Source organism: Thalassobaculum salexigens DSM 19539, from assembly GCF_000423805.1.
Taxonomy (GTDB): Bacteria; Pseudomonadota; Alphaproteobacteria; order Thalassobaculales; family Thalassobaculaceae; genus Thalassobaculum; species Thalassobaculum litoreum.
This window is the reverse complement of sequence record NZ_KE384093.1, coordinates 182227-407052: the sequence shown is the minus strand read 5'-3', so window position 1 is coordinate 407052 and position 224826 is coordinate 182227. Positions and strand designations below refer to the sequence as shown.

General features: G+C 67.2%; 220 protein-coding genes, 1 tRNA gene and 1 riboswitch (2 of these 222 cut by a window edge). Of the genes, 92 read left to right on the top strand and 129 right to left on the bottom strand.

The genetic code is table 11. The features are described from left to right. Positions 1-358, bottom strand: the 5' portion of a protein-coding gene (locus G578_RS0106225; protein WP_028793497.1) for a response regulator transcription factor. The gene continues 338 nt to the left of window position 1, outside the view; 358 of the gene's 696 nt are visible here — the first part of the coding sequence; its start codon is at positions 356-358; its stop codon lies beyond the left edge, outside the window. A 152-nt stretch (positions 359-510) separates the two neighbouring features. On the opposite strand from G578_RS0106225, the gene G578_RS0106220 reads away from it, so the two are divergent. From G578_RS0106220 to G578_RS0106210, 3 genes are all read left to right on the top strand, one after another. Continuing rightward, entirely contained in the window at positions 511-1272 is a 762-nt protein-coding gene (locus tag G578_RS0106220; protein WP_038013729.1) for a HugZ family pyridoxamine 5'-phosphate oxidase, read from the top strand. A gap of 70 nt (positions 1273-1342) precedes the next feature. Further along, a complete protein-coding gene (locus G578_RS0106215) occupies positions 1343-1603 on the top strand; it encodes a hypothetical protein (protein WP_028793495.1) in 261 nt (86 codons plus the stop codon). A gap of 116 nt (positions 1604-1719) precedes the next feature. After that, complete coding sequence (locus G578_RS0106210) at positions 1720-2265, top strand: NUDIX hydrolase (protein ID WP_028793494.1); 546 nt, start codon at positions 1720-1722, stop codon at positions 2263-2265. A gap of 196 nt (positions 2266-2461) precedes the next feature. Here G578_RS0106210 and G578_RS25045 read toward each other — a convergent pair whose 3' ends face one another. Continuing rightward, the gene (locus G578_RS25045) at positions 2462-3214 is read right to left on the bottom strand and encodes a HesA/MoeB/ThiF family protein (RefSeq protein WP_038013727.1); all 753 of its coding nucleotides are present in this window, start codon (positions 3212-3214) and stop codon (positions 2462-2464) included. Between the two features lie 197 nt (positions 3215-3411). Here G578_RS25045 and G578_RS0106200 point away from each other — a divergent pair, with 197 nt between their 5' ends. The 14 genes from G578_RS0106200 (at position 3412) to G578_RS0106135 (ending at position 17870) form a co-directional block, all read left to right on the top strand. Next, positions 3412-5046 (top strand): acyl-CoA synthetase, encoded by a 1635-nt coding sequence (locus G578_RS0106200; protein WP_028793493.1) that lies wholly within the window; start codon positions 3412-3414, stop codon positions 5044-5046. Continuing rightward, complete coding sequence (locus tag G578_RS0106195) at positions 5043-5636, top strand: 2-hydroxychromene-2-carboxylate isomerase (RefSeq protein ID WP_028793492.1); 594 nt, start codon at positions 5043-5045, stop codon at positions 5634-5636. Before G578_RS0106200 ends, G578_RS0106195 begins: the two co-directional genes overlap by 4 nt. A 5-nt stretch (positions 5637-5641) precedes the next feature. Then, the gene (locus G578_RS0106190; RefSeq protein WP_028793491.1) at positions 5642-6490 is read left to right on the top strand and encodes a sugar phosphate isomerase/epimerase family protein; all 849 of its coding nucleotides are present in this window, start codon (positions 5642-5644) and stop codon (positions 6488-6490) included. A 93-nt stretch (positions 6491-6583) separates the two neighbouring features. Then, positions 6584-6994 carry a hypothetical protein gene (locus tag G578_RS0106185; protein WP_028793490.1) on the top strand — a complete coding sequence of 137 codons (411 nt, stop codon included), beginning with the start codon at positions 6584-6586 and terminating at the stop codon, positions 6992-6994. Between the two features lie 245 nt (positions 6995-7239). Next, on the top strand, positions 7240-7809 hold the full coding sequence (locus tag G578_RS0106180; RefSeq protein WP_028793489.1) for a queuosine precursor transporter: 570 nt from the start codon (positions 7240-7242) through the stop codon (positions 7807-7809). Between the two features lie 13 nt (positions 7810-7822). Continuing rightward, on the top strand, positions 7823-8860 hold the full coding sequence (queA, locus tag G578_RS0106175; protein ID WP_028793488.1) for a tRNA preQ1(34) S-adenosylmethionine ribosyltransferase-isomerase QueA: 1038 nt from the start codon (positions 7823-7825) through the stop codon (positions 8858-8860). After that, positions 8857-9981 carry a tRNA guanosine(34) transglycosylase Tgt gene (gene tgt / locus G578_RS0106170; RefSeq protein WP_028793487.1) on the top strand — a complete coding sequence of 375 codons (1125 nt, stop codon included), beginning with the start codon at positions 8857-8859 and terminating at the stop codon, positions 9979-9981. Before queA ends, tgt begins: the two co-directional genes overlap by 4 nt. A 152-nt stretch (positions 9982-10133) precedes the next feature. Continuing rightward, a complete protein-coding gene (gene queG, locus G578_RS0106165) occupies positions 10134-11261 on the top strand; it encodes a tRNA epoxyqueuosine(34) reductase QueG (RefSeq protein WP_028793486.1) in 1128 nt (375 codons plus the stop codon). Then, the gene (gene queF, locus G578_RS0106160; protein ID WP_028793485.1) at positions 11258-11725 is read left to right on the top strand and encodes a preQ(1) synthase; all 468 of its coding nucleotides are present in this window, start codon (positions 11258-11260) and stop codon (positions 11723-11725) included. The genes queG and queF overlap by 4 nt, the downstream gene beginning before the upstream one ends. An 85-nt stretch (positions 11726-11810) precedes the next feature. Then, positions 11811-12362 (top strand): PAS domain-containing protein, encoded by a 552-nt coding sequence (locus tag G578_RS0106155; protein ID WP_169400828.1) that lies wholly within the window; start codon positions 11811-11813, stop codon positions 12360-12362. A 76-nt stretch (positions 12363-12438) separates the two neighbouring features. Further along, the gene (locus tag G578_RS0106150) at positions 12439-13248 is read left to right on the top strand and encodes a hypothetical protein (RefSeq protein WP_028793483.1); all 810 of its coding nucleotides are present in this window, start codon (positions 12439-12441) and stop codon (positions 13246-13248) included. 170 nt (positions 13249-13418) lie between these two features. Further along, positions 13419-14105 (top strand): DUF4286 family protein, encoded by a 687-nt coding sequence (locus G578_RS0106145; RefSeq protein ID WP_028793482.1) that lies wholly within the window; start codon positions 13419-13421, stop codon positions 14103-14105. A 10-nt stretch (positions 14106-14115) separates the two neighbouring features. Next, the gene (locus G578_RS0106140) at positions 14116-16167 is read left to right on the top strand and encodes a hydantoinase/oxoprolinase family protein (protein WP_028793481.1); all 2052 of its coding nucleotides are present in this window, start codon (positions 14116-14118) and stop codon (positions 16165-16167) included. Next, positions 16164-17870 carry a hydantoinase B/oxoprolinase family protein gene (locus tag G578_RS0106135; RefSeq protein WP_028793480.1) on the top strand — a complete coding sequence of 569 codons (1707 nt, stop codon included), beginning with the start codon at positions 16164-16166 and terminating at the stop codon, positions 17868-17870. Before G578_RS0106140 ends, G578_RS0106135 begins: the two co-directional genes overlap by 4 nt. On the opposite strand, the gene G578_RS0106130 is transcribed toward G578_RS0106135, so the two are convergent. From G578_RS0106130 to G578_RS28220, 20 genes are all read right to left on the bottom strand, one after another. Continuing rightward, a complete protein-coding gene (locus G578_RS0106130; RefSeq protein ID WP_028793479.1) occupies positions 17840-18049 on the bottom strand; it encodes a hypothetical protein in 210 nt (69 codons plus the stop codon). The two genes, G578_RS0106135 and G578_RS0106130, sit on opposite strands and share 31 nt — an antisense overlap. A gap of 129 nt (positions 18050-18178) precedes the next feature. Next, complete coding sequence (locus G578_RS0106120; RefSeq protein WP_028793478.1) at positions 18179-18379, bottom strand: hypothetical protein; 201 nt, start codon at positions 18377-18379, stop codon at positions 18179-18181. A gap of 107 nt (positions 18380-18486) precedes the next feature. After that, positions 18487-18912: a hypothetical protein gene (locus G578_RS0106115; RefSeq protein WP_028793477.1), complete on the bottom strand. Its 426-nt coding sequence runs from the start codon at positions 18910-18912 to the stop codon at positions 18487-18489. 52 nt (positions 18913-18964) lie between these two features. After that, positions 18965-19483 (bottom strand): hypothetical protein, encoded by a 519-nt coding sequence (locus G578_RS0106110; protein WP_028793476.1) that lies wholly within the window; start codon positions 19481-19483, stop codon positions 18965-18967. Between the two features lie 39 nt (positions 19484-19522). After that, entirely contained in the window at positions 19523-20377 is an 855-nt protein-coding gene (locus G578_RS0106105) for a hypothetical protein (protein ID WP_028793475.1), read from the bottom strand. Between the two features lie 7 nt (positions 20378-20384). Further along, positions 20385-21902 carry a hypothetical protein gene (locus tag G578_RS0106100; protein WP_028793474.1) on the bottom strand — a complete coding sequence of 506 codons (1518 nt, stop codon included), beginning with the start codon at positions 21900-21902 and terminating at the stop codon, positions 20385-20387. Beyond that, complete coding sequence (locus tag G578_RS0106095) at positions 21899-25402, bottom strand: coiled-coil domain-containing protein (protein WP_028793473.1); 3504 nt, start codon at positions 25400-25402, stop codon at positions 21899-21901. Before G578_RS0106095 ends, G578_RS0106100 begins: the two co-directional genes overlap by 4 nt. Before the next feature lie 30 nt (positions 25403-25432). Then, entirely contained in the window at positions 25433-25795 is a 363-nt protein-coding gene (locus G578_RS0106090) for a phage tail assembly chaperone (protein WP_028793472.1), read from the bottom strand. Beyond that, complete coding sequence (locus G578_RS25040) at positions 25753-26208, bottom strand: hypothetical protein (RefSeq protein WP_038013718.1); 456 nt, start codon at positions 26206-26208, stop codon at positions 25753-25755. Before G578_RS25040 ends, G578_RS0106090 begins: the two co-directional genes overlap by 43 nt. A 26-nt stretch (positions 26209-26234) precedes the next feature. Continuing rightward, positions 26235-27404: a phage tail tube protein gene (locus G578_RS0106080; RefSeq protein ID WP_028793471.1), complete on the bottom strand. Its 1170-nt coding sequence runs from the start codon at positions 27402-27404 to the stop codon at positions 26235-26237. 42 nt (positions 27405-27446) lie between these two features. Beyond that, the gene (locus G578_RS0106075) at positions 27447-27821 is read right to left on the bottom strand and encodes a hypothetical protein (protein WP_028793470.1); all 375 of its coding nucleotides are present in this window, start codon (positions 27819-27821) and stop codon (positions 27447-27449) included. Then, on the bottom strand, positions 27818-28288 hold the full coding sequence (locus G578_RS25035; protein WP_051244132.1) for a DnaT-like ssDNA-binding protein: 471 nt from the start codon (positions 28286-28288) through the stop codon (positions 27818-27820). The genes G578_RS0106075 and G578_RS25035 overlap by 4 nt, the downstream gene beginning before the upstream one ends. Before the next feature lie 13 nt (positions 28289-28301). Then, entirely contained in the window at positions 28302-28556 is a 255-nt protein-coding gene (locus G578_RS0106065) for a hypothetical protein (RefSeq protein WP_028793469.1), read from the bottom strand. A gap of 120 nt (positions 28557-28676) precedes the next feature. Further along, positions 28677-29831 carry a major capsid protein gene (locus tag G578_RS0106060; protein ID WP_028793468.1) on the bottom strand — a complete coding sequence of 385 codons (1155 nt, stop codon included), beginning with the start codon at positions 29829-29831 and terminating at the stop codon, positions 28677-28679. 115 nt (positions 29832-29946) lie between these two features. Then, positions 29947-30579 (bottom strand): hypothetical protein, encoded by a 633-nt coding sequence (locus G578_RS0106055; RefSeq protein ID WP_028793467.1) that lies wholly within the window; start codon positions 30577-30579, stop codon positions 29947-29949. 25 nt (positions 30580-30604) lie between these two features. Continuing rightward, on the bottom strand, positions 30605-31957 hold the full coding sequence (locus G578_RS25030) for a DUF4055 domain-containing protein (RefSeq protein WP_084618718.1): 1353 nt from the start codon (positions 31955-31957) through the stop codon (positions 30605-30607). Between the two features lie 16 nt (positions 31958-31973). After that, complete coding sequence (locus G578_RS0106045; RefSeq protein ID WP_028793466.1) at positions 31974-32378, bottom strand: phage tail terminator-like protein; 405 nt, start codon at positions 32376-32378, stop codon at positions 31974-31976. Between the two features lie 175 nt (positions 32379-32553). Next, positions 32554-33828: a DNA-packaging protein gene (locus G578_RS0106040; protein WP_051244131.1), complete on the bottom strand. Its 1275-nt coding sequence runs from the start codon at positions 33826-33828 to the stop codon at positions 32554-32556. Continuing rightward, positions 33776-34264 carry a hypothetical protein gene (locus G578_RS25025; protein WP_051244128.1) on the bottom strand — a complete coding sequence of 163 codons (489 nt, stop codon included), beginning with the start codon at positions 34262-34264 and terminating at the stop codon, positions 33776-33778. Before G578_RS25025 ends, G578_RS0106040 begins: the two co-directional genes overlap by 53 nt. A gap of 145 nt (positions 34265-34409) precedes the next feature. Further along, a complete protein-coding gene (locus tag G578_RS28220; RefSeq protein WP_051244124.1) occupies positions 34410-34871 on the bottom strand; it encodes a DUF6362 family protein in 462 nt (153 codons plus the stop codon). Positions 34872-34998: 127 nt separating this feature from the next. On the opposite strand from G578_RS28220, the gene G578_RS0106025 reads away from it, so the two are divergent. The 4 genes from G578_RS0106025 (at position 34999) to G578_RS25015 (ending at position 40029) form a co-directional block, all read left to right on the top strand. Beyond that, complete coding sequence (locus tag G578_RS0106025) at positions 34999-35730, top strand: S24 family peptidase (protein WP_028793464.1); 732 nt, start codon at positions 34999-35001, stop codon at positions 35728-35730. 89 nt (positions 35731-35819) lie between these two features. Next, on the top strand, positions 35820-37895 hold the full coding sequence (locus G578_RS0106020; RefSeq protein WP_245565566.1) for a hydantoinase/oxoprolinase family protein: 2076 nt from the start codon (positions 35820-35822) through the stop codon (positions 37893-37895). Positions 37896-37922: 27 nt separating this feature from the next. Continuing rightward, positions 37923-38342, top strand: a complete 420-nt coding sequence (locus G578_RS0106015; protein ID WP_028793462.1) for a hypothetical protein — start codon at positions 37923-37925, stop codon at positions 38340-38342. Positions 38343-38358: 16 nt separating this feature from the next. Further along, positions 38359-40029, top strand: a complete 1671-nt coding sequence (locus G578_RS25015) for a hydantoinase B/oxoprolinase family protein (protein WP_051244122.1) — start codon at positions 38359-38361, stop codon at positions 40027-40029. 14 nt (positions 40030-40043) lie between these two features. On the opposite strand, the gene G578_RS0106005 is transcribed toward G578_RS25015, so the two are convergent. Further along, positions 40044-40367, bottom strand: coding sequence for a hypothetical protein (locus tag G578_RS0106005; protein ID WP_038014425.1), 324 nt, complete (start codon positions 40365-40367; stop codon positions 40044-40046). A 188-nt stretch (positions 40368-40555) separates the two neighbouring features. Here G578_RS0106005 and G578_RS0106000 point away from each other — a divergent pair, with 188 nt between their 5' ends. Then, the gene (locus tag G578_RS0106000) at positions 40556-41794 is read left to right on the top strand and encodes a TIGR04372 family glycosyltransferase (RefSeq protein WP_028793460.1); all 1239 of its coding nucleotides are present in this window, start codon (positions 40556-40558) and stop codon (positions 41792-41794) included. A 28-nt stretch (positions 41795-41822) separates the two neighbouring features. Here the strand turns inward: G578_RS0106000 and G578_RS25010 are convergent, their stop codons facing one another. Genes G578_RS25010 through G578_RS0105985 form a run of 4 tightly spaced genes read right to left on the bottom strand, consistent with a single transcriptional unit; the run spans position 41823 to position 44585 of the window. Beyond that, a complete protein-coding gene (locus G578_RS25010) occupies positions 41823-42020 on the bottom strand; it encodes a type II toxin-antitoxin system HicB family antitoxin (RefSeq protein ID WP_281169176.1) in 198 nt (65 codons plus the stop codon). 30 nt (positions 42021-42050) lie between these two features. Beyond that, on the bottom strand, positions 42051-42236 hold the full coding sequence (locus G578_RS28995) for a type II toxin-antitoxin system HicA family toxin (protein WP_084618717.1): 186 nt from the start codon (positions 42234-42236) through the stop codon (positions 42051-42053). Between the two features lie 7 nt (positions 42237-42243). Continuing rightward, entirely contained in the window at positions 42244-43410 is a 1167-nt protein-coding gene (locus tag G578_RS0105990) for a M20 aminoacylase family protein (RefSeq protein ID WP_028793459.1), read from the bottom strand. Between the two features lie 14 nt (positions 43411-43424). Then, complete coding sequence (locus tag G578_RS0105985) at positions 43425-44585, bottom strand: M20 aminoacylase family protein (RefSeq protein ID WP_028793458.1); 1161 nt, start codon at positions 44583-44585, stop codon at positions 43425-43427. Positions 44586-44667: 82 nt separating this feature from the next. Between G578_RS0105985 and G578_RS25005 the strand changes: the two genes are divergently transcribed. Next, positions 44668-45228, top strand: a complete 561-nt coding sequence (locus tag G578_RS25005) for a GNAT family N-acetyltransferase (RefSeq protein ID WP_051244119.1) — start codon at positions 44668-44670, stop codon at positions 45226-45228. A gap of 54 nt (positions 45229-45282) precedes the next feature. Here G578_RS25005 and G578_RS0105975 read toward each other — a convergent pair whose 3' ends face one another. The 5 genes from G578_RS0105975 to G578_RS0105955 are packed head-to-tail and all read right to left on the bottom strand — an operon-like array spanning position 45283 to position 49175. After that, entirely contained in the window at positions 45283-45927 is a 645-nt protein-coding gene (locus G578_RS0105975) for a MarC family protein (RefSeq protein ID WP_084618716.1), read from the bottom strand. A 17-nt stretch (positions 45928-45944) separates the two neighbouring features. Continuing rightward, a complete protein-coding gene (locus G578_RS0105970) occupies positions 45945-46580 on the bottom strand; it encodes a 2-dehydro-3-deoxy-6-phosphogalactonate aldolase (protein WP_028793455.1) in 636 nt (211 codons plus the stop codon). Then, positions 46577-47488 carry a 2-dehydro-3-deoxygalactonokinase gene (locus G578_RS0105965; RefSeq protein ID WP_038014421.1) on the bottom strand — a complete coding sequence of 304 codons (912 nt, stop codon included), beginning with the start codon at positions 47486-47488 and terminating at the stop codon, positions 46577-46579. Before G578_RS0105965 ends, G578_RS0105970 begins: the two co-directional genes overlap by 4 nt. Next, the gene (locus G578_RS25000) at positions 47488-48162 is read right to left on the bottom strand and encodes a glutathione S-transferase family protein (RefSeq protein ID WP_038013710.1); all 675 of its coding nucleotides are present in this window, start codon (positions 48160-48162) and stop codon (positions 47488-47490) included. The genes G578_RS0105965 and G578_RS25000 overlap by 1 nt, the downstream gene beginning before the upstream one ends. Continuing rightward, positions 48159-49175, bottom strand: coding sequence for an NADP-dependent oxidoreductase (locus G578_RS0105955; protein ID WP_028793453.1), 1017 nt, complete (start codon positions 49173-49175; stop codon positions 48159-48161). Before G578_RS0105955 ends, G578_RS25000 begins: the two co-directional genes overlap by 4 nt. Before the next feature lie 139 nt (positions 49176-49314). Between G578_RS0105955 and G578_RS0105950 the strand changes: the two genes are divergently transcribed. The 4 genes from G578_RS0105950 to G578_RS0105935 are packed head-to-tail and all read left to right on the top strand — an operon-like array spanning position 49315 to position 52891. Beyond that, positions 49315-50160, top strand: a complete 846-nt coding sequence (locus G578_RS0105950) for a fumarylacetoacetate hydrolase family protein (protein WP_028793452.1) — start codon at positions 49315-49317, stop codon at positions 50158-50160. Positions 50161-50162: 2 nt separating this feature from the next. Further along, complete coding sequence (locus tag G578_RS0105945) at positions 50163-51353, top strand: fumarylacetoacetate hydrolase family protein (protein WP_028793451.1); 1191 nt, start codon at positions 50163-50165, stop codon at positions 51351-51353. Positions 51354-51364: 11 nt separating this feature from the next. Then, on the top strand, positions 51365-52114 hold the full coding sequence (locus G578_RS0105940; RefSeq protein WP_028793450.1) for an SDR family NAD(P)-dependent oxidoreductase: 750 nt from the start codon (positions 51365-51367) through the stop codon (positions 52112-52114). 15 nt (positions 52115-52129) lie between these two features. Continuing rightward, positions 52130-52891 carry an SDR family NAD(P)-dependent oxidoreductase gene (locus G578_RS0105935; RefSeq protein WP_028793449.1) on the top strand — a complete coding sequence of 254 codons (762 nt, stop codon included), beginning with the start codon at positions 52130-52132 and terminating at the stop codon, positions 52889-52891. 319 nt (positions 52892-53210) lie between these two features. Here G578_RS0105935 and G578_RS0105930 read toward each other — a convergent pair whose 3' ends face one another. Beyond that, complete coding sequence (locus G578_RS0105930) at positions 53211-54449, bottom strand: MFS transporter (RefSeq protein ID WP_028793448.1); 1239 nt, start codon at positions 54447-54449, stop codon at positions 53211-53213. Between the two features lie 104 nt (positions 54450-54553). Here G578_RS0105930 and G578_RS24995 point away from each other — a divergent pair, with 104 nt between their 5' ends. Next, a complete protein-coding gene (locus G578_RS24995; protein WP_038013707.1) occupies positions 54554-55342 on the top strand; it encodes an AraC family transcriptional regulator in 789 nt (262 codons plus the stop codon). Between the two features lie 100 nt (positions 55343-55442). Continuing rightward, entirely contained in the window at positions 55443-55850 is a 408-nt protein-coding gene (locus G578_RS0105920; protein WP_028793447.1) for a nuclear transport factor 2 family protein, read from the top strand. A 98-nt stretch (positions 55851-55948) separates the two neighbouring features. Here the strand turns inward: G578_RS0105920 and G578_RS0105915 are convergent, their stop codons facing one another. The 5 genes from G578_RS0105915 to G578_RS0105890 form a co-directional block, all read right to left on the bottom strand. After that, positions 55949-56812 carry an OmpA family protein gene (locus G578_RS0105915; protein WP_169400827.1) on the bottom strand — a complete coding sequence of 288 codons (864 nt, stop codon included), beginning with the start codon at positions 56810-56812 and terminating at the stop codon, positions 55949-55951. 419 nt (positions 56813-57231) lie between these two features. Further along, positions 57232-59217 carry a TRAP transporter large permease subunit gene (locus tag G578_RS0105905; protein ID WP_084618715.1) on the bottom strand — a complete coding sequence of 662 codons (1986 nt, stop codon included), beginning with the start codon at positions 59215-59217 and terminating at the stop codon, positions 57232-57234. A gap of 121 nt (positions 59218-59338) precedes the next feature. Next, positions 59339-60367, bottom strand: coding sequence for a TRAP transporter substrate-binding protein (locus G578_RS0105900; protein WP_028793444.1), 1029 nt, complete (start codon positions 60365-60367; stop codon positions 59339-59341). 132 nt (positions 60368-60499) lie between these two features. Continuing rightward, entirely contained in the window at positions 60500-61039 is a 540-nt protein-coding gene (locus G578_RS24990) for a toxin-activating lysine-acyltransferase (RefSeq protein ID WP_028793443.1), read from the bottom strand. A gap of 59 nt (positions 61040-61098) precedes the next feature. Continuing rightward, positions 61099-61908, bottom strand: a complete 810-nt coding sequence (locus G578_RS0105890) for a universal stress protein (RefSeq protein ID WP_028793442.1) — start codon at positions 61906-61908, stop codon at positions 61099-61101. 92 nt (positions 61909-62000) lie between these two features. Between G578_RS0105890 and G578_RS0105885 the strand changes: the two genes are divergently transcribed. Together G578_RS0105885 and G578_RS0105880 are read left to right on the top strand one after the other, a co-directional pair. Further along, positions 62001-63431 (top strand): amidohydrolase family protein, encoded by a 1431-nt coding sequence (locus tag G578_RS0105885; protein ID WP_038013702.1) that lies wholly within the window; start codon positions 62001-62003, stop codon positions 63429-63431. A 234-nt stretch (positions 63432-63665) separates the two neighbouring features. Continuing rightward, positions 63666-63959 (top strand): hypothetical protein, encoded by a 294-nt coding sequence (locus G578_RS0105880; RefSeq protein ID WP_139189173.1) that lies wholly within the window; start codon positions 63666-63668, stop codon positions 63957-63959. A gap of 10 nt (positions 63960-63969) precedes the next feature. On the opposite strand, the gene G578_RS0105875 is transcribed toward G578_RS0105880, so the two are convergent. After that, positions 63970-65541, bottom strand: coding sequence for a trimethylamine methyltransferase family protein (locus G578_RS0105875; RefSeq protein ID WP_028793439.1), 1572 nt, complete (start codon positions 65539-65541; stop codon positions 63970-63972). Between the two features lie 134 nt (positions 65542-65675). Here G578_RS0105875 and G578_RS0105870 point away from each other — a divergent pair, with 134 nt between their 5' ends. After that, positions 65676-67688, top strand: coding sequence for an aminopeptidase P family protein (locus tag G578_RS0105870; protein WP_028793438.1), 2013 nt, complete (start codon positions 65676-65678; stop codon positions 67686-67688). A gap of 202 nt (positions 67689-67890) precedes the next feature. Here G578_RS0105870 and G578_RS0105865 read toward each other — a convergent pair whose 3' ends face one another. The 11 genes from G578_RS0105865 to G578_RS0105815 all read right to left on the bottom strand — a co-directional run bounded on the left by G578_RS0105865 (position 67891) and on the right by G578_RS0105815 (position 80054). Then, positions 67891-68382, bottom strand: coding sequence for a response regulator (locus G578_RS0105865; RefSeq protein ID WP_038014416.1), 492 nt, complete (start codon positions 68380-68382; stop codon positions 67891-67893). A 14-nt stretch (positions 68383-68396) separates the two neighbouring features. Beyond that, entirely contained in the window at positions 68397-71357 is a 2961-nt protein-coding gene (locus G578_RS28215) for a PAS-domain containing protein (protein ID WP_051244114.1), read from the bottom strand. 325 nt (positions 71358-71682) lie between these two features. Beyond that, complete coding sequence (locus G578_RS0105855) at positions 71683-72969, bottom strand: nucleotide sugar dehydrogenase (protein WP_028793436.1); 1287 nt, start codon at positions 72967-72969, stop codon at positions 71683-71685. Next, a complete protein-coding gene (locus G578_RS0105850) occupies positions 72966-73820 on the bottom strand; it encodes an NAD-dependent epimerase/dehydratase family protein (protein WP_028793435.1) in 855 nt (284 codons plus the stop codon). Before G578_RS0105850 ends, G578_RS0105855 begins: the two co-directional genes overlap by 4 nt. 4 nt (positions 73821-73824) lie before the next feature. Beyond that, positions 73825-74745 (bottom strand): transketolase family protein, encoded by a 921-nt coding sequence (locus tag G578_RS0105845; RefSeq protein ID WP_028793434.1) that lies wholly within the window; start codon positions 74743-74745, stop codon positions 73825-73827. Next, positions 74742-75575, bottom strand: a complete 834-nt coding sequence (locus G578_RS0105840; protein WP_028793433.1) for a transketolase — start codon at positions 75573-75575, stop codon at positions 74742-74744. The genes G578_RS0105845 and G578_RS0105840 overlap by 4 nt, the downstream gene beginning before the upstream one ends. A 56-nt stretch (positions 75576-75631) precedes the next feature. After that, on the bottom strand, positions 75632-76513 hold the full coding sequence (locus G578_RS0105835) for an NAD-dependent epimerase/dehydratase family protein (protein ID WP_028793432.1): 882 nt from the start codon (positions 76511-76513) through the stop codon (positions 75632-75634). A 10-nt stretch (positions 76514-76523) separates the two neighbouring features. Next, positions 76524-77552 carry an NAD-dependent epimerase/dehydratase family protein gene (locus G578_RS0105830; protein ID WP_245565564.1) on the bottom strand — a complete coding sequence of 343 codons (1029 nt, stop codon included), beginning with the start codon at positions 77550-77552 and terminating at the stop codon, positions 76524-76526. 45 nt (positions 77553-77597) lie between these two features. Continuing rightward, positions 77598-78617, bottom strand: a complete 1020-nt coding sequence (locus G578_RS0105825) for an NAD-dependent epimerase/dehydratase family protein (RefSeq protein ID WP_028793430.1) — start codon at positions 78615-78617, stop codon at positions 77598-77600. A 149-nt stretch (positions 78618-78766) separates the two neighbouring features. Beyond that, the gene (locus G578_RS24980; RefSeq protein ID WP_051244112.1) at positions 78767-79222 is read right to left on the bottom strand and encodes an LIC12192 family sporadic carbohydrate cluster protein; all 456 of its coding nucleotides are present in this window, start codon (positions 79220-79222) and stop codon (positions 78767-78769) included. Positions 79223-79229: 7 nt separating this feature from the next. After that, positions 79230-80054 (bottom strand): sporadic carbohydrate cluster 2OG-Fe(II) oxygenase, encoded by an 825-nt coding sequence (locus tag G578_RS0105815; protein ID WP_051244109.1) that lies wholly within the window; start codon positions 80052-80054, stop codon positions 79230-79232. 338 nt (positions 80055-80392) lie between these two features. On the opposite strand from G578_RS0105815, the gene G578_RS0105810 reads away from it, so the two are divergent. The 5 genes from G578_RS0105810 (at position 80393) to G578_RS24970 (ending at position 86903) form a co-directional block, all read left to right on the top strand. Further along, positions 80393-82039: a tetratricopeptide repeat protein gene (locus G578_RS0105810; RefSeq protein WP_156907219.1), complete on the top strand. Its 1647-nt coding sequence runs from the start codon at positions 80393-80395 to the stop codon at positions 82037-82039. Further along, entirely contained in the window at positions 82039-83268 is a 1230-nt protein-coding gene (locus tag G578_RS24975) for a glycosyltransferase (protein ID WP_051244106.1), read from the top strand. Before G578_RS0105810 ends, G578_RS24975 begins: the two co-directional genes overlap by 1 nt. A 122-nt stretch (positions 83269-83390) precedes the next feature. Continuing rightward, a complete protein-coding gene (locus G578_RS0105800) occupies positions 83391-84071 on the top strand; it encodes a glycosyltransferase family protein (RefSeq protein ID WP_028793427.1) in 681 nt (226 codons plus the stop codon). A gap of 70 nt (positions 84072-84141) precedes the next feature. Beyond that, entirely contained in the window at positions 84142-85884 is a 1743-nt protein-coding gene (locus G578_RS0105795; protein ID WP_028793426.1) for a methyltransferase domain-containing protein, read from the top strand. Positions 85885-85943: 59 nt separating this feature from the next. Continuing rightward, positions 85944-86903: a KpsF/GutQ family sugar-phosphate isomerase gene (locus G578_RS24970; RefSeq protein WP_038014406.1), complete on the top strand. Its 960-nt coding sequence runs from the start codon at positions 85944-85946 to the stop codon at positions 86901-86903. Positions 86904-86917: 14 nt separating this feature from the next. Here G578_RS24970 and G578_RS0105785 read toward each other — a convergent pair whose 3' ends face one another. The 15 genes from G578_RS0105785 to G578_RS0105715 all read right to left on the bottom strand — a co-directional run bounded on the left by G578_RS0105785 (position 86918) and on the right by G578_RS0105715 (position 106290). Continuing rightward, a complete protein-coding gene (locus tag G578_RS0105785; protein WP_051244100.1) occupies positions 86918-87661 on the bottom strand; it encodes a class I SAM-dependent methyltransferase in 744 nt (247 codons plus the stop codon). Between the two features lie 120 nt (positions 87662-87781). Beyond that, a complete protein-coding gene (locus G578_RS0105780; protein WP_028793424.1) occupies positions 87782-89101 on the bottom strand; it encodes a putative sugar O-methyltransferase in 1320 nt (439 codons plus the stop codon). 281 nt (positions 89102-89382) lie between these two features. After that, positions 89383-90726, bottom strand: a complete 1344-nt coding sequence (locus G578_RS0105775; protein WP_028793423.1) for an HlyD family type I secretion periplasmic adaptor subunit — start codon at positions 90724-90726, stop codon at positions 89383-89385. After that, a complete protein-coding gene (locus tag G578_RS0105770) occupies positions 90723-92408 on the bottom strand; it encodes a type I secretion system permease/ATPase (protein WP_028793422.1) in 1686 nt (561 codons plus the stop codon). Before G578_RS0105770 ends, G578_RS0105775 begins: the two co-directional genes overlap by 4 nt. Positions 92409-92645: 237 nt before the next feature. Beyond that, entirely contained in the window at positions 92646-93431 is a 786-nt protein-coding gene (locus G578_RS0105765; RefSeq protein ID WP_028793421.1) for a cephalosporin hydroxylase family protein, read from the bottom strand. Then, a complete protein-coding gene (locus G578_RS0105760; RefSeq protein ID WP_028793420.1) occupies positions 93424-94263 on the bottom strand; it encodes an NAD-dependent epimerase/dehydratase family protein in 840 nt (279 codons plus the stop codon). The genes G578_RS0105765 and G578_RS0105760 overlap by 8 nt, the downstream gene beginning before the upstream one ends. Positions 94264-94315: 52 nt before the next feature. Continuing rightward, positions 94316-95536, bottom strand: coding sequence for a class I SAM-dependent methyltransferase (locus G578_RS0105755; protein WP_028793419.1), 1221 nt, complete (start codon positions 95534-95536; stop codon positions 94316-94318). 17 nt (positions 95537-95553) lie between these two features. After that, positions 95554-96069 (bottom strand): dTDP-4-dehydrorhamnose 3,5-epimerase family protein, encoded by a 516-nt coding sequence (locus G578_RS0105750; protein WP_028793418.1) that lies wholly within the window; start codon positions 96067-96069, stop codon positions 95554-95556. A 6-nt stretch (positions 96070-96075) separates the two neighbouring features. Continuing rightward, on the bottom strand, positions 96076-97140 hold the full coding sequence (gene rfbG, locus G578_RS0105745; RefSeq protein ID WP_028793417.1) for a CDP-glucose 4,6-dehydratase: 1065 nt from the start codon (positions 97138-97140) through the stop codon (positions 96076-96078). Positions 97141-97176: 36 nt separating this feature from the next. Beyond that, the gene (locus G578_RS0105740) at positions 97177-98049 is read right to left on the bottom strand and encodes a hypothetical protein (protein ID WP_028793416.1); all 873 of its coding nucleotides are present in this window, start codon (positions 98047-98049) and stop codon (positions 97177-97179) included. A 12-nt stretch (positions 98050-98061) separates the two neighbouring features. After that, the gene (rfbF, locus tag G578_RS24965; protein WP_051244097.1) at positions 98062-98901 is read right to left on the bottom strand and encodes a glucose-1-phosphate cytidylyltransferase; all 840 of its coding nucleotides are present in this window, start codon (positions 98899-98901) and stop codon (positions 98062-98064) included. A 97-nt stretch (positions 98902-98998) separates the two neighbouring features. Further along, the gene (locus tag G578_RS0105730; RefSeq protein WP_156907218.1) at positions 98999-100681 is read right to left on the bottom strand and encodes a tetratricopeptide repeat protein; all 1683 of its coding nucleotides are present in this window, start codon (positions 100679-100681) and stop codon (positions 98999-99001) included. Between the two features lie 5 nt (positions 100682-100686). Further along, positions 100687-101214 (bottom strand): hypothetical protein, encoded by a 528-nt coding sequence (locus tag G578_RS0105725; RefSeq protein WP_028793414.1) that lies wholly within the window; start codon positions 101212-101214, stop codon positions 100687-100689. Beyond that, the gene (locus tag G578_RS0105720; protein WP_084618710.1) at positions 101214-103988 is read right to left on the bottom strand and encodes a tetratricopeptide repeat protein; all 2775 of its coding nucleotides are present in this window, start codon (positions 103986-103988) and stop codon (positions 101214-101216) included. The genes G578_RS0105725 and G578_RS0105720 overlap by 1 nt, the downstream gene beginning before the upstream one ends. A gap of 103 nt (positions 103989-104091) precedes the next feature. Further along, positions 104092-106290, bottom strand: coding sequence for a beta strand repeat-containing protein (locus G578_RS0105715; protein WP_156907217.1), 2199 nt, complete (start codon positions 106288-106290; stop codon positions 104092-104094). Between the two features lie 659 nt (positions 106291-106949). On the opposite strand from G578_RS0105715, the gene G578_RS0105710 reads away from it, so the two are divergent. After that, positions 106950-108173: a UDP-galactopyranose mutase gene (locus tag G578_RS0105710; RefSeq protein ID WP_028793411.1), complete on the top strand. Its 1224-nt coding sequence runs from the start codon at positions 106950-106952 to the stop codon at positions 108171-108173. 28 nt (positions 108174-108201) lie between these two features. Here G578_RS0105710 and G578_RS0105705 read toward each other — a convergent pair whose 3' ends face one another. From G578_RS0105705 to G578_RS0105685, 5 genes are all read right to left on the bottom strand, one after another. Then, complete coding sequence (locus G578_RS0105705) at positions 108202-109266, bottom strand: Gfo/Idh/MocA family protein (protein WP_028793410.1); 1065 nt, start codon at positions 109264-109266, stop codon at positions 108202-108204. An 81-nt stretch (positions 109267-109347) separates the two neighbouring features. Then, a complete protein-coding gene (locus G578_RS24960) occupies positions 109348-111030 on the bottom strand; it encodes a glycosyltransferase family 4 protein (RefSeq protein WP_051244095.1) in 1683 nt (560 codons plus the stop codon). Between the two features lie 10 nt (positions 111031-111040). After that, complete coding sequence (locus G578_RS0105695) at positions 111041-112090, bottom strand: hypothetical protein (RefSeq protein WP_028793409.1); 1050 nt, start codon at positions 112088-112090, stop codon at positions 111041-111043. Next, positions 112087-113088, bottom strand: coding sequence for an FkbM family methyltransferase (locus G578_RS29855; RefSeq protein WP_028793408.1), 1002 nt, complete (start codon positions 113086-113088; stop codon positions 112087-112089). Before G578_RS29855 ends, G578_RS0105695 begins: the two co-directional genes overlap by 4 nt. Further along, entirely contained in the window at positions 113085-114260 is a 1176-nt protein-coding gene (locus tag G578_RS0105685; RefSeq protein WP_028793407.1) for a class I SAM-dependent methyltransferase, read from the bottom strand. Before G578_RS0105685 ends, G578_RS29855 begins: the two co-directional genes overlap by 4 nt. A gap of 70 nt (positions 114261-114330) precedes the next feature. Between G578_RS0105685 and G578_RS28210 the strand changes: the two genes are divergently transcribed. The 7 genes from G578_RS28210 to G578_RS0105655 are packed head-to-tail and all read left to right on the top strand — an operon-like array spanning position 114331 to position 119800. After that, positions 114331-115296: an NAD-dependent epimerase/dehydratase family protein gene (locus G578_RS28210; RefSeq protein WP_051244093.1), complete on the top strand. Its 966-nt coding sequence runs from the start codon at positions 114331-114333 to the stop codon at positions 115294-115296. A gap of 23 nt (positions 115297-115319) precedes the next feature. Further along, a complete protein-coding gene (locus tag G578_RS0105675; RefSeq protein ID WP_028793406.1) occupies positions 115320-116243 on the top strand; it encodes a 3-deoxy-7-phosphoheptulonate synthase in 924 nt (307 codons plus the stop codon). Positions 116244-116252: 9 nt separating this feature from the next. Beyond that, positions 116253-117125, top strand: coding sequence for a shikimate dehydrogenase family protein (locus G578_RS24950; protein WP_051244091.1), 873 nt, complete (start codon positions 116253-116255; stop codon positions 117123-117125). A gap of 14 nt (positions 117126-117139) precedes the next feature. Next, positions 117140-117634 (top strand): SAF domain-containing protein, encoded by a 495-nt coding sequence (locus tag G578_RS0105665; protein WP_028793405.1) that lies wholly within the window; start codon positions 117140-117142, stop codon positions 117632-117634. Then, positions 117631-118317, top strand: a complete 687-nt coding sequence (locus G578_RS24945) for a glycosyltransferase family 2 protein (RefSeq protein ID WP_051244088.1) — start codon at positions 117631-117633, stop codon at positions 118315-118317. Before G578_RS0105665 ends, G578_RS24945 begins: the two co-directional genes overlap by 4 nt. Next, positions 118314-119021: an NTP transferase domain-containing protein gene (locus tag G578_RS24940; protein WP_169400826.1), complete on the top strand. Its 708-nt coding sequence runs from the start codon at positions 118314-118316 to the stop codon at positions 119019-119021. The genes G578_RS24945 and G578_RS24940 overlap by 4 nt, the downstream gene beginning before the upstream one ends. After that, positions 119018-119800: an acylneuraminate cytidylyltransferase family protein gene (locus tag G578_RS0105655; RefSeq protein ID WP_051244085.1), complete on the top strand. Its 783-nt coding sequence runs from the start codon at positions 119018-119020 to the stop codon at positions 119798-119800. The genes G578_RS24940 and G578_RS0105655 overlap by 4 nt, the downstream gene beginning before the upstream one ends. Before the next feature lie 18 nt (positions 119801-119818). Here the strand turns inward: G578_RS0105655 and G578_RS0105650 are convergent, their stop codons facing one another. Next, on the bottom strand, positions 119819-120709 hold the full coding sequence (locus tag G578_RS0105650) for a sulfotransferase family protein (protein WP_028793403.1): 891 nt from the start codon (positions 120707-120709) through the stop codon (positions 119819-119821). 145 nt (positions 120710-120854) lie between these two features. Between G578_RS0105650 and G578_RS24935 the strand changes: the two genes are divergently transcribed. The 3 genes from G578_RS24935 to G578_RS0105635 all read left to right on the top strand — a co-directional run bounded on the left by G578_RS24935 (position 120855) and on the right by G578_RS0105635 (position 122408). Beyond that, the gene (locus G578_RS24935) at positions 120855-121526 is read left to right on the top strand and encodes a trypsin-like serine peptidase (RefSeq protein ID WP_051244082.1); all 672 of its coding nucleotides are present in this window, start codon (positions 120855-120857) and stop codon (positions 121524-121526) included. 181 nt (positions 121527-121707) lie between these two features. Next, positions 121708-122172, top strand: coding sequence for an Hsp20 family protein (locus G578_RS0105640; protein ID WP_038013691.1), 465 nt, complete (start codon positions 121708-121710; stop codon positions 122170-122172). Positions 122173-122174: 2 nt separating this feature from the next. Continuing rightward, positions 122175-122408: a DUF1150 family protein gene (locus G578_RS0105635; RefSeq protein WP_028793401.1), complete on the top strand. Its 234-nt coding sequence runs from the start codon at positions 122175-122177 to the stop codon at positions 122406-122408. A 73-nt stretch (positions 122409-122481) separates the two neighbouring features. On the opposite strand, the gene ptsN is transcribed toward G578_RS0105635, so the two are convergent. The 8 genes from ptsN to G578_RS0105595 form a co-directional block, all read right to left on the bottom strand. Next, positions 122482-122946 carry a PTS IIA-like nitrogen regulatory protein PtsN gene (gene ptsN / locus G578_RS0105630; RefSeq protein WP_028793400.1) on the bottom strand — a complete coding sequence of 155 codons (465 nt, stop codon included), beginning with the start codon at positions 122944-122946 and terminating at the stop codon, positions 122482-122484. Positions 122947-123047: 101 nt separating this feature from the next. Next, the gene (hpf, locus tag G578_RS0105625; RefSeq protein WP_028793399.1) at positions 123048-123635 is read right to left on the bottom strand and encodes a ribosome hibernation-promoting factor, HPF/YfiA family; all 588 of its coding nucleotides are present in this window, start codon (positions 123633-123635) and stop codon (positions 123048-123050) included. 198 nt (positions 123636-123833) lie between these two features. Further along, positions 123834-125444: an RNA polymerase factor sigma-54 gene (gene rpoN / locus G578_RS0105620; RefSeq protein ID WP_028793398.1), complete on the bottom strand. Its 1611-nt coding sequence runs from the start codon at positions 125442-125444 to the stop codon at positions 123834-123836. A gap of 12 nt (positions 125445-125456) precedes the next feature. Then, the gene (gene lptB / locus G578_RS0105615) at positions 125457-126254 is read right to left on the bottom strand and encodes an LPS export ABC transporter ATP-binding protein (RefSeq protein ID WP_051244079.1); all 798 of its coding nucleotides are present in this window, start codon (positions 126252-126254) and stop codon (positions 125457-125459) included. 103 nt (positions 126255-126357) lie between these two features. Continuing rightward, on the bottom strand, positions 126358-127167 hold the full coding sequence (locus tag G578_RS0105610; RefSeq protein ID WP_028793396.1) for an LptA/OstA family protein: 810 nt from the start codon (positions 127165-127167) through the stop codon (positions 126358-126360). Between the two features lie 24 nt (positions 127168-127191). Continuing rightward, positions 127192-127785 (bottom strand): LPS export ABC transporter periplasmic protein LptC, encoded by a 594-nt coding sequence (lptC, locus tag G578_RS0105605; protein WP_028793395.1) that lies wholly within the window; start codon positions 127783-127785, stop codon positions 127192-127194. 218 nt (positions 127786-128003) lie between these two features. After that, on the bottom strand, positions 128004-128615 hold the full coding sequence (locus G578_RS0105600; protein WP_028793394.1) for a ribonuclease D: 612 nt from the start codon (positions 128613-128615) through the stop codon (positions 128004-128006). Between the two features lie 38 nt (positions 128616-128653). Further along, positions 128654-128740 (bottom strand) — tRNA-Leu (locus G578_RS0105595). Positions 128741-128945: 205 nt separating this feature from the next. Between G578_RS0105595 and G578_RS0105590 the strand changes: the two genes are divergently transcribed. After that, positions 128946-129899, top strand: coding sequence for a complex I NDUFA9 subunit family protein (locus tag G578_RS0105590; protein ID WP_028793393.1), 954 nt, complete (start codon positions 128946-128948; stop codon positions 129897-129899). A 74-nt stretch (positions 129900-129973) separates the two neighbouring features. On the opposite strand, the gene G578_RS0105585 is transcribed toward G578_RS0105590, so the two are convergent. The 4 genes from G578_RS0105585 to G578_RS0105570 form a co-directional block, all read right to left on the bottom strand. Then, on the bottom strand, positions 129974-130690 hold the full coding sequence (locus G578_RS0105585) for a 3-oxoacid CoA-transferase subunit B (protein WP_028793392.1): 717 nt from the start codon (positions 130688-130690) through the stop codon (positions 129974-129976). Next, a complete protein-coding gene (locus tag G578_RS0105580; RefSeq protein ID WP_028793391.1) occupies positions 130687-131373 on the bottom strand; it encodes a 3-oxoacid CoA-transferase subunit A in 687 nt (228 codons plus the stop codon). The genes G578_RS0105585 and G578_RS0105580 overlap by 4 nt, the downstream gene beginning before the upstream one ends. A 103-nt stretch (positions 131374-131476) precedes the next feature. After that, positions 131477-132952: an NAD(P)-binding domain-containing protein gene (locus G578_RS24930; RefSeq protein WP_038013687.1), complete on the bottom strand. Its 1476-nt coding sequence runs from the start codon at positions 132950-132952 to the stop codon at positions 131477-131479. Positions 132953-132983: 31 nt separating this feature from the next. Continuing rightward, positions 132984-134228: an MFS transporter gene (locus tag G578_RS0105570; protein WP_028793390.1), complete on the bottom strand. Its 1245-nt coding sequence runs from the start codon at positions 134226-134228 to the stop codon at positions 132984-132986. A 259-nt stretch (positions 134229-134487) separates the two neighbouring features. Here G578_RS0105570 and G578_RS0105565 point away from each other — a divergent pair, with 259 nt between their 5' ends. Beyond that, positions 134488-135198: a hypothetical protein gene (locus tag G578_RS0105565; protein WP_139189166.1), complete on the top strand. Its 711-nt coding sequence runs from the start codon at positions 134488-134490 to the stop codon at positions 135196-135198. A gap of 50 nt (positions 135199-135248) precedes the next feature. On the opposite strand, the gene G578_RS0105560 is transcribed toward G578_RS0105565, so the two are convergent. The 3 genes from G578_RS0105560 to G578_RS24920 form a co-directional block, all read right to left on the bottom strand. After that, positions 135249-136397 (bottom strand): aminotransferase class V-fold PLP-dependent enzyme, encoded by a 1149-nt coding sequence (locus G578_RS0105560; protein WP_028793388.1) that lies wholly within the window; start codon positions 136395-136397, stop codon positions 135249-135251. Positions 136398-136506: 109 nt separating this feature from the next. Next, entirely contained in the window at positions 136507-137721 is a 1215-nt protein-coding gene (locus tag G578_RS24925) for a pentapeptide repeat-containing protein (RefSeq protein WP_084618708.1), read from the bottom strand. Positions 137722-137756: 35 nt separating this feature from the next. Continuing rightward, a complete protein-coding gene (locus tag G578_RS24920; protein WP_051244837.1) occupies positions 137757-139172 on the bottom strand; it encodes an aminotransferase family protein in 1416 nt (471 codons plus the stop codon). A gap of 665 nt (positions 139173-139837) precedes the next feature. Here G578_RS24920 and G578_RS0105540 point away from each other — a divergent pair. The 6 genes from G578_RS0105540 to ligA all read left to right on the top strand — a co-directional run bounded on the left by G578_RS0105540 (position 139838) and on the right by ligA (position 146787). After that, on the top strand, positions 139838-140305 hold the full coding sequence (locus G578_RS0105540; protein WP_028793387.1) for a RidA family protein: 468 nt from the start codon (positions 139838-139840) through the stop codon (positions 140303-140305). A gap of 104 nt (positions 140306-140409) precedes the next feature. Then, the gene (locus tag G578_RS0105535; RefSeq protein WP_028793386.1) at positions 140410-141585 is read left to right on the top strand and encodes a GNAT family N-acetyltransferase; all 1176 of its coding nucleotides are present in this window, start codon (positions 140410-140412) and stop codon (positions 141583-141585) included. Positions 141586-141789: 204 nt separating this feature from the next. Further along, entirely contained in the window at positions 141790-141969 is a 180-nt protein-coding gene (locus tag G578_RS0105530; protein WP_028793385.1) for a hypothetical protein, read from the top strand. A 214-nt stretch (positions 141970-142183) separates the two neighbouring features. Next, positions 142184-143008, top strand: a complete 825-nt coding sequence (locus G578_RS0105525) for an outer membrane protein assembly factor BamD (protein WP_051244069.1) — start codon at positions 142184-142186, stop codon at positions 143006-143008. A 4-nt stretch (positions 143009-143012) separates the two neighbouring features. Continuing rightward, entirely contained in the window at positions 143013-144686 is a 1674-nt protein-coding gene (gene recN / locus G578_RS0105520; protein WP_028793383.1) for a DNA repair protein RecN, read from the top strand. A gap of 19 nt (positions 144687-144705) precedes the next feature. Further along, positions 144706-146787, top strand: a complete 2082-nt coding sequence (gene ligA, locus G578_RS0105515; RefSeq protein WP_028793382.1) for an NAD-dependent DNA ligase LigA — start codon at positions 144706-144708, stop codon at positions 146785-146787. 10 nt (positions 146788-146797) lie between these two features. Here the strand turns inward: ligA and G578_RS0105510 are convergent, their stop codons facing one another. Further along, positions 146798-147199 (bottom strand): polyketide cyclase, encoded by a 402-nt coding sequence (locus G578_RS0105510; protein ID WP_028793381.1) that lies wholly within the window; start codon positions 147197-147199, stop codon positions 146798-146800. Positions 147200-147430: 231 nt separating this feature from the next. Between G578_RS0105510 and G578_RS0105505 the strand changes: the two genes are divergently transcribed. After that, positions 147431-147817 carry a YjiS-like domain-containing protein gene (locus G578_RS0105505; RefSeq protein WP_028793380.1) on the top strand — a complete coding sequence of 129 codons (387 nt, stop codon included), beginning with the start codon at positions 147431-147433 and terminating at the stop codon, positions 147815-147817. Between the two features lie 88 nt (positions 147818-147905). Here the strand turns inward: G578_RS0105505 and G578_RS0105500 are convergent, their stop codons facing one another. The 3 genes from G578_RS0105500 to G578_RS0105490 all read right to left on the bottom strand — a co-directional run bounded on the left by G578_RS0105500 (position 147906) and on the right by G578_RS0105490 (position 153341). Next, positions 147906-148781 (bottom strand): 50S ribosomal protein L11 methyltransferase, encoded by an 876-nt coding sequence (locus G578_RS0105500; protein WP_028793379.1) that lies wholly within the window; start codon positions 148779-148781, stop codon positions 147906-147908. 11 nt (positions 148782-148792) lie between these two features. Continuing rightward, entirely contained in the window at positions 148793-151225 is a 2433-nt protein-coding gene (locus G578_RS24910) for an ATP-dependent helicase (protein WP_084618707.1), read from the bottom strand. Positions 151226-151571: 346 nt separating this feature from the next. Beyond that, positions 151572-153341 (bottom strand): chloride channel protein, encoded by a 1770-nt coding sequence (locus G578_RS0105490; protein ID WP_028793378.1) that lies wholly within the window; start codon positions 153339-153341, stop codon positions 151572-151574. A 131-nt stretch (positions 153342-153472) separates the two neighbouring features. Here G578_RS0105490 and G578_RS0105485 point away from each other — a divergent pair, with 131 nt between their 5' ends. From G578_RS0105485 to cysS, 4 genes are all read left to right on the top strand, one after another. Continuing rightward, positions 153473-153979: a GNAT family N-acetyltransferase gene (locus tag G578_RS0105485; protein ID WP_028793377.1), complete on the top strand. Its 507-nt coding sequence runs from the start codon at positions 153473-153475 to the stop codon at positions 153977-153979. 74 nt (positions 153980-154053) lie between these two features. Continuing rightward, the gene (locus tag G578_RS0105480; protein WP_028793376.1) at positions 154054-155745 is read left to right on the top strand and encodes an NAD+ synthase; all 1692 of its coding nucleotides are present in this window, start codon (positions 154054-154056) and stop codon (positions 155743-155745) included. Between the two features lie 28 nt (positions 155746-155773). Further along, positions 155774-157117: a glutamate--tRNA ligase gene (gltX, locus tag G578_RS0105475; protein ID WP_028793375.1), complete on the top strand. Its 1344-nt coding sequence runs from the start codon at positions 155774-155776 to the stop codon at positions 157115-157117. Between the two features lie 141 nt (positions 157118-157258). Next, positions 157259-158656: a cysteine--tRNA ligase gene (gene cysS / locus G578_RS0105470; RefSeq protein WP_028793374.1), complete on the top strand. Its 1398-nt coding sequence runs from the start codon at positions 157259-157261 to the stop codon at positions 158654-158656. 402 nt (positions 158657-159058) lie between these two features. Here cysS and G578_RS0105465 read toward each other — a convergent pair whose 3' ends face one another. Continuing rightward, positions 159059-160660, bottom strand: coding sequence for an adenylate/guanylate cyclase domain-containing protein (locus G578_RS0105465; RefSeq protein ID WP_169400825.1), 1602 nt, complete (start codon positions 160658-160660; stop codon positions 159059-159061). A 236-nt stretch (positions 160661-160896) separates the two neighbouring features. Between G578_RS0105465 and G578_RS0105460 the strand changes: the two genes are divergently transcribed. The 6 genes from G578_RS0105460 (at position 160897) to G578_RS0105435 (ending at position 166385) form a co-directional block, all read left to right on the top strand. Continuing rightward, positions 160897-161634: an ABC transporter ATP-binding protein gene (locus G578_RS0105460; protein WP_028793372.1), complete on the top strand. Its 738-nt coding sequence runs from the start codon at positions 160897-160899 to the stop codon at positions 161632-161634. Continuing rightward, complete coding sequence (locus G578_RS0105455) at positions 161627-162373, top strand: ABC transporter permease subunit (RefSeq protein ID WP_038013678.1); 747 nt, start codon at positions 161627-161629, stop codon at positions 162371-162373. The genes G578_RS0105460 and G578_RS0105455 overlap by 8 nt, the downstream gene beginning before the upstream one ends. After that, positions 162370-164346, top strand: coding sequence for a GldG family protein (locus tag G578_RS0105450; RefSeq protein WP_051244065.1), 1977 nt, complete (start codon positions 162370-162372; stop codon positions 164344-164346). Before G578_RS0105455 ends, G578_RS0105450 begins: the two co-directional genes overlap by 4 nt. 10 nt (positions 164347-164356) lie before the next feature. Continuing rightward, positions 164357-165430 (top strand): DUF4340 domain-containing protein, encoded by a 1074-nt coding sequence (locus G578_RS0105445; protein ID WP_028793369.1) that lies wholly within the window; start codon positions 164357-164359, stop codon positions 165428-165430. 75 nt (positions 165431-165505) lie between these two features. After that, on the top strand, positions 165506-165865 hold the full coding sequence (locus G578_RS0105440) for a hypothetical protein (protein ID WP_028793368.1): 360 nt from the start codon (positions 165506-165508) through the stop codon (positions 165863-165865). Between the two features lie 22 nt (positions 165866-165887). After that, the gene (locus G578_RS0105435) at positions 165888-166385 is read left to right on the top strand and encodes a hypothetical protein (protein ID WP_028793367.1); all 498 of its coding nucleotides are present in this window, start codon (positions 165888-165890) and stop codon (positions 166383-166385) included. A 12-nt stretch (positions 166386-166397) separates the two neighbouring features. On the opposite strand, the gene G578_RS0105430 is transcribed toward G578_RS0105435, so the two are convergent. Both G578_RS0105430 and G578_RS0105425 read right to left on the bottom strand, forming a co-directional pair. Next, positions 166398-166829, bottom strand: coding sequence for a hypothetical protein (locus G578_RS0105430; RefSeq protein ID WP_028793366.1), 432 nt, complete (start codon positions 166827-166829; stop codon positions 166398-166400). 202 nt (positions 166830-167031) lie between these two features. Then, the gene (locus G578_RS0105425; RefSeq protein WP_038013670.1) at positions 167032-167763 is read right to left on the bottom strand and encodes a Bax inhibitor-1/YccA family protein; all 732 of its coding nucleotides are present in this window, start codon (positions 167761-167763) and stop codon (positions 167032-167034) included. 212 nt (positions 167764-167975) lie between these two features. On the opposite strand from G578_RS0105425, the gene G578_RS0105420 reads away from it, so the two are divergent. Beyond that, positions 167976-168317 carry a hypothetical protein gene (locus G578_RS0105420; protein WP_051244062.1) on the top strand — a complete coding sequence of 114 codons (342 nt, stop codon included), beginning with the start codon at positions 167976-167978 and terminating at the stop codon, positions 168315-168317. A 1-nt stretch (position 168318) separates the two neighbouring features. Here G578_RS0105420 and rlmN read toward each other — a convergent pair whose 3' ends face one another. Both rlmN and G578_RS0105410 read right to left on the bottom strand, forming a co-directional pair. After that, positions 168319-169494, bottom strand: coding sequence for a dual-specificity RNA methyltransferase RlmN (gene rlmN, locus G578_RS0105415; RefSeq protein ID WP_028793363.1), 1176 nt, complete (start codon positions 169492-169494; stop codon positions 168319-168321). 67 nt (positions 169495-169561) lie between these two features. After that, positions 169562-170089 (bottom strand): invasion associated locus B family protein, encoded by a 528-nt coding sequence (locus G578_RS0105410; RefSeq protein ID WP_028793362.1) that lies wholly within the window; start codon positions 170087-170089, stop codon positions 169562-169564. Positions 170090-170411: 322 nt separating this feature from the next. Between G578_RS0105410 and G578_RS0105405 the strand changes: the two genes are divergently transcribed. Next, entirely contained in the window at positions 170412-170984 is a 573-nt protein-coding gene (locus G578_RS0105405; protein WP_028793361.1) for a sigma-70 family RNA polymerase sigma factor, read from the top strand. After that, a complete protein-coding gene (locus tag G578_RS0105400) occupies positions 170977-171645 on the top strand; it encodes a ChrR family anti-sigma-E factor (protein ID WP_169400824.1) in 669 nt (222 codons plus the stop codon). The genes G578_RS0105405 and G578_RS0105400 overlap by 8 nt, the downstream gene beginning before the upstream one ends. An 8-nt stretch (positions 171646-171653) precedes the next feature. Here G578_RS0105400 and G578_RS0105395 read toward each other — a convergent pair whose 3' ends face one another. Continuing rightward, entirely contained in the window at positions 171654-172250 is a 597-nt protein-coding gene (locus tag G578_RS0105395) for an RNA methyltransferase (RefSeq protein ID WP_028793359.1), read from the bottom strand. 109 nt (positions 172251-172359) lie between these two features. Here G578_RS0105395 and G578_RS0105390 point away from each other — a divergent pair, with 109 nt between their 5' ends. Together G578_RS0105390 and G578_RS0105385 are read left to right on the top strand one after the other, a co-directional pair. Further along, complete coding sequence (locus G578_RS0105390) at positions 172360-173430, top strand: asparaginase (RefSeq protein WP_028793358.1); 1071 nt, start codon at positions 172360-172362, stop codon at positions 173428-173430. A 7-nt stretch (positions 173431-173437) separates the two neighbouring features. Beyond that, the gene (locus G578_RS0105385; RefSeq protein WP_028793357.1) at positions 173438-174673 is read left to right on the top strand and encodes a class I SAM-dependent methyltransferase; all 1236 of its coding nucleotides are present in this window, start codon (positions 173438-173440) and stop codon (positions 174671-174673) included. A 106-nt stretch (positions 174674-174779) separates the two neighbouring features. Here the strand turns inward: G578_RS0105385 and G578_RS0105380 are convergent, their stop codons facing one another. The 4 genes from G578_RS0105380 to gcvA form a co-directional block, all read right to left on the bottom strand. Continuing rightward, positions 174780-175403: a DJ-1/PfpI family protein gene (locus tag G578_RS0105380; protein WP_084618705.1), complete on the bottom strand. Its 624-nt coding sequence runs from the start codon at positions 175401-175403 to the stop codon at positions 174780-174782. A gap of 2 nt (positions 175404-175405) precedes the next feature. Continuing rightward, complete coding sequence (locus G578_RS24905; protein WP_051244052.1) at positions 175406-176029, bottom strand: MSMEG_1061 family FMN-dependent PPOX-type flavoprotein; 624 nt, start codon at positions 176027-176029, stop codon at positions 175406-175408. Positions 176030-176063: 34 nt separating this feature from the next. Next, positions 176064-177677, bottom strand: coding sequence for a GMC family oxidoreductase (locus tag G578_RS0105370; protein WP_028793355.1), 1614 nt, complete (start codon positions 177675-177677; stop codon positions 176064-176066). A gap of 232 nt (positions 177678-177909) precedes the next feature. After that, positions 177910-178773: a transcriptional regulator GcvA gene (gcvA, locus tag G578_RS24900; RefSeq protein WP_245565619.1), complete on the bottom strand. Its 864-nt coding sequence runs from the start codon at positions 178771-178773 to the stop codon at positions 177910-177912. A 106-nt stretch (positions 178774-178879) separates the two neighbouring features. Here gcvA and G578_RS0105360 point away from each other — a divergent pair, with 106 nt between their 5' ends. After that, on the top strand, positions 178880-179641 hold the full coding sequence (locus G578_RS0105360; protein ID WP_028793354.1) for a sulfite exporter TauE/SafE family protein: 762 nt from the start codon (positions 178880-178882) through the stop codon (positions 179639-179641). A 14-nt stretch (positions 179642-179655) separates the two neighbouring features. Continuing rightward, positions 179656-179934, top strand: a complete 279-nt coding sequence (locus tag G578_RS0105355) for a hypothetical protein (protein ID WP_051244046.1) — start codon at positions 179656-179658, stop codon at positions 179932-179934. Between the two features lie 151 nt (positions 179935-180085). Here G578_RS0105355 and G578_RS0105350 read toward each other — a convergent pair whose 3' ends face one another. Continuing rightward, the gene (locus G578_RS0105350; RefSeq protein WP_051244043.1) at positions 180086-180325 is read right to left on the bottom strand and encodes a DUF1127 domain-containing protein; all 240 of its coding nucleotides are present in this window, start codon (positions 180323-180325) and stop codon (positions 180086-180088) included. A 163-nt stretch (positions 180326-180488) separates the two neighbouring features. On the opposite strand from G578_RS0105350, the gene G578_RS0105345 reads away from it, so the two are divergent. After that, positions 180489-181418 (top strand): transcriptional regulator GcvA, encoded by a 930-nt coding sequence (locus G578_RS0105345; protein WP_028793351.1) that lies wholly within the window; start codon positions 180489-180491, stop codon positions 181416-181418. Between the two features lie 12 nt (positions 181419-181430). Here G578_RS0105345 and G578_RS0105340 read toward each other — a convergent pair whose 3' ends face one another. The 3 genes from G578_RS0105340 to G578_RS0105330 form a co-directional block, all read right to left on the bottom strand. Beyond that, complete coding sequence (locus G578_RS0105340; RefSeq protein WP_028793350.1) at positions 181431-181715, bottom strand: hypothetical protein; 285 nt, start codon at positions 181713-181715, stop codon at positions 181431-181433. A gap of 101 nt (positions 181716-181816) precedes the next feature. Further along, on the bottom strand, positions 181817-182743 hold the full coding sequence (locus tag G578_RS24895; RefSeq protein WP_051244042.1) for a diguanylate cyclase: 927 nt from the start codon (positions 182741-182743) through the stop codon (positions 181817-181819). A gap of 15 nt (positions 182744-182758) precedes the next feature. Beyond that, positions 182759-184717 (bottom strand): acetoacetate--CoA ligase, encoded by a 1959-nt coding sequence (locus G578_RS0105330; protein ID WP_028793349.1) that lies wholly within the window; start codon positions 184715-184717, stop codon positions 182759-182761. Between the two features lie 154 nt (positions 184718-184871). Here G578_RS0105330 and G578_RS29405 point away from each other — a divergent pair, with 154 nt between their 5' ends. Next, the gene (locus G578_RS29405) at positions 184872-185906 is read left to right on the top strand and encodes a DMT family transporter (protein WP_051244039.1); all 1035 of its coding nucleotides are present in this window, start codon (positions 184872-184874) and stop codon (positions 185904-185906) included. 123 nt (positions 185907-186029) lie between these two features. Here the strand turns inward: G578_RS29405 and G578_RS0105320 are convergent, their stop codons facing one another. Both G578_RS0105320 and G578_RS29400 read right to left on the bottom strand, forming a co-directional pair. After that, complete coding sequence (locus G578_RS0105320) at positions 186030-187349, bottom strand: O-acetylhomoserine aminocarboxypropyltransferase/cysteine synthase family protein (RefSeq protein WP_028793348.1); 1320 nt, start codon at positions 187347-187349, stop codon at positions 186030-186032. A gap of 132 nt (positions 187350-187481) precedes the next feature. Further along, a riboswitch (SAM riboswitch) is annotated at positions 187482-187560 on the bottom strand. Positions 187561-187612: 52 nt separating this feature from the next. Beyond that, the gene (locus G578_RS29400; protein ID WP_156907211.1) at positions 187613-188014 is read right to left on the bottom strand and encodes a hypothetical protein; all 402 of its coding nucleotides are present in this window, start codon (positions 188012-188014) and stop codon (positions 187613-187615) included. A 72-nt stretch (positions 188015-188086) separates the two neighbouring features. Here G578_RS29400 and G578_RS0105315 point away from each other — a divergent pair, with 72 nt between their 5' ends. Further along, complete coding sequence (locus G578_RS0105315) at positions 188087-188686, top strand: uracil-DNA glycosylase family protein (RefSeq protein WP_028793347.1); 600 nt, start codon at positions 188087-188089, stop codon at positions 188684-188686. A gap of 3 nt (positions 188687-188689) precedes the next feature. Here the strand turns inward: G578_RS0105315 and clpS are convergent, their stop codons facing one another. Further along, complete coding sequence (gene clpS, locus G578_RS0105310) at positions 188690-188995, bottom strand: ATP-dependent Clp protease adapter ClpS (protein WP_028793346.1); 306 nt, start codon at positions 188993-188995, stop codon at positions 188690-188692. A 197-nt stretch (positions 188996-189192) separates the two neighbouring features. Between clpS and G578_RS0105305 the strand changes: the two genes are divergently transcribed. The 3 genes from G578_RS0105305 to G578_RS28205 all read left to right on the top strand — a co-directional run bounded on the left by G578_RS0105305 (position 189193) and on the right by G578_RS28205 (position 192031). Next, entirely contained in the window at positions 189193-190125 is a 933-nt protein-coding gene (locus G578_RS0105305) for a 2-hydroxyacid dehydrogenase (protein WP_028793345.1), read from the top strand. After that, positions 190125-191078: a 2-hydroxyacid dehydrogenase gene (locus G578_RS0105300; protein WP_051244037.1), complete on the top strand. Its 954-nt coding sequence runs from the start codon at positions 190125-190127 to the stop codon at positions 191076-191078. Before G578_RS0105305 ends, G578_RS0105300 begins: the two co-directional genes overlap by 1 nt. A gap of 80 nt (positions 191079-191158) precedes the next feature. Beyond that, positions 191159-192031 (top strand): transglutaminase domain-containing protein, encoded by an 873-nt coding sequence (locus G578_RS28205; RefSeq protein ID WP_051244034.1) that lies wholly within the window; start codon positions 191159-191161, stop codon positions 192029-192031. Here the strand turns inward: G578_RS28205 and G578_RS0105285 are convergent. The 6 genes from G578_RS0105285 to G578_RS0105260 all read right to left on the bottom strand — a co-directional run bounded on the left by G578_RS0105285 (position 192028) and on the right by G578_RS0105260 (position 197686). Next, positions 192028-193521 (bottom strand): tripartite tricarboxylate transporter permease, encoded by a 1494-nt coding sequence (locus tag G578_RS0105285; RefSeq protein ID WP_028793343.1) that lies wholly within the window; start codon positions 193519-193521, stop codon positions 192028-192030. The two genes, G578_RS28205 and G578_RS0105285, sit on opposite strands and share 4 nt — an antisense overlap. A gap of 7 nt (positions 193522-193528) precedes the next feature. Continuing rightward, positions 193529-194002, bottom strand: a complete 474-nt coding sequence (locus G578_RS0105280) for a tripartite tricarboxylate transporter TctB family protein (protein WP_028793342.1) — start codon at positions 194000-194002, stop codon at positions 193529-193531. A 42-nt stretch (positions 194003-194044) separates the two neighbouring features. Further along, positions 194045-195019, bottom strand: coding sequence for a tripartite tricarboxylate transporter substrate binding protein (locus G578_RS0105275; RefSeq protein ID WP_028793341.1), 975 nt, complete (start codon positions 195017-195019; stop codon positions 194045-194047). A gap of 266 nt (positions 195020-195285) precedes the next feature. Continuing rightward, positions 195286-196644, bottom strand: coding sequence for an ABC1 kinase family protein (locus G578_RS0105270; protein ID WP_028793340.1), 1359 nt, complete (start codon positions 196642-196644; stop codon positions 195286-195288). Positions 196645-196901: 257 nt separating this feature from the next. Beyond that, positions 196902-197222 carry an antibiotic biosynthesis monooxygenase family protein gene (locus tag G578_RS0105265; RefSeq protein WP_028793339.1) on the bottom strand — a complete coding sequence of 107 codons (321 nt, stop codon included), beginning with the start codon at positions 197220-197222 and terminating at the stop codon, positions 196902-196904. 14 nt (positions 197223-197236) lie between these two features. Beyond that, positions 197237-197686 (bottom strand): DUF1178 family protein, encoded by a 450-nt coding sequence (locus G578_RS0105260; RefSeq protein ID WP_028793338.1) that lies wholly within the window; start codon positions 197684-197686, stop codon positions 197237-197239. A gap of 94 nt (positions 197687-197780) precedes the next feature. Between G578_RS0105260 and G578_RS29990 the strand changes: the two genes are divergently transcribed. Next, a complete protein-coding gene (locus G578_RS29990; RefSeq protein WP_245565563.1) occupies positions 197781-199895 on the top strand; it encodes an aminotransferase in 2115 nt (704 codons plus the stop codon). Positions 199896-199897: 2 nt separating this feature from the next. Further along, on the top strand, positions 199898-200488 hold the full coding sequence (locus tag G578_RS24870) for a class I SAM-dependent methyltransferase (protein ID WP_051244032.1): 591 nt from the start codon (positions 199898-199900) through the stop codon (positions 200486-200488). Here G578_RS24870 and G578_RS0105245 read toward each other — a convergent pair. From G578_RS0105245 to G578_RS0105235, 3 genes are all read right to left on the bottom strand, one after another. Then, positions 200455-201312: a carbon-nitrogen hydrolase family protein gene (locus G578_RS0105245; protein WP_028793337.1), complete on the bottom strand. Its 858-nt coding sequence runs from the start codon at positions 201310-201312 to the stop codon at positions 200455-200457. The genes G578_RS24870 and G578_RS0105245 overlap by 34 nt on opposite strands. Positions 201313-201364: 52 nt before the next feature. Continuing rightward, positions 201365-201640, bottom strand: coding sequence for a glutaredoxin 3 (gene grxC / locus G578_RS0105240; RefSeq protein ID WP_028793336.1), 276 nt, complete (start codon positions 201638-201640; stop codon positions 201365-201367). Between the two features lie 86 nt (positions 201641-201726). Beyond that, on the bottom strand, positions 201727-202470 hold the full coding sequence (locus G578_RS0105235) for a ComFC family protein (RefSeq protein WP_028793335.1): 744 nt from the start codon (positions 202468-202470) through the stop codon (positions 201727-201729). An 83-nt stretch (positions 202471-202553) separates the two neighbouring features. On the opposite strand from G578_RS0105235, the gene G578_RS0105230 reads away from it, so the two are divergent. Further along, the gene (locus G578_RS0105230; RefSeq protein WP_028793334.1) at positions 202554-203462 is read left to right on the top strand and encodes a methyltransferase domain-containing protein; all 909 of its coding nucleotides are present in this window, start codon (positions 202554-202556) and stop codon (positions 203460-203462) included. Between the two features lie 2 nt (positions 203463-203464). On the opposite strand, the gene G578_RS24865 is transcribed toward G578_RS0105230, so the two are convergent. After that, entirely contained in the window at positions 203465-204412 is a 948-nt protein-coding gene (locus G578_RS24865; RefSeq protein ID WP_038013660.1) for a LysR substrate-binding domain-containing protein, read from the bottom strand. Positions 204413-204531: 119 nt separating this feature from the next. Between G578_RS24865 and G578_RS29395 the strand changes: the two genes are divergently transcribed. Further along, a complete protein-coding gene (locus G578_RS29395; RefSeq protein WP_156907210.1) occupies positions 204532-204705 on the top strand; it encodes a hypothetical protein in 174 nt (57 codons plus the stop codon). A 27-nt stretch (positions 204706-204732) separates the two neighbouring features. Here G578_RS29395 and G578_RS0105215 read toward each other — a convergent pair whose 3' ends face one another. The 4 genes from G578_RS0105215 to G578_RS0105200 all read right to left on the bottom strand — a co-directional run bounded on the left by G578_RS0105215 (position 204733) and on the right by G578_RS0105200 (position 208332). Beyond that, complete coding sequence (locus G578_RS0105215; RefSeq protein WP_028793333.1) at positions 204733-205149, bottom strand: (deoxy)nucleoside triphosphate pyrophosphohydrolase; 417 nt, start codon at positions 205147-205149, stop codon at positions 204733-204735. 8 nt (positions 205150-205157) lie between these two features. Beyond that, complete coding sequence (gene argJ / locus G578_RS0105210) at positions 205158-206396, bottom strand: bifunctional glutamate N-acetyltransferase/amino-acid acetyltransferase ArgJ (RefSeq protein WP_038013658.1); 1239 nt, start codon at positions 206394-206396, stop codon at positions 205158-205160. A 49-nt stretch (positions 206397-206445) separates the two neighbouring features. Beyond that, positions 206446-207318 carry a peptidylprolyl isomerase gene (locus tag G578_RS24860; protein WP_051244029.1) on the bottom strand — a complete coding sequence of 291 codons (873 nt, stop codon included), beginning with the start codon at positions 207316-207318 and terminating at the stop codon, positions 206446-206448. A gap of 204 nt (positions 207319-207522) precedes the next feature. After that, on the bottom strand, positions 207523-208332 hold the full coding sequence (locus G578_RS0105200) for a hypothetical protein (protein WP_028793331.1): 810 nt from the start codon (positions 208330-208332) through the stop codon (positions 207523-207525). A gap of 242 nt (positions 208333-208574) precedes the next feature. On the opposite strand from G578_RS0105200, the gene secA reads away from it, so the two are divergent. Further along, positions 208575-211340, top strand: coding sequence for a preprotein translocase subunit SecA (gene secA / locus G578_RS0105195; RefSeq protein WP_028793330.1), 2766 nt, complete (start codon positions 208575-208577; stop codon positions 211338-211340). Between the two features lie 173 nt (positions 211341-211513). Continuing rightward, positions 211514-212959 carry an FAD-binding oxidoreductase gene (locus tag G578_RS0105190; RefSeq protein ID WP_051244024.1) on the top strand — a complete coding sequence of 482 codons (1446 nt, stop codon included), beginning with the start codon at positions 211514-211516 and terminating at the stop codon, positions 212957-212959. 157 nt (positions 212960-213116) lie between these two features. Here G578_RS0105190 and G578_RS0105185 read toward each other — a convergent pair whose 3' ends face one another. After that, on the bottom strand, positions 213117-214325 hold the full coding sequence (locus G578_RS0105185) for an MFS transporter (protein ID WP_028793328.1): 1209 nt from the start codon (positions 214323-214325) through the stop codon (positions 213117-213119). Positions 214326-214400: 75 nt separating this feature from the next. Between G578_RS0105185 and G578_RS24855 the strand changes: the two genes are divergently transcribed. Together G578_RS24855 and G578_RS0105175 are read left to right on the top strand one after the other, a co-directional pair. Beyond that, positions 214401-215240 (top strand): AraC family transcriptional regulator, encoded by an 840-nt coding sequence (locus G578_RS24855; RefSeq protein WP_051244022.1) that lies wholly within the window; start codon positions 214401-214403, stop codon positions 215238-215240. Then, positions 215237-216409, top strand: coding sequence for an amidohydrolase family protein (locus G578_RS0105175; protein WP_028793327.1), 1173 nt, complete (start codon positions 215237-215239; stop codon positions 216407-216409). The genes G578_RS24855 and G578_RS0105175 overlap by 4 nt, the downstream gene beginning before the upstream one ends. A gap of 143 nt (positions 216410-216552) precedes the next feature. Here G578_RS0105175 and G578_RS0105170 read toward each other — a convergent pair whose 3' ends face one another. Then, a complete protein-coding gene (locus G578_RS0105170) occupies positions 216553-216876 on the bottom strand; it encodes an NIPSNAP family protein (protein WP_028793326.1) in 324 nt (107 codons plus the stop codon). A gap of 222 nt (positions 216877-217098) precedes the next feature. On the opposite strand from G578_RS0105170, the gene G578_RS0105165 reads away from it, so the two are divergent. Next, positions 217099-218013: a 2-dehydropantoate 2-reductase gene (locus tag G578_RS0105165; RefSeq protein ID WP_028793325.1), complete on the top strand. Its 915-nt coding sequence runs from the start codon at positions 217099-217101 to the stop codon at positions 218011-218013. Positions 218014-218262: 249 nt separating this feature from the next. Here the strand turns inward: G578_RS0105165 and G578_RS0105160 are convergent, their stop codons facing one another. Both G578_RS0105160 and fabI read right to left on the bottom strand, forming a co-directional pair. Continuing rightward, a complete protein-coding gene (locus G578_RS0105160) occupies positions 218263-219585 on the bottom strand; it encodes an acetyl-CoA hydrolase/transferase family protein (protein ID WP_028793324.1) in 1323 nt (440 codons plus the stop codon). A gap of 31 nt (positions 219586-219616) precedes the next feature. Then, positions 219617-220384 carry an enoyl-ACP reductase FabI gene (fabI, locus tag G578_RS0105155; RefSeq protein ID WP_028793323.1) on the bottom strand — a complete coding sequence of 256 codons (768 nt, stop codon included), beginning with the start codon at positions 220382-220384 and terminating at the stop codon, positions 219617-219619. A 167-nt stretch (positions 220385-220551) separates the two neighbouring features. Here fabI and G578_RS28200 point away from each other — a divergent pair, with 167 nt between their 5' ends. Further along, a complete protein-coding gene (locus tag G578_RS28200; RefSeq protein WP_169400823.1) occupies positions 220552-221334 on the top strand; it encodes a metallophosphoesterase in 783 nt (260 codons plus the stop codon). Between the two features lie 79 nt (positions 221335-221413). Here G578_RS28200 and G578_RS24845 read toward each other — a convergent pair whose 3' ends face one another. From G578_RS24845 to G578_RS0105135, 3 genes are read right to left on the bottom strand one after another with little or no spacing between them, the layout of a single operon-like run. Then, on the bottom strand, positions 221414-222124 hold the full coding sequence (locus tag G578_RS24845; protein WP_038013654.1) for a TIGR00266 family protein: 711 nt from the start codon (positions 222122-222124) through the stop codon (positions 221414-221416). A gap of 40 nt (positions 222125-222164) precedes the next feature. Then, positions 222165-222467: an AzlD family protein gene (locus G578_RS24840; RefSeq protein WP_038013651.1), complete on the bottom strand. Its 303-nt coding sequence runs from the start codon at positions 222465-222467 to the stop codon at positions 222165-222167. Continuing rightward, positions 222460-223161, bottom strand: a complete 702-nt coding sequence (locus tag G578_RS0105135; RefSeq protein ID WP_038013649.1) for an AzlC family ABC transporter permease — start codon at positions 223159-223161, stop codon at positions 222460-222462. Before G578_RS0105135 ends, G578_RS24840 begins: the two co-directional genes overlap by 8 nt. Positions 223162-223198: 37 nt before the next feature. Here G578_RS0105135 and G578_RS0105130 point away from each other — a divergent pair, with 37 nt between their 5' ends. Further along, a complete protein-coding gene (locus G578_RS0105130) occupies positions 223199-223789 on the top strand; it encodes a CGNR zinc finger domain-containing protein (protein ID WP_051244017.1) in 591 nt (196 codons plus the stop codon). A 61-nt stretch (positions 223790-223850) separates the two neighbouring features. Next, a complete protein-coding gene (locus tag G578_RS0105125; RefSeq protein ID WP_028793320.1) occupies positions 223851-224303 on the top strand; it encodes a VOC family protein in 453 nt (150 codons plus the stop codon). Between the two features lie 6 nt (positions 224304-224309). On the opposite strand, the gene denD is transcribed toward G578_RS0105125, so the two are convergent. After that, positions 224310-224826, bottom strand: the 3' portion of a protein-coding gene (gene denD / locus G578_RS0105120; RefSeq protein WP_028793319.1) for a D-erythronate dehydrogenase. The gene runs 449 nt beyond the window's last position; the window shows 517 of its 966 coding nt (coding positions 450-966); its start codon lies off the right edge, out of view; it ends in the stop codon at positions 224310-224312.

Here is a 224826-nt window from a genome sequence, read left to right as displayed (position 1 = left end):
GGCGCCGCAGCAGCGCGCGGATGCGCTCGATCAGCAGGCGCTGGGAGAACGGCTTGCGGATGTAGTCGTCGGCGCCCATGCGCAGGCCGAGCACCTCGTCCACCTCGTCGTCCTTGGAGGTCAGGAAGATCACCGGCAGGGTGGAGGTCTTGCGCAGGCGCTGCAGCAGCTCCATCCCGTCCAGGCGCGGCATCTTGATGTCGAGCACCGCCAGATCGACCGGCCGCTGGTTCAGGCCGCGCAGGGCCTCCTCGCCGTCCTTGTAGGTGCGCACCTGGAAGCCTTCCGACTCCAGCGCCATGGAAACCGATGTCAGGATGTTCTGGTCGTCGTCGACCAGCGCGATGGTGTTCGTCATGATCCGCCCCTTTCCCGCAACACGTCGTCGCCAGAGTTCGGGTTTGCCCCCCCATTCCGGCAAGGGCTTGGCCGCAATGGGGCGAAGAATGCAGGCGGCGCCCCGAATGCGCCGCATTTCGATCGCCGCCCGTCCCGGTGTATAGCATGGGTATGACCGATCCAGACGCCAAGTCTTCCACATCCTCTCCCGCCCGGTCGGTGCGCGATCTGCTGCGCTCCTGCGACCGGGCGGTGCTGGCCACGGTACAGCGCGCCGAGTCCGAAGCGCCGACCGGCTGGCCCTATGCCTCGCTGGTGATGATGGCGGTCGACCAGGACGCATCGCCTCTCCTGCTGATCTCCACCCTGGCGGATCACACCCGGAATCTCCTGGCCGATCCCCGCGCCAGCCTGCTGGTCGACGGCACCGCCGGGCTCGACGAGCCGCTGACCGGCGCCCGGGCGACGGTGATGGGCCGCCTGGAGAAGACCGACGACCCGCGGCACCGCGCCCGCTACCTGGCCCGCCACCCCTCCGCCGACATGTATGCCGGGTTCGGCGATTTCGCGGTTTGGCGGATGTCGGTGGAGCGCGCCCATATCGTCGCCGGCTTCGGCCGGATCCACTGGGTCGACGGCGGCGAGGTCCTCGGCGAGGTCCACCCCACCCTGGCCGAGCGGGAAGCCGATGTGGTCGGCCACATGAACGACGACCATGCCGATGCCGTCGCCCTCTACGCCAAGGTGCTGCTCGGCCTGGAGGGCGAGGGCTGGGCGATGACCGGCGTGGATGCCGAGGGCGCCGACCTGCGGCGCGCCGGCAGGGTCGCCCGCCTGCCCTTCGACACGCCGGTGGCCGATGCCGACGGCGCCCGGGTGGAGTTGGTCAGACTGGCTAAGAGAGCAAGGGCCGCCGCCGCGCCGGAGTCCTGATAATCGCGGAAATCCGCGGTTCCTTGAATCCCGATGCGTTAAGGTCTATATTCACGGGTGGAGACAGACAATGCTTCAACCCGTTCTGACATCGACGCCGACCAACGCGCTGCCCAATGCCGGGCTGGTGGTGCCGCGTCCCGTGCAGCAGGAGCAGTCCTCCAGTTCCACCCGCAACCTGACCTCCAACCCGGTTCGCCAGAACTCCGAGGCCGACGACGTCGGGCCCGACAGCGAGCAGGATCGCGAGCAGCGGGTGGACGGCAGCCGGGCCGCCTTCGCGTTCAGCCGGGGCAGCGGCCGCGGGGAAAATCTCGACATCTTCGTCTGACCGGGTCCGGTTGCGGGACATGACGGCGGCTTTGAGCCGCTTTTTTTGTGCCCGGCATCCCGCCAAATCGCCGCGTCCCGGTTGCGGGCGGCGCGCGGCGCCGCCACACTCCCCTCATGTCCGACGCCACCCCTCCCCGTTCCGGCCCGCAGGGTCCCGTCGTCCGCCGCGTGCCGCACGGCGACAACCGCGAGCGGCTGGTCTGCGACGATTGCGGCTTCATCAACTACATCAACCCCAAGATCGTCGTCGGTTCGGTGGTCACCCTGGGCGACAAGTTCCTGCTGTGCCGCCGGGCGATCGATCCGCGCGACGGCTACTGGACGATCCCGGCCGGCTATATGGAGGAGCGGGAGACCACGGTGGAAGGGGCGATGCGCGAGGCCTGGGAAGAGGCCTATGCCAAGATCGAGATCGACGCCCTGCTCGGCATCTACAACATCCCGCGGATCAGTCAGGTACAGATGATCTACCGCGCCCGCCTGCTCGACCCGGATGTGAAGGCCGGCGACGAGACGCGGGAGGTCGGCCTGTTCACCTGGGACGAGATCCCCTGGGACGACCTGGCCTTCCCCAGCGTGCACTGGGCGCTGGACCACTGGCGCCGCACCCAGGGCCAGAGCGATTTCCCGGCGTTCCCGGAACCGGTGCAGGGGTTGTAGCCCCTTCCACGCCCTCTCTGCCGCCCCCCACTCCCTCCCCCGTCATCCTGATGCAAATCAGGATCCTGCCACCTGCCCTTCCGAGCCGCCGGCCCTTCCGCAGCGCCGGTGCTTGGTCCTGACTTTCGTCAGGACGACGGAGAGGGGCTGGAATTGGGGACGGAGGTAGGTTGGATTGGAGCGGGAAACGAACCGCTCAACCGCAGGCCGGACACCCCGGACGCTTCTTGTACCGGATCTCCTGCACCGACATGTCGAGCGCGTCCCACAGCATCAGCCGGCCCTTCATGGGCTCGCCCAGGCCGAGGATCAGCTTCAGGGTCTCTGTCGCCTGCAGCGTGCCGATCACCCCGGCGACGGCGCCGAGAATCCCGGCCTCCTCACAGCGCGGGGTGAGCTCCGGATCCGGCGTCTCGGGGAACAGGCAGCGGTAGCAGGGCGCGTCGGCGTCCGGCATCACCGTGGTGAGCTGGCCCTCGAAGCGCGACAGGGCGCCGGCGACCAGCGGCACGCCCGCCGCCCGGCAGGCGTCGTTCAGGGCATAGCGCGTGGCGAAATTGTCCGAGCCGTCGACCACCACATCGGCGCCGGCGACGATCCGCCCGGCGTTGTCCGGCGTCAGCCGCTCGGCCACCCGCTCGACCGCGATGCCGGGATTGATCCTGGCCAGGGTCTCAGCGGCGGAGTCGACCTTGGGCCGGCCGACCGCGTCGGTCATGTGGACGACCTGGCGCTGCAGGTTGGTCAGGTCGACCGCGTCGTCGTCCACCAGCACCAGGGTGCCAACCCCGGCCGCCGCCAGATACAGCGACACCGGCGCGCCGAGCCCCCCGGCGCCGATCACCACGACCCGGGCGTCCAGCAGCCGCGCCTGCCCCTCCTCGCCGACCTCGTCGAGGATCAGGTGGCGGGCGTAACGGTGGAATTCGGCTTCGCTCAACTCTCGCATGGGAAAAATGTAGCCCAACCGCCCCGCCCCGCGCCACACTCACCGCCAGCTTCCGGCGTGGAGCGGAATAAGCTCTCATTTGTTCCGGTCTTCAGATCGCCGTCCCACCCGTCCCGCGTCCGTCCACGATCAACCCTGGACACCAGCGCCCTTGCCCACAACCTGTCGGCGCGCTTTGATCTCCGAAGGGAGGATGCATGCTCGAGCCCGCCGCCAGCTATGAGGAGGCGCGTGCCCGCTTTCGATGGCGGGTACCGGAGCGCTACAACATCGGTGTGGACATCTGCGACCGCCATGCGGAGGCGGGTGCCGGAACGGCGCTGATCTACGTGCAGGGCGACGGCCAGGTCCGCGAGGTCTCCTTCACCGAGCTGAAACGGGCGTCGAACCGGTTGGCCAATGTGCTGGCGGGTGCGCGGCTGGTCCGCGGCGACCGGGTGGCGATCCTGCTGCCACAGCGCCCGGAGACCGCCATCGCCCACATCGCCGCCCACAAGGCCGGCATGGTCTCGGTGCCGCTGTTCACCCTGTTCGGCGAGGATGCGCTGCAGTACCGGCTGTCGGACAGCCGGGCCGCCGCCCTGGTCACCGACCGTGACAGCCTGCCGAAGATCATGACGATCCGCGACCGGCTGCCGGACCTGAAGCTGGTGCTGGTGGCCGACGAGAGCCGCGACGGACCGGACTGGGAGGCCTTCGCCCCGGCGCTCGCCGCCGCGTCGGACCGCTTCACGCCGGTCGATACACTGGCCGACGATCCGGCGATCATCATCTACACTTCGGGCACCACCGGCCCGCCCAAGGGCGCGCTGCATGCTCATCGGGTGCTGCTCGGCCACCTGCCGGGGGTGGAGTTTCCCCAGGAGTTCTTCCCCAAGCCGGGCGACCGGTTCTGGACGCCGGCCGACTGGGCCTGGATCGGCGGGCTGATCGACGTGCTGCTACCGTCCCTGCACCACGGCGTGCCGGTCGTCGCCCACCGCTTCGCCAAGTTCGAGCCGGAGGCCGCCTTCGACTTCATCGCCCGACACGGGGTGCGCAACGCCTTCCTGCCGCCGACCGCGCTGAAGATGATGCGACAGGTGCCCGACGCGCGCTGTCCGACCATGCGCTCCATCGGTTCCGGCGGCGAAAGCCTCGGCGCGGAACTGCTGGATTGGGGCCGGCGCACCTTCGGCTTCACCATCAACGAGTTCTACGGCCAGACCGAGTGCAACCTGGTGGTCGGCAACTGCGCGTCCATCATGGAGGTCCGCCCGGGCTCCATGGGCAAGCCGATACCCGGCCACGAGGTCGCCATCGTCGACGGCGACGGCAATTTCATGCCCCCCGGCGAGCCCGGCGCCATCGCCGTGCGGCACGGCGACCCCGTGATGTTCCTGAAATACTGGAACAAGCCGGAGGCGACGGAAGAGAAATACGTGGGCGACTGGATGCTGACCGGCGATCTCGGCCGCGTCGACGAGGACGGTTACCTGCACTACGTGGGCCGCGACGACGACGTCATAACCTCGGCCGGCTACCGCATCGGCCCGGGCGAGATCGAGGACTGCCTGATGACCCATCCGGCGGTGGCCCTGGCGGCGGCGATCGGCGTGCCGGACCCGCTGCGCACCCAGGCGGTGAAGGCCTGCATCGTCCTGGCCGAGGGCCACGCACCGAGCGACGAGCTGAAGCGGGCGATCCAGAGCCACGTGAAGACCCGGCTCGCCGCCCATGAATATCCCCGGATCGTCGAGTTCGTCGACGCCCTGCCCATGACAACAACCGGCAAGATCATGCGTCGCGTGCTGCGCGAGCGCCATGCCGAACCCGAGGGAGACCACCCGTGAGCCTGCACATCGATTACTACATCTCGACCTCCAGCCCGTGGAGCTATCTCGGATCCGGCCGGTTCATGGAGATCGTCAAGCAGACCGGCGCGACGGTCGGCGTGCACGCGGTCGATTTCGGCGCGGTCTTCGCCGTCTCCGGTGGCCTGCCGCTGCCCAAGCGCGCGCCGCAGCGCCAAGCCTACCGCATGATGGAGATGAAGCGCTGGCGCGATAATCTCGGCATCCCCCTGGTGCTGGAGCCCAAGGCCTTCCCGATCACCACGCCGATCTCCTCGCTGGCCATCATCGCCGCGCGGGAGAGCGGAGCCGACGCCCTGGCGCTGAGCGACGCGCTGCTGACCGCCCTGTGGCGCGACAACCGCGACACCGGCGACACCGAAGTGGTGAAGACGATCGCCGACGAGACCGGACTGGACGGGGCGGCGATCATCGAGGCGGCGCCGACCTACAACGACCAGCTCACCGCCGACACCCAGAAGGCGATCAATTCGGGGGTGTTCGGCGCGCCCAGCTATGTCCTGCCGGACGGCGAGATCTTCTGGGGCCAGGACCGCATCGACCTGCTCCGCTGGCGACTCGGACTCTGACGCCCATGCCCGCCATCCCCACCGTCGCCCTGATCACCGACGAGGTGAGCCAGGACCTGGACGAGGTCCTGGCCTTCACGGCCGAGCACGATGTCACCCAGGTCGATATCCGCGCCGTCGACAAACGCAACGTCATCCTGTTCGACAATGACGAGCTGGGGGCGCTGGCCGCACGGCTGGCCGACGCGGGGCTGACGGTGGGCTGCTACTGCTCGCCCCTGCTGAAATGGACCAGACCGGGCATGCCGGTGCCCGAGGGGACCAACTTCCACGGCTTCGACCCGGACGCCATGAGCCACGAGACTGCCATGGTGCACGCCTTCGAGGTCGCGAACGTGCTCGGTGCCCGGCAGATCCGGGTCTTCTCCTACCTCGCCTATCCCGGCTTCACCCCGGCGGATCTGGACGACGACCTGGGGCTCCTGCTCGACCTGGCGGAGGCCCACGGGGTGGATCTGGTGCTGGAGAACGAGCATGTCTGCAACGTGGCCACGCTGGCCGGCATCATCGCCGTCGCCGACCACCATCCGCACCCACGCCTGAAGGCGGCGATCGACCTCGCCAACCAGATGTCCGCCGGTCATCCGCCGCCGAGCGAGGACGAACTCGTCCACGCCGCCCGGCTGGGCGGCACCGTGCATGTGAAGGATCTCGCCCCGGACAAGACCTATGTGCCGGTCGGCCAGGGCGTGATCGACCACGCGGGCAGCCTCGCCACGATCCTGAACGCGGCCCCGGGCGGCGCGTTGCCGATCGTCATCGAGACCCACATGCCGCATGACGGCGCGGCGGCGACCGCCGCCTCGCTGAAGGCGGTGCGGGCTATGCTCGCGAAGATCTGCGAGGACGCCTGACGCGCCGGACGGAGGCGCCAGGAGACTTGATCGGGAAACCGGGACGGGGTTGAGTCGTCATCGGTAGGGGCCCGCCACGTTCGGAGAACGATCATGACGACGACCGCACTTTCCCTCACCCGCTCCGCCGCCCTGCTGTTGCTCTGCGGCGGATTGCTGGCGGGCTGCGGGTCCGACCGCGAGGAGTTGGCCAAGCTCGCCCCCTATGGCGCCGAGCCGCGGGAAAGCTGCGGCGAGACCTCGCGCGGCGTGTCGCTTGAGGATCTGGACGGCGACGTGGAGGATTGGAGCATCGACGAGGCCCGAGAGGAGCTCGGCCCGCCGCAGCTTCTCACCACCGACGGCGCCATCCGCCGGGCCGGCTGGTACGACGTGGTGCTGGGCCAGCAGACCTGCGGCACGCTGCTGGAGATCCTGGAACGCGGCGACCAGCGCATCGTCACCGTGCGCGACCTGAAATCCCACGAGATCTGGGGCGTGCTGGACGGCAAGTTCCCGGAATAGGGTGTGGCCGCTATTTCCCATGCTCCGCCATCCCGGCGAGCCCCGGGCTTGAACCGGGGGTCGGCCGGGACCCGGAACCGACGTTGGGGACACGGTCCCGGCCGCCCTCCGGATCGGGTCCGGAGGTCGCCGGGATGACGGATGAAGGTTGATGGCTTGCAACGGACGGCACACACCCTCGACATTCCCCCGCTTCGGCGTTAGAACCCCGCGCTTTCCGCGCTCTTGCCGTTGAGGTGCCGCCCATGCGCACGCACGCCGCCGAACGTTCGGCCCTGGTCGCCGCCATGGTGGCCATCGGCCTCGTCGTCCTGGTCTCCAACATCGCCGTCCAGTATCCGATCGGCGACTGGCTCACCTGGGGCGCGTTCACCTATCCGCTCGCCTTCCTGGTCACCGACCTGTCGAACCGGATCCTCGGCGCCGCCTCGGCGCGTCGCGTGGTCTATGCCGGTTTCGCGGTCGGCGTGGTGCTGTCCTTCATGGCCGCCACCGACGCCTTCGGTCAGCGCATCGCCGTGGCCAGCGGCGCCGCCTTCCTGACCGCCCAGCTCCTCGACGTGTGGATCTTCAACAGGCTGCGCCAGGGCACCTGGTGGCGCGCGCCGCTGGTCTCCTCGCTTTTCGCCTCGGCCCTGGACACCGCGATCTTCTTCGCCGGCGCCTTCGCCATGACCCAGGTGCCGTGGGTGCAGCTCGCGCTAGGCGACTATGCCGCCAAGCTGGCCATGGCGGCGCTGCTGCTGGTGCCGTTCCGCGCGCTGATCCGCCTGCTGCCGGCGGAGTGGCAGGAGGCCCCGGTCCGGCCGATCTGAGGACGGGCGCCGGATGCGCGTCGATCTGTTCGACTACACCCTGCCGGAGGAGCGGATCGCCCGCTTCCCGGCCCGCCCGCGGGAATCCGCCCGGCTGCTGGACCTGACCGGCGACGGAATGGCGGACCGGGTGGTGCGCGACCTGCCCGACCTGCTGCGGCCGGGCGACCTGCTGCTCTCCAACGACACCCGCGTCATTCCCGCCCGCCTGAAGGGCAGGCGCGGCGAGGCCGGGGTGGAGGTCACCCTGCACAAGCGCGACGGCGATGCCGTGTGGCGCGCCTTCGCCCGGCCGGCCAAGAAACTGCGCCCCGGCGACCGGATCGTCTTCGCGGAAGACCTTGCCGCCGGCGTCACCGACAAGGGCGAGGCCGGCGAGGTCACCCTCACTTTCTCCTGCGGCGGGCCGGCGCTGATGGCCGCGCTGGAAGCCCACGGTTCCATGCCCCTGCCGCCCTATATCAAGCGCGCCGCCGGCGAGGGTGCGGAAGATTCCCAGGACTATCAGACGGTTTTCGCTGCCCGCGACGGCGCCGTCGCGGCGCCGACCGCCGGGCTCCACTTCACCCCGGCACTGCTGCAGGCGGTGGAAGCGAAGGGCGTGAAGCGGGCGCTGGTCACCCTGCATGTGGGGGCCGGCACCTTCCTGCCGGTGAAGGCGGACGACACCGACGACCACGTGATGCACACCGAATGGGGTGAGGTCTCCGCCGAGACGGCACGGGCCATCGCCGAGACCCGCGCCACCGGCGGGCGGATCGTCGCCACCGGCACCACGACCCTGCGGGTACTGGAGGCGGCGGCCCAGGACGACGGCACCGTTCCGGCCTGGTCCGGCGACACCGACCTGTTCATCACCCCCGGCTACCGGTTCAGGGCGGTGGACATGCTGCTGACCAATTTCCACCTGCCGAAATCGACCCTGCTGATGCTGGTCAGCGCCTTCGCCGGGCGGGAGCGGATCCTGGCGGCCTACGATCACGCGATCGCGCAAGGCTACCGCTTCTTCTCGTACGGGGATGCCTGTCTGCTGGAGAGGACCACGCCATGACCATCGGCTTCGAGACCTGGGCCAAGGACGGCGCCGCCCGGCGCGGCCGCCTCACGCTGGCTCACGGCACCATAGAGACCCCCGCCTTCATGCCCGTGGGCACGGCGGCGACGGTGAAAGCGATGCGGCCCGAGTCCGTAGCCGAAACGGGTGCCGAGATCCTGCTCGGCAACACCTATCACCTGATGCTGCGTCCCACCGCCGAGCGCATTGCCGAGCTGGGCGGGCTGCACCGGTTCATGAACTGGAACAAGCCGATCCTGACCGACAGCGGCGGCTTCCAGGTCATGTCGCTGGCCGGCCGGCGCAAGCTCGACAAGGACGGGGTGACCTTCCAGAGCCATATCGACGGCAGCAAACACCGGCTGACCCCGGAGCGCTCCATCGAGATCCAGCACCTGCTGGGCTCCGACATCACCATGGCCTTCGACGAATGCACCCCGCATCCTGCGACCCACGAACAGGCGGCGGACTCCATGCGCCTGAGCATGAAATGGGCGGCACGGTCGAAGGAGGCGTTCACCGACCGGCCGGGGCATACGCTCTTCGGGATCGTGCAGGGCAGCGTCTATGACGACCTGCGGCGGGAATCCGTGGAGGCTCTGACCGGAATCGGCTTCGAGGGCTATGCCGTCGGCGGGCTGGCGGTCGGCGAGGGACAGGAGGAGATGTTCCGGGTTCTGGAGGCGACCACTCCGCACCTGCCCGACGACGCACCGCGCTATCTGATGGGGGTGGGCAAGCCGGGGGATCTGGTGGGAGCGGTCACGCGCGGGATCGACATGTTCGACTGCGTGCTGCCGAGCCGCTCGGGCCGCACCGGCCAGGCGCAGACCCGGCGCGGACCGGTGAACCTGCGCAACGCCCGGCACGCCGCCGATCCGCGGCCGCTCGACGCCGACTGCGCCTGCCCGGCCTGCACCGGCTACAGCCGAGCCTATCTGCACCATCTGCAGAAGGCCGACGAAATCCTCGGCCCGATGCTGCTGACCTGGCACAACCTGCATTACTATCAGGAGCTGATGGCCGGTCTGCGCGGCGCCGTGGAGGCGGGCACGCTGGCGGATTTCGCCGCCGCCTTCGCCGAGCAGCAGGCGGCGGGGGACATCCCGGCGCTTTGACGCGGCCTTTTTCTTCCGACACCGTCATCCCGGTTCGTCCCCGGGCCCGACCCGGGGCGAGACCGGGACCCTGGCGGCATCGCTGGGTCCCGGCCCGGCCCCGGATCAAGTCCGGGCCCGTCCGGGATGACGAGGTAAGATAAGATTTGAACATGACGGACGCCCCCACCCTCAACGAGCGCATCGAGGCCGAAGCCCGGGCCGCCGGGTTCGACGCGGTCGGCATCACCCGCGCCGATGTGGGCGCGCGGGAGCAGGCGCGGCTGGATGCCTTCCTCGCCGCAGGGCAGCACGGCGAAATGGCCTGGATGGCCGATACCCACGACCGCCGACGCGATCCGAAGACGCTCTGGCCGGAGGCGCGCAGCGTGGTCGTCTGCGCCATGAACTACGGCCCGGAGCACGACCCGCTGGACGACCTGCGGCGCACCGATCGGGGCGTGATCGCCGCCTATGCCCGAAACCGGGACTACCACGACCTGGTGAAGATGCGGCTGAAGCGGGTGGCCCGCTGGATGCATGCGGAACTGGACTGCGAGGTGAAGGTCTTCGTCGACACCGCCCCGGTGCTGGAGAAGCCGCTCGCCGCCAGCGCCGGGGTGGGCTGGCAGGGCAAGCACTCCAACCTGGTCAGTCGCGAGCACGGGTCCTGGCTGTTCCTGGGTGAGATCTTCACCACCCTGGACCTGACCCCGGACGCGGCGGAGACCGACCATTGCGGCTCCTGCCGACGCTGCCTGGACATCTGCCCGACCGACGCCTTCCCAGCCCCCTACACGCTCGATGCGCGTCGGTGCATCAGCTACCTGACCATCGAGCACAAGGGGCCGGTCCCGCGGGAATTCCGCGCCGCCATGGGCAACCGGATCTACGGCTGCGACGACTGCCTCGCCGTGTGCCCCTGGAACAAGTTCGCCGAGACCGCCCGCGAGGCCGCCTTCGTCGCCCGCGAGGACCTCACCCTGCCGCTGCTGAGCGAGCTGGCGGGTCTGGACGACGCGGCGTTCCGGGCCCGGTTCTCCGGCTCGCCGATCAAGCGGACCGGCCGCGACCGCTTCGTGCGCAACGTCCTGATCGCGCTCGGGAACTCCGGCACGGCCGATGCCCTGCCCAGTGTGACATCGCTGCTCGAGGACGACAGTGCGCTGGTGCGCGGCGCCGCCGTCTGGGCATATCTGCGGCTGGGGGGTGCGCCCGGCGACCGGCCGGCGCGGGAGAACGACCGGGAGGTCCTGGCGGAATGGGCGGCCGGACCGGATGAACGAGGATTGAGACGATGAGCGACCAGACGATCTACGGCGGCCTGAACCTGCTCGGCGGTGCCACCGCCCTGCCCGCCTCGCCCGAGGAGGCGGTGCTGGAAAAGGTGGAGAACCCACATCGCGGCACCGACTACGTGGTGCGGTTCACCCAGCCGGAGTTCACCTCGCTCTGCCCGGTGACCGGCCAGCCGGATTTCGCCTTCCTGATCATCGACTACGTGCCGACCGACTGGCTGGTGGAGAGCAAGTCGTTGAAGCTCTATCTGGGATCGTTCCGCAACCACGGCGCCTTCCACGAGGGCTGCACCATCGACATCGCCAAGCGCGTGACGGACCTGCTGGCCCCCAAATGGCTGCGCATCGGCGGCTACTGGTACCCGCGCGGCGGCATGCCGATCGACGTGTTCTACCAGACCGGCGAGCCGCCCAAGGGGCTGTGGATCCCGAGCCAGGACGTGCCGGTCTATCGCGGTCGCCCGTGAGACCCGCAGACGCGGACCATACAACCGTATTCCCGAACCCAATGCATGAAGACAAGTATAGGTATGTTTGGAATATTTCACTGGCATGGACCTCGCCATTAGCCAAGTATCTGGTATCGCCGTGAATTCAGGTGGGGGCCTGGTGAGCGAAAATCGGTCCGAATTTAATTCAATGTCTGATGACTGGGTTCGACCATTCCATGATATCGACGCGTTGACTGATCAAAATCAGAGGATGCTCTTCAGATACTGGCAGGACTCGCACTTGGGTGGCGACCTGCCGAGTCCGGACTGCATCGATCCTCTGGCGTTTCCGACGGCGGCCCTGCCGTTTCTCGTGCTCGAGGAATACGAGCGGGACACCAGGCGGTTCCGGACCCGTCTGACCGGTACCGCCTATCGCGACGCGGTCGGATACGAGGGCACAAACCGGCGCACCGACGAAACGCCGGGCGGGCACGCCGCGGCCGAGCGGCTGCACTGGATCGTCGAGGCCAGCCAACCCTACTGGTACCAGGGGCCGTTCAGCTTTTCCGCCAGGCCCTGGACGGCGTTCAGCGTTCTCAGCCTGCCCTTTGGCCGCGTCGACGAGCCGGTGAGCCGCGTGCTCTGCGTCTTCGATTTCCAGCCGGGCTGACGGGCGGATGACGGAGCCTGGACCCTGGGCGGGACTGCGGCCACCATGGCCGGATCGAACCGCAGGATATCCGACCATGTCCGAACCGCCCGCCGCCATCATGCTCGCCGACAGCGTCACCAAGCCGACCGGGGCCTGGATCGGCGCGGTGCTGGTCTCGGCGTCCCATGGCGGAGTCTATGCCGCCTATTGCGCCGCCAAGGCCGGGGTGCGGGCGATGATCCTGAACGACGCGGGGCGGGGGAAGGACGATGCCGGCGTCGGGGGCGCTGCCTGGTGCGACGCGCTGGGGCTGGCCTATGCGGCGATCGACACCATGTCGGCTCGGATCGGCAACGCCGAGGACATGGCGGCGCGGGGCGCGATCTCCACCGTCAACGAGGTGGCGCGGACCGTCGGCGTGGCCGTCGGGCAGCCGGTCATGGAGGCGGCCCAGCTGTTGACCCTCGCGCCGACGGTCACGGCCGAGATCCCGGTCTATGAGGAGGCCCGCACGGAGCTGCCGCCGGGGCCGAGCGGCCGGCACGTCGTCCTGGCGGATTCCGCGTCGCTGATCGGACCGCAGGATGTCGGCCAGGTCATCGTCTGCGGCAGCCATGGCGGCATGCTTGGCACCGACCCGATGACGGCGCTGAAGGTCGACGGCTATGCCGCCTTCTACAACGATGCCGGCGGCGGGGCGGACGGCGCCGGCTTCTCCCGCCTGCCCGCCCTGGACGACCGGGGCATCGCCGCCGGCACGGTCGCGGCGATGAGTGCCCGCATCGGCGACGGACGCTCGACCTACGAGGACGGCGTGCTGAGTCGGGTGAACGCGACGGCGAAACGGCTGGGCGGTGCGGAAGGCATGGCGCTGAAGGACTTCGCCCAGCGGCTGATCGCCTGAGTACCGGCGCCGCCGTCATAAGCGGATATGGCGCGGCCATGGAAATATGTGTCGGCGGGATCTAAGAAACACCCTTGGCAGCACCCCATCATACGCGGTGAGATCTGCGCCCGCGCGACAGCGGTCCGTGGGATCACCCGCCGCGACACAGACCACCGACGGAGAGAACGATGCCGCTATATGGCAAGGGCATGCTGGTCACCTTTACCGAGGTCGCCGGCAAGCACGAGGAAGAGTTCAACGAGTGGTACAACCGCGAGCATGTGGACGAGCGGGTGTTCATGCCCGGCTTCAAACGGGCGCGCCGCTATCTGGCGGCCGACGACCGCGCGAAGGTGAAGTATTTCGCCACCTATGAGACCGACACCGTCCGCGACCTCTGCGCGCCGGAATACATGAAGCTGCTGGGCGACCAGTCGCCCTGGTCGAAGAAGGTGATGGCGCTGTTCACCCATTTCGACCGGCTCACCGTGGAATGCACGGTCGACCTGACACACGGCTTCACCGGTGCCGCCGGCCTCGCCCGCTTTTTCCCGGCCGAGGCTCAGAAGGCCGATCTCCGCAAGGCCCTGGCCGAGCAGATCCTGCCGGAAGTGATCAAGCGCCCGGGCGTGCTCGGCGCCTGCGTGCTGGAGAACGACCTGGACGTGGTCGCCGAAGGCATCAAGGCCCAGGGCAAGCCGGTGCCGACCGACATGAAGCAGGAATGGCTGGTGATCCTCGACACCGATACTCCGGCGACGGCCACCCTGGCCCTGGAGGCGGCGTTCGGCAACGACGTGCTGCAGCCCTACGACCTACCGACCTCGGCGGTGGAAGCCTCGTCCTACTACATGACTTTCGGCAATCAGCGCTGACGGAGTTCGCATGTCCTGGTTTATCGGTGTCGACGTTGGCGGCACCTTCACTGACTTCTATGCGGTCGACCGCGACAGCGCCCAGGTCGTCGTGCACAAGACCCCGTCCACGCCGCACAACCCGGCGGAAGCGATCCTGGAGGGGCTCGACGCCCTGTCGGAGGCCAACGGCATCCCGGCCGACTCGATCACCCGCCTCGCTCACGGCACGACCGTCGCGACCAACGCGCTGATCCAGCGTAAGGGTGCGGCGCTGGCGCTGATCACCACGGAAGGCTTCCGCGACTTGCTGGAGATCGGCCGGCAGATCCGCCCGAAGATGTACGACCTGAAGGCCGACGCGCCGCCGCCGCTGATCCCGCGCAAACACCGCTTCGAGGTGCGCGAACGGATGATGGCCGACGGTACGCCGCGCATCGCCCTGGAGGACGCAGCCATCGACGCGGCAATCGATCAGGTGGAGGCCTCCGGCGCGGAAGCGGTCGCGGTCTGCCTGCTGTTCGCCTTCCTGAACCCGAAACATGAACAGAAGATCGGCAAGCGACTGGCGGAACGGCTGCCGAACGTGGCGGTGTCGCTGTCGAGCGCGGTGCAGCCCGAATTCCGGGAGTACGAACGGTTCTCCACTGCGGCGCTGAACGCCTATCTGCAGCCGCTGATCGGCCGCTATATGCGGCATCTGGGGAAGGAGCTCGAGGAGAGGGCGCCGAAGGCGCGTCTCGGCATCAACCAGTCGAGCGGCGGGCTGATGTCGGTGGAGCGGGCCGCGGACTTCCCGGTCCGCACCGCCCTGTCGGGTCCCGCGGCCGGTGCCGTTGGCGCCGCCCATGTGGCGCGGCTGGCCGGCAAGCCGAACGTCATCACCCTGGACATGGGCGGCACCAGCGCCGACGTGGCGCTGATCCGCGACTTCGAGGCGGAGATCGGCTTCGGCCGCGAGGTTGCGGGCTTCCCGGTCCGCCTGCCGATCGTCGATGTGGATACGGTGGGTGCCGGCGGCGGCTCCATCGCCTGGTTCGATCGCGACGGGCTGCTGAAGGTGGGTCCGGCCTCGGCCGGTGCGGTACCGGGTCCGGCCTGCTACCGCCGCGGCGGCACCGAGGCCACCGTCTCCGACGCCAATCTGGTGCTCGGCCGGCTGTCCGGCAGCCTGATCGGCGGGGCGATGACCCTGGATCTCGATCTGGCGAAGCAGGCGATCCAACCGATCGCCGACAGGCTCGGCTTCTCCATCGAGAAGACGGCCGAAGGCATTCTCGGGATCGTCACCGCCAACATGGTCCGCGCCATCCGCACGGTCTCGGTGGAGCGCGGTCACGACCCGCGCCACTTCGTGCTGATGCCGTTCGGCGGCGCCGGCGCCCTGCATGCCGGCGAGGTGGCCCGGGCCCTGGACATGGCAGAGATCGTGGTGCCACCCGCGCCGGGCATTCTCTGCGCTCAGGGCCTGGTCGTCTCCGATCTGAAGGAAGATTTCGTCGCCACCGCCCGACTGCCCCTGGCGGAGACGAGCCGCGCCGATATCGACGCGGCCATCGCGCCCATGGCGGAAGCCGCGCGGGCCTGGTTCGAGACCGAGGAAATCGCGCCGGCCCGTCGCCGCCTGCGGCTGGCCATCGACCTGCGCTATGTCGGGCAGAACTTCGAGCTGCTGGTCGCGACGGACGAGACCGACGGCTCGGTGCCGTCGCTGCCGGATATCGCGGAGATGAAGCGCCGGTTCTTCGCCGCGCACGAGAAGACCTACGGCCACTATACGGCCGACGATCCGATCGAGACGGTGAACCTGCGCCTGACCGCCATCGGCGAGGCGGAACGCATTCCCCCGCCGATGGTCGCGGGCGATGCCGGCAAGCACCCCGCGCCGACCGCACACCGGCCGGTCTGGTTCGACGGCAAGGAGCACGACACCCCGGTCTACGACCGCGCCAGGCTGGCCCCGGCGCAGTCCTTCAAGGGGCCCGCCATCGTCGACCAGCTCGACGCCACCACCGTGGTCCATCCCGGCGACACCGTGACGGTGGACGCCGCCCTCAACCTGATCATCGAGGTGTCGCGATGAGCGCCGAGACCAAGACAACCGGGCCCGATCCGATCACCACCGAGATCGTCTTCAACGCGCTGCAGTCCGTGGCCGACGAGAGTTTCGTCGCCCTGATGAAGAGCGCCTATTCCACCAACATCAAGGAGCGCCACGACCACTCCACCGCGATCGTCGACCGCAACGGCCGACTGGTGGTGCAGGCGTCGGGATCGATCCCGATCCATCTCGCCTCGATGCTGGGGCTGATGCAGAAACTGCTGGAGAAGTATCCGGTCTCGGAGATCCACGAAGGCGACGTGTTCTGCGCCAACGACCCGCATGTCGGCGGGGGCACGCACCTGCCGGACGTGAACCTGGCCATGCCGGTGTTCTCGGACGGGGAGTTGGTCGGCTTCGTGTGCAACATCGCGCACCATGCCGATGTCGGCGGGATGTCGCCCGGCTCCATGGCCGGCGGCATGACCTCGATCTATCAGGAGGGATTGCGCATTCCCCTCATCAAGCTGTTCCGCCGGGGGGTGCTGGACCAGGACCTGTTCGACCTGATCCTGCTGAACGTGCGCGTCGTGGAGGAGCGGCGGGGCGACTACAACGCCCAGTTCGCGGCCCTGCGCCTGGCGCATCGGCGGCTGCTGGAAATCGTCGGGCGCAACGGGCGCGAGACGGTCGAAGCGGTGTTCGACGGCATCATCAGCCGGACCCACGCCCGCATGAAGGAGAGCATCGCCGCCATCCCGGACGGCATCTACAGTTTTGAAGACTTCATGGACAATGACGGGGCGGGCCTCGACGACATCAAGATCGCCGTGACCATCACCATCGACGGCGACAGCGCGGTCTTCGACTTCACCGGCACGCAAGAACAGGTGCCTGGCAACGTGAACATCCCGTTGAATGGGACGATCGCGGCGGTGTGCTACGTGCTCAAGGCGATGCTGGATCCGGAGATCCCGAACAACCACGGGGTCATCGATGCGGTCACCGTGACCGCGCCGTCTGGCACGGTGGTCAGCTGCGTGGAGCCCGCATCGGTCGCGTCGCGGGCGCATACCTCGCAACGCATCGTCGACGTGGTGATCGGTGCGTTGGCCGACGCGCTGCCGGACAAGGCGGTGGGGGCGGCCAACGGCGCCAACTCGATGGCGATCTTCGCCGGGACCGATCCGCGCTCTGGCCGGCCCTATGTCTATCTGGAGACACTCGGGGGAGGGTTCGGCGGCCGGAACGACCGCGACGGGAAGGATGGGGTGCAGGTCCACATCACCAACACCTCCAACCTGCCGGTGGAAGCGATCGAGATGGAGTATCCGCTGCTGGTGGAGGCCTATGGCCTGATCGAGGATTCCGGTGGGGCCGGTACCTGGCGCGGCGGGGCCGGCCTGCGCCGGGTCGTGACGCCGGTGGGACACGACTGCGTTTTCACAGGCATCGGCGAGCGCTTCCGCCACCAGCCCTGGGGCGTGTTCGGCGGCAAGCCCGGACGCTCGGGCCATTTCTCGGTTCGCACCATGGAAGGCGAAACCAAGGACATGCCGACCAAGTTCGGCGACGCGCCGCTGCGCCAGGGCGACAGCGCCATCGTAGAGACGCCAGGCTCCGGCGGTTACGGCCCGCCGGAGCAACGGCCGGCCGAAACCCTGGCGGAGGACTGGAATTCCGGCAAGTTCTCAGCCGGATTCATGCGCGAGCATTATGGTTGGGAAGCGCCGCCGAGCGACTGAGAGATCCGGCCGACGACTGCATCGCGGACCGCGACGACAATGTCGAAGACCGGCGAGATAACGGCCCCGACCACGGCCGCCACCTCCGCCGGCATCGGCGTTTCCGGATAGGCGGCGTTCCAGGTCCACGCGACCAGAACGCCCGAGCCGACGGCGGCACCGGTAACCGTGCCCTTCATCGCCACACCTCCATCGACCGGCAGCCGGGGTTCGTCGGCTCCGACGGCCCCTCAACCAAAGCGGCGAAAACACCGATGCTCGCCTCGAACCTGTTCATGGCGGATCTCCTCTGACGCTGGCGGGCATTGTCACGGGCTCGGCAGATTGAGCAGGGCCGCCAGCCCGCCGAGAACGGAGAGGGCGATGGTGCACAGCACGCCCAGCAGAAACGCTTCGATCCGGCCAACGCGCCGCTCAAGGTCGCGCAAGCGGTAGTGCAGCAGCGCCCCTTCCGGCCCGCGGGACCCCGCCGGGGAAGGCGTCGGATCGACGAGGTGAAAGTCCGGCATCGGGAAAAAGCCTCAGGGGCGTCCGACAGGGCGTGGCGGCTTGCCACCAAGCGGAGCGAGGCAATCACCGGCCGGCCCCGCCACGGGACGGGAAGACGGGGATGTCATCAATAGTCCGCTCCCATAGCGACCGCGATCACCTGTCCGCCGACGATACTCACCGCGATGGCGAACCCCAGCACCGCATCGGGTGGCAGGTCGAACAGATCCACCGGATCGTTCTGATCGATCACGGTGACCCGCCCGCCATTGACGGTGGTCGCGGTCAGTGTATGCGCCGGAATCAGGGCCTCAAGGTGCGGCAGATAGGTCCAGTTCGATCCGGCGTTATGGGAGACGAAGAAGCGGACGGTGGTCGTCGTGACCGTAGCCGATGCCCCGGCATACAGGCCGGTGATGCGCGTTCCGTTGACGCCGGCGGCGAGCAGGGCGGTGATGGTGCCGGAACCGTCCGTCGCGGAATTCGCCGTCGCCACTCCGGCCGTCTGATATCGCGGCATCTGTGGCCAGGCAGGCGTGTTGGTCAGGGCCATCGCTGGGTCCTCCGGATGAATTGAGGAAGGGGATGAACGGCGTCGATGACGCCTACTGACTGAGCGCGTACGCCGACCCGAGTGTCACGGCATAGCTCTCCAGATTTGAGGCGTTTAGGATGGCGAAATTGCGTGCGTCCAAGTCCGCGTTCAGGCTTGGTGCAGGGTCTAACAGCAGGCTGCGCACTACCGTAGATGGATGGCCCACGACCCAGTCATTCGCATACCCACCCTGAGACGCAATCGTTACGTCTAACTGTAAGCTGTGTCCTACGAATGAGGTGACGACACCAATAAGATAGACAGTAAGGTCGCTTGCACTCGCCACCCGAACCATCGTCCCGACCGGCAGGAAGATGGACGAGGCGTCCTGGTGCGTCGTCAGCGTCGTGTTGCCGGTCTCCACGAAATGTCCGGTGGAGGACGTCGCGTAGATGCCGGAGATCAACGCCGACGATTCCGCCATCGACCGGAGAATCGCGGGCAGGCCGTTATCCTCGTCGGCATAGGCGTTGCCCTCCACATTTTCCTGGGTATAGGTCCGTCCGGCGATGGTCACGCTCCAGGCCATGAACTGCTCCTCTATTCGCGGTATCGGGTGGCACGACGGTCAGAGAAGTTCCTCGACGACGAAGCGCCGGGAGTAACGGCCGGGCTGGCCGTTGATGATCGGAGCCGACTCTGCCAGCGCGCCGTAGAGCGTGTGCCGATGGGCGTGGGTCCGGTCCTCGGGGTCGGCGATGACCATGATGTCGCCGCCCTTTCCCTTGAGCCGCTCCAACTCGTAGGCGTGACCGAACATCTCGTCCTTCTCCAGATGGTCGATGACGAACCGAAGGCGCCGGAACCGGGGCCGGGCGTTCACGAATACCTGGCCGCCCCGGGAGCGCTTTATCTCGCTTTCGTCGACCTGCTCGATCGACCAGCCGTACTGGAAATTCACCGAGGGTTGCCAGGCCGGCCCGGCCACCAACCGGCCGGCCTGTAGAAACCCCGCCGGGTTCACCGGGTCGGCCAGGTCAAGGCGCAGGTAGCGCGCCCGGACCGGCTGGTCGATGGCATGGATCGCCTGGGCGCCGTAGGTCTCCACCTCGTCGGGGTCGAACCGGCCACCCCAGTTGAATTCGCCCCATGCGCCTACGCCGAACGGGAAGGCGGCGGGCCAGATGTCGAAATTGCCGGTGTCATGCAGCGGCGCGGAGAGGTCCGGCGCATTGCCGAGTCGGATCCGCCAGCGGCCCGATTGGGTGAGGTTGTGGTGGATCAGGGCGACGAAGCGCACCAGTTGGCGCGCTCCGAAATCGACCGTCACCACGGTTCCCGCCGGATCGGTTCCGGAGGTGCGGGCAATCCGGGAAGGCTGCCGGTCCGCCAGGTTGGACACCGGCAGCGTCCCGCTCCACGACCCACCGGACAGGGTCGCCGCGTCCACATGATTTCGATACGAGATCAGGATGCTGGCCATCGTGTTCCTAGCCCCAAAGGTCGAGGGTGATCTCGTTCACAGCCGAATCCTCGACCATGCCGACAACCACCAGATTGCGCCCCTCCGCCAGCCCATGGCGGGGATAGGTCAGCCGCACGGTCTGCCCGAGTTCCAGCGCGAAAGGCTGGGTCTTGAGCAGCACCCGGAACGCCACCCGCCCGGCTCCGAAGATCGACAGCAGCCGGGCCGCTTCGTCCTCGGCGGACGCCGCCTCGGTTAGCAGAGTGGCTACCACCGCCTCCTCTGACAGCGGGTGGCGGATGCGCAGGGCGGGATCGGCGGCGGCCTCGACGCGCACCGGTTCGGCCAGATCCGCCCTTGCCTCCTCACCCACCGCACCGGCGACGAAGGCCGCGTCCAACGGTTGCCAATAGCGCCGATACTCGACGCTCTGGCGCCACACAGGGCGGGCGACGGCGAGCCGTTCGAGGTCCAGCACATGGAAGTCGTAATAGGCCGCCACCGGCGTTTCGCCAGGCGCCTCCACCCGGCCGATGGTCATGCGCCCGGCGCGGTTGAAGCCATAATGGGCGCCGACGCTATCGGCCAGGGCGTCCAGGATCTCACCCATGGTGCTGCCCTCGCGAACCCACACGCCCACGCGGTCGTCATGGGCGGCGGCGAAGGCCGCGAAGCCGGCGGCATCGATCGGTATCGGGTCCTCGGTCAGGGTCCGGGTTGTGACAAGACGTGCGATCAGGCCGGCCACCGTTTCCACGTAGACTCCGCCGGCCTTGTCGCCGCGCACATCCGCTGTGACGGTCCCGGCTGCCGACGCCCCCAGCCGGAAGGTGCCGGCGGCGGTATCGACGCTGAACTGCCCTGCCGACGGAGCGCCGCCCACCCGGGTCAGGGCCAGGCCGGCATCATAGACCGCGTCCACGTCCTCGATGGCGCCGTCATGGACCTGATAGGTCAGGGTCGCCGGATCCACGAGCACGGCCGGGACGTGATAGACACGCCCGAAGGCGAGCGGCTTCTCGCGATCCTTCAGGCCGATCCGGCCGTCGAGCCCGCCGGTGCCGCCATAGGTGCCGCGCTCGATCCCGGCCTCGAAGCGGGACTGCAGGTCGCGCAGCCGCACCGTCACACTGATATCGTCGAACTCGGCCCCGTCTGCCGTACCGTCGAAGATCGTCTCGAACTCGGAATAGACGAAGTCCTCGCCCCCCAGCAGCACCCGAACCCGCCGCCCGTCGAAGGCCAGGGCGGTCATCGGGTCCAGCAGGCCGTCGGCGTTGTTGAGCAACAGGGTCCCGGCCCCCGGCACCGAGCGGCCGGAAAGCTGGCCGCCGGCGAAGAGCTGGCGCTCGAAGTTCAGGGCCGCCAGCAGCCGCGGGGCGAAATAGGTGTCGGCCGGCGTGTCGGTCCGGCCGGTGACGAAGCCGTCATCGCTGAAGTAATGCGGCGCCGTGGTCTCCAGCGCCGGGTCGTAGGGTTCCAGGATCACCAGGTAGCGCCGCCGGGCCAGCGGGTCGGCGATCAGGTCGTCGAAGGCGCTCATGCCGCCCTGCCCGGGCCGCGGGATGCCGCGACCACCCGCTCCAGACCTCGGCGCAATGCGGCGTTGTCGGCCCGCATCGCCGTCACCGCCGCGGTCATGCGGCGCGTCTCGCTGATCAGATCGGCGATGCCGTCTTCACCGCCGGCGACCGCCGGTCGATCGTTCGCCGGTGCCGCGATGGTGACCGGAATGGATCGGCCGTCCGGCAGCGGCACGAAGGCCTCGGGCAGCCGGCCCTCGCCGAACAGGGCGAGCTGTGGACTGTCCGCCACACCGCCGACGGCATAGCGGGTCAGGGGAAGCGAGCCGCGCGCCGTCATGATGCCGCCTGCCGCGAAGGGAATGGTCTGGTCCAGCAGATCGACGATCCGGTTGATCTCGTCGGAGAGCCCGGCTCGAAAGGCGCCGAACTGTCCGGACCCGAAATCCCCGGCATAGCCGGTGAGTTGGGCAATGATCCGGTTGCGGGTCGGTGCCTGACCAAAATTCGCGTTCGGATTGGGTAGGCCGCCCAGATCGCCGGAGAAGCCGCGGGCGATGGTCCGCAACTCCTCGAGCTGCGCCTGGGCGACATCGAGCTGTCGCTCCGCCACGTTCCGGGTTTCCCCCAGGGCGCCATCCACCGTGGCGAAGATCCGGGCGTAGTCCTCGTTGCTGGCATAGAAATCGCGCGCCAGCCGCAGATAGTCCTCGGCCGCCCCGCCCAGGTCGAACTGGGCCTCCTGGTCGCCCTCCGCCGCCCTTGCGGCGAGGGTCTCGAAGAAGCTGCGCGCCTCGTCGAGCTGCTGCTGGGGCGACAGTGTCGACAGGTTCGGGTCGAGGGTGATGCGGCGCCGCGTGTCGGCGATGCTGTCGATGACCCGCTCGGCGGTGAGGGCGAGCCGCTCCTGTTCGTCGATCTGAGCGGCGAGTTCCCGGTTGGCCAGCCGCGTGGCGTCGGCCACCGAGAACTGCGTCGTCACGTTGTCGTTGGCGGCCTCGCGGCTCTGCTCCAGGGCGTCGGTCAGGACCTCCATGACCAGCGTATTGTCGGCGAAGGCCGTCCGCACCGCCTCGATGGCATCCAGATCGAGGACGTCGGGGCTGAACAGATCGGAGAGCTGATCGCGCAGGACGGCGTCGAGATCCGATAGGTCGGTCAGTCCCATCGCCTCGCCGACCGATCGCCGGTCGTCATACTCGGTGAGCCGGTCGGCGACGCCGTCGACGATACCCAGCCCGGCGGCGGACCGCGCGTCTCGCTCCAACTCTTCGGTGAAGGAGTCGCTCAGCTCGGCGAGCACCTCCGGCAGCAGCGAACCGGATGCCTGCAGATCGGAGAACGAGGCGCCGAGCTGATCCAGGACCCCGGCCAGGTCGTCGCTGCCGTCCAGCAGGGCGAGCAGCCGCTCCCGGTACAGCGCTTCCAGTTCCGAGAAATCTGTGATGCCGATCGCCTCTCCGTCGGCACGGCGATCCTGATACTCCCGGCTCAGCACCGCCACGCCGTCGACCGCCCCAAGCCCGCGCGCCTCGCGCAGTTCGCGGGCCACCTGATCCGTGTAGTCGGAGCGAAGCTGCGCCGTCAGCAGAGCGGTGGCCTCGGCCACCTTTTCGGCCACGTCGATGGCGGCGACACCCAGATCCGGAAATACCCGTGTGGCCTCGGCGATGTCCTCGTTTATCCGTTCCAGCTCGCCCTGCAACTGGCCGATGGCCGCCGTGCCGGCGATCAGGCGCTCCTCGAACGGCCCGATCGTCTCCAGCTCGAAACCGCCGGCAATCGTCTCGATCAGGCCATCCACATCCGCCGCGGCGATGGCGAAAGCGTCGCGCACCCGCTGCTGGTTGTCGAGATACGCCTGGGACCGCTCGGTGGTCCGCTCCACCGCCTGACCGAGGTCGGAGGCGGTGGCCACCAGATCCCGCAGGGCCTCGTCGGCAATCGAGACCGCGCCCCCGACGACCTCGATCATGCCGTCGGACAGTGTCTGATCGCCATACGGCCGCCCCTCGTCGGTACGCTCCCCACCGGCGAAGGTCAGGGTCCGGCCGGCGACGCCGAGGCCGACAAGCGTGTTCTCCGTCTCGTCGTAGACACCGGTGACGCCCGGCTGGAACCGAGGTGACCCCTCGTCCTGCTCATACAGAAGGGTCGTGCCGGCATCGGGAACCGGGGCGCCGATTCCGACCCCATCGTCCCCGGCCGAGCCATCTTGCGAAGACAGAGCTTCCTCGCCCGGAAACAGACTCATCGCCCGGTCCAGGAACGTGCGGATCGCCTCCACTCCGTCGGTGGCCAGGGTGCGTCCGGTCTCCTGGATCCCGAGCCGCTGGCGCTGCAGCGCGACCGTATAGGCATCGACCCCGTCGCCGGCCTCGGAGAGTGCGTCGCGCAGGGCGCCGAAGCGTTCGGCGAAGATCAGGTCGTCGAACAGCGCTTCCAGGCTGTCGGCCACGGAGTGCTTCGCCGCTTCGGCGACGTCGGGCGCGTCGATACCCTCCAGCCCCTCGCGGACGATGAACTTCACCGCCTCGGCGACCAGCTCGGCCTCGGTGAGGCCGCGGAACCGGTCCGCGTCCTCCGCCTGGGCGCCGATGATGGCCTTGAAGTTGTAGCCGCCGGTCTGGCCCGATCCGTCCTCGGGGTTGGGGAAATAGCCGATATCGAAGCCGTTGCCGTTGAGCACGCCGCCGAAGCGGGACTGCACGCGCTCGATCCCGGCGAAGATGGCATCGACGGTGTCGACCAGGGCCGAAGGATCGCCTCCGTTGTCGGCGGAATAGACCGCCTCGCCGGTATCGGGCGAGACCCGGGCGACGGTGGTCGGACCGACCGAGGGAGACGGGGCGAAGAGCGCCGGCCCCAGAACCTGCGCCAGAGTCAGCGCCCCGGCGATATAGGGGCTCGCGGCCCCCAGGACGCCAAGGCTACCGCCGAAAGTGCCGCCGAAGATCCCGCCGAACGGTCCGCCGCCGGTCGCCAGGCCGATCAGCGAGGAGCCGGCGCCAAGCAGCGAGCCGAGGCTCGGACCGCCGCCGCTTCCGCCCAGCAGGCCCGACAGATCGAACCCGAGCCCGCCACCCCCACCAAGCACGCCGAGCTGACGGAACACGGCCGTGGCGATGGGAACGATGGAGCGGAACAGGGAGGAAAAGCTGATCTCGCCGTCCCGGGCGACCTGCTCGAACAGATTGCCGAACATCCGGATCATGCGGTCGCCGAAGCGATCCCACACCGCCACGGAGCGGTCGGCGGCCCGCTCGTTGCCCCGCAGGATGCCCTCGCTCAGGCGGTCGCCCGCGAAGCCGATCCCGCGCACCACGTCGTCCACCAGCCCCTGGAGAGCGCATCCGGTTTCCGGCAGGGCCGCCGGCGTCGCGACCTGCGCCACCAGCCGGGCGAAGGCGCCTTCCGCCCGCACCGCCGCCTCGGCGAGCGCGCGCAGGGAGGCGTTCACCTGGTCCAGGTGCTCGCCACGCACCCAGGCACCCGATCTGTTCGCGGCATCCAGCAGCATCGCCGGCTCCAAGGTCAGTTGATTGCGGGATCAGGAAGACGTCGAATCATGAGGACGCGGGGCCGCGGCTCCATCGGCCCGCCGGGCCCGGACGCGTTCCAGATAGGCGCCGTCCATCGCCCGGATCAGCCGGTAGAACTCGGCCGTATCCGTGATCCCGGCGAGCCGGCAATAGGCGTCGATTTCGGCCAGGGCGATGGGATTTGCGACCGCCCCGCCGAGCCCCATGGACAGGCTCCGGCTGGCCGATAGGGTGGCGAAGGCTTCCGCCACCTCGTACAGGTCCTCGTAGAGTTCCGGCCGGTCGGCCAGCGCCGCCGGCTCCCGGCCGGACTGGGCCGCCAGCGTCTTCAGGAAGTCGACCCGGTCGCCCCAGTCGAACTGCCACCGCACGACGTCGCGGAGTTTTTTTCCGCATCCTCCAGGTCGCGCTCCCGGTACAGGTCCAGTTCGCCCGCCAGTTCCACGACCAGATCGCGGAAGTCGCGATAGGCCGGGTTCAGCAGCAGATCGCAGGCCGTCTCGCGGCTGTAGGGCAGCGGCGCGTCGCCGGCGGTCAGCCCGCGCCAGTCGAGCAGCACGGTCTCGGCCAGCACCTCGGCGGTGATCCGCTCGGTCACGGACTCGTCCAGCGAGCCCGCCCGCAGCGCCCGCCGATAGGGCTTCAGGCGCCGGGCCATGGCCTCGCGATAGCGGCGGTTGCCGATCCGTGCCAGACGGATCTGGGCATCGGAGGAGGCGTCGATGGTGGTCCACACGCCCTCGTCCTCACGCGCGGTGTCGGTCTTGAAACGGCTCAGGTCCATGGGTCGTCTCCTTGGGGTCTCTGGTGTCAGGCGGCGAACCGGTCGATCTGGATGCTGCAGTCGGTGTCGGGATCGCGCAGGGCCTGGAAGTCGAAATCGGCCATCACGTCGCGGTCGTTGCCGCCGGCCTGGACCCGCCCGCCGGTCAGCTTCACCTTGGGAAGGCTGACCACATAGGCGTTGCCGTCGCCGTCCTGGACGCGGAAGGACAGGGAGGTTTCGGTCCCGGCCAGGTACTTCTGGTACCAGGCACCGTCGGAGAAATAGATCGACACGCTGCCGGTCACGGTGCAGCGGCCGGCGCCGATATCGACGTTGCCGAGCGCGCCCACCGCCTGGATGCCGCGCAGCCCGTTGGCGACCCGCACCGAGAGCGCGCGCAGGACCGTACCCGCCAGCACCACCCCCGCCTCGCGCACCTCGCCGATATTGGAGACCGCGTTCATCACGTCGTTGACCGGCGCGGCCTGGGCGGCACCGGTGCCGACGGTAGCGTCGGCGATGGTCGCCGCCTTGCCCATGAAGGTGGCCGATCCGCGCAGCACCTGGCCGGTCTGGATGTCGAGGCTCAGGGTGTTGGCGACCATGCCGGTGAAGGCGATGAACTTGCCCACATCGGTGAAGGCCTTCTCCAGGGTGAAGGAGCTTTCCGTCACCCCGTTGCGCAGGACCGAGCCGATCATGTCGACGGTCAGTCCGGCCGCCGCCTCGTCCGCCACGGGCGCCGGCGAGACGCCGAGGCTGTTCGCCGCCACGCTGGTGACCTGGTAGTAACCGTTATTGGCGCCCGACGACGCGGCGAAGCCGGTCACCCGCAGCCACTGCCCGACGACGATCCCGGCCCCGGTGAAATCCGTGACCGTGCCGGTGAAGGCGCTGCCGGCATTGGAGGCGGCGATGTCGTCGGCGACCGAGACCGCCACCGGGGTGCCCCAGTCCGAGAACAGCGCCCCCGCCAGGAAGGCGTCATGAGCGCCGTAGCTCAGCTCGAAATCCACGTTGCCCGAGGCCTCGGCCCCGACCTGGATCAGGTCGACGATCTGACGGTCGGAGCGGACCTCGTTACTGGTCACGTTGCTGATGTTGTAGCCGAGGCTCTCGGACGTATAGCGAAGCTGCGTCATCGCCGAGGCCGGGGTGGTGCCCCAGACCGACTCCTTCAGGCTGTAGAGCTGTGCGCGACTGGTGTCGGCCATGGTGCCGTCTCCTTCGACATGGGATTAGACAGGGGGGATGGATCAGCGGCGGACGTGCAGGCGGAACACCGCCGGCTTGGCGCCGGCATAGGTGGCGGTGACCGACACCACACGGTGCAGGTCGCCGCCGATCACCAGATCGTCGCCCGGCGCCGGGTCGATCTGCAGACCATTGGTTCTTAGGGATTCCGCGGCGACGGTGACGAGCCGGTCGCCCCGGCGCACCACGCCGTCGGCATGGCCGGTTTCCACTTCTTCCAGAACGCCGCTCAACGCCACGTCCACGGTGGATTCGGTGACAGCGCCGGCCGTCGGGTCATAGCTCGGGACACCGGCCCGGCGCAGGGTCATGGGCGCGCCGGCCCGCTCGATCAGCCCGGCCACCATCGGCCGCAGCGTGTCGCCGAGCCGGGTCATGCCCGGATCACCGCGGCGGCCGCCGCCGACCGCACGAGACCGGCCAGCAGCAGGTCGATGAAGGGATAGGCCCTGCCCACCGGCGCGGTCTCGGCATAGCTCACCTCCACCGATCCGACCCGCTCGGACAGGACCCGCCCGCCGCGCTCGACCTGGGGAGCCAGTTCGTAGGACAGGGCGATCCAGGCCAGTTCGGCGCAGGCGTGCCTTACCGCTGCGGGGATGCCCGTATGGGTGCGGCCCTCCGCGTCGGTCGCCCCCAGGCGAGGCCAGCCGAGCGGTTGTTCGCCGACGGCCCGCGTGCCGATCCAGCGATAGCGGCCGTCGAGATAGGCGGTGGCCCGCAGCAGGCCCGCCTCGCGCTCGGCCACGGTCGCGTCCGCCCAGTCGGCGACAGCGCGGGCGGCGAAATAGGCATCGGCCTCGGCGAGGCTCGTATAGACGTCGGTTCCGGCGGTGACGGTCATGGTCGGCCTCCGATCAGCTTCGCTGCCGCCGACGGCGGCGCTTGCGGGTTTTCGTGGGACAGGCGGCGGGACTCGCCGGCGGCACGGGTGCGCGCGGTTCCTCACTCGGCAGCGGTGGCGGGGCGATGAAGTCGCCCTGGCCCAGCAGCCGCCAGTCGGCGTAGCGGCCGTCCTTGCGCGCCATGTAGTCGCGGTGATCCACGACGATCGGCTGGCCGGTGCGGGCATGCTCGAGCACGACCGTCGGTAGGATCTCGACATCGGACACGGGCATCTCCTTCGGCAAAGCTCGGGCACAAAAAAGCCGGGGCCGGTCCGCGCGAACGGACCGGCCCCGGCAGGATCCCGGCCGGTGGGGAACGGCCGGGCGGGAGGGACTTCGGGAAGCTCAGCCGGCGATGCGCACGGCCAATTCCGGGCGGACCAGCTTGACGCCCCACAGGACGTCGAACTCCCAGACCGTCTGCTTGTACTGACGGCTGACCTCCAGCCGCAGGGACAGGCCGGTCTGGGCGTCGGTCATGGCCAGGATCTGATTGCCGAGCGACAAGTCGGCGAGCCCGGCCGACAGCGGCCGCATGGCCAGCGCGAAGGCGTCGCGGTGGAAGGCCAGGTTGACCACGTGGCTCTCGCGCACCGTCACCGACGCGCCGTTGGCGACCGTCGATTTCAGCGCCGGCGCGATCGCGACCACCGTGTTGCCGGTAGTCAGGCCGGTCCCCGCCGTCACCACATAGGTCTGGTCGTGGCCGGCGAAGGAGATCACGTCGCCCGTCACCAGGGTCGGCGTGCCGGTATCGGAGGTCAGCGTGACGGAAGTATCGCCCGCCGTGCCGCCGGCCCCGGTGGTGATGGTGTAGGTGCCGTCGTCCGACGCGGTGCCGGACACATGGGTCGGCACGCCGTCATCGGCGAACCAGTCGATGCCGAACTTGCGGCCGACCTCTCCGTCGATCTTCACCGAGGACGAGCCGACCTTCTCCGCGTCGGAGAACTGGGCGAGTGCGAGGGCGTTGGTCTCGGCATCGAAGTCGAGCACGCCGCGGCGGTCGCTGCGCGGGGCGAGCTGCCGGTTCAGCAGCTTGCGCGCCAGGGTCGCGTCGGTCACGTCGGATCCGAACGGCGTGACGCCGGCGGTGCCCACATAGCCGGGAATGCCGACATACTCGGCATGGACGCTGGCGTTCACCGCGTTGGCGAGCGCCCGGATCGCCTCCGACATCTGCATTGGCACGAAGCTCTCGTCGTGGTCGATCTCCATGACCTCGCGGTCGGTCATGTGGAACCCGGCGCGTTTCCAGTTGTTGAGCTGGATCTGCACCACATTGGCCGCCAGCGAGGTCGGCACCGGCGGAGTGTTCGACGGCGTGACGTCGGTCGCCGCGATGGCGCTGGGCAGCGGCACGTCGATCGTGTCGCCCTTCTTCGCCGCGTCGGAGGAATAGTCGGAATTGACCAGGCGGGGCATGACCGCCTGCTCGCGCAGGGCCATCAGACCGCGCGCCAGGATCTTCGGCATGATGTCGGAGAGGCTGTTCGCCATGACGAACTCCTTGTGAAGGGATGAGGAAAAAAGGGGGGTCGCTCCGGCATCCCGCCAAGGCGCGTAGGGTCAGGCTCCGGCCGCCCGGGCCGGTGCTTGAAGGATCGTGCCGTCGCTACGCCACCCGAACCCTTCCGGCGGCGATGTCGGCGATGTGGCGGGCGACGGCGCGGGGGTCGGAGGCGGAGACCGTCACAGGTCCGGCGTCGCCGCGACCGGCGACCGGCGCACCGCTGCCGCCCTTGCCCGAGGCGTCGAAAGCCCGGCCGTAGACCGGATCGGCGCGCAGGGCCTCCACCAGCTCGGCCACAGACAGGGTCGTGCCATCGCCCGTCATCGCGGCGATGGTCCCGTCCTCGGCCATCGAGAGGTGGGACGCCACCACCGGTAGCAGCAGTTCCGGCACCCCATGGGCGGCCTGGATGGCGGCGCGGGCCTCGGCTTCCATGAGCCGGGCTTCCAGGGCGACGGCGCGGTCCGGTTCGGGAGCCGGGGGTGCCGGTTCGGGATCGGGCTGCGGAGTGGGGTCGGGCTCGACCGGCTCTTCCTCCACACCGTCGCGGGCGGCGAGTTCGGCCTTCAGCGCCTTGCGCTCGGCCCGTTCCTTCTCCAGCGCCGATTTCAGGCCGGAGACGTCCTCCACCCCCTCGGCGTCGAGGCGCCAGCGGCCGTCCTCAGTCTCCACGTAAAAGGCCCGCACCGCCTCCGGCAGCGCGTCCAAGGTGTCCACGTAAGCGGGAAGCGGCATCGGTCGGTCTCCGTCCGGTGAAAGCTCAGGCGAGGTCGGCGAGAATGCCGCGCCGACGGATCTCGGCGAGGAAGGTCGGCCGGTCGATCTCGCCGGCGATGCGGGCGCGCAGCAGCAGGTCGACCTCCTGGGCCTCCCGGGCGTCGAGCCCCATGTCGGGATCGAGGGTGACGCGGCCGGCACTGTCCGGCGGCAAGTCCATCCACTCCGCGGCGAGGCCCAGCGCGCGGGTCAGCCCCTCCTCCACCTCGCGCACCAGACCGGCCAAAGCGCTGTCGGCGCGGGCGGCGTCGATGGCGCGTTCGGTCGCGGTCGCCCCGCCGGTGCGGCCGACCAGCAGGTCAAGGCCCATCACCGCCATGCGGTCCTCCAGGTCCACCAGGTCCTGGCGGCCGGCGGCGATGGCGGCGCCGGAATGCTCCACATAGCGCAGGTCGGCGGCGTCACCGTCGCCCAGGATCAGCCGGTTCGGGCCGATCTCGACCCCGTCCTCGCCGACCTTCAGGTTCCGGGCGAACAGGATCGGCACGCGGGCCACATGCAAGATATGCCGCTGGTCCGAGCTCGACTGCCAATGGGCGAGGTTGAGCCAGGCCAGGTCCATCAGCGGCGGCCGGGCGGTCAGGAAGCCGGTGCGGCCGGCATAGATCGAGACGAACGGGATCCGGTCCAGGCTGGTCTCCCCGCCCGCTACCTGGCGCCAGCGCGCATCCTCGGAGCTGTCGGGCTTGCGCCAGACCGTCCAGCGGCCGGGCTCCAGTACCCGGACCTGCGGCACCACCCGCTCGCCCCAGGCGCCAGCACGCTCGACCACCGTCTCGCGGATGCGCAGCCGCTCCAGCGTCCCGCCGTCGCCGGCCCGCCAACCGATCAGATCGCGGGCCGGGACGTGGACGCAGTACGGTCGCGCGCCTCGGCGGCGCTCGTCGTGCAGGGTCTCCACGCCGTCGCGCGCCTCGGGATAGTCGACCAGCAGGTGAGTCACCCCGTCGGTCAGGGCAGCGCGCAGCACGTCGCGGGCGAAGGTGGTCAGGTCGCGGCCGCCGAGATCGAGGTCGCGGCACAGGGCCCGGATGCGGGGATCGGCGCCGTCGCCGAGGCTGGCCGGTTTGGCGAAGGGCTTGCCCGACAGGGTCTGCACCGCCCGGCCGAAGCCGTTGAACAGCACCGTGCGCGACAGCCGGATGCGATAGGCCTCCAGGCTTTCCCGCGGCTCGCGCGGCAGCCAGCGTTCGCCCGCCGCCCGCATCGCCCGTGTGCCGCCCTGCAGGTCGCCGATCAGCTCCCAGTCCGGGGCCATGGCGTGCCAGGCGGAGCAGGGGGTGGCGACATCCGCCTCGCCGCTCGCCACCGCGGGGCTATTCGCGCGCTGTCTCATCTTGATCTCCGATAGGTCAGCGGAAGTCGTCGTGCCAGAACGGGACGGCGACGGTCAGGCGGAAGTAGGGGCCGTCCGCCTGGCCGGCCTCCGACGCCGGGGCCGCCGCTTCCAGGGCGAGGCCGGGGATGGCGGCCGATGCGATCAGCGCGCCGATCTGATCCGACAGGCGATAGGCTCCGGCGGTGCCGGTGCCCTTCGCCACATGGACGACCGCCTTCAGGGTCCCGGTGCTGCGGAACCGCCTGGGCGTACCGCCGAACGACGCCTGCACCGTCTCCCCGCTCTCGACCGCAAGCCGGATCCAGGGGCCCAGCCCCGCCGGCGGGGTGAAGGCGACGTTCTCGTAGGCGATCGGCGTGGCGGACCAGCCGCCGGCGAACAGGCCCTCCAGGGCGGCGCGCGCCTCGTCATAGGTCATGCGGCTCTCCTCTCCCGGTCCGGACTCTCCCCATGCGACCTCTCCTCACTCCCCGGATTTATTCCGGGGCCCACTCTTCAGAGAAAGGGACGGAGAAGGACGATCTCCGTCCTTGCCGTTCCCGGCGTGGGCCCCGGAACAAATCCGCGAAGTGGCGCAAGACACGAGTGGCACCTCAGATCAGAAACTCCCTGCTCTCCGCCGCCAGCGGGCCGGACATCAGGTCGGTCAGGGCCCAGACCAGCGCGTCCAGCCGATCCGGTGACGCCTCTCCCGATCCCCCGGTGAAGCTCGTCATCTGGTCCTCCAGCTCGGGGAAGGCACCGGCATGGCGCACCTTGCCCTGTTCGTAGAGGGCGGCGACCGGCTCGGCCCGCAGGCGCTTGCCGCGGGTGGCGCGCACCGCGCGCACCGGCAGGGCCGGGTCGACCGTGCGCAGGGTCGCCGCCACCAGGTCGCCGCCCTGATTCACCTCGCAGACCACCGCGTCGGCCCGGTGCCGGCCATAGGCCTCCACCGCCCGCCGCGCCCAGAGATCCGGGCTCAGCCGGGCGGTCAGATCCTCCAGCACCCAGAAACCGTTCGCCGCATCGCGGCCGGCGACCACGATCCCGGTCTCGTCGGACTCCGCTCCGCTGGTCACCGCCGGATCGACCGCGACCACGATCCGCGCCAGGTCCGGCACCGCTCCGTCCGCCCGGGAGGCGGCCAGCAGCCCACGGGTCCACAGCGCGCCCGGCGTGTCGACCAGATACTCGCCCTCGATCTCCTGGCGGCCCAGGCGGGTGCCGTCGTAGCGCGCCAGGATCTGATCCAGGAACGCCGGCGCCAGATTGGCCGCGTTCTCCCGCGTGCCGCCCCGGGTCACCATGGTGCGCGGATCGGCCATTAGCCGCGACAGCCAGGCCCGCGGCTTCGGCGTGGTCGTGGCCACACAGCGCGGGTCGAGCCCGAGACGCAGACCGAGCATCAAGTTGTCCCAGGCCGCCTCGTAGCGCCATTTCGCGATCTCGTCGGCCCAGGCGGCATCGAATTGCGGGCCGCGGAGCTGGTCCGGATCGTCCGCCGAGAAGCAGGTCGCCATCGCCCCGTTCGGCCAGGTCACCCGCCGCTTCGACGGCTCGTAGAGCGGCCGGGCCCAGGGCGGGCAGCAGGCCAGAAGCCCGCTCTCCCCCTCCACCATCACGTAGCGGGCGTCGCTCGCGGTCTCGCCCACCAGGGCGATGCGACCAGCGCGCTGACCCTCGGCCAGGGCGCGGACCCACTCGGCGCCGGTGCGGGTCTTGCCGAAACCACGGCCGGCCAATATGAGCCACACCCGCCAGTCGCCCGGCGGCGGAAGCTGCTTGGCCCGCGCCCAGAGCGGCCAGTCGTGCAGCAGGTGGGCGGCATCCCGATCAGTAAGCCCCTCCAGCAGGGTCCGTGCCGCCGTCGGGCCCGTCCCCCGCATCCGGATCAAGGCGCGCAAGTCGGTCGGCGAGGGCGTCGCGGGCGCCGGTATAGTCTTCGGAATCGTCATGGTCGTCCTGTCTGCTGTTGGCGGCAGCGGTACGCTCGCGATAGAGGTCGGGCCGGTGGGCCCGCAGCAGGAACATCAGCAGAGAATCGGAATACTTCTTCACCGTCCCGGCGATCTGGCCCTGGTGGAAGCGCGGCGTGTCCACCCCGTCCATGGCGCGGCGGCGCGCCTCGGCATCCAGCGCGTCGGTCGCCATCTCCAGCGCCTCGGACCACTCCTCCGCGAACCCGGCATCCTCGGTCTTGAGTTGATAGGCGCGGGAGCGCGAGGCCTTGGCGGCGCGGGCCGCCGCGGACACGTTGCCGGTTTCGGCGAGCTTCTTCAGGAACTTGGCGCGGCGGGCGGGCGTCCAAATCTGCGCGGGCATGGCGGCCTCCGGTCGCAAACGCAAACGGGCCGCCCCTGGAGGGACGGCCCGTCTGACGGATATCGTGATCTGTGGAGCGGCATCGGCGCCTTTAGGCGTTCAACGATGCAGTGCTCCAAGCGTGAGCGAAGTTTTAGCCGCCTTTCTAAACCGTGTAAAGCGGTTTTTTCATATTGATCACTTTTTTCTTATCGTCCGCAGCCAGCAAAGCCCGGATCTGGTCGTGACCGCGGGCGACGATCTTGCGCAGGGTCACATGGCTGCGGCCGTCCATGTCCTCCAGTCGGCGCCAGGAAATCCCGGTCGCCCGCGCCCAGACCAACCGGCGGGCCTCCTCGTCGCAGGACAGCAGCCAGACCAGCGTCCGGTCCATCCGGTCGATCGCCTGGGGCGAGGGCGGCGGCGGTCGCAGGCCCGCCCCGTCCGCGGCGCCGAGCAGGGAGACGCTGTCGCGGACCACCTCGGGCCAGCTCGACAGGCGCGGCTTCGCCACGCCGCGGGGCAGGCGGCGCAGGGTATCCGCCGCTTCTCTGAGCAACAGGGGCACGGGATCGGGGGTCGCCTGCGGTCGGGTCCGGGACGTCGGGAAGGACGCGGCACTGGTCATAGGGAATCGCCTCCAGTCGCTATCATTTGCATACAATAGGAACAGATCAACCTATGGCATCACATTGAGGCATACAATAGGAAAATTATTCTGTACACCTGCGTATAATCGGAATATGATCGAACTCATGAAACTCGATCCAACGCGACGCCGCGTCCTCGAGCTGATCGCGCACCGCGATCCGCCCACGGACCTGAAGAAGGCGTCGATCGCCTGTGGCAAGAACCACGCCTATCTGCACCAGTTCGTGCACCGGGGAACGCCCCGGAAGCTGCCGGAGGACGTGCGCCATCTGCTGGCAGGCCATCTCGGCGTGGACGAGAGCGAGCTGCGCGACGGCGCCCCGCCCAAGGTGGTGTCCTCCGGCGCGCGCCAGGCCACCGAGATGACCACCCGGCGGGCGGTCACCTATGCAAGGGCGCTGACGATCGACAACGATCCGGCCGTGGCCGCCGTGCCCGAGGTCCACATCATCGCCTCGGCCGGCGGCGGCTCGCTGATGGATCAGGAGCAGCGCGGCGAGAACTGGTACTTCCCGGTCTCGTGGCTGCACCACGAGCTGCATGCCGACGCCGACAACCTGCGCATCATCTCCATCGACGGCGACAGCATGGAGCCGATCCTGGAGGCGGGCGACAAGATCCTGGTCGATACCTCCCGTAAGGCCCCCTCTCCGCCCGGCATCTTCGTGCTGTTCGACGGCATGGGGCTGGTCGCCAAGCAGCTCGAGCCGGTGCCCAATACCGAGCCGGCGCGGGTGCTGATCCGCTCGGCCAATGCCCGCTATCAGGACTACGAGCGCACGGTCGACGAGGTGTCGATCATCGGCCGCGTGGTCTGGTTCGCCCGCCGGGTGTGACCGCTCTCGAAATCCTCAACTCGACCCTTCCGGCCTCCGCCACAATTCGTTAGCATACGAACAAGTTTCTCGTAGGGAGGTCGATCGCGGTGAGCGGCAACGGCACACGCCCCATGGCGCGCATCGTCGGCGTCGATGTCGGCGGGACCTTCACGGATCTCGTCTATCTGGATGCCGCCCTGCCCGGCGGGCTGGCACTGGCCAAGGTGCCCACGACCCTCGACAACCAGGCCGGCGGCGTCATGGCGGCGCTCGAAGCGGCCGGCGTCGACACCGCCACCCTCGACCAGATCGTCCACGGGACGACGACCACCACCAACGCCCTGCTAGAACGCAAGGTCGCCCGCACCGGACTGATCACCACCAAGGGCTTCCGCGACGTGCTGGAACTGGGGCGGCGCACCCGCCCGACCTCCTACGGCCTGACCGGCCATTTCGAGCCGCTGATCCCGCGCGAGCTGCGCCTGGAGGTGGCCGAGCGCATGGACGCCGACGGCGAGGTGCTGACTCCGCTGGACGAGGCCGGCGTGGCCGCCGCCGCCGACGCCCTGAAGGATGCCGGCTGCGAGGCGGTGGTGATCCACTTCCTGCACAGCTACGCCAATCCCGACCACGAGCGCCGGGCGGAGGAGATCGTGCGCGCCCGCTGGCCGCAGGCCGAGGTCACCGCCGGCTCCGCGATCCTGTCGGAGTTCCGGGAGTACGAGCGCGGCACCACCGCCGCCGTGAACGCCACGGTCCAGCCGGTCCTGCGCCGCTACCTGAAGCGCCTGACCGACCGGCTCGAGGACGGCGGCTACACCCGCACCCTGCTGGTCATGCAGGGCAATGGCGGCACCATCTCGGCCGAGCGCGCCGCCGATCAGGCGGTGAACACGGTGATGTCCGGCCCCGCCTCCGGCGTGATGGCGGCGGCCTATACCGCCCGGGCCGCCGGTTTCGCCAACCTGCTGACCTACGACATGGGCGGCACCAGCTCCGATGTCGGGCTGATCATCGACGGCATCCCCAGCATCCACAGCGAGCTCGACCTGGAATACGGCATGCCGATCCACGTCCCGATGGTCGACGTGCACACGATCGGCGCCGGCGGCGGCTCCATCGCCTCGGTGGACGCGTCGGGCCTGCTCAAGGTCGGCCCGGAGAGTGCGGGGGCCGTGCCCGGGCCGATCTGCTATGCCCGCGGCGGCACCCGCCCGACCATCACCGACGCCAATCTGGTGCTCGGCCGGCTCGACCCGGCGCGGCTGCTGTCGGTGGACAACCCGGTCTCGCTCGACGACGTCCGCGCCCGCATCGTGGAGGCCGTCGGTGCCCCGCTGGGTCTGTCGGCGGACGCGGCGGCGGCGGCGATCCTGCGGGTGGCGAACGACCGGATGGCCGGCGCGATCCGCATGGTGTCGCTGTCGAAGGGCCACGACCCGCGCGACTTCGTGCTGTTCGCCTTCGGCGGGGCCGGCCCGCTGCACGCGACGGCGCTGGCCCGCGAGCTGGCGGTACCGACCGTCGTGGTGCCCGCCCGACCGGGGATCACCAATGCCATCGGCTGCGCCGTCGCCGACCTGCGCCACGACTTCGTCAACACGTTGAACACCCCGCTGGAGGCGCTCGACATCGCCGGCGTCCACGCGCTGTTCGCCGAGCAGGAAGCGGAGGGCCGCGCCCTTCTCAACGCCGAGGGTGTGGCGCTGGCCAGCGTGGAGATCCGCCGCAGCGTCGACATGCAGTTCCTCGGGCAGTCGCACATCCTTCAGGTGCCGCTCGATACAGCCACGCCCAGCCTGGACGACCTCGCCCGGCTGTTCGCCGCCGCATATTGGGAGCGCTTCGCCGTCGATCTGCCGGAGATCCGCCCGGTGCTGGTGAACCTGCACACCGCCGTGCTCGGCCATCGCCCAGCCGTGCCGCTGGCCCAGCTCGCCGCCTCGAACGACCGCGCCGCCACGGTGGCGGATGCGCAGGAGACCACCCGCGATGTCTGGTTCGAGGACGGCGGCTGGCAGGTCACCCCGATCTACCGGCGCGAGCGCCTGCCCGAGGGTGCCGCCTTCGACGGCCCCGCCATCGTCGCCCAGTTCGACTCCACCACCGTCATCGAGCCCGGCCAGTCGGCGCGGCTCGACGATTTCGGCAACCTTCTGGTCTCCGTCGCGTTGTTGCAGTGACCATCTCCACCATGTGAGGCTGCCGTCATGACATCGCCCCTTCTCTCCCGAGCCCTATCCTCCCGTGCCCGGGATCGGGTTTCGGTCCCCGACCGCTTCCCGACCCTGCTGGTCGCCGGCCTGGTCGGCTTCGCCCTGATCTGCATGGCCCTTGGCAGCGCCGGCGCCCGCGCCGCCGCCGAGACCCCACAGGAAGAGGTCTACCTGAACTACCAGATCGGCCTGCAGGCCGTCGCCAAGTGCCGCGACGTCACACTCAGCCACGAGCAGCAGCAGCGCATCGGCGAGCGGATCGACGGGCTGACCGGCACCGCCGTCGGCGCCGGCCGCCGCCTGTTCCTCATCGAGGAAGCCAAGGAGATCATCAACGCCAAGGGCTGCGACGATCCGGTGGTGACCTCCGGCCTGGCCGCCTACGACGCCAACCTCGCGTCGGCGGCCCAGTAACGACCATGGAGTGCCGATGACCGGACCAGCCGACCTCTCCCGCGATCCGCATCCCGCGATCGACCCGATCACGCTGACGGTCATCCAGAACGGTCTCCAGCAGGTCTGCAACGAGATGGACCTGGCCTTCTCGCGCGCCGCCTTCTCGCCGGTGATCAGCGAGACCCACGACCGCTCCGACGGCATCTACCATCGCGACGACGGCGCCCTCATCGCTCAGGGAGAGGATGGTCTGCCGGTGTTCGTCGGCACCATGCAGGACTGCTGCGCCACGGTGATCGAGCGCGCCCGCAACCTGCAGCCGGGCGACGTCTACATCGTCAACGATCCGTATCTGGGCGGCACCCACCTGATGGACGTGAAGTTCGTCAAGCCGTTCTTCTATAAAGGCGAACTGTTCTGCTGGCTGGCCAATACCGGGCACTGGCCGGATACCGGCGGGGCCGTGCCCGGCGGCTTCTCCGCCAGCGCCACCGAGGTCGAGCAGGAAGGCCTGCGCCTGCCGCCGGTGAAGCTCTACAAGGCCGGCGCGATCGACGAAGAGATCCTGTCGATCATCAACTCCAACATCCGCATCGCCGACCAGCGCATCGGCGACATCAAGGCCCAGGCCGCCGCCCTGACCGTGGGCGAGCGCCGGCTGACCCTGCTGCTCGACCGCTACGGCGCCGACACTGTCGACCGGGCCGTCGCCGAGATGCGGGTCCGCGCCGCCCAGCAGATGCGCGCCAAGATCGCCGCCGTGCCCGACGGGGTCTACGAAAGCACCGCCATCGTCGACAGCGACGGGGTGGTGAACGAACCGCTGACCATCGCCCTCACCCTGACGATCAGGGGGGAGGAGGCGCATTTCGACTTCTCCCGCTCCTCCCCGCCCTGCCAGGGGCCGATGAACAGCGTGATCGCCACCACGCGGTCCTCGGTCTATCTGGCGATGAAGCACATCTATCCCGACGTCGCCATCAACGCCGGCACCTTCGAGCCGCTGCGCATCGCCGACCCGGACGGGACCTTCCTCTACGCGAAGTATCCGCGCCCGGTCTCCGGCTGTGCGGCGGAGGTGAGCCAGCGCATCGCCGAGGCGGTGTTCGCAGCCATGACCAGGGCGGTCCCCGACCACCTCTTCGCCGCCCCGGCCGGCACCAGCGGCAACTTCTCGCTCGGCGGCACCGACCCGAAGACCGGCCGCGGCTATGTCTGCTACCTGATCTCCGGCGGCGGCTATGGCGGGCACGCGGGGGGCGACGGCATCTCCAACGGCTGCTCCACCATCGGCATCTCCAAGACCACGCCGATCGAGGTGGTCGAGCAGCGCTATCCGATCCTGTACGAGGAATATGCCCTGCGCGAAGGCTCCGGCGGCGCCGGGGAGCATCGCGGCGGCTTCGGCGTGCGCTACAAGGTGCGGTTGCGCCGGGGCAACGCGCGGGCCAGCTTCGTCATGGACCACGGCCGCGTCGGCCCCCAGGGCGCGCTCGGCGGGGCCGACGGCGCGCCGAACACGGTGCTGGTGGAGCGCGGCGGCGAGAGCTACACGCCGCTGCACCTGTCGAAGGAACAGGGGATCTCCATCACCGAGGGCGACGCCATCACCGTGCAGACCCCCGGCGGCGGCGGCTACGGCGACCCGGCGAAGCGGAATCCCGCCCTGATCGAGCGGGATCGGGTACGGGAGTACTACCCCTAGCTCGGACGCACGCCTTAGTCGGTGAAGGTGTACTCGCCGAGCTCGCACAGATCGAGGGCCAGGTCCTCGACCACGTCGCCGTCCTGGAACACCCCGCGGATGTCGTAGATGCAGGTGCTCAGCCCATCGGCGATGACCACGGTGACCTCGTAGTTGCTGGCCAGGATGCTGCCCTCCAGCAGGTTCTCCTCCCAATGCTCGGAACTGGCCGCCGAGACATAGAAGCCCGTCAGGGCGCTGCTGGAATTGTTGACGAGCAGAAACTCAAGGTCTTCCGCCACCACCGGGGTGGCAAACGCACAGATCAGAACGGCCGCGACGGCCAGATACTTGCGCATGGGCATTCCCTCTGAACGACACCGCCTGATGCGGGCCTCTCCGGCGCGACGGTATGCGAAGTTCGGGCAGCGCGGTAGCGGATTTCGCAGCCCGGATCGCGCGCTTCAGGCGTGGGATCGCGATATGACAGGGTGCCTTCGAATCTGCTGTACTACGGACCTCCCAGCCTCACCGAGCGGAGCGTGTCATGCAGAAACCCAGCCCTCCGCCCGCCGGCTCTCAGCCCGAGCGCCAGGTCACCCAGGAGACGCTGAACCGGCTGCTATCGCTGGTGATCCCGCACCTGACGCCGGGCGAACCGATCCTGGTCTACGTGCTGGCCCAGTGGCGGCGGTTCGGGCATCTGGTGATCGAGCCACAGATGCTCGCCACCCTCTACGGCGACACGTACCGCCGGATCGTGATCGTCACCGGCGATCTCGACATGCCAGGCTCCAACCGGGCGCTGACCGAATGCCTGGACGACCGCTTCGTGGTGGTGGAGACCGATTTCCGCGACGTGCTGTCGCTCGGCACCACCGATGGCGGGCTGATCGACATGAAGCACCTGCATTGGCTCGCCATGTCGGCGCGTACGCTGATCGTGGAATGCTGGCGTGCCATGTCGACGGGCACCGAGCCGTTTCTCTACACCCTGCCCGACAACCTGCGGGAGCGCGGCGAGGCCCGACTGGCCGAACGCGGGATCGATCCGGCCGCCCCCCTCGCCCTGTTTCATACCCGCACCATGGCCTATCTGCCGGAGGAGGTGCATCACGGCCACCGAACCGCCGCCATCGGCAGCTATGACGGCTCGATACGCCGGATCCTCAACGCGGGCTATCAGGTCGTGCGGATCGGCGAGCCCGGGCTGGAGATCTGGGACACCGCGCCCGAGGGCTATCTGAGCCTTCCCGACGCCTTTCCGGACGAGCGCTGGATCGATCTCTATGTCTGTGCCGCCTGCCGGTTCATGACGGCGCAGAATTCCGGGCCGATCTGGGTGGCGGCGGCCTTCGGCAACACCTCGCTGCGCACCAACACGCCGTTCGAGCACCTGAACCTGCCGTACAACGAGGACCTGTCCCTGTTCAAACGCTACCGGCGGATCGGCGAGGACCGGTTCCTCACCTACCGCGAGATCCTCGATGCCCGGCTGCCCGGCACCTTCCGGGACGTGGAGTTCGAGGCGATGGGCATCGAACTGGTGGAGAACACGCCCGAGGAGATCGACGCCGCCACGGCCGAGTTTCTCGACAAGCTCAACGGCAAGTGGGCGCCGGACATGGCGAAGCACGCGCGGTTCCGCGCCCTGGGGGCGGCCTACGAGGCGGCGATCAAGCAGGAACCCCGCTTCGTCGACGAGACCCTGGATTTCTACGGCTACGGCCACCCGTTCGGCTGGGTGGCACGCGGCACGCTGGAACTGCCGGAGTTCTTGGGGTGACGGGCGAGGCTCAGCCGGCAGGGAAACGCTAAGACGACCCCGTGCCCACCTTGGCCAGGTAGGCGGAGCGGCTGAGGCGGTACATCGCCGCGTTCCGGTCGATCGACGCGAGCGCCGAGCGCCGGATCGTCAGGTTGATCCGGATCGTCTCGTCCCGGCCGTCAGGCGCGCGCACCGGAACCGGCATGCCGTCGGAGAAGTCCGGATCGGCCATGACCGTCCCGATGGATGATGCCCACGTAGTAGACCATCGTCGTCACCTCAACTTGAGGCCTGACTGCCTCTCGATACTCCGAATCGTGCCGACCGGCAGATCGCGCTTCGGATGCGGGACGGTCACAAGGCCGGGCTTCGTCGGATGTTTGCAGTGGTGACGGCTACCGCTCACGCGGACCTGCCGCCGTCCATCCGCTCCGACTGGGCCGCGCCGTGGGCGCCCCAAGCGAGGATTACGCCCGCTTCAGCCGGTCCTCGACGAGTTGCGCCCAGAAGCTCGCGCCGTGGGGCAGGGCTTCGTCGTTGAAGTCGTAATCCGGGTGGTGCACGCCGGCGGTGTCGCCGTTTCCGGCCCAGATATACGCGCCGGGCCGCTGGTTCAGCATGTAGGAGAAGTCCTCCGCCCCCATCATCGGGGTCGGCGCGCGGTCCACCCGGTCGGCCCCGGCCACCCGGTCGGCGATCCCGGCGGCGACCTCCGCCTGCTCCGGGTCGTTGATCGTCGCCGGATAGCCCCGGATATAGTTCAGCTCGGCCGTGGCGCCGAAGGTGGCGCAGACCCCGTCCATGATCTTCGTGATCCGCTCCGGCAGGCTGTTTTGGACATCGGGATCGAACACCCGGCAGGTCCCGCGCAGCACCATGTCGTCCGGCACCACGTTGAAGGCATGGCCGGCGTGGAACTGGGTCACCGACAGCACCAGCGCCTTCTGCGGGTCCAGGTTGCGTGAGGTGATCGACTGCAGCGCCATCACCATGTGGGCGCCGACCAGCACCGGGTCGACGCCGTGATGCGGCATCGCACCGTGCGAGCCACGGCCCTTGATCGTGATCTCGAAATTGTCGCGCGCCGCCATCATCGGCCCTTCGGACACGGCGAAGCTGCCGACCGGGATGCCGGGGATGTTGTGCATGCCGAACACGGTCTCGCAGGGGAAGCGGTCGAACAGGCCCTCCTGGACCATCTTGTCGCCGCCGCCCTTGCCCTCTTCGGCCGGCTGGAAGATGAAGTGGACGGTGCCGTCGAAGTTCTTCGTCTCCGCCAGATACTTCGCCGCGCCCAGCAGCATGGTGGTGTGGCCGTCATGGCCGCAGGCATGCATCACGCCGGCATTGACCGAGCGGTGCGGGCGGTCGTCCTCGCCGCGCTCCAGGATCGGCAGGGCGTCCATGTCGGCACGCAGGCCGATGGTGCGCCCGGAGCAGCCGGATTTCAGCACCCCGACCAGGCCGGTGCCGGCGATGCCACGATGCACCTCGATGCCGAAGGACTCGAGCTTGGCGGCGACCACGTCGCTGGTGCGGTGCTCCTCGAAGCCGAGTTCCGGGTGGGTGTGGAGGTCGTGCCGCCACGCGGTCATCTCGTCGTGGAATTCGGCGATGCGGTTGACGATGGGCATGGGTTTTCCTCCGCTCAGGCCTTGGCGAGCCGCTGTTCGACCAGGGTCGACCAGTAGCTGGCGCCGTGGGTGAGCGCCTCGTCGTTGAAATCGTATTCCGGATGATGGACCGAAGCGCCCGGCCCGTTGCCCATCAGGATGTAGGAGCCGGGTACCGCCACCATCATGGCGGCGAAGTCCTCCGAGCCCATCAGCGGGGTCATCTCGTCGCGGACCCGGCCGTCGCCGGCCACCGCGCGGGCGGCGCCGAGCGCGTGCTGGGTGGCGTCCTCGGCATTCACCGTCACCGGGAAGATCGCCTTGTAGTCGACCGTGGCCGACGCGCCGTGGGCGGCGCAGATGCCGTCGACCACCCGGCGGAACCGCTCCTCCAGAGTGCCGTGGATCTCCATGTTCAGGGTCCGGCAGGTGCCCCGCAGAACGACCGTGTCCGGGATCACGTTGAACGCCTCGCCGGCGTGGAACTCGGTCACCGAGACCACCAGGGCGTCCTGGGCGCTGACCGTGCGGCTGACGAGGGTCTGCAGGGCGATGATCAGGTTGGAGCCGACCACCACCGGATCGACGCCCTGTTGCGGCATCGCGGCATGGGAGCCGCGGCCCTGGATGGTGATCTCGAACGTGTCGCCGGCCGCCATGATCGGGCCGGTGCGGATCGCGAACTCGCCGATCGGGATGTTCGGCATGTTGTGCATGCCGTAGACCCGCTCGCAGGGAAACCGCTCGAACAGGCCGTCGTCGAGCATCTCGAAGGCGCCGCCGAGGCCTTCCTCGGCCGGCTGGAAGATGAAGTGCACGGTGCCGTCGAAGTTCTTCGTCTCCGCCAGATACTTCGCCGCGCCCAGCAGCATGGTGGTGTGGCCGTCATGGCCGCAGGCGTGCATCACGCCGTCGGTGCCCGACGCGTAGTCCTTGCCGGTGCGCTCGGTGATCGGCAGGGCGTCCATGTCGGCGCGCAGGCCGATGCGCCGGTCGCCGTTCCCGGCCCTGAGCACGCCCACCACGCCGGTCCTGCCGATTCCCTTGTGCACCTCGATGCCCCATTCGGCCAGCTTCGCGGCGACGATCTCGCTGGTCCTCTGTTCCTGGAAGCCGAGTTCGGGATTGGCGTGGAAGTCGCGGCGCCACTCGGTCATCTCGCCATGGAAATCCGCGATGCGGTTGATGATCGCCATTTCTGGAGGGTGCTCCGGTTGATCGGGAAAGGGTTCGCGAGTATCGAGCCCCATCCACGAGCATGCAAGAGAGGTCGCCCCGATGGCTGCCCCCCCGGATCTTACGGCCGACGTGCCGGTCATCGAGACCGAGCGTCTGCGTCTGCGCGCCTTCACCCCCGAGGACAAGCCGGCCTATGCCGCCCTGCGCGCCGACCCGGACGTGGTGCGATACCTGGTCGGCGGCGAGGCCCTGATTCCTTTCGCCGAGCAGATCGCCGAAAGCCGGATCGCCGCCTTCCGAGAGGCATGGGCCTCCGGTTTCGGAGTCTGGGCGGTGGAGGAAAGGGACAGCGGCCGCTTCCTCGGCCAGTCCGGCCTCGCCCAGCTGGACCGGTCGTCGGAGGTGGAGGTGCTCTACGCCTTCGCCCAGCACGCCTGGGGCAAGGGCTATGCCCGCGAGGCCGCCCGCGCGGCCCTGGCCTATGCCTTCGAGACCGCCGGTCTTACCCGGGTCGTGGCCTTCGTCGTGCCGCAGAACACCGCCTCCGCCCGGGTGCTGGAGGCGGTGGGCCTCACCGCCCTGGGCGAAACCACCTACAACGACTTTCCCGTGCTGGGCTACGCCATCACCGCCGAAGAATGGGCGGCGCGGCCGGGCTGAGCGTCCGCCGACGGAGTCACCCGAGCAGATGTTTCATCTGATCGCGATTTGTCTCTAGTGGGTCAGCGCGAACTTGTCGGCATGGCCGAGCACGCCGGTGACCAGGATCTCCACCCCGATGGCGATCAGGAGCAGACCGAAGAGCCGCTCGATGACCAGGATGCCGCTCTTGCCCAGGAACCGGACCAGCAATCCGGCCCCCACCAGGATCAGCCAACTCAGGCCTAGCACAATGGCCAGGATGGCAATGACGCTGATCTCGTGACTGAGATCCATGGTCTCATGGCCTTCGAGCAGCATCTTGGTGATCGCGCCGGCGCCGCCGAACATCGGAATACCCATCGGCGATATGCCGACCCGCACCGCCGAGCCGCCGGAATCCGTCTCGATGTCCTCCGTACTCGGAACGTGCTTGTCCGACATCATCGACAGGCCGGTCAGGGCGATGATCAGGCCACCGGCGATCTGAAAGGACGGCAGGGAGGTGCCCATGGTCTTCATGATCGCCTCGCCGAAGAAATACGCCAGGCTCAGCACGACAAAGGCCGTCAGACAGGCGACGGTGGCGCAGAGAACCCGGCCACGCGACGTCATGCCAGTGGTAAGCGAGATGAAGATCGGCGCACCGACAATAGGCGCGATGAGGGCAAAGAGACTTACGCCGAACTGGATGTGCGACGGCCAATCAAATGCATTCATAGGAAAACGATCCCTTTTCAGGCACTACACGAGAGTTTCATCCATACAGCCTGGAAGGCCTTCGCCTTTTCCGCAACCTCGCTGGCCGTATCGCCGGGTTTGTACAGCGCCGATCCCAGACCGAATCCGGTGGCGCCGGCCTGCAGATAGCCTTCCATCGACTCCGGCGTGATGCCACCGACCGGCAGCACGGGGACCTGCTTCGGCAGCACCGCGCGCATCGCCTTCAGCACCGGCGGCGGCGCCGCCTCGGCGGGGAACAGTTTCAGAGCATCGGCACCCGCCCGCAACATGGCGAAGGCCTCGCCCGGCGTGGCGAAACCCGGCACCGCCACCGCGCCGAGGCTCTTCGCCCGTTCGACCACGGCGGCATCGGCATGGGGCATGACGATCAGCCGGCCGCCGGCTGCGAGGACATCGTCGACGCTGTCCGGCTCGATCACGGTGCCGGCCCCCACCAGCAGCCGATCCCCGACCGCCGCGGCCAGACGGGCGATGCTGTCGAGCGGCCGCGGCGAGTTCAGCGGCACCTCGACGATAGCGAAACCCTGCTCCTCAAGCGCCAGTGCCACATCGAGCACCTCGTCGGGCGTCACACCGCGCAGGATCGCCACCAGAGGGCAGCGCGCGAGATAGGATTCGAAACCGGTCATCGGCCGGCCTCGCGGGCGAGACTGTCGGCGATCAGGAACAGCCCGCAGGCCGCGGCATGTGCCGCCACCGCCTCCCCCCGATGGCCGAGCGTCTCCAGGGCCCCGCGATACAGGCGGACCAGCTCCTCCTCGCCCACCAGATAGACGGTGCCGGTCGGTTCTGCCGCCCGGATCTCGTGGCCGATGACGAGGCCGGACAGGAAGGCGCCCGCCGCTTCCGGCGCCAGATCCCCGAACAGGCCGGCGGCGCGCACCCCGAACAGGTGATGCAGCAGCCCGCCGGCGGCTCCCGACCGGGCCACGCCCCTCCGAAACGCCGCGTCGTCCCAGGCCGCGTGCTCGATGCCACGTCCCAGAATGCTGTGCCGGCGCAGCACATCGAAGACCTCGCCGGTCATGTGGGTCGAGAACGACGTCACCCGCCGGTTCTCCACGACGGCCCATTTCGAATGGGTGCCGGGCAGGCAGACCGTGGCGGAGGTGGCGCCGAGCAGGTCGACGGCGCCGAGAATCTGTACCTCCTCGCCGCGCATCACGTCCGGGGCCCCATCCCCGGTGCGCACGGACAGACCCGGCGCCAGATGGATGACCCGGCCGCGTGCCAGGGTCAGCGGGACGAGCGCGCCGGAGATGTCGTCGACCGCCGCCGGACAGGCCAGATACGGCGTCTCCAGCCACCCCTGCCGGCTGCCGATCATCCCCGACAGCACCACCGGGACGGCCGGGACGGCGTCCAGCCAGTCGCCGATCAGTTCCTCGAACGCGTCCTCGAACTCCCCGGCATCGATCGCCAGGATTCCGGCCTGGGCCCGACGCCCTTCCAGCATCTCGCCCTCGGCACCGAAGCGGAAGGCGCGGAAGCTCGTCGTCCCCCAATCGACGCCGATGGCGACGGTTCCGGCGGTCATCATGCGTCCTTCGCGAACGGCTTCAGGCAGGCCCGGCGCCAGGCGAGATCCCGCGCCTCGTACCAGGCGGCCATGTCGGCGGGCAGTTCCGGCATCGCGCTGGGGTCGGCAAGCTCGATCCAAAGCAGGTAGCCATAGACCACCGCATCGGCAAATCCCGGCTCGCGGCCGGAGAAGAACGGCGAGCGTTCGAGCTTGGCGGCGACCCGTCCAACCGAGAAGGCCAGGTCCAGCTCCGACGCCGACCGGTGGGCCACCAACTCGGCGAAGGTCATGCCGTAACGCTCTTCCCGGCTGCGCCGATAGTAGTCCCGATCCTCCGGACACAGCCGCTCGATGAACCACGGGGCGATCACCCGCCCGGCCCGCGCGCCGAGCTCGCGCTCGATCGCCGCCAGATCGAAATACCGGTCCTCGTCGCGATAGACCGGCCGTCCGGACTGCACCGCGTCAAGATAGCGCACGATGGCCTCGGAATTCGTGAGGCGGGAGGCCCCGTCGACCATGGCGGGGCATGTCCGAGCCCCGGTCTCCACCTCCAGCCTGTCCACATCGGCGAACCGCATCGGCACCCGCGCGCAGTCCATGCCCTTGAGCGCCAGCGCGATCCGGACCCGATAGCCGATCGGACTGGGACACAGGCTGTTCGCGCCGAGGCGCTCGTACAGCTTCATGGATCGGCCCCCACCCGTACCAGCGCCTTGCCCGTGTTCTGACCGGTGAGCAGGCGGATCAACGCGTCGGCCGCGTTGTCGAGGCCGATGGTCACGTCCTCACGGTACTTGAGATGCCCGTCGCGATACCAGCCGGCGAGCCGCCCGACGATCTCGTTGAAGCGGTCGTAGTGGTCGAGGATGAGAAACCCCTCCATCCGCGCCCGCTTGACCAGCAGCTGCCGGTTCGGCCGCGGGCCCATGGGCAGGGGGAAGGAGGGCATGCCGATGGTGCCGCAGATGGCAATCCGCGCGCCGACATTGATGCGGTCCAGCACCGCGTCGAACTGATCGGCACCGACGCTGTCGAAGAAGCAGTCGATCCCGTCCGGCGCCGCCGCGTCCAGGCCGGGGCCGATATCGTCGGCCGCCTTGTAGTCGACCGCCGCATCGAAGCCGAATTCCTCCAGGCAGGCGCGGACCTTGTCGGGGCCGCCGGTGACGCCGACCGCCCGCGCGCCCATAACCTTGGCGATCTGGCCGACCACCGAGCCGACCGACCCGGCCGCCGTGGTCACCACCACCGTGTCGCCTTCCTTGACCCGGCAGACATCGACCAGCCCGACATAGGCCGTCGCCCCGTTCATGCCCAGCACGTGCAGGGCGGTGGAGATCGGCGCCAGGGACGGGTCGACCACCCGGTCGATGTCGCTGCCGTCGGACACGGCGAAGCGGCGCCAGCCCTGGCGGCCCTGCACGATGGTTCCGACCGGATAGCCCGGGTGCCGGGAGTCGACCACCTCGCCCACGGTGAAGCCGGTCATCGGCGCGCCGATCGGCACCGGTTCGCTGTAGTTCGGGGCATCGGCGATCCAGCCGCGCATGGCCGGCTCCAGCGACAGCCAGATCACCCGGATCAGCATCTGCCCATCGGCGATCCGCGGCATGTCCGTCTCGACGGGCTCGAACAGATCGGCGCGTACCGATGGGTCCGGCCGGCCGCGCAGCACCACATGCTGATTCTCGTCACTCAACGCCGTTCCCCCCAGCTTGACACTCTCCGGACCGCTTGCGACGCTCGCGCTCCACAATTCGATCGCTGCCGGCTCGCAGGCCGAAGCCCTCGATTCAACCACATCGTGAACTCACGGGAAACACCAGGGGGAAACCACCATGAAGCTGCTGCGCTACGGCCCGAGCGGCCAGGAAAAGCCGGGCGTGCTCGATGCCGCCGGCGGCATCCGCGATCTGTCCGGGATCGTTGACGATCTGTCCTCGGCCACCCTCGCGGCGGGCGCCCTCGACAAGCTCAAGGGCACCGATATCGAGAGCCTGCCGACCGTCTCCGGCAACCCGCGCATCGGCGCCTGCGTCGGCGCGCCGGGCAAGGTCGTCTGCATCGGCCTCAACTATTCCGACCATGCCGCCGAAACCGGCGCCGAACCGCCGAAGGAGCCGATCGTCTTCATGAAGGCGACCAGCGCCGTGCAGGGCCCGAACGACACGGTCCGCATGCCGCGCAACTCCAAGAAGTCCGACTGGGAAGTCGAACTCGGCGTGATCATCGGCAAGCACGCCAAGTACGTCAGCGAGGCGGATGCCCTGTCCCACGTCGCCGGCTACTGCGTCGCCAACGACGTGTCCGAGCGCGAGTTCCAGGCGGAGCGCGGCGGCCAGTGGACCAAGGGCAAGTCCTGCGACACCTTCGGCCCGATCGGCCCGTGGCTGGTCACCGCCGACGAGGTCGCCGACCCGCAGGATCTGGACATGTTCCTCGACGTGAACGGCAAGCGGTTCCAGACCGGCAACACCAAGACCATGATCTTCTCGGTGGCGCACATCATCCACTACTGCAGCCAGATGTTCTCGCTGATGCCGGGCGACGTGATCATGACCGGTACCCCGCCGGGCGTCGGCCTGGGCGTGAAGCCGAACCCGGTATTCCTGAAGGACGGCGACGAGATGTATCTGGGCATCGCCGGCCTCGGCGAGCAGCGCCAGAAAGTGGTGGCGGACTGACCATGCCGAACCTCGACCTCACGGTCGACGCCGTGCTGCCCCGGGACCGCGATGCCGCGGTCCTGGTCGGCCGCGTCTGGCGTCCCGATGTCGCCCATGGCGCGGGGGGACCGGCGCTGGTCGTCCTGCGCGGTGACAACGTCATCGACATCACCGCCACGGTTCCGACCTGCTCGGAGCTGATGAACAGTACCAACCCGCTGTCCATCGCCAAGACGACCGCCGGCGAGAAGGTCGGCACGGTCGGCGAGATCCTGGCCAACACGCCGGTCGACGGCCGCGACGCGGGCAAGCCCTGGTTCCTGAGCCCGATCGACCTGCAGGCGGTGAAGGCCTGCGGCGTCACCTTCGCCGAGAGCATGATCGAGCGGGTGATCGAGGAGAAGGCCAAGGGCGACGCCTCGGCCGCCGACACCATCCGCCAGGAGATCGCCGACAGTATCGGTAGCGATCTGTCCAAGATCACCCCGGGCTCAGACGAGGCCGAGGCGCTGAAGGCCGCGCTGATCGAGCGGGGCATGTGGTCCCAGTATCTCGAAGTCGGCATCGGCCCCTATGCCGAGGTCTTCACCAAGGCTCCGCCGATGTCCTCGGTCGGGGTCGGGGCCGATGTCGGCCTGCACCCGATCTCCACCTGGAACAACCCGGAGCCGGAGATCACCCTGGTGGTCAGCGCGGCCGGCACCATCGTCGGCGCCATGCTCGGCAACGACGTGAACCTGCGCGACGTCGAGGGCCGCAGCGCCCTGCTGCTCGGCAAGGCCAAAGACAATAACGGCTCGGCCGCGGTCGGCCCGTTCGTGCGGCTGTTCGACGATGCCTTCACCCTGGACGACGTCCGCGCCGCCGAGTTGGACCTGCGGGTCGAGGGGGAGGACCAGTTCGTCCTGAACGGCCATTCCTCCATGCGCAAGATCAGCCGCGACGTGGCCGACCTGGTGTCCCAGACCATCGGGGCGACCCACCAGTATCCCGACGGGGTGGTGCTGATGACCGGCACGCTGTTCGCCCCGACCCAGGACCGGGGCGCAAAGGGCCAGGGCTTCACCCATGCCGACGGCGACATCGTGACGATCTCCACGCCCAGGCTCGGCGCCCTGGTCAATCGCGTGGGGCGGTCGGACAAGATCGCGCCCTGGACCTTCGGGGCCGGCGCGCTGATGCGCAACCTCGCCAAGCGCGGACTGATCTGAGGAGGGCGTCCATGGTCAGCTACGACTTCACCGGCCAGAGCGCCATCGTCACCGGCGGTGCGCGGGGTATCGGCCTCGCCGTCGCCAAGCGGCTATCCGATGCCGGCGCCTCGGTCAGCCTGTGGGACGCCGACGCCGCCAAGCTGGCGGAGGTGGCCGGGTTCTTTCCCGAGGACCGGATCCACACCGCCACCATCGACGTCACCGACGATGCCGCCATCGACCGGGCGGCGGCGGAGGTCGAGCGCGAGTTCGGGCGGATCGACGTCCTGGTCGCCTCGGCCGGGATCACCGGGCCGAACACGTCCACCTGGGAGTATCCGGTCAGCGACTGGCGTCGGGTGATCGACATCAACCTGACCGGCGTCTTCCTGTGCGACCGGGCGGTAGTACCCTACATGCGGGCGAAGGACAGGGGGCGGATCATCAACATCGCCTCCATCGCCGGCAAGGAGGGCAATCCCAACGCCCCGGCCTATTCCGCGTCGAAGGCCGGCGTGATCGGCCTGACCAAGTCGCTGGGCAAGGAGCTGGCAGCCACGCCGATCACGGTGAACTGCATCACCCCGGCCGCGGTGAAGACCGACATCTTCGACCAGATGACCCCGGAATTCATCGAGTTCATGCTGTCGAAGATCCCCATGGGTCGCTTCGGTCTGGTCGAGGAGATCGCCAATCTGGTCGCCTGGCTGGCCAGCGAGGATGCGTCCTTCTCCACCGGCGCCGTGTTCGACTGCTCCGGTGGGCGCGCCACCTACTGACGACGCGGAGCGGCGATGCGCGAGACGATGTATGCCGACCTCGCCGGACGGACCGTGTTCGTCACCGGCGGGGCCTCGGGCATCGGCTCGGCCATCGTCACCCGGTTCTGCGCCCAGGGCGCCAATGTCGGCTTCATCGACATCGCCGAGCGCGAGGCCCAGGGTCTGATCGAGACGATCCGGGCCCAGGGTAACCCGCCGCCCGTCTTCGTCGAGGGCGACGTGCGCGACCTGGACGAGCTGAAGAAGGCGATCTCGCGGGTCCGCCGCAAGTTCGGGATGATCAGCGTCCTGGTCAACAACGCCGCCAAGGACGACCGCCACACCCTGGAGCACGTGACCCCGGACTACTGGGACGACCGGTTCAGCCTGCTGGTCCGGCCGATGTTCTTCGCCGCCCAGGCGGTGGCCGCCGACATGCGCTCGCGGGCCGGGGGATCGATCGTCAATCTGGGGGCGGCCGACCGGCCGCTGAACAGCAGCCGCAGCGCCTACGACGCGGCCAAGGGCGCCGTGCATGGGCTGACCAAGTCGCTCGCCCACGAGCTCGGCCGCGATGCGATCCGGGTGAACACCGTCTCGCCCGGCTGGGTGCTGACCGACCGCCAGCGCGAGCTGTGGCTGACCGAGAACGCGGCGGCGGAGCTGAAGACCCGCCAGTCGATGCGCCGGGACATCACCGCCATCGACGTCGCCAACGTGGTGGTGTTCCTCGCCTCCCTGGACGCAGAGATGATCACCGGCCAGGAGATCGTGGTCGACGGCGGGTACCGGTAGGGGACCCGCTCTTCCACTCCCCGGAATGCGGGGAAAGAGGTTCCCCCCTTCCTCCCGATCGTCCTCCCGGCCTTGCGCCGGGATCGAGCGTGGTGCTCGCTGGAGCGGTTCAGATCGATGTCCGGCGCTCCAGCAGGCCGACGGCTGGGTCCCGGCGCGAGGCCGGGAAGACGGGGGAGAGGCGGGGTGGCGCTTATCCTCACACTCCCCGGACTTGTTCCGGACAAGACTCGGGTCGCCGGACCGTCACCGGTCGGGCTCCGTCACGCGGACCCCTTGCCCCGGAACAAGTTCGGGGAGTGTGTTAACGGTGGGAGCCCTACTCCGCCGGCTGCGTGAGCGGCTTGCGGCGCCCGAAGCCCAGGGTCCAGTCGACCTCGTTGCCGATATCCGGTGCCGACGGGACCAGCCGCGCCAGGACCAGGCTCACGCCCGCCATCGCCGCCCCCACCAGGAACACCGCCGCCGGCGAGACCAGCCAGAGCAGACCGAAGGTCACCGGGATGAACACCGCGGCGATGTGGTTGATGGTGAACGACACCCCGGCGGTCGGCGCGATCTCCGCCGGATCGGCGATCTTCTGGAAATAGGTCTTCATGGCGATCGCGATGGCGAAGAACGCATGGTCGATCACGTACAGCGCCCCGGCCAGCCAGACATTGGTGACGAAGGCATAGGTCGTGAACACGCCGATCAGGCCGACATATTCGAAGGTCAGGGCGCGGCGCTCGCCGAAACGCACGATCAGCTGACCGATCTTCGGGGCGAGCGTCATGTTGATCGCACCGTTGATGAAGAACAGCGCCGCCACCTCGTGCACCTCATAGCCGAAGCGCTCGACCATCAGGAAGCCGGCGAACACCGTGAATATCTGCCGCCGCGCCCCGCCCATGAAGGTCAGCGCGTAGTACAGCCAGTAGCGCTTACGCAGGATCAGCTTCTTGTGCTGCGGCACGCCTTCGCGGAACGACGGGTAGGCGACGAACAGGAAAGCCAGAACCACCAGGGTCAGACAGCCGGCGATCAGGAACACCGTGGTGAAGGACAGGTTGAAGCTGTCCCAGCCGATAAAGATCAGCCCATAGGCCACCAGCTGGGCGAAGGCGCCGACCGCGATGATCTTGCCCATGCTGGCCGCCGCCGTCGCCTTGGGCAGCCACTGCAGCGACAGGGACTGGGCCGCGGTCTCGTAGTAGTGGAAGCCGACCGACATCACGAAGGTGGTCAGGTAGAAGCCCCAGATCGTCGGGAAATACCCGGTCGCCGCGACACCGATGCCGAGGCATAGCAGCGACAGGTAGGCCAGCGTCTGCTCGCGCATGAACAGCAGGAAATACACCGCCAGGAACGACAGGAACCCCGGGATCTCGCGGATCGACTGCTGGATGCCGATCTCCCTGCCGGTGAAGTCGAGCTCGTGGACCGCGAAGTTGTTCATCAGGTTCCACCAGGCCGCGAAGGACAGCTGCATGGCGGCGGCCATGATCATCAGCATCACGGCGGGCGAGCGCCATCCGGTGGCGGCCTTGGGGTCGGCGGTGGAGGACAGGTAAGACATCGCGGCACTCGGAACGGGTAAGGAAGGCGGTGGATTTCCTACTACTCCCGGGCGGGCCGTACGTGTTAGCGGTATATCGTCAATGAATGTGGACGACTCGCCAAATGATCCATCCCTCGGTCTATGCTTCCGCCGCCGCCCAGGACGACCACGCCGCCCCGGTCATCGCCTATGCGGCCGAAGCGGAAAAGCACACCCGGGGCGAGCCCCACAGCCACGCCCGCCACCAGCTGTTCCATCTGGTCTCCGGATCGGTGACGGTGGAGACGGCGCTGGGCAGCTTCGTGGTGCCGCCGGAGCGCGCCCTGTGGATGCCGTCGGGCATGGTCCACGCCACGACCTATCTGCAGCCCAGTTCCCTGCGCTTCCTTTACTTCCGTCCGGAGGCGGTGCGCGACGCGCCGGCCACGCCCTCGGTGATCCGCATCTCGCCGCTGCTGCGCGAGCTGATCCTGGCCTATATGGCCTTTCCGCGGGATCCGGTGGTGGCCGACGGTCCCGCCGGCCGCATCGCCGCCGTCATCATCGACCAGATCGCCACCGAGCCGGTCTCGCCGCTGCACCTGCCGATGCCCACCTCCGAGCGGCTGCGCCGGGCGGTGGCCGATCTCGCCGCCGATCCGGCCAGCGCGATCAGCCTGCAGGACGTGGCCCGGCGCGCCGCCCTCTCCCAGCGCTCCTTCGAGCGGCACTTCCGGGCGGAGACAGGGCTCAGCTACCGGGCGTGGCTGCGCCAGGCGCGGCTGATGAAGGCGGTGGAGTGGCTGTCCTTCGGCGAGGCGGTCGGCGACATCGCCCACCGGCTCGGCTACGAGGGGGCGAGCGCCTTCGTCGCCAGCTTCCGCAAGGCCTTCGGCGTGACCCCGGGCCGCTACTTCGCCGATGCCGCGTGATCACCGCGCCGGCATCTGGCATGGGCCGGCCCGCATGCTATAACCACAACCGGGAGGCGACCGGGTCCGAGCCGGTCAAAACCAGGGGACGGGAAGCGCGATGAGCCAGGAAGCCGCGGTGCTGTTCGCCAACGAGGCGTTCTATCTGGCCTTTTCCATGCGCGACCTGAAGAGCATGGAGGAGCTCTGGTCGCGCGACGCGCCGATCGCCTGCGTGCATCCCGGGTGGCGGCCGCTGATGGGCCGCGAGGAGGTGATGGAGAGCTGGGTAACGATCCTCGGCAATCCCGGTTCGCCCACCGTCGAGTTTCGCAGCGCCCGGGCCTTCCTCTACGGCGACGTCGCCTGCGTGCTCGGCTACGAGGTGCTGCAGGAGGGCGTGCTCGCCGCCACCAATACCTTCGTGAAGGAAGGTGTGGGCTGGAAGCTGGTGCATCACCATGCCTCGCCGGTCGCCGACAGCCCCGAGTTCCGCGAGACGCCGCCGTCGCGCGGCCCGCTGATGTAGCCGTCAGCTAAGGGCGGCCGCCAAAAGCAAAGAGGCGGACAGTTTCCCGTCCGCCTCCCTGATTTCACGATCGGCCGGATCGGCCGGACCGGAACCGCCTACTTGCGGATCTCGATCTTGACCCGGCGGTTCTTCGCTTCCTTCACGCCGTCCGGCGTGACGACCTTGTTGTTCTTCTCACCGAAGGCCTCGGTCATCATCGACGGGGCACCGGAACCGAGAAGGCTGCGCATCTCGTTGGCCACGGCATTCGCCCGGCGCTCCGACAGGGCCATGTTGTATTCCTCGGAACCCGAGCGGTCTGCATAGCCGGACACGGTGATCGAGGAGGCCCCCATCTCGTCGGAAGCGTCGGCGGCATCGATCAGCGTCGACAGGGTCTGCGGCGTGATCGTGCTGCTGTCGAAGTCGAAGTACACGGTGAAGTTCGCGAAGGTCACCGGCGGAGCGGCAGCGACCGGCTGCTCGCCGACGGCGGCTTCCATCGCTTCGATGGCGGCCATGAAACGGTCACGGCACCAGGCGATATCGGCCGGCTGGAAATTCTCTTCGGCTTCCTGCATCCAGCAGTCGAACATGGCCTGGCCGCGGGCCGAAGCCTCCGGCACCTTGGTGGCGGCGCCGGCGGCGAGCGCGTCGGTCAGCCGACGATGCGCCTCGGACAGCGCACCCTTGTGCTCGGCCGGGATGACCCGGGAGTCGAGCGCCTCGGGGTCCGTCGGCGTGCCGTTCGCGGCAGCGATGGCGGCGGACGCGAAAACGTCGGAGTCCTCGTAGTCGCCCTCGGCGAACTCCATCTCGGAGAGCGTGAGATACTCCTGGTACAGCGCCTTGCTGAAGGCGTCGCCAGTCGGGGTCAGGCCGCGCGCGTTGTCCAATTGGAAGCCCGCGCAGGCCGCCAGGCTCATCATCGCCGCAGCGGCGAAGAACGGCTTGGCTCCCCCCAGAATTTTATGAAGCATATCCATCTCCTTATCGTGTTCCGTCGCCTCGTCTCAAGGCACCGTCGGTAGGGACGCCCCGCCCCCGGACCGCTGTGCAGACGCGCTTGTGGAACCGAGCTTTGCGGTTCCAACTGCTGGCATTTCAACACGTTCTGAGTGGAACGCAAGGAAAACCGGGTCGCAGGCCGGGGCCCGGGCAAGAGTCACACCACTCGATCCGACAAACGCACATCAACGTCTATTGGGGTCGGCGCGCACCCTGCCCGGGTCTTATTTCGGTAACCTTCGGCGGTCAGGCGAAGCCCGTAGCCATGACGAACATGGACACGAAAATCGCCGCCGCGAAGGCAAAGCCGGCGATCGTCGGCCACAGCCCGAAGGCCTTGCTGTCGTCTTCAGTATCGGGAGCCATTTCACATTCTCCTTGTCGATGCCGCTCAGCTCAGCGCTTGCGGAAGCCATAGGGCGATCTCGGGGAACACCATCACCAGGATCAGACCGATGATCTGCAGACCGATGAACGGGATGACGGCGGCGAAGATCTCCTGAAGCTCGATATCCGGCGGGGCCACCGACTTCAGCCAGAAGCAGGCCGGTCCGAAGGGCGGCGACAGGAAGTAGATCTGCATGTTCATGACGAACAGCACACCGAACCACACCGCGGCCCATTCCGGATCGAGTCCCAGTTCCGGCGCCATGTCGACGACCACCGGGGCGAAGATCGGCACCGTGATGAACACGATCGCGATCCACTCCATGAAGGTGCCGAGCACCACCAGGATCGCCATCATCACCAGGATGATGCCGATGGCCGGCAGGTCCAGCCCGGAGAACAGGCTGCGCATGAACTCGCCGCCGCCGACCAGGTTGTAGATGCCGACGAAGCTTACCGCGCCGAGGATCAGCCAGATGATCGTGCCCACGGTGGCCATCGTCTGGGTCAGGGCCTCCTGCAGCATCGACCAGTTGAAGCGCATGCGCACCGCGGCGACCACGATCGAGCCGAACACGCCGACGCCGGCGGCCTCGGTCACGCTGGCGATGCCGCCGTAGATCGACCCCATGACGCAGGCGATGAGCAGGATACACAGGCCGACCGCGACCGAGCGGTTGGACGACAGCTTATGCTCGACGTCGTCGCGCGCCGCCACTTCGGACGCGGTCGGGGCGAGGCTCGGATTCAGATAGCAGCGGACCAGCACGAAGATGATGTAGAACGAGGCCAGCAGCAGGCCCGGCAGGGCGCCGGCCATGAACAGGTCGCCGATCGAGACCTGGGCCGACAGGCCGTAGACGATCATGATGATCGACGGCGGGATCAGCGTGGCGAGCGAGCCGCCGGCGCAGATCGTGCCGATCGACAGCTTGCGGTCGTAGCCCAGGCGCAGCATCTGCGGCAGGGCCACCAGGCCCAGCATGACGATCTCGCCGCCCATGATGCCGGACATGGCCGCCATGATGACGGCCACCACCACGGTCTGTACCGCCACGCCGCCGCGCAGGTTGCCGGCGAAGATCGACATGGCGTCGAACAGGTCCTCGGCGATGCCCGCCTTCTCCAGAATCGAGGCCATCAGCACGAACAGCGGCACCGCGATCAGCGGATAGGATTCCAGCAGACCGAAGGCGTTGGTCGAGACCAGATACAGACCCTTCGGTCCGAAGAAGAGCAACGCACAGACGATGGAGATGATCAGGGTCACCACGCCGAGCGGCATGCCGGTCATCATCAGCAGCAGCAGCGTGATGACGATGCCGATGCTGACGGTGCCGATGTCATAGGCGCGGATGTTGATGAGCTGACGCAGGTCGAGGCCCTCGGCGACCGAGGCCGCCGCGGAATCGGCCCATTCCGCCAGAATGAAGCCTTCCCAATAGTGACCGATCAGCAGAAGGACCAGCCGGCCGATCAGGATCGTGGAGACGACCACGATCGCCAGCCGCGCGGCCGGACTGCTCACATGACGGTAGAAGTTCGCCAGCAGCTGCAGCAGATAGATCGTCGCGCCGAGGAACAGCGCGGTCTTGAGCATCAGCGGCTCAGGCGAGTTGAAGGCGGTACCGGCGCGCTCGACATTGCTGATCGCATCCAGGGCGCGCCCCATCGAGTCGTTGGTCAACAGGAACAGCGCGATCACGCCGACGATCAGCGCGAACAGATCCAGCCGCCATTTCGCCCGGTCGCTGGCCATCAGATAGAAGACGGTGATGCCGATGTGCCGGTTCTTCAGCGTCACGTAGCCGGCCGAGAGCATCCAGGCGGTGGCGCAGAACACCATCACCATCTCGAACGCCCACTGGGTCGGCGCATGGAAGGCGTAGCGCGAGATCACTTCGTAGAGCGTGATCACCCCGCACAGGAAATACAGCTGCGCGACCGCAAGGCCGGTGAACTGGCTGAACTTATTGATGGCTGAATTCATCGAACCGCTTTCAGGGACACGCAGCACATGCGCATGAAAATATGCAGGCGAGCGCGCGCCGCCGCCTGAACGTGAAGCGATCCGGGAGCCGCGTGGACTCCCGGATCGTCAGCGTGTCTGATCAGTCGAGCAGACCGATCCGCTTCATGTAGGCCAGATGCGTATCCAGCGCCTCGCGGGCCAGCTCCGACTTCGCGGCCGCGTTCTCCCACGCCTCGACGGCGATCTCACGGAACTTCTGCCGGTCTTCCTTCGACCAGTCGATGATCGTGATGTCGCCCTTCGCCTTGTGCTCGGCGACCAGGTCGCGGTCCTGCAGGTCGGCCTGACGCAGCATGGTGATGTAGGCGGCGTTGTACCAGACCTCGAGGATGGTCTGCTGGGCTTCGCTCAGCCCGTCCCAGACGTCCTTGTTCACGATGAACTGCAGGACGGCCATGGAGTGGATACCCGGATAGATCGGGAACTTGGCGACCTTGTGCATACCCGAGGCTTCGTTGTTCACGAAGGCCGAGGCGTCGGCGGCGTCGACGATGCCCTTATCCAGCGAGGTGTAGACCTCGGAGAACGGGATCGACACCGGCGAGGCGCCGGCCAGGCGGAACACGTCGGCGGCCAGGCCTTCCGGCGACCGGATCTTGATGCCCTTGAGGTCCTCGACACCCTTGATCGGCACGGTCGAGACCAGTGCTTCCTTGGTGTACGGGCCGCAGCCGATCACGTGGATCGCATCCGGCCAGTGGGTGTCATAGATCTTCTGCAGCATCTCCTTGCCACCGCCCTCGTGGCAGAAGTCGCGGACCTGATGCGGCGTATCGTAGCCGGCGATCAGGTCGCCGATGATGCCGAAGGCCGGGTCGCGGCCGGCGAAGTAGGAAACGGCGTTCATGTCGCCGTCCAGGATGCCGTTGGCCACGGCGTCCACGGTCTCGCGGTGCGGCACGACGGCCTTGGTCGCCAGGACCTCGACCTCGATCTCGCCGCCGGTCATGATTCCGACCTTCTGCTGCCAGCCTTCGGTCATGAAGCGGTGCGCCCAGTCACCCGGGCTCGAACTCGCCTGGAACTTCAGGGTGCGGGCGTCGACGTCGCCTGCGGCGAACGCACTGACAGTAAGCGCCGCGAGCGCGGCGACCAGTGATTTCCGCATCGTTTCCTCCCTATGCGGTATGAGATTTCCCTGTGTTCAGGGCTTGGTAGTCTTCTGATTGAGGCGCGAGTGTCACAACCCGGCGCCCGGAATGTCAACAATGCAAGATGCAGGCATCCGCTGCACAGGCCTTTATTTTTTCTCTTGAGTGGCCGATCTCGGCTGGATCTGACGCACCGCGAATCCACCGCCCGGCGTCGGCACCAGCGCCTTGATCGCCTTGCCGCCGAAGGTCTGGTCGACCAGCTCGTTCAGCGCCGCGTCACCGCCGCCATAGGGGGCCACGAGGTCGATCAGCCAGGGGATGGATCCGCCGTCCCATTCGTTCGGGCGCAGGCGGTTCTGACCCTGCAGCAGGCGCTTCTCCACCTCTTCGGTCACCATCGCCCAGGAGGCATAGACCATCGGCGCGACGCCACGTTCGGTGCGGCGACGCCAGATCCGAACCTGCCGCTTGGTCAGCGGCGGCAGCACGAGCCATTCCAGGTCGGAGATGAAGATGTGGCGGTGCGCCGGCGACTGTCCCATCAGCGAGACGATCTGGCCGAGCAGCCGGGTCATATCGTCGCGCGGCGCGTCCGCCGCCGGCGCCGCCGCGGTCGCCGGAGCCTCACGCTCGGGCCCCGGTTCCGCGCCGGAACCGTCGGTGCCGAATACCGTTTGGTCGCTCATCGTCCCCCCTTTGAGCCTAATTGGAGCCGGGCCTCCCCGGCCCGGCCCGTTTCCCCCGGTCAGTGCGCGAAAATCACCGGCATCGTCGCGTCGGCGATGATGTCGCTGGTCGCCCCGCCGAAGATCATCTGACGCAGCCGGCTCTGGGTGTAGGCCCCCTTCACCAGAAGGTCCACGCCTTCCGCCTCGGCGACTTCGAGCACGTCCATGCCCGGGCCGCGCATCGAGCGCTTGCCGGTCGCCACCTTGGCGTCGACGCCGTGCAGCTTCAGGTAGTCGGCCAGCGCCGCCCCGTCCGGGCCGGGCACCGACCAGCCTTCGATCTCGATGACGATGGCCTTGTCCGCCGACTTGATCGCCGGCAGCGCCTGGCCGATCAGCCGCGCGGTCTCGGTGCTGCGGTTCCAGGCGATGGCGACCGTGCGGCCGCATTCGCGGGTCCAGCCGACCGGCACCAGGGTCACGGTGCGCCCGCCTTCGAACAGCGCGGTCTCGAACACCGCGCGCCAGTCGGTCTCCTCGCTCTTGCCGACGACGGTGGTGTCGAACAGCCGGGCCGCTTCGCCGATGCCGAACCGGGCCCGCAGCGGCTCATCGCTCAGGTCGACGAGAGCGCCGTCGGGACCGAGCGCGTCGATTCGCGCGCGCATCGCGGCCAGCGCCTCCTCGGCCTCGCGGGCCAGATCCGGTCCCTTGTCGGCGTAGTCGATGATGCCGACGCCCATGGGATCGACCAGCGGACTCTCGACCGGGCGCGGATAGAACGTGGCCCGCACGCGGCCGCTCGACCGCTTGGCGAACAAGACGGCGGCCTCCAGCGGGGCACGATCGACCCCGTCGCGGCCGAACGGCAGAAAAAAGGACTTCATCTGCATTCTCCCTCGGTGTGGCCGAGCTTGTCGCCGGCGGTCCCGATGTCATGATAGCCGAAACCTTCCCGTCAAGGCACCGGATTGGATCAATGGCCGATATTCGCATCGACAACGCCCTTGTCGTGACCATGGACGGCGACCGGCGCGTGTTGGAGGGTGCCAGCGTCGCAATTTCCGGCACCCGCATCGCCGCCATCGGCCCGCGCGCGGAAATCGCCCGCGACCATCCGGCAGAGACGGTGATCGACGCCAGCCGCAAGGCCTTGATGCCCGGATTCGTCGACGTGCACGCCCATGCCGGCCACGGATTGATCAAGACCCTGGGCCTCGCCGGCGACGGCGAGTGGGAACGCGCCTGCCACACCGCCTATACCGTGGCGTCCGATACCGCCTTCTGGGCCGCCGAGTCGGCGTTGTCCGCCGTGGAGCGGATCCGCTGCGGCACCACCACCGGGGTGTCCTATCTCGGCGGCGGCGACGACGTGATGCGCACCGACGAGACGATCTACGCCGACGCCCACTGCCGAGAGATCGAGCGGCTCGGCACCCGCTCGGTGGTCGCGGTCGGCATCAACCGGCCGCCCTTCCCCAAGACCTACGCCAATATCGAGGCAGGGTCGTATCGGGAGCGCGCCGTCTCCTTCGACACCCAGCTTTCGGTCTGCGAGGCGGTGGCGAAAGCCTGGGACGGGGCGGCCGGCGGGCGGGTGAAGATCGCCGTCAGCTTTCCGGTCCATCACCGCGGCTCCGAGCAGGACCCGATGCTCGACTCCGTGCGCGACCAGGCGGCCGCCACCCGCGACCTGACCCGGCGCCTGGGCCTGATCTTCACCCAGGACGGCCACCGCCAGGGCAGCATCCGCCTCGCCCACGAGGTGTTCGACCTGCTCGGTCCGGACGCGCTGATGAGCCACTCGGTCGATCTGGACGGCGAGGAGATCCGGCTGGTCGCCGAGACCGGCACGAAGATCGCCCACAACCCGTCGGCCAACCGTTCGATCACCGGCCGCTGCCCGGTGCCGGAGCTGATCGACGCCGGGGCGGTGGTCGGCCTCGGCTCCGACGGGACCGCGCCGGATCGCGGCTACGACATGTTCCGCCACATGTTCCAGGCGATGCACTACCACCGCCGCCACTTCCGCGATCCGGCCGTCCTGCCACCGGGCAAGATGCTGGAGATGGCGACCATCGACGGGGCGACGGCGCTGGGCATGCAGGATCAGATCGGCTCGGTGGAAGTGGGCAAGCAGGCGGACCTGATCCTGGTCGACCTGTTCAAGCCGCACATGGTGCCGATGACCATGCCGCTCTACCGCCTGGCGTGCTTCGCCAACGGCGCCGACGTGGACACCACCATCGTCGCCGGACGCATCCTCATGCGCGAGCGCCGGCTGGTCGGGATCGACGAGGCGGGGGTCCTGGAGGCGGCTGACCGGCAGGCGGCCCTGATGGTCGAGAGGGCCGGTCTGAAGGACCTGGAGCGACTGCCCGACCGGTTCTGGGGCGTGGCCCGGGGGTAGGCACCTCAAGAGTACTTGTGGCAAATGCCGATTCTGTTCGGGCAGCGGATAGTTAACGTTACCTTAGAACTCCGGCACTATGCTGGTTGGCGTTGCAGCATGGATTCTTCTCCCCTCGCCCAGCGAACACGCTATATGATGGCCGAGAGGGATATTCCGGAGACAATTGGGATGTTCGGGAAAGCAAAAGCGAAGCCGGGTTCAGCCGGTGGCAAGACGGCCGTCAGATCCGATGTGAAGCTCGGTTCCGCCATTTTCGGCGAGGAAGAGCTCGAGGTTCGCGAGCTGCATATCAAGGGCATCCGCATCCCGAACCCGGGCGAAGGCAACATCATCGCCGGCCAGAAGTTCCACTTCCTGCTCAAGCTGGGCGACGGTGAGTCCGCCCCGGTGATCAAGGTCGAGGCCCATGCGCTGGCGGCCTCGGACAAGGAAGTGATCGGCAAGTTCTCCGAGATGGGCGACGACGAGAAGCGGCTGATCGCCCTGCACATGAAGGCCCTGCGCCAGGCCGGCGCCATCGCCTGATTCTTCGGGCTCAGAAGTCCGTCTTCGTACCGCCTTCGGCGATCCGCCGGTCGACGAAAGCGTCCAGCGCCTCGCGGATCGCCGGGTCCATCGGCGGCTCCTCGTACTCCGCCAGCAGGCGTTTCACCAGGCCGTTGGCCCGGGTCAGGGCGTCGGGCGCCCCCGCCTCATCCCAGGTCTCGAAATTCCGCCAGTCCGACACCATCGGCGCGAAGAACGCCGTGCGGTAGCGCTCCTGGGTATGGGCGGTGCCGAAGAAATGCCCGCCCGGTCCGACCTCCCGCACCGCGTCCAGGGCCAGCGAGGCATCGTCCACCGTCAGCGGGTCGAGGAAGCCGGCGACCATGGCGATCATGTCGGCATCCATCACCATCTTCTCGAAGGAGGCGGTCAGCCCGCCCTCCATCCAGCCGCAGCCGTGCATCAGCAGGTTCACCCCGCCGGTGAAGGTGCCCCACAGCGAGAAGGCGCTCTCCCAGGCCGCCTGGGCGTCGGGCACGTTGGCCGCGTTCACGTTGGAGGACCGGTAGGGCAGGTCGTAGCGCCGGGCGAGCTGCCCGCCGGCGACCGCCGCCTGCATGTATTCAGGCGTGCCGAAGGCCGGCGCCCCAGACTTCATGTCGACATTGGAAGTGAAGCCGCCATAGACAACCGGCGCGCCCGGCCGCACGACCTGGGAGAAGGCGATCCCAGCCAGCGCCTCGGCGTTCTGCTGGGCCAGCGCCCCGGCGATCGTCACCGGCGCCATGGCTCCCGCCAGGGTGAACGGGGTGATGACGGTCACCTGCCCGGATTCCGCCAGCGCGATCACCCCTTCCAGCATCGGCGTGTCGTAGCGCAGCGGCGAACTGGCGTTGATCACCGAGAACAGGCTCGGCTCCCGCTCCAGGGTCGCCCGGTCCACCCCGCGGCTCAGCCGTACGATCTCGATCCCGTCCTCGATCCGGTCTCGGCCGAGCGAATAGGCGTGCGGGATGCGGTCGGTCAGGGTGACCATGTCCCGCAGCCCTTCCAGGTGCCGGACCGAGGCATGGATATCCACCGGCTCCACCGGATAGCCGCCCAGGGCATGCATCGCGTTGAGCGACTGCGCCAGCTTCAGGAGGTTGCGGTAGTCCTCCCGGTTGCCGACCCGGCGGCCCCCGTCGAGATCGCTGACATTCGGCGCGCTGGCGACCGAACAGATGACGATCTCGTCGCCGCCGAACCGCACCGAGCGCTCGGGCGTGCGGGAATGCACGTCGAAGGCCGACGGCGCCTTGGCCACCAGGTCCATGACCAGGGTGCGGTCGAACCGGACCCGCTCGCCCTGCACCGTCGCCCCGGCCGCCGCCAGCCGGTCGCGCGCATCCGGCAGCAGGAAATCGATCCCGATCTCCTCCAGGATCGTCAGCGAGGCCTCGTGGATCGACTCCAGCGCGTCGTCCGACAGGATCCGGGCTGGCGGTCCCCGGTGGCGGAGCCGCCGCCAGGCCGGCTGGTCCAGCTTCGCCGGGGCCGACCGTCGCCCGCCGCCGCGTCCCCTGCGCCCGCGCTCCACCTCCGGCTCCGCTGCCGCGCCTTCGCCTGTCGTCTCCGCCATGCGACCTCCACCGCCTATGGGCGAAACATTGCCCGCACCGATCGCTCCGGTCGAGGAGAAAGCGACGCGGCGATAGGCTCTTGACTTCCACCCCGGCGGACGCCCGAGTCAGGTGGCACGAACAGGAGCCTTCCATGCCGTCCAACGCCTCGAGTCCGTCCCCGGAGATCGCCACCCTCGCCGCCGACCTGCAGGCCGCCGGTGTCCAGATCGACGCGGCCGGACTGGCCGAGACCCTGGCCCGGATCGCCGCCGGTCCCCGAACCTATCCGGCGCGCGCCTGGCAGGCGCTGATCGCCGCCGACCTGCCGCCGGAACTGGCCGACCGCCTGGACGCCGCTGCGGAGGCGCTGCGGCCGGCCGAGCCGACCGCCGACCCGTCGCGTCTGGACCGGCTGCGCGAGGCCCTGGCGACGGCCGGGGTGGACGGCTTCATCCTGCCGCGCGCCGACGAGCATATGGGCGAGTACATCCCGGCCCCGGCCGAGCGGCTGTCCTGGCTGACCGGCTTCACCGGGTCCGCCGGCGTGGTCCTGGTGCTCCCCGACGTGGCGGTGATCTTCGTCGACGGCCGCTACACCCTGCAGGTGGCGCAGCAGGTCGACACCGGCCGCTGGACCGTGGAGCACGTGGTCCGCACGCCGCCGGCGGAGTATGTGCGCACGCATCTCGTCGGCCGGCGCCTGGGCTTCGATCCCAGGCTGCATTCGATCAACGCCGCCAAGCGCCTGGCCGACGCGGCGGAAGAGGCAGGCGGATCGCTGGTGGCGCTGCAGGACAACCCGATCGACGCCCTGTGGGCCGACCGGCCCGCCGCCCCTCTGGGCCCGGTGGAGGTTCTGCCGACCTCTCTGACCGGCCTGGACGCGGCCGCCAAGCGCGCGCGGATCGCCGCCGAACTGGCCACCCGCGACATCGACGCCACGGTGCTGAACCAGCCGGAATCCATCGCCTGGCTGCTGAACCTGCGCGGCGCCGACGTACCCTACACGCCCCTGCCCCTGGCCTATGCCACGGTCGACCGGACCGGGCTGGTGGAGCTGTTTCTGGACGAGGAGAAGTGCACCGCGTCCGTGCGCGCGGCCCTGGGCAACGGCGTGACCCTGCGTCCGTTCGAGGCGGTCGGCGACGCCATGGACGCGCTGGGGGCGGCGGGCAGGTCGGTCGCCATTGATCCGGATGCCGCCACCGAATGGATGCGCGGCCGGCTCGAGGCCGCCGGCGCCACGGTGACCCTTGCCGCCGATCCCTGCATTCTGCCCCGCGCCCGCAAGAACGCGGTCGAGCTGGCCGGCACCCGCGCCGCCCATACCCGCGATGCCGCCGCCGTGGCCCGCTTCCTGAAATGGATCGACGACACCGGAACGCAGACCACCGAGCTGGGCGCCAGCGATGCGCTCGAAGGCTTCCGGGGCGCGGTCGCCGACTGGCGCGGCCCCAGCTTCCCGTCGATCTCCGGCGCCGGTTCGCATGGGGCGATCGTGCATTACCGGGTCACGCCCGAGACCGACCGTCCGCTGGAGGACGGCAGCCTCTACCTGATCGACAGCGGCGCCCAGTACCTCGACGGCACCACCGACATCACCCGCACGGTCGCCATCGGCCGGCCGTCCCAGGAGATGCGCGAACGCTTCACCCTGGTGCTGAAGGGCCATATCGCCATCGCCACCGCCCGTTTCCCGACCGGCACCACCGGCGGCCAGATCGACGCCCTGGCCCGGCAGTTCCTGTGGAAGGCCGGGCTCGACTTCGACCACGGCACCGGCCACGGGGTCGGCGTCTTCCTTGGCGTGCACGAGGGGCCGCAGCGGATCTCCAGCGCCAGCCGGGTGTCGATCGAGGCGGGCATGATCCTGTCCAACGAACCCGGCTACTACAAGCCGGACGCCTACGGCATCCGGATCGAGAACCTGCTGATCGCCGTCGAGGCGCCGGCGCAGGAGGATAACGGCCGGGCGATGCTCTGCTTCGAGACCATCACCTTCGCGCCGATCGACCGGCGCCTGGTCGAACCGTCACTGATGACCGCCGAGGAGATTGCCTGGCTCGACGCCTATCACGCCGAGGTCCGCAGCCGGGTCGCGTCGGCGCTCGGAGCTGACGACCGCGCCTGGCTGGAGGCGGCGACCGCACCCCTGGCCGGCTAGAGCAGATCGTGCGGTGACGGGATCGCTCCGTGATCGCGACAACGTGCGTGAATATGCTCTATCTCATTGTTTTAGAGACAAATTCACCGACCATATTGAATCATGAAATGATTCAATATGGTCGGATTTGGCTCTGGGACAGACCGCGATCCGTTGAAGGCAAAAGACCCCGCTCGACGGCCTCCGCTCAGTCCGGCGGCGCTCAGTCCCGGCGGCGGTTGGGCCGGCGGCCGATGGGCACGTCCTGACGGCGCCGGTCCGGTCCGACATAGGTCTGGTTCAAGATGAATTCCCGGCGCTCGTTCAGCACCACCTCGATGCGACGGCGCAGGGCCTCCAGGGTGATCGGCTTGGCCATCAGCAGGTTCACGCCGGCGTCGCGGGCGGCCCGCACGGCGGCCCGGTCGGCCTGAGCCGTCACCAGGATGATCGGGACATAGGGGTTTGACGACTGGGCGTCGGTGCGCACGCGGCGCACGAAGGTCACACCGTCCATCGGCTCCATCATCATGTCGCAGATGATCACATCGGCCGGGTAGGCGCGCAGCACCCGCAGCGCCGACTCGCCGTCCGCCGCCTCCTTGATCTGCCCGATGCCGAGCTGCTCGAGAAAAGCCGCCGTGAGAATCCGGCTCGCCCGGTCGTCCTCGACGATCAGCACCCGCAGCTCGCCAAATTCCTGCGCCAGGGACATACCCGTCTCCATTCTCAGTCTTTCTCCGCCGCGTCGAACTCGGCGATGACCTCCGGCAGCTGTTCGCGGGTCGCCGACACGGCCCGGCGCAGGTCCGCCATGTTTTCGGACAGCCTGGCCATCCCCTGGTCGTCCTCCTGGATCCGGCCGGCCGCGTGTTCCATCAGAACGGCCCCGAAATTCGCCGCCAATCCCTTCATCGAGTGCGCGAGCTGCCTGATCAGGTCGGTGTCGCCGGCCTCGAACGCCTTCTCCACCAGGGCGAGCTGGCGCGTCGCCTCCTGAGGCACCAGGGCGATCATCTCCACGGCCCGCGCCGGCGGCAGCGAACCCACCGCGGCCCGTACCCGGGCCCGGTCAAACGCAGGCACTGCAAGCATCCCCTCCCCAGTCTCCATGCTGTTGTCGATCGCAACATGATCACGTCGCCGGCGCGAAGCCCAGAGGATCGTCCGGTTCAGCGCGTCCCAGTCCACAGGTTTGAGCAGGACGTCGTCCAGCCCCGCGGCGAGATAGGCGTTTCGGTGTTCCGGTATGGCGTCCGCCGTCAGGGCGACGATAGGCATGTCCGCCCGCTCGCCCCCCATGGCGCGGATCTCCATCGTCGCCTGCGGGCCGTCCATGACCGGCATCTGCATGTCCATGAGCACCAGGTCGTAAACCCGCCGGCGCACCGCCTGGACGGCCTGCGCGCCGTCTTCCGCCTCGTCGACCCGGTGGCCGGCCCTGGCGAGCATGCGCGAGACCAGCATGCGGTTCACCTCATTGTCCTCCGCCAGCAGGATCCGGATCGGGTCGGCATCCTCGGACGGCACAGTCTCTTCCTCCGCCACCTCCGGCTTTTCCGTCGGCTGCATGAGCACGCCGAACGCGAAGGTCGACCCCTCGCCCGGCGTGCTGTCGAGCGAGATCCAACCGTCCATGCCCTCGACCAGACGCCGGCAGATCGACAGGCCGAGGCCGGTGCCGCCGAACCGGCGCGAGGTGTTGGCGGCCCCCTGCTCGAAAGCGGCGAAGAGCTGGCCCTGGATCTCCGGAGGAATGCCGATTCCGGTATCGGTCACGGCGCCGAGAATCTCGACCCGCGCGCCCCGGGCCTTGCCGAGAGTCAGCGCCACCGTAACGGACCCTTCATTGGTGAACTTCAGCCCGTTGGACACCAGGTTGGAGAGGATCTGCTTCAGGCGCAGCGGATCTCCCAGCAGCCAGGGCGGGACCCGCTCGTCGATCCTGCCCTCGATCCGGATGCCCTTGGAACTCGCCGAAATCTGAAACAGGCGGACGACATCGTCGAGGATCTTGGACGGCGAGAACGGGATCTCCTCGAGCTGAACCTTGCCCGCCTCGAGCTTTGAGTAGTCGAGAATGTCGTTCAGCAGCGCCAGCAGGGTGTCGGCCGAGTTCCGCATGATGTCGATGAAGCCGGTCTGGTCGCTGTCGAGCCGGGTGCGCGACAGCAGCTCGATCATCCCCAACAGCCCGGTCATCGGCGTGCGCAGTTCGTGACTCATCATCGCCAGGAACCGGGATTTCGCCGCGTCCGCGTCCTCCGCCCGCCGCCGCGCCTCGTCGAGTTCGTTCGCCAGTTGCCGCAGCGAGCGGGTCTGCTCGGCCAGCGCGTCGCGCGCGGTGCGCAGCTCGGTCTCCGCCTCGATCCGGTCGGTGATGTCGGAGCGCATGCCGACGATCCCGCCCTCGCGGGTCTTGTTCTCGCTGACCAGGATGGTCCGACCGTCGGACAGCGGCTGCAGGAAGGTCGCCTTGGGCGGATCCAGGTGCTGGCGGAGACGTTCGGCCATCCATTCGTCCTCCCGGCCCCTGGCTTCCGGGTACTGGCCGCGGTCGAGGGTGTAGCGGACCAGCTGTTCGAAGGTCCAGGCCTCGTCGATGGCCTCCTGCGGCAGGTCGTAGAGATCCTTGTACTGCGCATTGGACAGCACCAGGCGATCGTCGCGGTCGAACAGCACGAAGCCTTCCGGCATGGTCTCGATCGCATCGAGCAGCCGCGCCTGGGTGGTGGTCGCCAGGGCCTGGGCGCGGCGTTCCAGCGTCACGTCCCGCCACATGGAGAGATAGCCGCCGTCCGGCATGGGCCGGCCGGAGACGAAATAGGTGTCGGCCCCCTCGCGCTGCCACTCGAACTCCACGGCGCTGCGCTTGCCGATCGCCCGGAACATGCGCTTGATGCCGATCTCGGTGGAGGGCAGCCGGCGGATCGCGTCCTTGGCCACGCCGACCAGGGAGCGGCCGACGGTCAGCTCCTCGCTGGAGAGATGGACCAGCAACGCGAATGCCCGGTTCCAGGCGATCAGATGGTTGTTCCGGTCGAAGGCCACCAGCGGGTTCGGCATGGTGTCGAGAATCACCTGGAGCACGGCCGAGGTCGCCGCCAGGGTCATCTCGGCCTGCTTGCGCCGCGTGATGTCCAGCCGGGTGGTGACGGTCAGGCCGTTCGGGCTGTAGTTCTCCTTGACCAGATACCAGGTCCCGTCGGGCACCTGGCGTTCCGGGATCGGCGACCGGTCACGCCGCGCGTCGAGCCGGCGCTGGACATAGGCCTCGCGCTCGGCTTCCGTCATGGAGGGATCGCGGGCCAGACTGAACCGCAGCAGGTCCTCGAAGTCGTGACCGACGATGTCGCCGCGATCCCGCAGGAACGGATACATCCCGAAGAAGCGCTCGTTGCCGAAGACGAAACGGTCGTCGCCGTCATAGATCGACAGCGCGTCGTCCATCGTGTTGAGGGCGTCGCGCATGACCTGCAGCTCTCGCCGTGTCTCCTCGGCCTCCCGTTCCGCCGGGGATGGGACGATCCAGTGGGCGCCGATCACCGTCCCCGCATCGTCGCGCGTCGGCAGGCAGTGCGCCCGCGTCCCTGAACTGTCGATGACGACCGTACCGTGCTCTCCGCGCAGGGCCGCCTCGAAGGCCGACCGGGCCGAAGCCCCGTCGGCGGCAAGACCATCGACCAGCACCGGAACGCCGCCCGGCCGAGATGCGAGCCCCTCGAACAATGTCTCGGCCGGCGGGTTCCAAGCGATCGCCGTTCCGGACCGGTCAAAAGCGACGACCGCCTGGTTCAACCCCCGGACAATGCCGGACAAATGTTCAGAAGCACCCACCATGTCTTAGCGCAAGATATCCCCTTACTTTTTGAATACGTATTGCCCCGTTCGGATAGTCTAGAGCATTTTTGATCGGCGCGGAGGCCCCAGCGCGGCATGGACCCGCAAGATCCGTCGCGTCATGCGGGGCCGGTGCTTGTGAAGCTCGGGAAACACCGCCGCGCTCCCTCGGAGACTACAGGCTCCAATAGCGCAGTCCCGGCGGCAGATCCGCCGGGATCAGCACCGATTTGATGTCGACCAGAAGCCCGCCCGGCCGCAGCCGCGCGCCGAGGCCGGACGCCCCGCCGTCCAGAAACGCCCGGTGCGGGCTGGCCAGGATCAGCACGTCGAGATCGGTCAGGATCTCGGGCGTCACCAGCTCGATCCCGAGCACCCGGCGCGCCACCGCCGGACCCACCAGGGGATCGGCGACATACACCTGGGCGCCCAGGGCCGACAGCCCGGCCACGATCGGCGGCACCTGGCTGTTGCGCGCGTCGGAGACGTTCTCCTTGAACGCCACGCCCATGACCCCGACACGGGCGCCGGCGATGGCGGTCCCGCCGGTGCCGAGCAGCATGACGGTCTTCTCAACGATCCGCTCCGACATGGTGTCGTTCAGGCGGCGGGCCGAGCGGATCAGCTCCGGGTAGTAGCCGTGCGCCTCGGCCTTGGCGATCAGGTAGTAGGGATCGACGCCGATGCAGTGGCCGCCGACCAGACCGGGCGTGTAAGGCGCGAAATTCCACTTGGTGCGGGCGGCGGCCAACACGTCCTCGGTGCGCAGGCCGAGCCGGTCGTAGACCTGGGCCAGCTCGTTCATCAGGGCGATGTTCACGTCGCGCTGAATGTTCTCGGTGATCTTCGACGCCTCTGCCACCTTGATCGACGGGGCGGCGTGCAGGCCGGCGGGCACGACGGGTTCGTACAGCGCCACCACCCGGGCCAGGGTCTCGGCATCCTGGCCGGAGACCACCTTGACCACGTTGCCGAGCCCGTGGGTGGTATCGCCCGGGTTGATGCGCTCCGGCGAGTAGCCGAGCTTGAACGCCGTCCCGGCCGCCAGGCCCGAGACCTCGGCCACGATGGGCCCGACCACTTCCTCGGTGGCGCCCGGATGAACGGTGGATTCCACGATCACCAGCCCGCCCGGCCGGATCGCGCCGCCGACCGCCCGCGCCGCCTCGGCCAGGGGTCCCAGATCCGGGCGCCGGGAGCTGTCGATCGGGGTCGGCACGGCGAGGATGAAGACCTCCGCCCCCGCCAGCTCCGCGGCCTCGGCGGTGAAGCGCAGCTCCGGCGGCACGGCGATGGCGCCGCCTTCCGGGTCGTTGCGATCGACGCCGCGGGCGAGCTCCGCCGTGCGGCCCGCATCGATGTCGTAGCCGATGACCGTGCGTCCGTTCTCGGCGAAGGCGAGCGCCAGGGGCAGGCCGACATAACCGAGGCCGAGGATGGCAACCGTCGCGTCGCCGCTCATCGGGTTTCCCCCTTGGCGAAATCCTTCAGGACTGCCGCCGTGCTGCGCGGAGCGAAGCCGAGGGCGGCGGCCGGACCGATATCGATGATGAAGGATGCTCTCGGGGCGGGCTCCTCCTCGATCGTCGCGCTCAGCCCCGCCCCGTCGGCGAGGCAGGTCACCGCCTGGCGCACGGTGACGGGATCGCGGCTGGCGATCGGCACGGCGACGAAGCGGTCCGGCGGGGCGGTCAGCGCCTGGCCGACGAGGGCCGCGACATCCTGCACCTCGACCACGTTGTTGAAGGCGGCGTCGCCGTTGAAGACGCGCACGGTCTCTCCGCGTCTCAGTCTCGCCAGCACCTGGACCGGCCAGTTCCGGGCCGCCCCCGGGCCGACCACCGCCGGCAGCCGGATCGCCAGGCCCGGTCCGGCCCGCTCGGCCAGCAATCGCTCGCCCAGCAGCTTCGACATACCATAGGCGTCGGGGTTCACCACCGCCGTGTCGGGCGTCACCACCGGATCGGCGATCGTGCCGTGCACCGACAGGCTGGAAAGGTAGACGAACACCCCAACATCCGCCGCCGCCAGCCGGGCGGTCGCCTGAGCGTTGTCGCGGATCAGCACCGACGCCGGCACCGTGCCGGCGGCGCCGGTCGAAGGCGAGCTGGCCGCGGCGTGCACGATGGCATCCAGCCGCACGGGCAGGGGCGCGTCGCCGGCCAGGTCGGCCTGCCAGGTCTCGCCCTCGATCAGGTCGTCGGGCAGCGGCGAGGTCCGCCAATGCGCGATCACCTCGTGACCCAAGGCGGCAAGCCATCTGGCGATCGCCCGGCCGGTAAAGCCGGCCGCCCCGGTGACCAGGACCCGCATCGGATCAGCCGCGCACGGTGGCGAGGATCCGCTCGACCGACAGGCCGTGGGCCGCGAGGATGTCCTCATGGCTGCCGTAGCAGTGCACGAATTCGTCTTTCAGGGTGAAGGTGTGCAGGTCGCACTCGGCCCGGACGTCCCAGGCGATCTGCTTGGTCTGCGGTGCCAGGCCGCCCTGGGGCGCGTGCTCCTCGACCACGATCACCCGCTTGTGCCGGCGCAGCAGATCGGCGATGCCGGCGATGTCCAGCGGCTTCACGGTGTGGCAGACCGCCAGCGAGACGGAGTTGCCGTCCGCGGTCAGCGCGTCGGCGACCTCGGCCGCCATCTTCGTGATGACGCCGTAGGACAGCACGGCCACGTCCTCGCCCCGGCGCAGATAGCGCAGCTTGCCGAATTCCCACGGGTCGCTGTCCGGCCCGGTGAGAGTCGGCTCGCCGGCCTTGCCGAAGCGGAAATAGACCGGTCCGCCGCCCTCGCGCGCGACCAGCCACCGGGTGGCCTCGGTCGCCTCCACCGGATCGCAGGGCGCGATGATCGACATGTTGGGAATGGCGCCGGCGACGGCGATGTCCTCCTGGGCGTAGTGGGTGCCGCCCAACGTGGAGTAGATCACCCCGCCGCCGATGCCGACCACCGTCACCGGCAGGTTCTGATAGCCGAGATCGTCGCGCACCATCTCGAACGGCCGGTACAGGGCGAACGTGGCGATGGTGTAGGCGAAGGGCCGCATCCCCTTCAGCGCCAGCCCGGCGCAGATGCCGATCATCGCCTGCTCGGCCACGCCCACATTGATGAAGCGCTCGGGGAACTCCTCGCGGAACTTGCCCATGGAGCCGGCGGGCGAGATGTCGGCGACCACGATGTGGATGCGCGGGTCGTCCTTGGCGAGCTCGTAGAGGACTTCGGCGAAGGTGTTCCTCACGACGCGATCTCCTTCAGCTCGGCCAGCGCCTGGGCATATTCCTCAGGGTTCGGGGAGCGATAATGCCAGATCGGCACGTTCTCCATGTAGGACACGCCCTTGCCCTTGGTGGTGCGGCCGATCAGACAGAACGGCTTGCCGCCCTTGCGCGCGGCGACGGCGTCGTAAACCGCCTTGGCGTCATGCCCGTTGACGATGGCGGTCTCCCAGCCGAAGGCCTCCAGCTTCTCGTCCAGCGGATAGAAGCTCGGATGGGTCTCCGAGGTGCGGCCGAGCGACTGGAAGTCGTTGTTGTCGATCAGCGCCACCAGGTTGGTCAGCCCCAGGGTGGAGGCCATCATGAAGGCCTCCCAGGTGGAGCCCTCCTGCACCTCGCCGTCGGACAGCACGCAGTAGATGGCGCCCGCGTCCGCCGACCCGCCGGCCTTGTTGCGCTCGGCGATCGCCATGCCGACCGCCATGGCCATGCCGTGGCCGAGCGAGCCGGTCGACGCCTCGATCCCCGGGTTGCCGTAATCCGGATGGGCGCCGAGGATGCCGTGGGCCGTGCAGTAATCGTCCAGGTGCTTGCGGTCGAGCACGCCCCGGTCCTCCAGGATCACGTACTGCGCCATGCATCCATGGCCCTTGGACATCAGGAAGGTGTCCTGCCCGTCCGGCCGCATCAGCCCGTGGTAGCAGGTGTCCGTCAGTTCCATGCAGGAGAAGGCGCCGGCGGCGTGCAGGGCGCTGACATGCTGGGAGATGTCGAGGATCCGCCGGCGGTACTGCATGCAGCGCTTGCGCGAGGCGGCGGGGTCGAAACTGTTGTGTCCGGGCGTGGCGGTCATGGCGCCGTGTCTCCGACTGTCAGGGCCCGGTCGAGGAAGAGCATGCGCGCCATGGGTCAGCCTCCGGTAACGTGACGGTGGACCTTGGCCAGGCCCTCGGCCAGAGGGGTATAGCGGAAATCCGGGAAGGCATAAAACGTCGCCGACGGGTTGAACGACCGGTAGCCGTTATGCGGCATGCCGCCGACCCGCTCCGTTCCCTTGATCATGATCCGCATGCGGACGCGCGCGGCGATCATCTCCGCCACCTCGCGGAAGGAATGCACCTCGCCGGTGGCGGCGTTCAGCACACCGGCCGAGCGGTGCATGACCATGCGCCGGATCAGTTCGCCCACATCCTCGACCAGGATATGATCGCGCCGTTCCTCGCCGTCGCCGACCAGGGTGATGTCCTTGCCGTCCAGCGCCAGCCGGCGGAATCGGTTCGGGCCGTAGCCGTCATGCGGGTCCTTCGCGCCGTAGACCAGGGTCGGCCGCAGGATGCCGACCGGCAGGCCGCTCTCGTCCAGCAGCATGCGCTCGCGCGCCAGATGCATGACCCCCTGCAGCGATCCGGGTTCGGCACAGTCGGTCTCGGTCAGCGGCTCGGCCTTGTCCCTGTAGACCGCGTCCGACGACACGTAGATCACATGGGCCACAGGCTGGCGCTTCAGGGCGGCGACGACGGTGTTCATCATCGCGATGTTGCGGGCCAGCATCCCGCCGTCCTTGCACGGCGCCTCGGCGGAGGCCACGACCAGCACGTCGTCGGGGCGAAGCTGCTCGGCCAGGAACTCGAAGGCGCCATCGGCCAGCAGGTCGACCTGGGCGCGGCCGATCCTCTCGACCCGGCCCCCGGCCGCCTCGATGGCGTCGGCGGCGGCGCCCCCGAGGAAACCGGCACCGAGCACGACGGTGCAGGGCGGCAGGGCAGGCTTGGCGAGACGATGGTCCAGCATGACGATCCTCCTAGCTCCTGCCCTTTTCCCGGCCGTCACCGAGATAGTCGAACCAGGTCTTGGTGGCCTGCGCGATGCTGTCGGGCGTCCACAGGGGCGCCTCGCGCCAGTAGTCGAGCTGGGCCAGCATCCGGCCGACCCCTTCCTCGAAGGAGACCTCCTGCCTCCAGCCAAGATCGCGGGTGATCTTGGCGATGTCGGCGAAGGTGCAGTCCGGCTCGCCCGGCCGCTTGGGGATGTTGACGTGCGCGCTCTCCAGCAGCTCGACCAGGCGGTTCACCGGCTGCGGATCGCCGGCGCCCAGGTTCCAGATCTCGCCCACCTTGTCGGTCTCCGCCGCCGCCAGGAAGCCGCGGGCGACATCGGTGACGAACAGGAAGTCGCGGCTCTGGGTGCCGTCGCCGACGACCGTCAGCGGCTGGCCGGCGATCTTCTGGCGCAGGAACACGCCGAACACCGCCCCGTAGGCGCCCGAGGTGCGCGACCGGGTGCCGTAGGCGTTGAAGATCCGCACCGAATTGACCGGCAGGCCGTATACCTTGTGCCAATGGAACGCCGCCTGCTCCCCCTGGTATTTCGACAGGGCATAGGGATGTTCCGGCGCGATCGGGTGGTCCTCGCTGGTCGGCACGTCGGCCAGTCCGTAACAGGAGGAGGACGCGGCGTAGACGAAGCGCTTCACCCCCGCCGTACGCGCCGCGTCAAGCACGCAGGCGGTGCCCTGGACGTTCACCGACATGTACTCCAGCGGCCGCTCGATCGACGGCACGATATCGCCGATGCCGGCGAAATGGATCACGATCGACGCCCCGGCGAAGGCCGCATCGTCCGGCTGGATCTCCCGGATATCGCGGAAGTCGCGGATCAGGTCTGGCGTCTCGCCGTGATGGGCGAGGTTGAGCGCGCGCCCGCCGGTCAGGTTGTCGATCGCCCGCACCCGGTAGCCCCGCTCGAGCAGCAGATCGACCATGTGGGAGCCGATGAAACCGGCGCCGCCGGTGACGATGGCATAGGGCTTGTCAGCCAGCGTGTCTGCCAAGGGGAACGTCCTTTCCGCGGGCGGCGAGATCGGCTCCGGCGTCGCTCAGGCGGCGGTCAGCTTCTGCATGGTCTTGACGTTGAAATACCGGTCGTCGGTCATCGAGTTCGGCAGCTTGCCGTCGCGGAACGCCTGGACCAGACCGCGCACCGCATCCTCCACCGAGAGCTGCGGCACGAAACCGAGGGCCTTGCGGATCTTGTCGGAATTGACGTGATACGAACGGATGTCGTCGGTCGGCGTGGTGACGATGTCGATCGGCGCCCGCTCCGGCATCTCCTCCTCGACCACCGTCTTCACGGCCTCGGCGATCTCCGAGATCGCCATGTTCTGGTAGCCGGCGTTGAAGGTCTCGCCGTTGATCTTGGCGGCGTCGTGGCTCAGCAGGTCCACATAGAGCCGGCACACGTCCTCGATATGGATGTTGGGGCGCAGCTGGCTGCCGCCGAACACGGTGATCTTGCCGTTGTTGACCGCGTGGTTGGTCAGGATGTTCACCGACAGGTCGAGGCGCATCCGCGGGGCGTAGCCGCAGACCGTCGCCGGGCGGATGGTGACGGCGACGAAGTCGTCGTCATTGTGCTTCCACAGCAGCGGCTCGCACATGCCCTTGAACTTGTTGTAGTCGGTCAGCGGCACCAGCGGATGATCCTCGGTGACGTCCGGCGCGTCGGACACGCCGTAGACCGAACTGGTGGACGCGTAGACGAAGCGCTTCACGCCCGCCTGCTTGGCGGCGACGACCATCGGCTCGAAACAGTCGTAGTTGATCGACTTCGACAGGGTCGGGTCGAGCACGAAGGACGGGTCGTTGGAGATACAGGCGAGGTGGATCACCGCATCGCACCCGGCCACCGCCTTGGCGAAGGCCGCCGTGTCGCGCAGATCGCCCTTGATCGATGTGAGCTTCGCGTTGGAGAGCGGCAGCCTGTCGTCGCCGAAATACTGGATGTCGAAGACGACAACCTCGTAGCCCGCGTCGAGCAGTTTGGGGGTGAGCAAAGAGCCCACATAGCCGGCGCCGCCGGTCACGAGGACGCGCTTCAGGGGGTGGTCGTTCTGCACCGTAGACCCATCCTTTTGGATAGCCGCAGCCGCCCTTCGGCTGCTGTCACCCCATTTATCGCACAACCACTTAACAAACAGGAAATCAATATTATCAAGTCACAGCGGTCGGAATCGAACCACCCCCTCGAGCGGCCGGGCAGCCCGACTCACGTAAACGTATCGATCCCGTTGAGCGGCGGAAGACTCTCCCGGTCGATCTGCTGCGGCGCCAGGTCCAGGGCGTCGTTGAGGCGGTACAGGTCCTCCAGTTCGGCGACCCCCGCCTCGTCCTCCACCACCAGGGTTTCGAACACGCAGTGCATTTCCCCACCGGCGGCGAGCAGCATGTCGAAGATCTCCCGGCGCTTCTTCGGGTTCTGCGGCAGCATGAACAGGCTGCACAGGATGATCCCGTCCATCTGGTCGAGGTCGCGCAGCATGGCGTACAGCTGCACGAAGCATCCGTCGAAGTAGTACTCGCCGCGGGACAGGCGGAACGTCTTGTCCCGGTTGCGGGCGTACTCGCGCATCACGAGGTTCTGCACGTTCGCCGGGATCCGCAGGCCCTTGAAGCTCTGATGGGTCACATAGCCCTGGAGCAGGCCGGTCTTCGCTCGGGTCATGGTCCGATCACCCGTCGAAGCCGGTGGGCGCCTTAAAATTCATGCCGATCCGGCTCATGATCCTCACCGTGGCCGGCGAGTAGAAACGGCCGAGGCACTTCTCGTCGCTGGTGTAGGGGGTGAACAGGCCGGTGAGGCGGGTGTTCAGGGACCACCGGGTCTGCGGCACCTCGTTCATCACGTTGCCATGCAGCAGCAGGGGCGAGAACACCAGGACCTGGCCGTAGGCCACCGACACCCAGCGGAACTTGTCCTCGTACATCTTGAACAGGTCGAGGGACTTGCCGCCATCGGGCAGGTCGCTCATCGCCGCGCGGACCGTGCGGTTATGCTCCGGCGGCAGGATGAACATGGCCTTGGTGTCGTAGACATCCACCAGCGGCAGCCATTCCACCACCTCGTAGGGCGTTTCGGCGGACCAGGGATCGGCATGCACGGGCAGAACCGACGTCACGTCGTTCGGCATCTGGATCGACACGTTGACCTTGTTCTGCATGGCCAGCTCGTTGCCGACGATGCGGTCCACCGCGGAACGCGCCAGGGACAGATAGCTCGGCCGCGCCCAGGCGGTCCGGTTCAGTTGCTCGAAGACGAACAGGCGCAGCGCGTTGACGTCGCCGACCGCGACGCGCTCGTGGATGCTGTCGAGGAAAGCGGTCTCGTCCGCCGGCAGGTCGCAGTCCAGGTGGCGGCAGACCAGCTTGACGATCTCGTGGCGATAGGCATCGAGGCGTGGCCGGTCGTCGACATCGATGATGACGTAGCCGTCTGCCATGAACGCCTCGGCAAGCTCGGCCTCCCGCGGGTCGTCGAAGCTCTCAATCAGGACCAAGACATTGCTCCCGTCCGCATGGGTCACGCATCAGGTGTCAGCGACTTTAGCCGGGTGAAGCACGGACCGGACAGTCGCAACGAAAGGGCACATTATTTTATCCATGTTACCAGAGACTTGGCCGGATCCAAGGCCTTTCCAGCAAAAGCGGGCCAACCTCGTACGGCAGCGGCCTCGACCATTGACGGCGAAAACGGATCGGCTATTAATTTCCGTGTTCGAAATCCACCCCTGTTTCTGCGGGAAACCTGAGCCTGTCGGCCAAATGGCCGGAATGGCCAACATATGAAGCCGCCGGTCCCTTTTTGCAGGGATAAGGCTGCAGAGCTCGGAATACAATGGATCATCCCCCACGCGACCTCCTATCGGCCATCGCGCGAGACGTTATCGCCGGATTTGATCCGAGAAAGAGCATCGCACGACACGGCTCCGAATTCCCCAACCCCTCAAGACTGCTCGAAGAGCTGCGCGCCCATGTCGAGAGGGAAGCAACGCCCGACGCTCGGCGAAAAATTGCAGAAAGCCTAGCAAAATCCTTCCCAAACACCTTTGTCGCACTCGATTTTTACTGTGAAACATTTAAACGAGAACTGAAGAAATCCAGCCTGATCCGGTTACGGAGCCGCGCTGCCAGCTTGCAGCCAAAAAGCAAGATTGCCACGGTCCGTCTGGCGGAAGCGCTGGAATCGGACGGCCAAATGCTGGCTGCACTGGAGGTGATGCGCGCCGCGATCCGCAGTGGCCTCAGCGACGAAATTTTGAGCTTCAAGGCGGGATACTACGCGAATCTGAGCGGCGATCATTCGCAGGCTCTGGAGTTCTACAAGAAGGCGTTGAAGGCAGAGGTGCACCACCGAACCCTGCTCAATATGGCATCCGCCGCCAGACATATCGGCGACTTTGAACTGAGCGAAGCGAGTTCCAAACGCGCAATCCTGCTCCGTCCTGATATCTGGGATGCCTATTACAACCTCGGCAATCTGCGTCGGGAAATCGGAAATGTGCAGGACGCGGTGCGTCAGAGCGCACGCGCGGAAAAGCTCAAACCAGAGAGCGCCAGCGTCAAGTGGAACCTCTCTCACGCCCTGATGGCCAGCGGCGATTTTGCAAAGGGCTTCAAGGTCTACAGAGACAGATGGTTCTTCGACGGATTTCCCACGCGCATTCGATATCCGGGCATCACGAATGTGGACTCCGTGAAGGGCCTGACCGGTAGCCTCTTCGTCTACTGTGAACAGGGGGTGGGGGATAACCTGCTGTTCGCCCGCTTCATCCCGAAGCTGCTCGAACAGTTGCCCGAGGGCGTCACGGCGACCTTTGAATGCTACCAGAGCGTTCTGAATCTCCTCCAGAACAGCTTCCCGCAAGCGAAAATTGTGCCTTATGACAAAACCTTACGAGAAGGGTACGACTTCTATCTGCCGTTGTTTGACGTCCCGGCCCTACTGGGAATCGCCGATGTGAGCGGAGAGGCCTTTCCGTATATCGTCCCCTCGCCACGGCCTGAACTCCCCACCATTTCCAGCAGCCGCCCAAAAGTCGGAATCGTGTGGGCCGGCAATCCGAAATTCACGCACGACCAGCAGCGCTCGGCAAAGATCGATGACATCGACGGCCTGTTCGAGGGCCTCAACGCGGATTTCTACTGCTTTCAAAAAGGCCGCGACGAGGGAGTGATTTCGGAACGCCACCCTGACGTGGTCGACTTGGCGCCGCATCTGACCGACTTCGAGGCAACTGCCGTTCTGATGCAGCAGATGGATGTCGTCGTATCCACCTGCACCTCGACGGCCAATCTCGCGGGCGCCCTCGGCAAGAAAGGCATTGTGCTTACCGGACCGGCGCGCGACTGGCGCTGGATGACGGGCCGTACCTCTGACTGGTTTCCATCACTGACAATCCTGCAGCGCTCGAGAACCCAAAGCTGGGAATCGTTCTTCGTCGACGCGCGTCATGAGCTCGCGAGAATTCTGGAGCACATCTAATGTCTTGTATTTTCTTTATTCATCAGAATATGCCAGGTCAATTTAAGAACCTGTGCCGAAGTCTAGCAAAAAATAAGGAAAACAGTATTTATTTCATCACTAAACGAGATGATGTTGGAATTGAAAATGTAAAACGAGTCAAATACAGCCTAGCTCGCGAACCAAATCGTGACGGACACCATTACATAAAATTTCTTGATGAGCAGATCCTCTATGCACAAGCCGTGGTGCGTGTCCTTTTAACCCTAAAAGAACGCGGAGTTAACCCGGACATTATATTCGCACACTCCGGCTGGGGCGAGGCGTTGTTTGTGAAAGAGGTATTCCCGAACGCAAAGATCATCATTTTTTCCGAGTATTATTATACCGCTCGGGAATCAGACACGGCGTTCATCAATAAAGGCAATGTTTCCATCGAAGAAGCGTGCAGACTTGTCAGCAAGAACCTGCACCTCACCCAATCGATGATGGGCGCAGATCTCATCATTACCCCCACCGTCTGGCAGAAATATCAGCACCCACCGATCATGTGGGACAAGATCTTCACCTATCACGAAGGCGTTTCGGTTCCCCAGATCCGAGAGGGACGCGCGTCCGAGGTCTTTCTTCCAAACGGCTGGCACCTGAAGAAGGGCGACAAGATCGTGACCTATGTGTCACGAAATCTGGAACCGTATCGTGGTTTCGATGTCCTGTTCGAGGCCATCAAGATCCTCCGGCGGCGTGCTCCCGACATCCGTTTCGTCCTCATCGGCGGCGACGACATCAGCTACGGCAAGCGCGCACCAAACGGCATGTCCTGGCGCGAGTATTTCCTGAACGAAGAACCCGAGGCCATCGAGAATGTCGCCTTTGTCGGGAAGTTGCCCTATTCGATGTTTCTGGACCTGTTCAACATCACCCAGGTTCACCTGTATCTGACCGTACCGTTCGTGTTGTCGTGGTCGATGCTGGAGGCGATGGCGCTTGAGGCCTGCGTCCTGGGATCGCGCGTGCACCCGGTCCAGGAGGTCGTTTCCGATCGGCAAAACGGACTGCTATGCGACCTGACCCCGTCCGGCGTGGCCGATGGGATCGAACGCGCCTTCAGCTTATCTCAGGCGGAGCGCGACAGGCTGGGGCTGTTTGCTCGGTTGACGGTCGAACAGAACTACGATTTCGAGACCGTATCCCTGCCGACGATCCTTGCCGAGATCCGCCAGAGATTCGGCTTAGACGTGAGCGCTTGACCGGACGCGGCCGGCCAGACTATCACCAGCGCCAAGTTGTCACGCGAACCGTCGGCTTCGCTCAGTCGGAAGCTCGGTACAGCGCGGCAGATGGCGCCTCAAACCGGCTATTGGACGACGCAATGAACAAGGTCTTTATCGGTTTTGATCCGAACGAAACGGTCGCGTTCCACGCTCTGAACCACAGCATCCAGTCCCGCGCCTCCGCGCCAGTGGCAGTCATCCCGATCATGCTGTCGCAGCTCAATGGCGTGTTCAAGCGCGAGCGCAATCAGCTGCAGTCGACCGAATTTTCCTTTTCGCGCTTCCTTGTCCCTTACTTGAGCGACTTCAAGGGTTGGAGCGCGTTCATGGATTGCGACATGCTGGTACTCGGCGATATTCACGAACTCTTCGCCCAGTGCGACGAGCGCTACGCCGTGCAATGCGTGAAGCACGACCACCGTCCGAAGGAAGAGACCAAGTTTCTCGGTGCCGCACAGACTCAGTACGCGAAAAAGAACTGGAGCAGCGTTATGATGTTCAATAACGCGCGCTGCACAGCCCTGACCCCCGATTACGTCAACACGGCCACGGGGCTGGAACTGCATCAGTTCAAATGGTTGTCGTCGGACGACGAGATCGGTGAGCTGACGCATGAGTGGAATCATCTGGTCGGCTACGATCCCAACCTTCCGGTCGAGCAGATCAAGAACCTGCACTACACCGAAGGCGGACCGTATTTCGAAGACTATGTCGACACCGACTACGCTGATGTCTGGCTCAAGGAGCGGGACGCGATGCTTTACGCGAAGCCGCGTTGACGCCCCTTCCGGTGACCACTTCGTAGATCCGGCTTCCACGGCACCGCGCGATGGCCGATAGGTTCTGTGTATGACCAACCCTGCGCCAGATCGGAACATCGACGGTCCTTCGGCAAGCTACTACGGCAACAGCAACCCTGACCTGCTGAACCTCGTCCCGGCAAACGCGACCAAGATCATCGAGTTCGGTTGCGGCGCCGGCGCCCTGTGCGCCGATTTTAAGACCCGCAACCCCTCGGTGGTGTACATCGGGGTTGAAATGCACGCGGAATCGGCGGAACGGGCGCGTACCGTTCTCGACCACGTGGTGTGCGGCAATGCCGAAGACCCGGCGATCATCGACCAGCTGCTTGCAGAGCATGGACCAGCGGACGTCCTGATCTACGGGGACACGATCGAACACTTTGTCGATCCGTGGCGAACCCTGGACTCGCATATGCGTCTATTGGGACCGCAGGGTGTGATCTGCGCCTGCATCCCGAACTCACAACATTGGTCCCTGTCGCTGCGGTTGCTCGCCGGCCACATGGAGTATTCCGACAAGGGCGGGCTGAATGATCGAACGCACCTCCATCTATTTACCGGCCTCTCGATCCGAAAATTCTTCGAGCGTCTTGGCCTAAATGTCATGAAGACCCGGCCGAGAAAGTTTGGAACTCCCCCTAAGCCCTTACAAGAGATCACCAAGGTTATCGCCGCATCGACAAAATCCGATCCAACGGAGATGTACGAAGGCCTGACGACGTTCCAGTATGTTGTTCAAGCTGCGAGACCAAAGCCGCAATACCAATGGCATATAGACTTACGTACAGTTCGGGAGATCGGCGGATTTAACTTCATCCGAGCGACGGCACCCGGGCAGTTCATGACATCGATTCCGAACGTATCGGTGACGGTTCATGAAAAGGTGGCCAGTATTCGTCACGTTCCCGGGCACGCCAACATCTTCATTTGGCAGCGTCCGATCCTTGCTCCCAAGACCGATCTCGAGAGTATCCAGAAGCTTCGAAATCGCAAGAAGCTCATCGTGACGGATTTCGACGACGATCCGGACATCTGGCCGTCCATAGCAGAACATCAGAACCTCACGTTCGTCGGCGCTCACGCGGTCCAGGTCAGCACCGAGGAAGTCCGGCAGAAGATCCTGCCACTGAACCCCAACACATTCGTCGTACCGAACCGGATCCCCGTCGTCCGCCCGTACGAGACCGTACTCGGGACCACCGTTCCGAACACCATATTCGTGGGCGGGTTCAACCGGGCGCCGGATTTTGAGCCGATCGCGGACGCGGTGAACCGCTTCATCGAAACGTCCGCGACGCCATGGCACTTCTATGTCGTGGGAGACCGTCGCCTTCTCGACATGTTGCACACAGAGCGTCGCGAGTTCTTCGAGGTCGTCCCCTACAAGCAATATCGCGAACTGCTGGAGAAAGCAGATATCGCCTTGCTGCCCCTCCGGGACACACCCTCCAACCGTTTGAAGTCGAACCTCAAATTCCTCGAGGCTGCGGCTAGCGGTGCCGTGGTATTCGCCGAGACGACGATCTACGGGCAGACGGTCGAACATGGTAGAACAGGATACCTGTTCGAGAATTCGAGCCAACTCCACGATCAACTGCAGTGTCTCGAAGATCGCGAAGGCCTCGACCGCATGCGTCGCGCTGCGCATGAGTACGTCCGGGATAGCGCCATGCTCGCCCCCAGCATTGCGGAAACGCTTGGCATCTACCGGGATCTCTATGAGCGATACGACGCTCTCGACAGGGAACTTGAAGCCCGCCTGGCAACGATACAACCGCGGCCCGAGTGACGTGCTGCAACAAAGTCCGCCCGGCTTCAGTCTTCGGGCGTGGAAGGATAGATATGGACATGAGCACCCAACCGAACATCCGTCGTTTCTTCGAAACGATCCGGCTCGAGCAGCGCGGGCTTGAGAGCATCCTCGATCTGCCGCATGACGATATCGCCAAGGCGGTGTCGCTGATCCTCTCCATCAAGGGGAAGATCGTCGTCACCGGCATGGGCAAGAGCGGCATCATCGGGCAAAAGATTGCCGCGACCTTCGCGTCGACGGGAACGCCGGCGGTGTTCGTGCACCCGTCCGAAGCGAGTCACGGCGACCTCGGAAGCATCGGCGAAGAGGACCTGCTGATCATGCTTTCCAACTCGGGCGAGACGCTCGAGTTGTTTGACGTGATGCGCTATGCCCAGATCAAATCGCTTCCGATCATCGGCCTGACCCGCCGAAAAGGTAGTGCCCTCGCGGAAAATTCCACGATCGCTCTCGTGGTCCCCCCGCTGGACGAGGCCTGTCCGCATCTGCTTGCGCCAACTACATCCACCACCCAGATGCTGGCGGTCGGAGACGCATTGGCCGTTACCGTGATGGAGATCAGAGGCTTCACACCCGACGATTTCGCGCTGTTGCATCCCGGCGGCAAGCTTGGTCGCCTGCTGTCCAAGGCGAAGGACATCATGCATACCGGCGAGGAGCTGCCACTCGTGACGCTCGACGTGAGCATCAAGGACGCGATCTCTGCCATGATGGGGCGCCGGTATGGCTGCATCGGGGTGGTCGATGGCGATCGGCACTTGGTTGGCCTAGTCTCCGATGGCGACCTGCGGCGCAATCTGAACGATGATGTTTTCGATCAAAAGATCCAGAATCTCATGAATCCGAACCCGTTCACGATCACACCAGAGAAAAATTGCCTGGAACTGATCGAAGTCATGACAAACAAGCGGATCACCGCCGTATTTGTTCTCGACGATGACGGCCGGCCCACGGGCATCATCGACATGCATGACCTTGTTAGCCTTCGTCTATGAGTCTTCGGTAACCGTCACGCCTTGGCACTGGGCCCAGGATAGCCTTTGGATTTGATCAAGAGGCCCTGACCTGTCGGCAGTTCCAGGATACGTGCGCCAAACGGCTCGAGAACGTCGTCCACGGAAGATTTCTGATCCGACAACGTCCACCAGCCATAGTCGTCGAATATCACGATCGCTCCGTCGGTGAGACGGGGATAGATCTCCCGAATGGCGCCGGCTTCCGCTTCCGCGTTGTTGAGATCGATATGTGCGAAGGCGATATCCTCGGGGAGCGATCCCTGAAAGCTGTCAGGGACCCGCCCCCGAACCAAGACAACAGAGGAATCATCCTTAAAACGCGCGCGCACCTCTTCATACAGTGTTCCGTCAATCAGTCGATCCAACCGATAATGCCTGTCGCCTTCATTCCACTCAAACAGATCAAACAGGAAATATTTCTTACCAATTCCGGTAAAATCTATCCTTTTGGTCAGAATTGAAGGCGTGTGTCCGGTGTAACAACCGACCTCAAGAAAATCACCATTAAGATGCGCGGCACGTTGCGCAAAATAGTCCAGTATATAAGATCGCCAGATCTTGCCTCGTTCGGTATCCGTTGTTTTCGAATCTTTGAGTAGATCGACGAAGAAAGGGTCACGCAAAAATCCGTAGCTTCTGTTCCAGGTCAGTAAGTTATCGGATGCAAATAGCGTCTCTCGCATTTCCGTCGGATGCAGGAGGCTTCGCATGATCAGGTCCATCCCCTGGAGGAACATGTCGCGATCCCGAACAGAGCTAACCCTACCCAAGAAAGATACGCGTTTCAGGAGTTTCTCTGTTTCAGATTTCCGCGCCATTTCCGGTTACTCAACGCTTAAATGGAGGTTCACAGAAGCCTATCGAGTTTTCCAGATTTGCACGAACAATCGATGATTTACGATATCGATAGAATCAATTGTCTTTTTCCACGACGGCCTTGTCGGATAGTCGCCGTGGCCAAAGTTGTGATCGATCTTCTTCTGTCCCCTCGCACGCCACTGCTTCATATAGAGCCAGCCCCGGCAAATCCGGTCGATCGTTCTCATATAGTGATCAACCGCCTGGTACGTCATCTCCATGAAGGAGTTGATGTTGATCGTCAAATCAACGGAGTTGTCAGGTAGTTGATCGATCTGATTGGGGCTCAGGAAAACGAACTCAGCCTCTTCATACTCTCGCCGGACGTCTTCGAAGTTCTCAAATGATCGAAAATCGAAGAACTTACCCTTCGGGAACACCGCATGAAGATAGGTCTGGGCTAGAAACAGCGCGGGCGCGATGTCGACGATAATGAACTTTGCCGCACCAAACTCATGGAAAACTTGGGCAAGGCGGCCATACCCCGAGCCAATTTCAAGGATTGTCGCATTCTCGGGCAGACTACACAGCTCCAACATTTGATTGTATTCGACTGCAGACCGCGCCAGATCCTGGGAAATCAGCCGAGCTCCCCGCCGAATTCTATAGGGATTGCCAAACAAAGGTTCGAAAATCCTAGGTATTACCTTTCTACGATCGACGAATATCGCGTAATCCCATAGTAGACTACAGAAGAAAATGTACGTGTTATAAATCTCCCGACTATCTCTCGCATCATAATCAGCTCGCAATTCTTGTATACGCGAGAAGGTCTCACGGTCGAACGGTTCATGTACATCGGTGAATACAGAGCCCGATCCATGGATATTCCAGTGTTTTACGACGTCCCAGAACGTCGATTCAGAGGGCCCATAGGTAAAGAAATTACTGAGGAAGTGATTATAGGTTCTCTTGAAATTATCGATCTCCGGGCCTTCCAGAAGGTTCGATAGTTGATCATTCTTGCCGTTCCAGAACGTTCCCGGCATGAGATCCGGGGCCTTTTGCAGTTCTCGCTGATAGGCTTCCCGGTCCAGGGGGCTGCACAGCTCTCGTCCCATCCCGAAGAGTGATGCAGTCGGCTCGCGGCCTGCGTCATAGCAATCGCCGTGATCGAAAAAGCTTGGATCAGTGCGAAGCGGCTGCTCGATAACCTCGTTCGCCTTACAGGCGGCAGCATAGAGCTGCCCTCCGACCAGAACCCGCTGTTCCGGCTCCTTTACCCCACGATTGAGCTTGCGCAGTATAGCCTCGGCGCCGACCGGGTCAGTCTCCATAAGCGAGCGCGCATGCTTAAGTGTCTTCTTGAGGTCTGTCATTTCGGCCTCTTATACGCTCGCCCGGTCCGGCCGCTGCAGCGTGCTTTCGTTCTTGGCAGTCAATTCGAACATGCATTCTTGAAAGCGCCCACAAACCTGCAAGGCACAGGATGCGTGTCCGGTTCCGGTATTGTTGTTAGAACGCCCCTGCTCCGAGCCGATCGTTCTCCGGAGGCGCCCTGCTATTGAGGCAGATCGCGGCGAATCAAACTCGGCCACTTAGTCCTCGTGGCCCTCCCCCGGGTACCAAAGAACTCCATGAGTCAAAGTTGAGATCCGTCTTACCGCGCTGTAAACCCATCCTCGAAGACGAAACTGATCGGCGAAACCAGGAAGTCGAGAACATTGCGCGTTCCCGTCCTGAACAAGACGTCCGCCCGCATACCCGGAACCGTTTCCGACGCCATCTTCTGCCACTCCTCGGCCGGAACGGTCACCTTCGCCAGGTAATACTCTACACCGGTCGCCGGGTCGATCAGGGTATCGGCGCTCAACCCCGTGACCTTGCCGTGCAGCAACGGTGCCCGGCGGGCGGCCTTCGCGCCTCCAGTCGCCATCACCCGTACCTCGGCGGGCATGCCATTTTCCAGGCCGCCGATGTCGGTGGTCGACACCTTGGCCTCGATGGTCACGTCATCGTCCTTTGGGACGATGTTCGTGATCGCCTGTCCCGGGCTGACCACGTAGCCAGGATTCTGGACCCTCAGATTGAGAACATAGCCGTCATGCGGGCTGACGATGACCCGCTGATCCATACGTTCTTCGAACGCGATCACCTGAAATCGGAGGTTGTCTTCCTCCTCCTTAAGCTTGTCGAGACGGTCGAGGGCCATGGCCCGGCGCTGGGAAACCAACTGGTCCAGGGTCTTCTCGAACTCGAGAATCTGATTGTCGCGGAGCGAGAGGTCGCCATCGATCTGACCGAGTTCGCCTTTGAGGCCTTCCGACGCGCGCTTCAAAGCCAGGAAGCGGGTCTTCGGGATATACCCCTTGCTCAGGAGTTCCTCCATTCCGTCCATCTCGTCGGCGATCAGGGCCATCTGGTTGACCACCGATTCGCGGCGCGCCTGCAGACCACCGATGATGTTCTGGATCTGGACAATCTGCGACTCGAGGATCCCCCGCTCCCGCTCATACCGGTCCAGCCCCGCCTCGAACAGCGTACGCTGCTCGTTGAAGACGTCATCGACCACTGAGGGATCCACGTCATCATGTGCGATCCCACTGAAATCGACGCTGGTAGCGAGATCATATTCCGCCTTGAACCGCTGCTGACGGGCCCGGTTGCTGAATAACTGCAGCCTTGAGAGGTTAAAGCGCTCAGTCTCCTCCTCACTTTTCAGGGTCATCAGCACTTCGCCTTTGTTAACGAAGTCGTTCTCGTCGACGAAGATCTCCTGAACGGTGCCCATGACCGGTGAGTTCACGACCTGGCGCGGGGTGGTTATCGCCAGAACCCCGCTGGCACGAACGCCGCGATCCACTTCCGAGAAATAGGCCCACAGACCCATGGATCCGAAGATGCCGAAGATAAGCGTCATCCCCAGGATCAGAGGAAACCGCCGCGGGTCGGGCCCGGCATAGTCATCCAACCGTCTGGTGGGAGAATGTGCGATGATGCTCATGACGCATTGGCTCCAGTCTGGGCGACGATGGCCTTTTGCACTGGCTTCATCAGTTCCTCTCGTCGACCATCGCGTTCGATACGCCCGCCCTTCATCGAGATGATCCGGTCCGCAAGTTTCAGCACCCGGGTGTTATGAGTGATCAGGAAGACCGTTGGCCGGTACCCCTCCGTTGCCGTCAGCGCCGTCCCCAGAGCGTCGATACCGGCCGCATCCAGGCTCGAATCCGGCTCGTCCAACACGACGATCGACGGTTGCCTGAACAGCGCCCGTGCGAGGCCGATACGCTGGCGTTGCCCGCCGGAGAGGTTTCCTCCGTAGACCCCAAGCGGCGTGTCATACCCGTCGCCAAGCTGCAGTATCATCTCGTGCGCGCCGGCCGCCTTCCCGGCGGCAATGATTTCCTCGATGGTCGCGGAGGTGTCGAACCGCGAGATGTTCTCTGCCACCGTTCCATCGAAGAGCTCGACATCCTGGGGCAGGTAGCCGACGTAGCGACCCCGCAGGTCCGACGGCCAGGAACTGATGTCGAAACGGTCATATCTGACGATCCCGCGCGTCGGCGACCATGCGCCCACTATCACCTTTGCCAGGGACGACTTGCCCGCCCCACTGGGCCCGTGGATACCGACGATCTCTCCCGGCGGGACCGAAAGCGTCACCATTTGAACCGTCATGGTGTTCGATTCCGGCGGCGAAACTGTCACTTTCTCCAGGTCGACCCGGCCTTCCGGGCGCGGATAATCGACAAGTTCGGAAGAATCGATGTCGGTCAGGAACTTATTCAGCCGCCACAGTGATTCCCGGAAGCTGATGATCGTCGACCACAGGGAGAGAAGGCCTTCGAATGGGCCGATCGACCGGATGAAAAGGATGTTCGCTGCAATCAGCATACCGGGGCTGATCTGGTCGGTAACCGCCAGGTAACCGGCCAGACCGAGGATCATGATTTGCCCGACATACCTGACGAGGTGGGTCGTCGCCTGAATGCGCGAACTTGCCGCGTTATTGGTGACCCCGAGCTGGATGGCGCCTTCGTGGCGCTTCATCCAGCGGCTCTTGAGGTTGGCCGTGATGCCCATGGACACCAGCGCGTCGAAATTCCGAACGCTGCGCTCCATCAAGATCCGAGCCTTCTTGAGTTCCTTATGCTCGCTGATCGTCGACGGTTTTGTAACGATCTCGGAATAGATGCTGAGGCAGCACATGATGAGGATCACACCAAGTGCGAAATACCCTAGCCGCTCGTCGATCAGGAACAAAATAAGCAGGAACAGAATGGACCAGGGCGCGTCGAACAATGACGGCAGCACCCGGCCGCTGAAGAAGTTGCGCACCATATCGAGGTCGGAGAACGCCTGAGTGGCGTTAGGATCCCGCTTGCGCTGGAAGTCGTGTGCGACCCCATCGAACAGCTTCGACGCGAGGATCCGGTCCGCATACAGCCCCGTCGCCATAAGATACCGGTCGCGCGCAAACTCGAGAGCCGCGTTGATCGCGACCAGGACCAGCGCAATGACCGTCACGGTCAGAAGCGTCGACGTACTCCTCGTACTGAGAACCCGGTCGAAGATCTGCAGCATGTAGATTGGCAGAACCAGGATCAGCAGGTTCGTGAAGAAGCTGAACAGCCCGACAGGGAACAGGGTCTGCAGGAAAATTGATCGGATCTTCGGATGCATTTCTTAGCTATCCAGTCTGCGAGGAACTACCCCTGCGGTACTATGCTGACGGCGCCGCTCTCGGACGCCCTGGCTGCACGATCGGTCAACTCGACAGGCAGCGGTCTCAGCCGGTCGCCTGAGTCGTCCGAATGTCAGAATCTGCTAAACATTAGCATTTCAGACCGCCCATCGTCGAGCCGACTGCTGAGGCGCGTCCCTTCGCCACAACCGTCCCTCCCGCGACTTACGTCACCGCTAGGCGACCCGCTTCAGGTAGCCCGAGGGAGCAACGGAGATAAGCAGGCGATTGTCGATGTCGAAATTGGTTTCGAACCTCATCGGCCGACCGTCGGCATCCTTGACATTCCCGGCATCCACCGCCGTCAGAAAGGCCTTCACTGCGGTATACGCGTTATCCCCGATACCCCACGGGCGGTTCGGGTACGCGTCTTCTGGCATGAACTCGATGACAGTATCAAAGACCACCAGATAGCTCCCCACATCGACCATGGGCGCATAGCGTTCGAGTTCCGCCAAGACGTGGTCATGGGTGTGATTGCTATCGAGACAGACCAAGGCCGGAGCACGGTCGCCTACAAGGCGCCGGACCTCGGCTATGGTTTCGTCGTCGACGCTACCGCCCTGCACCAGGTCGATCCTCTTCGCCAGGGGATGCGCCTCGATGCGGTCCCGATTATGCGCGCGGATGTCGATATCGATCCCCACAACGCGGGTATCCGAGGCGAGGCCCGAATCTTCAAGCATCCCCAGCAGGCTGGAGTAGAACACCAACGATCCACCGCGGGCGATGCCGGTTTCGATGATCACCTGGGGCTTGACCTCCCAGATGATCTCTTGCATCGCGACCATATCCTGGGGGTATTGAATGATGGGCAGGCCACACCAATCAAAGTGATAGCTGTACTTGTGATCGGCCGTCGCATGGATCCAGGCACGCGTCAGCTCGGCGACCTTTCCGTCCCTTGCCATCGCGGCACTGGTTGTCTGCCGCTCACGCAGAAACTCGGTATGGTCATCCATTCTGATCAATCTCCCAAGGTTGGCCCCAAAATGCGAAGGGCTCGTAGTCAGGCATCCCGTAGACGCCGTATTCAGGCTGAATGGACTTGCCCTCGCGCTGGCAAACCTCGGCCACAAATTCCCGAACACTCTGCGGGCGGCCGCTAGCGATATTGAAGCAGCCCGTCGCACCGCATTCGATGATGTCGGAACATTGTCGTGCCGCATCCTCGATGCTGATGAAGTCACGCAGTTGCCGGCCTTCGCTCATGGGAAACCTCACATCCCCCCGCTCCAGCGCGGAAATGAGCAAGGGATACAGCGAGTTCGGCTTCTGACGGCGGCCATAGATATAGAAGAACCGAAACCAGCGAAACGAAATTCCGTGTGCAGCGCAAACCGATGCAACCGTGCGCCGCAGCATGTCCTTTCCGATCGCATAAGGGGTTTGGGGATCGGTCAGACCCTTCGCCCGAAGCAGCCCTTCCTGAAGTCCGTACTCCTGGCACGTTCCCGCGATCGACAGCGCCACGGCACCGCCCGAGATCAGGCGTTTCGCCAAATGCAGGTTCGCCATGAAATGCCGCTCAAGGTGCAACGGCGACCGGAAATCGGTCAGATCGTTCCAAACCAGATGCACGACCTCATGCCCGTCGACATCCGGCAAGGCACGATCCGTATCGTACAAATCGCCAACCCAGATCGATACTCTATCCCTCCAGGGAAGCAGGTCGATCCGCGTCGGGTCCCGCGTCACCACGGTGACCGAGGCGTCGCGGCTCACGAGTTCGGCGACAAGGCTCTCGCCGACGAAACCTGTGGCCCCTGTCACGAGGATCGGCCTATCGAACACGACGCTTCTCCCTCAGTTCCGATCGCGCCTTCGGCAACCGACAATGTCCCGACTAAAAGACCTTGAGTTCGGGAATCGCGACACAGAAACGCCCGGACCAGTCACGGACGTAGTGGAGCTGAGCCACGACCTCTTCCATGAGGTTCCACGGGAATATGACGACGATGTCCGGCCTGTCGCGCGACAGCCGTTCCTCATCGACGATCGGGATCCGGCTGCCGGGAAGATACTTTCCGATCTTCGCAGGGTTCCGGTCGACCACATACTCAACGAGATCCGGTCGGATGCCGGCATAGTTCATCAGGGTGTTGGCCTTCGCCGCCGCTCCGTAGCCGACGACGCGTCGGCCCTGACGCTTCTGCTCGATCAGGAAGCTGACGAAATCGTCTTTGATCTTGTTTACCCGCTCCTGGAAATTGCCGTACGCACCGATATCGTCCAGACCTGCGGCCCGCTCGCGCGCCAAAAGGGCCCCGACCCTGTCCGATTCTGGATGGGCACCTGGCAGACAGCCGAACAGGCGAAGGCTGCCTCCATGGGTCGGCAGTTCTTCGACGTCGAACACATCCAATCCGTTGCGGCGAAAAATCGCCGAGACCGCCAGCAGGCTGAAGTAGCTGTAATGCTCGTGGTAGATCGTATCGAACTGCCGGTGGTCAATCAGGTTCAGCAAGTGCGGAAACTCGCAGGTCACGACCCCATGAGGCTTCAGCATGACTCTGAAGCCGGAGACGAAATCATTCACATCAGGGACATGGGCCAACACATTGTTGGCCGCGATCAGATCGGATGTGATCCCCTTGTCCCTGAGCCCTTGGCCGAACGATTGGCCAAAGAACTCGCCGATGATCTCGATACCTTTCTCCCTCGCCGCATCCGCGGTGCTTCGGGTCGGCTCGACCCCGAGACAGGGAATGCCCAGCGCCTTAAAATACTGGAGCAGGTATCCGTCATTCGCGGCGACTTCGAGTACGTGCGACTCTCCGGTCAAGCTGAAACGATCGACCATATAGGATGCATAGCGCTTGGCATGGTCGAGCCACATCGTCGAGAACGAACTGAAATACGCATAGTTCTCGTCAAACATGTGCTCGCTGGCGACGAAGTCCTCTGTCTGGCAAAGCCAGCACGCGTCGCACACCAAGACCCGCAGGGGATAGTATTCCTCCGGGCGCAACAGATCGCCGGCGGCCAGATACGCGTTTGACGGCGGAGCCGCCCCCAGATCGACGAATTTATGGGTTAACTTGGCGCCACAGCCACGGCAGTTCATCAAGGATCCTTCCCGGTCTATACGGCGAGCATCGGTGCCTGGGCGTCCGCCTCGGAAATCTCTGAGACCGCTAGCGGCCAGTCAATCGCCAAGACAGGGTCAAGCGGGTTAAGGCGGCCAGCAAGGTCACCGACGTAAGCATGGTCGTGGAAATACACGATCTTCACATCGTCCGTCAGGGTCTGAAATCCGTGAGCGAACCCCTCGGGGACCACCAAGGCCCTGCCGGAGTCCTCATCCAGCTCATACGCGGTCCATTTGAGGTAGGTCGGCGACGTTTCGCGAATATCCACGAGAACATCGAAGATCCGACCGCTGATACAGGAGACGATCTTGGTTTCCATTTCCGGCGGATGCTGAAAATGCATGCCCCGAACGGTACCTTTCAGGACGTTCTGAGACAGGTTCACCTGTTTGGGACCCTCTTTGAAAAACGCGCCTGGAAAATCGACGCCATAAAGGCGACGGAAATAGCCCCGATTGTCCCGATGCATCGGACCTTCGAGAAGCATAGGCTCAGTGACACGCTGCATTGTCGATCAGGCCTCCCAGTGACCGAAGGCCTCGATATCCTCCTGGCACAATGCCGCTGCCGGCTGCCCCTCGTAGAAGCGGCGGTACCAGGACATCGTCTTGGTGATGGCGACGGTCGTGGTCCACTTGGGCTCGAAGCCGACGGCGTCCCTGGCACGGGAGATATCAAGCGCAAGACGCTTCGACTCCGGCCAATGGTCGCGGGACTGCACCACCACCCCGGCGGAGGATTGAAACGCAGTTCGGGCGATCTCGAGAAACTCGTCTACCGGCAGGGCTTCGTGTGTGTTGGGGCCGAAATTCAGACAGGAATCCTCGAGCGTCCCCTCGTAGCCACGGCGAGCGACGCTGAGATAGCCGGCGAGCGGTTCGAGCACATGCTGCCAGGGCCTGGTCGCCTTCGGATTGCGGATGACGAGATCCTGGTTTCGGCTCCAGGAACGGACCGCATCCGGCACCAGACGATCGGCCGCCCAGTCGCCACCGCCGATCACATTGCCCGCGCGCACAGTGCACACGGTCACGCCCTCGCCTGCCAGGAACGACTGGGCGTAACTGTAGGTCGCCAGTTCGGCTGCCGCCTTGCTGGCGCTGTAGGGATCCTTGCCACCCAGCGCATCCGTCTCCCGGTACGGGAAGGACCATTCGTTATTGCGATAGACCTTGTCGGTCGTCGCCACGACCACCGAACGGACCGAGGGGATCGAGCGAACCGCCTCGAGAACCGAAACGGTCCCGATCACATTGGTCGAGAAACTCTCAACCGGATCGCGATACCCTTCGGACACGAGTGACCGGGCGGCCAGATGGAGGATGATCTCCGGCTCAGCCGCCTGCCCGACCGCGACCAAGCCGGCGGTGTCCCGGATATCCAGAAAATGCGAGTCGCTCACATCGGCGATCGCAGCACTCGTGAACAGGTTCTCGTCGCCCTCGGGCGCCAGGGAGACCCCTATCGGCATCGCTCCCAGATGCCTCAGAAGCAGGACAAGCCACGCGCCCTTAAAACCTGTGTGCCCCGTCACGAGGACACGCTTTCCCTGCCAAAACTTGCTCAGATCGGTCGGCATCTCATCGTGTCCTGGGGCTCGACACCGGAGCTTAAACTACGACGCTCTGGCTAGGCTGGATTCAAGAACCGCTTCCATCACATCCTTGAAATGGATTTCCCGGTAGAGCTCATAGCTCTCTTCACGGAGCTGCTTCCAGCGACCGCCACGAGCCAGCTCGATCGCGGCCTCTGCGTAGCGGCTCTTGTCCACCACTTCGGCATACTGGAGATAGTTGGTCGGATCTTCTTCCTGCTCCGACAATATGGCGGTCCGGTTGTTCGCAAGATAGCCGATCCGGAAAGCGTTCACATGCACGTACTTAACATCCTGACGGATGTTGATCTGGACCTTGGCGCGCGAAATCCGATCGTTGCGCAGGAAATAGGGGCACGAATGGTCGGCCAGCCCCTTTAACCCCTTCTGCTCCATTTGATCGATCATCCGTTTGCGGCGCTCGGTCACGAAACCGAAAAAGTAAAAATCGAGATCCGGCTCTTCCTTGACCTCTAGTTCCTCGAGTTTCTCGTGGTACGCCCAGCGTATGAGCGCCGAATCGATTCCGTATACGGATTTCAATTCAGGGATGTTCTGCGGCACGACATCCCATGAGAACTTGCCGCCCTTGATCAGCGGAATGTATGCGTTCTCAAGATCCGTCTTTTTGGGTTGGAAATTGAGCATACCGTCCTTGACGATCTCCGTATTGACGACCGCATATGGAACACCCGTCTTGCGCAGCTTGAGCATCTGCTCCGGCGAAAGGAAATACGCGCCAACCAGTAGGTTGATCGCGTTCGCTTCAAGTTGATGGCCGGCAAATACCACCTCATGGCCGTTCGACTCGAGACCATACTTCAACAGCAGAAAGAAATCTCGGCGCAGATTAAATATCCGCTCAGGGCCAAAATAGCTGATATTAAATCGCATTGATAAAGCCCTTCAGTCCTTGTGCATTTTCATGCCGTTCGTGTGTCCCATCTTCAACCAGGGTGGGATACCGTCCGCGCAGAGCTTGTTAAGGATCTGGGTCTCCCGGAACGTGTCCATGCACTGCCAGAAGCCCTTATGCTTATACACGCCAAGGTCCTTGCTTCGCGCCAGGACCGGCAGGATATCCGCTTCAAGAACGAACTGGTCGCGCGCTTCAAAGCCCGCAAAGGCCGCCTTCTCGAACACGAAGAACCCACCGTTGATCCAGCCTTCCGTGGTTTGCGGCTTTTCGGCAAATCCGGTGACAAGCCCGTCGGCTTCCTGAACCTCGCCAAAGCGCGAAGAAGGGTGAACAACCGTCAGCGTGGACTTGGCACCGGAGCTGACGTGGCTGCTGTACAACGCTCCCACATCGATATCCGCGACTCCGTCGCCGTAGGTCGCGAAGAAGTTGTCCCCTTCGATATGCTCGAGCGCGCGCAGGATGCGACCGCCCGTCATGGTTTCGGCGCCAGTCTCGACCAGTGAGACCTCCCAGTCTTCGACCGGGGTTTTCCCAAGGGCGACGATCCGATTGGACGAGAGCTCGACCTTAAAGCTGCTGTTGTTCAGGGCATAGTTTCTGAAGTATTCACGGATGACTTCGCCGCGGTACCCTAAGCAAAGCACAAACTTCCGAACGCCGAACGCAGCATATATCTTCATAATATGCCAGAGGATCGGACGGCCTCCGATTTCAACCATCGGCTTAGGCTTGAATTCTGTCTCTTCGCGTAGGCGCGTTCCCAACCCTCCGCAGAGAATCAGAGCTTCCTTGTCGCGCAGATCGGGGACGTTCTGGTCAGACACGGCACGGCTTCCCGGTTTGTGATGCGACGAAAAGCGGCGCCCTATGATCGAGCCGACGGGCCCCGAGCCGAGAGGATCCGCCTGTTATATGGAACATTCACAGGTTTCCGTTCCAGTCGAGGTCAGGCGCCAGCCTGTGTCGGCTGTGCTCCCTCCCGTCCAGGAGGCCGTCGAGACGTGAGGCGATTTCCTTCAGGGGATGGCTCCAATCGCCAACGCTACGCTGCCTGAAGCACCTCATTCCGGGGTACCAGATAACGTCCTCCCGGCCCCAAGTCCAGCGCCAATCACTGATATATGGCACCATGATCCAACAGGGAACGCCCAGCGCGCCGGCAGAGTGCACGCCCGCATTGGTCACGGAAATTACAATGTCGACAGCAGCGATCTGTGCCATCGCGACGTCCATTGACTGCAGGGGATCGACCTCGGGATCGTCGTAGATCCCCTTCGGGTGAGCGCTGTTGAAGGCGCTAACCTCTTTCTTGTGATCGCCGTATTGGATCGAAACAGCTTGAATTCGGTCGTTGGTGATGATGCCGGCCATGGCCTCGAGGGACATCGATCGGGCATCTCGGCGTACCGCGCCGGTGCCCCCCCGCCAGCTTATGCCGACAAGCAGTTTTCCCGGTGCCATTGTGGTGTACTTGTTCCGAAAATAGCGGCTCAGGTTCGGATTTGGCTCCAAGTACGGTCTTTGCCGGCCAAACGTCGCCAAGGAGCGGCGGAAGTATAGAGCCAGAGAGCCCAACGGAACGGAGTAATTGATACGCCTGTCGCTCAGATATGGCGACGGTCGCTCCGGATTATATTTGAACACGGTCACGCCCGGAAGGCTGCGCGAGACAATCGGAAAGAGTCTCGGCGTGACTTCAAGGAACACGGCCTTGGCGACCCGTTGCAGTTCCACGACCAAGGATCCGAACATGATCTCGTCACCGATCCCCTGTTCGGCCGTTACCAGAATGGTTTTCCCGTCCAGGGGCTCCCCATCCCAGCGCGGTTGGGCTACACGGCGCGCATTTCCACGCTTTGACTTGGCGGATCGGCCGCCAATACCACGTTCATAGAGCTTGAAGCCTTCGGAGAAACGACCGATCGAGAGGTAATACAGAGCAAGGTTGAACCAGGCCTCCTCGTATTCCGGGCTCTTGGCCAGAACTTCTTCCTGAAGATCGATACCTTGGGTCAGGTGGCCTTGTGCGGCCAGACAGACGCCGAAACTGCTGAGCGTGGCCGGATGATTTCGCCTGACCATAAGGGATCGGCGATAGAACTTATCGGCCTCGCGAATCCGCACGGAAGAAAACGAAGCGTTCGCGTAGTTCAGCATCGGGTCTGGGGACTGCGGCGCCACGACCATGGCCTTGCGGCACAGGTGCAGAGATCGGGCATATTCCTCTGCCTGCGTGGTGGTCAGCGCGTGGTTGTTGTAGCCGTCGGCATATAAGGGTGACAACACCGCACATCGAGTGGCGGCGGCCTTGGACGCTGCGATCGCACCCGCCTCACGATAGTGGTTGCAGAGATTGTTGTATACCGCAGGCATCCCCGGGTGGCTGATCAGCGCTTTCTTGTTGCTGACAAACGCCGACTCTCTGTCACCCATACCTTTATAAAGCACCGCGAGATTACACAGTGCGGCCGCATTCGTGGGGTCGAGTGCGACGATTACCTTATAGATGCGGCGTGGCTGATCGACCTCTCCCTGGATCTGCAGCTGAACGGCCTGGCGGCTCAATGCCGGCACGTCGTTGATTGTTACTGCGTTGTTTGCCACAGCGCTTATTCTTCTTCGTCCGCCGGAAGCCTGTCGGGGATCCAGTCTCGTGTCTCTTCGCGATACCGGATGACCAATCCGGTCTTCAGCTTCACATATCCCTTCTCGGACAACAGGGCACCGCTGTTGTCGGGCGCCTCGAGCTGGGCCCGGTCGGCAGCGGAGAGGGAGTTCAGCCTGACCAGCTTATCGAGACTCTTCTGGTCCGGCTGATTCAATCTGTCGCACAGCTCCCAGGCCTCTTCGACAGCCTCAAAACCGGTCTTGACGGTCTCAGGCACGTCTTCTTTGGGCTGGTCGTCCGGCGCCACGTCGTCTTTGCGGGCAACCGCGCTCTTCCAGGCGCTCGGATTGTAAAGCGGGACCGGTGCAAGGAGATGGATGGAGGCCTGCCGGAGATCCGAAGCGATTTCCCAGAGCTTCGACATCGGAATTCGGACGGTTAGCGACGACTCGGCATCGGTCTCAAGCTCTACCTCGGCAAAATCGCCGATCCGATCGATCTTGGTCACTCGTTCGACCGTCGTAGCCATCACTTACTCCGCATTGATGCCCAGTCCAGCGTCGGATCGGGCTGGTGCCTTGTACCCCGCAGCGCTCCGGAGTCAATGCTTGCCTCCAGATCACGTTGGATTCTCTCGATTACCTCGTGCCAGTCGTTCCAGGCCGTCTGCCGGTACAGGCGCATGCCCGGGTACCACAGCACGTCGGTGCGCCCATGCGTCCATCGCCAGTCGCTCTCGATCGGAATGATGTTCCAGCAGGGAACGCCGATCGAACCGGCCGTGTGAACGCCGGCATTGGAGGCGGAGATGATCAGATCGCATGCCGCGATCTGTGCGGCCGAAAGATCCATGTTCCGCAGGGGATCGACATCCGGGTCGTGAATGATATCGGCGCCAAACTCGCTATTCACGGCGTCGATCTCGTCCGCGACGTCGCCGTACTGGACGGAGACGAACTGGAATCGTTGATCGGCTACCAACGATCCCATTGTCCGGAGATCGAAGGATCGCCGCTGCCGACGCAAGGCCACCGAGCCGCCGCGCCATCCGATACCAATGATGGGACGGCCATTGGCGGCGGCCACATACCTGCGGCGCAGCTCCTGAGCGGCCGAAGGATCGACGTGAAGGTGCGGACGATTGCGGCCGAACATCTCCGTGGACCGACGCGCATAGCGGCCCAGGCTGCCAATTGGAACATAATAGTCGATGTCCGTTCGCTTCTCGAAATCGACCCTTTCCCGATAATCGTAGACCGTTGCCTGCGGAAATGAGCGCTGAAACAACGGAACGAGGCGCGGCGTCACTTCGATGTAGACGTGTTTGGCGAGCGCGATGATGTCATTCAGAACGGTGGCGAACATGATCTCGTCGCCAACGCCCTGTTCCGAATGGACGATGATCGTTTTTCCGGAGAGATCTTCCCCGTTCCAACGAGCCTGCTGGAACTTCCGCTGCGGACCGCGCCCGCGACGGACCTGCTCGAAGCCGAATTCGAACAGGTCGAAGCCTTCCGACCAGTTGGCGAATGACAACTCTGTCATGCCGAAGCCAGACAGAGACCCGGCACTAGGATCGCGCAACAACATCTGGCTACGCGTCAACTTCCGCCCAATTTCGGGCGTCTGTGTCAGCGCCGCGACGATGGTGTACGCTTTGACAAGGCGCGTCGATCCTGGCGTTTTCACGAGAGCATCTCGAAGAATCTCTATCGCCCGCTCGACCTCGCCCGCTCTGGCCATGGTGACCGCGTACATGCTGAGGACTTGCGGTGAATTTGGCGTGTCCAGGTAGAGTCGCTTCGCGTACTTATGCGCGTCCGTTGGATTGATATTGGCGAGGCAAGCGGCTGTTAGGGCATCGACCGCGTCGTATTTCTGAGGATCGGCCACATACGCGATCTTCGCTTTCTCGAGCGCCGCCTCCCACTGTCCAGCCTGAGTCAGCATCTTCGACGTGGCGGCGAATGTCGCCATATTCGTGTTGCCGAGCCTCAGCCCGATTTGCAGAACATCCGCAGCGCGCTGTTCTTTACCGACCTGCTCGTACAGGTTGGCAAGCCGGGCGTAGTAAACCGGATTTTGCGGGTCGTGAAAAAGGGCATGGTTGAATGCCTTGATCGCTCCCTGGTGCTTTTCCTGTCGAAGATAGAGGTCTCCGAAGAATGACCAGGCGCTCGCATCATCCTTGGTGTACTGGATGGCCTGGCGCATGATTCTGAGGGCTTTGTCTGGATCGCCTCGTTCTTCAGCAGAATAGGCCAACAGGATCCAGGCTCTCGGGTTCTTTTTTTGCGCCCGGATTAAGGCCCTTGCGGTGGTTTCTGCTCGATCAAACGCACCTTGCTTGAAAAATACTATCCCCAGATTAATTGTCGCTTCGGAAGTGGGATCTTCGTATTTTTCGATATAGGCGGTAAGGAGCTTTTCTGCGGATTCTAGTTTTCCGCTTCGGTACTGTTCCTTAGCGATGCTTAGGTAGAGTTCCTTAATCGGCAGACCGAAGGCGGCCAGCTTTTCGAGAAATTTCGGAATGTCCCCGACCAGACGTTCCCAGTTCCGATTTGATCGGATCAGATTATAGCTAAAGTAGTTTCTAGGTCGAAGTACTGTGTACTTCTTCCAGCTTGCGAGGGCGCGGTCGTCGTCCTGGGCCGCGGTATGGTAGGCGAACCATTCCGGGTATTTGGAATCCTCCAGCGGGTCCAGGACAGTGTTGCGACGAAGGTCGCGCATTGACGACGAAAAATCGCCCCGCTTCTGGGCGATGTAGTGGCGGAGGCGATAGACCGGGGGGACCGCCGGCTTGATGACCGCGGCGGCCTTTGTCAGTGCCTCGGCCTTTTCGAGATCGTTCGACTGGAAGGCTGATACTGCAGCTGAGTTATACGAGTTGGAATTCAGGGGATTGGCGATCAGGGCCCGTCGAAGGCCTTGCTCGGCGCCCAGGCCATTCCCCGTGGATCGCTTCAGCGACGCCAAAGCGGCGATAGATTCGGCGCGCGAGGGATTTAGGATCGCAGATCGGCGGAATTCGATCTCTGCCTGGTCAGCTCTGCCTTCGGAAACAAAGTACGTTCCGATGATCGCCCGACCTTCATCGTCGGCGTAGGACATCCGGTCGAGCATCCGAATGTACCGGGAGGCTCCACCAAGATTCCGCGATTGGATGAGTGCGCGGACCTTTAACTTCAGATCGTGAAGAGGATCGAAATCTGTCTTCTGCGATAGGGCTGCCAATGCGGCTTGCGGTGCGTGAATTGCAAGAAAGTCTTCGGCGGCTGAAGTGACCATGAGTTTCATGCAGATCCAAAAATCGAATTGGGGCGAAACCGCCCCAATTCATAGATCGTTTTAGGCTGAGACCGGACCCTAAACCTAGGGTCCGGTCTTTAGTTCAGGCTTATCAGCCGATCTCTTCGATCTTCAGCTGACCGACGAGGCCCGAGCCGTTCACTTCATCGACGCCGTTCAGCTGGATGGCGGCGATACCCTGGATCTGGGTACCGAACCCGACCACGAGGACATCCGTCGCCGTGTTCAGGAAGTAGACCGCCGTACCAACCGACTGAGCCGACATCTGGCTGCGGAACTGCGAGAAGTCGAACGAACCGGCCGAGATCGCGGAGGTTGCCGAGATCATCGATGCGGAGATCCCGTACGAACCGCCGGCCGCTCCCTCAACCGAGATGAAGTCGAGGATATCGCCCGAGCCGTTGCCGAAGGACATCACGTCAACCGTGCCAGCCGAGCCGCCGGTGCCAGCAGAAGCCAGCGAGGCGTCAAGATACGAGCCACGGAAGTTGTAGGTGTCCGTACCGGCACCGCCGTTGATCGTGTCGGAAGCACCGAGATCGGAGGACAGGTTGATCACATCGGCGCCGTCGCCACCGCTGATGTTGTCAGCGCCGGAGTTGGCAGTGATCGTGTCCGCACCGGCACCACCGAAGATCTGATCGGCGGTCTTGCTGCCGAAGATCAGGTCGGAGCCGCCGCCACCCGACAGGGTGTCACCAGCAGTCGAGGTCGCCGCCGTACCGGTCTGAGCCGAGATCGTGTCAGCACCGTCGCCGCCGAGGATCGCGTCGCTGCCCGAAGAACCGAAGATGTTATCGGAGGCAGACGAAGCGACCAGGGTGGTGGCGGAAACCAGACCGATTTCGGTCACGCCCGTCAGCGTGGAGGAGGCCAGCGAGACGCTGCCGCCGCCCGCGATCAGCAGACCGGCGGTCGCACCAGCGGCCAGACCGGACCCGTCGAAGGTGACGCCCGCCGCCTGCGAACCCGTGAGGGTCAGATCAGCGGAAGCGCTCCAGGAGATGGTCTCGACGCCCGACAGGGTGTCGCCGTTGCCCAGGTTCACGTCGCCGCTCGCCAGGCTCAGGGTGTCGTTGCCATCACCACCGGCGATCACGTTCGCCGAACCGGCCACGTTGCCGGTGATCACGAACAGGTCGTTACCGACGCCACCGACAAGGCTGTCGGCAGAAGTCAGCGTCGTCGTGATGGTGTCGTTACCCGCACCGCCGAAGATGCTGTCAGCCGACGGCGCCGTACCACCGTTCGCGGTGATGCTGTCGTTGCCCTGGTTACCGTAGAGGACGTTGGAACCGGTCGCGTAGGAGATGACGTCGTTGGCCGCACCACCGAAGACGGTGTCGGAGCCGGTCACCGTCCCGACGATGCTGTCAGCGTCGGCGTTACCGTAGATCAGGTCGTTACCCGACGCGCCGACGATCGTGTCGGCGCTGCCGCCGCCAAAGATCGTGTCGGCCGAGCCACCGCCGGTCAGACGGTCGTCACCAACGTTACCGAACAGGACGTTGTTGCCGGAGGTCGCCGAAATGGTGTCGGCACCCTGGCCACCGTACACGGTGTTGTCGCCCGAGAGACCGACGATCGAGTCAGCGCCCTGGTTACCGTAGATCAGGTCGTTGCCGGAGCCACCACCGTTAACGGTGTCAGCGGCCTGGCCACCGAAGATCGTGTCGGCACCATCGCCACCGAACAGCAGGTCGGCGCTGAGGTTGCCATAGAGCAGGTCGTTGCCGGCACCACCGGACAGCGTGTCGTCGCCCTGGCCGCCATACAGCTTCGAAGCGCCCGCGCCATCGGTGATGGAGTCGGCACCGAAGTTACCGTAAAGAACGGCCGCGCCCGAACCGGACGTGATCGTGTCGCCGCCCTGGCCACCGAAGACCGTGTTGGCGCCCTCACCGGCCGCCAGAGTGTCACCGTCCTGGTTACCGTAGATGAGGTCGGCAGAGGAACCGCCGGTGATGTTGTCGGCGCCGCCGAAGCCGAACACCTGGGAACCGGCAGAAGAGCCAGTGATGGTGTTGGGAAGCGGGTCGCTGATGGTGCCGTTGGTGGCATCACCAAACACCAGCGTGGAATTGTCCACGAAGCTGATCTGCGAAGAAGAAAGCGTGTTAGACGCGAAAGGCAGCGTCACCGACTTCGAGCCGATCGTCAGAGTGGTAGTGTTCGTCGCTTGACTGACAACCACGCTCGTTGCCGAACCGCTGTCAACCAGCAGGGTATCCGCTGTAGTGAGCGCCGCGGCTTGGGCGTCCGTGATCGTCGAAAAAACGAAGGTTGCCATGATCTCGTTGACTCCTACGTGTTGGTTCTAGCCTTGGCGCTAGACGGCTCCCCGCTCCCCAAGACCACGATATCTTACGCGTGCCTGATTTTAATGTCTGCACGCTCTCGTTACGCGTTTGTTCCTACCTGCCATGGAATTGATATGCAAGCGCATTGTGGTGCTCATTCGGGCGTTCATAGGTCGTTACGCCAGCACGTGTTGCGTTTTGAACACAGCCATTCCCAACAGGCTTTTTAATTGGTGCCTTAAACCCAATCGGCCGTCAACTGCCGTTGCTGAGTATGATGCTTGCGCAATGCCTCTTTTCGGAACAATCAACGTGCCGGTCGGCCCGCCGACGCCCGGGGGCCTTGTTCCGGCATCCTGAGTAAGGCCGCATGACTCACGATCCCGGCGTGGCATTTCCCCGGCCACGCGCCGCGTCCAGCCGCGCAGGGCAGCCCGAACCGGTAATGATCTTACGCCTACGGGGGCCGCGGAGACGGAATCGGACGCGTCCGCAACAGACACACCGGCACCGCGGGGCAGGCCCTTCCGGTTGCCATCCCCCGCGGTTTCGGATCATGGTGTGCGGCGAAAGCTGGGCGGCCCAAGGCGGCCGATCCTTTCCTTGGCCCCAAGAGCGGTACCCCGTCTCAGAAAGAGGTGTTCCCACGATGAAGCGCGCACTCATCATCGGTGGCGGTTTCGCCGGCTGCGCGGCAGCCCATCAGCTCTCCCTGATCGGGGGGTGGAACATCGACCTGGTGGAGCGCGCGCCGTTCCTGGGCGGCGGCGTGAAGACCCACTGGCGCGGCGGCCACCCCTTCACCTTCGGACCGCGCCATTTCCTGACGCCGTCCGACGAACTGTTCGACTACCTGAACGCCATCGTGCCGATGCGGAAGCTCGACCACGAGTTCATCACCTATGTGGAACAGGACAGGAACTATTACTCCTTCCCCATTCACGAGGACGACCTGCCGCGCATGCCGGAGCGCGACGACATCCACCGGGAGATCGCCGAGGCTCAGGAAATCCGCGGCTGGAACAACGCCAAGAATTTCGAGGAATATTGGCGCGCGTCGATCGGCGACACGCTGTACCGCAAGATGGTCGACGGCTATTCCCGCAAGATGTGGCAGGTCGACAGCAATACCGAACTCGACGATTTCGGCTGGTCGCCCAAGGGGGTGGCGATCAAGAGCGGCTCGCGGGAGGGCTGGGACACCGCGATCAGCGCCTATCCGCTGGCCGCCGACGGCTACGACCGCTACTTCCAGGTGGCGACCGCCGAGGTCAACGTGAAGACCGGCACCGAGATCGAGCGCTTCGACATCCCGAACAAGCGCGTGCAGATCGCCGGCGACTGGCACAGCTACGACCTGATCGTCAGCACCATCGCGCCGGATACGCTGATGAACAACGCGTTCGGCGAGTTGCCCTTCGTCGGCCGGGATTTCATCACCATCGTCCTGCCGGTCGAGTTCGCCTTTCCCGACAAGACCTACTTTGTCTACTACGCCGGCGCGGAGCCCTATACCCGGATCGTCGAGTACAAGAAGTTCACCCAGCACAAGGCGCCGTCCACCCTGCTGGGCATCGAGATCCCCAGCTTCTCCAACCGGCTCTATCCGCTGCCGATCAAGAAGCACATCGCCCGCGCCTACCAGTATTTCGACGCCATGCCGGAGGGCGTGGTCTCGATGGGCCGGGCCGGCAGCTACAAGTATATCGACATCGACGACCTGATCCTGCAGGCCATGACCTTCGCCAAGGAGCTCGATGCCGGCGGTCTGTCGCATCCGGTGCCCGTCTACGGCGCCGACCAGTCGGCGCCGAGCCTCCTGACCAAGACCATGGTGGACGAAGGCGTCGTGCCGGACGGCCGATCCGACTGAGGCTTACTGCAACCTTCTGCCTGTCGGCTCAGCCGGTCCGGCCGAGCCTGTCCGAGATCGGCACGCGGCGCAGATCGACCCAGCCGCCGGTTTCCATACTGGCGTACAGCGCGTGCATCAGCCGCAGGGACATCATCGCCGAGTCGACATCGACCGGCGGCGGGTCGCCCGCCTCGATCGCGTCCAGTACGTCGCGCATCAGCGGCCCGTGCCCCAGGCCGTAGCTGCTCGGCACCTCCTGGCTGTGGCGGAGCTCGACGTCGGTCTCCAGCGGGTCCTGCTCGACGCAGAACCAGTCCTCCAACCGGTTCAGGGCGGAGCCACCGACCTTGACCCGGGCCTTCTCGCCGACGAGCTGGACCGAGGCCTCGAAGTCGCGGTCGCGGGCCGCCGTCGTGGCCACAATCGTGCCGACCGCGCCGGACTCGAACTCGACCACCGCGGCGGCGGTGTCCTCGGCCTCCAGCCGGTTCACCAGGGCCTTGCCGACGGCGCAGACCCGCGCGATCGGGCCGCCCAGCCATTGCAGCGCGTCCAGGTGATGGATCGCCTGCTGGGCCAGCACCCCGCCATCCATCCGCCAGGTGCCGTGCCAGCCGTCCTCGTAATAGTCCTGATAGCGGCACCAGTGGACCCGGACCTCGGCGGCGATCAGCCGGCCGAAGCTGCCGGACTCGACCTTCTGCCGCACGAAGCGCATGGCCGGATTGTAGCGGTTCTGCTTCACCACCGCCGCCGTGAGACCGGCCGCCGTGGCGGTATCGCGAATCCTTTCGGCGTCGTCGAGCCGGAGCGCCACCGGCTTTTCGATCAGCACATGGCAGCCACGCTCCAGCAGGGCGAGCGCGTCGCGGGCGTGGTTGCCCGACTCGGTCAGGATGCAGACCAGATCGGGCCGGAGCGCGACGAGCGCCTCCAGATCGTCCACCGCCTCGCCGCCGGTGACCGCCACGAAGCCTTCGGCGCGATCGCGCAGCCGGTCGCAGGCGCCGACCACGTCGACGCGGTCGGCCAGTTCCTGCGACAGAACCTCGCGGTACCGGTTCGACACGCGGCCGCAGCCCAGCACCGCCAGCTTGAAACGCCTGCTCATGGATCTCGCCTCCCTTGCCCGTCGGTTGTCTCCCGGACCCCCGCAAGATTCGGTGATTCGGCCACGCTGTCGACGCCGCTGCTAGGGCGACAGGGACACCGCGCCGAACTTCGCCAGCCAGATCACCGTGCGCAGCAGCCGGGCGCGGTCGTTGGCCGGAACGGCCGCGGTCAGATCGGACAGCCTGGACGCCCCGGCGGCGATCCGGTCGTTCAGGGCGGCGCAGCCCTGGGCGTCCAGGACCAGGCCGGGAGTGAAATTGGTCATGCCGTTGGCCAGCAGCCGGCCGATCGCCTCGGGATCCCGGATGGCCGTCACCAGGGTGTCGCCGTCGAACCTTTGGGAGGCGAAGCCGGCGAAGACCGTCGTCGGGTCCTCCAGCACCGGGGCGGGCCCACTCGGAACCGGCGGCGCATCGCCGGCGACCGCCCGAATCTCCGCCAGCTCCGTCCACAGCTCCTGGTACCGGGGCACCACCGCCGACCAGTCATAAACCGTGTGGGCGCGCGCCCGGCCGGCCGCGCCCATCCTCCGGCGCATGTCCGGGCTGGTGGCCAGGCGCCAGATCGCCTGCGCCGCGGCATCGACATCCACCTGGGTCATCAGACAGACCGTCCCGATGAACCGGTCGTAGGTCGTCGCCCCGTCCGCATAGCTCTTCGCCAGGCCGGCGCCGAAGCCGCCGGGGATCATGCGGGTGGGGACCCGGAAGCCGACCTCCCGGTCGGGCACGGTGTCCTTGTATCCGTCCCAGTCGCTGACCACGCAGGGCAGCCCGGCGGCCATCGCCTCGATCGGCGTGATGCCGAAGCTCTCCTGGATGTTGTCGGACAGGGACAGGAAGACATCGGCCGCCGCCCAGCTCGCCCAGGATTCCGGTCCCGGGGTACCGTCGAGAAAATGCACCGGCACATCCGGGCAGGCCTCGCGTGCGGAGTCTCGGAAGGTGGGACCCACATGCTTGTTTGCGAACTGGCCGGTCATCAGGAAGTGCAGCTGGCGGCCGTCCTGCTTCAGCCGCTCCTGGGCCCGCTGCATAGCCACGTACATCGGATAGGGATGGGCCTTGGCGTGGAAAGCGAGGCGGCCGAGGAACAGGACGAGAATATCGTCCTCCGCCACTCCCAGCCTGGACCGCAGGGTCGCCCTGGCCTCTGCATCGGCGCCGTGGCGGGCGTAGAACGCCGCGTCCAGGCCCAGCGGGATCGTTTCCAGGCGGGCCTGCTGCTTGGGCCGGGCGCCCTGCACGGCCGCCAGCCGCTCGGCATAGCGCTGGTGCAGACCCTCGACCACATCGCGCACCGCGCGCGACGTGCAGATCAGCGCATCCCAGGGCTGCAGCGGCATGGTGAGGTAGGAGGCCAGCCCGGCCTGCACTTCCTTGCTGGAGATCGTATGGGTGATGCCGCACAGGGAATAGGTCCGGTGTCCGGCCTCCGCCCGCCGCCGGGCGAAGCGCTCCAGCATGGGGTCGGCGCAGAACAGGGTGCCGATCTGACCGAGACGCGCATGATCGCCGGTCGAGATCACATCGGCCCGCGGCGCCGGACCGCCGGTCCGGCCGGCGCCATACTCCGTCACGGACGCGACGAACGGCTCGCGGAACGACAGATCGGGGACCGCTCCGATAATCTCCTCGCTGCCGCCATGGCGCACGTAGCCCTCGAGGAAGCTGGCGCTGGCGACATGCCGCCCCTTCAGCTCGTTGCGCTTAATCTGAAAGGAGTCCGGATGGTACAGCAGCGCCGCGTTGGTCCTGGTCACGTCTAAGTCCTTATTGTTGTGCGGCGATATATGCGGCGGCGGCGTCGAAGGCGTCCATGATGTTGTCCAGCGTGTCGGGCTTCCAGACGAACCGGCGGGCCGGCGTGGCCCCGGGGAAACTCTCGTAGGGAGCCACGCCCAGCAGCTCCGCCATCCGGTCCAGACCGCCCCCCTGCAGGGTCACCGCCTCGGGCAGCTTCTCCACCGGCAGGAAACAGACGGCGCTGCTCGCGGCCATGAAGTAGTTGATGAAGGCCGGCCCCCCGTTATCCGCCAGATTGACCAGACAGCGGCGGTAGAGCGCGGTGCGGAGCTCCAGATCGATTGCCCCCATCGGGTAGCACGGAATGTCGCCGAAGGCGCCGATATCCAGACCCGTCGTCACCAGGTCGGTATCCGGCAGGATGATCGGGTCGAAGCCTCGATCGCGGATCCGGGCGGCGGCTTCCAGCCAGGCCGGCATGTTCGAATTGCGTTGAGGCTCGATGGTCGAGCTCCGCAGGGTCAGGGAGACCGGGCGCCCCCGCGGCGCATGCCGGTCGAGCCAGGCCTGGGTTTTGCGCAACGCGGCCGCGTCGGGTGCGAAGACATCGAGCTCCCCCGGCGTGGGGTTCTGGGCAAACAGATCCACCAGCATGAACGGGATGCGCGGGTCGCTCTGGGTATAGCCGGGGGGAAAGAGCTGGGTGGGATGGATCGCCCGCAGCATCTGCCCGAAATCCTCGCGCCGATCGTAGGTGGACACCCCGAGGCACCGTTTGGCGATATGGGCATGGGAGGCCATGATGTGGCGCAGGCGCCAGGTCTTCTCGGCCGGGTCCAGGCTCTTGTCCTTGGGCGTCAGGTCCCGGAACCGCCCGCCCGGGCCGGCAACGAAGATCACGTTGTATCCGGCCGCCCCGGCCCGCATCGACCACATGTTGGCAAAGACGAAGAAGTTCATGACGTCGAAGGTCACCGGGCTGACCGCGAGGTCGTAGATCGCGAACAGCGCCGGCGTGAAGTCGGCTGCCCCGCCCTTGCCCGGCTGGGCGGCGGTATCGGCCGGCGGTGCGCTCATCCCGGGTTCATCCAGTCGCTCTCGAACACGTCGTTGCGTTCCAGCATCGGTACGGCGAAGAAACGCAGGTAATCCGCCCGCGCCCGCTCGTACAGGTCGCCGGACACCGACCGCGCCCGCAGCGCGGACAGGGTGAACAGCTTGCGCAGGTAGCGCCGCAGCGCCGGCTCCCCGCCCGGTTCCTGCGCCGGCCAGGGACCGGCCTCGGCCAGATGCTCCAGGCAGCTCACGGCGTAGTCCGCCATCCCGTTGCGCAGGGCGAAGACGGCGAGCTTCGTCAGACCGACGACCGCCGCCTCTCCGCCCCAGGCGGCCACGGTGTCGGGCCGGCGCGCGAAGACGCCGTCGCACCCGGTCAGGATGCCGTAGCTGTCCTCGCCCACCAGATAGCTCACCGGCTGGCCGCGGCCGGCATAGTCGAACCGCATCAGCCGGAAGCGGTGACCGTCGATCAGGTGCTGCAGGATCTCCGACGCGGTCTGCCGCTCGAAGGACTCGTCGAACTGGATCTCCACGCGCAGGGCCAGCACCCGGTCCAGGGTCCGTGCCGCGCCCTGCAAGACCGCCAGCTCCGCGCCCTCGACATCCACCTTCAGGAAATCGGCCCGTCGGTCCTGATCGGCATACTCGCTGTCCAGCGTGGTGCTCGGCACCTCCACCGCGCCTTCGACCGAGCCCTCGTCGGGGCGGACCTGGCCGAACCAGACGCTGTCGGGGTTCGGCTTCTGCGCGCCGACATAGCCGCGATGGACGGTGATCCAGAGGGTCGTCGTGGTGTCGGGCACCGCCCCCAGGGCGTAGGGCCGCACCGCGATCTCGTCCCGGGCGGCGTATTTGGCGGCCAGCCGGGCGGCCTCCTCCGGCTCGGGCTCGTACAGGGTATAGGCCAGCGGCGCCTCGAACCCGCGCCAGGACGGATGGATGCCGTACCGGCCGCCGGCATCGGCGACGACGGTGGTCCAGGGGTCGGCCTGCTGCACGCCGCGCGCCGGGCTCACGACAGACGCTCGATCGTCGGGCGCCGGGGATCGACCGACCACAGCCGGCCCCGGTAGCCGTCGTCGGTCAGTTTCTCCACGATCGCGGCCTCGTGGTGGTAGGCGCCGATGAAGATGTCGTCGAGCCCCGCCAGCAGGGCCCGGCTGCGCGGCTGGATCTTGACCGGCCCGCCCCGTCCGTAGGCGTAGCGGCCGATATTGTCCGGATTGTCGTCGATGAAGGCGCGCGGGGCGCGCTCCGGCGGGAACAGGGCATAGAACGTCACCCCCTGAGAGGTCGCGGCATAGACCCCGGTGCGTTCGGGATCGAAGGGCAGCGCCTCCAGCCGGGCGCGATGGGTGTCCCGCCGCGCCGGCACCCGGTCGATGCGGGTATGGGACGCGCCGGCGCTCGGTCTCGGGCCGGCGGCGTCCGGGACGGCCAGCACACCGATATCGTGGCCGTCCATGATCCGGTGGGTGGCGACCACCGTCAGCCCGGCATCCGCCAGCAGCCGTTCCCGGGCGGCGGCATCCAGGTAGTGCAGATGCTGGACATGGATATCCATATAGGCTCCGGCCTCCGCGATGTATTCCAGGGTCGGCACTTCCACATAGACGAAGCCGCCCGGCTTCACCGCCGCACCGAGCGCGCGCACGAAGGGCCGGATATCGGCGATATGCTCGACCACCTGGCGGCAGATCACCCCGTCGAAGGTCTCGTCCAGGGTGTCCGGCCCGAAGAAGACGTTGATCAGCCGGATCTCTCCCCCGGCGTCGGTCGGGACCTCGGCCAGGAGTTCGGGCAGGGCCTCGTTCGGCTCCACCACCGTCACGTCGCTGCCGAGGCCGGCCAGCAACAGGGCCAGGGACCCGGTACCGCCGCCCACCTCGAGGATGCGCCGGCCGACCAGCCGCTCGCGGCCGAGCAGATCGACGAGCGTGTCGTAGCGCCTGGACATGGCGGCCGAAACCGGCCGGTTGGTCAGGGCCTGGCGGCGGTAGATCTCGGCGATGGTCGCCGCCGGCAGGTCGCTGTGGAACACGTGGCCGCAGTCCCGGCACTGGCGCAGGTCGATATCGGCGAACCGGTCCGCCATCGCCGGGTCGGCCACGACCCAGAACAGCTGCGCCTCGCAGGAATAGACCCGCGGCGCGCCTTCCGCCTCGCAAATCGGGCAAATATCCGCCATCCTGGCGCCTCTCCAACGGGACCCACGCGTCAATGCTGTAAGATTATCAGTGTGATCGAACAAGGACGCGATGACCAAGAAGATTGAAGCGGCACAGTTCGAAGGGGGCGTCGCCGTCACCGGCGCCGCGGGCTTTCTCGGCGGCGTGATCGTGCGTCTGCTGGCGGCCTCTGGCGTCCGCGTGCACAGCATCGCCCGCCACCCGGTTCCCGCCGCGGCCGGCGTCACCTCCCATGGCTGGGACCCCACCCGCGACACCGGCGCTCCCGTTCCGGGGCTGGAGATCGACGCGGTGATCGACTGTGCCGCCGCCCTGCCGTCGCGGGTGGCCGACCCGGTGGCTCTCAAGCAGATCAACGCCAGACTCGTCGGCGGGGCGCTCGACCTCGCCGGGCGGCGCGGCGGCCGGCTGATCTTCATGTCCTCCCAGTCGGTATACGGGCGACCGACGGGAGACCGGATCGGCACGGACACGCCGCTGGCGCCGATCATTCCCTATGGCGAGGCGAAGCGGGACGCCGAGGCGGCCGTGACCGAGGCCGTCGCCGCGGGCCGTCTTGCCGGCGCGGCCGTGCTGCGCCTGCCCGCGGTGGTCGGCCCGGGTGCCCATGACAACTTCCCCGCCGGCACCGCGGGCAAGCTGCAGCGCGGCGAGCCGGTCACCGTGTTCAATCCCGACAGCCCCTATAACGCGGTGGTCGCCGTCGAGGATCTGGCGCACTTCGCGGCGCATCTGGCCGGCACGGTGGAGGGCCTCGCCGTGGCGTCGCCGGCAAGCGATCCGCCGACCACGGTGCGCGCGGCGGTGGAGGCGATCGCCGCCGGCCTCGGCTGCGCGGCCTCCTTGAACTTCGAGGAGGCGCCCTACGGCTCCCCTCTGATCGATTCGGGTCCGGCCTTCGCCCTCGGCCTGGCCGCCCGATCGTCGGAAAGCGTGCTGTTCGGCTTCGGCCAATCCCTGTCCGATAGCCAGGCCCGCGCCAATAAGGCATGTCCCGGAGCAGGCAAAACCTCCATGCTTGCCGACAAAGAATAGCGTTAATCAGTGAGGAAGCGGCCATGACCGGCTCCAATCAGGGCGTCGACAACAAGTTCCCCGGCAAGGATCTCAGCCGGGACGACATCGAGAACAAGATCCCGCTGGTCGCCAAGAAGAGCCCGGATCACCGCACCCGGTTCACCGTCGGCGGTGTGGAGTTCGGCGGCGCGCTGGTGCCGGTGCTGGCCGGACCGAACACGGTGGAGAACGAGGAGCTGATCGTGAAGACCGCGATCGGCGTGAAGCAGGCGGGCGCACACATGCTGCGTGGCGGCGCGTTCAAGCCGCTGACCTTTCCCTACCGCTCGCCCAAATTCTTCGAGCCGCGCGAGGACGGGCTGCGCTGGCTGCAGATCGCCAAGCAGGAGACCGGCCTGCCGATCGTCACCGAGGTCATGGAGATCTCCAAGATCGAGGTGGTCGCCGCCAATTGCGACATGCTGCAGATCGGCACCCGCAACATGCAGAACTATCCGCTGCTGACCGAGGTCGGGAAGACCGGCATGCCGGTGATGCTGAAGCGCGGCTACGGTTCCAGCCTGCGCGACTGGCTGATGGCGGCGGAGTATATCGCGCTGGAGCACGACCGGCTGGGCCAGGACGCCAAGATCGTGCTGTGCGAGCGCGGCGTTGTCGCCAACCACACCCACCGGGACACCTCGCGCTTCCTGCTCGACCTTCAGGTCATTCCGGCGGCGCAGGAGGTCACCCACCTGCCGATCATGAGCGACCCGTCCCACGCCACCTTCTGGCAGCCCTGGGTGAAGTCGATGATGCTCGCCTCCATCGCCGCCGGCGCCGACGCCCTGATGCTGGAGGTCCATCCCGACCCGAAGAACGCCGCCGTCGACCCGCTGCAATGCTCCAGTCTGGAACAATTCGACGACATCATGAAGGCCTGCCGCCCGGTGGCGCAGGCCATCGGCCGCACGGTCGACGCCTAGGATCCCGCCATGCGTTTCGCCGCCCCGATCGACAACCCGATCGAGATCACCACCGCCCAGTATGCCGCGATCCTCGGCGCCACGCCGTCGAAGGGCGCGCGCTCGCCCCTGCTGTGGAACGCGGCGTTCAAGGCGGCGGGGATCGACGCGGTGATGCATCCGATGGACACCCGGCCGGAAGCGCTGGGCGCCGTCGTCGCCGCGCTGAAGGCCGACCCGCGCTATGTCGGCGGGGCCGTCGCCGTGCCGCACAAGCAGGCGGTCGGCGCCTTCCTCGACCGGCTGGAAGCCGAGGCGGCGCGGATCGGCGCGGTCAACGCGATCTACCGCGACGGCGACGCCCTGGTGGGCGCCAATACCGACGGCGCCGGCGCCCTGTCGCAGATCGAGGCCCTGGTCGGTGGCGCGGATGCGCTGAGGACCAGGCGGGCGACGCTGATCGGCCTCGGCGGGGCCGGGCTTGCGGTCGCCGCCTATCTCGCCGGACGCACCGCCTCCCTCACCCTGGCCAACCGGACCCGGGCGACCGCCGACGCGGCGTCGCAGAAACTGGGCGCCATCGCCGTCGATTATCCGCTGTCGCCGGAGGTGCTGGAGGCGACCGACCTGCTGGTCAACGCCACCACGATCGGCCATCCCGACGGACCCGAAGGCGCGCCCGTGGCGGAGAACCTGCTGTCCACCCTGCCGGAGGATGCCGCCGTCTACGACGTGATCTACCAGCCGCGCCCGACGCCGCTGCTGGCGGCGGCGCAGGCCCTGGGCCTCGCCACCCTGGACGGCCTGGGAATGAACCTCGACCAGGCGGTCATCGCCTTCGACAAGGCCGTGCCCGGGGCCCTCTCCGCCGAGCGGATCCGCGAGGCCATGCGGGCGGTGTGAGCGGAACGGCCAAGATGACGCGGATCCTTCTCAATGCCGACGCGCCGGACCTGACGCTGGAGACGGTCGACGAGATCAGCGCCGAACCGATGGAGACCGTCGCCGCCCGCTACCACGCCGTCATTCCGGCCGACCATCCGGGACCGCTGCCGGTCCTGGCCGACGGGCTGCGGGTCGCTTTCCTGACCACCGACCTCGCCGGTTTCGAGCGGCTGCGGCGCCTCGCCCTACCCGGCGACCTGCTGTTCAGGCCGTCGGCGGTGGCACGGCTGGACCTGCTGCGCGCCGGCCGCAGGACCCTGGTCACCACCCGCGCGATCAGGGCCGGCGAGCGGCTGACCACGGCCGATGTCGCCGAGACGGTGGGCGGCGACGGCGTGGGTGCGGCGATGCTCGACCAGATGATCGGCCGCACCGCCCTCTACGACATGGCCGAAGGTGCCGCGGTGGATTTCGGCCATCTGTCCGAAGATGTCGGCGGCGCCGAACGCACGGGAGAAGTGCTGTGATCAGTGTCGTGCTGCGGGCCAAGAACGAACGCCATTGGATCGGCCGCTGCCTGACCGCGCTGCGACGCCAGCGGCTGCCGGATCTCGACGTCATCCTGGTGGACAACCAGTCGACCGACGGCACGGTGGAATGCGCGGAGGCCCATGGCTGCACCCTGCGGACCATCACAAGCGAGGAATTCTCTTACGGCCGCGCGCTGAACATCGGCATTGAGGCGGCGAAACACGAAACCGTCTGTCTGCTCTCCTCCCACTGCGTGCCGGTGGACGAGCTCTGGGCCGACTACGCCTATGCCCATCTCGGACCGGAGGGGAACCCGGATACCTGCGGAATCTACGGCCGCCAGGAGCCGCTGCCCGAGACCAGCGCCATCGACCGGCGCGACCTGTGGACCACCTTCCGCGACGAGCGGGTGATCCAGCGGGTCGACTACTTCTTCCACAACGCCAACTCGGCGATCCGCCGCTCGATCTGGACCGACGAACCGTTTGACGAGAAGATCCGAGGCGTCGAGGACAGGGAATGGGGCAAGCGGATGATCGCCGCCGGCCACGACATCGTCTACGAGCCGGGCATGCGCGCCTATCACCATCACGGCATCCACCAGGGACGCGACGAGGGCCGGGCGAAGCGGGTCGCCGAGGTCATCGAGGTGATCCGCACCGGGAAGCCGTTCCCATGAGCGCTGGCCCCATGAGCACCGGCCCCATGAGCGCCGTCCCCAAAGGCGGCCCGCTGGTCGTCATCCCGGTGCTGTCGGCCGCCAAGAGCACGCCGCGCCTGCTGACGCCGATCCATGGCCGCTCCAGCCTGTGGCGCACCCTGGACAGCGCGGTGGCCGACCTGCCGGACTCCGCCATCGTGGTCACCACCGACGACGCGGCGATCCGCCGCTCGGTCGAGGCCTATGGCGCGCCGGTGACCGCCCATGTCCGGACCGTGACCGGCTATACGGCCGCGGTGGCGGATGTCGCCCAGGCCCATGGGGCGGAGATCGTCGTCATCCTGGAGCCGACCCATCCGTTCCGGCCGCGCGGCCTGATCCGGCGCACGGCCGACAACCTCGTCGCCCGCGACCACCTGGACAGCGTGGTCTGCGTGCGCCGCTTCACCGCCAACCTGTGGCGCCGCACCCCCGACGGGGAGATCCTGGCCCTGACCGACGGCCGGGACGGCCAGGACGCGGAGTATTTCCAGGAAATGGTCGGGCTGGCGTTGGCCACCCGCGCCGGGTTGATCCGTCGGGACCGGCGCCTCGGCGACGCGGTGGGCTTCGAGGTCCTGGAGCATACCTGGGCCCTGGTCGACGTGCGCGACGACGTGAGCTTCGCCGCCGCCGAGGCCCTGGCCGACACCCTGATCCGGATGGAGGAGATTTCGGAATGACCACCGCCCAGGGGACGAACCAGGGGACGAACCAGGGGGCCGGTGCGGGCACCCTGCCCGACGCGACCGGCGACAACGACCGGGTCATCGCCCTGATCCCGGCCCGCGGCGGCTCCAAGGGTCTGCCGAGCAAGAACATCAAACCGCTCGCCGGCAGGCCGCTGATCGCCCACTCGGTCCGGCATGCGATCGAGAGCGGGGCCTGCGACCGGGTCCTGGTGACCACGGACGACGATGCGATCCGGGCCGCGGCCGAAGCGGCCGGAGCCTGGACGCCGTTTCTGCGCGACCCTTCCCTGGCCGAGGACCTGACGCCGACCGAGCCTGTGCTGACCGACGCCCTGACCCGGGCCGAGGCGCTGGACGGGCCGTTCGGCATCGTGGTGTTCCTGCAGCCGACCGACATCTTCCGCGAGCCGGAATGGATCGCCCGGGCGGTGGAGACCCTTAAGCGCAACCGGGCGCTGGATTCCTGCTTCGTCGCCAACAAGACCCACAAGAACTTCTGGACCCAGTCGCCGGACGGGTCCTGGCAGCGGGTCTACGAGTGGATGGGGGTCTACGGTCCGCGCCAGACCCGCACGCCGCTGTACCGCGAGGACACCGGCCTCGCCTCGGCCCTGCGCGCGGCGCTGATCCGCGCCGGCCGGCGCACCGGCGACCACGCGGAGATCATCCCGATCGACAGCACCGCCGCCGGCATCGACATCCACGATCCGTTCGACTTCTACCTGGCGGAGAAGGCGCTGGAGTGGTTCGAGGCCCACGGGAGGGAGTGAGAGGCGCCCCCGCCGGCCTCAGGCCTCGGCCCGCGCCAGCCCCTCCTCGGAGACCGCGTAGCCCAGCGACGCCATCATCCTGCCGGCCTTCAGTTCGGCAAGATGGACCTCCTCTTCCGTCAGCTCGTCGCGCCAGCCTTCGACCTCGCCGCGGCGGTAGTGGGAGGCCGCGTCCACCTCGCCCTGGCGGCGGCCGCCGGACAGGCGCTCGAAGCTGGCGGCGTCGGTCGCCGCAGCGACATCGGCCGGCGCATCGGACACCCCGATGAAGCGGAAGAGATCCGCCGCCCGTCCCAGCGTGTCCGCGTGCAGGTCCTCGTAGCGGATCTCCCGATAGGGCCGGCCCTGCGCCACCCCACGCACCGTCTGAAGGCGCGACGCCCAGTCCTTGGCATAGGCCTCCACGTATTGCGGCCGGGTCAGATCCTCGGGCAGACGCGCGCGAAACCTGGCGAAACCTGAGACCGCGCCGTCCCGGGGATCGCGGATAATGTGGATGATCCGCGCCTCGGGGAACACCCGCCAGACCCGCTCGGCGTGATACAGGTTGTCCGGGTTCTTCTCGCCGATCGCCCGCAGCCGGCTCAGATCCGTATCGCCGAGATTGGCCGCCGCCAGGGAAGCGAACGCCATCCGCAGGACCGGCAGCATGTGCTCTGTCTGAGGCCCGACCACGCCCGGCGCCCAGGTCCGCTCGGGATTCGAGCGCGACTTGGTGAATTTCCAGAGCACGTTGTACAGGCCCGGCACCATGTCGTTCACGAAATGCGACTCACCGAGGCAGAGCAGTTCGGGATGGGCGTTCAGCATCTGCTGCAGCCAGGTCGTCCCGGAGCGCGGCAGCCCGGCCACGAAGAAGGTCGGAAGCCCGTAGAGGCGCTGAATGATTGCCTCGACCCCGTCAGCCATTCCTAAGGACCCCTGTCGCCCGAACCAGATCCTGTCCCTAGCACAGGGCCCGGAGCGCGCCTACTGCCCCGCTCCCTTGCCAGCGCCCCGGCATCGGACCACAGTCAGTATCGGGGCGGAACACTGAGCCGGATGTAGGTTGGTGATGACCGTAAGAATCCTGCTGCTGCTCGCGGCCGTACTGGCGGTCGCGCCCGCGGGACCCGGGCCGGCCATCGCCCGGGATGGGCGGGTGACGGTGGCGCCCGACGCCCATCCCTGGGCGTCGATCGGCCGGCTGAACGTGGCCGGATACCGGATCCGTCGGCACTGCACCGCCACCCTGGTCTCGCCGGATCTGGTGCTGACCGCCCATCACTGCCTGGACCCGATCGGCCAGGGCGAATGGGCCGATCCCAGCAAGGTGCATTTCCTTGCCGGTTACGCCCGCGGCGCGTTCAAGGCGCATCGCACCGCCTCGGGCTACATCCCCCTGGGCCCGGACTCGGCCCTGGTGCGGCTGTCGGCGCCGATCGACCTGCCGGCGATCCCGATCTATGACGGCCCGCTGCCGGCCTCCGGCGCCGCCCTGGCCCAGGCCGGATACAGCGGCGACCGGGGCCATGTGCTGACCGTCGATCCGGCCTGCTCCTTCCTCGGGACCCGCTCCGGCGGCCAGTGGCGGCACAACTGCGAGGCCGTATCCGGGGATTCCGGATCGCCCCTGCTGATCGACCGGCCCGAGGGACTCAGCATCGCCGCCATCCATGTCGGCCGGATCGACGGAACCGGCGACGCGGAGCCGGTCAGTGCCGCCCGGATCGCCGCCATCCGATAACCCCCGCTCGGCACGGCATCGAGAGTTTGCGCCTCTTGATATCGCAGGATCGCACGACCATCTTTATCAACAACCGATGCCGCAAGGATCGGTGCCCCTGGATCGCGCGACAGCGGGTCCAAGGGTTCCAGCCGGGCCTGTCGCCCGGACCGGATGTCTCGCTCGCTTGAGGGGATTGCCGATGGCACGCATATCCATGTTCAACTCTCCGCTCCTGCTCGGGTTCGACCATTTCGAGCGGGCGCTGGACCGGGTCCAGAAGGCCCAGTCGGACGGCTACCCACCGTACAACATCGAACAGACCTCGGAGTCCGGCCTGCGCATCACGCTCGCGGTCGCCGGGTTCACGATGGACGACCTCGAGATCCATCTGGAGAACAACCAGCTCGTCGTCCGCGGCCGTCAGGCCGAGGAGGACGGCAAGGTGTACCTGCACCGCGGCATCGCCGCCCGGCAATTCCAGCGCACCTTCGTTCTCGCCGAGGGGATCCTGGTCGACTCGGCCGAACTCGACAACGGTCTGCTGCATATCGACCTGCAGCGCCCGCTGCCCGAAACCACGGTGAAGACCATTCCGATCAAGGGAGCCCGCCGCAAAGCCGACACCATCGATGTCGAAGCGGAGCCGGCGGAGGCAGGAGAATAGGCATGTCAGACAGCAATCATCAGCCCGACCGCCAGCATCTGGCGGCGATGACGCCCCAGGCCCTGGGAGCGCTCGGCCTGAATCAGGTCGCCTTCATCAAGCCGGTGCAGGAGGAGGGTGCGGAACATTATGTGGTCCATGCCGCCGACGGCATGGCCGTGCGCCTGTTTCCGACCCGGGAGATGGCCGAGTTGGCGATCCGTCAGAGCGACCTGCAGGCGGTCAGCCTGCACTGATCCCTACCCAGTGATCCTTATCCACCGATCCCCACCGCCTGATGCCGCGTGACGGTCTCGGCCGTATCGAGCGTCAGGCGGCGTGGCTGGCGGCGGAGGCGCTGAACAGGGCGTAGATCGCGTCGGTGCTCTCGCAGCCCCGCAGCTTGGTGCACACGGTGCGGTCGCGCAGCAGGCGGGAGACGCGGGCGAGCGCCTTGAGATGGTCGGCGCCCGCCGCTTCCGGTGCCAGAAGCAGGACGACGAGATCCACCGGCTCGTCGTCGATCGAGTCGAAATCCACCGGCTTGTCGAGCCGGGCGAACACGGCATAGAGCCTGTCCAGCTTGGGCAGCTTGCCGTGGGGGATGGCGATACCGTGGCCGACCCCCGTCGTACCGAGCCGCTCGCGCTCCAACAGCACGTCGAAGATCTCCCGGGCCTCGACCCCGGTCAGCGTGGCCGCCTTGCGGGCCAGCTCCTGGAGGAGCTGTTTCTTGCTGGTGACCCGCAGGTTCGGAAGGATGCCGTCCGTCGAGATCAGGTCCGTGATATCCATGCTCGTGCTCGCTCTTTTGGCCGTCCAGCGTGTCAGGTGGACGAAGTCGGAATCGTGCTCGAATTGACCTGCTTCGGACGCGTCCGTCTGTAGGAACGCGTCTAGTCCGCGCCGGTTGCCCCGGCAGGATCCACCCACCCGACATTCCCATCGGAGCGGCGGTAGATCATGTTGATACCCCCGTGCCCGCGATTGCGGAACATGAGCGCCGGTGCCCCGGACAGATCGAGACGCATCACCGCCTCACCCACCGTCAGGGTGTCCACCGCCGTTTCCATCTCCGCCACCACGACCGGATTCCAGCCGTCAGGCTCCTGGACCTCGTCCCCCTCGGACTCGGATTCCGCCGCCAGGATATACTGTTGCGCGGAAATTGCATCCTGCGCGTGCCCACGGTGGTGGTCACGCAATCGACGCTTGTAGCGCCGCAGCCGCTTGCCCATGCGCTCTGCCGCCGCATCGAACGCCGCATGCGCGTCGGAGGCCTTGCCTTCGCTCTGGACCGTTATCCCCTTGCCCACATGGACGACGATATCGGCCACGAACTGGCTGGCCGCCTTCGTCATGGTCACCGTGGACTCGATCGGATCGGAAAAGTACTTGGTCGCGATCTCCGTGATCTCGGTCTCGATCCGCTCGCGCAGCGCGTCACCGACGTCGAGTTGCTTGCCCTGGACAGAAATCTGCATGGTCATATCCAATCTTGCGTCCGCCCTTCGCATCAGGTGGGTACGGACACTGGGTTTCGCACGAGCTAAAGCTGCTCCGCAGCGCGTTTTTCCCGCCGCGCCGGCGCCACCCAATCCGGTCCCATCTGAGCGAAGCGCCGGAACCTAAGTGTAGCGCGTTTCAAGGTCAACAATCGAGTCATGCCGCGTTTTGCCCGGCTATCTGCGGCCCGCCATGACCGCCTGTCCCGCCTTCGCCCGGCGGCGTTGCACGCTTGAAGGAATGCGCATTGCCTCCCGATACTTAGCAACCGTTCTGCGGGCGATATCCACGCCGTCTGCCCGTAAAAGTTCGACGATCCGATCGTCGGACAGGATGGCGGTGGCCGGCTCCCCGTCGATCAGACCCTTGATCCGGTGCCGTACCGCTTCGGCCGAATGGGCCTCGCCGCCGGCCGCCGAGGCGATGGATGAGGTGAAGAAATACTTCAGCTCGAAGATGCCCCGAGGCGTTGCCGCGAACTTGTTGCTGGTCACCCGGCTGACCGTGCTCTCATGCATCCCGATGGCATCGGCGATATCGCGCAGGACCAGCGGACGCAGATACTGGATGCCGTGCTCGAAGAACCCGTCCTGCTGCCGCACGATCTCGGTGGACACCTTGAGGATCGTCGTCGCCCGCTGGTGCAGCGAGCGGGTCAGCCAGTTGGCCGACTGCAGGCACTCCGACAGGTACTCCTTGGCCTTGCGATCCTTGGCCGCGACCTTGGACACCTCGGCGTAATAGGCGTTGTTCACCAGGACCCGGGGCAGGGTGTCGCTGTTCAGCTCGACCACCCATTTGCCGTCCGCCCCACGGCGGATCAGCACGTCGGGCACCACCGGCTGGTCCAGCGGCCGGTCGAACGCCTCGCCCGGCTTCGGGTTCAGCGCCCGGATCTCGCCGATCATGTCGGTGAGGTCCTCGTCGTCGACGCCGCAGACCTTCTTCAGGGCGGCGACCTCCCGGCGGGCCAGCATGTCGAGATTGTCGAGCAGCGCCTGCATGCAGGGATCGAGGCGATTCTTGTCGGCGAGCTGCAGCGCCAGGCATTCCTTCAGGTCGCGCGCCAGCACGCCGGCCGGATCGAGCCCCTGCACCCGCTTGAGTACCCGCTCCACCTCGTCCGCGTCGGTGCCGAGCTGCTGCGCCAGGGTATCGATATCGCCGGAGAGGTAGCCGGCGGCATCCACCATGTCGATCAGATGAGCGGCGATCAGCCGGTCGCGCGGCGCGTCGAACTCCATCGACATCTGGTCGAGCAGGTGGTCGCGCAGGGTCTTGGACTCCGCCACCATCTGCTCCAGGCCGAAATCGTCGTCGCCGACGATCCCGCCGCCGCCACCGCCGGCGGAACTCCAGCTCGACAGGTCGCCGGAGCCGATCGCCGCCACGCCCTCGGTCTCCTCGATCCCGGCGCTGCCCCAGTTGTTGTCGTAGTCGATGTCGTTGGGATCGTCGCCCGTGGCGGGGATGGCATCGGTGGTGGTGCGGTCGAGCGTGTCGCGGCCGCCGTCGTCGATGGCGTCGCCGAACCCGTCGCCGTCCTGCTGCGGAGCCGCCGGGGCCTCGCCGTCATGGCGCAGCAGGTTGTCGCCCGCCACCGCTTCCAGCGCGGCCGGGCCGTCGCCGTCGTCGCGGTCCAGCAGCGGGTTCTGCGCCAGCTCGCCCTCGACATATTCCGCCAATTCCATGTTGTTCAGCTGCAGCAGCTTGATCGCCTGCTGGAGCTGGGGCGTCAGGACAAGAGATTGTCCCTGGCGGAGATCAAGGCGTTGCGACAGGGCCATGGTCGGACAGCGTCAGAGACTGAAACGTTCCCCGAGGTAGAAGCGCCGGACATCGCGGTTTCCGACGATGTCGTCCGGCGATCCTTCCATCAGGACCATGCCATCATGGAGAATATAGGCGCGATCGACGATCTCCAACGTCTCGCGGACGTTGTGGTCGGTGATCAGCACGCCCAGGCCGCGATCGGTCAGATGCGAGATCAGGTCGCGGATCTCGCCGACGGCGATCGGGTCGATGCCGGCCAGCGGCTCGTCCAGCAGGATGAACTGCGGACTGGAGGCCAGCGCCCGCGCGATCTCCACCCGTCGGCGCTCGCCGCCCGACAGGGCCAGCGCCGGCGTGCGGCGCAGATGGCTGATGGAGAACTCGGCCAGCAGATCCTCCAGCATCGCCTCACGGCGGCTCGGATTGGACTCCACCACCTCGAGCACGGCGGCGATGTTCTGCTCGACGCTGAGACCGCGGAAAATGGAGGCTTCCTGCGGCAGGTAGCCGATGCCGAGGCGTGCGCGGCGGTACATCGGCAGGTCGGTGATGTCCTGGCCGTCCAGGGTCACGGTGCCGGCGTCGGTCGCGATCAGGCCGGTGATGATGTAGAAGCAGGTGGTCTTGCCGGCGCCGTTCGGACCCAACAGCCCGACCGCTTCGCCCGGCCGCACATTCACCGAGACATCCCGCAGAACCGGCCGCTTCTTGAACCGCTTGCCGACGTTGCGGGCGGCCAGCCCCCGGCGCGTGGTGTTCTCGTGCACGAGACGCGGCGAGGCCTCGTCAGTGCGTGTCGGTCGAACCCCGTCGATCGGTGCCATCCGTTCTCTCGTCCCCTGTCGGCACGGTTGGCCGACCTTCAGTTACGTCCCCACCGCGAAGTCTAGCACGGTGGCGGCACGAGCGGCGGTTTTCCGCACCGCGTCAGTTGTTCTCCCGCTCCGGCGTGAACAGGCCCTTCACCCGCCCGCCGGCTTTCGACCCGGGCAGCATACGGCTGACCCCGGTCTTCAGGTTCACGACCGCGCGTTCGCCGTTCAGCTGGTTCTCGCCGCGGGTCACCCGCACGTCGCCTTCCAGGGTGGCGACTTCGCGGAGCACATCGTAGACGCCTTCGTCGCCGTGCACGACCTCTTCGGGCGTGGTGATGACGACATTGCCCAGGGCGTCCACCTGCTCGATCCGGTTCTCGCCGTTCGGCCCCTCGCCGAAATGGGCGGTCAGGACGTCGGCGTCGATCCGCTGGCCCTCGCGCCGGGCCGTGGCGTCGCCCCGGGCCACGGCCAGTTGCCGGGTCTCCCAGTATTCCAGGCTGTCGCGGGCGGTGATGGTGTCGATGCCGCTCTTGAAGCTCAGACCCTCGCCGGTCAGGACGATGACCTGCTGGTCGATGTCGTAGACCGCACGATCGCCCACGGCCCGGTCCTCGGCGGAGACGATCACCACATTGCCCAGCGCCTCCAGCCGGTAGACCTCGCTGCCGCCGGTATCCTTCGCCCGATAGGCCGCCGTCAGGGTATCGGCGCTGACCGTCAGGGTGCCGCGCACCGCCTTGGCGTTGCCGCGCGCGATATAGAGCTTGTCGTCGCGGACCCATTCGATGCCGTCATCGGCCTCGATGGTCACCGGGTCGTCGCCCTCCTGCTGCAGAAGCTGGGCACGGGCGGGGCTCGCGCCGCCGCCGAGGCCGAGAACCAGAATCGTCACGAGTATCGCGGCCAGGCGAGCCATCATCGGGGTACCATCATTCAACTGTCGTCACTCGCTGGCGCCGGTGCTGTACAGGACCGCCCGCGCCTTACCGGTGAAGATGATTCGCGCGCCGCGGTCCAGGCTCTGCATGCCCTCGCCCCGGATCGTGCCGCCCGGGCTCTGGCCCTGTGTCGGCACCTCGCTGAACACATTGCCGGGCCCCATGTCGATCATCGCCTCCTCGGTCACGAGCTGATGGCCCGCGTCGTGGAACAGCGCGACGCCGCCGGTCAGGTTGACTACGGAAGCGTCCTTGAACCACACCCCCTCCTCGGCGTTCAGGGAGACCCAGGTGCCGTCCTTGTTCACCATATCCGCCTGGGGATGGTCGAGTTCCACCGCCTGGCCGGTATCGCCGATTTGGGTGGCGGCGCGGGCGACGATCTCGAACGGCTGGTCGTTCTCGTCCAGGCCGACGAACCGCGGATTCGCCATGCGCAGGGTATCCACGTCCTCCAGGGTCACCGGCGCCTGATCGACCGGAATGTCGGCGGTGTTGCGGCTGATTTGCGGCCAGATCAGAACCAGGGCCACCAGCGTTATGGCCAGGGCCGGCAGCAGCATCTTCATCGCCGCGACCAGGCGGCTGGCGCGGACCACCGGACGGTGGCGCCCCCTCGCCGAAGACTGCTGGGGCGGAACGTGCTGGCTCGAGTGTTGAGTGACTGCCACTACTGGTCCTGTCCCGCGACTCTTCTTCTCTCGGGTTTATACCGCGCAGACGGAACGAGGCATAGGCAAAGGCACCGAAGACGAAGGCCCCGAAGACCAGGGCTCCGGGCGGCCGCGCTCGCAAACGCGTTCGGCAACGCTGCGGATCAGTGGGCGAAGATGTCCTCGTCGCCGTACCCGATGAGGTCGAGATGGGCACGGGTGGCCAGGAAGTCAAAGGCGGCCTGCGCCATCTCCGTGCGGCCCTCGCGCGCCAGCATCGCGTCGAGCCGGTCCTTCAGCTGGTGCAGATGCAGCACGTCGGAGGCGGCATAGGCCACCTGCTCCGGCGTCAGCTCGACCGCGCCCCAGTCGGAGGACTGCTGCTGCTTGGAGACCTCCACCCCGATCAGCTCGCGGCAGAGATCCTTCAGGCCGTGCCGGTCGGTATAGGTCCGGACCAGCTTGGAGGCGATCTTGGTGCAGTAGACCGGGGTGGTCACCACGCCGAGATAGGCCTGCATCACCGCCACGTCGAACCGGGCGTAGTGGAACAGCTTGAGGACGGTGGGGTCGGTCAGCAGCCGGCACAGGTTCGGCGCGTGGTAGATGCCCTTGGCGAACTGCACCAGGTGGGCGTCGCCGTCGCCGCTGGAGAGCTGGACGACGCAGAGCCGGTCGCGCTCCGGGCGCAGGCCCATGGTCTCGCTGTCGATGGCGACGACCTTGCCGAGATCCAGTCCGTCGGGGAGATCGCCCTGGTGCACGGTCGCGGTCATGATGTTGGTCCCGGATCGGCAGCTTGGACGAGAAGAGGTGGTGCCCAGGAGAAGACTCGAACTTCCACGACCTTACGGCCACTAGCACCTGAAGCTAGCGCGTCTACCAATTCCGCCACCTGGGCAAGGTGCGGACGGTCCCTTGCAGGACCGTTCGGAGGGCCGTGTTATAAGCGCCGCGCCGACAATGTCAAACGGGTTTTCGCACCCGTTCTGCGATGGGCTGCGCGATGGGGCGGCGCGATCTGTCGCAGGGCATTCGTTCTCCCCTCCCGGAGCCTGCTGTACTATAAGAACCCGGTAATTCCCGAGTGAAGGAGTGGAACGGCCATGCAAGGCAAGCTCGTCACCGTTTTCGGCGCCTCCGGCTTCATCGGCCGCAACATCGTGCGCGAACTGGCCCAGCGCGGGGCGCGGGTCAACGCGGTCTGCCGCGATGTGGAGAAGGCGAAGTTCCTGAAGCCGATGGGCGTGGTCGGTCAGGTCACCCCGATGCGCGCGGACGTCACCGACGCCGCCGCCATCGCCCGGGCGGTCAACGGCGCCTCCATGGTCGTCAACCTGGTCGGCATTCTGCATCCGTCGGGCCGCAACACCTTCGACGCGGTCCAGGCCACGGCCCCGGGCGTGATCGCCAAGGCGGCGAAGGACGTCGGTGCGGAGGCCATGGTGCATGTCTCGGCCATCGGCGCCGATGCCGACTCCTCGTCGAAATACGCCCGCAGCAAGGCCGAGGGAGAGCAGGCCGTGCGCGCCGCCTTCCCCGAGGCGACGATCCTGCGCCCGTCGGTGGTGTTCGGCGCCAATGACAGCTTCTTCAACAAGTTCGCGTCGCTGGCGCTGCTCTCGCCGGTGCTGCCGCTGATCGGCGGCGGGACCACCAGGTTCCAGCCGGTCTATGTGGACAACGTGGCCGACGCGGTCATGGCCGCGCTGGAGACCCCGGCCGCCAAGGGGCAGACCTACGAGCTGGGCGGGCCGGAGATCTACAGCTTCCGCGAGCTGATGGAGATGGTCCTGAAGGAGACCAACCGGAAGGCCAAGCTGGTCAACCTGCCGTTCTGGGCCGCCTCGATCCAGGCGGCCTTCCTGGAGCTGCTGCCGAGCCCGATGCTGACCCGCGATCAGGTGGAGCTGCTGAAGTCGGACAACGTGGTGGCGGCGGACGCCAAGACCCTGGCCGATCTCGGCGTGAAGGCGACGCCGGTGGAAGTGATCGTGCCGACCTATCTCGACAAGTTCCGCCCCGGCGGCCGCTACAGCACGGGCCGCCAGCCGGCCTGAGGGTTTACTCCCCCTCGTCATCCCGAACACGTTTCGGGATGACGGTGAGGGGTGAGTGGTAAGCTGGCAGCCGCTTACGCGACTACCAGCTCCTTCCAGTCCTCCGCCAGGGTGAGCGGCGGCTCGGTCATCGTCTGGAGCTGCTCCAGGGTCAGGCCCGGCACCATCTCGCGCACCACAAGGCCGCCCTCGGTCACGTCGATCACCGCGATGTCGGTGAAGACCCGCTTCACCACGCCCGGCGCGGTCAGCGGCAGCGAGCAGGCGTTGACGATCTTCGGTTCGCCCTTCTTGGTGACGTGGTCGGTCAGAACCCAGATGCCCTTGGCCCCGGCGGCGAGGTCCATCGCTCCGCCCACGCCCGGCGGGAAGCGCCGGTCGCCGGTGGTCCAGTTCGCCAGGTCGCCGTTGCCCGCCACCTGGAACGCGCCGAGCAGCGCCAGGTCGAGATGGCCGCCACGGATCATGGCGAAGGCGTCGCTGTGCACGAAGAACGAGCCGCCCGGCCGCAGGGTCACGTACTCCTTGGACGCGTTGATCAGGTCGCGGTCGCGATCCGCCTCGGCCGGGCCGGGACCGACGCCGAGGATGCCGTTCTCGCTGTGGAGCACGATCTCCTTGCCCTCGGGCATGACGTTGGCCGCCAGCGTCGGAATGCCGATGCCGAGATTGACGAAACTGCCGTCGGGGATCATCTCCGCCGCGCGGCGGGCGATCTGCAGGCGGGTGAGCTTGGTGAAACCGGCGCCCGTTTCCGTGGCGGTACCGGCGCTCGAAACGGCGCTGCTCATATGTCCCACTCCCGGTCGTTGTCGATATGGACCACCCGGTCGACGAAGATGCTGGGGGTGACGATGGCCTCGGGGTCCATCTCGCCCAGCGGCACGATCTCGCGCACCTGCACCACGGTCAGGTCCGCCGCCATGGCCATGACCGGACCGAAATTCCGCGCCGCCTTGCGGTAGATCAGGTTGCCCCAGCGGTCCGCCTTGTAGGCCTGGACCAGCGCCAGATCGGCGCGCAGCGGCAGCTCCAGCACATAATCGCGGCCGTCGAAGTTGCGCACCTCCTTGCCCTCGGCGAGGTCGGTGCCGACGCCGGTCGGGGTGTAGAACCCGGCCACGCCGGCGCCGGCGGCGCGCATCCGCTCCGACAGGGTGCCCTGGGGCACCAGTTCCAGGTCGATCTCACCGGCGGCATAGCGCGCGTCGAACAGGTCGGAGCCCTTGGAGCGCGGGTAGCTGCAGATGATCCGGGTCACCCGGCCGCTGCCGATCAGCGCCGCGAGGCCTTCGGTCCCGGTGCCGGCATTGTTGGAGATGACCGTGAGGTCCTTGGCGCCGCTGTCGAGCACGCCGTGGATCAGGTCGTTCGGCACGCCGGCGAAGCCGAAGCCGGAAATCATGATGGTGTCGCCGTCCTTCACGCCGGCCACGGCCGCGGCGACGTCAGGGACGATCTTGTCTATGGGCATGGGTCTGGGCGCTCCCCGGATCGGCTGATTCTTGTTCCGCAATAGGTAAGCCGAGGAGCCGGACGGGTCCAGCCTCAACCGGGCCCAGGAACATCGCACCCATTCACCCTCGGTCGATGACCGGCACGGCGGGGGCGGCCTCGCCCTCCTCGCCGTCGAACAGGAACTCCGGCAACTGGAAACCAGTCAGGTTCTCCCAGTGATCCGCCACATCCTCGTGGAACAGGTCGCGGGCGATACCGGCGGCCATGCGCGGAACGGCGAACTTCATGGCGTTGATGGAGGCGCCCGACGGCCCGAAGCTCATGGTGGCGCCGAAGGTGAACAGGCGGATGTGCTTGAGCCAAGGCGCCGCGCCCGGCTCGCGCTCCAGCAGTTCGTAGGCCGGGCCGAGATAGGGGTAGCGGCCGAGGCGCGGATTCTCCCCGCCCGCCGGCGGGACGTAGCGGTCGGACCAGCGCGCCACGTGCTCGGCCACCCCGTCCAGCTCCGGCCGCAGGGCCATGTCCATGTCGAAGCCGGTGCCGACGATGAGGTAATCGGCCTCCAGCGCACCCGACGGCGTCGTGATCCGGACGGCATCGCCCGCCGGCTCGATCCGCTCCCAGGCCGCCCGGGTGCGCAACTGGAAGGTCCCGTGCCGGGCGACCCGTTGCCAGGTCTCGCGCGGGAACGCCTCGCGCATGGACAGCAGGTAGTTCATGAAGCGCCAGCGCCAGGCATCGTCCAGCGTGTGGAAATGTCCGAGGAAGCCCGGGAAGCTGAGCCAGCGAAACGGCTGGACGCGCTGCAGCTCCGGCCGGCGCACGCAGAGCGTCACCGACGCCGCCCCCGCCTCCAGGGCGGTCGCCGCGTTGTCGAAGGCCGAGGCGCCGGCGCCGAGCACCGCCACCCGCCGTCCGGCCAGGGCGGCGAAGTCGATCCCCTCGCAGGTATGCGCCCAGAACCGCTTGTCCACCGGCTCCATGACCGGCGGGGTCCACCAGCGTCCCGAGGACTCGATGCCGGTCGCCAGCACGATCTTGCGGGCGGTGACCCGCTCCTCCGCGCCTGTGGCGAGGTCGCGGACGGTCGCCACCAGATAGGGGTCGGCCGGCTCGATACGCTCGACCCGCTTGCCGTTCTCCACATTCAGGTCCAGCACCCGGCGCAGCCAGAGCAGGTAGGCCACCCAGTCGCCCTTGTCGATCTTGTTCAGTTCCTCCCAGGCGGCCACGCCGTGCTGGGCCTCGAACCAGGCCTGGAAGGTCAGCGACGGGATATCGAGATCCGGGCCGGTCACCGCCTTGGGCGAGCGCAGGGTCGCCATGCGGGCATAGGTGTTCCACGGCCCTTCCAGGCCCGGTTCGGACTGGTCGACAATGCGGAAATTCACGATCCGCTGACGGGTCAGGGCATGGGCGATGGCGGTGCCGCCCTGGCCGCCGCCGACGATCAGCACGTCGAGGATGCGGGTTCCATCGGCGGTGTGGTGCGGGGGGACCCAGCGGCCGGAGGGATAGGCGATCTTCGGCAGATCCTCGGCCACCCGCTGTTCCAGCGCCTGCAGCCCCATACCGGCCGTGTCGGTAACAGTCATCCGCCGCCCTCCTCCGCCTGACCGCGGAATCTCACTCCGCCCGGTCGACCGCCGACGAGATGGCACGTCGCCGCATCCAGATCACCGCGATGACGGCCAGGGCGGCCACGCAGCCGAAGATCACCGGCGGCTCCAGGCCGACCACGTCGCCCGCCGCCCCCATGGCCAGCGCGCCGATGGCGGGGCCGCCGCGGAAGATGATGCCGTGCAGGCTGAGCACCCGACCGACCTTGTCCGACGGCACCGCAAGCTGGACGATGGTCTGCGTCCCGACGCCGGCGGCCACCATGGAGGCACCGTAGACCGCGAGCGCCGGCAGGGCGATCCACAGGCTGCCCGACAGCGCCACCGCGAGAACCGACAAGGCGACGACGATGGAGGCGACCAGCACGATCGGCACCAGACCGCTCTCCTGACGCCGTCCGGCCAGCATCCAGCCGCCGATGATCGCGCCCACGCCGGTCACCGACGTCATCATGGCCAGGGTGTCGGCGCCACCGCCGAAGACATGGTCGGCGAACCCCGGCAGCAGTTCGGTCACCGCGCGCACGGAGATCGCGGTCACCAGGTGCAGCAGCAGGATCGGTCCGAGACCAGGATCGCTGGCCCCGTAGCGCATGCCCTCGGCGATGTCGCCGATCAGCCCGCGCCTTGCCCTCGGCACGCCGCCCTCCCGGCCGATGGAGGGGTTTCGGGTGCGGATCACGACCAGGGACGCCAGCAGACAGAGATAGCTCAGGGCGTTGACGATGAAGGCCCAGCCGAGATCGGCCCAGACGATCACCAGCCCCGCCACCGCCGGGCCGATGAAGCGGGCGGTGTTGAACACCATGGAATTGATCGCCACCGCCGTGGTGATCCGCTCGCGCGGCACCAGCCGGGGGACCAGGGCGAGGCGGGAGGGCTGGTTGAACCCGATGACCATGCCGTTCAGGAAGGTCATCAGCACCACCACCTCCACCGAGATGTTGCCGGACAGGGTCAGGATGCCGAGCAGCACGGCCAGGGCCATGGACAGGGACTGGCAGGCGAAGATCACCAGGGTGCGGTCGAGCCGGTCCGCCGCCACACCGCCGACCAGCCCGATCAGCACCGAGGGGAACAGGTCGGCGAAGGCCACCGCCCCGAGCCAGGTCGCCGAATGGGTCAGTTCCCAGGTCAGCCAGCCCAGCGCCACCCGCTGCACCCACATGCCGATCAGCGACACGCCGTTACCCAGCGTGTAGAGGCCGTACTCGCGATGCGCCAGGGTGCGCAGGATGGGGTGGTCGGTCATGACGAAGCCCGGTCTCGCCGCCCGAATGGGTGCGGCTTTGGCGTCGGAAGGGATGGCACGGGATCTTAGCGCAGATTGGAACCGCTCCAGCACCGGCGCGTTCGGTCGCAGGGTGTCGACCGTTATTGTGGAGTCTCACCCGCAGGTAGAGATCGCGTTTTATCTTACCGATTGAAACGTCAATCAGCATGATCTATATTATTATTGAAAGTGAAATCCGCCTTTTGATTACAGAGAAGGCAAATCGGGGATGGCCGCCGTGACGGACATGCTGATGGAAGATAAGGGACCCGCTCCGATCGTTCGCGTGCCGGCTGCCCGTAAGCCACAGCCGGTTGCGCAGCCTTCGCTCGGTCAGATCGTCGATGTTCCCTACACACTCTGGCTGGTGACCGTCGCGACCGCGCTTATGGCGGCGCTGTCGCTGATCCTGACCCTGACCATCTACATGCTGGACAACGTGCTGAGCCTGTCGGGGGGCGCGCCGATCTTCACGCCCGGCGACTACCGCAGCGTCCTCGAGCTGTCGGTGATCTTCGCCCTGCTGTCGATCGCAGCCCATTTCCTGCGCCTGCGCCTGGAGGCCTCGCGCAACGCGGCGGTCATCATTCCCCTGCCGTTCCGGATCGCCATCGAGCCGCCGATGGGCGACCTGACCTCCCGGTTCGAGGCGTCCTGCAACGTGGCGATCGCCTTCGACCGGGAAGAGCCGATCCGGGTGCTGACCAGCCAGCCGGACGTGCTGAAGCGGGCGCTGGAGAACGCCTTCATCATCGCCGTGACCGACCCGGTGATCCGCTTCTCCAAGCAGAAGATGGAGCAGACGCTGAAGATGGCGGCGGTCGGCGTGCTCGGTCAGGGCGTGGCTTTCCTCGACATGAGCGAAGTGCGCCAGCGGCGCCTGCCGCCACGCCCGCCCTCGGTCGATGCCACCGGCAAGGATACGGTGCGGCCGTCGCCGACCTGCTGATCCCCGCCTACCGAACCCCGGCCTGCTGATTTCCGGCCCGCTGATTTCCGTCAGGCGGCCGACCGGACGTGCCGGTCGAGCGCCGCGAACAGGGCGTCCACCTCCTCCAGCCGCGTGAACAGATACGGCGCCACCCGCACCCGACCGCTGCGCAGGCTCACATGGACATTCTCCGCCGCCAGGCGGTCCGCCAGGTCGGAAGCCGGCGGCTCGGGCAGGGTCAGGCCGATGAAATGCGGCGAGCGGTGAGCCTTCGGCGGCACGCCCCACCCCCGCGCGGCTGCCTGCTCGGCGATACGGTCGACCACCGGTCGGATACCGCCGGCGACAGCCTCGATGCCCCACTGCGCGATCTGCTCCATCGCCGCCACCGCCATCGGCATGTGAATCATGGAATCGGCCGCCCCCTGGTCGAACTTCCTGCCCCCGGGCTGGAAGGTCCGGCCGTAGCCGGGCGACAGGGTCATCGGCGCATCGCCGACCCGGGCGGCGTGGTTATGCTCCACCGGCTCGCCGTGCTGGCGGCGCGGCGCCACATAGAGATAGCCGCACTGGTCCGGCGACAGCAGCCACTTGTAGGCGGAGCAGGCGACGTAGTCCGGGTCGATCCGGGCGACATCCAGCGGCAGCACGCCGATGGACTGGGTCGCGTCGATGAAGATCGCCGCCCCCAGGGAATGGGCGACGTCGGCGATAGGCCCGAGATCGAGAGTGCCGCCATCCACCCAATGGACGTTCGGCAGCGCGACCAGGCCGGTCTCCGGTCCCAGACGGTCGAGCACGGCACTGGTCCAGTCGCCGTCCGACGGCCAGGGCACCACCGTCATCGTGGCGCCGCTGCGTTCGGCCAGAAGCTGCCAGGCGTAGAGGTTCGAGGGGAACTGGGACTCCAGGACGACCACGCTCTGCCCCGGCTCCAGGGTGATGGAGCGGGCGGCGACGGCGACGGCATAGCTGGTGGCGGTGCTCAGCGCGATATCCGCTCCCGAGGCACCGATGAACCCGGCGAAGAGGTCGCGGGCCCGGTCCATCTCCTGCGGCAGGGCGTTGCGCGCCGACTCCCACGGTCGGGCCTTGCGATCGACCGCAAGGCGTCCGGCCTCGGCCGCCGCCTTGGGGGCCGGGCCCTGGGCCGCACAGTTCATGTAGACGACGTCGTCGCCGAGGTCGAACAACGGGCGGATGGTCTCTGGGGTCACGGTGTCGCTCTCCTCGGGCAAGGAACAGCGACAGACTACGCCCGTCGGCACACCGCGTTAAGGGTGCACCGGCGCCAGGGCCGTCAAACGCTTCGGGATGGTGGCGCGCCTACTGGTCGGAGCGCAGTTTCTTCGGCGGCACGCCCTCTAGGCGCGCCTCGTCCAGCTTCACGCCGTCCAGCACCGCCCCGGTCAGATTGGCGCCGTTCAGGCGGGTCTCCTGCTTGCGGCCGACATTCTCGCCATGGCTCGACAGCAGCGGCGCCGCGGTCAGGATGGCGTCGGTCAGATCCGCCCGGGACAGGTTGGCGCCGGACAGAATCGCACCGGAAAGGTTGCAGCGGGCCAAAGACGCGAGCGACAGGTCGGCCCCCGACAGATCCGCCAGCACCAGCAGGGCGTCGGTCAGCAGGGCCCGGTGCATGATCACGCCGCGCAGGTCCGCGCCGGACAGGTTCAGGCCCCGCAGGTCGGCATCGGTCAGATCCACCCCGTCGAGCGAGGCGCGCGACCCGCGCTTGCCGTCGCTGCGCACCCAGCGGTCATGTTCCACCAGGGTGCGCTGGACTTCCGCCGCGACGATATCGGCCGGCGGCGCCAAGCGGGCGTTGGAGGTGTCGACCTTGCTCAGATCGACGTCGCGCAGACGGGCGCCGATCAGGTTGGCCCGGTCCATCGTCGCCCCGTCGAGCTGGGCGCCCGACAGGTCGGCACCGGTCGCCAGCGAGTCGCTGAGATCGGCGTCGCTCAGATCGGCCGAAACGAGGTTCGCGTTGCGCAGGATCACGCCGGACATGGAGGCGCGGCGCAGGTTCGCCCGTTCCAGGTTGGCGCCGGTCAGGTCGGTCTGCGCCATGCGGGCCTGATCGAGCTTGGCACCCTTGAGGTTGGCGCGGTGCATGCGCGCGCCGGCGAAGTTCACCGAGGTCCCGGCGAAGGCGGCCTGGCTGTCGTTCTTCGACGGCAGACCGCTGGCGCCGCGCAGGGAGACGCCACGCAGATCGGCGCCCTCGAACACCGTGCCGACGAGCTGGGTGCCCGTCAGATCCGCTTCCTCCAGAGTGGCGCCGCGGAACGAGGCGCCGCAGAGATCCGCCCCGGCGAAGATCGCCCGGGTCAGGTTGCAGCCGATGAAGCGCACCCCCTGCAGGTCGGCGCCGCCGAAATCGACTTCGCGCAGATCCTGGCCGGAGAAATCCGATCCGAACAGATTCGTATGGGCAAAGGACGCGGGCTGCCCTTCGGCCGCCCCCTCCAACCAAAGCCGGTGGCTCGCGAGTTTGCGCTCAACGGCGTCGTGCGCTATGTGACCCTGGATGCTCATCCGCCCACAGTCGCAGTTTCGAACTTAATTCTTGGTTAATTCCCCAGCTTCCGCAGGGAAGAAAATTCGGCTTCTGCCTGTGATAACGACTTTTCCAGCCGGTCGGTTATTTCATCGAGTTCCCGGTCGCTGGTAACCAACGGCGGAGACACCATCACCCAGTCTCCGTCCCGGCCGGCGTTCGTCCGGCGGGTGTACAGTATCAAACCGTTCTGCATTGCGATACGGGAGACCGCTGCCGGCACTGCCGCCTCTATGGGGAACGGCCGCTTGGTCGCCGGATCCGCCACGAACTCCACCGCCATCAGCAGCCCCTTGCCGCGCACGTCGCCGATGATCGGGTAGCGGTTCGCCATGTCCCACAGCCGCGTCTTCAGTTCGGCCCCGAGCACCGCGGAGCGCTCGACCAGCCCGCGCTCCAGGGTTTCCTCCAGCACCGCCAGCCCCACCGCGCAGGACAGCGGGTTGCCGAGCGCTGTGTGGCCGTGCAGGAAGCCGCCGCCGCTGGCCACCGTCTCCACCAGATCGCGCGGCGCCAGCACCAGACCGAGCGGCAGATAGCCGGCCCCGATGCCCTTGGCCATGACGATCAGGTCGGCCCGGCAGTCCGGCCAGTGATCGTGGGACAGGAAGGCGCCGGTGCGGCCGCCGCCGCTCATGACTTCGTCGTGAATCAGCAGGATGCCGTACTTGTCGCAGATCTCGCGCACCCGGGTCATGTAGGCCGCCGGGGTCACCAGCGCGCCGGTGGACACCCCGCCCACCGGCTCCTGGATGAAGGCCAGCACGCTATCCGGCCCCTCGGCGACGACCCTGTCCTCCAGATCCTGGGCGCATTTCAACGCCCAGCTCTCCTCGTCCAGGCCGTCGGGGATGCGATAGGTCACCGGCGCGGGGACCTTCGGCATCTCCTGCAGCATCGGGCCGAACATGGCATGGGCCGACGGGTCGCCGGTGATGGCGAGCGCCCCCAGCGTGCCGCCGTGATAGGAGGGCTGGCGCGAGATCACCTTCCAGCGTGAAGCCTCGCCCCGGGACAGGGCGATCTGCCGGGCCAGTTTCAGCGCCGCCTCGTTCGCCTCCGAGCCGCCCGAGACGACGAACACCCGCTCGTAGCCGGGACCGGCCGCCTCGGCCAGCCGCTCGGCGAAGTCGCGGTTCGCCTTGCTTTCGAAATGGGAGACGTTGGCGAAGGCCGCCGCCTCCGCCTGGGAGGTCAGGGCGTCGAGCACCCGGCGGTTGCCATAGCCAAGGTTGCAGGCGACCGGACCCGAGCTGGCGTCCAGATAGCGGTTGCCGGCGGTATCCCACATCTCGATGCCCATGGCGCGGGCGATCTGCGGTTTGGCGGGCGTTCCCGGCGGGGCCGCGAAGACCTGGATCGGTTCGCCCCGCGCCAGGGTTCCGAGCGGCGGCGACACGTCGAGATCGTTTCGAAGTAAGCTGGACATGGACGCCCCCAGGGAGAAAGAGGGACCCATAGTGGCCCGCCGCCACCCGCGCGCCAAGACCTCACCGACCCCGTCGACACGCGGCCCCCTCTATCTTCCCCCCCCGCGCGTTCCCGACCTCGCGCTGGGATCGCGACGTCGGCGTGTTGGAGCGTCTCGGCAAAGGCTCCATCCCGCGGCCTCGCCGCCCCCCTTGCGCAAGGCCGGGCAAACCGCAAGGGTCAAGGAGACACAATCGACCCGATCCACACGGGAAAATCGAATATATATTGTGTTCTGAATGAAAATCTGACACTATATGTATCGAATCGAGACAGGCTTGCGCTGCGATCATTTCGAAGGAGCGGATCGCCCGGCGCGCAGAGTTCCATCGCTTCCCCGGCGATGGAAGCGGGAGAGGACAGGCCTCGTTTCGCCCTCTCCCACCACCCTGTGAAGCTCCTAAGGACGGTTCTCCGTCCAGCCTAGCGGGTGCGCCCGCCTGAGACTTGGCGCACCCGGCTTTTTTCCGACCGCCCGCGCTTCCCTGTCGCGCGGCCCGGCCTGCCGCGACCCGACCGGACCGGCCATCATCCCCTGGATCGTTCTCTGGCGTGAGGCGTCATGCCCGGCTAGGCTCCGTCGGCAACCAACTCAAGAATCCCTACGTCCAAGGAGAAGCAGCCATGGCTGGCACCATTGAGGCCCGTTTGGCCGAGCTCGGCATCGAGATCCCCACCCCGGCCACGCCCGCCGCCAATTACGTGCCGTTCGTGCGCAGCGGCAACCTGCTGTTCGTGTCCGGCCAGATCCCGATGGCCGACGGCAAGATCCAGGGCATCGGCGTGGTCGGCAAGGACCTGACCACCGACGACGCCCGCAAGATCGCCGAGATCTGCGCCAAGAACCTGATCGCCCAGGCCAAGGCCGCCTGCGACGGCGACCTGGACAAGGTTGCGCGTGTGGTGAAGCTCGGCGGCTTCGTGCGCTGCACCCCCGACTTCACCGAGCAGCCCGAGGTGGTCAACGGCGCCTCCGACCTGATGGTCGCGGTGTTCGGCGACAAGGGCCGGCATTCGCGCTTCGCGGTCGGCACCAACGCCCTGCCGCGCGGCGTCGCGGTCGAGGTCGAAGCGGTGTTCGAGCTCGCCTGACGCGCCTGCCCCTCAGGGGGCCCGACAGCCGATCCGGGGCGGCCTTGCTTCGCGGCAGGACCGCCCCACCTGGATTCCGTGGACGACCACAGCGGATCCCGCCCATGCCCGACGGCACCGATATCCAGATGGAACTCGCCGAAGAAGTCTCCGTCCTGCCCGCGATCTCCGCGGTTGCGGCGCAGGAATGGGATGCCTGCGCCGGCGCGGACAACCCGTTCCTGTCGCACGACTTCCTCAACGCGCTGGAGGAGAGCGGGTCGGTGCGGGCGCAGACCGGCTGGCTACCGCGCCACCTCGCCGTCAACGACCGCGCCGGTCGGCTGGCCGCCGCCATGCCGCTCTACCTGAAGGGCCATTCCCAGGGCGAGTACATCTTCGACTGGGGCTGGGCCGACGCCTATGAGCGGGCGGGAGGGCGCTATTACCCCAAGCTGCTGTCGGCGGTTCCGTTCACCCCGGTGACCGGCCCGCGCATGCTGGTCCGCCCGGATATCGACCCGGCCCGGGCGCAGGAGATCCTGGCGGGCGGGGTCGTCGCGCTGATGAACCAGCTCAACGTCACCACCGCCCATGTGAACTTCGTGCCGAAGCCGGAATGGAACCGACTGGGCGAATTCGGATTCCTGCAGCGCATGGGCCTGCAGTACCACTGGCACAACGACGGCTATGCCAGCTTCGACGCCTTCCTCGAGGCGCTCTCCTCACGCAAGCGCAAGGCGATCCGCAAGGAGCGCCGCCAGGTCGCCGAGACCGACCTGGTGATCCGCCGACTGGTGGGCAAGGACATCGAGGAACGGCACTGGGACGCGTTCTTCGCCTTCTACATGGACACCTCGGACCGCAAATGGGGCTCGCCCTACCTGAACCGCACCTTCTTCTCGCTGCTCGGCGAGCGCATGGCGGAAAGGGTGCTGCTGGTCGTCGCCGAGCGCGACGGAGAGCCGGTCGCCGGCGCGCTGAACCTGATCGGCAGTGACACCCTGTTCGGCCGCAACTGGGGCTGCACCGAGGAATACAGATTCCTGCATTTCGAGGCCTGCTACTACCAGGCCATCGACTTCGCCATCGAGCGCGGCATGGCCAAGGTCGAGGCCGGCGCCCAGGGCCAGCACAAGATCCAGCGCGGCTACCTGCCGGTGGAGACCTACAGCAACCACCTGATCCTGGACGACGGCTTCCGCGATGCCGTGGAGGACTTCCTGGCCCGCGAGCGCCGCCAGATGGTCCATGAGAAGGAGCTGCTGCTGGAGGAATCGCCGTTCCGCAAGGACGGTTAACCTTTTCTTCGTCATTTGTTGCTGCAATGCCACAGGGAACACCATTCGCAAGATTTTCGTCACGAAACCCTTGCGGGAGGGGCAGCCCGACATAAAGTGCATATCAACACCCTGTGAGGCGCTCCTGAGACATTGTCTCGAAGCATCGTCCTCACCGCGGGCTGATAATGACCCAATGACGAATATCACCATGGAGGTCGCACGATGCGCGATACCTACGTGCTCACGCCGCTTGAGGCCGCTGAGCAGACCGGCCTGGATCTCGACAAGATCCTGAGCCTGGCCGCCACCACCGATTCGGTCGCCGAGACCGACGGCGAGACCCTGCGGATCGACCCGTGGGCCCTGGCCGCTGCCGCCGGCGAGATGAAGCTGGCCGCCTGATCCTTTCGGATCATCTCAATCTTGATCGCAGGCCCCGCTTCGGCGGGGCTTTCGATTTTCCGGCACCGGCGATATCCGGACCGCATCCTGCCCCGGAACGCACCTTGAGACGGCCGGAAAGCCGCCTTCAAACGCGGCACCCCCACTTCCCCTTCCCTCCATCCCCCCGCCGCCTTACATTGCGCTCATCCGCGCAACCGGACGTGTCCCGCTGATGTCGCCGCTCAGAACTTTCATCCCGCGCCTTGCCGCGATCGCCCTGGTCGCCGCCCTCGCTGCGTGCAGCTCCACCGACGACGATCCGGAATACGTCGAGCGTCCGGTCGAGGAGTTGTACAACGACGCCTACAACGCCGCGCTGGCCGGCGAGTTCAAGGAAGCCGCCCCGCTGTTCGACGAGGTCGAACGCCAGCATCCCTATTCGGTCTGGGCGACCCAGGCCCAGCTGATGTCGGCCTATGCACTGTACCAGTCGAACGACTACGACGACGCGGTGGCCGCGCTCGACCGGTTCATCCAGCTGAACCCGGGCAATCCGAACGTCGACTACGCCTATTATCTGAAGGGCCTGTGCTACTACGAGCGGATCGTCGATGTCGGGCGCGACCAGAAGCTGACCCGCGAGGCGCTGTCGTCCTTCGAGGAAGTGGTGCAGCGCTTCCCCAATTCGAAATACGCCCGCGACGCCCGCCTGAAGATCGACCTCGCCCGCAACCACCTCGCCGGTAAGGAGATGAGCATCGGGCGCTGGTACATGCGCCAGGGCCAGTATCTCGCCGCCATCAACCGCTTCCAGCGCGTCACCACCGAATTCGACACCACCGAACAGGTGCCCGAGGCCCTGCTGCGGATGACGGAATGCTATGTCGCCCTCGGCCTCGACGAGGAGGCGAAGCGCACCGCCTCCGTGCTCGGCTACAACTACCCGGGCACCGACTGGTACGAGGACGCCTATTCGCTGGCGACCAAGGGCCGGGCGCGGACCACGGCGGAGTCCGGCGACGACGGGTGGTTCGGCTGGGGCGTCGGTCCGTTCTAAGCCCATGCTGGCGTCGCTCTCGATCCGGGACGTGGTGCTGATCGACCGCCTGGACCTCGCCTACGAGCCGGGCCTGTCGGTCCTGACCGGCGAGACCGGTGCCGGTAAGTCGATCCTGCTGGACGCCCTGGGCCTGGCCCTGGGAGAGCGCGCCGATTCCGGACTGGTGCGCCACGGCGCCGACCAGGCCACCGTCATCGCCGCCTTCGAACTGGCCGACCCGTCGGCCGTCGACGCCGTGCTGGGCGACGCCGACCTGGCCCCGTCCGACGGCGCGCTGATCCTGCGCCGCGTCGTCACCGCCGACGGCCGCTCGCGTGCCTATGTGAACGACCAGCCCACCAGCGTCGGCCTGATGCGCCGGCTGGGCGACGTGCTGGTCGAGATCCAGGGCCAGTTCGACCAGCGCGGCCTGATGGACCCGTCCACCCACCGCGACACCCTGGACGCCTTCGCCGGCTTGGGACGGCAGGCGGAGGCCGTTGCCACGGCCTGGAGCGCCTGGCGCACCGCCCTGGTGGCGCTGGAGACCGCCCGCGCCGACCTGGAGAAGGCCCGGTCCGACGAGGACTATCTGCGCCACGCCGTCGCCGAGCTCGACCAGCTCGCGCCGGAGGTCGGCGAGGAGGCCCGGCTGGCCGAGACCCGGTCGATGCTGATGAACGCCGAGGCCGTGGTCGAGGCGCTGAACACCGCCAGTGCGGCGATCGCCGAGGATGGTGGCGCCGACAACGCCGTCGCCCGGGCCCAGCGCGCGCTGGAACGGGTCGCGGACCGGGCCGGCGGGCGCCTGGACACCGCGCTGGCCGCCCTGGACCGGGCCGCCGCCGAACTGCAGGACGCCGGCGCCGAGATCGCTGCCGCCGCCGCCGATATCGAGGCCGATGGCGGCACGCTCACCGAGATCGACGACCGGCTGCACGCCCTGCGCGACCTCGCCCGCAAGCACGGGGTCGAGGTCGACCGCCTGCCGGAGGTGCATCGCCGCTTCGCCGACCATCTGGCGGCCCTCGACGGCAAGGGTGGGGAGATCGGCGCCCTGACCGCCGCCGAGGACAAGGCGCGGCGCGCCTATGCCGAGGCCGGCGAGATCCTGTCCAAGGCCCGCGCCGCCGCCGCCGCGAAGCTGGATTCGGCAATCTCCAAGGAGCTGCCGCCGCTGAAGCTGGACAAGGCCCGGTTCGAGACCATGGTGAGCCGCCAGGACGAGGGCCGCTGGGGGCCGGCCGGGCTCGACGCCGTCGCCTTCCAGGTCGCGACCAACCCGGGCATGCCGGCGGGGCCGCTGTCGAAGATCGCGTCCGGCGGCGAGCTGTCGCGCTTCCTGCTGGCCCTCAAGGTCGTGCTGGCCGAGGCGAGCCCGGTGCCGACGCTGGTGTTCGACGAGGTGGATTCCGGCGTCGGCGGAGCCGTGGCCGCCGCGGTCGGCGACCGGCTGGCGCGGCTGGCGACCCGGCTGCAGGTGCTGGTCGTCACCCACTCGCCCCAGGTCGCCGCCCAGGGCGCCCATCACTGGCACGTGGCCAAGCGGGTGCAGAACCAGATGACCGCCACGGACGTTGTCCGCCTGAGCACCGAGCAGCGCCGCGAGGAGATCGCCCGCATGCTCTCCGGCGCCGCCGTCACCAGCGAGGCCCGCGCGGCGGCCGACAGCCTGCTGTCCCAATCCCAGCGTTAAGTCCAGAGCACCGACCCGCATGAGCGACATCGAGACCAAGGCCGTCGAAGAGCTGAGCGAGGCCGAAGCCAAGGCCGAGCTGGCCCGCCTGTCCGACGCCATCGCCGAGGCGGACCGGCTCTACCATCAGGAGGACGCGCCGGAACTCACCGACGCGGAATACGACCAGCTCCGCCGGCGCAACCAGGCGATCGAGGACCGCTTCCCCGACCTCAAGCGCGAGGACAGCCCGAGCGAGCGCGTCGCCCCCGGCCCGGCCGAGGGGTTCGCCAAGGTCCGCCACTCCCGGCCCATGCTGTCCCTGGCCAACGCCTTCGACGAGGAGGACGTGCGCGAGTTCGAGCGCCGGGTCCGCCGCTTTCTCAATCTCGGCGAGGACGAGACCGTCGCCCTGATGGCCGAGCCGAAGATCGACGGGCTGTCGGCCGCCCTGCGCTACGAGAACGGCAGGCTGGTCCAGGGGGCCACCCGCGGCGACGGCACCGAGGGCGAGAACATCACCCGCAACCTGGAAACCGTCGACGACATCCCCAAGACCCTGCCGGACGGCGTGCCCGACGTGCTGGAGGTGCGCGGCGAGGTCTACATGACCAAGGACGATTTCGTCGCCCTGAACGAGCGGCAGGCCGAGGCCGGCGCGAAGATCTTCGCCAACCCGCGCAACGCCGCCGCCGGCTCCCTGCGCCAGCTCGACCCGGAGATCACCCGGTCCCGGCCGCTGCGGTTCTTCGCCTATTCCTGGGGCGAGATCAGCGAGGACTTCGCCGACAGCCACCACGATTTCCTGGAGAAGCTGGAGGCCTGGGGTTTCACCACCAACCCGCTCTCCGAGCTGTGCGAAACCGCCGACGCGGCGCTGGCAGTCTATGCCAGAATCGGCGACGGGCGCCACGACCTGCCCTATGACATCGACGGCGTGGTCTACAAGGTCGACCGGCTGGACTGGCAGCAGCGGCTCGGCATGGTCAGCCGCTCGCCGCGCTGGGCCATCGCCCACAAGTTCAAGGCCGAACAGGCCGAAACGGTGCTGCGCGAGATCGACATCCAGGTCGGCCGTACAGGCGCGCTCACCCCCGTCGCCCGGCTGGAGCCGGTGAAGGTCGGCGGCGTCACCGTCACCAACGCGACGCTGCACAACGAGGACGAGATCCGCCGCAAGGACATCCGGGTCGGCGACACGGTCGTGATCCAGCGCGCCGGCGACGTGATCCCGCAGGTCGTCCGCGTCATCACCGAGAAACGGCCGGCGGACTCAAAGGAGTACGTCTTCCCAGACCATTGCCCGCGTTGCGATTCCGAGGCGCCGCGCCCGGAAGGCGAAGCGGTGCGCCGCTGCACCGGCGGTCTGATCTGTCCGGCTCAGGCCGTGGAGCGGCTGAAGCATTTCGTCAGCCGCGATGCCTTCGACATCGAAGGCCTCGGGGCGAAGCAGATCCAGGCCTATTACGAGGACGGGCTGATCGACAGCCCGGCCAGCATCTTCCGGCTGAAGGAGCACCGCCGCAAACTGATCGGCCGCGAGGGCACGAAGATCACCTCGACCAACAAGCTGCTGGCGGCGATCGAGGACCGGCGCACCATCGGCCTCGACCGGTTCGTCTACGCGCTCGGCATCCGCCAGGTGGGCCAGGCCACCGCCCGGCTGCTGGCGACCCATTACGGCACCCTGGACGCCCTGCGCCAGGCGATGACGGCCGCCGCCGATCCGGAGAGCGAGGCCTATGCCGACCTGATCAATATCGATCAGATCGGCAGTGCCGTGGCCAAGGATTTGATAGACTTCTTCTCCGAAGCCCATAACGGCGCGGTGTTGGACGACCTCGACGGCGAGCTGACCATCGAGGCGTTTGCCGCGCCGACCGCCGCCGACAGCCCGGTCGCCGGCAAGACGGTGGTGTTCACCGGCACCCTGCAGACCGTCGGCCGCAGCGAGGCCAAGGCCAGGGCGGAAGCTCTCGGGGCCAAGGTCGCGGGCTCGGTGTCGAAGAAGACCGACTATGTGGTCGTCGGCGCCGATGCCGGCTCCAAGGCGGCCAAGGCCGAAGCCCTGGGTGTGGCCACGCTCAGCGAAGAGGACTGGCTGAAACTGATCGGCGGGTGAACGGCGCGGCTCAGCCGCCGTGCTCGGCCAGCGATTTCAGCGTCTCCAGGTCCCGGCGCACCCAGTCCAGGTCGCGGGCGAAAATCTCGTCGCCCATGTCGGGATATTGGAACAGCGTCAGCGTGACCGTGCTGCCTGTGCCATTGGCGACGATGCGCATCGGGACATAGACCACCCGCCCATCGCCCAGATCGACCCAGTGATCCATCACACCGAAGGGATTGTGGTCGCAGAAGCGGATGGTGATCGGACCTTCCGGCCCGTCGGCCTGCCATCCGTCCTCGCCCGGTCGCAGTGCCGCCTGGCTCAGCCCCGAGGCCCAGGACGGGAACCGTTCCGGCCGCCAGAAGGCCTCGTACAGGGCGGCAGCATCCCGCTCCACCGCGACGGAGACAGTTTCTGATCGATACATGACGTCCCTGGATCCAAGTCGGCTCGCCGCAGCCGCCATCGTATCAGATTCGGTCCGATGCGCGCCGCCGCATGGCTGGCTGCCATTTCACGCATATCTGACCCCCATAGCCATGCGTGAAATGCAATGCTGCAGCGCAAAATTCCAAGTGGTGCCCGGAGCGATTCTGACCAGATTAGGGGCAGTAACAGCCGGGCAGCAGCCCGGTCTGATGTTCCAAGGAGAAACCCGATGTCCACCCAGAACGATATCCTGCGCGTGTCTTCGGCTCTGCCGGAGGACCCGTCCGCGCTGGTCGCTCGGGCACGGGCCATGCAGAGCGCCTACATTCGTGACCTGATCGGCCGTGCCTTCCGCAGCCTCAGCGCCCGCCTCGCCCATCGTCGCACGATGGCCGCGGTCGAGGACCTGAGCCCGCGCATGCTCGCCGATATCGGCCTCGACCTGTCCGCCCTGCGGGCCGGTGTCGTCCGCCGCGTCGACGTCGAAGTCGTCGGCACCCCGAGCGAGACCTACGCTTCCGCCACGGCGCCGAAGACCGCCAACCCGGTCGAGCCGCACCTGCGCGCCGCCGCCTTCGGCACCGCCGCGAACACCGACGTGCGTCACGCCGCCTGACCCCCTCCCCCTTATCGGGCGGTTTGATGCAAAACGGCCGGCACATCATGTGCCGGCCGTTGCTTTTTGTGCGGTGCGGTAAAGAGGCTCACCCCCGCGCGAAGACCAGCGCGCTCCAGCCGTCGCGCCGGTAGCGCCGGATCAGCCGCAGGCCCTGCGCCCGATGCACGGCGATCACCCAACGCTCCTGCTGGTTCAGCAGGCCCGACAGGATGGCGATGCCGCCCGGTGCCAATCCACGCTTCAGGGACGGCGCCATCTCGGCCAGCGGTCCCGCCAGAATATTCGCCACCACCAGATCGAACGGCGCCTTGGCCCGCACCACGGGCGAACGCCAGCCGTTCGAGACCTGGGTGTCGATGCGGCGGGCGACCCGGTTCGTCCGCGCGTTCTCCCGTGCCGTCGCCACCGACACCGGATCGAGATCGACCGCCAGGGTGCGCGCCGACGGCACCAGCTTGGCCAGGGCCATCGCCAGGATGCCCGAGCCGCAACCCAGGTCGAGCACGTTGCGCGGGGTACGCCGCTTCGCCAGGTCCTGGATCGCCCGCAGGCACAGGGCGGTCGTCGGATGGCTGCCGGAGCCGAAGGCGCGGGCGGCGTCGATCAGCAGTTCGATGCTGGAGGCCGGTGCCGCGTCCGCCACATGGGAGCCGCGGATCCACACCCGGCCCTCGCGGATCGGTGGGAAGGACTGCCGGTTCAAGGCGAGCCAGTCCACGTCCGGCAGCGGCTCGATCACCGTGTCCGGCGGCGGCGTGCCGACCGTGGCGGCGGCCAGCGCCAGCGCGGCGGTGATCGCCGGCCGCGCCGGTTCGTCCTCGGAAATCCCTTCGACCGTCCAGGTACCGCCGGGGGAATCCTCCAGCGCGGTCACGGCGGACACGAAGGGCGACAGGGCGTCGGCCACGACTTCTGAAGCCTTGGCCGGCACGGTAAGGGCGATGCGCCAGAGAGAGCTCATGGCCGCCGGATTTACGGCTTGGAGACGAAGGTGTCGACCACGTTCTTGTGCCCGGCGTGGTCGAACTCGACTTCCAGCTTGTCGCCGTCGACCTTGGTCACGGTGCCCATGCCGAATTTCTGGTGGAACACCCGCTCGTCCACGGCGTATTTGGCCGGCTTGGAGCGGTTGACCGTATAGCCTTCGCCGTCGATCACCGGCGCGCGGGTGCGGATGGACCCGCCGCCGCGCCGCATGTAGCCGGGGCCGCGCCCCGCGACCTTGCCGGCGGACCGTCCGGCGCTGTCCCAGGCCGGCAGCTTGGCCTCGTCGTCATCATAGCTGACGCCGTCGCGCCGGCCATAACCACCCCGGCCGCCACCATAGCCGCTACTGCCGTAGCCGCCGCTGCCCGACCCGTAGAGCCCGGCCTCGCTGATCATCTCCACATGCTCGCTCGGCAGCTCGGAGACGAAGCGCGAGGGGATCGCGCTCTGCCACAGGCCATGGACCCGGCGATTGGCGGCGAAGACGATCTCGACCTTCTTGCGCGCCCGTGTCAGGCCGACATAGGCGAGCCGCCGCTCCTCCTCCAGGCCGGCGGCACCGTTCTCGTCCAGCGCGCGCTGGTTCGGGAACATGCCCTCCTCCCAGCCCGGCAGGAAGACCACGTCGAACTCCAGGCCCTTGGCCGCGTGCAGGGTCATCAGGCTGACCTGCTCGCCGTCGGCGGCCTCGGCGTTCTCCATCACCAGGGAGATGTGCTCCAGGAACCCGCCCAGGCTCTCGAACTCCTCCAGGGCGGTGACCAGCTCCTTCAGGTTCTCCAGGCGGCCCGGCGCTTCCGGCGACTTGTCCTTCTGCAGGGCGGCGGTATAGCCGCTCTCGTCCAACACCATGCGGGCGAGGTCGGAGGGATCCTCGCTCTGCGACGCCTCGCGCCAGCGGGCGAAATCGCCCATCAGGCTGCCGACCGCCCGGCGCGCCGCCGGCTTCAGCTCGTCGCTCTGCACCAACCGCTCGGCCGCCAGGGTCAATGGCACGTTGGACGAACGGGCATGCTGAAACAGCACCTGCTCGGTCGTCTTGCCGATGCCGCGGGCCGGGGTGTTGATGATCCGCTCGAAGGCGAGGTCGTCGTCCGGCTGGGCGATCACCCGCAGATAGGCGATGGCGTCGCGGATCTCCTTGCGCTCGTAGAACCGCGCACCGCCGACCACCCGATAGGGCACTCCGAGCGTGATCAGACGTTCCTCGAACTCGCGGGTCTGGAAGCCGGCGCGGACCAGCACCGCCATCTCGCGCAGCGGCACCTTGGCGCGCTGGTGGTCCTCGATCCGGTCGCCGACGACCCGGGCCTCCTCCTCGCCGTCCCACACGCCGCGCACGGTCAGGTGGTCGCCGTCCGCACCCTCGGTCCACAGGGTCTTGCCGAGCCGCCCCTCGTTATGGGCGATCAGGTCGGAGGCGGCGGCCAGGATGCGCGAGGTGGAGCGGTAGTTCTGTTCCAGCCGCACGACCTTGGCGCCGGGGAAGTCCTTCTCGAACTTCAGGATGTTGCCGATCTCCGCGCCGCGCCAGCCGTAGATCGACTGGTCGTCGTCACCGACGCAGCAGATGTTCTTGTGGCTCTGGGCCAGCAGCCGCAGCCAGAGATACTGGGCGACATTGGTGTCCTGGTACTCGTCCACTAGGATGTAGCGGAACTGGGTCTGGTACTGCTGCAGCACCTCGGGCCGGGTCTGGAACAGGGTCAGGCAGTGCAGCAGCAGGTCGCCGAAATCGGCCGCGTTCAGGGTGGTCAGCCGGTCCTGATACTGTTTGTAGATCGCCTGCAGCTTGCCGCCGGCCATGTCGCCGGCCTCGGCCACACCGATCTTGTCGGGGGTCAGGCCCCGGTCCTTCCAGCGCTGCAGCACGCCCATGACCACCCGGGCCGGCCAGCGCTTGTCGTCCACGTTCTCGGCCTGGAGTACCTGCTTCAACAGCCGGACCTGATCGTCGGCGTCGAGAATCGTGAAGTTCGACTTGAGACCGACCAGCTCCGCATGCCGGCGCAGGATGCGGGCGCAGAGCGCGTGGAAGGTACCGAGCCAGACCTGTTCGGCGGCCGGGCCGACGATCTTGGCCACACGCTCCTTCATCTCCCGCGCGGCCTTGTTGGTGAAAGTCACCGCCAGCACGTTCCAGGGCTTGGCCTTACCCATCGCCATCAGGTGCGACAGCCGGGTGGTCAGCACCCGTGTCTTGCCGGTGCCGGCGCCGGCCAGCACCAGCACCGGGCCGTCCAACGCCTCCACCGCCGCCCGTTGGCCCTCGTTCAGGCCGTCGAGATACCCACCGCGCGCGCCGATCGCCGCCGGCGCATGTCCGGGGCCGGGATAGGCCGGTGCCGGGCCGGACGGACGCCGATACCCGGTCGGGTCGATCCCGCCCTTATCATCATTCGAGAACAGATCAGCCATGACCCGACCATATAACATCCCGCCGGAACATCGGCAGACCTAACTCGCCTGTCATGGGGGTCCGGGCCCGCCAATCCGGACATATCGATCCGCGGCCGGCTCGTGCCATTCTTCGTCGTTGAGAAATTAATAGAATTTAACGTTTTATTATAACGTTTATCTTAGAAGTCCGTTCTGAGATCCGCCTCGTAGGGAGAGGAAGCCCGGTCGGCGCCGTGCCGAAGGGCCGGACGCAAGGATCCCCCGGATCGCTCGGTGCAGTCTTGAGCCGGTCCCATGTGCCTGCGGTTCACGGGGAAACGGGGGGTGCTTCGGCACCCCCCGTACTTGCATGGCCCTCAAGCCATCAGATCGTTTCGCCGTGTTCCTCGGCCTGCTGGGTGATGAGCGCCTGGTTGTAGGCCCGCATCACGTCGCGCTCGTGCAAGCAGCCGATCAGGCGCATCCGCGCCGCCGAATCGACCACCGCCAGCAGCCCCTCCTCCGCCTCGGAGAAGCGCCGGATCGCCTTCTCCACGTCGTCGCCGAGTTCCAGGAAGGGCGGATGCTTGCGGGCCAGATCGATCGCCGTGTACTCGCGGTCGTGGGACAGGTCGAACGCCACCTCGCCCAGATCGGCCAGGGTGATGGTGCCGACCAGCTTCTCGTCCGAATCGATCACGAACAGCTCGTTCATCGGCGCCAGACGCAGCCGGTTGCGCAGGCTGTCGAGGCCGGCATCCATCTTCACGGAAACGTGATCCTGCTGCATCAGGTCGTGGACCTTCAGGTTGCGCAGGGCGGTGACGTCGTGGCCGCCATGGATATGCACCCCGCGTCGGCGGAGCTGGTCGGTGAAGAAGGACGGGCTGTGCCACACCCGGGTGATGACCGAGGCGATGACCACGGCGATCATCACGCCGACGGTCAGCTTGTAATCGCCGGTCATCTCGAAAATCATCAGGATCGTGGAGATCGGCGCCCCCAGGGTCGCCGCCGCCACCGCCCCCATGGCGATCAGCGTGTAGGCGCCGTGGCCGGAGGCCAGATCCGGGAAGGGAATGGCGGCGACGATGCCATAGGCGCCGCCGATCATCGCCCCGATGAACAGCGAGGGCGAGAACACGCCGCCGCCGAACCCGGCGCCGAGGCACAGGGCGGTCATCAGGATCTTCAGCACCGCCAGGGTGAGCATCAGCTCAAGGCCGTAGCCCTCAGCCTCGTTCAGCGCCCCGTCCATCGCCTCGTAGCCGACGCCCAGGATCTCGGGAAACTCCAGCGCCACCACGCCGACCACCAGCCCGGCCAGGGCCGGGTGCAGCCAGCGCGGCAGCGGCAGACGCTGTCCCTGCACCTCGACGAAGGCGGCGACCCGCATCAGCGCGATAGCCGCCACGGCACAGACGCCGCCGAGGATGACGAAGGCAGGGAACTCCAGGAACGAGGTGATCTGGTGACCCGGCACCTCGAAGGCGGGAAAGTCGCCGAACCAGATCCGCGACAGAATCGTCCCGAAGACCGAGGCGATGACGATCGGGGCGAAGGCCGACAGCGCGTAATGGCCGATCACCACCTCCAGGGCGAAGAACACCCCGGCGATCGGCGCGTTGAACGAGGCGGCCACCGCGCTCGCCACGCCGCAGCCGAGCAGGGTGCGGGCCTGGCTGCGGGTCAGGTTGAGCTGGCGGCCGAGGAAACTGGCGAGCGAGGCGCCGAGATGCACCGCCGGCCCCTCGCGGCCGACCGAGGCGCCGCAGCCGATCGAGGTGGCACTGATCACCGCCGCGCCGAGCCCCTGCCGCATGGACATCCGCCCGACCCGCAACGCGCTGGATTCAATGACGTTGGCGACGCCCTGGGGCCGGCCGCCGGGCATGACGTATTTGCAGAACAGCCCGACGAGCAGACCGCCGATCACCGGCGCCAGGATCAGCCGCCACCACTCCATCTCCGCCGCGAAGGTCGCCACCCGGTCGGAGCGGAAGCCCAGGAACAGCAGCTGCAGGAAGTCGATGGCCTCGCGGAACAGGATGGCGCCGCCGGCCGCGGCACCGCCGACCACCACCGCGACGGCGGCCATGACCACCTGGTCGTTGCCGACCAGCCGCTTCAAGTCCTGAATGTACCGGTTCGCCATGAATGCGGGGACCCGCCGGGAAACGTAACAGAGACGGCAGCTTAGCGACGATCGACGATCCGTCAAAGACCTGACGGCACGGAAAGGAAAGCGGTTGGCGTCCCAGGTGTTGCGGGAATAGCATCATCGCCATGGACATCACGATCAGACCCGCCCGGTTCCGGGCCCCCGAGGAGACCGGCGAGGACGACGCCGAAGCCGTCCGCCGTCTGGTGCGCGCCCTGGCCCAGGTGCAGGAGGCCGCCGACTACGTCACCGGCAGCGTCGACGACCTGCGCCGCGACGGCAGCGGCGAGCGCCCCTATTTTCGGGCGATGATCGCCGAGCGGGCCGACGGCACGGCGGTCGGCCTGGCGGTCTATTACTTCGTCTATTCGACCTGGGCCGGACGGCCGAAGCTCTATGTCGAGGACCTGTATGTCGACGGCGACCTGCGCGGCACCGGCCTCGGCCGTCGGCTGATGGCCTCGCTCGCCCGGGTCGCGATCGACCATGGCTGCGTCAAGCTCGACCTCTCGGTGAAGACCGACAACAAGGCCCGCGACTTCTATTCCCGCCTCGGCCTGACCCGCAGCGGCACCTGGCTGCCCTATACGGTGGGTGGGAGCGACCTTGAATCCCTGGCGTCCAGCGGCTGACCGCCGCAATCACAACCGCACCGACCGCCTGATCCGCATTGCCCCGGCCCGCAGGCCGCGCTAACTGTTTCGCCATGACAGACAAGCTCATCATCACCCTGGCCCAGCTCAACCCGCGCGTCGGCGATATCGAGGGGAACTTCGCCAAGCTGCGACGCGTGCGCGCCCAGGCGGCGGCCGGGGGTGCCGATGTGATCCTGACGCCGGAACTCTACGCCTGCGGCTATCCGCCGGAGGATCTGGTGCTGAAGCCGATGTTCGTGTCCGAGGTGCGCGACGCGGTGGAAGCGCTGGCAGCCGAAACCGCCGATGGCGGGCCGGCGATCCTGCTCGGCGCCCCCTGGGCCGAGGACGACAAGCTGTACAACGCCCTGGTGTTGCTCGACGGCGGCAAGGTGCAGGGCGCCCGCTACAAGGTCGACCTGCCGAATTACGGCGTGTTCGACGAGAAGCGGGTGTTCGATGTCGGCCCGATGCCGGGCCCGATGGACGTGCGCGGGGTGCGCATCGGCGTGCCGATCTGCGAGGACATCTGGACGCCGGACGTGGTCGAATGCGTGAGCGAGACCGGCGGCGAACTGCTGCTGGTTCCCAACGGCTCGCCCTTCGACAGCCAGAAGCTGGACAACCGCCTTCAGCACGCCACTTCCCGCGTGGTCGAGAGCGGACTGCCGATGGTTTATCTGAACCAGGTCGGCGGCCAGGACGAGCTGGTGTTCGACGGCGCCTCCTTCGTGCTGAACGCCGACCGCACGGTCGCCGCCCATCTGCCGGCCTGGGAGGAGGCGGTGGTCACCACCACCTGGACCCGCGGCCCGGACGGCTGGTCCTGCGCGACGACCGAGACGGTGGAGCCGAAGACCGGGCTGGAGGCGACCTACCGCGCCATGGTCGTCGGCCTGCGCGACTACGTGACCAAGAACGGCTTTCCCGGCGTCATCCTCGGCATGTCCGGCGGCATCGACAGCGCGCTGTCGGCCGCCGTGGCGGTCGACGCGCTCGGCCCGGACAAGGTGCGCTGCGTGATGATGCCGTCGCCCTATACCAGCGACCACAGCCTGGAGGATGCGGCCGCCGCCGCGAAGCTGCTGGGGGTCGACTACACCACGGTGAATATCGGCCCGGCGATGCACGCCTTCGAGACCATGCTGGCCGATCAGTTCGCCGGTACGGAGCCCGACATCACCGAGGAGAACGTCCAGGCCCGCTCGCGCGGCATCACCCTGATGGCCCTGTCCAACAAGTTCGGCCACATGGTGCTGTCGACCGGCAACAAGTCTGAGATGTCGGTCGGCTACGCCACGCTCTACGGCGACATGTGCGGCGGCTATTCGGTGCTGAAGGACGTCTACAAGACCACGGTGTTCGCGCTCTGCCACTGGCGGAACGCCACCAAACCGGCCGACTGCCTCGGCCCCGATGGGCCGGTGATGCCGGAGCGGATCATTACCAAGCCGCCCTCGGCCGAGCTGCGCCCGGATCAGAAGGACGAGGACAGCTTGCCGCCCTATCCGGTGCTGGACGGCATCCTGACCGAGCTGATCGAGAACGAGACGCCGGTGGCCGACATCGTCGCCAAGGGCTATGACAGCGAGACCGTGCTGAAGGTCTGGCGCCTGCTGGACCGGGCGGAATACAAGCGCCGCCAGGCCCCGCCGGGGGTGAAGCTGACCAGCCGCTCCTTCGGCAAGGAACGGCGTTACCCGATCACCAACGCGTTCGTCGGTGTCTATCGCCCGAAGAAGACGCAGCAGGCGGCCGAATAGCTCGGCAAACCGACCCAACGGGGACATCATGACCGTACGCGTCCGTTTCGCGCCGAGCCCGACGGGGCTTCTGCATGTGGGAAATACCCGCCAGGCGCTGATCAACTGGCTGTTCGCCCGCGCCCAGGGCGGCGAGTTCATGCTGCGCTCCGACGACACCGACACCGAGCGCAGCACCGCCGAGTTCGCCGAGAAAATCGAGCGCGACCTGAACTGGCTCGGCCTCGCCTGGGACCTGTTCGCCCGCCAGTCCGACCGGCTCGACCGCTACGCCGCCGAGGCCGAACGGCTGCGGGAGATGGGTCGGCTCTATCCCTGCTACGAGAGTGCCGAGGAGCTGGCGCTGAAACGCAAGCAGCAGCTCTCCGCTGGCAAGCCCCCCGTCTACGATCGCGCCGCCCTGTCCCTGAGCGACTCGGAGAAGGCCGCCAAGGAAGCATCCGGCATCCGGCCGCACTGGCGCTTCAAGCTCGACCATGAGGTGGTCGCCTGGGACGACCTGGTGCGCGGCGAGAGCCGGCAGGACATGGCGTCGCAGTCCGACCCGGTGCTGATCCGCGCGGACGGATCGCCGGTCTATTCGATGGCCTCGGTGGTCGACGATATCGAGTTCGGCGTCACCCACATCATCCGGGGCGAGGACCACGTCACCAACTCCGCCACCCAGATCCAACTGTTCCGCGCGCTGGGTGCGGAGCCGCCGGTGCTGGGCCACACCTCGCTGATCGTCGGCGCCGACGGCGCCGGCCTGTCCAAGCGCCTCGGCAGCCTGAGCCTGCAGGACCTGCGCGAGACCGACGGTCTGGAGGCGATGGCGATCAACTCCCTGCTCGCCGGGCTCGGCACCAACGAGGTGGTGGCCGCCACGGCGCTGGATCAGCTCGTCGACGGTTTCGACATCACCCGCTACGGCCGCGCCACCCCGCGTTTCGACCCGGCCGAGCTGGCGCAGATGAACGCCAAGATCCTGCACGAGACGGCCTATGGCGATGTCGCCAGCCGCCTCGCCGATCTCGGCGTGGAAGGTGGGGAGGCGTTCTGGACCGCGATCCGCGGCAACATCGCCAAGCTGGCCGAGGCCGGCGAGTGGTGGGTGGTCGTCGGCGCCCCGATCGTGCCGGTGATCGCCGAGGAGGATGCCGAGTTCTGCGCGACGGCCGCCGACCTGCTGCCGCAGGGCGAGCCGACCGCCGAGACCTGGGGGGCGTGGACCGGCACGCTGAAGGCGGAGACCGGCCGCAAGGGCAAGGGCCTGTTCATGCCGCTGCGCAAGGCGCTTACGGCACGAGAACGTGGACCGGAACTCGGCGATCTGTTACCTCTCATGGGCCGCGCGCGGATCGTCTCCAGGCTGCGCGGCGAAACCGCTTAACCGAGAGGAATCCATGTTCGCGCGCCGCCCGCTCACGTCGATCGGCACAGCGTTCTACACGACGGCCGAGGTCTGTCGCTGATCGCGCCTGCGCTTTCGCGCCCGCCGACAGCCTGAACCAGACCCACCGGAGTCCGAGACATGGATCTCAAGATCACCAACACGCTCCTGCGCGAGAAGCAGGTCTTCACCCCGATCGACCCGTCGAACGTGCGCGTCTATGTCTGCGGCCCGACGGTCTACGACTACGCCCATGTGGGCAACGCCCGCCCTGCCGTGGTGTTCGACGTGCTGATCCGCGTGCTGCGCCACCTCTACGGTGCCGAGCATGTGACCCACGTCGCCAACATCACCGATATCGACGACAAGATCATGACCCGTGCCAAGGAGCGCGGCGTGGCGATCGAGGCGCTGACGCACGAGACGACGGAGATCTACAACGCCGACATGGCCGCCATCGGCGTGAACAGGCCGGACATGCAACCCCGCGCCACCGGGCATGTGGGCCAGATGATCGCCCTGGCCGAGCGGCTGATCGAGCGCGGCCATGCCTACGCGGCGGACGGCCACGTGCTGTTCAACGTGCCGTCGATGACGGATTACGGTCAGCTCTCGCGCCGCGACCGGGACGAGATGATCGCCGGCGCCCGGGTCGACGTCGCCCCGTACAAGCGCGACCCGGCCGATTTCGTGCTGTGGAAGCCGAGCGCCGACGACCAGCCCGGATGGGACAGCCCCTGGGGCCGCGGCCGGCCGGGCTGGCACATCGAATGCTCGGCCATGGCGGCGGAGCATCTGGGCGAGGTGTTCGACATCCATGGCGGCGGGCTCGACCTGATCTTCCCGCACCATGAGAACGAGATCGCCCAGACCCGCTGCGCCTTCGGCCATGCGACCATGGCGAATTACTGGATGCATAACGGCTTCGTGACGGTCGAAGGCGAGAAGATGTCGAAGTCGGTGGGCAACTTCTACACCGTCCACGACATGCTCCAGGAATGGCCGGGCGAGGCGGTCCGCCTGCTGCTGCTCTCGGCCCATTACCGCCAGCCGCTGGACTTCTCCAAGGCCGGGTTGAAGGAAGCAAAGACCCAGCTCGACAAACTGTACGGCGCCCTGCACCGGGCGGCCAATGACGGGCATTATCCGGACTGGAACCTCGACCGCAACGACAACCCGGTGCTGGCCGCCCTGTGCGACGACCTGAACACGCCGCTGGCCATCGGCGCGCTGCACCAGGTGGCACGGGAGCTGAACATCGCGCTCGACCACCATCGCAGCCGGCAGATCCCGGAGCTGATGGGCAAGCTGCTGGTCTGGGGCGAGCTCCTCGGCCTGCTCCAGGGCGACACCGACGCCTGGTTCAAGGGCGAGGCCGGCGACGACGTGGAGGAGATAGAGGCCCTGATCGCCGCCCGCATCGAGGCCCGCAAGGACAAGAACTTCGCCGAGGCGGACCGCATCCGCGACGACCTGAAGGCCCGCGGCATCGAACTGGAAGACGGCGCTGGTGGAACCACGTGGAAGCGGGCCGGGTAGCAGTCGTTTGATCGGGATCTTCGGTCGCCGATCGCCGGCGCTTCGACACGTCCCCCGGACCAAAGCCCAAGGTGCTGCTCAGCGTGAGGTCTCTAGAGCAAATCACGATCAGATGGAAACATGTGCTCGTGTGAATTTGCTCTATATTTAATGGTTTATAGGGCGATTTGACTTCACCCTGAGCAGCCCGGCGATGAGCCGGGGCGTGTCGAAGGACCGGACGACACAGTCTCTTTGGACAGATCATGTCTGACCGAATCGTCTTCGCGGCCTTGCGCCGGGGTCCGGGAGCGGGGCGACTGGATCTCCCGGGAGGGTTCCGAGGCGTTCCGGCAAGCGTCACCCTCGGCCCCGGCACGAGGCCGGGGAGACGGGTTGAGTGGAGAGAAGCGGCGAGGTCCCCTACACCCCCAGCTCGGCCGCATCGGCCACCGTGTGGATCACCATCGCCTGATCCCGTCCCCGCACCTCGATCTCATGGGTCGGATAGCTGCCGAAGGCCACGCCCGACGCCCGCGCCAGCGCCGCCGACACGATGAGCTGGGCGCCGAAATCCTTGGTCAGGGCCTCCAGCCGGCTGGCCGTGTTCACCGTGTCGCCGACCGCCGTCACCCCACGCACCCGCCCGTAGCCCATCTCGCCGACAATGGCCGTGCCGAGATGCAGGCCGATGCCGATGCGCAGCGGCGTCTCCAGGTCTCCGGCCAGGGATTCGTTCAGATCGACCAGCCGCCGGGCCATGTCGCGCGCCGCCGCCACCGCCTGGCGCGCGCCCTCCTCCGGGTCGCCGTTCACCCCGAACAGCGCCATGATCCCGTCGCCGATGAACTTGTCGATCCGGCCGCCGGCGCCCTCGATCGCCGCCCCCATCTCGGCGAAGTACCGGTTCAGGATGAACACCACGTCATAGGGCAACCTCTCCTCCGACAGGGTGGTGAAACCACGGATATCGGCGAACAGCACCGCGATCTCCAGCTCTCGGCCCTGCAGGTAGCTCGGCCCGCCCCGCGTCTCCGCCAGCCCCGTATTATGCGGCGGCAGCAGCGGCGTGATCTCCAGGTCGTCGACCACCCGGGCCTGGCAGGCGAGCCGCACATTCGGCGGGGCGGAGATCCGGTGCAGCACCTTCGCTTCCGCATCGTCGGGCGCCGGCATGTTCTCCAGCCCGCGCGAGATCCGCACCCGGCAGGTCGAGCAGCGCCCGCGCCCGCCGCAGACCGACGCATGCGGGATGCCGTGCATCCGGCTGACATCGAGCAGGGTCATGCCGCGAATCGCCTGCACCGACCGGCCGGCGCCGTAACCGACCCGCACCCCCTGGCTGCGCCGGTGCAGCGCCAGGCGCACCCAACGCGCGGCGAAGGCGAACATCACCACGCTCGCATAGCCCGCCTTGATCTGATCGAACCGCAGCAGCCAGGCGGCGATGGTCGCGTTGTCCGGCAGATTGGCGGAGCCGACGGCGAGCGGCAGCCAGCCCGGGGTCTCCGCCAGATCCACCACCGTCATTCCGGCGGCGACGAATCCGGCCAGCGACAGGGCCGGCAGCAACACCGCCGCCGACAGCAGCCAGGACTTCGCCCGGTCGTACCAGGCGGCAAAGCGCAGCCAGAGATGCAGGCCGACGCAGCCATGGGCCCAGGCGACCAGCACCGCCGCCGACTGGTTTACCGCCCCCACCGGATCGAAGACCCACAGGTTCAGCAGCACCCAGGTATGGTCGTCGCTGAGGCCGTAGAGCTCGTGCATCAGCCGGTTGCTCAGGACGTGGCGCAGCACCAGCAGCGGGATGGTCAGGCCGAGGGCGAGCTGCACCACCTCCGGCACCGCCATGGCCTTCAGCGAGTCGCGGTAGTAGATCGCCCGCAGCGCGATCAGCATGTGCAGCAGGACGCTGCCATAGAGCAGGATTGAGACGGCCTGGGTGCGGACGACGGACGCGATCAGCGCGAGCCCGGCATCCAGGGCGGCGAGCGACCACAATCCCGCCACATGATTCGCCAAGTGTGCGCTCACGTATGTGAACAGTACGAGGCCCGTGTAGAGCCGGATTCGGGAGATGATGGGGGACCAGGAAATGCGCCGCTCCGGACGACCGCTCCGCCGCTGCATGTCGATTGCCGTCATCCGTCTGCTCCCGCCACCCGGCGACAATAGCCTAATGTCTTGAATTTCGCTGTAATTTCGATAAATGACGGACCCAACCATCGGTTACGTCACGCACATCAGATGAGCGTCCCATGACGACAGCGTTGTCCGTGCGCGGACTGCATAAGAGCTTCGGCCCGGCGAATGCCCGCAAGACCGCGGTCGACGGCCTCAGTTTCGAGTTGGAGCAGGGCGAGGTCCTGGGCTTTCTCGGCCCCAACGGCGCCGGCAAGTCGACCACGATGAAGATGATCTGCGGCTTCCTGGCGCCCGATGCCGGCACCGCCATCGTCTGCGGCCACAACGTGCTGAGCCATCCGATCGCCGCGAAGAGCGCCATCGGCTACCTGCCGGAAGGCGCGCCGGCCTATCCCGACATGACGGTCCTGGCCTTCCTGGACTTCATCGGCGCCATCCGCGGCTTCGACGGGGCCGAGCGGGGGGAGCGGGTGGCCGACGCCATGGCCAAGACCCAGCTCAAGGAAGTGGCGCACCAGCCGATAGAGACCCTGTCCAAGGGCTTCAAGCGCCGGGTCGGCCTGGCCCAGGCGCTGCTGCACAATCCGCCGGTGCTGATTCTGGACGAGCCGACCGACGGCCTGGATCCGAACCAGAAGTTCGAGGTCCGCAAGCTGATCAAGGAGATGGCCGCGACCAAGGCGATCGTGATCTCCACCCACATCCTGGAGGAGGTCGACGCGGTCTGCACCCGCGCGGTGATCATCGCCCGCGGCCGGATCGTCGCCGACGGCACCCCGGCCGAGCTGCGCGGCCGCTCGACCAGCGGCAATCTGGACGACGTATTCCGGGAGGTGACGGCCAATGTCTAGGACCGGACGCAACGTCTGGCTGGTGACGGCGCGCGAGTTGAAGGCGTATTTCGCCACGCCGCTGGCCTATATCTTCATCGTCATCTTCCTGATCCTGGCCGGGGCGATGACGTTCTTCGTCGGCGGCTGGATGGACCGGGGGCAGGCCGACCTGCAGCCGTTCTTCACCTTCCATCCCTGGCTCTACCTGTTCCTGGTGCCGGCACTCTCCATGCGCCTGTGGGCGGAGGAGCGGCGGACCGGCACGATCGAGCTGTTCCTGACCCTGCCGGTGACCATGGTCGAGGCGGTGGTCGGCAAGTATCTGGCCGCCTGGATCTTCACCGGCATCGCGCTGGCGCTCACCTTCCCGCTGTGGATCACGGTGAACCAGCTCGGCAATCCGGATAACGGGGTGATCGCCGCCTCCTATATCGGCAGCCTGCTGATGGCCGGCGCCTTTCTGGCGGTCGGCTCGATGATCTCGGCCACGACCAAGAACCAGGTCATCGCCTTCGTGGTAACGACGGCGGTGCTGTTCGTGTTCACCCTGGCCGGCTCCAACGTGGTGCTCGACGCGATCCGGTCGTTCCTGCCGGCTACCGTGGTCGACATCGTGTCCGGCTTCGGCTTCCTGACCCACTTCCAGTCGATCGCCCGCGGCGTCATCGACCTGCGCGACGCGATCTTCTTCGCCTCCGTGATCGTGCTGGCGCTGGCCGCCAATGCGCTGATCGTCGACCTGAAGAAGGCGGAATGACCATGGCTACCGTCGACGCCCCCGCCGCCGGCACCAAGGCCAAGAAGGCCCGACCCGCACCGCAGAACCGGCTGACGGCGATCGCGCTGTTCCTGCTGGCCGCCCTGTTCGTGTCGATCAACGTGCTGGCCGCCTTCTCGCTGACCAGCTACCGGGTCGATCTGACGGAGGATCAGCTGTTCTCCCTGTCGCCCGCCACCGAGCGGGTGCTGAGCCAGCTCGAGGAGCCGATCACCCTGCAGTTCTATTACTCCAAGCGGCTGGGCAGCCAGTACCCGACCTACGGCGTTTACGCCGAGCGGGTGCGCGACATGCTGCAGGAATACGCCGACCGCTCGGGCGGCAAGATCGTGCTGGAGATCTACGACCCCGAGCCCTTCACCCCGGTGGAGGACCGCGCGGTTTCCTACGGCCTGCAGTCGGTCGCCCTGGAAGGGGTCGACGGCAACGTGTTCTTCGGCCTGGTCGGCACCAACACCACCGACGACGTGGAGCAGGTGGCGTTCTTCCAGCCGGACCGCGAGGCCTTCCTGGAATACGACATCACCAAGATGATCTACGCCCTGTCGACGGGCACGACCGGCAAGGTCGGCATCCTCGGCAACAAGAAGATCACCATGGACGTGCGCATGGGCCAGGGCGGCCGGCCGGAGCAGCTTCCGCCGGCCCTGGTGACCACCCGGATCGAGGAGGTCCTGGAGGTCGAGGAACTGGACGAGGAGGTCGAGGTCATCCCCGACGACATCTCGATCCTGATGGTGATCCATCCCAAGACCCTGCCCGAGCGCACCCGCTTCGCCATCGACCAGTACATCCTTGGCGGCGGCAAGGCGGTGATCTTCGTCGACCCCTATTCCGAGGCGGACGGCTGGCAGGCCGCGAACGGCCCGGTCAACGGCGCCGCCAGCTCGCTCGACGAGATGTTCGAGGCCTGGGGTCTGGAGATGCCGACCGACAAGGTCGTCGCCGACCGCTTCGCCGGCCGACGGGTCGGCAATGCGACCGGCACCGGCTACGTCACCTATGTGCCGTGGCTGCTGCTGCGCGGACCGAACCTTGACGGCGACTCGCCGATCACCGCCCAGGTGGACAGCGTGGCCGTGGCCAGTGCGGGCTACCTGAAGCTCAAGGAAGGCTCGCCGCTCACGCTGGAGCCGCTGCTGACCTCCAGCCCCGGCTCCACCCTGTTCGACGTGAAGCAGGTGGCGACCCAGCGCCCCAACCCGCAGGCGCTGCTCAACCAGTACCGGGCCGGGCCGGAGCGCTTCGTCATCGCCGGGACGCTGACCGGCGAGGTGCCGACGGCGTTTCCCGACGGCCAGCCGGAAGCGGTGGAGGGCGGCAATCCCGAGCTGCGCCACGATTTCGACGTGGTCCGCGAGGCGTCGGTCGGCCCGATCGACGTGATGGTGATCGCCGATACCGACCTGCTGGACGACCGGTTCTGGGTCAACTACCAGAACTTCCAGGGTCAGCGGGTCGCGGTCCCGGGGGCCGGCAACGGCGACTTTGTCGCCAACGCGCTGGACGCCATGACCGGCTCGTCGGCCCTGCTGGACCTGCGAGGCCAGGGCAGCACCTACCGTCCCTTCGAGGTGATGGAGACGCTCAAGCGCGACGCCGACCGCACCTACCAGGCGAAGGAGCAGGAGCTGCGCAACACCCTGGAGGAGACCCAGAAGAAGCTGCGCGGCCTGCGCGAGCGTGATGGGTCGACCGGCGGTCCGGTGGCGCTCAGCGAGGAGGAGCAGGCGACCATGCGCCAGCTCCAGGGCGACGTGCTGCGGATCCGCAGCGAGCTGCGGGGCGTCCAGGCCTCCCTGCGCTCCGACGTGGAGCGGCTGGAGCGCGAGCTGCAGTTCATCAACATCGCGCTGATGCCGATCCTGGTGGCGCTGTTCGCCCTTGCCCTGTCCGTGATCCGCGCAAGACGGCGCCGGCGGCGGATCGAAACCGCCGACGCCGGCGCGTGAGGAGGCTGCGATGATCACCCGACGCACCGTCACCCTGCTCGGATCCCTGACCCTGCTGACCGCGATCGGCGCGGCGGTGGCGATGGTCGACCGGCTGTCGGAGGTCCGCACCGAGGTCCAGGCGGAAACGCTGTATCCGGAGTTCGACCGCCGCGCGTCCGAGGTCCACCAGATCGAGGTGATCCGGGCCGAGGACAACGAGGACGGCACCATCTCCATCGTGCGCACCGGCGACGGCTGGATCCTGCAGCAGCGCGACGGTTACCCGGCCCGCACCGATACCATGCGCAAGCTGCTGTTCGATATCGGCCAGCTCGAGCTGATCGAGCGCAAGACCGCCGATCCGGGACGGTTCGACCGGCTCGAGCTGCGCGACGTCGCCCAGGAGGGCTCGAAGGCCTCGCGGCTGGTGATCACCACCGCCGACGGCGAGACCCTGGTGGACCTGCATGTGGGCAAACGCCGGGAAAGCCTCTCCGGCGGCGATCCCATGGTCTATGTGCGCCGCACCGACGAGACCCAGACCTACCTGGCCGAGGGCTCCTTGGAGATCAAGGGCAAGGCGCCGCTCTGGCTGTTCCGCGAGGTGGTCGACGTGCCTCAGGCCTCGATCCGCCGGGCGCTGCTGGTCACCGATACGGGCGTGCGCACCGAGCTGGAGCGGGTGTCGGCCGACGGCCGCGACTTCCGGATCGTCGACCTGCCCGAAGGCCGGACGGTCGACTCCCAGTATGCGGTCAACAACGCCGCGACCGTCCTCGACAAGCTGATGTTCGACGACGTGCGCACCGCCGACGGGCTGACCTTCAATCCGGCCCTGGGGCATGCCGAGTTCACCACCCGGGACGGCATCCTCTACACCGCCGAGTTCGCCGAAGCCCCGTCGGCGGACGGCGCCGAGGCGCCGACCCGCTGGATGCGGGTGCGCATCACGGTGCCGTCGGGTGCTCCGGAGGAGGCGCGCGCCCTGGCCGAGAAGCACCGCGAGCAGACCGAGACCTGGGCCTTCCGGATCTCCGACTGGGAGATGGAACGGCTGACCGCGACGGCGGAGAGCCTGACCAAGCCCGCCGAGGCGAGCTGAAGCGCATTCCCCTGGGCGATTGAGCCCAGGCCCCCCGCGCTCTACGATTGCCGGAACCGCGAGGGAGGATGCAACGTGCCACGCTATACGCCCGGTCCCTGGAAGATGCGCCCGAACGGCGAGCTCTGGTCCTATCGGCGGGGCGCCAACCCCTCGCAGATCGGCACCATGTCCTGGACCGGTGCGGCGGACGAACGCGACGGCAACGCCCGGATCATCGCCGGCTCGGTCGATCTCAGCGAAAGCATGGAGGAACTGATGCTGATCGTCTGCCAGCCGGAGGTCGTCGCCGCCATCCAGGGCTGCGACCGCATCTCGGCAAAGTCGCGGATGATCATCGAGAACGCCCGCACCACCCTGGAGGAGGTCACCGGCCGCAAGCTGCCGGAGTGGCCCAAGCGGGATCCGCACGACACCCGGCTCGAAACCACCTGACACCGACGGGCGCATCGGCGACATGCAGATCCGGGAACTCCTGGCGACGATCGCTTCCAGTAAGGTGGCCGACTGGCAGACCATCTTCCGGCCGACCCTGCGCCACCGCTTCACCGAGATCCTCGACGAAACCGGCAAGCGCGAGCAGCTTCTCGTCGACGAGCATCTGGTCTCGTTCACCTATGCGCCGGACGTCGCCATCACCATGGCTTACGGACTGGTCGACCAGGCCGCCTTCGAACTGCCGCCGGGCCACCCATTCGCCCGGGAGAACGCCCGGACGCTGTACCTGGATATCTTCTACGAAGGCCGGCTGGTACATCGCGAGACGATCGTCAGCGTCGACCGCCATCGCTGCCTGTTGCCGCTGCCGGTCTCCTGGGATCCGCCGATCAACGTGCCGACGGCGCAGTTCAGCCTGGTCCGGCTGATCCACGCCCTGGCGGGACCGCCGACCGACTACGATTCGTACTTTCAGGAAAGCGGGATGGTGCGCACCGACAAGGTCGCGTGGCCCTGAACGCGGCGGGGCTCAGAAACCCTTGGAGAACAACGCCCCCGCCTTGTTGATCAGGAACAGCACGCCGAGGCCGCCGATGACGATGGCCACCAGCCAGCCGGTCGCCTTCAGCGCCACCGACACGTCCTGATTCTTCGGCTTCTTCTTCGCCCGCGGGGCGGCGGCTGCCGGGGCCGCGGCGGCCGCCTCTGCCGACTTGGCGGCGGCGGGCGGCGGCGGTGCCGACCGTTCCTTCGGGGCCTTGGAGGTGTCGAAGACGACCAGCTCCTTGCCCTGGCCGGTCTTGGGATCGAAGGTGTCCTTGATGACCTTGATGCCTTCGAAGCGCTTTTCGCCATGCAGCTGCTTGGCGACCTCGATCGAGGTGTCCTTGTCAGGGTACGTCGAATCGATGACCCACTGGCCACCCTTCAGCGTGTGTACCTCATACAGTGACTGCGCCATTGCTCCCCTCTCGGCAGGTCTTGCTGAGCACGCGGGATACTAAGCGATGGCCCCCGGGAAGTCAGCCGAATGCTGCCACCCTAACACGGCGGATCTTAACCAAAACCAAACGGCCCCGCCGAAATCGACGAGGCCGTTCATTCTTACCTGATCGCTCCGACCGGGCTACCTGGCCGGGCTGCGGCCGAGGCCGCCGCGAGGACTACTCGCGATTGCCGAACAGCTGCAGCAGGAACATGAACAGGTTGATGAAGTCGAGATACAGGGTCAGCGCGCCCATGATCGCCTTCTTGCCGGCGACGTCGGAGGCGTCGATCTCGTTGTACATCTCCTTGATCCGCTGGGTGTCGTAGGCGGTCAGGATCGAGAACACCAGCACACCGGCGACCGAGATCATGAACTGCAGCGCCGTGGACTGCAGGAAGATGTTCACGACGCTGGCGATCAGCACGCCGAACACGCCCATCACCGCGAAGGTGCCGAGACCCGACAGGTCTTTCTTCGTGGTGTAGCCGTAGAGGCTCAGACCGGCGAAGGCGGCGGCGGTGATGAAGAACACCCGTGCGATGCTCTCACCGGTGAAGACGAGGAACACCGACGAGAGCGACAGCCCCATCAGCGCGGCGAAGACATAGAACGAGATCCGGGCGGCGGAGAGCGACATGCTCGAGACCCGCGCGGAAATCAGGAAGACCATGCCGATCGGGGCCAGCATGACCACCCACTTCAGCGGCGACGCATAGATCGCCTGCCCGAAGGAGGTCAGCATGCCGTCCTGAACGGCAAGCATCGTGGTGCCGAACGCGATCAGTCCTGTAAAGACCAGCGCGGCGACCATGTGATTGTAAACGCCGAGCATGTACTGGCGCAGACCGACGTCGTATTGGGCGACATCGGCTTGTGACCGCGACATCGTCTGACGATCGAAACTCATGAGGAACCTCTCCATCTGCCCCGGCCCAAGCCGGCATACGAGCATAAAGTAAGGACGACGGGGCCTTGCTTCAACTGCCATGACTCCGAATCTCTCGGTTTCTCATGCTTTTCCACAAGTATTTTTAACCAGTCCAAAACGGTTGTACCCGGACATCGGAATCTGTATCGCGAGGTCCCGATGCCCGCCACCGAGCACGAGAGAGCCAGATCATGGATGAGGAACGCCTGCTGGACGGCCTGATCAGCGGCCCCGACGACGCCGAATACCAACTGGATCTGGGCGGCCTCGACGTGCCCCATGCCACGGAATCCGTGCGCCAGATGCTGGAACGCAACCGCTTCCGGGCGCCGCGTACGATCCTGGTGACCCTGGGCGATCCGTTCCCCGGCGGCCCGCAGAACCTGTTCCAGCCGATCGGTCGCCAGCTTCTGGAGGCCCGGCGCGGCGGCATCGTCGACGCCATGAAGCCGATCACCACCGACTACGGCCCCGGCTACTGGATCAGGACGGTGGGCAAGGAAGACGCCGAAGTGGACTCCGCGGAGAGCTGACTTACTCCGCCGCCTCGGCCCGCAATTCGCGCCGGGTCTGCTTGCGACTCTCGCTCTTGAGCTGGCCGCAGGCGGCGAGGATGTCGCGGCCGCGCGGCGTGCGCACCGGAGACGGATAGCCGGCCTTCAGCACCACCTGGGCAAAGCGCTCGATCTGCTCGTCGCTGGAGCAGACATAGTTCGAGCCGGGCCAGGGGTTGAACGGGATCAGGTTGATCTTCGCCGGAATGCCGCGGATCAGCGAGACCAGCCGCTTGGCGTCCTCGACGCTGTCGTTGATCCCCTCCAGCATCACGTATTCGAAGGTGATGCGCCGGGCGTTGTTCACGCCGGGATAGGTGCGGCAGGCGTCCAGCAGTTGCTGCAGCGGCCACTTCTTGTTGATCGGCACCAGGATGTCGCGGGTGTCGTCGGTGGTCGCGTGCAGGGAGATCGCCAGGTTGACGCCGATCTCATCGCCGCAGCGCTCCATCATCGGCACCACGCCGGACGTGGACAGGGTGATGCGCCGGCGCGACAGGGCGACGCCCTCGTTGTCCATGATCACGCGCAGGGCGGTGGCCACGTTCTCGAAATTGTACAGCGGCTCGCCCATGCCCATGAGCACGATGTTGGTCAGCCGGCGGTCGGTCCCGGCGGTGGGGAAGCCGTCCAGCTCGTCCAGCGCCAGCATCACCTGGCCGACGATCTCCCCCGCCGTCAGGTTGCGCACCAGACGCTGGGTGCCGGTATGGCAGAACGAGCAGGTCAGCGTGCAGCCGACCTGGGAGGAGATGCACAGCGTGCCGCGCTCCGTCTCCGGGATGAACACCATCTCCGCCTCGTTGCCGTCGGCGAAGCGCATCAGCCACTTGATGGTGCCGTCGACGCTGTCCTGGCGGGTCGCCACGGCCGGCCGCGAGATCCGGAACCGCTCGGCCAGCTGCTGGCGCAGCGGCTTGGCCAGGTTGGTCATGCCGTCGAAGCTGGTGGCGCCCTTGTGATAGATCCACTGCCAGACCTGGTTCGCGCGGAACTTCGGCAGGCCGGCCTCGGCGAACAGCGCGGTCAGGGCAGCGCGGTCCAGCCCGATCAGGTCGGCGCGCCCATCAGCCGGCATCGGCCCGCGCGCGGCGAAGGCGCGCAGGTCCGCGGCGGCCCGTTCGGCCGAGACGGTCGTGATGTCGGCTTGCGTCATGCGGCGCAAAATGGCGCCGAGACCGGCGCAACGCAAGTGTCCTGTGAGAAGCCTGCCCCGGCGAGCCTTACGGGCAGGCCTTGTCGATCAGCGCCTTGGTCGCGGTGAACCCGCTCAGCGAGTAGGTGTCGGTGGTCAGCGTGCCCCGCGAGGAGACGCCCTTCACCACCATGTCGACGCCCCGCACCATCGCCTGGACCAGCGGTCCGTCCTCTTCCGGCCCCTGGGTCCAGGCCCGGTCGCCGCTGGTGAACATCTCGAAGGTGGCGCCGCCGATCTGGACGGTGACCTCGCTGTCCTTGCGGTAGGTGTAGCCGGTCACGATGCTGACCTCGCCCCGGATGTCGGCGCCCGGATCGTTGGTGACGAGCGCGAAGACCTCGCCGCGTTGGCTGTAGTCGCCTTCGGCCTTGGTCGGCGAAGAGGCCATGTAACAGACCTTGCCGCCGCCCCGAGGCAGGGTGAAGGCGGTCCAGTCGCCGTTCCGTCCGATCCGCTCCGGCTCAGCGGCGGTCGCCGGCTGTGCCGCCAGCGCCCCGGTCATCAGCCCCATCATCACCAGGGCCATCTTCATCGCTCGGGTGTTCCAGCTCATTGCTCATTTCCCTCCGCGCCCGCTCCCGACCCGATCCGGCGCCTCTGGCGAAGCGGATCGGGCGCTGAGCCCGTCTTCGATGCCACCACAGCCCGACGATTTCAATTGCCGAGCACCGGACCGGATCCAAATCCATGGATGTGGCAGATAAATGGCGGCGATATATGACGACCTCTGCAGCCCAGGTGATCCGCATTCCGGACCGCCGCGTATACCGGACATGGAAGCACGATGCTGGTTCGAGGGCGAATCGACACAGGCGGGCGGGGGCGCCCCCGCCGCGGCGGTTGCGTTGCGCCGACGGCTCCCGTTACATGGATGTATGACGTCCGCCCCCGATATCGACGCAGATCCGGTGTCCTACGAAACCCTGATCGAGGCGGTCGCCACCCAGCGCAGCAAGGCGGCCTTCGGCGAGCTGTTCGAACACTTCGCGCCACGGCTGAAGTCCTATCTCATGCGGCTCGGCACCGAAAGCTCGGCCGCCGAGGAGGTGGTGCAGGAGGCCATGGTCATGGTCTGGCGCAAGGCGGAGAGCTTCGACCGCCGGCAGGCCAGCGCCAGCACCTGGATCTTCACCATCGCGCGCAACAAGCGCATCGACCGCCTGCGCCGCGAGCGCCGACCGGAACTGGATCCCAACGATCCGGCCCTGGTGCCCGACGCCGAACCCCAGGCGGACCGGTCGGTTGAGGCGCGCCAATCGCGGGTCCGCATCCTGACCGCGATAAAAAATCTTCCGGAGGAGCAGTCCGAACTGATCCGCATGGCGTATTTCGATGACAAGTCCCACGCGGAGATCGCCGCGGAGAAGGACTTGCCCTTAGGTACCGTGAAATCCCGCATTCGCCTGGCGCTCGGCCGTATGAGGCGAGAGGTTGAAGATCTTGGCTGACATCGGCCCCCTCCATCATCCCGAAGTGGAACTGCTGCTGGACTACGCGGCGGGCAAGGCTTCCCAGGCGGCGTCCGTGCTGGTCGCCACCCACCTCGCCCTCTGTCCGGAGTGCCGGCGCCAGGTCCGAGAATACGAGGCCATCGGCGGCGCGTTGATCGAGTCGACCCCGCCCGTGGCGCTGTCGCAGGATGCCCTTTCCTCGGTGATGGCCCAACTCGACGAGGCCTGGGAGGAGGCGCCGACGCCGGTGCCCGCGGTCGATGCGGAAACCATGCAGACCGTGCCCGAACCCCTGCGCGGTTATCTCAACGCCGGGATCGAGAGCCTGCCCTGGAAGACCCGTGGCCTGGGCGTGCGCGAAGCCGTGCTCGATCTGGGCGACCATTCCGTGCGCAGCTCGCTGATCCGGATCGCGCCGGGCAAGCGGATCCTGTCCCACACCCATGGTGAGGTCGAGCGCACCATGGTGCTGAAGGGTGCCTATACCGACAGCACCGGCCGTTATGGGCGCGGCGATGTCGCGGTGGGAACGCCGGACCTTGACCACACGCCGGTGGCCGAGATGGGCGAGGAATGCCTCTGCCTGATCGTGGTCGAGGGCGGCCTGCAGTTCACCGGCCGGTTCTCCCGCCTTCTCAACCCGCTGATGCCGCGCTGACGCGCGGTTCAGCGTTCGCCCCGATCCGTTTTCGCGTCCTTCAGCATGGCTTCGGCCGCCTTGCGGTCGCGTCGGCGCTGCTTGCGCACCCAGAGCGGCGGGCCGAAGGCCGGCACCGGTGCCGGTTCGGTCGGTGCGCCCGGGCGGTGCGGCCGCGGCGCGAACAGGCCCAGACACAGCATCCGGTCGTACATCACGATGCCGCCGGCCAGGCTGACATTCACCGAGAACCGGGTCGGGATCTTGATCACGTGCTCGCAGCGCTCGACCAGCTCCGGGTCGAGATTCCCGCGCTCGGGTCCCATGATGTAGGCGGCGTTCTTCGGATGGTGAAAACTCGGCAGCTCGATCGCGTCGTCGGTGATCTCCACCCCGACCAGCGCGCAGCCCTGGGGCAGCAGCATCTCGTCTGGCGAGCCGAAGCGGTAATAGGGCAGGTTGCCGGTCGTCCCGGAGGTGTCGGCGTGCCGCAGCTCGCGGCTGTTGTAGGTCTCGCCCACGGTGAAGACGAAGCTGGCCCCGAAGGCATGGGCGGTGCGCATTAGCGCGCCCATGTTCTGCGCCTTGTTGATCCGGTCGGCACCGACGCCGAAATACCCTCGCATACCGATCCCCGGTCTGGTCACTCCTGACGGCGGCGGACCTTGCCCCAGGCCGGGTGTGGAGGCAAGCTGCGTCGCCCCGACCCCGAGGCAGTCACGCCGGAGACCTGAGATGAACGACGCCCCCCCCATCGCCCTGCCGGACGACCGCATCCTGCGCGTCCATGCCGGGAATGCCGCCGCCCCGATCGTGGTCGAGGTCACCCGCGGCTCCATGGTGGAGAGCGTGCACCGGGTGATCGCCGCGGTCACGGATGCGGCCGGCACGCCGGTGGTGTCCTGGGGCGATATCGGCCGGCTGGTCTATGGCCGCTCGGCGATCAAGCCGATCCAGGCCCTGCCGGTGCTGGAGAGCGGTGCTGCCGACGCCTTCGACCTGGGCGAGGACGAGGTGACCCTGTGCTGCGCCAGCCATTCCGGCGAGGCGATGCATGTGGACCGGGTCAACGCCTGGCTCGGGCGTCTGGGTCTCTCCGCCGAGGACCTGGAATGCGGCCCGCAGATCCCCGGCCACGAGCCGTCCGCCCATGCCATGCTGCGCGCCGGGGAGGCGCCGACCCGCGCCCATAACAACTGCTCGGGCAAGCATTCCGGCATGCTGACCACCGCCGTCCATCTGGGCGAGCCGACCAAGGGCTATATCCGCGACGAGCATCCGGTGCAGAAGCGCCTGCGCGCCACCATGCAGGAGATGAGCGGCTGCGACCTGTCGGGCGTGCCGACCGGCTATGACGGCTGCGGCATCCCCGTTTACGGCGTACCGCTGAAGGGCATGGCGACCGCCATGGCGCAGTTCGCCGACCCGTCGCGCCTGTCGCCGGCCCGCGCCGCCGCCGCCCGCCGGATCGTCGCCGCCTGCGCCAAGCATCCGCTGCTGATCGCCGGCACCGGCCGGTTCAACAGCGCGATCCTGTCGGAGACCGGCGAGACCTGCCTGCTGAAGAGCGGCGCCGAGGGCGTGTTCGCCGGTGCCGTTCCGGGCAAGGGCTACGGCATCTGCCTGAAGGCAGATGACGGCAACGGCCGTGCGGCCAGTACCGCCATGGGCGCGATCCTGCGCCATCTCGGCGTGATCGACGACGCCATGGCCCAGCGCCTGTCCGACAAGCTGGTGCAGCCGGTGCATAACTGGGAAGGCCGCCTGGTCGGCCATGTCCGCCCGGCCCCCGATCTGGCATTCTGAGGGCCGCGTGAGCGACACCGACGCCCGTGTGCATGCCCAGTACGAGGCCTATCCCTACCCGGCCCGCGACCCGCGCGACGAGGCGAAGCGGCTGATCACCGGCTCGCCCAGCCATCTGGACGAGATCCGGCACTACGTCTTCGCCGGCCGGCTCGACCTGTCGAAGCCGTTCCGCGCTCTGGTGGCCGGCGGCGGCACGGGGGACGCGGCGATCATGCTGGCCCAGCAGCTCGCCGACGCGGGGGCGGCCGACGCGGAGGTCGTGCATCTCGACATCTCCTCCGCCTCGCGCGGCATCGCCATCAAGCGTGCCGAAGCGCGGGGGCTGACCAACCTGCGCTTCGCCGACGGGCCGATCGAGCGGGTGGCCGAGATCGCCCCCGGCCCCTACGACTACATCGACTGCTGCGGCGTGCTGCACCATCTCGACAGCCCGGAAGCGGGCCTTCAGGCGCTGGCCGACGTGCTGAAGCCCGAGGGCGGCATGGGCCTGATGGTCTACGGCACGCTGGGGCGCACCGGCGTCTATCCGGTGCAGGAGGCGCTGGCCCAGCTCAGCAGCGATCTGCGGGAGAAGGACCGGGTCGCGGTGGCCAAGAAGCTGGTCGCGGGCTTACCCAAGACCCATTGGCTGAAGCGCAACCCCTTCGTCGGCGATCACCTGACCGGCGGCGATGCCGGGCTCTACGACCTGCTGCTGCACCCGCGCGACAGGGCCTACCGGGTCGAGGAATTCGCGGGTTTCGTCGCCTCGGGCGGGTTGGCGATCCGGAGCTGGATCGAGCCGGCGCGCTACGACCCGAACACCTATCTGAGCGATCCCGCCCTGCGGAAGGCGGCGTCCGGCCTCGACCCGCTGGCCCGTGCCGCCCTGGCGGAGCGCCTGTCCGGGGCGATGGCCAAACACATCGTCTACGCCCTGCCGACCGCCCGCGCCGATCTGCCCGCCCCCGATCCGGGCGCCGACGGGGCGGTGCTGGTGCTGCGCGATCTGGATCCGGTCGCGGTGGCCAAGGGCCTCTCCGGCGGCGTGCTGAAGGCGGATCTCGGCGGCGCGCCGTGGCAGGCACCGCTGCCGGCGATCGCCCCGGCAATCGTCGCGCGGCTCGACGGCCGGCGCATGGTGGCCGACATCCGCGACCAGTTGAAGCCCGGCGACCCGACCCGCTTCGCCGACCACGTCCGCAGCACGTTCGAGGCGTTCCACGCGATCAACCGGATGCTGGTGCGCGCCGTGCACTGACCGCAACCGTCATCCTGATGCAAATCAGGATCAACGCTCCGGCGCCGGTGCGCCACAGATCCTGAAGCGCGTTCAGGATGACGGCGGTGGTTTTGGGTGCGCGTGCCTAAACCGCCGCGAAGGACCGTCGGTTGGCTTCCCAGGCCGTTGAATATTCCAGGATCCGCGCCGTCTCCGCCGCCGCCTCCGCACCGCATTCCCGGGCGATCAGGTGGAGGGTCATGTCCATGCCGAGCGACACCCCGCCGCCGGTCAGCACGTCGCCCTCGTCGACCAGCCGGGCCTCCACCGTCTCCACGGCCCCGTGACGCTCGGCCAGCAGATCGAGCGGCCGGGCCTCGCCGGGGACGATCTCGCGCTTGGTGGTCGCCCGCCGGCCGTCGAGCAGGCCGGTCGCCGCCAGGATCATCCCGCCGGTGCAGACCGCCGCCACGGTGCCGCCGCCGGCGTGGAACGCCCGGATATGGTCGAGCAGCGCCCGGTCCTCCGTCGCTTGGCTCCACCCCGGCCCGCCGAGCACCATCAGGATGTCGGCCGCCGGAGCTTCGTCGAACCCGTGATCGGCGATCAGCCGCAGCCCGTTGGCCATGACGATCTCGCCGCCTGCCCTCGACACCACATGGAACGACAGATCCGGCACGATCCGCTTCGCCATGGACAGCACGCCGTAGGTGGCGCCGATGTCGATCGGCTCGATACCGTCATAGGCCAGGATCGCGAACCGGGTCACGGTCAGTACAGCCCGCGTTCGGCCATGACCGCACCCTGGCGTTCGGATTCCGCCTCGGTCAGGCCCTCCACATGGTCGATCAGCATCTGCGAGTAGGAGGCGAGCTGCTTGCGGTCGATATGCTTGTCCGGGTTCCACAGGTCGGAGCGGACGAGCGCCTTGGAGCAGTGCACGAAGGCCTCCTCCACCGTGATCAGCACGCCGATCTTCGGCGCCCGATCGCGGATCGCGCAGGGCTCCAGCAGGCGCGGGTCGTCGGTGATCCGGGCGGTGCCGTTGATCCGCAGGGTCTCCCCCATCCCCGGCACCAGAACCAGCAGGGCGATGCGCGGGTTGGCGAGCAGGTTGGCGTAATTGTCGAGCCGGTTGTTGCCGACCCGGTCGGGCAGCAGGATATGGCTGTCGTCCAGAACCCGCAGGAAGCCCGGCGGGTCGCCGCGCGGCGAGACGTCCGCCCCGTTCGGCCCCTGGGTGGCGATCACGCAGAACGGCGCCAGCGCCAGGATGTCCCGGCAGTGCGTGTCCAGCCGGCGGATGACCTTGTCGCTGGAGCGGCTCATCATCTTGTGATGCATCGCCCGCAGCGCGGCCTCGTCGGTCACGTAGGAGATGTCGTCCGGCAGCATGGTCCCTCCCTTCGGGCGCTTGGTTATTTGGCCACTACGCATCCTCGCGGATCATCGCAGCCCCCTTCTCGGCGATCATGATGGTCGGCGCGTTGGTGTTGCCGGTGGTGATCTCCGGCATCACCGAGGCGTCGATCACCCGCAGCCCCTCCATCCCGTGCACCCGAAGGCGGCTGTCCACCACCGCGCCCGGATCCTCGCCCATGCGGCAGGTGCCGACCGGGTGATAGATCGTGGTGCCGTGGTGGCGGGCGAACTCGCGCACCGCATCGCGGTCCAGCGCGCCGCCGTCTCCCGGCACCTTCTCGCCCATGCTGATCTCCGCCAGCGAAGGCGACGCGTAGATCGCCCGGGTCTGGCGGATCCCGGCCTCAAGCACGCGCACATCGTCGTCGTCCTCCAGGTAGTTCGGTCGGATCGCCGGCTTGGCGAAGGGATCGGCCGAAGTCGCCAGGACCGTGCCTCGCGAGCGCGGGCGCACCGGACAGACGGCAACCGCCATACCGGGGTCCTTGTCGAGGAAGCCGACCTTGTCGACGGAATAGCTCGCCGGGGTGAACAGCAGTTGGATGTCGGGTGCGGCCAACCCCTCGCGGCTGTGGCTGAACACCTGGGCGCTGGTGATGCCGAAGGTCAGCGCCCCGTCGCCGGCGGTGGCGTAGCGCAGCATCTCGCGGGCCAGCCGCCAGCCCCGGGCGAGCTGGTTGATCGAGGTCTCGTTGCGGATCCGGTGGGCGACGCGGACCACGTAGTGGTCGTGCAGGTTGCGCCCGACGCCGGGCAGCTCGTGGGCCACCTCGACGCCGATGGACTTCAGATGCTCCGGCGTACCGATGCCGGAGATCTGCAGGAGCTGGGGCGAGTTCACCGCCCCGCCGCAGACGATCACCTCGCGCCGGGCGGAGATCGCGCGATCGACCCCGCCCTGGCGGAACCGCACGCCGGTGCAGCGCTTGCCGTCGAGGATCAGGCCGGTGGCGGTGGCATCGGTCTCCACCCGCAGGTTCCTACGGTGCCGGGCTTCGGCCAGATAGGTCTGCGCGGTCGAGCCGCGCCGCCGGCCGATCCGGGTCATCTGGGAATAGCCGACCCCCTCCTGCTTGGCGCCGTTGAGGTCCGGACTGAACGGATGACCGGCCTCCTGGGCGGCCTTCACGAAGCGGTGGGTCAGCGGCAGCACGGTATCGTAGTCGCGGACCTGCAGCGGTCCGCCGGAGCCACGGTACTCGGGGTCGCCGCCGTTGGCGTAGGTCTCCGATCCCTTGAAATAGGGCAGCACCTCGGCGAACGACCAGCCGCGGCAGCCGCGCTGGGCCCAGCCGTCGAAATCGGCGGGCTGACCGCGCACGTACAGCATGCCGTTGATCGAGGATGTGCCGCCCAGCACCTTGCCGCGCGGCCAGTTGATCGGCCGCCCGGCGGTCCCGGTCTCGCCCTCGCTGGCGTAGCCCCAGTTCACCCAGCCGTTGCGCATGATGTAGAGCACGCCGGCCGGGATGTGGATGAACGGGTTCCAGTCCTTCGGTCCCGCCTCGAGCAGGACGACGCTGGCTCCGCTCTCACTCAGGCGCGCGGCGACGACGCATCCGGCCGACCCCGCGCCCACGACGACGTAGTCCGCCGCCGGGATGTTTTGTGTTTCCTCCATGCCCGCATTCGACAGCAGCCACCGGGGCCTGCCAAGAGGGAGAGTTCGGGGATCGCATGGTCCCCCCCTCCCCTCTCACCGTCTTCCCGGCCCTGCGCCGGGACCCAGGGCGCCGCGTGCCGCGGCTCATCCGGAAACGCTCCAGCGCGCGGATGTCTCGGTCCCGGCGCAGGGCCGGGAAGACGGTGGGAGGGGAGTGAAAGAGGGGAGGTGGAAGAAAAAGAAGCGCCCCTTACCGCACCATCACCGCGCGCAGGATCCAGCTTCTGAACGCCTGGAAGGACGGCTCGGTCTCGCGGCCCGGACGCACCAGCAGGTACCAGCTCTGGCCCTTGGGCACCGACTGCTTGAACGGCGCCACCAGCCGGCCGGCGGCGAGGTCGTCGTCGATATACGGCCGGATGCCCATCGCCACGCCGGACCCGTCCGCCGCCGCCTGCAGGGCCTGGCCGTAATAGGCAAGCGTCAGGCCGCTGGCCGGGGGGGCGGCGATCCCGACCGCCTGCAGCCAGCGCGACCAGTCCTCGGCGGCGTGGCCCACATGCAGCAGCCGCACGCCGGCCAGGTCGCGCGGATGCAGCAGGTTGCGGGCGAGCTGCGGGGCGCAGACCGGGGTCAGTTCCGCCCGGATCATCTCCTCGGCCTTCACATCCGGCCAGCGTCCGTTGCCCAGGGAAATGCCGCAGCTCCAGTCGGCCCCGAAGGACGCGGTCGCCCCACCGGTGGTCAGCCGCACCTCCACGTCGGGGGCGACGGCGGAGAAATCGGCCAGCCGGGGGATCAGCCAGCGGATCGCGAAGGTCGGACCGACGCCGACCGTCAGCACCTTGGGCCGGCCGGCCGCCGTCACCTGTTCGGTCGCCGCCGCGATCTGGTCGAGAGCCGGGGTCAGCCCAGCGCGGTAGCTCTGCCCGGCGCCGGTGAGGGTCAGCCGGTTCGGGGTACGCTCGAACAGCGCCACCCCAAGGCTCTCCTCCAGCAGACGGACAAGCCGGCTCACCGCCGCCGGCGTGACATTCAATTCTTCGGCGGCCTTGGCGAAACTCTCGAATCGTGCCGCCGATTCAAAGGCTTTTACGCCATTTAATGATGGCAATTGACGCAAATTAGCCTCAATAAATCTATCGCTAGCATAAGATAACCCAGTTTGCCCGTTTCGCGCAATGCGCGCAGATTGGCGGAACCATCCGGAGACCCCGCCCATGAGCCCCGTCCTGATTGCCGTCATCGCCCTCGTCATGGTCGGCACCTCGTTCCTGTCGGGGATTTTCGGCATGGCGGGCGGGATGGTTCTGGTCGGCGTGCTGCTGGCGATCCTGCCGGTGCCGACGGCCATGGCCCTGCACGCGATCACCCAGATGGCGTCGAACGGCTGGCGGGCGCTGATCTGGCGGGCGCATGTGCGCTGGCGGATCGTCGGTGCCTATGTGATCGGCTGCGCCCTCGCGGTGGGGGTATGGAGTCTGTGGCTCTATGTGCCGAGCAAGGCGCTGGCGCTGATCGGCCTCGGCGCCCTGCCGCTGGCCACCCGGTTCGTGCCGGCCCATCTGCGCGCCCGGCCGGAGCATTTCGGCCACGGGATCGGTCAGGGGGCGGTGTCGATGATGCTCATGCTGCTGACCGGCGTGGCGGGACCGCAGCTCGACCAGTTCTTTCTCGGCGGGGCGCTGGACCGCCGGCAGATCATCGCCACCAAGGGGATCTGCCAGCTCTTCGGCCATAGCTTCAAGCTGGTCTATTTCGGCGCCCTGATCGACAACGCGGCCAGCGTCGACCCGATGCTGGCTGCGGTCGCGGTCACCGCGTCGATGATCGGCACCGGCCTGTCGAAGAAGGTGCTGGAGGCGATGAGCGACGCCCAGTACCGGCGCTGGGCCGACCGCATCATCCTGGGTATTTCGGTGTACTATGTCGCCTATGGCGGCTACCTGCTGGCCGCACCCATGGTGCCCGCCGGCGCATGACGGAGGATCGTGCGATGTCGCAACAGACCGCCGAACAGACCGAGTTCACCGTCGAGCGTCTGCTGCTCGACCTGGTTGCCTGGATCGCCGAGCGTCCCCGGCCCTACACCGACGTGCTCGACGCCTGGCGCACCTCCTGCCCGCGCCTGCCGGTGTGGGAGGAGGCGGTGGACCGCGGCTATGTCCGCCGGATCACCGACGGCGCGGAAGGAGCGACGATCCATGCGACCACGGCGGGTTCCGACTTCCTCGCCCGGCACGGCCGCATGGTCCGTAAACGGGGGGCGGCCTGACAGACAACCGCGCAAAAAAGAAAACGGCCTGACTCGCGTCAGGCCGCTGACTTGCCACAGGCGCTTCGGGAGGGGGGAGCAGAAGCGGCCCGGGCAGGGAACGGAACCGGAGCCTGGGTGGGTTCTCCGGTCCCGGTTATGTCGGGTCGCCTCAGGCAGCCCAGAACGGCTTGTTCGCCTCGTGCGCGGCCTCGTCGCTGGTCACGCCGATATCGGCGAGCAGGCGCGGGTCCATGTCGGCGAGCGTCTCGCGGTCCTTCAGACGTGAGCTCCAAAGCGTCAGGGTGCCAAAGACGGAGGCGAAAACGCGATCCGCCATCGAGGTCTGGGCTCCGCGCGCAGCGGAGGCCCCGAACATCGGGCGAGCGGTCTGGGTCAGGGTCCGGCTCATAGGAACCTCCTTCACAAAGTGTTAATATTTCGGATCACGAACGAGAGCGGGTGGCCCTCTTAACTCGTTGTCTGGGAGTGTATTTACGGATTGAATCGACCGCTCACAAACGATACTTTCTCATCCAATCTATTAGATAATCTTATCCTTAAAGGGGCTGTTAATGCGTCGCCTTCCGCCGCTGAATGCCCTGCGTGCCTTCGAGGCCGCGGCACGGCATCTGAGTTTCACCAAGGCCGCGGGTGAGCTCAACGTCACCCAGGCGGCGATCAGCCACCAGATCCGCGCACTGGAGGACTGGCTCGGCATGCCGCTGTTCCGGCGGCAGAACCGCGCCCTGCTCCTGACCGATGCGGGACAGGCCTATCTGCCGGCCATGCGGGACGCCTTCGACCTCATGCATCAGGCGACGGCCAAGCTGCACCAGCGCGACCGCAGCGGGGCGCTGAACGTCTCCACCTTCACCAGCTTCGCCGCCAAATGGCTGATGCCGCGGCTCGGCCGCTTCACCTCCGCCAATCCGGCGATCGAGATCCGCCTGGGTATCAACGACACCCTGCTCGACTTCGGCAGCGACGAGGTCGATGTGGGCGTGCGCTACGGCCGCGGCGACTGGAAGGGCCTGCATATCGAGCTGCTGATGACCGAGGAGGTCTTCGTGGTCTGCAGCCCGAAGCTGCTGGAGGGCGAGCATCCGCTGCGCGAGCCGGCGGACCTGCGGCACCACACGCTGCTGCATGACGACCTGCCGGAGGACTGGAGCACCTGGCTGGACGCCGCCGGGGTGGACGACTCGGTCAAGGTCCGCGCCCGGGGCGACCTGGTGTTCAACCACTCGGAAATGGTGCTGCAGGGGGCGGCCGACGGGCTCGGCGTCGCGCTCGGCCGCAGTGCGCTGGTGGCCGACGACCTGGCGGCCGGACGGCTGGTGAAGCCCTTCGACCTGCAATTGCCGACCCAGTCGGCCTATTACGTGGTGCATTCGGAGAACGCCGGCGACCGGCCGAAGATCAAGGCCTTTACCGACTGGCTGCACGAGGAAGCTGCGCGCGACCACCGCACGCCCGCCAGCGAGCCGGCCCCACCGGTCTGATCCGGAGCGGGATCAGTCCTTCGGGGTCAGGCCCATGGGTTCGGCGCCGAACACCTTCCGGAAGGCCTCGTTCAGCTTCAGGATGTCGTCGCTGTTGAGCTGCACGCCTTTCTCGATGAAGTCCTCGCCTTGGCGCATGTTGCGGCCGCAGGCGTCGATATAAACGTCCATGAGTTCGCGGAAGGCCGTGAACGATTGGTTCCCGACGGTACTGGAGCGCACCTCGAACACAGAGACGATCGCCCCCATCCGGCGGACCATGCCGTCGAGCTCCTTCAAGCGCATCGCATCGAACATTACCGCATACTCCAACACCGAGGGGCATACGCCCCGTTGCTCTCCACCGTGAGATCTAGACGCAAACCGCTTCGCCTCAAAGGGGTTATCGATTCCGCGGCTCAGCCGCCGCCGGCATTCGGCGTCGGCTTTTCCGCCCGCCAGACCACCACCCGGTTCCGCCCCTCCTGCTTGGCGGTGTAGAGGGCCTTGTCCGCCCGCTCGACCAGTTCGGGGATCGGCCGGCGGGGATTCAGCATGGTGAGGCCGAAGGAAACCGTGAGCTCGACCGTGCGGCCGTCATCGGCGCCGAACTCCTCCTTGGCGATCCGGGCGCGGACCCGGTCGAGCACCCGTCGCGCCTCCTCCGGTCCGGTATCCGGCAGGCAGATCAGAAACTCCTCCCCGCCATAGCGGTAGACGCTGTCATAGGGCCGCAGGTTGTCGATCAGCGCGGTGGAGACCGACGCCAGCACCCGATCGCCGACGCCGTGGCCGTAGGTGTCGTTGATCGCCTTGAAGTGATCGATATCGGCGAGCGCGATGCAGGCGGGTGAGCCGGAACGGCGGGCGCGGACGATCTCGCGCTTCAGGTCGCGCTGCATGACCTGGCGGGTCTGCGCCCCGGTCAGCGGATCGATGTCGCTGATCGCCGCCTGGAACGCCTTGGCCAGCCGCTGGGCGTGGTCGTGGAAGGCCGACACCTTCTCCAGCAGTGCGTCGTATTCCTCCACCGGTACCTTGTCGGACTTCCAGGCCCGCTCGGCCAGCAGCGCCAGGTGGTTCAGCAGCGCCTCGTGCAACGCCACCAGGGTCTCGAAGGCCGGCTGGTCGAGCGGCGGGTTCCGGCGCCGCTCCTCGTACCAGGCCCCGAACTCCGAGGCTCCATGGGAGCCCATCTGCAGCAGGTCGCCGTCCGGCTTCACCTTGGACACGGCGGAGCGGTGGAACCGCTGCAGCCGGTCGTCCACTCCCCGCACGGCCTTCTCGATGGCGTTGACGATCGCCTCGTGACGGCTGCGGTGGGAGGCGGCGTCCGGGATGACCATCGCGCCGTGCGCCCCCTACTCCGCCAGCTCGGCGCGGTCGCGGTACTCGTCGAGCGCCTCGGGATTGGCCAGGGCCTCCACGTTTTTCACCGGCCGGCCATGGACCACGTTGCGGACCGCCAGTTCGACGATCTTGCCCGACTTGGTGCGCGGGATGTCGGAGACCGCCAGCACCTTGGCCGGGACGTGGCGCGGGGTGCAGCCGTTACGGATCTTGGTCTTGATCGCCTTGATCAGGTCTTCGTCCAGGCTGACGCCCTCGGCGAGCCGGACGAACAGGACCACGCGCACGTCGTTGTCCCAGTCCTGGCCGATGACCAGCGCCTCCATCACCTGCGGCATCTGCTCGACCTGGCGGTAGATCTCCGCCGTGCCGATGCGCACGCCGCCCGGGTTCAGCACCGCGTCGGAGCGGCCGTAGATGATCATGCCGCCATGCTCGGTCAGCTCGACATAGTCGCCGTGACACCACACGCCCGGCCAGGCCTCGAAATAGGCGGCCCTGAACTTTTCGCCTTCGGGATCGTTCCAGAAATAGATCGGCATGCAGGGGAACGGCTTGATGCAGACCAGTTCGCCCTTCTCGCCGACCACCGGCTTGCCGTCGTCGTTCCAGACCTCCACCGCCATGCCCAGGCCGCGCTTCTGGATCTCGCCGCGCCACACCGGGCTGATCGGGCTGCCCAGCACGAAGCAGGACACGATGTCGGTGCCGCCGGAGATCGAGGCGAGTTGGATGTCCTTCTTGATCTCGGCATAGACGTAGTCGAAGCCCTCCGGCACCAGCGGCGAGCCGGTCGAGGTCATCGCCCGCACACTGTCCAGCTTGTGGGTGGTCTTCGGGCTGCGCTCGATCTTCTTCAGGTGATCGATGTACTTGGCCGAGGTGCCGAACAGGGTCATGCCCTCGGCATCGGCGTAGTCGAACAGGATGTCGGGGTGCGGATGGAACGGCGAGCCGTCATAGAGCAGCAGCGCCGCTTCGGCCGCCAATCCGGAGACCAGCCAGTTCCACATCATCCAGCCGCAGGTGGTGAAATAGAATACCCGGTCGCCCGGCCGCACGTCGCTCTGCAGCTTGTGCTCCTTCAGGTGCTGCAGCAGCGTGCCGCCGATGCCGTGCACGATGCATTTCGGCACGCCGGTCGTGCCGGACGAGAACATGATGTAGAGCGGGTCGTTGAACGGCATCCGGGTGAAGGTCAGCTCGGGCGCCGCCCCCTCGCCGAGATAGGCGTCCCACAGCACCGCGTGCCGGATGCCGGAGAGATCCGGGTCGGCATCGGTATAGGGGACGACCAGCACGCGCTTGAGCGTCGGAAGCTGCTCGGCGACGGCGGCGACCTTGTCGCGGATGTCATGGGTCTTGGTGGCGTAGAAATACCCCTCCACCGCGACCAGCACCGTCGGCTCGATCTGGCCGAACCGGTCGAGCACGCCCTGCACGCCGAAATCGGGCGAGCAGGAGGACCACACCGCCCCCAGCGAGGTGGCGGCCAGCATGGCGATGATCGTCTGCGGCATGTTCGGCATGAAGGCGGCGACCCGGTCGCCCGGCCCGACCCCCTCGGCCTTGAACGCCGCGGCCAGCCTGGCGACCTGCTCGCGGAGCTGGTCCCACGAATAGCGCAGCTTCACCTGGTCCTCGCCCCAGAACACCAGGGCGTCGCCGTCCCCGCTGCGCCGCAGCAGGTTCTCGGCGAAGTTAACCTTGCCCTGGGGGAAGAACTTCGCACCCGGCATGGCCGTCGGGTCGGAGAGGATGACCGCGCCCTTCTCGCCGACGACCCCGCCGAAATCCCACAGGGCGGACCAGAACACTTCCGGATTGTCGACCGACCACTGCCACAGGCTGTCGTAATCGCTGGCCCCGGCGCCGCTGTCGGCATTCACCTTCTGCATGAAGGCGGTGATCTGCGCCGCGGCGGCGCGGTCAGGCGAAGGTTCCCACAGCTTGGTGACCGCGTCGGTCATCGTTCCCTCCGGTAAGTGCCTCTCCCGGCCGTCCCCGCCGGAATGTCCGGTCCATTCGTATCGTCAGCACCGGACACGCGCAACGCTGCCATGTAGGCGAGCGCCTGTTATCGCAGTTGTTATCGCAGTGCAGCAGACTATTGTGACGGCAGCCATGCCAGACTCCGCCGACGCGCCGACATCCCGCCCCGATCCCACCCTGAAGCCGCCGGCGGAACCTGCGTGGCGCCGGGGATGGCTGGACTGGTGGCTCGCCCTGCCCGGCAACGTGCGCGGCGCGTTCTGGATCCTGGCCGCCTCCATCCTGTTCTCGATCATGTCGGCGGCGGTGAAGACGGTCGGCGCGCGGCTCGACATCTTCCAGATCGCGTTCTTCCGCTGCCTGGTCGGCCTGCTGGTGATCCTGCCCTTCATGGTCCGGGCCGGGCCGCATGTGTTCAGAACCCGGCGGCCGGTGCTGCATGTCGTGCGCTCGCTGACCGGGCTGGTGGCGATGTTCTGCGGCTTCTACGCGATCACCCACCTGCCGCTGGCCGACGCGACGGCGATCACCTTCGCCAAGCCGCTGTTCATGATCATCCTGGCGGTGCTGTTCCTGGGGGAGGTGGTGCGCTGGCGCCGCTGGTCGGCGACGATCATCGGCTTCCTCGGCGTGCTGATCATGATCAACCCGGGGGAGAACGGCCTGGACCCGGCCATGGCGGCGGCGCTGGCCGGCACGCTCTGCGTCGCGGTGGTGGTGGTTCTGGTGAAGCGGCTGTCGGCGACCGAGGCGCCGCTGACCATCCTGTTCACCTTCGGCATCGTCTCCACACTGGCTTCGACGGTGCCGGCGGCCCTGGTGTGGCAGGCTCCGACCTGGGCCGAGTTCGGACTCATGGTGCTGATCGGCTCGCTGGGCGCCTCGGGCCAGTTCTGCATGATCCGGGGCTTCCGGGTCGGCGAGGCGACGGCGGTGGTGCCGTTCGAGTACTCCCAGCTGCTGTTCGCCGGGATCTTCGGCTATGTGCTGTTCGGCAACATTCCGACGCTGAACACGCTCGCCGGCGCGGTGCTGATCGTCGCCAGCACGCTCTACATCGCCCTGCGCGAGGCGAAGCTGGGGAAGAAGCCGGCGGCCAAGGCCTCGGTCCAGGCGCCGGCACCGGTGGCGGTGGATACCGGCAATGGGCAGCCGCCGAGCGCGTGATCCGCGCGACGGCCGGAGCGCTGATCCTGATTTGCATCAGGATCAAGCCGCTCCCCCAACCACCGCGCCAAAAGGAAAAGGGGACCCGAAGGCCCCCTTCCCCTTCCTGAATCGGAGGACGGATTACTCCGCCGCCGCAGCCACCGTGCCGCCGACCGCGTCCAGCGCCTGGCCGAGATCGGCAAGGATGTCGTCGATATGCTCGATGCCGACCGACAGGCGCACATAGCCGTCGCTGACACCCGTGGCGATCTGGTCCTCCGGGCTGAGCTGGCTGTGGGTCGTGCTCGCCGGGTGGATCGCGAGCGAGCGGGCGTCGCCGATATTGGCCACGTGGTAGAACAGCTTCAGCTTGTCGATGAAGGCTCGGCCCGCCTCCTTGCCGCCCTTGATCTCGAAGCCGACCAGCCCGCCATAGCCGCCCTTCAGGTAGGTGTCGGCGCGCTTGCGCGCCTCGCCGTCCTGCTGGCTCGGATGGATCACCGTCTCCACCGCCGCGTGGCCCTTCAGGAAGTCGGCCACCTTGGCGGCATTCTCCGTATGGGCGCGGATGCGCAGCGGCAGGGTCTCCAGGCCCTGGATGATCTGGAAGGCGTTGAACGGGCTCAGGGCCGCTCCCAGGTCGCGCAGCAGGGTGGTGCGCGCCTTGATGATATAGGCGACCGGGCCGAGCGGGGCCGTCGCCTCGGTCCAAACCGCCCCGTGGTAGCTCGGGTCCGGCGTGTTCAGGGCCGGCTGGCGTTCGGCATGGTCGGCCCAGGGGAAGTTGCCGCCATCGACGATCAGGCCGCCGATGGAGGTGCCGTGGCCGCCGATATACTTGGTGGTCGAATACACGATGACCGCGGCGCCGTGATCGAACGGCCGGCACAGGATCGGGGCGGCGGTGTTGTCGATGATCAGCGGGATGCCGAAACCCCGGCCGATATCGGCGACCTCCTTGATCGGGAAGACCTGCAGCTTCGGGTTCGGCAGGGTCTCGGCGTAATAGGCGCGGGTGCGCTTGTCGGTGGCGCGGGCGAAGTTCTCCGGATCGGACGGATCGACGAAGCGGACCTCGATGCCCTGGTCCTTCAGGGTGTTGGCGAACAGGTTCCAGGTTCCGCCATACAGGTCGGTGGAGCTGACGATGTTGTCGCCGGCCTTGGCCAGGTTCTGCACCGCGAAGGCGCTGGCCGCCTGACCCGACGCAACCGCAAGGGCCGCCACGCCGCCCTCCAGGGCCGCCACCCGCTGCTCCAGCACGTCGCAGGTCGGGTTCATGATCCGGGTGTAGATGTTGCCGAGTTCCTTCAGCGCGAACAGGTTCGCCGCATGCTCGGTGTCCCGGAACTGGTAGGAGGTGGTCTGGTAGATCGGCACGGCCACGGCCCCGGTGGTCGGGTCGGCGCGGTAGCCGGCATGCAGGGCCAGGGTCTGCGGATTGGTGGTGTTGAGTGACATCGGTCGTCTCCGTTTAGCAGTCGGCGAGCGAAAGCCCGCCTTGGTCAAAGGGACCAAATGCAGCCGGGACGGAGGTGCCGGACGGACCGGTTCGCTTGGGCGGAAAAAGAAAAACCCGCCAAGCGAGCCAGCGGGTCCGTTACGACCGCCGCTTTAGCTGCATTTGTAACGCGCCCGCAAGCTGGAGGCTCAAATCGGCGCAGTGGGGATTCGGTACGCCGAATTCGGACCAGTGTCAACGCGTGGCCTGCTTCAGTGACCGCTTAAACCGGAATCCTACCATACATTATGATGGTCCCGAGACACTCCACAGATGTGAAAGCGAGGAGAAGTATGAGCCATAGACGGTAGGCGCTGAAACCCGCAACTCGCTGACCATGCACCACCGAAAAACCTTCTTCCGATCGAATTTTTTCAAATTCTTTCAAAAGCTCAGAGTCAGCGACCTCATGCAGGCGAATTTTCCAGAACAGCCAAACGACCGATAGACCAACCATAAATGAAAACAAAAACAATGCAGTCGACACAACGGCCGAAACCTCTGCACCTAACGCGGCCGAAACTAAAAAGCCTTGGGCGGCTATGCCAAGAGCGGGCACTTGCCACAATAAGACATCATATGCTTGTCGCCTCGCAGCAACGACCGAATATTGCTGGTCATGCATCCCACCTCCCCAGGTTCCCCGAATTAACACCCCAGCCTAATAGCCCTTATCCCTCATAATGAGAGAATTTAATTGACGGATCAACTCGAAACCCTCCTGGCCACCATCCGCGCCTGCCGGTTGTGCGCGGAGCACCTGCCGCTCGGCCCCTGGCCCGTGCTGGTGGTCGAGCCGAGCGCTCGGATCCTCATCGTCGGCCAGGCGCCGGGGACCAGGGTGCACGAGACCGGCATTCCCTGGAACGACCGCTCCGGCGACACCCTGCGCGGCTGGATGGCGGTCGATAGGGAGACGTTCTACGACCCGACGCGGGTCGCCATCGTGCCCATGGGGTTCTGCTACCCGGGCGTGCTGCCCTCGAAGAACGGCAAGAGCGGCGGCGACGCCCCGCCGCGCCCGGAATGCGCGCCGACCTGGCACGCCCCGGTGCTGGAGCACCTGCCCAATGTCGAGCTGATCATCCTGGCCGGCCAGTACGCCCAGGCGCATTACCTGGAGGCCGCCCGGCACAGGACCCTGACCGAGACGGTGAAGCACTGGCGCGACTACGGCCCGCGGTTCTTCCCGGTGCCGCACCCGTCCTGGCGCTCGGGCAACATCATCCGCAAGAATCCGTGGTTCGAAGCCGAGCTCCTGCCCGACCTGCGGGCCCGGGTGGCGGCGCTGGTGTGAGCCCTACTCTTCCGGCTCCGTGGTGAAGCGCAGCGGAAACCCAGCCTGGCGGGCCATGTCGTTGGCCCGGTCGGCCTTGGTCTCGGCGATGTCTCGGGCATAGACGGCGACGACGCAGACACCCTTGCGATGGGCCGTCAGCATCACCGCATAGGCCCGGTCCTCGCCCATGCCGAACTCGGCCTTCAGCACCTTCACGACGAACTCGCGCGGGGTGTAGTCGTCGTTCAGCAGGATGACCTTGTACATCTTCGGCCGCTCGACCTTGGGCTTCACCCGGGTCTTGGAGCGGGTATCGGTGTCGCTCATCGCGGCATCCTCGCCTGACGGTCCTGACCGGCTTTCCGCGCCCGACAGCGTATCACGTCCCGGCACAATCGCATCGCGGCGCGCGCTGCACCGCACCCAGGACGTCGACAGGCGCATACCGCCCGACTACTCTCATGTCTTCCGCCGACCCTGCATCGAAGCCCCTGCACCAAAGACCCTCGCTACAAGGAATATCCATGCCCGCCGTCCTTTTCCGCACCGACAACGACAATCCCGACCAGTGGCGCGAGGCGTTGGCCAAGCGCATTCCGGACATCGACTTCCGGGTCTGGCCGGATGTCGGCAACAAGGAGGACATCGAGTTCGCCCTGGTCTGGAAGGTCCCGGCCGGCGCCTATGACGGCATGACCAACCTGAAGGCGATCTGCTCGCTGGGCCAGGGCGTGGATCACATCTTCGCCGAGCCGAACCTGCCCGAGGGCGCGCAGATCCTGCGCATCGTCGATCCCTGGATGGCCCAGGCCATGGCGGAGTGGGTGCTGCTGCAGGTCCTGCGCTTCCACCGCCAGGGCATGGAATACGAGCAGTTCCAGCGCGAGGGCCGCTGGGTGAAGCTGCCCGCGCCGGAGACCGCCACGAAGCGCGTCGGCATTCTCGGCATGGGCGCGCTCGGAGCGCAGGCGGCGACCACCATCGCCGCACTCGGCTTCGACGTGGCCGGCTGGTCGCGCACCCGCAAGGAGATCGCCGGCGTGACGAGCTTCGCGGGAGAGGCGGAGTTCGACGCGTTCCTGGCACGTACCGACATCCTGTGCTGCCTGCTGCCGCTGACCCCGGAGACCACGGACATCATCGACGCCGAGACTCTGGCCAAGCTGCCAAAGGGCGCCTTCGTGGTGAATTCCGGCCGCGGCGCCCAACTGGTCGAAGAGGATCTGCTGGCGGCACTGGACAGCGGCCATATCGCCGGCGCGTCCCTCGACGTGTTCCGCACCGAGCCGCTGCCCGAGGGTCATCCGTTCTGGACCCACCCGAAGGTGCAGGTCTGGCCGCATGTCTCGGCCCAGACCAATGCCGAGAGCGGCGCCGACCAGGTGGCCGAGAACATCCGCCGGATCTTCGCCGGCGAGACGCCGAACAACGTGGTCAGCCGCGAGCGCAAGTACTGATGACGGCCATCGTGAACCCCATCGTCGCCGTCCACAGCACCGGCGACGGCCCGTCCGCCTGGATCGCCGCACTGAAGGACGAGATGCCCGGCGTGGACGCCCGGCCGGCCCTGGACATCGCCGGCGACGACCTCGCCCGGGTCGACGTCTCGATCTCCTGGCGCCTGCCGCATGGGGTCATGGCGCGCTTCTCGAACCTGAAGCTGGCCCAGTCGATCGGCGCCGGCGTCGACCATATCCTGGAGGATCCGGAGCGCCCGCTGCACGTGCCCATCGCCCGGCTGATCGACCCGTTCATGGCCGGCTCGATGACCCATCACATCGTGCTGCAGATCCTGCGCTGGCACCGCAAGGCGGACAAGTTCGAGCGGTTCGCGGCCGAGCACGTCTGGCCGATGAGCGAGGCCTTCGACCACCGCAAGCTGCATGTCGCCATCCTCGGCCTCGGCACCCTGGGCGAGCATCTCAGCCGGTCGCTGACCGCCCTGGAGATCGCCAATACCGGCTGGACCCGATCGCCGCGCTCGGCCGCCGGCGTGGCGTCGGTGTCGGGAGCGGCGGAACTGGACGCCCTGCTGGCCCGCTCCAACGTGGTGGTCTGCCTGCTGCCGCTGACGGAGCAGACCGAGGGCGTGCTCTGCGCCGAGCTGTTCGCCAAGCTGCCCAAGGGCGCGCTGCTGGTGAATGTCGGTCGCGGCGGGCATCTGGTCGAGGAGGACCTGATCCCGGCGCTGGATTCCGGCCAGCTCTCGGCGGCCGCCCTGGACGTGTTCCGCCAGGAACCGCTGCCGGCCGACCACCCGTTCTGGAGCGACGCGCGGATCTACATCACGCCGCACATCGCCGCCGAGGTGAACCCGCCGACCGCCTCGATCGCGTTCGCCAAGAACATCGCCCTGATCCGCGCCGGCGAGACGCCGACGGGGCTGGTCGACCTGGATCGGGGCTACTGACCCCAAGATTTGTACAGATACTCGGTTTGCCCGTGTTCATCGTATAGTATCTCAACCAGTACGGCGAACGAGGCGTCCGCGTGAGTCACATCGTCCAGACCGCCTGGAGCAATCCCGGCGGCTTCTCCCGGCGGTTGGCGGAGCTGCCATCGGAGCCGCACGCCCTGGCAACGGCGCTGGAGAATATCCTGATCCATGTGGGCATCGCCCATGCGGAGGGCTCGGGTGTGCCGGAGCGGGCCAGGAACGACGCCAGCGCCCGCACCTTGTTCCGGCTGCTGGAGACCGCCGTGGCGCGCGACCCGCGGCCGTTGACCGAACGGCGGGCACCCACCGATCTGCTCTACGGGACGTGTCGCGACTTCGCGCTGTTCGCCGCCGGCGCCCTGCGGTCGGCCGGGGTGGAGGCGCGGATCCGCGTCGGCTTCGCCGACTATTTCTCGCCGGGTTTCTGGGACGATCACTGGGTCTGCGAGTACCGGCGCGGCGGCGACTGGAAACTGTTCGATCCCGAACTCGGCCCCCGGATGCGCAACCGCTTCGGCGTGACCTTCAACATCGCCGACCTGCCCCGCCGCCGGTTCATGACCGGAGCCCGGACCTGGCAGGCGGTTCGCGCCGGCACCCTCGACCCGTCGACCCTCGGGGTATCGGCGATCGGGATCTCCGGCGCCTGGTTCGCCGCCGGCAGCCTGCTGCGCGATGCCGCGGCCCTGGCCGGGATCGAGCTGCTGCCCTGGGATTCCTGGGGGCCGGCGGCCGAGGCGGTGCGCCGGCGCACCGTGGCCGAGACGGATCTCGCCTGGTTCGACAGCGTTGCCGGCGCCTTCGCCCATCCGCCCTCGACACGGGCGGCCGCCTACGCCCTGCTGTCCGGGTTCCCGGGCGCGCTGCCCGGCCGGACGGTGCTCAGCGTGGTCGACGACAAACTGGCCGAGCAGCCGGTGATTTAGCGGGCGTCGGCCGACCGGCTGCGCCAGAGCTTCATCACCAGCGGCATGAACCAGACCGACAGGGTGATCACGCCGAGAACCGCGGCGATCGGTCGCTCGAAGAAGGCGAGCAGCTCGCCGTCGGCCTTGATCATCGCGGTCATGAAGTTGCCCTCCAGCATCGGCCCGAGCACCAGCCCGAGGATCGCCGGCGCGACCGGGAAGCCGTTCTCCTCCATGACGAAGGCGAGGATGCCCATGACCAGCATGATCACGACGCCGAACAGGCTGTTGTCGATGGCATAGGCGCCGACGGTGGAGAACAGCAGCACGATCGGCCAGATGATCCCGCGCGGAATGCGCAGGATGTGCCGGGCCAGACCGATGGCGGCGAAGCCGAACGGAATCAGCACGACATTGGCCAGGAAGAAGGTGATGAAGACGCCGTAGATCAGCTCCGGCGAATGGATGAACACGGTCGGCCCGGGGTTCATGCCTTTCACGTAGAGCACGCCGATCACGATGGCGGTGATCGAGTCGCCCGGGATGCCGAAGACCAGGGCCGGGACCCAGGCGCCGCTGAGCGCGGCGTTGTTGGCGGAGCCGGCGTCGACGATACCCTCCACATGGCCGGTGCCGAACTTTTCCGGCTCCTTCGACAGCTTCTTGCTCAGCGCGTAGGAGACCCAGGCGGCGATGTCGCCGCCGGCGCCCGGCAGAATGCCCACGGCCGTGCCGAGCACGCTGCCCCGCACCACGCCCCTCCAGTAGCGCCGGAACACCCCGCCGAGGCCGCTGAACAGCTGCATCAGCCGGCTCAGCTTCGGCGGTGCCTCGCTGGGGGCGGCCACCATGTTGCGCAGGATCTCGGCGATGGCGAACATGCCGATCATCGCCGGGATGAAGGCGACCCCGCCCAGCAGGTCCGGGATGCCGAGGGTGTAGCGCGGATAGCCGGCGGTGATGTCGATGCCGACGGTGGCGATGAACAGGCCGATGATCAGCGAGATCGCGCCCTTCAGCGGGCTCGCCGTGGACACGAAGACGGCGCAGGTCAGGCCCAGGCAGGCGAGCCAGAAATACTCGAACTGGGTGAACTGCAGCGCCACCTCGGCAAGCTGCGGCGCGGACAGGACCAGCACCACCGTGCCGAACATGCCGCCGATGGCCGAGCCGACCAGGCTGGTGCCGAGCGCCCGTTCCGCCAGCCCCTTGCGGGTCATGGCGAAGGCCTCACTGGCGTAGGCGGCCGAGGCGGGCGTGCCGGGGACGCGCAGCAGCGCTCCGGGGATGTCGCCGGCGAAGATCGCCATAGCCGTGGCGGTCACCATCGAGGCGATGGCCGGCACCGGGTCCATGAAGAAGGTCAGCGGCACCAGCAGCGCCGTCGCCATGGTCGCCGTCAGGCCCGGGACCGAGCCGACGACCAGGCCGAAGATCGCGGCGATCGCCATGGTGCCGAGGACTTCGAGATTGAAGACCAGCGGCAAGGCTTGCAGGAAGGGGTCCATCGAAACCTCAGTAGACCACGGACTCGAGCACGCCCCAGGGCAGCGGCACGAGCAGCAGGCCGTAGAAGATCTGGTGAATTGCGAGGGTAACCGCCGCGGCGATCACGGCGGAGCTTATCCACCGGCCGCGCAGTCGGAGCATCAGCGTGAACACCACCAGGAAGGCGGTGGGGATGAAGCCGAGCCAGTCGGAAACCAGGATGTAGAACAGGATGCCGCCGACCGCGAGCGCCAGGGTCAACAGGTGAGCCGGCGAGCGGGCCCAGTCGTCGGTGTCCAGCAGCGGCTGGGTCGCCCGGTTGCGCCAGCCCGACAGGATCAGCAGCAGGCCGCCGATGGCGAACCCCGCGCACAGCAGCCGGGGGAAGAGTGCCGAGCCATAGTCCTGGCCCGGCACCCGTGGGAAATCCAGGGTGCCGGCCGCGGCAAGCGCCGCGAACCCGATCAGGACGATCCCGAGGATCGCGTCGTTGAACCGCATGTCGCCACCCGGATGAGGTGTTTGGAGAGGTGGGGTCCGGCCTTACTTGGCCAGACCGACCGCCTTCAGAACCTTGCCGTAATCGGCATCCGAGGTCTCATAGTGCTTGGCCAGATCGTCCGGGCCGCCCCAGATCATGCCGAAGCCGCGGTTCGCCATGAAGTCCTTGAACTCCTGGCTGTTGTAGACCTTCTCCACCGTGGCGGCGAGCTTGGCCTGGATGTCCGCCGGCAGGCCCTTGGGGCCGGCGACGGTACGCCACGCGGCGGTCGTCCAGTCCGGGCCGCCGGCCTCGGTCAGGGTCGGGATGTCCGGGAAGGCGTCCAGGCGCGTGTCGTTCATGACGGCGAGCACCTTGACCTTGCCGGCCTCCATCAGCGCACGGGCCTCGACCACCGAGGCGGTGACCGCGTCGATGCCGCCGGCGGCGAGATCGGCGAAGGCCGGCGCCGCGCCCTGGGAGGGCACCCAGCCGATGGCGTTGGACTCCATGCCGGCCTCGACCAGCATGCCGGCCAGCGCCAGATGCCAGATGCCGCCCTGACCGGTGCCCGAGGCCTTCATGTCGCCCGGGTTGGCCTTGGCGTCAGCCAGCAGAGCGCCGACGTCGTTGTACTTGGAGTCGATGTTGACGGACACGCCGGCCGGATCGGCGTTGTACAGCGCGATCGGGGTGTAGTCCTTGTAGCTGAGCTCGGTCAGGCCGATCCAATGCATCATCGCGATCTCGACCGTGACGATGCCGATCGTGTAGCCGTCCGGCTTGGCCGAGGCGATGGCCTGGTGGCCGACGACGCCGCCGCCGCCCGTCCGGTTCACGACGTTCACCGGCACGCCGAGCTCGTCCTGCATGATCTTGGCGATCATCCGGCCGGTGGCGTCGGTGCCGCCGCCGGCGGACCAGGGCACGATCACCTGGATCGGGCGTTCGGGATACTCGGCGCGGGCCGGGCCGTTGACCAAGGCAACCGTGGCCATGGCAACGATTGCCCAGGCAACCATGAAGCTGCGTTTCATCTGCTGTTTCCTCCGGTATTGGGTTTTTTGATTAGTTTTTGGTCTTGGTTTCGCCAACGGTAGCACCGGCGGCATGCGCGTCTAGGGGGAAATTTGTCGAATCCCGCTTTCCGATCGCGCGCTTAGTCCGGACCGTCGGACGGCGCCGGATTCGCGCAGGCACGCGGTACTCTTGCCCCGGCGGATCGTCCAGCGGGACGGGACGGCGCGACAATCTGTCCTAGCATGCGCCATGGGCGGCCAGTCCGGTCGGCCAGTCGGGCCGGTCAGTCGGGCCGGTCGAGCCCGACGGCGGCCAGGGCGGCGTCCTGGCGGGCGGTCAGGGTGTCCACGTCGAACTCGCCGATCAGGTCGTGGAACAGGCGGTACCAGTTCACCTCCGCCTTCAGGTGCATGAAGACCGAGCCGAGACCCAGGGCCGCGCGGTCCATCAGCACGAACTCGCGCGGCGGGCGCACACCGCTCAGCCGCTTCAGCTCGCCATGCACCTTCTCGGCGATCTCGCGGCCGTACAGGCCGCTGCCGCTCTCCTGGATCTTGCGGGTGCGGTCCTCCATCAGCGGCCCGTAGAGAAAGCGCGCCCAGACGTTCAGCACGTCGATGGTCTCGCGGTCGAGATCGGTGAAGCCCCAGCTCGCATAGGCCTGGACAGCCAGCTCCTCGTCGTCGTCGCGCAGCGCCCGGTAGAGGTCGATCACCCCCTTCACGAAGGCCGGCGGGAAGACCCGGATGCAGCCGAAATCCAGCAGGTTGATCGAGCCGTCGTCGCGGATCGTGTAGTTGCCCAGATGCGGATCGCCGTGGATCACGCCGTAGAAATAGAACGGCACGTACCAGGTCCGGAACATGTTGTGGGCGACCCGGTTGCGGGTCTCGATGTCCGGGTTCTCCTCCAGGAACTTCATGAACGGCGTGCCGTCCAGCCAGGTCATGGTGATCAGCCGGTTGGTCGAAAGCTCGTCCACCACCTCCGGAATGTGCACCGCCGGCTCGTCGGCCAGCATGTGGCGGTACAGCGCCATGTGCCGTGCCTCGCGGCCGTAATCCAGCTCCTCGCGCAGCCGGGCCGAGAGTTCGGTGTGGATCAGCGACGGGTCGATCGCGGTGTCGTAGCGCCGGTACAGCTTGAACACCCAGTCGAGCTGGCGCAGGTCGGCCTCCACGGCCGAGGACATGTCCGGATACTGCAGCTTGATCGCCACCTTGCGGCCGTCGTGCAGCACCCCGCGATGGACCTGCCCGAGGGAGGCGGCCGAGGCGGCCTCGCGCTCGAACTCGGCGAATTTCTTCTGCCAGCCGGGTCCGAGCTCGGTGGTCATGCGCCGCTTGACGAAGGGCCAGCCCATGGCCGGCGCGTTCGACTGCAGATGGCTCAGCTCGTCGACATACTCCTTGGGCAGCGCGTCCGGCACGGTGGACAGGATCTGCGCCACCTTCATCAGCGGGCCCTTCAGCCCGCCCAGCGCCGCCTTGAGGTCGGCCGCGTGCTCCGCCTTGTCGACGTTGAAGCCGAGATAGCGCTCGCCGGCGAGCCGGGCGGCAAGCCCGCCCACAGCGGTGCCGACCCGGGCATAGCGGCGCACGCGCCCACCCAACGAATTGCGTTCGGAATCGATGTCGCTCATGGAGGGATAGATAAGCTGTCGGCGGCGAAAGGAAAGGCGAATTCAGCGTGGTGGCGCTGCGTCAGGATGTCGGGGGAAGCGGCAAACCACGCCCACGACCGCTTCCGTCTTCCCGGCCTCGCGCCGGGATCCAGGATTCATCGTTCTGCGGCCTTCGAGCACCTGCCGCGCGCGCTCCTGCACGCGGCGCTCTCGGTCCCGGCGCCAGGCCGGGAAGACGCTCGGTGGAGCTAGCAAGTCGGAGGCGAGACCGCCCGTCACGCCCGCCAGGGCGAGGTCTCGCGATCGTAGTCGCGCGACACCTCGGCCACCCGGATGCGGTAGCGGGCGAACAGGCTGTCCCGGCCGGCCGACTGGGCGGCATAATGGGCCGAGCGCTCGCGCCAGCGCCGGATCGCCGCCTCGTCCTCCCAGGTGGACAGGGACAGGATCTTGCCCGGCGTGACCAGGCTCTCGAACCGCTCGACCGAGATGAACCCCTCCACCGTCTCCAGCTCCGCGCGCAGGGCGGCGGCCATCTCGAAATAGCTGTCGCGGCAGCCGTCCTTCGGCTCGACCTCGAAGATCACCACATGCATGTCAGGCTCCCGGGTCAGGCGTCGTCGCGCAGCCAGGGGATGGTCCCGACCTCGATCCCCTCGTCGGCCAGCGCCTCGCGCTCCTGCGGAGTGGTGTCGCCGTAGATCCCGCGGGCGTCGCTGTCACCGTAATGGATCTTGCGCGCCTCGTCGGCGAAGCGGTCGCCGACATTGTCGAAATTCTCCTCGATCTTGCGGCGCAGGCCGAGGAGCTGCTGCTTGAGGGCGAGCGCCTGGGTGGCGACCTGCTTCTGCTCCCCGCTCGGCGCGTCTGCCGGCGTCGGCACCATCTCCCGGCGGGTGCCCTGCAACGCCGGCGCCATCAGGGCACGCGAGACCTCGGACGAGCCGCAGTCCGGACAGGACAGAAGACCCGATTCGGCCTGTTTCTCGAAGGCCGAACTGTTCTGGAACCACGCCTCGAACTCATGCTCGGCGTTACAGCGCAGGCGGTAGTGGATCATCGGTCAACCAATCATGGACATGACTGTAATATAGCGGTCACGGCTGGCCGTTCCAGCATCGAAGGAACACCGCCACAGCAGACAGAGGCCCATGATGCCCGCGACCCCGTCCGATCTGGCACGCCTCGACCGCGACCACCACCTGCACCCGTTCACCGATCCCAAGGTGCTGCAGGAGGACGCGCCGATCGTCATGGCCGGCGGCAAGGACAGCACCCTGTGGGACGAGGATGGCAAGCTGTACCTCGACGCGCTGGCCGGCCTGTGGTGCGTCAATGTCGGCTACGGCCGCACCGAACTGGCCGAGGTCGCCGCCGCGCAGATGGAGCGGCTGGCCTATTACAACACCTTCTTCAAGACCACGACGGCGCCGACCGCGGCCCTGGCGGCGAAGCTGGCCGAGCTGATGCCGGACGGGCTGGACCATGTGGTCTTCGCCAATTCCGGGTCGGAGGCGCTGGACACCATCGTGCGGTTCTGCCGGCTGTTCTGGGAGCTGAAGGGACAGCCGGACAAGAAGGTCATGATCGGCCGCGAGGAGGGCTATCACGGCTCCACCCTGGCGACGATCAGCCTGGGCGGCACCCTCGCCATGCAGGCCCAGGGCGGGCTGCCGCTGGCCGGGTTCGCGCATGTGGACACCGCCTACCAGTTCCGCCACGGCGCGCCCGGCGAAAGCGCGGAGGCCTTCGCCGAGCGGGCGGCCGGCTGGATCGAGGCGAAGATCCTGGAGCTGGGTGCCGACACCGTCGCCGGCGTGGTGGTGGAGCCGGTGCAGGGGGCCGGCGGGGTGATCATCCCGCCGCCGGGCTATCTGGCGCGGGTGCAGGAGATCTGCCGGCGGCACGACGTGCTGTTCGCCCTGGACGAGGTGGTCAGCGCCTTCGGCCGTCTCGGCGCGTGGTCGGCGGCGGAGAGGTTCGGCCTCGCCCCCGATTTCATGGCTTTGGCGAAAGGCCTGTCCTCCGGCTATCAGCCGATCTCCGCCGTCATGATCGGCAGCCGGGTGGCCGAGACCCTGATCGAGAAGAGCGGCGGCCTCGCCCACGGCTTCACCTATGCCGGCCATCCGGTGGCCGCCGCCGTCGCCCTGGCCAATCTGCAGATCATCGAGCGCGAGAACCTGATCGGCCGGGTGCGCGACGACCTCGCCGATTACTTCACCGCGGCGCTGGCCCGGCTCGCCGACCACCCGATGGTGGGCGAGGTCCGCAGCCTCGGCCTGATCGGCGCAGTGGAGTTGGTGCAGCAGCGCGATCCGAAGATCCTGTACGACCCGGAGGGCCTGGTCGGCGCCGTGGTGCGCGACCAGATGCAGAGCCGCGGCGTGATCGTCCGCGCCGTGCGCGACGTCCTGGTGATCGCCCCGCCGCTGGTCGTCACCCATCGCGAGATCGACCGCGTCGCCGACACATTGCGCCTCGTGCTCGACGACATCCTGGAGCAGATCGGCGTGGTCGGCGACGACCGGGCGCTGGCCGAGATCACCGCCGGCGGCAACGCGCTGAAGGGGCTGACCTGCCTCGTCACCGGCGCGTCGCGCGGCATCGGTGCGGCCGTCGCCGAGCGCTATGCGGCCGAGGGCGCCCGCATCGTGCTCGCCGCCCGCTCCCAGGCCGATCTGGAAAAAGTCGCCGCGCGCATCCGTAAGGCCGGCGGGCAGGTGGCGACCCTGGCGCTCGACCTGTCCGACCCGGCCGCCATAGAGGGACTGGCCAAGCGGATCGGCGAGAAGCTGGGCCGGCTCGACGTGGTGGTGGCCAACCACGGCGTGCTGGGCGAGATCGCCCCCCTGGCCGAGGTCTCCGACGCCGTGTTCGATCAGGCGATTTCGGTGAACCTCAACGCCACATTCCGGCTGCTGCGCGAGCTCGACCCGCTGCTGCGCGCCTCCCCCAACGGACGGGCCCTGCTGGTGACCTCCGGGGCGGCCCAGGGTGCGATGCCGGACTGGGGCGCCTATGCGGCCTCCAAGGCCGGGCTGGAGGCGCTGGCGCGCGCCTACGCGGCGGAGACGCGGTCGAGCCGGGTGCGGGTCAATCTGGTCGATCCGGGCGAGGTGCGCACCGGCATGCGCGCCGCCGCCTTTCCCGAGGAGGATCCGGACCGTCTGCCGACGCCGCAGGAGATCACCGGCGTCTTCGTGCGCCTCGCCAGCCCCGCCTGCGGCTTCTCGGGCGCGCGGGTTCCGGCCAGCGTGGAGGTCTAGCGATGACGGCCGATCCCGAACCGGGCCGCGAGACCGCCACCCAGGAACCCTCGGCCTGGGTCGCGCGCTTCGCCCCCATGATTCCCGAAGGCGGCACCGTTCTCGACGTGGCCTGTGGCAGCGGCCGCCACGCCCGCATGTTCCGCGACCGTGGCCACCCGGTCGTCGTCCTCGACCGCGACGTGGTCGGGGTCAGCGACATGGCGGTCGATCCGGAGGTGGAGATCGTCGCCCGCGATCTGGAGAGCGGCCGCCCCTGGCCGCTGGAGGGCCGGAGCTTCGCCGGGGTGGTGGTGGTCAACTATCTGCACCGGCCCCTGTTCCCGGCCCTGGTGCGTTCCGTGGCGCCCGGCGGGGTGCTGATCTACGAGACCTTCGCCGCCGGCAACGAGCGCTTCGGCAAGCCGAGCAACCCGGACTTCCTGCTGCACCGCGAGGAACTTCTCATCGCGGTGCGCCCGGAGCTGCAGGTGGTGGCGTATGAGGATCTGGAGGAGCAGGCGCCCCGCCACGCGGTGAAGCAGCGCGTGGTGGCGGTGCGGCCGGAAAAGCCGCCCGCCTACTCGCCGGCCTGGCGCAGCTCGCTGCCGTAGACCACGGGATCGCCCAGCACCCGGTCGTGGGTCAGCGACGGCACCTTGCCACGGGCCTCGGCGACACGGGCGAGGTCGATCTCCGTGGTGATGACGCCGACCTCCTCGCCGGCATCGGCCAGGACCTCGCCCCACGGCCCGACGATCACCGAATGGCCGTAGGTCTTGCGCCCTTCCGCATGCTCGCCGGTCTGGGCGGCGGAGACCACGTAGCAGCCGGTCTCGATCGCCCGGGCGCGCTGCAGCACGTGCCAGTGCGCCTCGCCGGTCACCTTGGTGAAGGCGGCTGGGGCGAAGATCACCTCGGCACCGGCCTGGGCCAGCTTGCGGTACAGGTAGGGGAAGCGGATGTCGTAGCAGATGGTCATGCCCATCTTGCCCCAGGGCGTGTCGGCGATCACCGCCTCGTCCCCGGCGCGATAGGTGTTGCTCTCCCGATAGGTCTGGCCGTCGCCGACCTGCACGTCGAACATGTGGATCTTGGAATAGCGGGCGACGATCTGGCCGCGGTCGTCCAGCAGAAAGCTGCGGTTGGCCATCTTGTCGTCGGAGAGCTTGATCGAGATCGACCCGACCAGCAGCCACACGCCCAACTCGGCGGCGAGACCGCGGAAGGCGGCGAGGACCTCGTGGGTCTCCTCCGGTTTCGCCTTGGCCAGCGCCTGATCGCGCTTGGGCTCCAGCATGCCGACGATTTCCGGCGTGGTGATGAGCTGCGCCCCGCGCTGCTTGGCTTCCCGGATCAGGGGGCTGACCCGCTCGATATTCTCGAGCGGATCGCGGGTGGTGTTGGTCTGCACGCAGGCGACGGTCAGTCGGGTCATCCAGGACCTCCGGGCGTCAAATTCGAGCGCTCGGACCGGGGAGGCGGGTGCCTCAGACCAGGGAAACGCCGAGCAGGTGATCCAGCTTACCGGTCCGCTCGAGTTCCGCAAGTTCGTCCGATCCGCCGATGCCTTCGCCGGCGATGAAGATCTGCGGCACGGTGTGCCGGCCGTCGGCCCGCTCGCTCATCTTGCTCCGGGCGTCGCTCGAGCCCCCGACGTCGTATTCGACGTAATCCACGCCCTTATTCGCCAGCAGCGACTTCGCGCGATAGCAATATGGACAGAACATGGTCGTGTAAATTTCAACCCTGGCCGCTTTGGCCATCTCGGTCCCCTCCTGTGAAGCACACGTCGCTGGGAAGTAGATAAGAAAAGTCCGGTCTTTTTGCAAAGCGCTCTCATCTGTGTGAGTTATGTCACCCGGGCCAGAGTCAGCACATCGACCGCCACTGCACCCGACCTTCTGAGCACGCGTGTACACGCGGAAACCGTGGCTCCCGTTGTAAAAACGTCGTCGACGAGCACTATCCGACGCCCCTCGATCACTTCCGCCGCCCCATCGCAGTTATTCCGTAGCGCGAATGCTCCACGCACGTTTAGCGTTCGTTGCGCGGCCGACTTTCGACCCTGACTGGGGGTTTGACGGGTGCGAAGCAGTAAACTGTCGACAACATTCACCCCGGTGGCACGCCCCAGAGCATGCGCCAGCACCGCCGCCTGGTTGTAGCGGCGCGACAATAACCGCCATCGGTGGAGCGGGACCGGAACGATCACGTCGGCCTGCTCCATCAGACCGGCGCCGGCCCGGGCCATCCAGGCGGCGAAGAGCGGGGCCAGGGTAAGCCGGTCGCCGTGCTTGAAGGCGAGGACCAGGGATCGGGTCGCATCGTCGTAGACCACCGCCGCCCGCGCCCGGTCGAACACCGGCGGTTCCGCCAGACAGGCGCCGCAGACGGCACTGCCAAAGGGTCTGATCTCGAAGGGTATTCCGCAGACGTCGCAGAGCGGCTCCCCGATGAAGGCGACCGCGCTCCAGCAGTCGAGGCACAGGGCCGCGTCCGTCGGCACGTCCACCCCGCAGCGACCGCACCGCGGCGGCAGCAGAAGGTCCAGCAGACGCCGCGCCAGCGGCGCAACGGATGAGAGCGCGGCCATGGTACCGCCATGGCAGGCCCAGACGGTCTTCCCCTTCCCGGTTTTCCCTTTCCCTGCCCCCGCGCCTGCGCCATATGGCGGGCATGACCGATGCGATGCGCGTATTCGACCGCTCCCTCCTGCGCCGCCGCCGCGAGCGCGCCCGGGCCCGCTACGGGGAGTTCGCCTTCCTGGAGGAGGAGGTCGCCGACCGCCTGGCCGAGCGGCTGGAGGACATCCGGCGCCGCTTCCCGCTGGCGCTGGAGATCGGTGCCCGGTCCGGCGCGCTGGGCCGCGCGCTGCGGGCCAGCGGCAAGGTCGACACCCTGATCCAGAGCGACCTCGCCCCGTCCTGGGCGGCCGAGCGGGCGGCGGACGGCCCCGCCCTGACCCTGGACGAGGAGTTCCTGCCGATCGCCGACGGCTCGCTCGACGCGGTGTTCGGGGCGCTGTCGCTGCACTGGGTGAACGACCTGCCCGGCGCGCTCTCGCAGATTCGGCGGGCGCTGAAGCCGGACGGGCTGCTGCTCGTGGCGCTTCTGGGCGGCGAGACCCTGGTGGAGCTGCGCGACGCCTTCGCCGAGGCCGAGGTGGCGGTGACCGGCGGGCTGAGCCCCCGGGTGTCGCCCTTCGCCGATCTGCGCGACGCGGGCGGCCTGCTGCAGCGCGCCGGCTTCGCCCTGCCCGTGGTGGACGCCGACACGATCACCGTGACCTACGACACCGCCCTGCACCTGATGCGGGACCTGCGGGGCATGGGCGAGACCAACCTGGTGCTGGAGCGTCATCGCTCGCCGATGACCCGCGCCCTGCTGGGCGGAGTGGCCCAGGCGTATGCCGAGCGCTTCGCCGATGCGGACGGCCGGATCCCGGCCCGCTTCCAGATCCTCTACCTCACCGGCTGGGCTCCGGCGGCGAGCCAGCCCAAGCCGCTACGTCCCGGCTCGGCCACCAGCCGTCTGGCATCGGCCCTGGGCGGCACGGAGACCGGCACCGGCGAGACTCCGGGCTGAAATCAGTCTCCGTCCCGGTCGGAGGCCTGCCAGTCCTGCCAGGTCTCCTCGCCGATCTGTTCCAGGATGAACTCCCGGAAGGCGGCGATATGCGGCTCGTCGGCACGCGCCTTGTCGTACACGAACCAATAGCCCGCATCCTCGTCCAGATAGGCGTCGTGCAGCGGCAGGAGCAGGCCGGCGCTCATGGCCTCGCGCGCCAGGGCGAACCGTCCCAGCACCGCCCCGTGGCCGGCCAGGGCCAGATCGAGGATCGAGCCGGCGTCGTACAGTACGGCCCCTGAGGAGACGTCCGCCTCGGGCATGCCGTTATTCTCAAACCAGCGGCGCCACCACAGCCGCGTCTCCTCGTGGTGCAGCGGCAGCGACGCGATCGTCTCCACCGGCAGCGGCAGGTCCGCCGCCGACAGGCCGTGCTTGGCCAACAGGCCCGGCGAGGCGATCGGCCGGGCATGGCCGCTGATCAGCCAGTGCTGCTCCAGCCCCTCCCAGCCGCCCCGCCCATAGCGTAAGCCGACATCGATCGCCCGCTCCCGCCGCAGATCGACCATCCTCGTGGAGTGCTCGATGCGCACATCGATCTCGGGATGGCGCGCGCTGAAGGCCGGCAGACGGGGCACGATCCAGCGATACGCCACCGAAGGGGCGGCGGTGATGGTCAGCATGCGCCGGCCGCCGGTGGCGCTGATATCCGCCAGCCGGGCGTCGATCGAGTCGAAGGCCTGGCCCAGCACCGGCAGCAGGTCGGCCCCTGCCTCGGTCAGGCGGATACGGCGGTGCTCGCGCCGGAACAGGGGCTGGCCGATCCATTCCTCCAGCGCCTTCACCTGGTGGCTGACCGCGGCATGGGTGACCGACAGCTCGTCCGCCGCCCGGCTCATGCTCTCCAGACGGGCGGCGGCCTCGAAGGCGCGCAGGGCGTTCAGCGGCGGCAGACGGCGCGCGGACATTGGATAGTTTTTCTAACACGTGAAGTGAGAAAGCATCGTTTGAGATAACCCGGGATCCAGCCCAATTTCAAGTCATCGAACGGGGCCGAAGCCCTCGGTGTCCTGAAAGGAGAGATAAAATGACCGGCAATCATCTTCTGCTGCTCGCCCATGCCGCCACCGGTGGTGCGGGAGACCAGATCGAGCGTCTGATCAGGCAGCATCACGACGTCAACCGGCGCCATCCGGAGCCGCAGACCCATCCGGCCGACGGTCGGCGCAACAGCCGCCGCCGCATCCTGGGCCTGTTCTGATCGCTTCCCACCCCAGAGGGAGAAGGATCAGCCGAGAATGTCCTGGATCATCGCCACCAACGGGGCGTCGGCCGGCGGCATCGGGTAGTCCCGAAGCCGCACCGGCCGCACCCAGGCGAGGTCGGCGTGCTCGTGCCGGGTCACCTCGCCCTTCCACCGCCGGCACACGTAGAGCGGCATCAGCAGGTGGAAATCGTCATAGGCATGGCTGGCGAAGGTGAGCGGGGCGAGGCAGCTCTCATGGGTGTCGATGCCCAGCTCCTCGCGCAGCTCGCGGATCAGCGCCGCCTCCGGCGTCTCGCCGGGATCGACCTTGCCGCCGGGGAACTCCCACAGCCCCGCCAGCTTCTTGCCTTCCGGCCGCTTGGCGATCAGCACGCGCCCGTCGGCATCGACCAGCGCCACCGCCACGACCAGAACGATCGGAAGGCTGTTCTTGGCCATGGGCGCGTCTAGCTGCGGTAGTCGGCGTTGATGTCGATATAGCCGTGGGTCAGGTCGCAGGTCCACACGGTCGCCCGGCCCCGGCCGACGCCGACATCGACCTCGATATCGATCTCCCGGCCCTTCATGTGGGCGGTAACGGGGGCCTCGTCGTAGCCTTCCACGCGCACGCCGTCGCGCGCCACCTCGACGCCGCCGATGGAGATCGCCAGCCGGTCCCGGTCCGCCTTCTGGCCCGACTTGCCGACCGCCATGACGATGCGACCCCAGTTGGCGTCCTCGCCGGCGATCGCCGTCTTCACCAGCGGCGAGTCGGCGATGACCATCGCGATCCTCTTGGCCGCCCGCTCCGAAGCCGCCCCGGTGACGGCGATGCGGACCAGCTTGCTCGCCCCCTCGCCATCGCGCACCACCTGCATCGCCAGATCGTGCAGCAGGTCCTCGAGCTTGGTGCGGAAATCGCGCAGCGCCGGATCGCCCGGACCGTCCACCGTCACATGGGTCTCGCCCTTGCCGGTGGCGAACAGCAGGACCGTGTCGCTGGTCGACTGGTCGCTGTCGACGGTGACCGCGTTGAAGCTGCGGTTCACGCCCCGGGTCAGGAGCGCCTTCAGCACCGGTGCGGGCAGGGCCGCGTCGGTCACGACGAAGGACAGCATGGTCGCCATGTCGGGCGCGATCATGCCGGAGCCCTTGGCGATGCCGTTGATGGTCACCGGCACGCCGCGGATGTTCGCGGTGCGCGACGCCGTCTTGGCGAAGGTGTCGGTGGTCATGATGGTGGCCGCCGCGGTTTCCCAGGCGTCCTCCGTCAGCTCGGCCTTGGCCGCCGGCAGATGCTCGACGATCCGCTCGTAGCGCATCGGCTCGCCGATCACCCCGGTGGAGGACAGCAGGATCTCCGACGGATCGCAGCCCAGCGCCGCCGCCGCCGCCTTCGCCGTCTCCGCACAGGCCATCGCCCCGTGGGCGCCGGTGAAGACGTTGGCGTTGCCGGCGTTCACCACCAGCCCGCGGGCGGTGCCGGCGGGCAGGTGCGCGCGGCACCAGTCGATCGGTGCGCCCGGCATCTGGTTGCGGGTCAGCACACCGGCGACCGTGGTCCCCGGGTCGAACGCCATCAGAAGAACGTCGCGGCGGCCCTTGTACCGCACGCCGGCCTCCCGTGCCGCCATGCGGCATCCGGCGATCGGCGGCAGGGTCTGTTTCCTGGTCGGCGCCAGGGGGGAAACCGGCAGCGGCTTCATGGTCGTTCTTCCGTCAGCTTAAGCGGGGTGCAGAGGCGGGATCAGCGGGTCACTCGGCCGGGACCAGCGGCTTGCCGGTCGGCCCGAAGCGCTCGATCTTGGTGTCGCCGCGCAGCTTCTCCAGGCGGGCCTGGATCAGCTCGCGGGTCATCTCGGCGGTCAACTGGTCGTGCATATCCTCGAAGCTCGGGGCATCGGCGGTGCGCTTCTCCTCCAGCAGGATGACGTGCCAGCCGAACTGGCTCTTCACCGGCTCCTTGGTATAGGTGCCCGGCTCCAGCGCGAAGGCGGCGGCGGAGAATTCCGGCACCATCTGGCCGGCCTGGAACCAGCCGAGATCACCGCCCTGGGCGGCCGACGGGCCGGTCGACTTCTCGGCGGCAAGCTTGGTGAACTCCGCACCGTCGTTCAGTTCGGCGATCACCGCCTGGGCATCCTCCTCGCTGTCCAGCAGGATATGGCGGGCCTTGGCCTCTTCCTCGCCCGTCTGGCCGGCGACGGCCTCCTCATAGCGCTTGCGCAGGGCGTCCTCGGTCACCTCCGAGGCGATCGTCTGGGTCAGATACGCCTCGGCGATGACCTGATCGGCCGCCTCCTCGATCTTCGCCTTCACCTCGTCCTGGTCGGCGATGCCGCTGGCGCGCGCCGCACGGGTGATCAGGATCTGATCGACCGCCCGGTTCAGCATCGGCTCGTAGATCGCCTCCAGCGGAACCTGCTGATACTGAGCCGGCAGTTGGCTGCGCATCACCATCAGTTCGCCCAGCGTCACTTCCTTGTCACCGACGCGGGCGACCACGGTGGACGGGTCGACGTCGGAGGCGGCTCCGGCGGGAGCCTGCGTCTGCGCGACCACCGGTCCGCAGAATACGAGGCTGAGCGCCACCGAAGCGGCGGCGGTCGCGTGGCGCAGGGAGAGCATGGAACGTCCTTTCGAAACTTTCTTTACGGGTCTGTGTGCCCGTCTCGGATCAGCCTGGCTCGGTACGACGGACCGAGGCCCGTCGTCGATGGCCGGCAGGCGTATCAGATCGCCCGGTGGGCCACAAGAAAGCGCTGGTACACCGCGAGCCATGACACAACGATGGGACGATTGCCGGCCGCGGCAACCTGTCCCCGCCGCCCATCACCCGCTCCAGGTCGGGTCGAAGGGGACATGCACGTCCAGGTCCATGACCCAGCCGCCGTCGCGCGCCGGGTCGAAATCGCTGCCCTCGGCCCGGATCAGCACGCAGACTCCCTCTGTATCCTTGCTGATACCGAAGCGCGGCAGGTCGCGGCGGGCCTTGTCGACGATGGCGTTGGCGGTGGTGGCCTGGCCTTCGGTCTCGCCGGAATCGACGAAGAACCCGGGGGTGGGATCCTGCACGGCGCCCGAGGCCCGGATGTCGAAGACCACGCCCTTGGTGCGGAAGGTGAAGGCCCGACGGAAATGCACGCCGCCCACCTCGATGGCCAACCCGCCATGGCCGGCATCGACCGTGAGCCGCACATCCTCGAACGAGATGCCGACCGGCAGGCCTTCGTGATCGGCCGCATAGGTACGGTACTGGGCGATTGCGACGCGCACCCACTCCAGGGCTTCGGACGCGAAGGCATCCGCGAGGCCGGCGGTGCGCTCCGGCGGCACGCCCAGCAGGGTCTCCGCCATCTGGCGCAGCGCCTGACCGGCCCGGCGCAGGATCGCCTCAAGGTCGCCGCCGCCCAGGATTGCCGCCGCCCGGGACATGACCACCTCCGGCTGGCCGACCGCCGCGCCGGCGCCGCCATAGGCACGGTTGGCCCGGCGCATCGCCGCCCGGCTGGCGGCGGACGCCCGGCCGGTCCCGCCGTCGGTCGCGCCGCTGTCGGCGTTGTCGGCGGTGTCGGCGGTGTCGTCGCCGTCGTCATCGACCCGCCGGGACGGATCCTCCGGCCGCTCGCCTCGATGGCGCACGCGCACGCCTCCGGCCCCCGCTGCGTTTTGCACCGCAACGGGACGTGTGGGCGTCGTAGGGGTGATCGCGTCGACCATGATAGGTTAAGAATGGGTTAACCTTGACCTAAAGGCAATAAATCCGCCCGCTTCCGGCGAATTTTCCCCGGACCCCGCTTGCGTTGACAGGGCAGGTCTCGCCCCCTAAATCTGCTGCTCGAACCGCCGCGTCGGCTGGCGCGCGCACTTTTCGGGGACCATCCATGTTCGGCGGCATTGCCAGAGCCCTCTTCGGCTCGCAAAACGATCGTATTCTCAAAGGCTTGCGAAAGCACATCGAGACCATCAACGGTCTCGAGGGCGAAATGGCCGCGCTCTCCGACGAGGCGCTCCAGGCCAAAACCGCGGCCTTCCGGGAGCGTCTGGCCGCCGGAGAAACGGTCGACGACCTGATGGAGGAGGCCTTCGCGGTGGTCCGCGAGGCCGCCAAGCGGGTCCTCGGGCAGCGACATTTCGACGTACAGCTGCTCGGCGGCATCGTCCTGCACCAGGGCAAGATCTCCGAAATGAAGACCGGTGAAGGCAAGACCCTGGTCGCCACCCTGCCGGTCTATCTGAACGCCCTGCCCGCCAAGGGCGTGCATGTGGTCACCGTGAACGACTACCTGGCCCAGCGCGATGCCGCCTGGATGGGCCGGATCTACAGTTTCCTCGGCCTGACCGTGGGCTGCATCGTGCACGGCCTGGACGACAGCCAGCGCAAGGCGGCCTATGCCTGCGATGTGACCTACGGCACGAACAACGAGTTCGGTTTCGACTATCTGCGCGACAACATGAAGTTCCGGCTGGAGGACATGGCCCAGCGGGAATTCCATTACGCCATCGTCGACGAGGTGGACTCGATCCTGATCGACGAGGCGCGCACGCCACTGATCATCTCCGGCCCGGCGGACGACAGCTCCGATCTGTACCGCAAGATCGACGCGCTGATCCCGAGCCTGAAGGAAGAGCATTACGAGAAGGACGAGAAGCAGCGCACCGTCGCCCTCACCGACGAGGGCACCGAAGAGATCGAGCGTCTGCTGACCGAGGCCGGCATCCTGCAGACCGGCGCGCTCTACGACGTGAACAATGTCAGCCTGGTGCACCATGCCAACCAGGCCCTGCGCGCCCACAAGCTGTTCTCGCGCGACACCGACTACATGCTGAAAGACGACAAGGTCGTCATCATCGACGAGTTCACCGGCCGCGCGATGGAGGGCCGGCGCTATTCCGACGGCCTGCACCAGGCGCTGGAGGCCAAGGAGCGGGTCACCGTCCAGAACGAGAACCAGACGCTGGCCTCGATCACCTTCCAGAACTATTTCCGCCTTTATCCGAAGCTCGCCGGCATGACCGGCACGGCGCTGACCGAGGCGGCCGAGTTCCAGGAAATCTACGAGCTGGAAGTCGTCGAGATCCCGACCAACGTCCCGGTCGCCCGCCTGGACGAGGACGACGAGGTCTACCGCTCCGCGCGGGAGAAGTACGACGCGGTCGTCGAGATGATCGAGGAATGCCGCCTGCGCGGTCAGCCGGTCCTGGTCGGCACGGTTTCGATCGAGAAGTCGGAGGCCGTCGCCGAGGTCCTCAAGCAGCGCAAGATCCCGCACGAGGTCCTGAACGCCCGCTTCCACGAGCAGGAGGCCCGCATCATCGCCCAGGCCGGCCGGCCCGGCTCGGTGACCATCGCCACCAACATGGCTGGCCGCGGGACCGACATCCAGCTCGGCGGCAATATCGAGATGCGCCTCTCCCAGGCGCTCGACGGCGTCGAGGACGAGGCCAAGCGCGCGCAGATCACCGCCGAGATCACCGCCGACGTCGAGTCCGGCAAGAAGAAGGCGCTGGAAGAGGGCGGCCTGTGCGTGATCGCCACCGAGCGTCACGAGAGCCGGCGCATCGACAACCAGCTGCGCGGCCGTTCCGGCCGTCAGGGCGATCCGGGCCGCTCGAAGTTCTTCCTGTCCCTGGAAGACGACCTGATGCGCATCTTCGGGTCCGACCGCATGGACGGCATGCTGAAGAAGCTGGGCCTGCAGGACGGCGAGGCGATCGTCCATCCCTGGATCAACAAGGCGCTGGAGAAGGCGCAGCAGAAGGTCGAGGCGCGCAACTTCGAGATCCGCAAGCAGCTCCTGAAGTTCGACGACGTCATGAACGACCAGCGCAAGGTCGTCTACGAGCAGCGCCGCGAGATCATGCGCCAGCCGGACGTCCACGAGATGGTCACCGACATGCGCCACGAGGTGATCGAGGACATCGTCGCCCGGGCGATCCCGGAAGGCACCTACTCCGAACAGTGGGACCTGGACGGGCTGCATGCCGAGGTGCTGCGCCTGCTCGGCCTCAACCTGCCGGTGCAGGACTGGGGCAAGGAAGAGGGCATCGCCGAGCGCGAGATCCTGGAGCGCATCCGCGACACCTCCAACCGGCGCATGGCGGAGAAGACCGTCAATTTCGGCCGCGACCTGATGCGCATGGCCGAGAAGCAGCTCCTGCTCCAACTGCTGGACCAGCAGTGGAAGGACCACCTGCTCTCGCTCGACCACCTGCGCCAGGGCATCAACCTGCGCGCCTATGCCCAGAAGGACCCGCTGAACGAGTACAAGCGCGAGGCCTTCTCCCTGTTCGAGGCGATGCTGGCAGACCTGCGCGGCCAGGTGACATCCATGCTGTCGCATCTGGAGATCCGCACCCAGTCTCCGGAGGAGATCGAGGCGCGGATGGCCGCCGAGCGGCTGGCCCACGAGATGCACGAGACCCGGGCCGATCCGGCCCTGGCCAGCGACGTGATCGGCACCGTGGAGGACGATCAGGAGCTGCGGGCCACCGGCACCGACGGTGTGCCCCCGCCCCAGCGTTCCGCCTCCTCCCGGGTCAGCGCCGATCCGAAGGATCCCTCCACCTGGGGCAAGGTCCAGCGCAACGCGCCCTGCCCCTGCGGCTCCGGCAAGAAGTACAAGCACTGCCACGGCGCCCTGAACTGACCGGCCGCTGAGCCCCCCGTTTCCCGCCGACCGACTCCTACCGGCGGAGCCTGCGCCCGCTTCCCGTGCCACCACCGCTCCCCGCGTGGCCGGGTAGCGGACGCGGGCTTGTTCCCGCGCTCCGGCCGCCGCATGATCGCCGAAACAAACAAGATCATACCCGGAGGAAGCAGATGAACGTCGACGCGCCGTCGTCCGTTCCGGCCAAGGCCATTGTCGAGGCGATCAGCCAGATCAAGCAGGTTCTCGGCGACAAGGGGTGGCTCGAGGAGCCCACCGACACTCTGAAATACCGCACCGACTGGCGCGGCGGCACGGTCGGCGAGGCCCTGCTGGTCGCCCGCCCGGACAGCACCGAGCAGGTCTCCCGGGTCGTCCGCCTCTGCCACGGCGCCGGCATCGCCGTGACGGCCCAGGGCGGCAATACCGGCCTGGTCCTGGGGTCGATCCCGACCGAACCGCAGCCGTCGATCGTGGTCTCCCTCGACCGCATGACGAAGATTCGCGCGCTGGACGCCGACAATTTCGCGTTGGTGGCCGAGGCCGGCTGCGTGATCCAGACCCTGCAGCAGGCCGCCGCCGAGGTCGGGCGCCTGTATCCGCTGTCGCTCGCCTCCGAAGGCTCGTCCACCGTTGGCGGGACGCTCTCGACCAATGCCGGCGGCAACAACACGATCAAGTTCGGCAATGCCCGCGAGCAGGTGCTGGGGCTGGAAGTGGTGCTGCCCGACGGCACCGTATTCGAAGGGCTGAACACCCTGCGCAAGAACAACACCGGCTACGACCTCAAGCAGCTGTTCATCGGCGCCGAGGGCACGCTCGGCATCATCACCGCCGCCGCCATGCGGCTGATGCCGGCCCCGAAGCTGCGCGAGACGGCGATGCTGTCGGTGCCCACTCCGGAAGCCGCCCAGACCCTGCTGTCGCGCGCCCGCGAGCTGTCCGGCGACACCGTCATCGCCTTCGAGCTGATGCCCCGGCGCTGCATCGATCTGGCGATGAAGCACATCGAGGGCATCGTCGATCCCATCGACACGCCCTCGCCCTGGTACGTGCTGATGGAGATGGCGACGTCGTCGGAGATCGACGACCTGCGCGGCAAGCTGGAGGCGATCTTCGGCGAGGCGATGGAGAACGGCCTGGTCACCGACGGCGTGATCGCCGAGAGCGAGACCCAGCGCGCCCAGATCTGGCGCATCCGCGAGGAACAGGCCGAGGCCGGCCGGCGCGAGGGCGGGTCGATTTCCTGCGACGTGTCGGTCCCGGTGAGCCGGGTGGCGGAATTCCTGGCCCAGGCCAGGGAGATGTGCGAGCGCGAGCTGGAGGGCGTGCAACTCAACACCTTCGGCCATATGGGCGACGGCAACATCCACTACGGCATCCGCAAGCCGGAGAGCATGAGCGACGCGGCCTGGGGCCAGCGCAAGGGCGACATGTCGGACCGGATCAGCGCGCTCTGCGCCGAGTTCGGCGGCAGTTTCTCCGCCGAGCACGGCATCGGCGGCCTCAAGCGCGAGGACTTCCGCCGCTACACCCCGCCGAGCCGGGTCGCCCTGATGCAGGCCATCAAGGCCGCCATCGACCCCGACGGCGTCATGAACCCGGGGAAGATCTTCTAGGGGGACCAAACTACCCCCATCGTCTTCCCGGCCTTGAGCCGGGATCCAGGACAGGAGCGGCTGGAGCGTTCGAGGTCTTCCCTGAAACGCTCCAGCAAGCGTCGCCCTCGGTCCCGACGCAGGTCCGGGAAGACGGCAAACGGGTTGGTGCTTCCCCTCACTCCCCCGGCTGCGGCGCCGCGAGCGGGCGGGTGCGGGGCAGGAAGATCACCGCCACCGTGATCACCGCCGCGCACCCGGCGCAGATGAGAAACAGCGTCGAGAACCCGGCCCCGAAGGCGTGCAGCCCCGAGATCGCCGGCACCGCCGTCGCCGCGATGGCAAAGGACAGCACGTACTTGATCGCATAGACCCGGCCGCGCCAGTGCTCCGGCGTGTTGCGGGCGATCAGGGTGTCGGTGATCGGGATCTGACCGAAGACCAACATCATCATCGCCAGCGACACCGCCAGCATCACCGAGCCGGTCGCCTGGGCCGCGACCAGGAACACCGCCACGTCGCCGAGCGCGAGCAGCAGGAACACCAGCTTGGTCGAATACCGGTCGATCAGATGGCCGACCGCGATCTGGGTGAAGGCAGCGACCGCATAGACCAGGGCGATCAGCGAGCCGGCCTCCGTCCCGCTCACCGCCAGCGACGCCACCTGCTTGTCGTCGAACACCTTGGGCAGCGAGATCGTGGTCGCGTTGAAGATGAAGCCGCCGAACGCCGTGGCGACGAAGACCACCGCCAGCACCGTCTTCCAGTCGGCGGCGGGCTGCGCCCCCGTCTTGCGCGCCACGGTGCCCGCATGGGTCGCCGCCTGCCCCGCCGCCGAGCGGCAATGCAACATCCACAGCACGCCGATCGCCACCGCGAGGCAGCCCGGCACCACGAAGGCGAAGCGCCAGCCCGCCAGATCGGCGAGCGCCCCGGCGACCAGGGCCGAGGCGGCCACACCCATGTTGCCCCAGACCCCGTTCACCCCGAGCCGCTTTCCGACCTTGCCGCCTGCCGCCGCGGCACCCTGGCTGACCATGGCGATGCCGACCGGGTGATAGATCGCCGCGAACATGCCGATCAGGAACAGGCAGACCGCGATCTGCCAGCGCTCCTGGGCCAGGCCGGTCAACGCCGTGGTGGCGCCGATGCCGACGAAGAACACCGCCAGCATGGTCTCCCGGCTCCAGCGATCCGCCAGCCAACCCGCCGGCAGAGAGAACGCCCCGAACGCGATGAACCCACCAGTGGAGAGCACCAGGATCTCGGCGTAGCTCGCCCCCATCTCCGCCGCCATGATCACCGCCACGGCGGGGAACAGCAGCATCATCAGATGGTCGACCGCGTGGCCGATGTTGAGAAACAGGAACCGGGTGTCGAGACGCATGCAATCCTCCCGCGAGCGATGACGCCCCATCCTCCATCTTGTCCGCCTTGCCGTCCTTCGACAGACTGTCAATCGATGTTGCAAACAGGACAAGACACCCGGAACCGGGTCAGCCCCGGCGGCGGCAGCCCGGACGTCCGCGACCGCCAGCACTGGCCGAAGGCGATCGTCGGCTATGCGGTCGACTACGTGCCCGGCCATTCCACCGGCTGGCACCAGCACGATCGCGACCAGTTGGTCCATGGCGAGCGCGGGGTGATGACGGTGCGCACCGACGACGGCGCCTGGATCGTGCCGCCGGGCTACGCGGTGTGGGTGCCCGCCGGGGTGGTGCACGAAGTCCGCGCCGCCTCTGCCGTGGCCATGCGCACGCTCTACCTGCGCCGCGACGCCTGCGTGCCGATCGGGCCGCGCTGCCGGGTGGTGTCGGTCCCGACATTGGTGCGGGCGCTGATCTCCCGGGTGGTGGCGCTGCCCCGGGACTATCCGGAGACCGGCGCCGAGGCCCGGCTGGTGGCGGTGCTGGCCGACGAGCTGGCGGACCTGCCCTCGGCCCCGCTCGACCTGCCGCTGCCGCGCGACCGCCGGGCGCTGGCCGTGGCCGACGCGCTGATCGCCGATCCGGCGGACGGGCGCGACCTGGCCGACTGGGGCAAACGGGCGGGGGCCAGCACCCGCACCCTGGCCCGGCTGTTCCAGGGGGAGACGGGGATGTCCTTCGGCCGCTGGCGCCAGCGCCGCCGCCTGCTCGCCGCCCTGGAGCGGCTGGCCGCCGGCGAGCCGGTGACGGCCGTCGCCCTCGACCTCGGCTATGCCAGCCCGAGCGCCTTCATCGCCATGTTCCGCCGCACCCTCGGCGCCCCGCCGACGCGATACCTGAAGACCCCGCCCCACCGCCAAGGATCCGCCGGATGACCGAGACCCGCTTCCGCAACGCCCGCCTGCCCGATCGCGGGACCGTCGACATCACGATCCGCGACGGCCTGTTCGCCGCCTTCGACGCGCCCGGCGGGACCGACGGCGAGGATCTGGGCGGCAAGCTGGTGCTGCCGGGGCTGATCGACGGGCATATCCACCTGGACAAGACCTTCCTCGGCCTGCCCTGGCGACCGCACCGGGCCGGGCCGACCGTGCCCCACCGGATCGCGGCGGAGAAGGACGGGCGGTCAGACCTCGCCCTGTCGGTGGAGCAGCGGGCGAGGAACTTCCTGGCCCGCGAGGCGGCGAACGGCACGGTCGCCCTGCGAAGCCACGTGGATATCGACCCCGAGAGCAAGCTGGACCACCTGCACCAGGTATTGGCGGCGCGCGAAGCCTTTGCCGGCATCGTCGACGTGCAGCTCGTCGCCTTCCCGCAGTCCGGCGTCCTGATCGCGCCCGGCGTCGCCGATCTGCTGGACGCCGCCCTGTCGGAGGGGGCGGAGCTGATCGGCGGCATCGATCCGGTCGGGATCGAGGGCGACATGGAGGGGCATCTCGACGTGATCTTCCGCCTCGCCGAGAAGCACGGGGTCGGGGTGGACATCCACCTGCACGACCCGGGGCATCGCGGCGCGCTGGAGCTGCGCGCCATCGCCGAGCGGACCGCGGCCCTGGGGATGCAGGGAAAGGTGACGGTCAGCCATGCCTTCGCGCTGGCCACCGTGGACGACCGCACGCTCGACCTCACCATCGCCGACCTGCGCGATGCCGACGTGGCGATCCTGACCAGCGCCCCCGGGACCGGACACCTGATCCCGGTGGTGAAGCTGCGCGAGGCGGGGGTGCGGGTCTTCGCCGGGTCGGACAACGTCCGCGACGCCTGGTCGCCCTTCGGCAACGGCGACATGCTGGAGCGGGCGATGCTGGTGGCCTATCGGGCGGGCCTGCGCACCGACGCCGGGATCGCGCTCGCCTTCGACCTGTGCGCCGGCGCTGCCGCCCAGGCGATCGGGTACGGACCCTACGGGCTGGAGATCGGCGCGCGGGCGGATTTCGTGGCGGTCGCGGCCGAGACCCTGGCCGAGGCGGTGGTCGACCGGCCGATGCGCGCGCTCGTGGTCAAGGGCGGCCGGGTGACGGCGCGGGACGGGGCCGTGGTTTAAGACTTCCCGATCGTCATCCCGGGGCCGCCCGGACTTGATCCGGAAGGCGCCCGGGACCCAGGCCCCGTCACTCGAACCGGGTCCCGGCCGATCTCCGGGTCAAGCCCGGAGCTCGCCGGGATGACGATGAGGCGTAAAGCCGCTCAGCGCTTGTACGGATAGAAGCTCACGTCGTTGAACAGGCTGTTCTCCTGCTTCTCCAGGGCGCCCAGCTTGGCGCTCTCCTGGGTATAGGCGATCCAGTCCGGATCCTTCCACATGGCGGCGCGCTTGGCCTCACGGTCGCCCGCGCTCTCATAGGCCCAGATGTGGATGTAGCAGTTCGGGTCGCCGGTCTCGCATTTGGCGTAGAGCACCGGGTCGCCCAGATGCTTGGCCTGGGGCGCCTTGCCCAGGCGCTCGTAGAGCTCGAGATGTTTGCCGATGGTGCCGGGACGGCAGGTGTATTTGCGCACGTCGAACAGCATGATGGTTTCCTCCTGGATCGCGTTCTTGGCGAGTGCCGCGGCGAGAGTAGCGCAGGCAGGCCGCCGCGAAAGCCCCCGGATTGCCCCGCTGATCGCCCCACTGATCGCCCCGCTGATTTCCCACCGAATACCCCGGCGATTGTGCAGTAGCGAAAAGCGGGTTGCGCCGCGCGGGCGCCATGCCGTCAACTGCGCCCACTGCAACCGGACCCAGGATCGCCCATGACCTCCACCGCTTCCTCGCGTCAGCGTGTCGCCGTCATCGGCCTCGGGGGCATCGGCGGTGCGGCCGCCGGCGCGCTGACCCATGCCGGCCGGCACGACGTGATCGCCTGCGGCCGCCGCCCGCTGGAGCGGATGCGGGTCGACCTGCCCGACGAGAGCGTCGAGGTGGCGATGACCGTGCTGACCGATCCGGCGGACGCCTCCCCGGTCGACTGGGTGCTGCTGACCACCAAGGCCCAGGACACCGACGGCGCCGGCGCTTGGCTGCGCGCGCTGTGCGGACCGGATACCACCGTCGCCGTCATGCAGAACGGCATCGACCACGCCGAGCGGATCGCCTCCTATGCCGGCGGTGCGGAGGCCCTGCCGGTGATCGTCTACTACAACGGCGAGCGGATCGCCGACGACCATGTGCGCATGCGCCATATCAGCGACGCCGACATCGCCCTGCCGGACACCGACACCGCCCAGGCCTTCATCGACCTGCTCGAGGGCACGCCGATCCAGGCGGTGCGCGCGCCCGATTTCACCGCCCGGCAGTGGCAGAAGCTGCTGATCAACATCGTGGTCAACCCGGTCACCGCCCTGACCCGTCAGCGCCAGGGGGTGCTGCAGCGCGAGGACATCCAGACCCTCACCACGGCGCTGCTGGAGGAAGCGGCCGCCGTCGCCGAGGCGGAAGGAGCCGGCCTGCCGGCCAGTGTCGCCGCCGATACCCAGCGCCTGGTCCTCACCTTCCCGCACGATGCCGGCTCGTCGATGTATTTCGACGCGCTGGCCGGCCGCCGCCTGGAGGCCGAGGCGCTGACCGGCGCCGTGGTCCGCGCCGGCGCGCGGCACGGCATCCCCACCCCGATGAACGGCGCGATGCTGGCGCTGCTGCGGGCGCTGAGCGACGGGATGGGGACGTGACGGACCGGCGGTAATTGTACCCGTCGTCCCTACAAATCAGGACCTTGCCAAGCTCTGTCCACCCCTCTCCGTCGTCCTGACGAAAGTCAGGACCCTGCGCCGGAGGCCGGTCACAGGTACCGACGGGCGGCGGTCGGAGCAGGTTGCGACGCCAGGGGCTTGATCCTGATTTGCATCAGGATGACGGCGGGGGAGCGGAAGCCTGATCCTGAATCGCACCAGGAGGACGGCTGATGTCGGGCGGGTGCCTCACATCAGCCCGATCTCCTTCGCCTCCGCCGCCAGCGAGTCCCGGAAATCCGGGTGCGCGATGGCGATCAGCGACCGGGCGCGCTCGCTCAGCGACCGGCCCTTCATATCCGCCATGCCGAATTCGGTGACGATGAACTGGGTGTCCACCCGCGGATCGGTGACGGTGGTGTTGGCGAGCTGCGGCACGATCCGGCTGACCGAGCCGCCCTTGGCGGTCGAATGCAGGGCGATGAACGACTTGCCGTGGGGGGCCAGATAGGCGCCTCGCACGAAGTCGAGCTGGCCACCGGTGCCGCTGAACTGGTGGCCGTTCAGCGCCTCGGAATTCACCTGTCCGGTCAGGTCGACCTGCAGGGCGGCGTTCACCGAGATCATGTGGCGGTTCTTGCGGATCACCGCCGGGTTGTTCACCCAGGTCGCCGGATAGCCGACGATGGACGGGTTGTCGTCCATGAAGTCGTACATGTCGGCATCGCCGAGGGCCAAGGTGAAGACGTGCTTGTAGCGCATGATCGTCTTGGCCTCGCCGGTCAGGACCCCGCGGCGCATGAGCTCGATCATCGGCGGCGACAGCAGTTCGGAATGCAGGCCGAGCCGCTTGTGCCCGCGCAGCTCCGCCAGCACCGCCTCCGGCACCCCGCCGACCCCCATCTGCAGCGTCGCCTCGTTCGGGATCAGCGCGGCGATCGACTTGCCGATGAGAAGATCCTCCGGCCCCGGCGCGTGCGAGGGCAGCTCCATCAGCGGCGCGTCATGCTCGATCACCGCGTCGACCTGGCTGATATGCAGCAGGTTCTCGCCGAAGGTGCGCGGCATGTTGCGGTTGACCTCGACGATCACCCGCCGCGCCTTGCGCACCAGCTCGGCGGCATAGTCCGGGTTGGTGCCCAGGCTGAAATGCCCCGAGCGGTCCATCGGCGAGACGGTGGTCACGAAGGTGTCGGGCCGGATCTGCTCGGTCAACAGGCGGCCGACCTGGTGGAACATGGAGGGCACGAAATGCACCCAGACTTCGCCCCGCTTCAGTCCCTCCTCGGCGAAGGCCCGGTCGTGGCCGCTCATGAACAGGACGTTGAGCTTGAGCACGTCCATCAGCTCCGGCTTCAGGATCGTCTCGGTCGCCGCCCTGCTGGCGTGCATGTAGTAGAGGTTCAATCGGCTCAGCCCCCGGCGCTCCCGCGCCCGCTCGGCCAGGGCCGCCATGAAGGCCGGCGGCATCGCCACGCCCATGCCCAGCACGAGGGTGCTGGCGTCGTCCAGACTGTCGGCGGCATCCGGTGCGCTGACGGTCTTGGCGGCAAGATCGGTATCGTAAGCCATCGTGCGCTCCCTCTGTTCCAACACCGGGGGCTCAGCCCACCACGTTGTAGCCGTTATCCACATAGACCACGTTGCCGGTCATCCCGGCCGCGGCCTCCGACGCGAGGAAGGCGGCAACGTCGCCGACCTGTTCGATGGTGACCAGCGCGTGGTTCGGCGCCCGGGCCGCCGCCTGGTCCATCAGCTCGTCGAACCGGTCGATCCCCGACGCCGCCCTGGTCTTCAGCGGGCCGGGCGACACCGCATAGACCCGGATGTTCTTGGGCCCCAGTTCCACCGCCAGGTAGCGCACGCTCGCCTCCAGCGCCGCCTTCACCGGTCCCATCAGGTTGTAGCGGTCGACGACCTTCTCGGCGCCGTAATAGCTCATGGTCATCAGCGCACCGCCGTCTTTCATCAGCGGCTCGGCGTGCCGGGCCATGCGGATGAAGGAATGGCAGGACACGTTCATCGCCATGTCGAACCCCTCGCGCGAGCAGTCGGTGACCCGTCCGTGCAGGTCCTCGCGCGGCGCGAAGGCGATGGAGTGCAGCAGAAAATCCAGCTTTCCCCAGCGCTCTGCCAGCGCCGCGAACAGCGCCTCCACCTGCCCCTCCTCGCGCACGTCGCAGGGCAGGAACAGCTCAGCCCCCAGGGCCGCGCTCAGCGGCTCCGTATAGGGCCGGGCCTTGTCGTTCAGATAGGTGACCGCCAGGTCGGCACCGGCCTGGCGAAAGGCCTGGGCGCAACCGAAGGCGATGGAGCGGTCGTTGGCGATGCCGACGACGAGCCCCTTCTTACCATGGAGCGAGAGTTTCATGAGCCGGTCCCGTGTCTGTGAAGGGCGCGGCCGCGAACCGCCCCCGATTGACCCCTGTCATTGTGCAATGCAGCAGAGCTGCCGCAACCGTACAGTGATCCAGATCAACACGTCTCAGACTTCAAGAAAGCTTCACAATCGACCCGGCGGCGTGTTCATTTATGCCCATGATTTCCATATCCCACGGCGAATGGCTCGAAACACCCAAGCCCGCCGCCTCAGACCACCTGATCTGCGCCATCGGCGACGTTCACGGGCGCGCCGATCTTCTCGAACCGCTGCTGGAAGCCCTATCGGAGGACGTGTCCGGCCCGGGGGTGGAGCGGGTGACCAACATCTTTCTCGGCGACCTGATCGACCGTGGCCCGTATGTGAAGGACACGCTGGGTCTCGCCGCCGGCGGGCTGGCCATGTTCTGCGACGAACGGGTGCCGGTGGAGGACGTCCTGCTGCTCGGCAACCACGACGTCTGGCTGAAGGCGGCGCTGGAGGAGACCCTCCACGTGGACGAGCTCCATGTCTGGCAGTCCAACGGGGCGGTGGAGACCTGGCACGATTTCGCCGTCGCCGCCTCGGACCGGCCGGACCGGATCGTCGACACCCTGCGCCGGAACATGCCGGAGATCGTCGCCGAGGCGGTGGCCCGCATGGTGCCGATGCACCGGATCGGCGACTGGGTCTTCGTCCATGCCGGGCTCGATCCGCGCCGGCCGCTGGAGGACCAGCCCGAGGAGATCGTCACCTGGATCCGCGACGCCTTCCTGGAACCGGAGGACGGCTGGCCGTTCGAGGTGGTGGTGGTGCACGGCCACACCCCGGAGGAGCCCTTCGAGGAGCCGACGATCCGGCGCCACCGCATCAACCTGGACACCGGCGCGGTGTTCACTGGCGTGCTGACCGCCATCCAGATCCGCAACGACCGCATGCGCTTCGTGCAGGCGAGCGGGTAGCGCGGCGGCAGTGGAGCACGATCGTCCCCCGTCCCAGTCTTCCTGATTTGCATCAGGATGACGGGAAGGGAGGAGAGGGCTACTCCCCCGAGCGCTGCTCCTTGGGGATGAGGTCGTGCAGGGCCAGGGCCAGTTCGGCGATCGGCTGGGTCTGAATGATCACCGTGCCGGGGCCGCTGATATGGGTGACGAACAGGCCCTCGCCGCCGAACACCAGGTTCTTGACACCGCGCTGGAACGCGATGTCGTAGTCGCAGGTCGACGAGAAGCCGACCAGGCAGCCGGTATCCACCGTCAGGGTCTCTCCCGCCGCGAGCTGGCGCTCGATCAGGGTGCCGCCGGCGCCGAGAAAGGCCCAGCCGTCGCCCTCCAGCTTCTGCAGGATCAGCCCCTCGCCGCCGAACAGGCCGGAGGTCAGCCGCTTGGTCAGCGCAACGGTGATCTCGATGCCGCGCGCCGAGGCCAGATAGGCCCGGCGCTGGCAGTAGAAGGCGCCGCCCTGCTTGGCCAGATCCAGGGGCCGGATCTGCCCCGGCATCGGCGAGGCGAAGGACACCCGGCGGCGCTGACGGCCCTCGTTGGCGAAGAAGGTCATGAAGAAGGTCTCGCCGGAGACCTTGCGCAGGATGCTGCCGAAGAAGCCGCCGGGCATCTCGGTCGACATGGTGATGTCCGGCTCCATCATCACCATGGCGCCGGCCTCGGCCTGGACCGCCTCGCCCGGATCGAGCGTGATGGTCAGCATCGGCGAGAAGTCGCCCTCGATCTCGTAGTCGATTTCGTCGGCCATCGGCCCGGCTCCCTGCGGTCAGGTTGGGGGGAGCGGCAGGCTACACCACCAGCCGGATCAGGGCGACCGCGGCCAATGCGCCGAACAGCGCGAAGATCGCGGTGATCCCGGCCCGCAGAATCGCGACGGCTACGGCGATCGCGACCGCCGCCGCCCAGCCGCCGTCGATCACGATCGGCGCCAGGATCGAGACCACCAGCGCGCCCGGCAGGTGGTTGAGCGCGCGACGCACGAAGCCGCCCTCCGGCACCAGGCCCATGAGCCAGAAGCCGGAAATCCGAGTCACCCAGGTCGCCACCGCCATGGCCAGGATCGACAGCCAGACCAGCGCGTCCTCACTCACGGCTCAGCCCTCCGACCGCCGCACCGACGAGACCGCCGGCGACCACGTGCCAGGTCCCGTGCGGCAGGAGCGCGTGGACCACGACCGCCACCGCCGCCGCGACGACCCAGGGATGCAGGTGGCGCACGCCCGGCCAGAGCGAGGGCAGGGTGAGGGCGAAGAAGGCCGGCACGATCATGTCCACGCCGAAGGTCTTGGGATCGGCGATCAGGTTGCCCGCCGCCTGCCCCACGCCGGTGCCGGACACCCAGCCGAGCCACATGACCAGGCCGCTGCCGACCAGAATGGCGCCGTCCAGCTCGCCCTTGCGCCGGACCGCCATGGCCTGGGCCCAGTTGGCGTCGGTCATCATCAGCAGGGCGGCGTGGGAGCGCAGCAGCGGCAAGCCCCTCAGCCAGGGCCGCAGGGCGGCGCCCATCACCACGTGGCGGATGTTGATGGCGAAGGCGGCGATGGCGAGGCCGAGCACGGCCGGCGGGAAGGTCCAGACATCCATCGCCACCATCTGCGAGGCACCAGCGAAGACCAGCGCGCTCATGCCCATCGCCTGGGCGAGGCTGAGTCCGGTGTCGCCGGCCAGAATCCCGAAGCCGAGACCACCGAAGAACGACGCGAAGGCCAGCGGCAAGCACATCCGCGCACCGCGCCGGACGCCGTCCCAGGTGAAGATCACGGATGGGGTGTCGGATTTCATGGACAACCCTCTAACCGGTTATATAGTCATAGACAACATGAAGCTGACGAAGCGCTCCGACAATCCGCTGCTGGCCGGGTATTACACCGGCGGCGGGCTCCTGTGTCTGGATTTCGTCAACACGGTGGACTGGCGGACGTCTGCCAACCCGGCCGAGTTTCTGACCGGCGGCGAGGCGGTGGATGCCTGGCTCGCCCTGGCGCTCGACCGGCCGCCGATGCATCTGACCGACGCGGCCGTTGCCGGGCTGCGCGACCTGCGCGAGGCCCTGTACCGGCTGATCACCGGCAGTCCCCGCAGCGGCGATCTGGCGGTCCTGAACCGGGCGCTGGGCCAGGGCGGCGACCGCCGGAGCCTGACCAAAGGACCCGACGGCTATCGCTGGGCGCTGCAGGAGGAGGCGACCGGTCTCGCCGTGCTGAAGGCCGCGCTGGCCCGAGACACCGCCGACCTGCTGGTCGACCCTGAGCGACTGGCCAAAGTGAAGGAGTGCCAGGGCAAGGGCTGCGGCTGGCTGTTCCTGGACGAGAGCCGCGGCGGCAACCGGCGCTGGTGCTCGATGCAGAGTTGCGGCAACCGGGCCAAGGCCCGTGCCCACTACCACCGATCGAAGGCCCCCAGCCCCTGAGACCTTGTACGGTCCGGCGCACGCAATATATCAAGGCAGAACTTGTTTTAAGGAGACTGCCATGACCGTCCCCCGCAAGGCGCGCGCCGTCGGCTTCAATCACGTGGCCCTGGAGGTCGGCAATATCGACGAGGCCCTGGAATTCTACGGAAAAATCTTTGATTTCAAGCTCCGCAGCAAGAGCGAGACCTCCGCCTTCATCGATCTGGGCGACCAGTTCCTGGCGATGCAGCAGGGCCGCCGGCAGTCGCCGGACGACGGCCGGCATTTCGGGCTGGTGGTCGACGACCGCGACGCGGTGCGCGAGGCCCTGACCCGCGAGGGCGTCCAGGTCCTGCCCGGACGCTTCCTCGATTTCCTCGACCCGTGGGGCAACCGGATCGAGATCGTGCCCTACGACAACATCCAGTTCTCCAAGACCGACGCCGTGCTGCGCGGCATGGGCATGGCGGATCTGGAGAAGAACGAGAGCGCGAGGAAGGAACTCGCCGAGAAGGGCATGGGTCCCGCCTGAGGCGGCTTACGCCACCTTGCCGCCGAGCTCGTCCTCGATGAAAGCGCGGATGATGCTCTGCATGTCGGTGTCGCGCTTGAAGCCCATGGCCTCGGCCCGCTTGGTCTCCAGCCGGGCCGGCCATCCGTAGACGATCTTCTCGATCGCCGGATCCTTCTGCCATTTCACCCGCGCCGCGACATCGGGGCCGGCGACCTCCGCCAGCGCGTCGACCATGCCCTTCACCGTGGCGGTGAAGCCGGGCAGCGGCACCGTGCGCCACGGCCCGAAGGCCGCACCGTCCAGGTCATGGGCGTGGCGCGTGTTGGCGACGATGGTGCGCGGGCTGGCCAGCCACATCTCGGTCTCCGGCGCGACCGGACAGATCGCCTCGTCGCCCTGCAGCGGCTCGCGGATGATCGAACTGGCGAAGGTGGAGGCCGCCTTGTTCGGCTTGCCCGGCCGCACCACCACCGTCGGGTAGCGCAGGCTGCGGCCGTCCACGTAGCCTTTGCGCGCGTAGTCGTTGACCAGCAGCTCGCCG

Excerpts from the sequence above, each read along its gene's own strand:
- G578_RS0105610 (WP_028793396.1), bottom strand. The coding sequence starts at position 127,167 with ATGATGGCTCGCCTGGCCGCGATACTCGTGACGATTCTGGTTCTCGGC.
- G578_RS0105875 (WP_028793439.1), bottom strand. The coding sequence starts at position 65,541 with ATGGCGGAGACGACAGGCGAAGGCGCGGCAGCGGAGCCGGAGGTGGAG.
- G578_RS24995 (WP_038013707.1), top strand. The coding sequence starts at position 54,554 with ATGATCCATCCCTCGGTCTATGCTTCCGCCGCCGCCCAGGACGACCAC.
- G578_RS0106190 (WP_028793491.1), top strand. The coding sequence starts at position 5,642 with ATGCCCGCCATCCCCACCGTCGCCCTGATCACCGACGAGGTGAGCCAG.
- rpoN (WP_028793398.1), bottom strand. The coding sequence starts at position 125,444 with ATGGCCCTGTCGCAACGCCTTGATCTCCGCCAGGGACAATCTCTTGTC.
- queF (WP_028793485.1), top strand. The coding sequence starts at position 11,258 with ATGAGCGACCAGACGATCTACGGCGGCCTGAACCTGCTCGGCGGTGCC.
- G578_RS0105280 (WP_028793342.1), bottom strand. The coding sequence starts at position 194,002 with ATGCGGTTCAACGACGCGATCCTCGGGATCGTCCTGATCGGGTTCGCG.
- G578_RS0105445 (WP_028793369.1), top strand. The coding sequence starts at position 164,357 with ATGATCACCCGACGCACCGTCACCCTGCTCGGATCCCTGACCCTGCTG.
- G578_RS0106215 (WP_028793495.1), top strand. The coding sequence starts at position 1,343 with ATGCTTCAACCCGTTCTGACATCGACGCCGACCAACGCGCTGCCCAAT.
- queA (WP_028793488.1), top strand. The coding sequence starts at position 7,823 with ATGCGCGTCGATCTGTTCGACTACACCCTGCCGGAGGAGCGGATCGCC.
- G578_RS0106040 (WP_051244131.1), bottom strand. The coding sequence starts at position 33,828 with ATGCGGGGGACGGGCCCGACGGCGGCACGGACCCTGCTGGAGGGGCTT.
- G578_RS0106005 (WP_038014425.1), bottom strand. The coding sequence starts at position 40,367 with ATGCGCAAGTATCTGGCCGTCGCGGCCGTTCTGATCTGTGCGTTTGCC.
- G578_RS24865 (WP_038013660.1), bottom strand. The coding sequence starts at position 204,412 with ATGTCCGCGCGCCGTCTGCCGCCGCTGAACGCCCTGCGCGCCTTCGAG.
- G578_RS0105320 (WP_028793348.1), bottom strand. The coding sequence starts at position 187,349 with ATGTCACTCAACACCACCAATCCGCAGACCCTGGCCCTGCATGCCGGC.
- G578_RS0105125 (WP_028793320.1), top strand. The coding sequence starts at position 223,851 with ATGACCGTCCCCCGCAAGGCGCGCGCCGTCGGCTTCAATCACGTGGCC.
- G578_RS24920 (WP_051244837.1), bottom strand. The coding sequence starts at position 139,172 with ATGTCCAGCTTACTTCGAAACGATCTCGACGTGTCGCCGCCGCTCGGA.
- G578_RS24845 (WP_038013654.1), bottom strand. The coding sequence starts at position 222,124 with ATGGCCGACGAAATCGACTACGAGATCGAGGGCGACTTCTCGCCGATG.
- ligA (WP_028793382.1), top strand. The coding sequence starts at position 144,706 with ATGAGCGACATCGAGACCAAGGCCGTCGAAGAGCTGAGCGAGGCCGAA.
- G578_RS24910 (WP_084618707.1), bottom strand. The coding sequence starts at position 151,225 with ATGGCTGATCTGTTCTCGAATGATGATAAGGGCGGGATCGACCCGACC.
- G578_RS0105650 (WP_028793403.1), bottom strand. The coding sequence starts at position 120,709 with ATGGCTGACGGGGTCGAGGCAATCATTCAGCGCCTCTACGGGCTTCCG.
- G578_RS24970 (WP_038014406.1), top strand. The coding sequence starts at position 85,944 with ATGAGCACCCAACCGAACATCCGTCGTTTCTTCGAAACGATCCGGCTC.
- G578_RS0105725 (WP_028793414.1), bottom strand. The coding sequence starts at position 101,214 with ATGGCTACGACGGTCGAACGAGTGACCAAGATCGATCGGATCGGCGAT.
- G578_RS0106055 (WP_028793467.1), bottom strand. The coding sequence starts at position 30,579 with ATGCCGCTTCCCGCTTACGTGGACACCTTGGACGCGCTGCCGGAGGCG.
- G578_RS0106060 (WP_028793468.1), bottom strand. The coding sequence starts at position 29,831 with ATGGCGAACAGCCTCTCCGACATCATGCCGAAGATCCTGGCGCGCGGT.
- argJ (WP_038013658.1), bottom strand. The coding sequence starts at position 206,396 with ATGAAGCCGCTGCCGGTTTCCCCCCTGGCGCCGACCAGGAAACAGACC.
- G578_RS28210 (WP_051244093.1), top strand. The coding sequence starts at position 114,331 with ATGACCAAGAAGATTGAAGCGGCACAGTTCGAAGGGGGCGTCGCCGTC.
- G578_RS25025 (WP_051244128.1), bottom strand. The coding sequence starts at position 34,264 with ATGCCCGCGCAGATTTGGACGCCCGCCCGCCGCGCCAAGTTCCTGAAG.
- G578_RS0105300 (WP_051244037.1), top strand. The coding sequence starts at position 190,125 with ATGACGGCCATCGTGAACCCCATCGTCGCCGTCCACAGCACCGGCGAC.
- G578_RS0105540 (WP_028793387.1), top strand. The coding sequence starts at position 139,838 with ATGGCTGGCACCATTGAGGCCCGTTTGGCCGAGCTCGGCATCGAGATC.
- G578_RS0105340 (WP_028793350.1), bottom strand. The coding sequence starts at position 181,715 with ATGTTCGATGCGATGCGCTTGAAGGAGCTCGACGGCATGGTCCGCCGG.
- G578_RS0105810 (WP_156907219.1), top strand. The coding sequence starts at position 80,393 with ATGGATCATCCCCCACGCGACCTCCTATCGGCCATCGCGCGAGACGTT.
- G578_RS0105480 (WP_028793376.1), top strand. The coding sequence starts at position 154,054 with ATGACAGACAAGCTCATCATCACCCTGGCCCAGCTCAACCCGCGCGTC.
- G578_RS0105975 (WP_084618716.1), bottom strand. The coding sequence starts at position 45,927 with ATGAATGCATTTGATTGGCCGTCGCACATCCAGTTCGGCGTAAGTCTC.
- G578_RS0105920 (WP_028793447.1), top strand. The coding sequence starts at position 55,443 with ATGAGCCAGGAAGCCGCGGTGCTGTTCGCCAACGAGGCGTTCTATCTG.
- G578_RS0105640 (WP_038013691.1), top strand. The coding sequence starts at position 121,708 with ATGGCACGCATATCCATGTTCAACTCTCCGCTCCTGCTCGGGTTCGAC.
- G578_RS25030 (WP_084618718.1), bottom strand. The coding sequence starts at position 31,957 with ATGAGACAGCGCGCGAATAGCCCCGCGGTGGCGAGCGGCGAGGCGGAT.
- G578_RS0105265 (WP_028793339.1), bottom strand. The coding sequence starts at position 197,222 with ATGCATGTGGTGATCTTCGAGGTCGAGCCGAAGGACGGCTGCCGCGAC.
- G578_RS0105450 (WP_051244065.1), top strand. The coding sequence starts at position 162,370 with ATGACCATGGCTACCGTCGACGCCCCCGCCGCCGGCACCAAGGCCAAG.
- G578_RS0105460 (WP_028793372.1), top strand. The coding sequence starts at position 160,897 with ATGACGACAGCGTTGTCCGTGCGCGGACTGCATAAGAGCTTCGGCCCG.
- G578_RS0106115 (WP_028793477.1), bottom strand. The coding sequence starts at position 18,912 with ATGGCCCTGACCAACACGCCTGCCTGGCCACAGATGCCGCGATATCAG.
- G578_RS0105370 (WP_028793355.1), bottom strand. The coding sequence starts at position 177,677 with ATGGAGGAAACACAAAACATCCCGGCGGCGGACTACGTCGTCGTGGGC.
- G578_RS0105245 (WP_028793337.1), bottom strand. The coding sequence starts at position 201,312 with ATGACCCGACTGACCGTCGCCTGCGTGCAGACCAACACCACCCGCGAT.
- G578_RS24950 (WP_051244091.1), top strand. The coding sequence starts at position 116,253 with ATGCGTTTCGCCGCCCCGATCGACAACCCGATCGAGATCACCACCGCC.
- G578_RS0105635 (WP_028793401.1), top strand. The coding sequence starts at position 122,175 with ATGTCAGACAGCAATCATCAGCCCGACCGCCAGCATCTGGCGGCGATG.
- G578_RS0105395 (WP_028793359.1), bottom strand. The coding sequence starts at position 172,250 with ATGCGAGGGTATTTCGGCGTCGGTGCCGACCGGATCAACAAGGCGCAG.
- G578_RS24855 (WP_051244022.1), top strand. The coding sequence starts at position 214,401 with ATGTTGCAAACAGGACAAGACACCCGGAACCGGGTCAGCCCCGGCGGC.
- G578_RS24930 (WP_038013687.1), bottom strand. The coding sequence starts at position 132,952 with ATGACTGTTACCGACACGGCCGGTATGGGGCTGCAGGCGCTGGAACAG.
- G578_RS29400 (WP_156907211.1), bottom strand. The coding sequence starts at position 188,014 with ATGCATGACCAGCAATATTCGGTCGTTGCTGCGAGGCGACAAGCATAT.
- G578_RS0105275 (WP_028793341.1), bottom strand. The coding sequence starts at position 195,019 with ATGAAACGCAGCTTCATGGTTGCCTGGGCAATCGTTGCCATGGCCACG.
- G578_RS28220 (WP_051244124.1), bottom strand. The coding sequence starts at position 34,871 with ATGACCAGTGCCGCGTCCTTCCCGACGTCCCGGACCCGACCGCAGGCG.
- G578_RS0105600 (WP_028793394.1), bottom strand. The coding sequence starts at position 128,615 with ATGACCGCGACCGTGCACCAGGGCGATCTCCCCGACGGACTGGATCTC.
- G578_RS0105900 (WP_028793444.1), bottom strand. The coding sequence starts at position 60,367 with ATGCGGAAATCACTGGTCGCCGCGCTCGCGGCGCTTACTGTCAGTGCG.
- G578_RS0106135 (WP_028793480.1), top strand. The coding sequence starts at position 16,164 with ATGAGCGCCGAGACCAAGACAACCGGGCCCGATCCGATCACCACCGAG.
- G578_RS0105455 (WP_038013678.1), top strand. The coding sequence starts at position 161,627 with ATGTCTAGGACCGGACGCAACGTCTGGCTGGTGACGGCGCGCGAGTTG.
- G578_RS0105685 (WP_028793407.1), bottom strand. The coding sequence starts at position 114,260 with ATGGCGGATATTTGCCCGATTTGCGAGGCGGAAGGCGCGCCGCGGGTC.
- G578_RS0105355 (WP_051244046.1), top strand. The coding sequence starts at position 179,656 with ATGTCGCAACAGACCGCCGAACAGACCGAGTTCACCGTCGAGCGTCTG.
- G578_RS24905 (WP_051244052.1), bottom strand. The coding sequence starts at position 176,029 with ATGCTGCCGGACGACATCTCCTACGTGACCGACGAGGCCGCGCTGCGG.
- G578_RS0106220 (WP_038013729.1), top strand. The coding sequence starts at position 511 with ATGACCGATCCAGACGCCAAGTCTTCCACATCCTCTCCCGCCCGGTCG.
- secA (WP_028793330.1), top strand. The coding sequence starts at position 208,575 with ATGTTCGGCGGCATTGCCAGAGCCCTCTTCGGCTCGCAAAACGATCGT.
- G578_RS0105590 (WP_028793393.1), top strand. The coding sequence starts at position 128,946 with ATGCAAGGCAAGCTCGTCACCGTTTTCGGCGCCTCCGGCTTCATCGGC.
- G578_RS0106110 (WP_028793476.1), bottom strand. The coding sequence starts at position 19,483 with ATGGCCTGGAGCGTGACCATCGCCGGACGGACCTATACCCAGGAAAAT.
- G578_RS0105530 (WP_028793385.1), top strand. The coding sequence starts at position 141,790 with ATGCGCGATACCTACGTGCTCACGCCGCTTGAGGCCGCTGAGCAGACC.
- G578_RS0106025 (WP_028793464.1), top strand. The coding sequence starts at position 34,999 with ATGAAACTCGATCCAACGCGACGCCGCGTCCTCGAGCTGATCGCGCAC.
- G578_RS0106180 (WP_028793489.1), top strand. The coding sequence starts at position 7,240 with ATGCGCACGCACGCCGCCGAACGTTCGGCCCTGGTCGCCGCCATGGTG.
- tgt (WP_028793487.1), top strand. The coding sequence starts at position 8,857 with ATGACCATCGGCTTCGAGACCTGGGCCAAGGACGGCGCCGCCCGGCGC.
- G578_RS0105800 (WP_028793427.1), top strand. The coding sequence starts at position 83,391 with ATGAACAAGGTCTTTATCGGTTTTGATCCGAACGAAACGGTCGCGTTC.
- G578_RS0105675 (WP_028793406.1), top strand. The coding sequence starts at position 115,320 with ATGACCGGCTCCAATCAGGGCGTCGACAACAAGTTCCCCGGCAAGGAT.
- G578_RS0105405 (WP_028793361.1), top strand. The coding sequence starts at position 170,412 with ATGACGTCCGCCCCCGATATCGACGCAGATCCGGTGTCCTACGAAACC.
- G578_RS0105865 (WP_038014416.1), bottom strand. The coding sequence starts at position 68,382 with ATGTCCCTGGCGCAGGAATTTGGCGAGCTGCGGGTGCTGATCGTCGAG.
- G578_RS0105190 (WP_051244024.1), top strand. The coding sequence starts at position 211,514 with ATGAACGTCGACGCGCCGTCGTCCGTTCCGGCCAAGGCCATTGTCGAG.
- G578_RS0105525 (WP_051244069.1), top strand. The coding sequence starts at position 142,184 with ATGTCGCCGCTCAGAACTTTCATCCCGCGCCTTGCCGCGATCGCCCTG.
- hpf (WP_028793399.1), bottom strand. The coding sequence starts at position 123,635 with ATGCAGATTTCTGTCCAGGGCAAGCAACTCGACGTCGGTGACGCGCTG.
- G578_RS0105215 (WP_028793333.1), bottom strand. The coding sequence starts at position 205,149 with ATGGCCAAGAACAGCCTTCCGATCGTTCTGGTCGTGGCGGTGGCGCTG.
- recN (WP_028793383.1), top strand. The coding sequence starts at position 143,013 with ATGCTGGCGTCGCTCTCGATCCGGGACGTGGTGCTGATCGACCGCCTG.
- G578_RS0106045 (WP_028793466.1), bottom strand. The coding sequence starts at position 32,378 with ATGACCTATGACGAGGCGCGCGCCGCCCTGGAGGGCCTGTTCGCCGGC.
- G578_RS0105905 (WP_084618715.1), bottom strand. The coding sequence starts at position 59,217 with ATGAATTCAGCCATCAATAAGTTCAGCCAGTTCACCGGCCTTGCGGTC.
- G578_RS0105720 (WP_084618710.1), bottom strand. The coding sequence starts at position 103,988 with ATGAAACTCATGGTCACTTCAGCCGCCGAAGACTTTCTTGCAATTCAC.
- G578_RS0105175 (WP_028793327.1), top strand. The coding sequence starts at position 215,237 with ATGACCGAGACCCGCTTCCGCAACGCCCGCCTGCCCGATCGCGGGACC.
- G578_RS0105985 (WP_028793458.1), bottom strand. The coding sequence starts at position 44,585 with ATGGCGATCATCAACCGCATCGCGGATTTCCATGGCGAGATGACCGAG.
- G578_RS0105500 (WP_028793379.1), bottom strand. The coding sequence starts at position 148,781 with ATGAGCTCTCTCTGGCGCATCGCCCTTACCGTGCCGGCCAAGGCTTCA.
- G578_RS0105570 (WP_028793390.1), bottom strand. The coding sequence starts at position 134,228 with ATGACCGACCACCCCATCCTGCGCACCCTGGCGCATCGCGAGTACGGC.
- rfbG (WP_028793417.1), bottom strand. The coding sequence starts at position 97,140 with ATGCCGACCGATCTGAGCAAGTTTTGGCAGGGAAAGCGTGTCCTCGTG.
- queG (WP_028793486.1), top strand. The coding sequence starts at position 10,134 with ATGACGGACGCCCCCACCCTCAACGAGCGCATCGAGGCCGAAGCCCGG.
- G578_RS0105330 (WP_028793349.1), bottom strand. The coding sequence starts at position 184,717 with ATGACCGACGCGGTCACCAAGCTGTGGGAACCTTCGCCTGACCGCGCC.
- G578_RS0105350 (WP_051244043.1), bottom strand. The coding sequence starts at position 180,325 with ATGAGCCGGACCCTGACCCAGACCGCTCGCCCGATGTTCGGGGCCTCC.
- G578_RS0105705 (WP_028793410.1), bottom strand. The coding sequence starts at position 109,266 with ATGAGCAGGCGTTTCAAGCTGGCGGTGCTGGGCTGCGGCCGCGTGTCG.
- G578_RS0105505 (WP_028793380.1), top strand. The coding sequence starts at position 147,431 with ATGTCCACCCAGAACGATATCCTGCGCGTGTCTTCGGCTCTGCCGGAG.
- G578_RS0106105 (WP_028793475.1), bottom strand. The coding sequence starts at position 20,377 with ATGGCCAGCATCCTGATCTCGTATCGAAATCATGTGGACGCGGCGACC.
- G578_RS0105435 (WP_028793367.1), top strand. The coding sequence starts at position 165,888 with ATGCAGATCCGGGAACTCCTGGCGACGATCGCTTCCAGTAAGGTGGCC.
- G578_RS0105740 (WP_028793416.1), bottom strand. The coding sequence starts at position 98,049 with ATGCGATTTAATATCAGCTATTTTGGCCCTGAGCGGATATTTAATCTG.
- clpS (WP_028793346.1), bottom strand. The coding sequence starts at position 188,995 with ATGAGCGACACCGATACCCGCTCCAAGACCCGGGTGAAGCCCAAGGTC.
- G578_RS0105285 (WP_028793343.1), bottom strand. The coding sequence starts at position 193,521 with ATGGACCCCTTCCTGCAAGCCTTGCCGCTGGTCTTCAATCTCGAAGTC.
- G578_RS0105890 (WP_028793442.1), bottom strand. The coding sequence starts at position 61,908 with ATGAAGTCCTTTTTTCTGCCGTTCGGCCGCGACGGGGTCGATCGTGCC.
- G578_RS0106185 (WP_028793490.1), top strand. The coding sequence starts at position 6,584 with ATGACGACGACCGCACTTTCCCTCACCCGCTCCGCCGCCCTGCTGTTG.
- G578_RS25040 (WP_038013718.1), bottom strand. The coding sequence starts at position 26,208 with ATGGACCTGAGCCGTTTCAAGACCGACACCGCGCGTGAGGACGAGGGC.
- G578_RS0105930 (WP_028793448.1), bottom strand. The coding sequence starts at position 54,449 with ATGTCTTACCTGTCCTCCACCGCCGACCCCAAGGCCGCCACCGGATGG.
- G578_RS0105950 (WP_028793452.1), top strand. The coding sequence starts at position 49,315 with ATGAAGCTGCTGCGCTACGGCCCGAGCGGCCAGGAAAAGCCGGGCGTG.
- fabI (WP_028793323.1), bottom strand. The coding sequence starts at position 220,384 with ATGAAACTCTCGCTCCATGGTAAGAAGGGGCTCGTCGTCGGCATCGCC.
- G578_RS0105965 (WP_038014421.1), bottom strand. The coding sequence starts at position 47,488 with ATGACCGCCGGAACCGTCGCCATCGGCGTCGATTGGGGGACGACGAGC.
- G578_RS0105695 (WP_028793409.1), bottom strand. The coding sequence starts at position 112,090 with ATGAGCGCACCGCCGGCCGATACCGCCGCCCAGCCGGGCAAGGGCGGG.
- G578_RS0105410 (WP_028793362.1), bottom strand. The coding sequence starts at position 170,089 with ATGAGCTGGAACACCCGAGCGATGAAGATGGCCCTGGTGATGATGGGG.
- G578_RS0105970 (WP_028793455.1), bottom strand. The coding sequence starts at position 46,580 with ATGACCGGTTTCGAATCCTATCTCGCGCGCTGCCCTCTGGTGGCGATC.
- G578_RS0106200 (WP_028793493.1), top strand. The coding sequence starts at position 3,412 with ATGCTCGAGCCCGCCGCCAGCTATGAGGAGGCGCGTGCCCGCTTTCGA.
- G578_RS25045 (WP_038013727.1), bottom strand. The coding sequence starts at position 3,214 with ATGCGAGAGTTGAGCGAAGCCGAATTCCACCGTTACGCCCGCCACCTG.
- G578_RS0106145 (WP_028793482.1), top strand. The coding sequence starts at position 13,419 with ATGCCGCTATATGGCAAGGGCATGCTGGTCACCTTTACCGAGGTCGCC.
- G578_RS24895 (WP_051244042.1), bottom strand. The coding sequence starts at position 182,743 with ATGGTCATCCCGGACGCCGCCTCCCACCGCAGCCGTCACGAGGCGATC.
- G578_RS0105935 (WP_028793449.1), top strand. The coding sequence starts at position 52,130 with ATGCGCGAGACGATGTATGCCGACCTCGCCGGACGGACCGTGTTCGTC.
- G578_RS0106075 (WP_028793470.1), bottom strand. The coding sequence starts at position 27,821 with ATGACCCGGCTCGGCGACACGCTGCGGCCGATGGTGGCCGGGCTGATC.
- G578_RS0105420 (WP_051244062.1), top strand. The coding sequence starts at position 167,976 with ATGGATGAGGAACGCCTGCTGGACGGCCTGATCAGCGGCCCCGACGAC.
- G578_RS25000 (WP_038013710.1), bottom strand. The coding sequence starts at position 48,162 with ATGAAGCTGTACGAGCGCCTCGGCGCGAACAGCCTGTGTCCCAGTCCG.
- G578_RS0105360 (WP_028793354.1), top strand. The coding sequence starts at position 178,880 with ATGAGCCCCGTCCTGATTGCCGTCATCGCCCTCGTCATGGTCGGCACC.
- G578_RS0105490 (WP_028793378.1), bottom strand. The coding sequence starts at position 153,341 with ATGGCGAACCGGTACATTCAGGACTTGAAGCGGCTGGTCGGCAACGAC.
- G578_RS24980 (WP_051244112.1), bottom strand. The coding sequence starts at position 79,222 with ATGACCCGAGCGAAGACCGGCCTGCTCCAGGGCTATGTGACCCATCAG.
- G578_RS0105710 (WP_028793411.1), top strand. The coding sequence starts at position 106,950 with ATGAAGCGCGCACTCATCATCGGTGGCGGTTTCGCCGGCTGCGCGGCA.
- G578_RS0105510 (WP_028793381.1), bottom strand. The coding sequence starts at position 147,199 with ATGTATCGATCAGAAACTGTCTCCGTCGCGGTGGAGCGGGATGCTGCC.
- G578_RS0105835 (WP_028793432.1), bottom strand. The coding sequence starts at position 76,513 with ATGCTGGACCATCGTCTCGCCAAGCCTGCCCTGCCGCCCTGCACCGTC.
- G578_RS0106000 (WP_028793460.1), top strand. The coding sequence starts at position 40,556 with ATGCAGAAACCCAGCCCTCCGCCCGCCGGCTCTCAGCCCGAGCGCCAG.
- G578_RS0105785 (WP_051244100.1), bottom strand. The coding sequence starts at position 87,661 with ATGTTCCTCCAGGGGATGGACCTGATCATGCGAAGCCTCCTGCATCCG.
- G578_RS0105940 (WP_028793450.1), top strand. The coding sequence starts at position 51,365 with ATGGTCAGCTACGACTTCACCGGCCAGAGCGCCATCGTCACCGGCGGT.
- lptB (WP_051244079.1), bottom strand. The coding sequence starts at position 126,254 with ATGGCACCGATCGACGGGGTTCGACCGACACGCACTGACGAGGCCTCG.
- G578_RS24990 (WP_028793443.1), bottom strand. The coding sequence starts at position 61,039 with ATGAGCGACCAAACGGTATTCGGCACCGACGGTTCCGGCGCGGAACCG.
- G578_RS0105750 (WP_028793418.1), bottom strand. The coding sequence starts at position 96,069 with ATGCAGCGTGTCACTGAGCCTATGCTTCTCGAAGGTCCGATGCATCGG.
- G578_RS0105665 (WP_028793405.1), top strand. The coding sequence starts at position 117,140 with ATGACGCGGATCCTTCTCAATGCCGACGCGCCGGACCTGACGCTGGAG.
- G578_RS0105840 (WP_028793433.1), bottom strand. The coding sequence starts at position 75,575 with ATGACCGCCACGCCCGGACACAACAGTTTCGACCCCGCCGCCTCGCGC.
- G578_RS0105765 (WP_028793421.1), bottom strand. The coding sequence starts at position 93,431 with ATGGATGACCATACCGAGTTTCTGCGTGAGCGGCAGACAACCAGTGCC.
- G578_RS25015 (WP_051244122.1), top strand. The coding sequence starts at position 38,359 with ATGACCGGACCAGCCGACCTCTCCCGCGATCCGCATCCCGCGATCGAC.
- G578_RS0105795 (WP_028793426.1), top strand. The coding sequence starts at position 84,142 with ATGACCAACCCTGCGCCAGATCGGAACATCGACGGTCCTTCGGCAAGC.
- G578_RS0105160 (WP_028793324.1), bottom strand. The coding sequence starts at position 219,585 with ATGGCTTACGATACCGATCTTGCCGCCAAGACCGTCAGCGCACCGGAT.
- G578_RS0105135 (WP_038013649.1), bottom strand. The coding sequence starts at position 223,161 with ATGAAATCCGACACCCCATCCGTGATCTTCACCTGGGACGGCGTCCGG.
- G578_RS0105165 (WP_028793325.1), top strand. The coding sequence starts at position 217,099 with ATGACCTCCACCGCTTCCTCGCGTCAGCGTGTCGCCGTCATCGGCCTC.
- G578_RS24935 (WP_051244082.1), top strand. The coding sequence starts at position 120,855 with ATGACCGTAAGAATCCTGCTGCTGCTCGCGGCCGTACTGGCGGTCGCG.
- G578_RS24925 (WP_084618708.1), bottom strand. The coding sequence starts at position 137,721 with ATGAGCATCCAGGGTCACATAGCGCACGACGCCGTTGAGCGCAAACTC.
- G578_RS0106130 (WP_028793479.1), bottom strand. The coding sequence starts at position 18,049 with ATGAAGGGCACGGTTACCGGTGCCGCCGTCGGCTCGGGCGTTCTGGTC.
- G578_RS0105870 (WP_028793438.1), top strand. The coding sequence starts at position 65,676 with ATGCCGTCCAACGCCTCGAGTCCGTCCCCGGAGATCGCCACCCTCGCC.
- G578_RS0105850 (WP_028793435.1), bottom strand. The coding sequence starts at position 73,820 with ATGCGGGTCCTGGTCACCGGGGCGGCCGGCTTTACCGGCCGGGCGATC.
- G578_RS28200 (WP_169400823.1), top strand. The coding sequence starts at position 220,552 with ATGATTTCCATATCCCACGGCGAATGGCTCGAAACACCCAAGCCCGCC.
- G578_RS0105990 (WP_028793459.1), bottom strand. The coding sequence starts at position 43,410 with ATGCCCATCGTCAACCGCATCGCCGAATTCCACGACGAGATGACCGCG.
- G578_RS25005 (WP_051244119.1), top strand. The coding sequence starts at position 44,668 with ATGGCTGCCCCCCCGGATCTTACGGCCGACGTGCCGGTCATCGAGACC.
- G578_RS0106100 (WP_028793474.1), bottom strand. The coding sequence starts at position 21,902 with ATGAGCGCCTTCGACGACCTGATCGCCGACCCGCTGGCCCGGCGGCGC.
- G578_RS0105305 (WP_028793345.1), top strand. The coding sequence starts at position 189,193 with ATGCCCGCCGTCCTTTTCCGCACCGACAACGACAATCCCGACCAGTGG.
- G578_RS0106140 (WP_028793481.1), top strand. The coding sequence starts at position 14,116 with ATGTCCTGGTTTATCGGTGTCGACGTTGGCGGCACCTTCACTGACTTC.
- G578_RS0105775 (WP_028793423.1), bottom strand. The coding sequence starts at position 90,726 with ATGAGCATCATCGCACATTCTCCCACCAGACGGTTGGATGACTATGCC.
- G578_RS0105885 (WP_038013702.1), top strand. The coding sequence starts at position 62,001 with ATGGCCGATATTCGCATCGACAACGCCCTTGTCGTGACCATGGACGGC.
- rlmN (WP_028793363.1), bottom strand. The coding sequence starts at position 169,494 with ATGACGCAAGCCGACATCACGACCGTCTCGGCCGAACGGGCCGCCGCG.
- G578_RS0105770 (WP_028793422.1), bottom strand. The coding sequence starts at position 92,408 with ATGCATCCGAAGATCCGATCAATTTTCCTGCAGACCCTGTTCCCTGTC.
- G578_RS0105585 (WP_028793392.1), bottom strand. The coding sequence starts at position 130,690 with ATGAGCAGCGCCGTTTCGAGCGCCGGTACCGCCACGGAAACGGGCGCC.
- G578_RS24870 (WP_051244032.1), top strand. The coding sequence starts at position 199,898 with ATGACGGCCGATCCCGAACCGGGCCGCGAGACCGCCACCCAGGAACCC.
- G578_RS0106155 (WP_169400828.1), top strand. The coding sequence starts at position 11,811 with ATGGACCTCGCCATTAGCCAAGTATCTGGTATCGCCGTGAATTCAGGT.
- grxC (WP_028793336.1), bottom strand. The coding sequence starts at position 201,640 with ATGGCCAAAGCGGCCAGGGTTGAAATTTACACGACCATGTTCTGTCCA.
- G578_RS0105655 (WP_051244085.1), top strand. The coding sequence starts at position 119,018 with ATGACCACCGCCCAGGGGACGAACCAGGGGACGAACCAGGGGGCCGGT.
- G578_RS0105755 (WP_028793419.1), bottom strand. The coding sequence starts at position 95,536 with ATGAACTGCCGTGGCTGTGGCGCCAAGTTAACCCATAAATTCGTCGAT.
- G578_RS24975 (WP_051244106.1), top strand. The coding sequence starts at position 82,039 with ATGTCTTGTATTTTCTTTATTCATCAGAATATGCCAGGTCAATTTAAG.
- cysS (WP_028793374.1), top strand. The coding sequence starts at position 157,259 with ATGGATCTCAAGATCACCAACACGCTCCTGCGCGAGAAGCAGGTCTTC.
- gltX (WP_028793375.1), top strand. The coding sequence starts at position 155,774 with ATGACCGTACGCGTCCGTTTCGCGCCGAGCCCGACGGGGCTTCTGCAT.
- G578_RS0106015 (WP_028793462.1), top strand. The coding sequence starts at position 37,923 with ATGACATCGCCCCTTCTCTCCCGAGCCCTATCCTCCCGTGCCCGGGAT.
- G578_RS0105855 (WP_028793436.1), bottom strand. The coding sequence starts at position 72,969 with ATGAGCGGCGACGCGACGGTTGCCATCCTCGGCCTCGGTTATGTCGGC.
- G578_RS0105945 (WP_028793451.1), top strand. The coding sequence starts at position 50,163 with ATGCCGAACCTCGACCTCACGGTCGACGCCGTGCTGCCCCGGGACCGC.
- G578_RS0105170 (WP_028793326.1), bottom strand. The coding sequence starts at position 216,876 with ATGCTGTTCGACGTGCGCAAATACACCTGCCGTCCCGGCACCATCGGC.
- G578_RS0105430 (WP_028793366.1), bottom strand. The coding sequence starts at position 166,829 with ATGGCGCAGTCACTGTATGAGGTACACACGCTGAAGGGTGGCCAGTGG.
- G578_RS0105345 (WP_028793351.1), top strand. The coding sequence starts at position 180,489 with ATGCGTCGCCTTCCGCCGCTGAATGCCCTGCGTGCCTTCGAGGCCGCG.
- G578_RS0106150 (WP_028793483.1), top strand. The coding sequence starts at position 12,439 with ATGTCCGAACCGCCCGCCGCCATCATGCTCGCCGACAGCGTCACCAAG.
- G578_RS0106095 (WP_028793473.1), bottom strand. The coding sequence starts at position 25,402 with ATGCTGCTGGATGCCGCGAACAGATCGGGTGCCTGGGTGCGTGGCGAG.
- G578_RS0105715 (WP_156907217.1), bottom strand. The coding sequence starts at position 106,290 with ATGGCAACCTTCGTTTTTTCGACGATCACGGACGCCCAAGCCGCGGCG.
- G578_RS0105425 (WP_038013670.1), bottom strand. The coding sequence starts at position 167,763 with ATGAGTTTCGATCGTCAGACGATGTCGCGGTCACAAGCCGATGTCGCC.
- G578_RS0105185 (WP_028793328.1), bottom strand. The coding sequence starts at position 214,325 with ATGCGTCTCGACACCCGGTTCCTGTTTCTCAACATCGGCCACGCGGTC.
- G578_RS0105390 (WP_028793358.1), top strand. The coding sequence starts at position 172,360 with ATGAACGACGCCCCCCCCATCGCCCTGCCGGACGACCGCATCCTGCGC.
- G578_RS29405 (WP_051244039.1), top strand. The coding sequence starts at position 184,872 with ATGCCAGACTCCGCCGACGCGCCGACATCCCGCCCCGATCCCACCCTG.
- G578_RS0106210 (WP_028793494.1), top strand. The coding sequence starts at position 1,720 with ATGTCCGACGCCACCCCTCCCCGTTCCGGCCCGCAGGGTCCCGTCGTC.
- G578_RS0106120 (WP_028793478.1), bottom strand. The coding sequence starts at position 18,379 with ATGCCGGACTTTCACCTCGTCGATCCGACGCCTTCCCCGGCGGGGTCC.
- G578_RS0105270 (WP_028793340.1), bottom strand. The coding sequence starts at position 196,644 with ATGAGCGACATCGATTCCGAACGCAATTCGTTGGGTGGGCGCGTGCGC.
- G578_RS0105230 (WP_028793334.1), top strand. The coding sequence starts at position 202,554 with ATGACCGATGCGATGCGCGTATTCGACCGCTCCCTCCTGCGCCGCCGC.
- G578_RS0105915 (WP_169400827.1), bottom strand. The coding sequence starts at position 56,812 with ATGCTTCATAAAATTCTGGGGGGAGCCAAGCCGTTCTTCGCCGCTGCG.
- ptsN (WP_028793400.1), bottom strand. The coding sequence starts at position 122,946 with ATGGATATCACGGACCTGATCTCGACGGACGGCATCCTTCCGAACCTG.
- G578_RS24940 (WP_169400826.1), top strand. The coding sequence starts at position 118,314 with ATGAGCGCTGGCCCCATGAGCACCGGCCCCATGAGCGCCGTCCCCAAA.
- G578_RS0105780 (WP_028793424.1), bottom strand. The coding sequence starts at position 89,101 with ATGACAGACCTCAAGAAGACACTTAAGCATGCGCGCTCGCTTATGGAG.
- G578_RS25035 (WP_051244132.1), bottom strand. The coding sequence starts at position 28,288 with ATGACCGTCACCGCCGGAACCGACGTCTATACGAGCCTCGCCGAGGCC.
- G578_RS0105535 (WP_028793386.1), top strand. The coding sequence starts at position 140,410 with ATGCCCGACGGCACCGATATCCAGATGGAACTCGCCGAAGAAGTCTCC.
- G578_RS0105235 (WP_028793335.1), bottom strand. The coding sequence starts at position 202,470 with ATGGCCGCGCTCTCATCCGTTGCGCCGCTGGCGCGGCGTCTGCTGGAC.
- G578_RS0106080 (WP_028793471.1), bottom strand. The coding sequence starts at position 27,404 with ATGGCCGACACCAGTCGCGCACAGCTCTACAGCCTGAAGGAGTCGGTC.
- G578_RS0105260 (WP_028793338.1), bottom strand. The coding sequence starts at position 197,686 with ATGATCCACTACCGCCTGCGCTGTAACGCCGAGCATGAGTTCGAGGCG.
- G578_RS29395 (WP_156907210.1), top strand. The coding sequence starts at position 204,532 with ATGACCGGCAATCATCTTCTGCTGCTCGCCCATGCCGCCACCGGTGGT.
- G578_RS0105130 (WP_051244017.1), top strand. The coding sequence starts at position 223,199 with ATGAAGCTGACGAAGCGCTCCGACAATCCGCTGCTGGCCGGGTATTAC.
- G578_RS0105580 (WP_028793391.1), bottom strand. The coding sequence starts at position 131,373 with ATGCCCATAGACAAGATCGTCCCTGACGTCGCCGCGGCCGTGGCCGGC.
- G578_RS24860 (WP_051244029.1), bottom strand. The coding sequence starts at position 207,318 with ATGCTCTCCCTGCGCCACGCGACCGCCGCCGCTTCGGTGGCGCTCAGC.
- G578_RS0105485 (WP_028793377.1), top strand. The coding sequence starts at position 153,473 with ATGGACATCACGATCAGACCCGCCCGGTTCCGGGCCCCCGAGGAGACC.
- G578_RS29990 (WP_245565563.1), top strand. The coding sequence starts at position 197,781 with ATGCCCGCGACCCCGTCCGATCTGGCACGCCTCGACCGCGACCACCAC.